This is a genomic window from Mesorhizobium sp. NPDC059025 (assembly GCF_042739655.1).
In the GTDB taxonomy this organism is placed as follows: domain Bacteria; phylum Pseudomonadota; class Alphaproteobacteria; order Rhizobiales; family Rhizobiaceae; genus Mesorhizobium.
The window spans coordinates 1-187,589 of record NZ_JBHYIM010000013.1; the positions used below are offsets into that span (position 1 = coordinate 1).

Consider the following 187,589-nt stretch of genomic DNA (forward strand, 5'->3'; position numbering starts at 1 on the left):
TGCCCGGCCTGCCCTCCAAGCCATCCTCGGAGAAGATCTTCCTCAACGATCAGGGACAGATCGAGGGACTGTTCTAACAGGAAAGGCAGTAGGGCAGTCGAAAACGACCTGCCCTACTGCCCTATTCTCTTGCTTAAGCCGCGATCAACTCGCGCGCCTTGAGGATTTCGACGCAGGCATGGGCCGCTTCGCGGCCTTTGACCTTGAAATGCTCGAAGAAGAAGCGGTGATGCTCGGCGCCGTCGTGGAAATTGTGTGGCGTCAGCACCGCTGACAGCACCGGTACGCCGGTCCCGAGTTGGACATTCATCATGCCGTCCAGCACGGCCTGCGCCACGAATTCGTGGCGATAGATGCCGCCGTTCACGACGAAGGCAACGCCAAGCACCACTGCATGGCGGCCTGCCTGGGCAAGCGTCTTGGCATGCAGCGGAATTTCATAGGCGCCCGGCACATCGAAGACGTCGACGACCAGATTACCTCCGCTCAACGCCTCGATTTCCTTGGTAAAGCTTTCGACGCATTGGTCGACAATATCGGCATGCCAGCGTGCGCGAATGACGGCGACGCGGCGGGTTTCGAACTGTTTCTGGGATTGCTGATTCATGGGTCCTTCCTTCCGTTTCGAACCAGAATCAGGACGCACGACACGGAAAAGCGGCAGCTTGCGCCACCGTTGACCCGCTCGTTCTCTTCCATCCGGACTGTAACCGTCGGCTCCGGAATCGCACCGGATCTGCTGACCTTTCCGGCAAGCCGGAAAGCGCTCGCGGGCTTGAGCCGAAGCTCTTACCGCCGGTGGGGACTTTCACCCCGCCCTGAGAACATTAACGACGCTAGTAACGCGGCCCATGGCTTGCCTGTCAACCCGCAGGAACAATGATTTCAGCGAACTGGCCGAGCAGAATTGCCGACGACGGTGGCTCCGGCGGGCACGTCCCGGGTCACCACTGAACCGGCACCGACGATGGCGTTGTCGCCGATCGTCAGGCCACCCAGGATGATGGCTCCGCCGCCGATCCAGGCGTTCTCGCCGATCGTAACCGGGCGGCCGATTTCCAGGCCGGCGCGCCGTTCTGCAGCCCCCTTGTGATGTTCAGGGCAATAGATCTGCACATGCGGACCAAGCATGGTCGCGCTGCCGATGCGCACCGGCGCGGTATCGAGAATGGTGCAGGAAGCATTCAGGAAGACGCCATCGCCGAGGAAGATGTTGAAACCATAGGCGCAATGAAACGGCGCTTCGATGCGCGCGCGCTCACCTGCCAGTCCCAAAAGCGCACGCAGAGCAGGCGCAATGTCGCCGCGCTGCCGGGGCGGCAGCGAATTGTGCTCGAAAATCGCTTCGCTGGCTGCGAGACGCAATACATCAAGCTCCGGGTCGACACAGTTGTACCACTCACCGGAGGCCATCTTCTGCAATTCGCTTTTTATCATTGCCGGTCTCCGGAATGCTCGCCGCATCGCGATCAGCGCGGTTGCGAACGCGTTCGTCCGATACCGCAGCCATGGTCAAATACCAGTCATATGATAGGTTGCTCATGTGGCCGCTGCTGGTCAATCGAGGGGGTTAAGATGCTTTTTCTGCTTGCTCTGCTGATCGGCGTCGTCGCCGGCTTGAGAACCATGATGGCGCCCGCCGCGGTCGCCTGGGGCGCCTATCTTGGCTGGCTGCCGGTGGCTGGTACCTGGGCAAGCTTCACGGGCCACTGGATCACGGTCGCCATTTTCTCAGCCCTCGCCGTTGTCGAGCTGATCGCCGACCAGCTTCCGTCCACGCCAAGCCGCAAGGTGCCGCAGCAATTCGGTGCACGACTGGTTGGTGGCGCTTTCGCGGGTGCCGTCATTGGGACGACCGGAGGAGCACTGATTGGTGGACTGATCGCCGGTGCCATCGGCGCCGTCATCGGGACGTATGGCGGCGCCGCGCTGCGCGCCAAAATGGCCGCAGCCTTCGGACGCGACCTCCCGGCCGCCCTGGTCGAGGATGTGATTGCCATCGTTGGCGCGCTACTGATCGTGATGGCCGTCGCATGAGCACCACGGCCAGGACATTCGATGCCATCATCATCGGCTGTGGCCAGGCCGGCCCCTCCCTGGCGGGCCGCCTGAGCGCAGCCGGCATGACGGTCGCCCTGGTCGAGCGCAAGCTGGTTGGTGGCACCTGCGTCAACACCGGTTGCATGCCGACCAAGGCGATGGTCGCCAGTGCCTATGCCGCGCACCTCGCACGTCGCGCCGCCGACTATGGCGTAACGCTTTCCGGTCCTGTCGGCGTCGATATGAAGGCGATCAAGGCACGCAAGGACAAGGTGTCCAGCGACGCCCGCAAGGGATTGGAAGATTGGATTGCAGCCATGCCCGGCTGCACGCTGTTCCGTGGCCATGCCCGCTTCGAGGATCAACACACCGTTCGCGTCGGCGATGACCTGCTCACGGCAGACAGGATCTTCCTCAATGTCGGCGGCCGCGCCTCGGTGCCGGACCTGCCTGGCATCGCCGACATCTCATTCCTCACCAACTCCTCGATCATGAACCTCGACGTGTTGCCTAGGCATCTCGTGGTCGTCGGCGGCAGCTATATCTCGCTGGAATTCGCGCAGATGTTCCGCCGCTTCGGCTCCGAGGTCACCGTCATTGAAAGAGCCCCTCGCCTGATTGGCCGGGAAGACGAGGATGTTTCCAGCACGATCCTGTCCATGTTCGAGAAGGAAGGGATCACCGTGCATCTCGGCGCGGAGGACATCTCGTTCGCAAGCCAGGGCGACCAGACTGCCGTCACCTTTGCGCAGGGCAAGCCGCCAGTGATCGCTTCGCATGTGCTGCTGGCGCTTGGCCGTGTTCCAAACACCGACGACCTTGGTCTCGACAAGGCCGGCGTCACGGTCGACAAGCGCGGCTTCGTCGAGGTCGATGACCAGCTGCATACCAGCGTGCCTCACATCTGGGCGATGGGCGACTGCAACGGCAAGGGCGCCTTCACGCATACTTCCTACAACGACTACGAAATCGTTGCCGCAAACCTGCTCGACAACGATCAACGCAAGATCAGCGACCGGATCGAGGCCTATGCGCTCTATACCGACCCGCCACTCGGCCGCGCCGGCATGACCGAAACGGCCGTTCGGAAATCCGGTCGCCGCGCTCTGGTTGGCCAGCGCCCGATGACCAGGGTCGGCCGGGCGGTGGAAAAGGGCGAGACGCAAGGGTTCATGAAAATCCTCGTCGATGCCGACAGCGGTGAAATCCTTGGCTGTTCCGTGCTGGGGCCAGGCGGCGACGAAGCCGTGCACTGCGTGCTTGACCTGATGTACGCCAGAGCCCCGGTGAAGACGCTGCAACGGGCCGTGCACATCCATCCCAACGTCTCCGAACTGCTGCCGACGATTGCGCAGGAACTCAAGCCGCTCGTCTGATCTGCGACGTCGGCTCATCCCTGCGCTCATCGTCCGCAACGCTGGACCACTCGACACACGCCCGCTTGCACGGCAGAACGGCATTCACCAGAGCGTCTCCGTTTTTCTTGGAAACGTCGAAACGCTCCGATTTTTGTTTTGATGCGATTCCGGACGCGCACTTTTTGCTGGAATTGCTCCAGGCGGAGAAGAGCATGGAAAAGACGACAGAGCGGCTGGCCGGCGACAGCGAAGGCGTTGCCTATGAGTTTCCGGTCTACCGTTTCAAGGGAAGCGACCCCAAAGCGCCAACCGCCTATCTGCAGGCGGCGTTGCATGCCGGCGAGCTGCCCGGCATGGTTGCCATCGACGCGTTGATGCCGTTGCTCGCCAAAGCTGAGGTTGAAGGACGCATCAAGGGCTCACTCACTGTCGTGCCATGGGCCAATCCGGTCGGTCGCGCCCAATATGTCTTCGGCGAGCTGGAAGGCCGTTTCCACCTGCCGAATCGCGTCAATTTCAACCGCGACTTCCCCCTGATCGACAGGCCCGATGTCTCGCTGCTGCCGCAGGAAGAGGACTTGCCGACGATCGACCAGCGCCTGAAGGCGCGGCTGCTGAAGCTGTCGGTCGGGCACGACATCGTGCTCGACCTGCATTGCGACGACGAAAGCACTGCCTATCTCTATGTGCCTGCGGTGTTGTGGCCGGCGATGCAGGACTGCGCTGCGGCCATGGGCGTCGAAGCCGTACTGCTGTGGGAAGGTGAAAGCGGTGCCGCGTTTGAGGAAGCGTCTCTGCAACCGCACCTTGCAAGCGGCAAGGAAAAGCTCGGGAGCCTCGTCGTCACCACCGTCGAGTATCGCGGCGTTTCCGACGTCGACGGGGCAACGGCTGAGGCCGACGCCGCGGGCCTCTACAGGCTGCTCGTCGCACGCGGCGTCATCGCCGACACCACTGTGCCGAAGCCCGGCCGCTTCGAAGGCGTTGTCGCGCCGCTCGAGAACATCGACATGATGCCCGCTCCCAGGGCCAGCGCTGTGCTTTATGACGTGAAGCCCGGCGACTGGGTCAAGAAGGGTGACAAGCTGGCCACCATCGTGCACACGCCAGGCGAAGCCGGCGGCCGCGCCGAGATCTTCGCACCTCAGGATGGCTATATCCTGACCCGCCGCTCGCACCGTGTCACGCGCAAGGGAGATGATCTCGTCAAGCTGGTGGGCAGCAAGCGCAGCGACGATGCCCGCGCCGGAGCGCTTGAAGCATGACCGCAAGGTCCGGCCTGTGCTGCAGGCTCAGGCCAGGTGGTGTTGCGGCTTGAATTCCGTCATGTCGTTGAAGGTGCAGAACGCCGGTACCTCGAGTTCAAGCACCTCTACTTCCGTCAGGAGGTTTCGCGTCAGTTCAGCCAACACCGGCGGATAGGTGGCTTCGGCCCCTGTCGGCAGCCATGCCTTCAGATAGGCCAGCGTGATGTGGAAGGTATAGCTGTCATGATCGGGATGGCTGTAGCCGAAAGGCACGGTCAGCCGGTCACGCAATGAGCGAATGCTCTGTTCGTCAGCGAGCGTGGCGCCGGTCACGACCACTCCAAGCGGAGTGACCTCGACGGGCCGCATGCGAAATTCCGATGCTTTGGGAAAGGCTTTCAGCCGGTCAAGAAAGAAGGCCGTGGTCTCGTCGATCGGAGCCTCGCAAGAGAGCTCCTGCGGCCAGTAGGCCAGCTTGCGCCGGCCTTCGATCGTGCCTTGGAAGACGGTCATGTGCAGGCTTGAAACCGGCGTATAGGCAAAGCGGTCGCCGTAGGGCAGTGCCTTCAGCGCCTCGCGCACACGCACCAATGCTTGCTGCGTTGCCGAACCATCGACGACATGGCTGACGATGGTGTTTCCCGGCTGCGGCAAGAATATGCCATCCGCATCGAAGCGACGGTTGAGATAGTGAGGAGGCTCGCTCCTGCCTATTTCGGTGAATGTCTCGGCAAAGGCATCGTTTCGTTCGTAAGCCACGGCTGCTCCAGGGGAAGGATGTTGCAGCAGCTCTGTAGGTTTCCGGCTTGAAGGCAGTGTGACACCAGGCCGTCAGCAGGCTATTCGGCGGGAGAGATGGATGCCACCCGTCCCGGAAAACGCCACCCCAGACGCACACCCAATGTCGCCGACGCGATCATCACCATGCCGACCGCCTGTGGTAGCCCGATCGGATGATCATAGATCGCCCAGTCGATGAGAATGGCGACCACGGGATAGATGAAGGTCAGCACGCCGATGACCGGCGTCGAAAGGCGCGGATAGGCCGAAAACATCATCACATAGGCGATTCCGGTGTGCAGCACGCCAATGCCGATCAACCATGCCCAGGACGCGACCTGGATGTTCTCCGAGAAATTCGCCAGGGGAGCCAGCATGAGGGCTCCCACCACGGTCTGGCACAATACCGTCACCTCCGGACGCTGTTCGCCGAGCCCCTTGGCGAGAACCGTCACGACCGCGTAGAGCAGCGCGCCGCCGAGCGCCATGAGGATGCCCACGGTCCAGCTCGCGGTGATCACCGTGTTCGAAGCGACAAGACCGCTCGCCAGCACGACACCGACAAAGGCCAGAACCATCCAGACGATCTGGTCGGCGCTGACCCGCTCCTTGAGGAAAACGACACCGATCAGCACCACGAAGAATGGCTGGATGTGATAGATGATCGTCATGACGGCGATCGAGGTCCGGGCAAAGCCCGCAAAGAAGACGACCCAGCTCAGCACCATGCAGACGCCGCAGATCGCCGCGCGCAGCAGGCGCGCCCTTGAGAGGCGAGGATCCGGCAGATAGCCGCGCAGCAGGCACCATGCACCCAGGAACAGGGTGGCGAAAACGCAGCGCCAGAACACGGTGGTGATGGGATCAACTCCAGCCTCCGTGACAAAGGCGCCGACCGTGCCGGCGATCATCATCGCAACCGCCAGGCTCAGGGCAGGAAATCGACTCGTCGGCATGTCGGTCATGTGGATTGATCCGCATCGAATGGACGAGCAGCAAGCCATTGCATTTGCATTCATGCAAACGAATAGATTTGGTGAAAGCTATTCGTTATACTGATAGCACTATGGCCCTGCCCCTCGACCTCGATCTGCTGAAAACCTTCGTCGCCATTGCCGAGAGCGGTAGCTTCTCCAATGCCGCCCCGCGTGTCGGACGCAGCCAGTCCGCTGTCAGCATGCAGATGCAGCGGCTCGAGCAGACGATTGGAAAGCCGCTGCTGATCCGTACTCCGCGCGCGGTCACGCCGAATGCCGCCGGTGAGGAATTCCTGGTCTATGCCAGGCGGTTGCTGAAGCTCTCGGATGAAGCCCTGGCCAGCGTCACCCGCCCGGAGGAAGCGGGCAGTGTCCGTCTCGGCGTCCCGGACGACTATGCCGCCTATCTGCTGCCACCGGTTTTGTCACGGTTCTCCGCCGCCCATCCGCTGGTGACGGTGGAGCTTGTCTGCGAGCAATCGACAGCTTTGGTGAAGACGCTGGAGGAAGGTCGTCTGGATCTCGCAATCATCACCCGGCTGCCGGACCAGGCGCTCGAGGTGCTGCGGCTGGAGCGCTGTGTCTGGGTTGCTTCGCCAAATCACGTCGCCTGGGAAAAGGATCCTTTGCCGGTTGCCCTGTTCGAGCCCGGCTGTGCTGCCCGTGTGAACATGTTGCAGGTGCTGTCCAGCATAGACCGCACCTTTCACTGCACCTATTCCAGCGCCAGCCTGCTCGGCCTCGTCGCTGTCGTTCAGGCCGGTTTGGCCGTTGCCGGACTGGCACAATTGAGTGTGCCGCCTTCCCTGCGCATCATCGGTGAGAACGAGGGCCTGCCGCCGCTTCCCGACCTGGAAGTCGGCATCATGCGCAATCCGATGTCGACCACGCCCGCGGTCGAACGGCTGAACGAATTCCTCCGCCGCGACCTGACAGAGAAACCTCAGCCCGGTTGAACCTTTGCTTTCGCGATAGATCGCCTCTGTCCTGCTGCCGCTGACAGATGTTGCCCGCGCACCACATGGCAAAACAATCTGCTCTGCGGCGTCCACGGGCCATATCGTGGTCATGTTGAGATGAAGAAGAAAGCGCGGCTTTCAGCCCACATTCAATATCCATAAAAGGCAACAAACCAGAAATGACTATCCTATCGATGCTTCGGCGGTGCTTGCCGGGCATTGCGGTTCTGCCGCTCATGATCGCCGCCGGATGCTCACAGACCGTCCAGGCCAATACGAAGACCGCCGCTGTCTTTCCACCGATACCGGCCGTTGCCGCGGCTCCAGCCTTGGCTCCGGCAAAAATCGAGCCCGCATCCTATCAGGGCAAGGACGCCGGGAGGTATGCGGCCATCGACGACGGCGGCTACAGCCTGCCGGCCATCGACACGGGCAAGGTCGACCCCAAGTTCCTGCGCCAGCTTGTCGATGATCCGACGGGAGAACCAGCCGGATCGATCGTTGTCGATACGCGACAGAACTTCCTCTATCTGGTCCAGCCCAACGGCAAGGCCATGCGCTATGGCGTCGGACTCGGCAAGCAAGGTCACGCCTGGAAAGGGCGCGCGATCGTGCAATGGAAGCGCAAATGGCCAACCTGGACACCGCCGGCGTCCATGATCCGCCGTGACCAGAAGCTGGAAAAATGGCGGCAGGGAATGCAGCCTGGTGTGACCAACCCGCTGGGCGCGCGTGCGCTGTACATTTTCAAGGACGGCAAGGACACGCTCTACCGCATCCACGGATCGCCACAGTGGCGCTCCATCGGCAAGTCGGCTTCCGCAGGCTGCGTGCGCATGTTCAACCAGGACGTTATCGATCTTTACGACCGCGTTTCCGGGAAAGCTCCGCTGCTCGTCATGTGAACCTGGGTCCCTTGCCAGGATCGCCGTCGGCTAGCGGACGAACGCTTTCCCGACCTTGGCGAACAATTCCAGATCGGCGACCGAATCCTTCAGCGTGGTCTTGGCGGCAGCGCCATTGGCCACGCAGTCATGGAAGGCGTCGAGTTCGATGCGGAATGGATCTTCGTAGCTTGGACCGAACGTTTCGGTACGCGTTTCCGTGTCGGTGGAATCGATGATCTCGAGACGCGAAGGCAGGTTGCGGATATAGGGCGTGTCGTAGTTGACGCGGTACTGCTGCCGGTCGGTCATAATGTCGATTCCCGCGTCGAAGCGGGCCACGTTGTGGATCAGCGCCTCGTAGACGGCCGTGAAATGCCCGTAGTCGAACAGGACCGAAATCGCCTCGCCGCGATGCTGGCGCGCCGCATGGACCCCCTTCGGTGCCCCGAGCAATTCGCGCATGGCCGAAAAGCTGTGCGACGACAGTCCAGTCAGCACCTGGTAGGCCCGCAGTTGCTCGCGCGAGGCCTCAGCTCCCATGACCGAGCGCAACAGGCGCTCGGTCTCGACACGTCCTTCATCGATGATCGTCTGCGGCACGTCCTTCGGATAAAAGACGTTGTGTGTCTGGCGGATGAAGAATGGCCCTTCGCAGATGATGTCGCGCACGCGGGCATGCAGCACACTGTCCACCGACGGCATGCGCTTCTTCAGTTCCAGGAAAGGCCGTGAAAAGCGGCGCATGTAACCAACGAAGATCGTTTTCCTGTACGCTTCGGCACGCGGCAGCAGCGGCGTCAGTTCATCGGCTGTCAGGCAGACCGGCTTCTCGATGAAGACATGCTTGCCGGCGTCCATCGCCTGGGCAAGCAGGCGGCCATGGATATGATCGGGCGTCAGGATGAAGACGGCATCCAGATTGGCATCCGCCAACAGGTCTTCGGCATTCAGGTAACGCCTGGGGACGCCATAGCGTTCGCCAATGTGTTCGACAAGTGATGGCGCGACATCCATCACCGCTTCGATGCGATAGCGACGGTCGTCCGCCAGAAGCGGCAGGTGCATGAGCTGGGCGACTTCGCCGAGACCTATAAGGCCGACGCGGATGTCCATGATGGTCTCCAAAAATGCTAGGGACGACTAGCGATTCCCGTGCTAGATGACATGTCCCTTTGATTTATTCAACTGAGTGGATTTAGGTGAATACGTGAAACTCCGGAATGCCGGGCTTGGCAAGAACAGCGAGTTCACCAAGCGTCTCAACCGACAGATGGTGCTGGATCTGCTGCGTCGTGAACCCACGCAAAGCCGGGCCGATCTGGCGCGACTGACGCGGCTCAGCCCGCAATCGCTTTCCAACATGATCGACGATCTGCAACGGGCTGGCCTGATCGAAGCATCGGGCAAGATCTACGGCGGCAAGGGACAACCGCCGACCAACTACCGCATCGCGGCCGACCGCGGTTACGGCATCGGCCTGCACGTTGACCGCGACTTCATACGCGCTGCCCTGGTAGACTTCGATTTCGTTCAACGGTTCGGCATGCGTCGGCCTTTGACCGCTCGCAGCGTCGACGGCGTAAAAGATATCCTGACCGATATGATCAATGAATTGATCGCGGCAGCTGCGGTTCCGGTCGATCGCATCTGGGGGATCGGCATCGCCTCCCCGCGACTTCGCGATGCCCATGTACTGGACGCTCCAAGCCTCGAAGGGTCGTTCTGGAGCGAACTGCACAGCTATGAGATCGATCGGCGCCTTGCCGAAGAGAGGGACATGGCCGTTATCGTCGAGAACGACGCCAACGCCGGCGCCTTGGCTGAATTGACCTTTGGCAAAGGTCGCTCCGTCCGCAACTTCTGCTACCTGCTGCTCGGCCACGGCCTCGGCGCCGGTCTTGTGCATGACGGCGGACTGTTTCGTGGCGGCTGGTCCAACGCCGGTGAAATCGGTCGCATCCTCGTCCCGCACAACGGCAAGACCGTCTATCTGGAGCAGATCGTCTCGGTGGAATATCTGCTCGACGTGATCGGTGCCAGCGGCAGTACTCGCGATAGCGAGACAGGATTTGCCCGTCTGGTTGAAGCGGGCAACACGAAGATCGAGACGTGGCTCGCCGAAGCCGCGCCACACTTGCGCTGGCTGGTCGGCACCTTGGAGAACATGCTTGATCCTGAAACGATCATCCTGGGCAGCGATTTGCCGGAATGGCTGCTCGACAGGCTCCTGGAGAAAGTCGCTCCTCTGGCCCACACCATTGCGTCGCGTGACGACCGTAGCGCGCCGAGGTTGCAGAAAGGGCTGCTCGACCGCGACATGATCGCGCTTGGCGCCGCGACGATGCCGTTGCTGGCGACGCTGGAGGCGCAGCCCGCCGCGAAATGGAACATCGCCGGCGAAATCGTCGACGTGTTCCACGAACTTGATTGATCCTGGCTGCTTCATCCCTTGACGGCGCCGGCTGTCAGTCCGCTGACGATGCGGCGCTGGAAGATCAGCACCAGGACAAGTAGCGGCAAGGTGACGATGATCGACGCAGCCATCACCGGGCCGAACGGATATTCATAGCGGCTGTTGCCGGAGATCAGGCCGATCGCCACCGGCACGGTGCGGTTCTCGTCGCTCAGGATGAAGGTGAGAGCGAAAAGGAACTCGTTCCAGGCCAGGATGAAGGCGAGCAGTCCGGTGCTCGCCAGCGCGGGCCCCATCAGCGGCAGCAGGATCCTGGTCAGGATACGCCAGTGCGAACACCCATCCATGATCGCGGCCTCTTCAAGTTCACGCGGAAACTCCCGCATGAAGGACGTGAGCACCCACACGGTGAACGGAACCGTGAAGATCAGGTAGGCGAGGACCAGCGAACCGACCCGGTTATAGAGGCCGAACCAGCGGACCAGCTCGAACATGCCCGACATCACCGCGATCTGCGGAAAGATCGAGACCACCAGGATCGCCATCAGCATGGCCTGCCGGCCCGTGAAATTGAGCCGGCCAAGCGCATACGCAGCCGCCACCGCTAGAACCAGAGAGATGATCGTTGTCGAGCCCGCGACGATCAGCGAATTGATGATCGAGCCGACAAAGACCGGATCGACAAGCAAGGCCTTGTAGTGGACCAGGTCGAAGTTCGGCACCAGGCTGGAGCTCAGAAGCTGCGAGCCCGAGCGGAAGGACGAAACGATCGCCCAATAATAAGGGAACAGCGTGTAGGCGAGCACGAACAGGCTCAGCATGACGAGACCGGCCGAGCGTGCACGCCGTTGCCAGCGATAGCGGAAGGAGGCGGATCGGCGTCGCCCGGCGGCAACTGTGTTGACCATGACTATCTCCCTGCCGCGCGATCTAGCCGCAGCGCGCCGATGATAAGAATCGCGACCAGCGCGATAACAAAGAACACCCAGGTGGAAGCGGCCGAACCCAGCCCCGTTTCCTGGAAGGAGATCAGCTGATTGCGTGCATAGATCGAGATCGTTTGTGTGCGCTCGCCATTGCCGGCCAGAATATAGGCCAGGTCGAACATGCGCATGGCGTCGAGCGCGCGGAACAGCACCGCCACGCCGATAGCCGGTTTCAGCAGCGGCAAGGTGATTGACCAGAAGCGCTTCCACCAAGGAACACCGTCAACCAGCGCCGCTTCCCGCACCTCTTCCGGTATGACCTGAAGTCCCGCCAGGATCAGGAGTACCATGAAGGGCGTGGTGATCCAGACGTCGACGAAGATGACGACGCCCATCACCAGGGACGGCGTTGCCGTCCATGCAACGCCATGATCGATGAAACCGAGACCGATCAGCAGGTTGTTGAGGATGCCGAACTGATCATGCAGCATCCATTCCCATATCTTGGCCGACACGACCACCGGGATCGACCAGGGGATCAGGATGGCGGCCCGCAAGACACCACGTCCGGGCAATGCCTCGTTGAGCAGCAGCGCGATACCCAAACCGAGCAGCGTCTCCAGCGTCACCGACACGACCGAGAAAACAAGCGTGTTCGCGACCGCTCGCCACCATTGCTCGTCGGTAGCGATATCGATGAAATTCTGCAGACCGACGAAACCGTAGACCGATGGATCGTCGAGCGTGGCGTCGGTGAAGGAAAAAAACAGCGTCCGCGCGAGCGGCCAGAAGGCGACAAGCGCGAGCGCGGCAAGCGCAGGCGCCAGGAACATCCAGGCCGCGCGCGTCTCTCCCCGCTGCAGGAGGTTTGGACGGCTCATGCTGCAACCTGCACGGCGTGTTCCACTTCAAGCCGTCGTCCCTCGGCATCGAACACAAAAAGCGCATTGTCTGGCCAGGTAAGCCCGATCCTGTCACCGCGCGCGAGGTCGGCATGGCTGGCCAAACGTACGGTCCAGATCACATCATCGGCGATGCGTACATAGGCGAGGTGTTCATGGCCAAGGTCTTCGGCACGCAGCAATTCACCTGAAATCCGGGCAACCTGACCGCCATCCGCAACTGCCAGGGCCTCCGGCCTGCAGCCGATCGAAGCCGGCGTCGACGCCCCCAGCGGAATAGTGAGATCCAGCCCGCCCGCGCCGTTCAGACGCCAGCCATTATCCGTCCTCGTCGCCCCCACCTGCAGGAAGTTCATGCGCGGCGAGCCTATGAAGCCGGCAACAAAACGGTTCGCCGGCCGACGATAGAGTTCGTGCGGCGTACCGACCTGTTCGATGCGTCCTTCGTTCAGCACGACAATCCTGTCGGCCAGCGTCATCGCCTCGACCTGATCATGGGTCACATAGACCATCGTGGTCTTGATATCCTCGTGCAGCCGGGCGATCTCGACACGCATCTCCGCGCGCAGGTCGGTGTCCAGATTGGACAGCGGTTCGTCGAACAGAAACACTTTCGGCTGGCGCACGAGGGCTCGACCGATGGCAACGCGCTGCCGCTGGCCGCCCGAGAGTTCGCGCGGCAGCCTTTCCAGCAGGTGACCGATCTTGAGCACGGCAGCCACCTGTTCGACCTTGGCACGGATCGCCGCCCGCCCAATCCCGCTGGTCTCGAGCGCGAAACCGATGTTGCGGGCAATCGTCATATGTGGATAGAGCGCGTAGGACTGGAAGACGAACGCTATGCCACGCTTGGAGGCCGGCACTTCGGTCATGTCCTCGCCATCGATATCGATATCGCCGCCGGATACAGGCACGAGCCCCGCGATCAACCGCAACAGGGTGGATTTGCCGCAGCCCGAAGGACCCACAAAAACGACGAATTCACCCTCCGCGATTTCCAGATCGACATTGCGGATGATATCGACCGCCCCGAAGCTCTTGGATACGGATCTGAGGCTGATGGACGTCATTGTTCAATCTCTCTCCAACTTCTCGCGCGCATGCAGCGCAGCTGCGCCAATCACCCCCGCGGCAGACCCGAGCGCACTGGCGAGCACCGGCAAGTCTCGACATTGTTTGGCCCAGACATAGGCAGGGACTTTCGATCGCAACCGGTCGAAATAAGCTTGCGCGGTCCCCAGCCCGCCTCCGACGACAACGCCATGCGGATCGATCATGTTGATCATCTGGCCAAGATAGCTGGCCAGTGTCGTCGTTGCTTCGTCGAGCAGTTGCGCGCCTTGCGCACCAGCCCGTCCCTCGACGATATCGCGTGCCGTCGCACTTCCGCAGGTTCGCGCCTTGTAGACGCGCGCCATGCCCAGGCCGGATGCGAAGGACTCCAGGAGGAAATCTGTCCGCTTGCCGGAAACTTCGTCGAAGGCCACCAATTCGCTCGAGGCGAAATGGATGGCAAAGCCATTGGCGCCACGCTGGATACGTCCATCGCTGCACCCGGCGAAACTCAGGCCCGTTCCGACCGAAACAAAGACGAAGCTCGGCAGTGTCTTGCCATGGCCGAAGTGGAGTTCCGCGAGCGCCGCGACCCGTACGTCGCTGTCGACGGCGATCGGACCGTAGCTTGAAAGGGCACCAGCGATGTCGCTCCGACTCCAATCCGCGATCCAGCCGCTGGCGGGAGCACCGTTGAGATCGACCAATTCCGGCAGACCAAGCCCCAGGCCAACAGTCGCGATGCCCTTGGCCAGAGCGGAACGATGCATCCGGCCAGCAATGTCATTGGCCGCTGCCAGGATCGCGTCGGCGCCTAGCCCGCGCGGCGTCGGGAGTTCGGCCTGGTCGATCAAAGCGCCAACGGCCAGATCGACCAGGCCGCCGGCGATCTTGGTGCCGCCTATGTCAATACCGATAGCTGCTTGCATCAGGCTCTGGCCGCCACCTTGTCTGCCAGGATCTCGCCTCCGCGGCAGGAGGCGATCACCGTAGCCGGCCAGTCGGCATCGTATTCCTCGGCACGAACCAGATGGCCGAAGGCAAGATGCTTGCCTTCCCCCCATACGATCATCACCGCGGACTTCGAGAGCCGTTCGATGGTGTCGATACCAACCGTGACACCGAAACTGGGCACCTCGTCGAGCGACCGAAAATCCGGGAAGGTCTTCATGTTGTCGCGACGTGTCTCCTCGGCCAGGGACACGATACGCGTGCGGCTCGTGCGCTTGCTGCCGCGCGGATTGAACGCGACATGGCCGTCGCTGGCACCCGATGCCAGGATGAAAAGATCGATGCCGCCTGCCGCGGCAATCCTGTCGTCATAGGCGGCAGGATCCCTCGGATCCGGGAACCAGACCTGAGTGGACGGGATGCGGAAAGCTTTCGGCAAGCCGCCATTCAGCACCCCGATGATTTCCTCGTCCGCAAAGCGCCGGCAGGAGAAATGGCTGTCGCGGGGAACATGGTCCAGACCCCATGCCGTCTCGACGAGATAATCATCCATCATGACGATGGTGACATGGCTGATATCCTGGGGCTTTTCGCCCAGCAGCCGTCCCATCGCCAGATAGGCCGGGCGGGGCGAGCGTCCGCCTGGACAACCAAGCAGGAAATGACGGTCCGCGGAGCGTGCTTCGGCGATCATGCCCAGCAACCGACGGGCGAAGACTTCGCCAAGCGTTTCGGCGTCGTCAAAGATCTGAGGCTCTATCGCGCTCATGCCAGCAACTCCTCAAGGTAGATACGATTGCGGGCGGCGAGCGCCTCGGGTGTTTCGGCGGCGTTTTCGCTTGGATCCTGTTCGACAATGCAAGGACCCGAGTACCTTTGCTCCTTGAGCAAGGCGATCACGGCTGCGATGTCGACCACACCGTCCGGCAAGGGGCACATGACGCCGGCGGCGAAGGATTCGTTGGGCCCGAATTCACCGGCCAGCACACGCGCCCGTACCTTCGCGTCGACGTTCTTGAGGTGCATGAAGCCGATCCGACTCCAGACCTTGCGCATATACGCGACGGGATCCTGATCCCAGAATGCGTGATGGCCCGTGTCGAAACACAGATCGACATCCGTTTCATCGAGCAGGCGATCGATCTGCGCTTCGCGCTCAACGCAGGTCCCGACATGCGGGTGAAACGTGAGCTTGACGCCATAGGTCCCGCCCAGGTGACGCTGGGCGTCGCGAACATGCGCGATCATGGTTCGCCAGCCGGCCTCATCGACGACGCCCGGCTTGTCGGCCGGATACCATTCGCTTTCATCCATCAGGATCAGATTGGGCGCATCCAGTCTGGACAGGATTGAGCCGATGCCGTCGAGCGTTTCTCTCAATGCTGGCCACGAGCCAGGCTCGGCCAGCACGTGCACATGCGCCGCACCGGCGAGCGTCAGGCTACGGGCCGCCAGCGCGTCCCCCAGTTGCCCAGGATCGGTCGGCATGAAGCCGAGCGGACCGAGTTCGGTTGCGCGATAGCCGGCGCGGGCCACCGCGTCGAGATATTCGTCAGCGGTAATGCTGTTGCCGGTGGGATAGAAGACGCCCCATGAACAGGGCGCGTTGCCGATTTGCATGCTGGTCTCTTGCTGGTTGGAAAAGGTTTGCCGGCGCGCAGGGAGGAGCGCGCCGGCTTCACGCGGCCTGTGTCACCACTTGCCGCGTTTCTTGATGGTCTCGAGATCGGCGGCCAGCGCCTTCAGCGCGACCTCCGGCTGCTCCTCTCCGGCAAGCACGCCATGCACCGCCTTGTAGAAGGCCTGCGAAACGCGGTTATAGCCTGAGCCGGTCACCGCCGATGGTCGGGCGACACTGTCGGCGAAAGCCGTCTGCGCATCCTTGAGGAAAGGTAGCGCCTTCAGCACGTCGGAATCGTCGTAGAGTGAGGCGATGGTCGGGTTGTACGCCCCCTCTATGGCCCGGCGCTTCTGTTCGGCTTTGCCCGCCATGAAACGCAGGAGGCTGACCGCCGCGTCCTTGTGCTGCGTGTACTTTGAGATGCCGAGATGGGCGGTGCCCATGCAGCCGCTCGACTTCGCGCCATCCTTGCCCACAGGCAGAGCCGTTACGCCGACCTTGCCGACCAGCGGCTGGTCCTTGCCTTGCGACGTTCCCCACACATACGCCCAGTTGCGCAGGAACACGGCATTGCCGGCCTCGAAGACGCCGCGCGAAGATTCTTCGTCATAGTTCAGGACACCTTGCGGGCTGATCGTGTTGACCCAGCCATGCGCCTGCTTCAGCGCGGCTGCGGCATCGGCGTTGTCGATGGTTATGTTGCCCTTGTCGTCGACGATGCTGCCGCCGCCGAAACTGCCGACCCATTCGATGGCGTCACAGGTCAGCCCCTCGTAGGACTTGCCCTGCCAGGCGAAGCCCCACATGTCTTTGTTGCCGGCGGCACGCTCGCCATCCTGCACGGCCTTGGCTGTTGCGGTCAGCTCAGCCCAGGTCTTCGGTACCGGCTTCTTGTATTTCTCCAGCAGATCCTTGCGATAGAACATCAGTCCGGTATCGGTGTACCAGGGCTGAGCCACGAATTTGCCATTGACCGTGCCGGCAGCGACCGTCGAAGGGAAATTGGCCGCGATGTCTTCCTTGGGCAGCGCTTCCGACAGATCGAGCAGGTGGTTCTGCAGCAGGCCGATCCAGACGACATCGAGCAGCAGCACGTCGGCATCCTGTGACTGCGCCGAAAGCAACTGCTGGTAGAGCGGCAACGCCTCGTCCCAGGCGGCCGGCATCTTGTTGATCTTGACCTCGTTGCCGGTCTGCTTGGCCCAGTCCTCCGCCCCCTTCTTGCACAGCTCGTATTCGGCACCCGATGACGAACAGAACAGCGACACCGTCTCTGCCCAGGCGGGCGCGGTGGCAAACAGCGAAACCGCGAGCGTAGCGGCACTCCAAAGACGCTTCATGAACATTCTCCTCCCAACCCCTTCTGGCGACCGTCCTCTCACGGCAGACCGACAGTAAATCCAGTCAGTGGATTTATCAAGGCTTAATCCACTGACTGGATTTAAATGGCTGTTGGCGGAAAATGGCGCACCTTGTGCGCCATCACGTCCATCTCCAGGGAGGAGTCCGTGAAAACCCCGGCAAACCCCAGATTCCGGTGTTGTTATTGACGGTTCGCCCAGGCTCGCATCGCCGCCGGCAGCCAGGCACCGAAGCCTTTTGCAAGCGCTTCGTAGCGGGCAAGGAAGTCGGCATGCGCCTCATAGAGGTCAGCCAGCTTCGCATAGGCGTCCGGCGTGCAAGGCTTGTCCCATGCCCCGGCAACCCAGTTGCGGTGCCGCTCGATCAAGGGATCGAGCGCGCATGCTTGCGGAGGCATGCCTCCCCGCATGGCTTCGACCAACGCGCCTTCGATCGGCTTGAGGTCTTGCATCACGCCGGCCATGTCGGGAGACGCCATCGACTGTGCCTCGACTTTGCTCGCTTCGATCTCGAAGCCCGAACGCACTCGCCATAGCGCTCAACCAGCCAGACCTCGTATTCAGCCTGTTTTTGCGGCGAAACCACACCGCTGTAGAGGTCCCTATCCTTCATCGCCTTTTCTCCTTTCAGCTTGGCGATGGTGCGATCGATGGTTTTCAGCATCCGCCGGTAGCGTCTCGCTTCGATTTCCAGCCTGTCGCGCTGCTTGACGAGCGTTTCAAGCCTGTCGAAAGCAGGATCATCGAGCACGGCGCCGATTTCGCCGAGCGACAAGCCAAGCTCGCGATGGATGAGTATCTGCTGCAGCCGCAGCAACTCCTCCTCGCCATAGTAGCGATAGCGATTGTCACCGACGCGCGAGGGCCTAAGCAGCCCGATCTCATCGTAATGATGCAATGCGCGTACCGAAATGCCTGCAAGTTCCGCCAGTTCGCTAACCGTGTAGGTTTTCATCGACCACACCTCGTGACCCGGCTCAGATACGCTCTTACGTCGCGTGAGGGTCAAGCGCGCAAATCCGGTTGCGCAGAGGATAGCACCGGGCAGCAATGCTCCGGCCGAGGAGAGTTCACGGATCGAGATCGGCCCAAGGAGCTACGGATGCGTCTCGTCGAGGTTGACTCGGCCTCTCCGGACATGTTCCCGCAACCCGACGTGGACAACAGAGCACATGCACAAATAGCTGCCGGGCTTACGTATCCCCCGACTTGTCGCTCCGTTCGAACCTGACCGCATCCCAAGCCTTGATCCGGTCCCGCGTCGCATCCCAGTCCCGCTCGGAAATGCTTGCAACCATGGCATCAACAACTGCCAATGCGCCGGCATAGCTGTCCCATGCCGTCCTGTTTTCCGTCGGCAGGGCCACGACCTCGGCGGCATAGGCTGCGGCGGGCGACATCCACTTGTCCGTCACCAGTATGACGCTGGCCCCTGCCGACCGACGCACCTTGTCCGCCAGTTCGACCAGACGTTGCTGATAACGCCGGAAGTCGAAGATGATCAGCAGGTCGCGCGCGCGCATGCGCAGGATGTATTCAGGCCAGATTTCCGTGTCGGGCGGCAGGTGGAAAACATTGCGCCTGACCTGCCGCAGATGCCGCGAGAAATGCTGGGCGATGGCATCGCTGATACGGCCGCCGACGATGTAGACGGCGCGCTTGTCGTCTGCCACGAGATCGCAGATGCGCTCGAACTGGCTCTGTGTCAGGGATTCACCCACGGCTCGTACGGCTTCCGCGGTCAGATCCAGAAAGGACTGCAGGAAATCCGCGCCGCCGCTGGTCATGCGTTCATGCAGATCGACCGGAGAACGGTGCCCTTCCTTCAATTCACCGATCAGCCGACGCTGGAAATCCTGGTAGCCGTGACACCCGAGTTTCGTGACAAAGCGTGTGATCGAGGGAGCCGATACGCCGGTCTGCTCGGCCAATGTCTGGATCGTCTGCAACCCGGCGAACGGATAGTCGGACAGCAATGCCGCGGACAGCTTCCGCTCGGCAGGCGTGAGCGTTTCAGCAAGGCTGTCGATCTGTTGGCGTAGCTCCATGCCGCACCCTTCCATGTAGAAATTTTTTAGTCAATCGTGATTTCTTTATTGACATTGATGGAATTTTTTCATCATCCTTTGGAAAAAAGAATGGGAACTGAAATTGGAATTCAACTTGCCATCAGCACTGCGCGTATCGCGTGTTGAGGTCCCTTCGCCTAAGGGGATCGACAGCGCGGCGCAGTGTCTTCTTTTTGCTGGCGACAAGCACAACCTCCCGGGCTTTGCGGCCAACCATCGCCACCCCTCCTGCCCCGGCAGCCAACGTTCGGCATCAGGCTGCTCAAGGCGTCGGCACGGAAAATCGCGCACAGACGCAGCCCTTTCGACACTACCCCATCCGCATGCATGCGCCATCGTTCTCGCGCATGAATTGAACACCGTTCACAGCGCGGCCAAGCCGGAGACATTCCTATGACGCTAACCCGCGACGTGGCGCTGGTGCCCGAGCAGTCCGCCGTGATTTTCATCGATGTCCAGAACTTCTCGGCCCATCGCAAGGGTGCCGAGTTCGCCGATCTGAACGACGCCGAATTCGAGCGGCAGTATGGCTGGTTTTTCGGCGAGCTGCGCAATCGCATTGTTCCCAACATGCAGCGTCTGCAAGAGGCATTCCGGAACCACGGCATCGAGGTGATGTACACCACCATCGAGAGCCTGACCAAGGACGGGCGTGACCGCAGCCTCGACTACAAGATCACCGGCTTCAACGTGCCCAGGGGCTCGTGGGACGGCAAGGTCATCGACGAGCTTGCTCCCGGCGACGACGAAATCTGCCTGCCCAAGTCGTCATCATCGGTCTTCGTCTCCACCCATATCGACTACATCCTGCGCAACCTCGGCGTCCGGCAGCTGGTCATCAGCGGCATCCTCACCGACCAATGTGTCGAAAGCGCTATCCGCGATGCCTGCGACCTCGGCTACCTGGTAACCCAGGTGACCGACGCATGCGCCACCTACACCAGCGAGCGGCACTCCAATTCGCTGAACACAATCAAGGGTTATTGCCGCCAGATAACGACCGACGCGCTGATTGCTGAATTGGAAGGAACGAGCCGATGAGCGATGCAGCCAACGAAGTCTGGAGCCGGATCGACTCTGATCGGGACTATGTCGTCAGTCTGGCCCGGGACCTGGTCAGGATCCCTTCCGTCAATCCGAAGTTCCAGGTCGAGCAAGGCATCAATCGCGAAGCCGATGTCCAGCGTCTCCTCGACGGTCACCTCAAGGACCTCGGTTTCGAAACGCGGAGCTGGGATGTCTTCCCCGAGCGGCCGAACCTGATCGGTGAATGGGACGGCTCCGACGACAAGAGCCTGATCCTGTGCGGACACATCGACGTTGTCCCGGTCGGCGACACAAGCCGCTGGGCGCGCGATCCTTTTGGCGGAGAGATCGCCGAAGGCAAGCTCTGGGGGCGTGGCGCCGTTGACATGAAAGCCGGCGTGGCAGCCTGCGTGGCGGCGGCACGCGCGGTGAAACAGGCCGGCATCAAGCTGGAAGGCCGGCTGGCTATCCACAGCGTCGTCGATGAGGAAGCCGGCGGCTTCGGCGCCATGGATCTGGTGAAGCGTGAAAAGCGGCTCGCCCGGCGTGCGATCGTCGCCGAGCCGACATGGGGCAACATCGTTCCGGCCGAAGGCGGCCTGACCTGGGTAAGGGTCACCATTTTCGGCAAACAGGCTCATGCCGGCTGGCGCTTCAATTCGATGTGGCCGCAACCGCACGTCCAGGGTCGTCTCGAGCCTGGCGTCAATGCCATTGAGCTCGGGACGCGTTTCCTCATGGCCTTGCGCGACTTCGAGCAATCCCGCTGCCGCGACAACTGGCATCCGTTGACGCCGGCTGGCCTTGCCACGATCAATCCCGGTGTCATCCGCGGTGGCGCCGGCCTCGGGCCCGATGGCACGCCGCAGATCATGACCAATGCAGCGATCATTCCAGACGTCGTCACCATCGACCTCGACTATAAATTCATGCCTCAGGAGCGGTTTGAAGACGTGAAGGCGGAATTTGAGAATTTCGTCAGCCATTTCGCCCAGACGGACGCCTGGATGCGCGATCATCCCCCGGCGATCGAATGGGATCTGTTCGGGCTGAATTTCCCGCCGATGAACACACCCGTCGATCACCCTCTGGTCTCTTCGCTCGCCGAACGGGCCCGGCATGTACAGCGCAAGGCGCCCGAAATCAGAGGCTTCGAAGCCGTCACCGATGCCGCCCACTATGCCGGTGCGGGTGTGGTGCCGGTGATCTACGGGCCGGCCGGCGACGGCTTCCATGGCGACAATGAATGCGTGGAGATCGAAAGCCTGATCGAAACGACGAAGGTGATCGCCGCAGCGATCATCGACAATTGCGGAACACGCTAGAGCAACTCCGGCGGAAAGGGCGCAGCGTTTGGCGTCCGGAATTGCGCAAAAACAAAGAGTTAAACCTCTCCGCGGTTCCGTGAAAAACGGAACCGCTCCAGACATAAAAACGGCAAGGGGAACGACATGCTGACAAGACGAATTTTCATGGGCGCGGTCTCCGCGCTCGCACTGGCTGCCTCAACCGCTTTCGCCAGCGCCGACGTAATCAAGCTGGGCATTCTTGCTCCCCTCACCGGGCCTGCTGCCGCGGACGGCCAGGAAGTGGCCAACGGCGTCAAACTCGCCGTGGAAGACCTCAACAAGGCTGGTGGCATCGCCGGCCACACTTTCGAAGCTGTCGTTGCCGATGTCGGCGACGCCAGCGCCGACAAGGTCGCCACAGCAGCCGAACGCCTGCTCGGAGACCAGGCGACGGGCGCCATCTTCACGGGCTACGCATCCACCAGCAATTTTGAAATCGACATGATGGCCGAGCAGGACATGATCTATCTTGTCTCCGGCAACTCGCAGCAGACCAAGGACATCGTCTCGCCCGACCCTTCCCGTTTCACCACGGTGTGGTCACTGACGCCGTCCTACGATGCCTACAACACCGAGATCGTGCCGGTCATCGACGAACTCGCCACGAGCGGCAAGCTGAAGCTGCCGAACAAGAAGGTGGCGCTGGTGGCATCCGACAATCCCTATTCGAAGGGTATCGCCAACGGCATGGCCGAGGCCTTCAAGGCAGCCGGCTGGGAAGTGACCCAGAATGACCTGTTGCCCTTCGGCGAGATCAACGACTGGCGGGGTTTCCTGGCCAAGGTGCGGCAGGATCCGCCGGCTCTGCTGATCAACACCGACTACGTCTCCGCGAACGCCGCGACCTTCATGCGGCAGTTCATGGAAAATCCCACCAACAGCCTCGTCTTCATCCAGTATGCACCGTCGGTGCCGGAATTCCTGGAGCTGACCAAGGAGAAATCCTCGGGCATCGTCTACAACGCCCTCGGCGGCCCGGTGCGCGCAGCCAGCAACCCGCGCGCCGACGAAGTCATCGGCAAATACAAGGCCGCATACAATGTCGAGCCCGGCTCCTATGGCGTCATGCTCTACGAGCAGGTGATGCTCTATGCCGACGCCCTGGCCAAGGTCGGCGATCCTGCCAAGCGCAAGGAAATCGGTGCCGAGATCGGCAAGGCCGACAAGCAGACAGCCATGGGGCGCACACGATTTGACCCGGCCACGCACCTCGCGGTCCAGGGCAAGGACGGAATGCCGATCCAGTTCTATCAGATCCAGGACGGCAAGCGCGTGCTGTTCTATCCGAAGGAATATGCGAGCGGCGAGTTCAAGCAGCCGGTCTGGATGAAGTGATCCAGCAGGGCCGCGCTCAGAAAAACAAAGGGTTGGAGCGTTTCCGTGAACGACGGAAACGCTCCAGGCGCGGCACTCTCTCCATCGAGCGACACGCATGAGCGAAAACATTCTCGAGATCGCCGGAGCCTGCAAATTCTTCGGCGGGTTGAAAGCAGTCAACGACGTCAGCTTCACCGTCGCGCGCGGCGAAATCCTCGGCATTGCCGGCCCCAATGGATCCGGCAAGAGCACCTTGTTCAACCTGATCACCGGCGTCCCGTTCGGACCGACGGCAGGCGAAGTGCGTTTCATGGGCGAGCGCATCGATCGCTGGCCCGCACATCGCATCTCGCGGGCCGGCCTCGTCCGCACATTCCAGAAGGATGCCGAGTTCCCGGCACTGTCCGCGGATGAAACCTTGCTGGTCAGTGCCACCTACAATGGCCGGCTGTCCCGCGCCCAGGCCGAAGCCCGCATCGAGGATGCCCTGCGCTCGGTGGATTTCGGTCAGACGCGCCGCTCGATGCCGTCGCGCGAATTGTCCGTCTATGAAAAGAAGCAGCTCATGATCGCCTCGGCCCTGATATCCAAGCCGGCCCTGCTGATGCTGGACGAGCCCGCTTCGGGACTGACGAAACCTGAGATCCAGCGGCTCGACGATCTGCTGATGGCCGTGAACAGAAGCGGCGTGACCGTACTCCTCATCGAACATGTGCTCAGCCTGCTGCTGTCGGTCTCGCAGCGTCTGATCGTGCTCAACCAGGGCAGCGTCCTGACCGCCGGCGACCCGCACGATGTCGTCAGGAACCCGCAGGTGATCGAAGCCTATCTTGGGGGACGCAGCTGATGCGGCGACTTCTCGACATCACCGGCCTGGAAGCAGGATATGGCGCCGCCCGCGTCCTGAACGGACTGTCGGTCCACATCGACGAAGGCGAGTCGATCGGCCTGTTTGGACCGAACGGCCACGGCAAGTCGACGTTGCTCAGGACCATTTCCGGGCTGTTGCGCCCGACTGCAGGTTCCATAACCTTCGAAGGCAACGACATCACCAGCCAACGCCCGCCGGCAATCGTGGCGGCAGGCCTCATCCATGCACCGCAAGGCAACACTCTGTTCGGCACCATGCGCATCGCTGAAACGCTGGAGCTTGCAGCCTTCAGCAAACGCGCCAGGGCGGAAGCCGCCCGGCATATCGATGAGGTCTATGCGCTGTTTCCACGTCTTGCCGAGCGCAAGCAGCAGTCTGCCCGCACACTGTCGGGCGGCGAGCGCCAGATGCTGTCGATCGGCTGCGCATTGATGTGCGCGCCGCGCCTGCTGATGCTTGACGAGCCGACGCTGGGGCTTTCCCCGCGCCTCAAGGAAGAGCTGGCTGGTGCCATAGCCAAGATCTCCAAGACCGGCGTGCCGCTGATCGTCGTCGAGCAGGACGTCGAGTTCCTGCTGTCGCTGACCGATCGCCTCTATATGGTCGAGCATGGCGAGGTCGTGCGCGAGATCAGCAGCGCGAATGCACCCGACCACGAAGAGGTGATGCGCCTCTATTTTGGTGCGGAGGGAGCACACTGATGGACGCCCTTCTCGCAACGCTCGTCTCCGGTCTCGTGCTTGGCTCGCTCTATGCCTTGATGTCGAGTGGCCTCAGCCTCGTCTGGACCACGCTGGGCGTCTTCAACTTCTCCCATGGCGCACTGATGATGGTCGGGGCGTTCATCGCCTGGACTGTCAGCGAAGTCCTCGGCCTGGGGCCGATCGTCGGCATCCTGTCGGGGACGCTTGCCGCCGGGCTTATCGGTGTCATCATCGAACGCCTGCTGGTCCGGCCGTTCTACAGCAACCGCAACATGCTCCTGATCACCGCCATGACCACGCTTGCCGCCATGGTCATCCTCGAACGCGGCGCGCAGATGATCTGGGGCGCACGGTTGAAGCAACTGCCGCGCCTGATCCCTGGCGAAGTGCAGATCCTGGGCACCACCATCTCGGCGCATGAAGCCCTGCTGATCGTGCTGGCACCGCTTATCCTGGTCGCCTTGTGGCGCTTCACGGTGATGACCAATCGCGGGCGCAGCCTGCGAGCAGTCGGCCAGAACCAGGATTCGGCGGCGCTTCTCGGCATCGACGTGCCCGTAGCCTTCGCGTTGGCGTTCGGCATCTCGGCCGCGCTGGCGGGGCTCACCGGCGCCTTGCTCGGCTCGATTCGCTTCATCACGCCGACGATGGGCAGCGAGCCGCTGACCAAGGCGATGATCGTCGTCATCTTCGGCGGGCTGGGCAATCTCGGCGCGACCGCTGGAGCGGCCTATCTCATCGGCTTCATCGAGGCATTTCTGATCTTGGGACTGGGCCTCTACTGGACGCCCTTCGTGCTGTTCCTCTTGATGATCCTGGTCCTGCTGTTCAGGCCGAACGGCGTGTTCGGAGGCAAATGATGGTCAGCAAACCTCAACTCCTCGCCATCCTGGCCCTGTTTGCAGCGCTTGCCGTCGTGCCGCTGTTCGTCACGGACAGCTATGTCAGGCACCTGTTCATCATCGCTTTCGTCTACGCCGTCATCGCCTCGAACTGGAACCTCAGCCTCGGCCATTGCGGCGTCTTCAATTTCGGACACCTCACCTTCTTCGGTATCGGTGTCTACACCGCCGCGATCGCCAGCAAGACGTTTGGCGTCAATCCCTGGGTTGCCATGCTGCTCGGCGGCGGCACGGCCGCCCTCTCGGCGCTGCTGCTGGCGGCGCCGGTTGCGCGACTGAAGGGCATTTATGTCGTCCTGGTCACCTTCGCCTTCACGCAACTCGTGCTGCAGCTGGTGCTCAGCCAATCCCAGATCACCGGTGGCGCGGAGGGCATGGTCCGCCTGCCCTTGCTGGAACTGGGCAGCTACAGTTTCCTGAAGGATTTCAAGTTCGGCTATTACTATGTCGGCCTGGCGCTGCTGGCGTTTTCCTGTCTCTTCCTGGCGCTCGTCAGCAACTCCTCCTTCGGCAAATCGCTCAAGGCAGTCCGCGATGCCGAGGATTATGCCGCGGCACGCGGCATCTCCGTTGCCCGCCAGCGCATCCTGGCCCTGACGCTGAGCGCCATCTTCACCGGCATCGCCGGCGGCTTCTACGCGATATACCTGCGTGTTGCCTCGCCGGAAGTCTTCGGCTTCGGAACGCTGTCGCTTGCCCTGTCGATGGTCCTGATCGGCGGCGTCAACACCGTCTTCGGACCGGTGCTTGCCGCGCTGGTGCTCACCTTCGCCACCGAGGCGATGGCTGGTTTGCAGGGTTTCGAGGATGCCCGCTTCATCGTCATAGCCGTGGCAATGATCCTGGTGCTGAGGCTGGCGCCGGAAGGGCTGGTGGAGCTTCTGGGCAAGCTGCGGTTATCGACGCGCGGCGCACGGACATGATCGCAGCCCGGGCGGAATAGTTGGAGGAGACGAAAGATGACCAGATCGCCGATCGACAACAACCTCGTTGAGGAGGCTACGGCCTGGCGCCGTCACCTCCATGCCCATCCCGAGACAGCCTTCGAGGAAAAGGCAACGGCCGATTTCGTCGCGGCGAAACTGGAGGAATTCGGCATCGAGGTACACCGGGGTCTTGGTGGAACAGGCGTGGTCGGCACGCTGAAGCGCGGCACCAGTCCCGCCACGGTTGGCCTTCGCGCCGACATGGATGCGCTCTTCATCCAGGAAGAAAACACCTTCGAGCACCGCTCGACGATTGACGGCAAGATGCACGCCTGTGGACACGATGGCCACACCGCCATGCTGCTGGCAGCGGCCAGCCATCTCGCCAGGAACGGCGATTTCGACGGTACCGTGCGCTTCATTTTCCAGCCCGCCGAGGAAACGGGCGACCAGCATTGCGGCGGCAATGCCATGGTCAAGGATGGCCTGTTTGAGAAATTCCCCGTCGACGCGATCTTTGGCATGCACAATTTTCCCAATGTCCCGGCCGGCCGCTTCATGATGCGAACCGGACCGATGCTCGCATCGATCGACACCTTCGAATTTCATGTGCTGAGCCGCATCGCGCATCCTGCGACGCAATTCGCCGTCGCGGATCCTCTGCTGACAGCTGCCGCGATCGTGCAGGAAATGCACATGTTCAAGGCGCGTTACCTGAACCCGGCCGAACCCGTGGTGCTGTCGATCACGCAGTTCCGCAGCGGCGACCCGAACCACCGTCAGGGTGTCCACGTCACGCCGGACGAAGCGGTCGTTCGCGGCACTCTGTACACGCTCAACGACAGCGTTCGCGACGCCTTCGAGGCAGGGCTGGAGAAGATCGTGCGCAACGCCACCGAAGCGGTCGGCGCAGGGCACAAGTTCATTTTCGAGCGCGGTTATCCCGTTCTTCGCAACACCCGGACAGAAACGCAGTTTGCCGCCTCGGTCGCGGAAGAGGTGGTTGGCGAAAAACTCGTCGACGACGAGATGCAGCCGATCATGGGTGCGGAGGATTTCGCCTTCATGCTTGGCGGCGTACCCGGCAGCTATGTGTTCCTCGGCTCAGCTCGCGAAGGCGAGGCGGCGCCGCGTCCTCTGCACACCGCCGAATACGACTTCAACGACGACATCATAGCGACCGGAGTGCGTTACTGGACAACGCTGGCGGAACGCTATCTGGCCGAAACGCCAGGGCGGCACCAGAGCAATTCCAGGAAAAGTGTGTAGCGGTTTTCCGTCCGGAATTGCGTTAAAATAAAGAGTTAGAGCGTTTCCGTGAAAAACGGAAACGCTCTAGACCGAATTCAACCGGCAGAGCGTGTCTTCAGGCGGCGCCCTTGGCGCCGCCTTGCTTTTTGTCCGCTCTGAGCAGCATGCCGAAGAGGTCGCGCGGTTCGTCGGGATCAGCGAGCAGGTCGAGTTCCTCATAGAGGCCGGTGGCCTGCAGCTGGTCGCGCACATAGCGCAGCGCCGAGAAATCCTCGGTGGCAAAGCCGACCGAATCGAACAGCGTGATCTGCTTGTCGCTGGTGCGCCCGGCTGCCTTGCCCGCCATCACCTGCCACAGCTCGATCACCGGATGATCGCCATCCAGCTGCTGGATCTCGCCCTCGATGCGCGTCTGCGGCGGGAACTCCACGAAGATGTCGGAGCGCAGCAGGATGTCGCGATGCAGCTCGGTCTTGCCAGGGCAGTCGCCGCCGACCGCGTTGATGTGCACGCCCGAGCCCACCATGTTGTCGGTCAGGATCGTCGCATACTGCTTGTCGGCCGTCACCGTGGTGATGACGTCCGCCCCCTCCACCGCCTCCTGGCCGGAGGCGCAGATGGTGATGTCGAAGCCCATGCCGGCGAGGTTCTTCGCACAGCGCTTCGAGGCCGACGGATCGATGTCGTAGAGGCGCAGCCTGTCGATGCCGGTGATGGCCTTGAAGGCGATGGCCTGGAATTCCGACTGCGCGCCATTGCCGATGATGGTCATGGTGCGGGCACCCTTCGGCGCCAGGTACCTTGCGACCAGCGCCGAGGTGGCGGCTGTGCGCAGCGCCGTCAGGATGGTCATTTCGGTCAGCAGCATCGGATAGCCCGAGCCGACATCGGCGAGCACACCAAAAGCGGTCACCGTCTGCAGGCCCTCGCGCGTGTTCTTCGGGTGGCCGTTGACATATTTGAAGCCGTAGAGCCGGCCGTCGCTGGTCGGCATCAGCTCAATGACGCCGTCATGGCTGTGCGAGGCGACGCGCGGCGTCTTGTCGAACAGTTCCCAGCGGCGGAAGTCCTCTTCGATATAGCTGGCCAGCTCGGTCAGGAAGCGCTCGACCCCGATGGCCAGCACCAGCTTCATCATGGAATCAACGCTCACGAACGGAACGATGTTCAGCTTCGCTGCGGTCATGCCGCGGTCTCCTTGTTTTTGCGCGTGAACCGCGGCGTCAACTGCGATGGGAATTGTGTTTCCGCATCATGGCGGCGAGTGCGGGATTGGCCTTGTCGAGCGCTTCGATGGCAGCTGCGGTGTCGTAAAGCCGCTCGTCCTGTCCCATCTTGAATTTGGCTTCCAGTCGCGTGATCGGCATCTCGAAGCCGACCACGTGCGGCAGACGCCGCTCCATGCCGCCCGGGCCAAGTTCGCGCATCCGCCAGCGGTCGGGTCGGTCCTTCTCCAGAACCTCCACCAGTTCCAGAAGATGGCGTGCGGTCGTCGCCGTGTCGATCGGCATCGGCCTGCCGTGGCAATGAACGACCGCGAAGTTCCAGGTCGGAGCACTGTCGCGAACCGGATTGTGCGGGTACCAGGACGACGAGATGTAATCGTGCGGCCCATTGAAAACAGCAACGGTTTCGTGCCCCTGGATCAGCGAGGCCGCATGCGGATTGGCGGCAGCCAGATGCGACACCAGCGTCCCATTCTCTCCCCTTCCCGGCTGCAGCACGAAGGGCAGATGGGAAACCATCAGCCCTTCCGGGGCAGCGCTCACGATCGTGGCAAAGACCACCGCCTCGATCAGACCAAACACCTCGCCTCGAGACAGCGGTGCGAATTCCGGCTTGGTGTACACGATGCCAGTGGACCTCAGCTTCTCTGGACGCGCACGGCCGGAATGAGACCCTGGGGCCGGATCAGCAGCACCGCAATGACACCGGACAGCACGATGGCATCCCTGTAGGGCGCGATGGCTGCCGGCAGCGTCGCCTGCAGCAGGACCTCGGTCACGCCGAGCAGAAAGCCGCCGGCCACCGCTCCCGGCAGGCTGCCCAGCCCACCGACGACGGCGGCTATGAAAGCCTTGAGCACGGGAGTGAACCCCATCAGCGGATCGACCGAGGCACGGCTCGCTACCCACAGCATGGCGGCCAGCCCGGCAAGCAGGCCGGACAGGAGGAATGCCGTGGCGATGATGCGGTTGGCGGGAATGCCCATCAGCCGCACGACGTCGAAATCCTCCGCTGCCGCGCGCATCGCCGTACCGGTCACGGTGCGCCTTAGGAAGAACTCCAGCGCGATCAGCGCCAGGATGGAGACGACGATTGAAATCGTCGGACCGACGCCGATGGTGAAGTCACCGATCGAGAAAGCGCCGGTCATCCAGCTGGGTATGGCGACAGCCTGCGGGCGCGCCGACACGCCGTTCTGGAAGATGACCTTGAGCAGGCCCGAGACGGCGAAACTGGTCAGCAGAAGACTGGTGACGCTGGCGCCGCGCATCGGCCGGAAGGCAACACGTTCCATCGCCACCGCGGCGACAGCCGCGCAGATGACGGCAAGCAGCACGGCTGCTGGAAATGGCACGCCGGCGATGAGAGCTGCCAGAAGCGCATAACCCGTCAACGTCATCAGCTCGCCATGGGCGAAATTGATCAGACCGACGATGGAGAAGACGATGGCGAGTCCGAGTGCCAGCAGCGCATAGACGCCGCCAAGGCTCACTGCATTGATGATCTGTTGCGCGATCATGGTCAGGCTCCGAGATAGGCTTGGCGCACGAGATCGGAACTGGCGAGTTCAGCGGCCGTGCCTGTCAATGCGACTTCACCATTGGCGAGCACCGTGGCACGGTCGGCGATTTCGAGCGCGAGCGCGACGTTCTGCTCGACCAGAAGCACCGTCAGCCCATTGCTGCGGAGCTGCGCGATAAGGTCGAACACGGTGTCGATGATTTGAGGGGCGAGCCCGAGCGACGGTTCGTCGAGCAGGATAAGCTTGGGCCGCGCCATGAGGGCGCGCGCGATCGCCAGCATCTGCTGCTCGCCGCCGGAAAGGTTGCCACCCTTGACCTGATGGTAGCGGCGCAGGATCGGGAAGAGCTCGAGCATCTCCTCCTCTCGCGCCTTCGCCTCAACGGCGGTCTGATGTACCGCGCCACCGAGGCGCAGATTCTCGGCCACGGTCAGGCTGGCGAAGATGCGCCGCCCCTCCGGCACCAGTGCCACGCCGCGACGTGCGATCGCCTCGGCTGGCATATTGGTGATGTCCTTGCCCTCGAGCAGCACCCTGCCGCCGGCTGCCGGCACCAGCCCGGCGACGGCACCGAGCGTCGAACTTTTGCCGGCACCATTGGCGCCGACCAGTGCGACGATTTCACCGGCGCCAACCGAGAGGTCGACGCGGCGCACCGCCTCGACCTCTCCGTATCGAATTCTGAGGGCTTCGACGCTCAGCATGGTGTCACGGTGCCGGAACGTCGGCCGCAGCCGGCACGACGGTTTCGACATATTTCGGCTCGCCGCCTTCGTAGCGCATCAGCACAACCGGTCGCAGCGGCATGCGGTCGGTGCCGGCATAGGTGATCTTGCCGGTGATGCCCTCGAAGTCCTTGAGATTGGCGATGGCATCGCGGATCGCCTTGGGATCGTCCGACCCGGCGGTCTTCACGGCCTGGTCGAGGATCAGGCCGATCTCGTAGCCATTGACCTCATAGGTGGATTCCGGCGCATGGCCGGCGTGTTTGGTGAAGGCAGCATTGAAGGCCTCCAGCTTGCTGCCGGCTTGCGGATAGCCGGCCGCGGTGTAGACGACACCGTCTACCAGCTTGCCGAGCGCCTTGATGGTCGGGGTTCCGATCGCGTCGGCACCATAGACCGGAATGTTGATGCCGGCACCGCGCAATTGCTGGATGAAGGCCGGGAAATCCGGCTCATAGGCCGCCGTCATGATCAGGTCGGGCTGCTCGGCAAGACCCTTGATGTTGGTGATCTCGGCGGAGAAGTCCGGCTGGTTCATCGCGAAGGTGCCGCGGCCGACGATCTTGCCGCCCTTCTTCTCGAACACCTTGCCGAAATACTCCGGCAGGTTGGCGACATAGGTCGCGTCGGGCGATGTCAGCAGGAAGACCTTGCGCTTGCCTTCGGCAATGGCGAAGTCCGCGACGGCGGTCGCCTGCAGATTGTCGGCCGGATAGGTGCCGAACATCACGTCTCCGACCGCCTGGGTCAGCACCGGTGCCGAGCCACAAAGCGTCAGCGAGGGGATACCGAGCGGCTGGGTAAGCTGGCCGGCCGAGATCGACGGGTCGGCATCGCACGGCGTGATCATGATCTTGGCGCCGGCGTCGATCAGTTCCTGCGTGACGGTGGCCGTCTGCGCGGTGTCGCTGCGCGTGTCCTTGATGATCAGGTTGACCTTGTATTTGCCGGCAAGGCCGCCCTTGGCGTTCAGCTCGTCGATCGCCATGCGCAGACCAGCCAGCGCCGGCTGGTCGTAGGGTGCAAGCCCGCCTGTCTGGGCGGTCGCCGCGCCGATGATGATCTCCTCCGCGAAGGCGGGGGCGGCCGTCATCACGGCGATGGAGGATATGGCTGCCAGTAATGCTGTGCTCTTCCGAGTAAGCCTCATGTGAGTTCTCCCATTGGATGTCCGGTTGTTCTTGTTCATTGGACGTCGTTCCCCTGGCGGGCGCGTGCCGTGCGGCTGCCGAGATAGGCGGCCACGACCGCAGGGTTGTTCTGCACTTCCGAAGGTGTGCCATCGGCGATCACGCGACCGCGATCGACCACGACGATGCGCTCGCACAGGTTCATCACCAGCCGCATGTCGTGTTCGATGAGGATCACACCGATATGCCGTTCGCTGCGCACAGCCGCGAGGATCGACACGAGCTCCGCCGTTTCCACCGCGTTCATGCCGGCTGCAGGCTCGTCGAGCAGCAGGAAGCGCGGCTTGAGCGCCAGCGCGCGCGCCACCTCCAGCCGACGGCGCTGGCCGTAGGCGAGAGAGGCGGCCGGCCGGTCCGCGAAAGCCTCCAGCCCCATGCGCGCGAGTTCGTGTCGGGCGGCGGCCTCGGCGGCGGCGAGACCCGGTTCCACTTCGCGTGCGGCCACGACGACGTTCTCAAGCACTGTCATGCGCGGGAAGACGCGGATGTTCTGGAAGGTGCGGGCGATGCCGGCACGGGCGAAACGGAACGCGCTTGCCCGCCGCGCCGGTACCCCGACCGAAACGCTGCCGGAACTCGGCGTGACATCACCGGCGATCATGTTGAGCAGAGTCGTCTTGCCCGCGCCATTAGGCCCGATGATGCCTGTTATGCTGTCGGGCTGGAACGCAAGCGTCACGTCATCGACGGCCACGACGCCGGCATAGCGGCGCGACAGGTGTTCGACGGAGATCGGCCCGCCTGTAGCACGCACTGGATCGACGGCCGCCGCCGAACTGACGGGATTCGCCTTCGTGCCGGGGCGGCGCAGCAGGTTGAGTTCGTGGTCACCGAACAGCCCGGTCGGTCGCCGCCAGATGACGAGGATCATGGCCACCGCCAGCACCCCTTGCGTGAGGCCGAACAACACCGGCATCTGCAGGCCGAGCACCTCGCCACCGCCTTCGAAACGGCGAACCACCTCGACCACGAGTACCGTGACGACAACGCCGGCGAAGGCGCCGAGCGAGGACGTCATGCCGCCGACGATCAGCATGGCCAGCATGGTGAAACCGAAGTCGAAATAGAAATCCTTGGGCGAGAATGCGCCAAGGAATTGCGCCATCATGGCGCCGGCAGCAGCTGCGGCCACGGCACCCATTACCCAGGCGGCCAGCCGCGCCATGCGGTGGTCGACTCCGACAGCGGCGGCGCCGCGTTCGTCGTCGGCGGCAGCGCGTGCGGCAAGACCGAAGGAGGTCTCCCGGAACAGCCGTGCCGCCACGATCGCCATGGCCGCGATCGCGACAGCCGTCCACAAACCGACCTCACGCGGCACACCATAGAAGGGCTGGCTGCCTCGCGTGATCTCGCGGCCCGCGACCAGCAAAGTGTAGACGATGATGAGCAGGGCAAGCGTGGCGATCGAAGCACTCGACCCGGAGAGCCTCAGCAAAGGCGTACCGGTGATCAGGCCGACCAGCACCGCCAGCACCAGCACCACCGCCAGCGCCGCGAAAAAGGACATTTCATATCCGGCCAGGAACTGCGGCAGGTCGCGCAGGGCGCTGCGCTGCAAGGCGGCCGGCAGCGTCAGGATGCCCGTGGCATAGGCACCAAGTCCGACAAAGGCCGCATGGCCGAAAGAAACGATGCCGGTGTTGCCGGAGAATATCTGGAGGCCGAGCACCGCCGTCAGCATGATCGCCGCATAGGTGACCACACGCTGCATGGCGGCATTGCCGAAAAAGTAGATCGCCAGCGCCGCCAGTATCAGCGCGGCGATCATCGCCAGCGCATCGACGCCGGCATTGCGGAATGCCGCCGGCAGGACCGAACGGGACGTGCTCTGCTCCATTGTCATGACCGCCATCACACGGCTCCGAAACGGGTCGGGGCAAACGGCGCCAGAATAGGCTGGGCACCATGCAGCGCCAGCTTGCCGACGGCCTCGCCCACTGCCGGCCCGGTCTTGAAGCCGTGCCCGGACGAGCCCGCCGAAACGAGCAGCCCTTCGACCCCCGGCATGGCGCCGATCACCGGCAGATCGTCCGGACTCATGTCGTAGAGGCCGGCATAGCCGGGCCTGATCCCAAGCTCCATCATCGCCGGGACGCGGGAGGCAAAGGTCTCGAGAATATCGACCGACTCTGCCTCCTCGACACCCTCCATGTAATTGTCCGGATCCTCTACCAACCTCGGGCGGATGGTCTCCGCGTGCCGCACCCCGGTGCCGCCACCGGCCCAGGTGCCGGCGAGGATCACGCCATCATTGTCGGGTCTCGCATAGTTGCGGGAAATGTCATCGCACCAGGCCCAGGGCATGACCTGGCGTGCCTTGCCGCCGGCATTCAACACCGCCATCGGATGGCGTTCGACATGCAAAGGCAGTTCGAGCGAGGCCGTTGCCAGCAGGCGGCGTGTCCACGGTCCGGCGGCGAGGATGACCCTGTCGGCCTCAAGCACGGTTCCGTCGGCAAGCGTTACGCCGGTGATCCGGTCGCCCGCGCGCAGCAGCCTGGCAACCGGGGTGTTCTGCAGGATCCGGGCACCACGTGCGCGCGCTGTCCGGGCTATCGCATTGGTGGCGCCGAAGGCGTCGGCATAGCCATATTCCGGCTCCCAGATCGCAAGTGCCACGCCCTCGGAGGCAAAGCCGGGGGCTTCGGCAGCGAATTCGGCAGGGGTCAGCGTTTCCATGCGGGCACCCTCGCCGCGGATACGCTCCGCGGCCGCGGACCAGCTTGCGGCATTCTCCTCGCCGCAAACCCACATCATGCCCACCTGCGTGACGAAGGATCCTTCCTGCGCGATCTCCGGAAGGTCGACCAGGATCTCCCGCCCACGGATCGCGAGCTGCGACAGTTCCGGCATCAGGTAGAAGGCATGCAGGAGCGCCGACGACTTGCCCGAAGGCCCGCCTGCGGGATGCGTCTGCTCGATGAGTGTTACCCGGGCGCCTTTGCCGGCGAGGTACATCGCGGCGCTCGATCCTACGATCCCGGCGCCCACGATGATGATGTCATCGCCATTCTTCATTCGTCGTTCCCCACAGTCTGTCGCTGCTTTATGGCCAGCTAAGACGACATCGAGAGCGATGTCAATATTTCTTCATTGTTGACCGATAATTCCGTTTCTGTAATAAACTCTGCAACGATAAAAAGAACGGCCAGGGGAGGCAGATGGCGATACGCGATGTTCTGATGCGGCAGGATCTGGCGCTTACTCCTTCCGAGGAGAAGATCGTGCGCCTGCTGCTCACGGACTATCCGGGCGCCGGTCTCGGCAGCGCCTCAAACCTCGCCCGCCGCGCCGGGGTGAGCGATCCCACCGTGGTGCGGCTGGCTGTCAAGCTCGGCTACGAGGGCTATCCGGACTTCCAGGCAAAGCTGCTGGCGGAAGTCGAAGCGAGACTGCATTCGCCGCTGCTGATGATGGAAGCCAAGCGTCCATCAGGCTCGGAAGACAACCCTATCCTCGCCTATCTGGCCTCGGTGGACGAGGCGATGGGAAAGGCCGCGAGCATCACGCCGCTGACCACTTACGACCGCACTGCCCGCCTGATCATGGAAGCCAAGGGCGAGATCGTGCTGGTCGGCGGGCGCTTCAGCCGCCACGTGGCAGGCATGTTCGCCGGATACCTGCTGCAATTCCGGCCGAATGTTCGCGACATCGGCGTCCTTTCCAGCCAGTCCCTGGACATCCTCGCCGACCTCGGGCGCAAGGACGTACTCGTCGTTTTCGACTATCGCCGCTACCAGCTCGACGTCGTCTCGTTTGCCCGACAGGCGGCCGCACGCGATGTGCGCGTGGTGCTGTTCACCGACCAATGGCTGTCGCCGGTCGCGGAATTCGCGGAGACGACCATCGTCAGCCCGCTTGAGGTCGCCTCTCCCTACGACACGCTGGCGCCGGCCATCGCCCAGATGGAAGCGCTCACAGCCCATATTCTCTCGACCCTGGGAGACGAGGGCCGCGCCCGCATCGAGCGGCTGGAGGAAGTGCGGCATGCCAATGCCGTCACCCTCGACGAGCCGTCGCAGGATGGCGCCAGGACAACCCCCGGACCGAAATCACCAAGGCAGGACCGCAAGCAATGACCCTACCCCTCCCCAGGCGCGACGAACCGTTTCGGCGCGGCGAAACCGCGCTCCTGCTCGTCGACATGCAGCGGATATGGCTGGAGCCCGGCGCCGACCCCGACCATCCGGAGCTTGGCCCGGATCACTACTTCTACCGCCAGACGGCGACCGAGACGATCCCCAACCAGGAGCGACTGCTGAAAGCGGCGCGCGCCAATGGCGTCGAGGTATTGCACACCATCATCCAGAGCCTGACCGAGGACGGCCGCGACCGCTCGCTCGACCACAAGCTCACGCCCATCCATATCCCGCCAAGCCTGCCGGAAGGGCTGCCGATCGCACCGCTCGCTCCTCTCGGTGACGAGATCATGCTGCCCAAGACGTCGTCCGGCATCTTCAATTCGACCAATGTCGACTATCTGCTGAAGAACCTCGGCATTCGCTATCTCATCGTCGTCGGTGTCCTCACCGACCAGTGCGTCGACATGACCGTGCGCGACGCCGCCGACCGCGGCTATCTCGTCACCTGCGTGTCCGACGCCTGCGCAACCCGCACGCAGGAACGCCATGACATCGCGCTCAAGGCGTTCGGGGGGTACTGCTGGGTTACCGATACCGACACCGCCGTGGCTCGCATCGAAGCGATGGGGAAGGCCGCATGACGACGCCTGTCGAATCCCTCGTCGCCGTCGTCACGACGGATCTCGCAGCGATCACGCGCGGCCGCTCGGTGGCCGAAAGCCGGCTGGACAAGGTCGCCGCCACCGGTGTCGGCTGGCTGCAGGCCAACCTGTCGCTGACGCCGTTCAACTCCATCGTCGTGCCCAATCCCTGGGGCTCGTCGGGAGACCTGCGCCTCATACCGGATCTCAAGGCTCGCTTCCGCACCGCGCTGACCGGCTCGGCCACGCCATTCGACATGGTGGCCGGCAACATCGTCGAACTCGACGGCTCGCCATGGCTGGGTTGCACCCGCACCATGCTGATCGATGCGCTGGCCGAGCTGAAGGCCGCGACCGGCCTCAGCCTCACGGGCGCCTTCGAGCAGGAGTTCCAGATTTCCGGTGCCGATTTCGCGCCTGCCCATTCTCTGTCTTTCGCGGCGCTGCGGCGCGCCGACCCCTTCGCACCGACGCTGATGGCGGCACTGGAGGAAGCCGGCGTCGCACCGGAGGTGATCATCGCGGAATTCGGCGATGAGCAGTTCGAGGTCACGCACGCCCCGGCCGACGCGCTTGTTGCCGCCGATCGCGCGGTGGCGATCCGCGAGATCACCCGCGAACTTGCCCGCAACAATGGCTGGCATGCAACCTTCGCGCCGAAATCGGTGCCGGATGGCGTCGGCAACGGCGTCCATATCCACTTCAGCTTCACCGACGCCGCCGGCAAACCGGTGACCTATGACGCTGCCAAGCCGGGCGGCCTGTCGGATATTGCCGGTGCCTTCTGCGCGGGTGTCCTGAAACACCTGCCGGCAATCACTGCGCTCACGGCGTCGAGCGTGCCTTCCTTCTACCGGCTGAAGCCGCACAGCTGGAGTTCGTCCTACACCTGGCTGGCCGACCGCGATCGCGAAGCTTCGCTGCGCATCTGCCCGACGGTGACGATTGGCGGACGTGACCCGTCGCGCCAGTACAACATCGAATATCGCGCCGCCGATGCGACCGCCAACCCGTATCTGTCCATGGCAGCCATCGTGCGCGCCGGGCTGGAAGGCATCAAGGCCGGGCTCGTCACGCCGCCGTTGGTGACTGGCGATCCAGAACAGATGACCGAGGCGGAAAAAGCGAAGCTTGGCCTGAAGCGGCTGCCGGAAAACCTTCCCGCGGCACTGGATGCCCTGCTCGCTGACGAGACAGTCACCGGGTGGTTCGCGCCGGTTTTCATCGAGACCTTTGTCGGTGTCAAACGCCATGAATCCGAACGTCTCGCCGGGCTCGACCCAATCGGCGTGTGTGATCTGTACCGAAAGCTTTACTGATTATGGATGCCGAACCCGAACACGACTGGCCGCAGGCCGTCGAGGTGCTCAACGCGGACGGCCGCTCCGGTATCGTGCTGCTGTGCGAACATGCGTCCAACCACATGCCGGCCCGCTACCACGGCCTGGGCCTGGACGCACCGCATCTGCAGCGCCATATCGCCTGGGACATCGGTGCGGCGGAAGTGACGCGACGTCTGTCGGAGCGGCTGGATGCCCCCGCTTTCCTCGGCAACTATTCGCGCCTGCTGATCGACCTCAACCGTCCAATCGGCTCCGAGGGCAGCATGCCGACACGCTCCGAGGATACCGACATTCCGGGCAATGCCGGCGTGGATGACACTGAAAGGGCGCGGCGGGCGGCAATCATGTTCACGCCGTTCCACGACGAGGTTGCGCGTCATCTCGATGCCCGCCAGGCCGCCGGGCGGCCGACGCGTATCGTCACGATCCATTCCTTCACACCGGTTTTTCTCGGCGAAAGCCGTCCATGGCACGCCGGCGTGCTTTATGACCGTGCCGCGGCGCTGGGCGAGGCTATTCTCGACGGCCTGCGTGTCGACCCGTCGCTCAATGTCGCGGCCAATGTTCCTTACGTCATCAGCGAAGACGCCGACTATGCTGTTCCGATCCATGGCGACCAGCGTGGCATCGAGGCTGCTCTGGTCGAGATACGACAGGATCTGCTGGCCGACGAAACCGGTATCGAGGAATGGGCCGGAAGGATGTCCGCGGCGATCGCACACATGCAGGAGGCTTTGGGATGAGCAATCTCGGCCTGCGCGAGCGTGACGCACGGGCGATTGCCGAAATAGGGCGGCTGCGTTTCTCGCCACTTTCGCTCGTTGGCGGCCGTGGCAACCGGCTGATCGAGGAAGGCGGCCGCGAAGTGCTCGACCTGTCCGGCTCGGCAGGCCCCGCGCTGCTCGGCTACGGTCATCCCGCGATCGTCGAGGCGGTGGAGAAATCCATTCGCAACATGGCTGGCGCCAGCCTGCTGCTCTACCCGAATGAACCGGCTGTGTCCCTGGCGGAGAAGCTGCTGGCGGTCACGCCGGGCGAAGGCGAGCGCCGCGTCTGGTTCGGCCATTCCGGGTCCGACGCCAACGATTGCGCCTTGCGCGTGCTGGCTGCCGCCACCGGCAGGCCACGGTTCATCTCCTTCATCGGTTCCTACCATGGCAATCTCTCCGGCTCGATGGGCATCAGCGGCCACACCGCCATGACCCACACGCTGCCGAGGCCCGGCGTGCTGTTGCTGCCCTATCCCGACCCTTACCGGCCACGCTTCAGTGCCGAGGCCGTGCTGTCCATACTCGACTACCAGTTCGAGACCACCTGTCCGCCGGATCAGGTCGCGGCTGTCTTCATCGAGCCGCTGATGTCGGACGGTGGCCTGATCGTGCCGCCACCGGGGTTTCTCAAGGCGCTGCAGGAGCGGTGCCGCCGGCATGGCATCAAAATCGTCGTCGACGAGGTCAAGGTCGGCCTGGCCCGAAGCGGCCTTATGCACTGCTTCGAGCATGAGGGCCTGACGCCCGACATGGTGGTGTTCGGCAAGGCGCTGGGTGGCGGCCTGCCATTGTCGGCGGTGATCGGGCCGAAAGAGATCATGGATCACGCGCCGGCTTTCGCCCTGCTGACCACCGCCGGCAACCCCGTCGCGACGGCGGCCGGCGGCGCGGTGCTCAAGGCAATCGAGGACGAGCATCTGGCGGAACGCTCTGCACGCATCGGCAAGCTCTTCGCCTATGGTCTGCGCAAACTGGCCGACCGGCACGAGATCATCGGCGAAGTCCGCGGCCGCGGCCTCGCCATCGGTGTCGATCTCGTCGTCGACCGCGACACACGCGAACCGGTGCCTGCGACCACAACGGCCAAGATCATCTACCGCAGCTACGAACTGGGCGCGGCCCTGACCTATGTCGGCCTGAAAGCCAACGTGCTGGAATTCATGCCGCCGCTGACCCTGACCGAGGACGAAGCCGCCGAGGGCGTTGCCATCGTCGACCAGGCCATCAGCGACGTCATCGCCGGCAAGGTCGCCGATGCCGACGTCGCTTCCTTCATGATGTGGTGAGGAGAGAGCCATGGGACTTGGTTGGCGCACGATCCCCGACGACATGCGAGCCTTCATCGAGGAGCAGAAACTGTTCTTCGTCGCGACGGCGCCGCAGGACGGCCGTGTGAACCTGTCGCCGAAAGGGCTGGACACGCTGCGTGTGCTGGACGAGCGCACCGTGACCTATCTCGACCTGACCGGCTCGGGCAACGAGACCGCTGCCCACGTCACCGAGAACGGACGCATGACGATGATGTTCTGCGCCTTTTCCGGCAAGGCCATGACCTTGCGCCTCTACGGCAAGGCCGACTTGATCCGGCCCGACCATCCCGAATGGCCGGCCCTGCGTGCGCCCTATCCTGAGCTGCCTGGCGTGCGCCAGCTCTTCCGGTTGCATGTCGAGAGCGTGGCGACCTCCTGCGGCTGGAGCATCCCCGTCGTCAGCGACATGCAGGAGCGCGACGAACTGGTGAAATGGGCCGGAGCCCAGAGCGAGGACCAGATCGAAGCCTATCGTCTCGCCAACAACGTCGTCAGCATCGACGGGCTTTCAACCGGCTACGTGTCCGACGATTTCTGATGGAAAACCAGTATCACATCCACCTCACCTTCTCCGATGGCGAGGTGATGCACTTCCCGCCGATCGACGGCCAGTCCATCCTCGCTTCCGCCGAAAAGGCCGGCAACGTGCTCGCCAGCAATTGCCGCGAAGGCACATGCCGCACCTGCATGGCGCGCGACGCAGACGGCAACGAGGTCCTGCTCTGCATCACGTCAGCCCAGCCAGGCGCGGCTTTGAACCTGCCCTACCAGCGCACCGACGTGACGCCCCCATCCCTGCGGCGCGCCAAGGTCAACGCGTTTTCGCGCGCATCCCGTTCGGTCTGGGAAATCCGCTACCGGCTGCAGTTTCCGTTGCCCTTCCTGCCCGGCCAGTATGTCGAGGTGCATTTTCCCGGCATGGCTAGCCCGCGCCGCTTTTCGATGGCGAACCCGCCTTCCGGCAAGGAACAGGTGCTGCATGTGCGTGACCTGCCGGGCGGCGCCATGTCCACCTATCTGAATGAAAGGGCGAAGCCTGAGGATGCCTTCACCGTGCGCGGTCCGTTCGGCGTCTTCTACCTGCGCGCGACGGCGCGGCCCAAGCTGTTCATCGCCGGTGGCACCGGCCTGGCGCCGATCGTTTCGATGCTGTCCAGCATCGACCCCGCCACCACGCCGCCGCTGGCGCTGATTGCCGGTTTCGCCGATGCCGACGACGCCTATGCGCTCGAAGCCCTGCGCGCGCTCGCTGAAACGCTGCCCCTGGAGGTGGTTCTGGCCGCAGACAGGGCCACGGAAGCTTGGGAAGGCTTCGTCGGCAATCCGATCGCCGCGCTGGGTGAGATCCGCACCATTCCGCTCGACAGCGGAACCGAGGCCTATCTTTGCGGACCACCCGGTATGGTGAACGCGGCGCGCAACGCGCTTCTGGCGCGCGAACTTGCGGCCACGGCCATCTTCAACGAAGAGTTTGTTCACTCGGCGTAACAGCTTAACCTCGTGGCTCCATATTCCAAATTCGGACCGAAAGTATTTGGCTTCTGACTTCCGCCATCAATCAGTTTAGTCGCTCTAAAGTATTTCCGCTTACCAATAGCCGGCGTGCGGGAAAGGGCTTGGAATGTCGGCAATCCGGACGGTTCGTCAGTCTCTTCCAATCGTAGCTGTCTGGCTGGCGCTTAGCTCGGTATTGAGCCTGCTGCTTTTCCTAGGAAAAATGCCCAATGCCGACGTCGACGATCTCCTGAAACTGCATGAAATCAGGTATCTCTTGACGACTGGAGACCCGTTCGACAGAACGTTGACAGGTATCGCGCAGCCCGAACCGTTAACATCGCATTGGCCATGGATAGTCGACGCACCTTACGCGCTCATGGCGGCTGCGACCGCACCTTTTTTGGGGATGGAAGCCGCAGTCTCGGCCGCGGCATTCATTGTGCCGCTGTTTTTTCTCCTGATCGCAGTGACTTTGCTTTCCCTGGTGATCCGCGAATTTGAATTTGAGCATCCCGGCGTTGTGCTGGCTGTTGCGGCTCTTGCAGGACTGCCTTCATTTTCAGAATTTCAGCCTTGGCGCATCGATTACCACAACCTGCAGATGTGTATCCTTTTAGCGGTAACTCTGTTGACAATGCGCGGCGGAGAACTCGCAGCCGGACTTACCGGCGCCTTGACGGCGTTGTCTGCGGCAATAAGCGCCGAAATGGTGCCATTCCTGGCCCTGCCAGTCGGCTTTTACGCATTCGCGTTCATTGCTCGAAAAGAGGGCGCAGAAAAGAATCTCAGGACATACGGGCTATCGCTCGCGGCCGCCGGGGTTGCTGCATTCTTTCTCGTGGTTGGCCCTCAAGTCTACACCAGCGTCACATGTGACCGTTATTCGCTTTTGCACCTCGCTGCACTTGTGACCACCGGCATTGTGCTCGCGATTGCAACAGTTGTGACGGGAAGCAGGTGGGCACGAGCCGCATGCCTGTTGGCATGCGCTTGTGCGATTGCCGTGCTGCTCGTTTCCTTTTTCCCCCAGTGCTTGGGCGGTCCGCTTGCCGGATTGAACGGCTACGTCCGTGAAAACTGGCTTTTACGCATTGAACAAGAGCGCAGCATTTTCCACAGTTCGGACTTTCTGAGTTCCGATCGTTTCGCTCGATTTTCCTTGGCGATTTTGGGTTGTTCCGCGACATGCATTTTGGCCATCGCCGACATAGAAAGAAGACGTGCCTGGATAGTACTCGCGCTGTTCTCGACATTGGGGCTCCTTCTGGGGCTGATTTATCTGCGTTACCTCCGCTATTTTCCGCTGTTCATTGGACCCGGCCTGGTACTTCTTGCTTACCAAGCCATCCCTGCCCGGCTAACGATCAGGCGCTATTTCGGCACTGTGCTCGGAGATGAGCCGCCGGGAGTCTTGCGTCTTACCGTTCCCGCCATAGCGTTTGTCGTTACCCTTTTCGCAGGGCATCTGGTTTGGCCTCCTCAGAAAGCTGAGCTTATCGGTGTCGACATTGCCAACGCCTGCGAGAAAGACGCCCGTAATTGGAATTTCATCTGGCCGGAAGGTGCACGACTGTTCGCGCCGCCCGAAATAGGGGGCTTGATGTTGGACTTACAGGCCAAATTCGATGTCGTAGCGATCCCTTCTCATACATCAGCCCAAGGTATCGAGCGCGTTCAGAGATTCTTCGATCCGGCGACATCTGCTCCTGCACAGCTCCTCGATAGTACCAAGGCCACCCACGTCGTGGTCTGCCGCGCAGACGAGAACACGTTTCAGGCAACCAGTTCCCAATTTCCATTGGCCAGCCAGTTGGCGTCGGGAAAGCCTCCCTATTGGCTGACAGAGTGCCCAAAAATGGGGCCTCTGCGTATCTATCGATATACGGGAGCAGGAGGTCCCTCCAGCAAATGCCCCATAGATGGAGCAGCCGCCAAATGATGACTGCGCTCCCGGCTCGAATGGACAAGCTATCTCATTCTTCGCGAAATGCTCGCGAGATCTGATCCGAAAGCGGTTTCATGAGATAAGAGAGCATCGTGCGATCGCCGGTTGATAGAAAAACCTCAACAGGCATTCCGGGTGTGAGCGTCAACTGATCGAGCTTTTTCGCTTCTTGGCTCGGTATCTCCACGCGTGCCGTGTAATAGGCAACGCCGGTGCGCCTATCCAGGCCTTGGATTCTTTTTCAAAGCCACATTGAAGACGCCGCACCCATTTCGCCTACACCCGCCACGCAAATCCGGTTGCACGTGGTCCCATTCGCCGCTAAGGAATTCGCCATGAACACGCTTTCGATCAAGACCATTTGGTGGTGGGCCAGCTAGGAGCGGCCTGTCGAAACGCGTGTGCGTGAAGAGACCAGAATGGCCGCAGGAGAAGTCCGGCGGCCTTTTGTTTTCCAGAAATGCCTCCAGACCTCGCCGCGGCGGAACAGGGAGATGGCAATGACGGTGGAAATCCTGGAAAACGGCGCGGAGCGGTTCGTGACCGCCGGCGGCGTCGCAATCACGCGACAGCGGCACGACACACCCTATCAGGGCGCGATAGAATCCTATCTCGATGGGCTGAATGCGCGGCGCGGCGCGGTCTTCTCGTCCAACTACGAATATCCCGGCCGCTACACGCGTTGGGACACTGCCATCATTGATCCGCCGCTCGTCATCTCCTCGCACGGCCGCATCATGAAGATCGAAGCGCTGAACGCGCGTGGCGAAGCGCTTCTGCCGACGATCAACGGCGTGTTGGCCACTCTCTCGGAAATCACGATCACCGAGAGCACAAAGGCGCTGACCAGGCTCGAGGTCGCGAAACCCGGCCGGGTGTTCACCGAAGAAGAACGCAGCCGGATGCCTTCGGTCTTCACCGTGCTGCGCGCCATCACCGGCCTGTTCAAGAGCCCCGAGGACAGCAATCTCGGCCTCTACGGCGCCTTCGGCTATGATCTGGCCTTCCAGTTCGATCCCGTGGACTTGAAACTCGAGCGCAAGGAAAGCCAGCGCGACCTCGTGCTGTTCCTGCCCGACGAGATCCTGGTCGTCGACCACTATTCGGCCAAGGCCTGGACCGACCGCTACGACTATGCGGGCAACGGCTTTTCGACCGAGGGTCTGCCGCGCGAACCCGTTTCCGAACCTTTCAAGCCGGCCGACCGCATCCCGCCACGCGGCGACCACGAGCCCGGCGAATATGCCAGGCTGGTGCGCCGGGCGATGGACAGCTTCAAGCGCGGCGACCTGTTCGAGGTCGTACCCGGCCAGATGTTCTATGAACGCTGCGAAACGGCTCCTTCGGAAATCTCGCGCCGCCTCAAGACCATCAACCCTTCGCCCTACTCCTTCTTCATCAATCTCGGCGAAGGCGAATATCTGATCGGCGCCTCGCCGGAGATGTTCGTGCGCGTCAACGGCCGCCGGGTCGAGACCTGCCCGATCTCCGGCACCATCAAGCGCGGCGACGACGCCATTTCCGACTCCGAACAGATCCTCAAGCTGCTCAACTCCAAGAAGGATGAGTCCGAGCTCACCATGTGCTCGGATGTCGACCGCAACGACAAGTCTAGGGTCTGCGAGCCGGGCTCGGTGCGTGTCATCGGCCGTCGCCAGATCGAGATGTATTCGCGCCTGATCCACACGGTCGATCACATCGAAGGCCGCCTGCGCGAAGGTATGGACGCCTTTGACGCCTTCCTGTCCCATGCCTGGGCAGTGACGGTCACCGGTGCACCGAAACTCTGGGCCATGCGCTTCATCGAGCAGAACGAGAAGAGCCCGCGCGCCTGGTATGGCGGCGCCATCGGCATGGTGCATTTCAATGGCGACATGAACACCGGCCTGACGCTGCGCACCATACGCATCAAGGACGGCATCGCCGAAGTGCGTGCCGGCGCCACGCTGCTGTTCGATTCCATTCCCGAGGAAGAAGAAGCAGAAACCGAACTGAAGGCCTCCGCCATGCTCTCCGCCATCCGCGACGCCAAGGCCGGCAATTCCGCCGGTGTCGAACGCGCCACCGCCCGCGTCGGCGAAGGTGTCCGCATCCTGCTCGTCGACCACGAAGACAGCTTCGTCCACACGCTGGCGAACTACTTCCGCCAGACCGGCGCCGATGTGTCCACTGTACGCACGCCGGTGCCGGAGGAAGTGTTCGACAGCTTCAAGCCGGATCTCGTCGTGCTTTCGCCCGGCCCCGGCACGCCGAAGGATTTCGACTGCGCCGCCACCATCAAGAAGGCGCGGAAGCGCGAACTGCCGATCTTCGGTGTCTGCCTCGGCCTGCAGGCGCTGGCCGAAGCCTATGGCGGCGAACTGCGGCAGCTTGCCATCCCCATGCACGGCAAGCCGTCGCGCATCCGGGTCTCGAAACCTGGCGTTGTCTTCTCCGGCCTGCCGAAGGAAGTGACAGTCGGCCGCTATCATTCGATCTTTGCCGACCCGGTCCGCCTGCCCGATGACTTCATCGTCACCGCCGAGACGGAGGATGGCGTCATCATGGCCTTCGAACACAAGAAGGAACCGATTGCAGCGGTGCAATTCCATCCCGAATCGATCATGACCCTCGGTCACAACGCCGGCATGCGCATGATCGAGAATGTCGTCGCGCATCTGCCGCGCAAGGCAAAGGAAAAGGCAGCCTAGACGGAAATGACAGCAGTTACGGCCAAGGACGCTTCCAAGCAGAAAGTCGCCACGCTCGCCTTCTGGTCGATCGTGGTGGCCTTCGTCGTGCTCGGCCTCAAGCTGCTTGCCTGGCTGATTACCGGCTCGGTCGCGCTCTATTCGGACGCGCTGGAATCAATCGTCAACGTCATCGCCTCGGCCGCCGCCTTCTGGGCGATCCGCATCAGCCACAAGCCTGCCGACCAGGACCACCCTTTCGGCCATCACAAGGCGGAGTATCTTTCGGCGGTTCTGGAAGGCGTGCTGATCGTCGTCGCCGCAATGCTGATCCTCAACGAGGTCTGGCGTACCTGGCAGAACCCGGCCCCGCTCGAACAGCCATGGATGGGCCTGGCCGTCAACGGCCTGGCGACCTTGCTCAACGCCGTCTGGGCCTGGACGTTGATCCGCATCGGACGGTCCGAGCGCTCCCCTGCCCTTGTCGCCGACGGCAAGCATATCCTGACCGACGTCGTTACCTCGATCGGCGTCTTCGTGGGCCTCGTCGGGGCGGTCTACACCGGCTGGCGCTTCCTCGATCCGGCGCTGGCCGTCATCGTCGCGCTGAACATCCTGTGGCAGGGCTGGCACGTCATCGGTTCGTCGATGAGCGGTCTGATGGACCGTGCCGTCGAGATGGACGAGCACATGCGCATCCGCGACATCATCTCGGCCAATTCGAAGGGCGCACTGGAAGTCCATGACCTGAGGACCCGCATCGCCGGCCGCGCCACCTTCATCGAATTCCACATGGTGGTCGATGCAGATATGTCGGTTGGCGACAGCCATGTCATCTGCGACCGCATTGAAGACGCATTGAAGGCCGAAATCCCCTCCGTGCGCGTCACCATCCATGTCGAGCCGGATGACGAAGCCAAGCTGCCGAAGGGAACCGTCGCCGTTCCTTTCGCCTGAAAGCCCAGGGTTCTTACTGCGAACAGGCTGACTGCGGCATCGCCTCCAGGCGGAAAACCCTGTCGTCCGATTTTGTATTGCCGCCCGCCTGGCACAGGTCGGCGAGCGGCAGGCTTTCCTTCGGATTGGCCAGCATCATGGTGCCATTGGCACCGCGGCGCAGGTAGATTTCCTTCTCCGACAGATCGCAGGACGCCCCACCGGTGGATACAGTCGCCACGCAGCGCCACTGATCCGCCTCACCTTGGCAGGAATAGCTTTGCGTGGCCTTCGTACCGCCCCTGCGCGTGGTCATGGCAACCACAAGATCAGCGCCATTCGGCCAATCTGCAGCCTTTGCCTTGGCGGCAAAGCTTGCGATTTCCGTTGCCCCACGAAAGACGCGGATGGTCTGCGTCACCTGCTCGGGATGGGAGGCAAGATGCTCGGCTGAATAGTCGCGCCCGAAGCAGAAGGGCTGGTCAGGTTTCAAGCGTATGCGCAGCGGATCGCCCAGCGTCGGATTGGCGGGAGCAATGCGTGCGAATTCAGCCTTGCAATCCGCCACCGGCCTTCGTTCCAGCAGGAAGCCGTTGTCGTCCGTGCCCAGGGCCTGCCTTTCATATTCGGCCTTGCCGAGTTCGTCTTCCGCGCCGGCGTCCAGGTAGATGTCGCGATCGAAGGCATCGACCTTGAGGCGTCCCTTGGCATCCAGGCTGACGTCGGCCATGGTCCGATCGCATTCCATGCCGCAATGAATCGCGGCTTTCTCGCCTGAACTATTGCACCAGCCGCCGACCCATTCGGGCTTGGAAGCGCCTCGTACCGTCGTCGCCATGAAGCCGTTGTAGCCAGCGGTACCCAGGCCATCCGTCGGATCTTCGCTCGGTTGGCTGACGGGATCAGGACCATGATAGAAGAATATCCGCGCAACCTTCTGATGCGGGTGGGCTTTCAGATGGCTCGCATCATAAACCCGGCTGAAGCAGGCGCCACCGCCATCCGAGCTCAGCTCTTTCAGGATCCTTGGTTCGTCAGCGCGAACCGTTCCTGCCAGGGCAAGCGCCCCGACGATTGCGACCGCAGTCGCTGCGATCTTCCTCGACGTGGTCATCGAGCCCTCCCACCAAGATCCGCTCGAACGGATTCTATGCTAGGAACCTGCCGAAGGCCACGCGCATTATGCTGGTAGGAACGGGGTGGTTTTCATGCTTCGCAGGGATATCTTCCGCGGATTTCTGGCCTCGACCGCAACGGTGCTGGGGTTCAAAGCCGCGACGGCTGCGCCGGTATCGTATCCGAGACAGAAGGTTGCCTATCACCTCGACGATCTCGACAAGGTCGCCTTCGTGCTCGGCAACATCAAGAACCATTTTGATGGCACCGGCGGTGAGGTCGACATCGTCCTGGTCGTCCACGGTCCGGCGCTGGCTGCTTTCAAGCGCGACGGCGCTTCAGCGGCGGTCTCCAGCCGTTTCGCCGGCTTGGTGAAAAAGGGGATGACACCACAAGCCTGCGCCAACACCATGCACGGCATGGACATAACACTGCCGGATCTGTTCGAAGGCTTTGTCAGCGCCGATGCTGGCGGGGTCGTGAAATTGGCCGAGCTGCAGGCTGCGGGTTATGCTTATCTAAGGCCTTGATACTGGCCCCGATTTCATCGGATGATCGGTGCGGCGCATCGGCCCGAAAATCGAAATCGATTTTCGGAAAGCACGATGCGCAGATTCAAAGTGCTGGAGCGTCCTTTGCGCATTCGAATGGATGCGCGGCGCTCTAGGGGGTGGCGATCAAAGGGAGTGCCTGATGTATGGCCTGATCGGAAAGATGCGTGCAACTCCCGGCAAGCGCGAGGAGCTCCTGCAACTCCTGCTCGAAGCCACCGATTCCATGCCTGGCTGCCTGAATTACATCGTCGCCCGAGACCCCGCCGACACCACGGCGATCTGGGTCACCGAAGTCTGGGTCGATGCCGCGAGCCACAAGGCATCGCTGCAGCTTCCGCATGTGCAGGAAGCAATCGCCAGGGCCCGCCCGATGGTGTCTGGCTTCGATTTTCAGTTCGAAACCGAGCCGGCGGGCGGATATGGACTGAACCAGCCCGCCGATGCGGGTGCGCAGGGCTAACCCCCGCGCAACAGCTCGGATAAATCAGGCTTCGATCAATCGACCTGGATTTTGGCCTGCTTGACGATCGGCTCCCATTTGGCGAGCTCTGCCTTGACATGGGAGCCAAGCTCTTCGGGGGTCGAGCCGACAATGGTGGCGCTGAAATCGCCCATCTTGGCAATCACTGCCGGATCTTTCATCGCCTTGTTCGCCGACGCGTTGAGCCGGTCGACGACTTCCTTCGGCGTTCCGGGAGGCGCAAACAGCGCATTCCAAGTGTAGGTCTCATAACCCGGCACGCCGGATTCGGCGATGGTCGGCAGGTCAGGGAACGACGGCACACGTTTGGCCGTCGTCACGCCCAGCGCCTTCAGCGTGCCGCCCTTGATGTGCGAGGATGAGGACGGCAGGTTGTCGAACATGATCGGCACCTGGTTGGCGATCACGTCATTGAGTGCCGGACCAGCACCCTTGTAGGGAATGTGCTGCATTTCGACGCCCGCCATGATCTTGAACAGCTCGCCCGAGAGGTGCAGCGGCGTGCCGATGCCTGACGAGGCATAGGAGTATTTGTCCGGTTCAGCCTTGAGCAGCGCAACCAGCTCCTGCACGTTCTTGGCCGGCAGTTCCGGATTGACCACCAGCACGTTGGGCACGATCACCAGCAGGGAGACCGGCGAAAAGTCCTTCTCAGGGTCGTAGGGTTTGGTTTTCAGGATCAGCGGGTTGAGCGCATGGGTCGCAACGGTGCCCATCAGGATGGTGTAGCCATCCGGATCGGCGCGCGCGACGCGATCGGCGCCGATGTTGCCGCCTGCACCGGCGACGTTCTCGACGATCACCTGCTGGCCGAGATCATCCGACATCTTCTGCGCGATGATGCGTGCAACGAGGTCGGTCGAGCCACCGGCGGCGAACGGCACCACCAGCGTCACCGTACGGTTGGGGAATTCCTGCGCGACCGACTGAGAGACCATGCCTGCCAGCGGCAGCACCGACAGACCGAGCGCCAGGACGGCGCGACGTGTGAATTTAGAAAATGCCATACTGTTCCTCCTCATCCCTCACCCTCGGATTGGTTACGACAATCGGGAAGGGCAGACAACAAGGTGGGAATGCGAAAGGACAACCTCAATCCAGCCGGTGTTTCAGATCCTCATCCAGCCAGCGGCTGAAAAAATAGGGAAGCTGCTTGTGCCACCACGGCCAGTCGTGGTCGACATCGCCGCCCCAGTAGTCGACCCAGGCCGGGATGGCCTTGTCACGCAGCACGCGTTCCAATGCACGCGTTTCCGCCAGCATCTGCTCTTCCCAGGCACCCTGCCCGCAGCAGAAGATCAGCCGCAGCGCGCGCAACCGTGAAAGCAGGGCGTCATCGGAAACGCCGGGCAGATAGTCGAGCGGAGAGTTGTAGTAGATATCGCCAGCCAGGCCGTCCCCGAGGAACCCCCGGGTCGAATAGACACCGGAGAGGGAAATCACGCCGGCGGCCAGATCGGGATAGCGGAACACGAAATTCGATGAGTGATATCCCCCCATCGAACAGCCCGAGAACAGCGGTTTCAGCGAGCGTCCGCCATTGGCTTCCGAAGCGATGGCCGCGAATTCAGGCAAGGCCTCTTCGCGCAGATAGCGGAAATAGGCTTCATGCCGGGCGATCCGCTGCGCGGGGGCGCCGTGTTTGTCGAAGAAGCTCTCGCTGTCGATGCCGTCGACCGTAAAGATCTGGATGCGGCCGGTGTCGATGAACTCGGCCAGCGAGCCGACTCCGCCGGCATCCTCGAACTGGTAGAAGCGCCCTTGCGAGGTCGGAAAGACAATGACGGGACGGCCGGCATAACCGTAGCGCTTGTATTCCATGTCGCACCCGAGTTTGCCACTCCAGCGCTTGTGATAGGAGATGTCCATCGCTTACGCCTCCTCGGCATGGATGTAGTCGACCGCTTCCCGTAGAGCCTGGCGGTCGCGCGACCGCAATTGATAGGCGTAGTTTCCCATGGCGCGGCTGAAGACCTCTTCGATGTCCTGATGATGGACGATCTTGTCGGCGTGGGCGGCTAACACATCGGCATGGCTGTGGCGATAGCGGATGTGCTTCTTGCGGCTGGCGTAGACGGTGAAATACTTGCCCTCGAACGGCCCGCCGACTTCGTTCCTGACCACCATGTTGGCCCATTCGGCATAGATATCGATATCGAAGCTGTAGTTGATCGCATCCGGCATCCAGGCGCCTGGGGGACGGATGTTGACCTCCAGCGCAATGATCCGGGCCTGCTTCGTCTCGAACAGCTCGATGTGGAAGAAACGTTCCTTGAGATCGAACGCCTTGACGATCTTGCGGCCGGCCTCTTCCACCTCGGCCGGAATTTCGGGCCGACAGGTGTAGCTCATGTGCTTGTTCTTGTTGACGACGTCCATGATGGAGTCGTCGTATTTCGTGCTCGCGGCAAAGACGATCTTGCCATCCCGATTGACCAGGCCGTCATAGGTCACGACCAACCCATCGATGAATTCCTCCATCACGAAGCTCATGCCTTCCGGCTTGATCCGGAAGAATTCGTCCAGTTCGGCAACGTTGGATATCTTGTAGGTGTGGGCGGCGCCCGCACCCGAATCCGGTTTCACCACCACGGGATAACCGACCTTGCGCAGGAAGGTCATGGCACCGGCGCGATCGGATGTCTTGCGTTGAGCAATGACATTCACGCCGGCCTTGCGGAAGGACGCCCGCATGCGGCTCTTGCGTTTGATGTTCTTCACATAATCGAGCTTGATGCCCTCTATGTTGAAGTCGGTGCGGATGCCGGCTTCCAGATCGAGCCAGTGCTCGTTGAGTGACTCGAACCGGTCGATACGCCCCCATTTGTGGATGAAGTGCCCCATCGCCCGATAGGTCTGATCGTAGTCTTCCATGTCGGTGATGCGGTAATATTCGCTGAGAGCACCTTTGAGCCTGGGCACCAAAGCTTCGTAAGGTGCATCGCCAATGCCGAGCACCGTTGCGCCGGCCTTTTTCAGCCGATCGCAGAATTCGGCGCCATTGGCCGGAAAATGCGGCGAGAAGAACACGAAATTCACGGCCAGTCCTCCTCGCGCATGACCCCCAAAATCGGAATCGATTTTCGGAAAGGGGGCGGCCTGCGCCACCCGTCATGCGCCAAATCAAAGTGCCAGAACGACCTTTGCGCGCCCGAAAGGACGTGCGGCGCTCTGGTCGCTGCGCGATCGCCAAAGTCTGCCGCATTTGCGTGAAACCGCAAAGGAAAACCGTTCCGGGCACTCTGTTCACAGGCGGCCATGACGTCCGGCTTGCCTCGAACGGATCGCTCCTGTAAGAGAGCGACCATGAAGACGCGCCCAGCAGCATCTGCTTTCCGTCCAACCAGCCTCGCTGGCGAGACCGTGCGCGCGCTTTCCTCGACCCTACTTCTTCTCGGCCTTATCGGCGATCGCCGGGTCCGCTGAAGGAGCGCCCGGCGGTCGTTGCCGCCCAGGGCTTATTCCCAGGCAAAGCTCCTCAAGTCACCAAACCGATTGACTTAGCCCAAAGGCGCTGCTTGTGCTTCGGCGATGCCGGCCAAGCAGCCGGGAGACTGAAAGATGAACATCACGCAACGAACGAGCGTCGAGGTCGACATGCCCCAAGCTTTTGCCCCCAAAGGTATGCCGAGTGCCGCGCGCAAATATGAACCTTATCCGTTGGTCGGCCTCACCGACCGAACCTGGCCGAACAGGAAGATCGAAAAAGCACCGATCTGGTGCTCCGTCGACCTGCGCGACGGCAACCAGGCACTGATCGATCCGATGGGTCACGAGCGTAAGGCACGCATGTTCCAGTTGCTGCTCGACATGGGCTTCAAGGAAATCGAGGTCGGCTTCCCATCCGCATCGCAGACCGACTTCGATTTCGCCCGCTGGTGCATCGAGGAAAGCGGCGTACCCGACAATGTCGACCTGCAGGTGCTGGTGCAGTGCCGGCCGGAATTGATCACGCGCACCTTCGAAGCACTCCAGGGCGCCAAGACGCCGATCGTTCATTTCTACAACTCGACCAGTGAGTTGCAGCGCCGTGTCGTTTTCCAGAAGGACGTGGCCGGCATCAAGCAGATCGCCACCGACGCCGCCAAGATGATCACCGACATGGCCGCCAAGGCCGGTGGCGGCTATCGTTTCCAGTACTCGCCGGAAAGCTTCACCGGCACCGAACTGGAGGTCGCGCTGGAGATCTGCAACGCAGTCACCGAAATCGTGAAGCCGACACCCGACAACAAGCTGATCATCAACCTGCCGTCGACGGTCGAAATGTCGACGCCCAATGTCTATGCCGACCGCATCGAATGGATGATCCGCCATCTCGACAACCGCGACAGCCTGATCATCTCGCTGCATCCGCACAATGACCGCGGCACCGGTATCGCCACGACCGAGCTCGGCCTGATGGCCGGTGCCGACCGCGTCGAAGGCACGCTGTTCGGCAATGGTGAGCGCACCGGCAATGTCGACGTCGTCACGCTGGCCCTCAACATGTTCACGCAAGGTGTCGACCCGGATCTGGATTGCTCCGACATCAACCGCATGAAGGATGTCTATGAGTATTCCAACCAGCTCAAGATCCCCGAACGCCACCCCTATGTCGGGGAGCTGGTCTACACGGCCTTCTCCGGTTCGCATCAGGACGCCATCAACAAAGGCATGAAAGCGATCCAGACCGCCAACAAGGAGGTCTGGGAAGTACCCTACCTGCCGATCGACCCGCAGGATGTCGGCCGCTCCTACGAAGCGATCATCCGCATCAATTCGCAGTCCGGCAAAGGCGGTATCGCCTATGTGCTGCAGGCCGATTACGGCATCAACCTGCCGCGCAACCTGCAGATCGAGTTCAGCCAGGACATCCAGGCCATCACCGACGCCGAGGGCAAGGAGGTGCCGGCAAAGCGGATCTATGATCGCTTTATCGACAGATATGTCGAACAGCCTCACGGCCGGTTGAAATTTGTCGATCACCAGACCTTCCCCGATCCTGCGGTGAAAGGCCGGCGCGTTGTCGAGGCCGTTATTCTCGACAAGGGCAAGGAAACCATTATCAAGGGCACCGGCACGGGTCCGATCGACGGTTTCGTCGACGCGCTTTCGCGGCATGTCGGCATCCCGATGTCGGTGCTCGACTATTCGGAACATTCCTTGCAGCGTGGTTCGAATGCCTCTGCCGTCTCCTACGTCGAAATGGAGCATCCCGGCGGCAAGGTCTTCGGCGCCGGTATCAACACCAATATCGTTGCTGCATCCCTTGAAGCGGTTGTATCCGCGGCAAATCGCATTATCGGCCTCAAAGGCCACTGATTTCCACGCTTTGCGAAAAACCCCGGCTGGATTTTTCCAGCCGGGGTTGTAATGATTCAACCGGGCTTGGGACGATATTGGCGCGGAGGTGCGAGTATCGCGGGTAATGTCGTACGACCTGTGCCGGCTTGAGAGGTTCGACACTTGCAGCATTCCACGCCTGCCGCCCCCGCAGTGCGCGAAACGCTTGATAGACTGCTAGCGAGCCAGACATTTGGACGCTCAGAACGCGCGCGCGAATTGCTGCGCTATCTTGTTGAACGCGAACAGTCCGGCGAGGCCGACAAGCTCAAGGGCTTTTCCATTGCAATCGATGTCTTTGGAAAGGATTCGGGATTCGACCCGTCGACTGACGCCGTGGTGCGTGTGCAGGCAGGCAGGCTGAGGGAACTGCTCGAGCAGTATTTCAGTGGAGAAGGTGCCGGCGAGCCAATTCGCATCGTCATCCCACGTGGCAGCTACGTTCCAAGTTATGAACCGAACGGAGTCGGAATCCCGTTTCAGCCGCATACGCAGCGGATGGTCCCGGTCATTCAAGGGCAGACAGCCGCATTCGCGCCGGCAAAGGCAGACTCCATTCCGAGCGCCGGTACGCAGAACCTTCCGGGTTCAGCGGTTTTCCTGTTCAGGCATCTGCATGCCTTCTGGATCGCCATGGCGATCTTTTTCATTGTCGTTATCACTCTCATCGTACTGATGCTGCGCCAGGCCTACGGGCCGGACCTCATTCCGGGCAATCCGGCGAAGGGCGGCAGGCCAGTCCTGGGGACGGCGACGGCATTGGAGAAGCTGCCCGCCGTCTATCTGATCACTGCTCAGGAAAGTCCGCAGATCCAGCGTGTCGAAACGATATTGCGGGCTGGTCTCTCCAATATGGAAACGATCCAGTTCATCGATCGAAGCCCCGGCGAGGATCCGCTGCGCTCTGACGATCCGACAAATTTTGTCTTCACGCTCGGCTCGGGCGCAACGCTCGGCAGCGTGGCAATTGAAGTAAAGAACCTGAAGACAGGTCGAATCCTGACTTCAGAGACGCTGACCGCATTCGAAACCACGGCTTCGCAGGTGACCGATCATGTCGCGAAGATCCTCGGCAGCGTCACTGGTCCATTCGGGTCCATCTATGGCTACATCGAACAGAACCGCCTGCAAAACGACCTGACAACCTGTGTCATTCTCTCGAAAAGCTATCCATCGAACCAGAGCGCCGAGGGCCACGAAGCTGCCTACCGCTGTCTGGAAAATCTGGTCGCGCGTGGCGAGACGTCGGCCATGATCTACGCAACGCTGGCTGGCCAGCAGCTGGACGCCATCGTCTGGGGTTATCCTTACCCGCCCAATCCGAGCGTGCAGCAGGCCATGGCCTACGTAAACAAGGCCATCCAGATCGATCCGAGCAGTTCGCGTGCCTATCGCATGGCTGCCTATGCCGAAGGGGTCATTGGAAACCAGAAGGAAAGGGTCCGCTGGGCAAAGAAGGCCTATGATGCCGCCCCTTATGATCTGAGAGCCGTCTATCACTACGGCTGGGCGCTTGTGATGGTCGCCGACTATCGGGAAGGCACAGCCCTGCTGGCTCGTAGCCTCAACCTGGCAAACCCGCACAGCAAATGGCTCGACTACGCCCTTTTCCAAGGGGCCTTCATGCTGGACGATCTCGAATTGCAGAAGCGTGCCGCGCAAGCACTGTCGACAGTCGAACCCCAGCCCGAATATCTCGTTGCGCAGCTCATCGTAGCGACCCAGGACGGCAATTCGGATCAGATGACACGCCTGTTGGCGGATCTGCATTCCAGGTTTCCGGATTTTGCGGCAAATCCACGCGCCACCTTCGCCAAGAATCACTATCCGCCAGATATGACGGAGAAACTGCTGCAGGCCCTTCAGAATGCCGGGCTGAAGCACGCAACCGGCATTGCGGCGAGCGCTCCACAGCCTTCACCAGCGACAGTGGCGACGCCCAATTCGGAAGATCTGCCGATCGTGTATCTCTCTGCAAAAGGAACCGGCGCCGCCGTGGAGCGTGTGGTTGCCGCACTACGTGCAGGTCTTTCCCATTTCGAAACCATCAATTTTATCGGTCGCGATCCAGCCCAGGACCGCAACAGGGCAGCGGACGCGACCAGTTTCGTTTTCAACGTCCAGCCAGGTCCTTCGGCAGGAACGGTGGCCGTCGAGATCCAGAATTTGCAAAACGGAACCGTTGTCTTGTCCCGCAATTTGACGGAATTCGACACCACACCAGCACAAGTTGGCCCCCAGGTCGGGAAAATCCTGGGTGATACGGCGCCAGTATCCGGCGCCATCTATACGTCCCTGGCGCGAAGCGGTTTGGCCAAGGGCCTCGTTGACTGCCTGATCCAGGAAAACGCGTTCGAACTCGAGGCCAACGCCAAGGTCCATGAAAAGGCCTACCGTTGTTTCGAGACGCTGGCCGGCGGCGATGCCAAGTCATCACTGGTCTATTCGAGCCTGTCGACTTTGACGACGACCGGATTGATCTGGCGCTATGCCTACCCCGCCGACGCCTCGCTGGAAAAAGCTGCGGAATTCGCGCAACGCGCCGTACAGGCAGACCCTTCAAGCCCACGCGCCTACAATGCCAAGGCCTATATCTCCAATCGGCTGGGTATTTGGACAGACACTCTCCAGTGGACATCCAAGGCGTACGACACGAACCCTTACGACCCCCAGACGATCGCCTCCTACGCCTATGCACTGACCTTCAGTGGCGACTATGCGCGGGGCATCACCGTGATGAGCCAGGCGATCGAAGCCGCAAACGGTGCTCACGCCGCCTGGTGGGACTATGGTCTCTTTGCAAGTGCCTACATGCAGGGCGACAAGGCGCTGGCAGCCAGGGCCGTTGCTCCTCTCGCAACCGTCGCTCCCAATCCGCTGTTCCTGACGGGCCGATTGATCGTCGCATCCGAGAGCGGCAATCAGCGCCTGGTCAAGGACATCATCGATCTGCTGGAAGCCAACTTCCCGACATATGTCGCCAACCCGCGCGCAACCCTTCTCAAGCGCAACTATCCGAGCGATATGGTAGAAAAATTCATCGGAGCCCTTCGAACGGCGGGACTGAGCGGCGCGACTTGATGGCTTCCCTCTTCACCCATGAACAAGGAACCGGACCGACAGTTGTGCTCCTGCACGGGTTCGGTGGTTCCCATCGCGTCTGGCCGGAGATCGCATCTCAATTTGTCCACGAGGCGCGGATCCTCGCCTATGACTTGCCCGGCCATGGCGCTTCACTGGAGGCCGAGGGAGCGCGCTCGCCCAAGCGGATGGCTGAAGCCGTTCTTGCTGACCTGGTGGAACGCGACGCCAACCAGATCCATCTGGTCGGTCATTCGATGGGTGGGGCTGTCGCGACCCTGATCGCGCTTTCAGCTCCCGAGCGTATCGCCTCGCTGACGCTGCTGGCGCCAGGAGGCTATGGCGAGGAGATCGACGCGACACTGCTGCGCCGATTTGCCAGGGCTGCTCAGACTGATGAAATCCGGGCGTGCCTTGCCGCCATGTCAGGCCCGGGACATCTCGTTTCAGAACGAGTCGTTGCCGACGAAATGGCCATGCGCAGCCGGTCGGGCCAGATGGAGAAGCTTGCCGAGATCGTCATGGCCATCACGCGTGGCGGGCGGCAAGGGGTCATCCCGTCAGAGCTGGTCGCGGGTCTTGCCATGCCAGTCGCCGTCGTCTGGGGCGTTTTGGACACCATCTTGCCCGTCAGCCAGGCCGACAACCTGCCTGCCCATTTCGACCTGCACCTCGTGCCCGTCGCCGGACACATGCTGATCGATGAGGCCCCGGGACTTGTCGTCGAATTGTTACGCGGCATCTTGCGCAATCAGGCGAATGAACCGGTCTCGACATCCCCCTGATAAAAGCCAGTCGCTCAATTCGTCTCCGAGATCATTCCGACACAATCGCGATGGATGAAATCCGTCCCGGTTCGTGTTAACCGGTGGTTTACCAAACCGCGAGGCAAGGCAATGCCGGAAGCAGGCGAGACCGTTACCCCGATCAATCAGGCACGCAGCAAGCTGTCGGAAGCCGTTCGCGACGTGAAGAACGCGCTGGCCGACCGCGACGACGTCGTCGTCGACATGCGCGAAGCCCATCGCATGCGCCTGGAGCTGCTGGCGTCGGAGTTGTCGCCGGTCTTTGCTGATGTGCCCTCCGATATCGATTTTTTCGATTTCGCGCTGTCTTCGGGACTGCAGCCGCGACTATGGATTGACGCCGTCAGCCATGTCGCGATGGGTCGCGATCGTCGAACCTATCGTTTCGTCAAGGATACGCGTCTAGGCCGTGTCGTTCTGGCCGAATCCCAGGACATGAAGGTCGTTGGCGACCAGGTCACCCGCTATGTCGCCGAGCGTCTGGTCGAACGGCAGCGCCTTATGGAAGGCGGCATCGAACCAATGGAACGGCCAACGCCTCAAGCCGGTCCGGAAACAGAGGCTGAGCCCAAGGCAGGAGCCCGGACACATGGGCGCACGATCCTTGGCTGGCTTGGCCTTGTGCTGGTCGGCGTGCTCGCCGGCCTCGCAGTCTCGGCCGCGCTGTTTTGGGACCGCCTGCTGCCATTGATCGAGACCCTCAGACCGTAGATCTTTCCGGTTCGACACCAAGCTCCAGTGTCTGAAGATCGGCGATCACGAGCGCGGGTCCGGTGATGCCGCGACGTGTCAATCCGATGCGCCAGCCATTCGCGGTTTTCTCGATCTCGATCAGATTGTATTGCGCAGCAGGGTGCCGTCCTCCCGGCCCCTGCCCCGCAGCGGCAACGCCCACAACCGGCAACCGATGGACCCGCCCGACCCAGAACAGTGTCGGATCATGCGAATGGCCGTGCAGCACCAGTTCGGCGCCATGCCGCTTGACGATGTTCTGAAACCGGCGGATGCCGAAAAGCCGCTTGGTTTGGGCCACCGCTCCGCGGATCGGCGGATGATGGATGAGGATCACCCTGCAGAGGCCCTGCTTGCCGGTTTGGTCCAGAAGCTGCGCCAGACGCTCAGCCTGCTTCTCTTCGAAGAAGCCGTTCGCCATGAAAGGTGCGGTCGCACGCGCGGTCGATACGCCGATCAGTGCTATGTCACCGCGACGTCTCAGATAGGGAAAACTTTGGCGATCGACGTGGATGTTGGCGCCGTCACCGCTCATCCACGGCGCCCATGCACGGCAAGCCTTGTCGAAGGCGCCGGGTACATAGGCGTCGTGATTGCCGGGAACCACGGAAACGTCGCCTGGCGATCCGAGCATTTCCAGCCACAAGCGGGCCATTTCGATTTCGCTGTCGAGCGCCAGGTTGACCAGATCGCCGGTCACGGCAATGTGGTCGGCACCATTTGCCTTGATATCCGCCACCAGCGTGTCGATGACGGCATCGTGCATGGTACGGCGGCGGTTGCGTTGCCAGTTGACATAGCCCAGCACGCGCTTGGAGGCGAGATCGCGATACGATACACCGGGCAACGGACCGAGATGGGCGTCGGAGAGATGCGCAAGCCTGAACATGAAACCTTCATAAGCGACCGATCGCCCGCAATCCACCTGTGGTTCACCTGAAATGACCGGCACCGATCCCGAACAATCCTTCCGTCAGACCGGCTGGCCTCACCTCAGAGCGAAACTCTTCCACACCTTGTTCGTGCTGAAGCGACCAATGACCCTTGGCGTGCGCGGCCTGGTTCACGACCGCGAGCGCAATGCGATCTTTCTCATCCGCCACACCTATGTCCCGGGCTGGCAGTTGCCGGGAGGCGGCGTAGAGAAGGGAGAGACCATGGGAGAAGCGCTCGTCCGGGAACTCGAGGAAGAAGGCAATATCGCGATCTCGGCACCACCGGCACTGAAATCGATCCACTTCAACAGGACCGCGAGCCCGCGTGACCATGTCGGGTTCTATCTGGTGGAGGCTTTTCACCAGACCGAGCCGAAGCGGCCTGATCATGAGATCGCCGAGGCCGGCTTCTTCCCGCTCGACCAACTGCCGGAAGGCACCACGCCAGCGACGCTCAGGCGTATTGCCGAGACATTCCAGGATACGGCGGTTTCCCCCTACTGGTAGATCAGGCGGCCTTTCTCAACCGGGTGCGGTCGTGTGGGGCTAGGTGATCAAATTGAGGTCCGAGCGGAATGATGCCGGTCGGATTGATGTTGCGATGACTGGCGTAGTAGTGCGCCTTGATGTGACGCATGTCGACGGTCTGCGCCACGCCTGGGACCTGGTAGAGATCGCGCAGGTAGTTCGACAGGTTCGGATAGTCGGCAATGCGGCGCAGGTTGCATTTGAAGTGGCCGACATAGACCGGATCGAAACGAATAAGTGTGGTGAAGAGACGCCAGTCCGCTTCGGTGATGTGATCGCCGACAAGATATCGCTGGCGCGACAATCTCGCCTCCAGACCGTCGAGCGCCGCAAACAGCTCTCCGAAAGCCTCTTCATAGGCAGCCTGGTTGGTCGCGAAACCCGCCTTGTATACGCCATTGTTCACAGCGCCGTAGACCTGCCCGTTGACCGCCTCGATCTCGGTCCGCAATGCAGGCGGATAGAAGTCTGCCGCCGCATCTCCCCATTCGTCGAATGCCGAGTTCAACATCCGGATGATCTCTGACGATTCGTTGGAGACGATTGTCTGTTCCTTCTTGTCCCACAGCACCGGCACGGTAGCCCGGCCTGAATAGGCCGGATCAGCCCTCGTGTAGATCTGATGCAGGAAGTCGAGACCATAGAGGGTGTCGCCAGTCGCACCGTCTTCGGTCTGGAAGGTCCAGCCGTTTTCGAGCATCAGATGATGGACCACCGAGACGGTGATCACCGTTTCCAGCTTCTTGAGCACCCTGAAGATGAGCGTGCGATGCGCCCAGGGACAGGCGAGCGAAACATAGAGGTGATAGCGATCAGGCTCTGCCTTGAACCCCCGCGAGCGACCTTCCGCCGGCATGCCGTCGACGGTTATCCAGTCGCGCCATTGCGATTGGGAGCGTTCGAACCTGCCGCCGCTGCTGTTGGTATCGTACCAGCGGTCCTGCCATTTGCCATCGACCAGCAATCCCATCGACCATTCCTCCTGTCTTGCGACTGCAATCTAGGGGGCATGCCGGACCTGGGGAATGCGTTTTGGCTGAACACACTGTCAAACGCTGGCGCAACGCCGCTCAAAACACCGATTGCGATCCTGAAAGTTTGATGCTAGCGGACAATCCGCATGTTCGACTTTGCAGGAATCCGGTTCGACCGACGACGAAAGATCGCCCGCGCTTGAAGCGCTGACTGGCGAACGCTGCCGCTTGCAGCAACCTTTCCTTGCATACCGGAACGCAAAGACCATGAGCCTTGCCGACGTGACCTACCTGCCGGAAACCCCGGCGCACGACCCCGAAATCGAACTGATCAACGAAGAAGCCTTCGGGCCCGGACGTTTCGCTCGTGCGGCCTACAAGATTCGCGAAGGCGGCCCTCATGAGCGCGATCTTTCCTTTGTCGCCATGAATGGCGGCACGGTGATCGCATCGGTGCGCATGACCCGGATCATGGCAGGCTCCGGCAAGGCAATGCTTCTTGGTCCCCTTGCCGTGCGGCCGGCGTTCAAGAACCTCGGCATCGGTCGCAAGCTGGTGGCCATGGCGCTGGAAGCCGCCGCACAGGCCGGTTCGGCCTGCGTCATCCTGGTTGGCGATGAGCCTTATTACGGCCCGCTTGGCTTCAAGCGGATCCCGCGCGGACAGATCGCCATGCCAAGGCCGGTCGATCTCGACCGTCTTCTGGCACATGAAATCGAACCGGGCGCAGTGGCCAGACTGACAGGCATGGTTCATCACGCCGACCAGGTCGGTGTCGGCGAACCGGCGTAACGCCGGGTCACCACCACCTGATGCCTTGGCTGTTGCAGCGTTTGCTGCGCCCCCCTAGCATATCCCGACAAGCAAGGAGAACAGCGCATGAACCCACACGGCCAGATCGCAATCGTGACCGGGGGCGGCTCAGGCCTTGGTGAGGCGACAGCGCGCGCGCTTGCGGCCAAAGGTGCCAAGGTCGCCCTTTTCGATGTCGGCATCGACCGCGCCGACAAGGTGGCGGCAGACATCGGCGGCATCGCGGTCAAGTGCGATGTCTCCAGTGCCGAGAACGGGGCGGCGGCGGTGGCCGAGGTTGCAAAGTCGCTTGGAGAGCCACGCATCCTGGTGAATTGCGCCGGCATAGCGATCGGTGTGAAGACGGTTGGCAAGGATGGTCCGCATCCTCTCGATCAGTATCGCAGGGTGATCGAGGTCAACCTGATCGGCAGCTTCAACATGATCCGGCTGGTTGCGGACCGCGCCGCCAAGCTCGAACCTCTGGCCGGCGGCGAACGCGGTGTCATCGTCAACACCGCCTCGGTCGCGGCTTTCGACGGACAGATCGGGCAAGCCGCCTACTCCGCCTCCAAAGGCGGCGTTGTCGGCATGACATTGCCCGTGGCTCGCGACCTTGCCCGCTCGGGCATCCGCGTCTGCACGATCGCCCCAGGCATCTTCAAGACCCCGATGATGGCCGGCATGCCGCAAGATGTGCAGGACTCGCTCGGTGCCGCCGTACCCTTTCCTTCCCGGCTTGGCGAACCGTCTGAATATGCGGCGCTGGCATTGCACATCGTCGAAAACCAGATGTTGAACGGCGAAACCATCCGACTGGACGGTGCCATCCGCATGGCACCGAAATAGGCCATGGCGGAAGCCCCGCCGCAGGAAACCAAACGTGGGCCGCTGGCTGGACTTGCCGTGATCGAGATGGCGGGACTGGGTCCTGTCCCGCTCGCCGCTCTCATGCTTTCCGAGATGGGAGCGACGGTACTGCGGATCGAGCGCGGCAACGCCGGCCGGCAATTCCTGCAGCTGCCGGCCGAATATGATATCGACCGGCATGGCCGCGATGTCCTTGTCGTGGACCTGAAACGCCCTGAGTGCACGGACCTGGTGCTGCGGCTCGCCGCGAAAGCCGATATCCTGATCGAAGGTTTTCGGCCGGGGGTGATGGAAAGGCTTGGTCTTGGGCCTGACGCGGCCTTGGCGCGCAATCCGGCGCTGATCTACGGACGCATGACGGGTTTCGGGCAGGATGGTCCCCTTGCCGACCGCGCCGGCCACGACATCACCTATCTCGCCTACTCAGGCATCCTGCATGCCATCGGCCATGACGGCGAAAGGCCGGTTCCCCCGATCAACCTGGTTGGTGACTATGGTGGCGGAACCATGATGCTGATGACAGGCTTGCTTGCGGCGCTGTTCCAACGCTCTCGTGGCGGCAAAGGGCAGGTTGTCGACGCGGCCATGGTCGAGGGAGCTTCGATGCTGACCCTTCCCATCCAGGCCGCGATGGCCACCGGTCTTTGGAATGATCGGCGAGGCGTCAACCTCCTCGATTCCGGTTGCCCTTTTTACGATACCTACGAAACTGCCGATGGTCGCCACATCGCCATTGGATGCCTCGAGCCACAGTTTTTCGCGGAATTCGCTCGTCTGCTACCGCTTGGCCAACAACTCGCGGCAGGTCAGTATGATCAGAAACTCTGGCCCCGGATGCGTCAGGCCATAGCCGTCCGGGTGCAGGAAAAATCCCGCGACGAATGGGATCGGTTGTTTGCCGGGACCGATGCCTGCGTAGCGCCGGTATTGTCTTTCGCCGAAGCACGGCAGCATCCGCACAATCGTGCACGCGGCGCCTTTGTTGATGTCGGCCGCTTTACCAGGCCGGCACCCGCTCCTCGTTTTTCGGCGACCCCCTCCGCGGCAAGCGAACCGCCTGCCGAAAACGAACGCCCGGTCGCCCGGATCCTGGCGCGCTTCGGTTTTCAGGAAGCCGAGACCGCAGCCCTTGTCAAAGCCGGTATCATCGGCTGATAAGTGGATCATGATGTTCAGCTTATGATGGTGACTGCCGTGGAACAACCGACGAAAGACGTCATCCGGGAAACCGACGCTCAGTCGATCCAGCTGGCTAAAACTCTGCTTCGCACCGCCCGCTACGGCGCGCTTGCCGTCATCGACCCGGCTTCCGGTTCGCCGCTTGCCAGCCGTGTTGGCGTCGCAACCGATATCGATGGCACGCCGCTGATCCTGATCTCCATGCTCGCCCCCCACACGGGTGCGTTGCTCGCCGATCCACGCTGTTCCTTGCTGGTCGGCGAACCAGGCAAGGGAGACGCTCTCGCCCATCCGCGCATGAGCCTGGTTTGCCTTGCCACCCGACTGGAGCGGGGGGCGAACGAGCAGTTACGAGCAGAACGCCGCTATCTCAACCGCAATCCCAAAGCCAGGCTTTACGTCGGCCTCGGGGATTTTTCCTTCTTCCGGCTCGACGTCGAACGCGCCTCGCTCAATGGCGGTTTCGGCAAGGCTTATCTGCTGGATCGTTCGGATCTGATTGTGACTGGTGCCATAAATGACGCACTGGCTGAAAGCGAGCAGTCAGCCCTTGATCACATGAACAGCGAACATCTCGACGCCGTGATGGTTTATGCCCACCACTATGCCAAGGCAGAAAGCGAAGGCTGGACACTGGCCGGGTTCGACGCAGATGGAATGGATCTGGTCAGCGGCAACCGGATGGAGCGTGTCTTCTTTCCCAAACCACTGGAAACACAGCAGGATCTGCGCAAGACACTGGTCGAGATGGCGAAGGCTGGCCGCGCTGCGGCAGCGCACGAGACCGTCAGCTCTTGAGCAAACGGCAGACGAACAACCACAGAGTTGTGACTTAAGGTTGCATCCACACTTGCATCACTTAATAAAATTAGTGTATGAGTGAATCATAACGCCATTGCCCCCATGGCTTCCGTGATGAACAAAGGTGGGCATCTGATGCTTCCAGAAAACCAGGTCTCCGATACCGAAACCGCAGCTGCGTTCCTCACACTCATGGGAAACGAGAAGCGGCTCGCCATCATGAATCATCTCATTGATGATGAGCTGACGGTAGGCACGATCGCCGAAAAGGTGGATCTCAGCCAATCTGCTCTTTCGCAGCATCTGGCAAAACTGCGGGCCTTTGGTCTGGTCCAGACGCGCCGCGACCGGCAGATGATCTATTATTCTTGCCGCTCGGATGCCGTTCGCCAGCTGCTCCGTACCTTAGGCTCGATTTTCGGAGGCAGCTCCGAGCCCCAGCAGCATTCGCGATTTCTCGGTACCGGCAAATAAACACGACAGATCGCTCCGGTTGTATTGGCGGTCCACCAAAGCAGGTTGGACCGGCAGCGCCGAGCTGCTGCGAAGTGCTGCGAGCGACATGGCTTCCGAAATGAGGCTCATCCGGCTATAGCCCCAGCGAAGCGTCTTATCTGCGATCTGTCGGCGAAGACGTAAACTCTCGTCGCGGGCGCCGATGGAAACCATTCGTATTGATGATCCGGAAGATCCCAGGGTCGCTCCATATCTCGACATTCGCGAACGTGATGTCGTCGGCAGGCAGGGACGCTTCATTGCCGAAGGCAAAGTTGTCCTGAATGTGCTTTTGAACGGCAGTCGCTTCCTGGCTGAATCCGTGCTCGTTCTGGAAAATCGCCTCGCGGGTCTCGAGGAAGTTTTCGAAAGAGCACCGGTACGAGTGCCTGTCTACGTGACCGGTCGCGAGGTCATGGATCGCATCGCCGGTTTTCCCATTCACCGCGGTATACTGGCCGTAGGAGAAAAGGGCACACCGTTACAGATTGACGACATCCTCCGCACGCTTCCGCAAAAGGCTTTGATTGTCGTCGCCGTTGGCATCGCCAATCATGACAATCTGGGCGCAATCTTCCGCAACGCAGCTGCATTCGGCGCCGATGCCGTGTTCATCGACCCGACGTGCTGCGATCCTCTTTATCGCAAGGCAATCCGGGTTTCGGTTGGCGCTGCGTTGAAGGTGCCGTTTGCTGCCGTTCCGGATCCCGCCGTCCTGGCGGCCGACCTCGTGACCCGCGGCTTCGAGAGTTTTGCGCTCTCGCCGAGTGGCGCAACGGATATTCGTGGCGTCAAACCCGGTAAGAAGACGGCTCTTTATCTTGGCACGGAAGGAGAAGGACTGCCGCCACCTCTGCTGGCGCGAATGCGAACGTTGCGCATCAACATGGCTGAAGGCTTTGACAGCGTGAATGTCGCGGCGGCCTCGGCCATCGCCTTGCACCACTTCTCAGCAAACGCTCGTTAAGCCTCGGCGTCCCCCGGCACGACCGAGAAGTCGCGGGTGCGATAGGTCAGCCCGGCGAAGTGGTCTTCTGCAGCGCCCGCACGCGTTCGGCGATGCTGCGGATTGCCGCGCGGTCCTTGGCGGCGCTTGCGCTGGCCTCCGGAGAGGCAAGCGCCTTGGCGACTTCCGAATTCGGCCCCTCCAGCGCAGCGGTCAGCGTTATGATCTCGGCAGCGAGATCCTGCATCTGCTCACGCAGAAGCGTACCCTCGCGCAGCTCTCTCGCCCCGCCGTCGAGCTGGCCGTTCTCGAAGGAAGCGGCCCCTCGCAGCTTCTTGTTCTCGCGAACAAGCGTCGTCAGCCTGGCCTCCAGCCGTTCGCGGTCGTTGTTGAGCTTGGCGACCGCCTTTTCGGTGTCGCCGCCGGCAGCGCCCGACAGCAAGGGAGAAAGCTGCATCGCCGCGCGGTCACCCTGCAGGCGCTGCCCGTCATTGACCGCAGTAGCTTGCCCGTTTGCAGGAGTTTCGGCCTGCAGCCCCTTCTTCTTCATCTCTTCCTTCAGCCTTGCCAGTTCTCGCTCACGTCGCTCCAGCGTTTCGTCGCGGTCCGCCAATGTCGAGAGAAGACGTTCGAGTTTCTGTTCCCGGTCCGCCAGCTTCTTCTTCTCGTTTGCCAACGCATCGATGGCGGCCTTGCCTTCAGTCACGATATCCTGATGACGCTTGTCCGCTTCCTTGCGTTGAGCACGCAGAACGGAGATGTCGTTGTTCAGTTTCTCGATCTCGGATTCGCGCGCCACCAGTTCGATCTGCCTGTTGGACGACGAGAAGCTGGCCTCCTCGTAGAGCTGATCGAGTTTCTCGATCTCCTCTTTCTTTTTCGCCGCATCCACTTCGAGTTTGGCGAGTTTTTCCGACATGCGCTCGATTTCAGCCGCGCGCTGCGCCAGTTGCGCTTTCAACTCCGTACCAGCAGTCTCCAGCGCTGCGATCATCTCCGCTTTGCGGGCTGCTTCGCTCGCCGCCAGCTTCAGCTCTTCGCGAACGCGATTGACCTCGACGAAACGATCGTTGGCCATCTCTTTCGAGGTCTTGGCGTCCATCTCCAGGCGGCGTGCCGTCACCGCAAACTCGGCACGCAAGCGATCTTTGTCCGCGGTGATTTCCGTGGCGGTGAGCGGCATTGCCGCCTGAATTCGCTTTTTCGTCAGGGCAACCGCCCGTCGCCAGGCGGCAGGCGCGATCAGGATGACCAAAAATCCCGCACAGAGGAAACCAAGGAGGAAGAAGAGGATCGACTGAACCAAGATGGTCTATCCGTTGAGTTCGGCCACTTGTGCCAACCAGACGAAACTTTGCATGGTCTGACAGGCAAAATCCAGTATTCGCATGCGTATTTCTGCGGATTGGAGAGCTCTTTCACAACCCGCAGATCAATGTCACCTGGCTGGATCAGAAAGGGTTCCAGGTCGGCTGCTGCGTGAGCTTCAGGTAACCCAGGTTAACGCCAAGCCTGGCGCCGACGCCGGTGCGGATCGGCACAAGAAGCACGTTGCCCGACTTGAGAACATTGAAGCCAAGGCCCGCGATGACGTAGGCAGAGCCTGCGACACCGGCAAAGCGATTGTAAAGGTTGCTGACATCGTCGAGATTATAGACCAGCACCATGACCCGAGACCCCTGCCCGCCGAAATCCCAGCCCAGGGACGGGCCCTGCCAGTAGACTTTGTGGTCGCCGGCATTCTTGGTGTAGAGTTTGCCTTCGCCATAGGTGAGACCGCCTACGAAAGCGCCCGAGCCTTCCTCCCCCAGCACGTAGCCATTGGGCAAACCGTAGGTGGAGAAGATTTTCTCGACGACAGTGGCAAGCCCGCCTGAGGTTTCACCGAAGAACTTGTGGCCTGAGTCGACGATTTCCTGGGACGTGTATTGCTGGGCGTACGAAGCCTGGAGCGAAAGGGTGAAAAAGCCCAACAGGGCGAATGTCAGGGCGAGAGCGCGGGGAATGCGCCAATCGCGAAATCGGGAATGCATGCTTCCAATCTCCGTCTGGGAGCACCTTCGCCGACGCCTCGCACCCGCGACTCTCAATCGGCCGCTTCCGGTGCCATCCCTTGGCAAACTATGCCGTAATTCTTTTTCAACCATTAAGCTCTCACATGATGATGGCGGTTCGAAGGCTGGTCGGTATGTTTTCTTCCGACCGGTCGGCGCGATGCGCCCAGGGACGATCCCGGATTGGTTGCTCCACCCGAACGCGCCGTATATCCAGACGGAACTGGGAAGAGCGTGATTCGCGCGGTCGGTGCGATGGACGAATGTCCGGGCACTATTGCATCTTTTCGAGGTTTCCATGGCTGACCTTTTCACCCTTACCCCCTCCGAACTCGCCGCACTGCTTTGCAGCAAGGTCTGCCACGACATCATCTCGCCGGTCGGCGCGATCAACAACGGCCTGGAACTGCTGGACGAAGGTGGCGCCGATGAGGATGCCATGAACCTTATTCGCCAGAGCGCCCGCAATGCGTCGGCCCGGCTGCAGTTCGCACGGATAGCCTATGGTGCTGCCGGTTCCGCTGGCATGCTCATCGATACAGGTGACGCAGAGGCGGTCACGGTTGCCTATCTGAAGAATGAAAAACCGGAACTGACATGGACAGGCGGCCGCGCCCTGCTGCCGAAGAACAAGGTCAAGTTGCTGCTGAACCTTGTCCTGATCGCCAATGCAGCCATTCCACGAGGCGGGAGGCTCTCCATAACACTGGAAGAGCTGGAAACCGAACCGCGTTTCACCCTTGCCGCAAGCGGTCCGATGCTGCGTGTTCCGCCGAAATTTCTCGAACTTCACTCTGGTGGCAAGCCTGAGGAGCCGATCGACGCCCATTCGGTACAGCCCTATTATACGCTGCTGCTGGCGCGAGATGCCGGCATGACGATTACGATCCGCGCCACTGCGGATGAGATCGTTCTCCTGGCCACCTAATCACTGGCATCGCCGAATTTTGTTCCCTGACGGGGCCTTATTTGCATGAGACGGGACGTCTGGTGCAAATTTTATGCATTGCCTTTTCCGCTTTTTAAACGCCCTTCGCTAATATTGCGGCGAAGGGCAGGACCTGCACTCGAGGCGGGAAAGAGGGATCGGCATGAAACGCTGCATGTTCGTCGACAAGTCAAGCGTGATCCGCAAGGTCGCCAAACGCATCCTGACCAGCGAAAGCATGCTGGTCATAGAGGCCACGGCCGGCAGGGACGCAATCGACCTCTGCGCCGCGGAAATGCCGGACATCATTGTTTTTGATGTGACGCTGCCGGACATGCAACTCACCGAATTCATCGGCCATATCCGTTCGCTCGGCAGCCCTATCGTTCCACAGATCGTCGCTCTTCTGGTCGAGCTCGATCTCGGCACCATCATGCGTGCCAAACGCGCCGGCGCACACGGTTACCTGCTGAAGCCCTTCAACCGTGTCCAGTTGCTGGATCGTTTTCGCGCGCTGCAGGCAAGCCGCGACACGACACGCGCCCGGGCGCCGGCTCCAACAAAAAACCCGGCACAGGCCGGGTCCTTTGATGTTCGATTGTAGCTTCGATCAGGCGCTTTCGCGGATCTCTTCCGGTTCGCGCAGCACATAGCCGCGCCCCCATACCGTTTCGATATAGTTCTGACCACCGGAGGCCGCGTCGAGCTTCTTGCGCAGCTTGCAGATGAAGACGTCGATGATCTTCAACTCCGGCTCGTCCATGCCACCATAAAGGTGGTTGAGGAACATTTCCTTGGTCAGCGTGGTGCCCTTGCGCAGCGAGAGCAGCTCCAGCATCTGATATTCTTTGCCCGTCAGATGTACGCGCTGGCCGCTGACTTCCACGGTTTTGGCGTCGAGATTGACGATCAGTTCGCCGGTCGCGATGACCGACTGGGCATGGCCCTTGGAACGGCGCACGATGGCGTGGATGCGGGCAACCAGTTCGTCCTTGTGGAACGGCTTGGTCATATAGTCATCGGCGCCGAAACCGAGACCGCGCACCTTGTCCTCGATGCCGGCCATGCCTGACAGGATCAGGATCGGCGTCTTGACCTTGGAGAGGCGCAGCGTGCGCAGCACTTCGTAGCCCGACATATCCGGGAGGTTCAGATCCAGGAGAATGATGTCGTAGTCGTAAAGCTTGCCGAGATCGACGCCCTCCTCACCGAGATCGGTGGTGTAGACGTTGAAACTCTCGGATTTGAGCATCAGTTCGATGCTCTGGGCGGTTGCACTGTCGTCTTCTATCAGCAGAACGCGCATTTTATTCCCCTTTCTGCTGCCGAACCTGACCCGTCCGGGACCGGAGCAGTGATTGCCTGAGCCGAAGCTGCCACTGAATGGTTAACAAATCCTAATTTCGCGTTCGAAGCGATACCAGAAATTTTAACCTCTTTCCACACACACTTGAATCCAAAGACGATTCATCGCGTCAAATTTTGATTCGGCACATTAAGAAAGCACCGTAACCGACTCAACGGACTCATCTCTTACGTCCCGCGGCCGGGTCGAAATTTTTACCCGGCCTTAAGCCCTGACCCGTATGATTAACAATGCCCGTAAACGAATGGTTACCGTTCGGAAAAAATCTTAGGACTTTGTTTTCCATAGAGTTCCGAAAATCGGGGGGGGAACACGGGCAACACGGAAGCCTCGCAAGGCCAGCGGGGCGATAGTGCAAGTGTGCGTTGGCAGGAGTACCGAATCATGAAGTCACGCGAGAACCTCGTTCGACTGAAGCAATTTCAGGTGAATGAGAAACGCCGGCAGCTTCTGCAGCTGGACATGATGATCGCCGAATTCGAGCGCATGGCCGGAGAACTGGAGTTCCAGATCACCGCCGAAGAAAAGAAAGCCGGCATCACCGACATCAACCACTTCGCCTATCCGACCTTCGCCAAGGCCGCACGACTGCGGCGCGACAATCTCCGCAACTCGCAGGCGGACCTCGCTCAGCAGCGCAGCGCGGCTGAAGCACTGCTTAATGAAGCCGAAGCCGAATTGGCGAAAGCGGAACTGCTGGAATCACGTGATTCGCGGGTACGTGAGCCGGAAACCGGCGGTCGGAGTGCAATGATCGGCTAGCCCGAGCTCTCCGCTAGACTTCCTTCACCTCAGGCCGACTTCACAGGCCAGCCTCTGCTGTATTAGCGGGCCGGGGCTTGCGCGCTGATTTCCTCCGCCGCGAGGCGCGCGCTTCTGATATCGGGCACATGCACTTCGGACCAGGAACGAATCTGGTCGAGCAGACCGGCAAGGTCATGCCCCAGCGCGGTCAACTCATATTCCACCCGCGGTGGAATGACCGGGAAAATCTCCCGTCGAACCAGCCCATCGCGTTCCAGCGTACGCAGCGTCTGGGTCAGCATCTTGGGCGTGATGCCTTCCATCTTCCGAGCCAGCTCACCATGACGCATGCGGCCACGCCGCAACGCACCCACCGTCAGATAGACCCATTTGCTCGACAGCATCTCCAGTACGGCATGCGACGGACAGGTCCGCCGGAACGCGTCATAACCATAGGGTTCGCAATCATCGCTATACATGAGGTACCTATATATCAAAATGGTACGTACTGGACAATGGATATATACTATCTTTTCTATAGTGTCATTCGAAACGGGAGACACCCATGCGTGCCATTGTCCAGACCAGCGTCGGCGGGCCTGAAGTATTGACCATCGGAGATCACCCTACCCCGGAGCCAACCAAAGGAGAGGTACTCGTGCGTGTTCATGCGGCAGGCATCAACCCGGTGGATGCTGCCGTCCGCAGCGGGGCCTATCCGCTGCTCGGCGAACCACCTTTCACAGTCGGCTGGGATATCGCCGGCGTCGTCGAGAAGCTTGGTCCGGACGCGACCGGTTTTGCGGTCGGAGACGAAGTCTTCGGTATGCCGCTGTTTCCCAGGGAAGCCGCGGCCTACGCCGAGTTCGTCGCGGCCCCAGCCAATGAGCTCGTCCTGAAACCCAAGGCGATCGACCATATCCATGCCGGAGCCCTGCCCCTCGCCGGATTGACCGCATGGCAGGGATTGGTCGGAGCGGCGCAAATCGGGGCCGGTCAGCGAGTCCTCGTTCAAGCCGCCGCCGGCGGCGTCGGACACCTTGCTGTTCAGATCGCCAAGGCGCGCGGTGCCTATGTCGTGGCGACGACGAGTTCCTCAAAGCTCGATTTTGTTCGCGGTCTCGGCGCCGACGAAGTCATCGACTACACGGCGACGCGTTTTTCCGATGTGGTGTCGGCCATCGACACCGTCCTGGAGCCGATCGGTGGTGAAAACGCGGAGCAAGCGCTCAAGGTCTTGAAGGACGGCGGTACGCTGGTTTCACTGCTTGGCATTTCCGACAAGGCCAAGGCCGAAGCCAGGAAACGCGGCATCCGCCATGAGCATATTTCAGTTGTTCCGGATCAGGCAGGTCTGGGCGAGCTGGCCAAACTCATCGATGCGGGAAAACTCATCGTCCATGTCTCCAGGACATTCCCGCTGGAACAGGCCGGGGAGGCTCATGCATTTCTGGCGACCAAGCCCACGGGAAAGATAGCGCTCAGGATATGAAGCGCGGCATCAAACGAAAAGGCGCGGAATCCGCGCCTTTTTCATTCTCGAAACCAGACCCGTCAGTGCCGATATTGCTGAATACGCGTCGTGCGCAGCCCAGCCAGGCCATATTCGTCGATGGAGGCCTGCCAGGAAAGAAATTCTTCCGTCGTGAGTTTGTAGCGCTGACAGGCTTCATCGAGGCTGAGCAATCCGCCCCGCACCGCAGCAACCACCTCCGCCTTGCGTCGAATAACCCAACGGCGGGTGTTCGTCGGCGGCAGATCGGCAATCGTAAGAGGGCTGCCGTCAGGCCCTATAACATATTTGACTCGCGGTCTAACCAGATCGGTCATCGTACTCTCTACTGAAAACTCACAGAACCAATCCCTGCCACAGTACCGCCACAGCTTTAAAAATTGCCTAAGCGGTTGCTCATGGATAAGTAATGTTCGTGAACGTCACGTTAGGCTTTCCGTAAGCTTTTGAGACAATTGCCCGACATTGCGCCAAAACATGCCGGATCCTGGCCGATATCCGCATCCTGAAGGGATCAGGGGCCCGAGCAAATGTCGGAAATCAAAGCAACGGCTGGCACGCCTGCTTATGCTGGCGCCTGCGCGACCTATGCCCTATATAGTCTGGGCCGCTTGTTTGCGGCCTGAATTCGGAATTGACATGATGAACAGCCTGGACCTTCCCGGACGCCCAGAAGACACGCGCGTCGTCGTTGCCATGTCTGGCGGCGTCGATTCCTCGGTCGTTGCCGGCCTTCTCAAACGCGAAGGCTATGATGTCGTCGGCGTTACCCTGCAGCTCTACGATCATGGCGCAGCCACCCATCGCGCAGGCTCTTGCTGCGCTGGCCAGGATATCGAGGACGCGCGCCGGGTTTCGGAAACCCTTGGCATCCCTCACTACGTGCTCGATTACGAGGAACGCTTCCGCAAGGCTGTGATCAACCCGTTCGCCGAAAGCTACGTCGCCGGCGAGACACCGATCCCGTGCGTGTCTTGCAATCAGACCGTCAAGTTCGCCGACCTTCTTGCAACGGCCCAGGATCTGGGCGCCGACGCTCTGGCGACTGGCCATTATATCCGTTCAGGGGCCAACGGCGCCCATCGTGCCCTGTACCGCCCGGTCGATGCCGATCGTGACCAGAGCTACTTCCTGTTTGCCACCACCCAGGCACAGATCGACTATCTGCGCTTTCCGCTTGGCGGTTTGCCCAAGCCGGAAGTGCGGGCCATGGCTGAACAGATGGGCCTCGTTGTGGCCGCCAAGCAGGACAGTCAGGACATCTGCTTCGTGCCGCAGGGCAAATATTCCGACGTCATCGCCAAGTTGAAGCCGACAGCCGCCAATCCGGGCGACATCGTACACATCGACGGCCGGGTGCTTGGCAGGCATGACGGGATCTTGCGCTACACCATCGGCCAGCGCCGTGGCATCGGTGTCGCCTCCGGCGAACCGCTTTATGTCGTTCACCTCGACGCTGACCGTTCGAGGGTCATCGTCGGGCCGCGCGAGGCGCTGGAAACGCACAAGATTTACCTGCGCTCCATGAACTGGCTGGGCGACGGCGCCCTTGCGGCCATTCCGCCCGGCGGCCTTGAACTGTTCGCCAAGGTGCGCTCGACACGCCCGCCACGGCCTGCCGTTCTGCATCATCGCGACGGCCGCACCTGGGTCGAGCTGGTGGACGGCGAGTCCGGCATCGCGCCGGGTCAGGCCTGCGTGCTCTATTCCGACGATGGCAACGAGGCCCGGGTCTTCGGCGGCGGCTTCATAGAGCGGTCGGAACGCGGCGCAGAGGCGGAAGCCATGCTGAGCCGCCTGACCGGAAAGTCTTCGGCTATCGCCGCGGAGTAATACCGATTTCGAATGACCTGGAGCGCGCAACCGCGCGCCCGACCAGCGATCCTGCCTTAAGTGTCAGCCGGCGATGCGGCCGTGGGTGACCGTGCCCGCGGTCAGGATGCGCAGCACCCTGATCGCTTCTTCCCCGTCCGTACGTGGCTCGGCCCGTGTTTCAATGCACTCGAGAAAGTGCTGCAGCTCGCGGGTCAACGGCATTCCCTGCTCGACCGCGACATAGGTCGGCTCGTTGCTGGTGGCGGCCCACTGGCCGCTGTCTTGCCAAACGGCGTGATGGTAGACCGCAAGCTTTTTTTCCCAGGGTTCGACGTCGTCGAAGACCGCCATCGCCTTGTCGCCGACCACCGTCAGCCGACGTTCGCGATAGGGGTTGAGCCGCGAAGCAAAGAGATGGCTTCTAAGATTGTTCGGGAAGCGCATATGCAGATGCGCGAAATCGCTGAGATGGTCGAGCAGTGCCGCCCCTTCGCCCCGTACTTCCAGCGGCTCGGTGCCTGTAAGAGCCAGGATCATCGACAGGTCGTGCGGCGCCAGATCCCATAACGCATCGTTCTCGGTGTGGAACTTGCCGAGACCGAGACGATGCGAATGGATGTAGCGGATTTCGCCAAGCTCGCCGGCATCGACCAGTGCCTTCAGCTTCTCGAAGGCGGGATGGAAACGCAGAACGTGACCAACCATGAAAACGCGGTGATTGTCCTTTGCCGCCTGAACCGAGCGCTCGGCATCCGGGACTGTCAGCGCGATCGGCTTCTCGACCAGCACATCCTTGCCGCTCTCGACGGCACGGATCGAGAGATCGGCATGGAATTGCGGCGGCAGTGCCATGACGATGGCGTCGACATCCTCGCGCTTGAAGAGGTCGTCCGGCGCGATGGCAAGGCAGTCCTGTTCGCTGGCAAAACCTTCAGCGCGCGCAAGATTGGCATCTGAAACCGCATGGAGTGCGCCCAGCCCTTTCAGCGTCCGGATATGGTTGCTGCCCCAGTACCCGCATCCGAGGACTGCTATACGCGGTTTCATCAAATAGGAACTCAAGCATTTCGCGCAAAAATCGTGGTTGAGACATAGCGGTGCCCTTCGCCGAACTCAACCCCGTCACCTTCGCCTGTTGGGCTGGCCGATTGCCGATGCACCATTTTTCGATGAGCCGGCACAATGAGCGTCCAATCATCGGCTGGGTCGGGGTCGTTGGCGCCAACCGCGCCCCAATGCCGGCCGCCCCCAAAAACACCCTGCATTGCCTCTGCCCCGGCCGTCCGGCAGAACCTCGCGAACATATGTGAGTTTCTCTGATTTCTGCCCTGTCTCCGTGCTTGACAGGATTACCACCACCCCCTTATATCCGCGCGACCTTGGCGTCGACCTTTTGGCCCACTTCTAGAAGTGGCTTCCATGGATTGGTGCCTCCCTGATGGCGGGGTAGCTCAGTTGGTTAGAGCACGGGAATCATAATCCTGGGGTCGGGGGTTCAAGTCCCTCTCCCGCTACCATCGTCCCCGACGCAGTTGTTCGCATGTTTGGGTAGACCTCTGGAGCTTCCATCCGGAGCGCCAATTTGCCTTGCAATTCGAGCTAACCTGTTACGTCTGAAATCCTGGCGCGCAGCATAGGTACGAACCCCGCGGTGTTCCGGCGCACCATGGCGGGCCTCAGGAATGCAGGTACGTGCATTCTGGCAAAGGGCATGGTGGAGGGTGGCCCCTCGCTCGCCTCCTCAGCCGCATCAGCCTTTTAGATGTGCATACTGCGCTCGGCTGAAATTATTCAGCCGGATGCTGCAGCATGCTGAGCCCGCCATCCACGACCAGGCACGCAGCGTTCATGAACGGGCATTCGTCGGAAATCATGAAAACGGCTGCCTTGGCGATTTCGCCCGGCGTCGCAATGCGCCTGCCTGGATGCATGGCAAGCGTCCTTGCCTGGGCGGCCTCAGGATTGGGAAACGAATTCCAGTACTCGATCGCCTTTTGTGTCTCGACATAACCTGGGGCCAAAGCATTTACGCGCACGGCGTGGGCCGCATATTCAAGCGCCAGCGCCTTGGTCATGCCAAGCAGCGCATGCTTTGCGAGAGGATAGGGAAACGTGTGCGGGATAATGGTGAACGCATGGGTGGAGGCTATATTGAGAACGGCGCCTCCGCCATTTGCGATCATGCCAGGCAAGATTGCCCGGCAACAATTCCATGCTCCCTTAAGGTTGATATCGAAACAGCGATCCCACTCGGCGTCACTGGTTTCGAGCGGCGCGTGAAAGACATTGACGCCGGCATTGTTGATCAGCGCGTTCACGGGACCGATGGTTTCCGCGGCTTCGGCCACGGCGGCTTCGATGGCGCGAGCATCGGTGATGTCAGCAGCAGCAAAACCCAATGCGTCAGGCGGTGTTCCGAAGGTATCGACAGTGCGAGCAAGCAAGTCGCTATCCCGGTCGACGAGGAAAAGGCACGCGCCTTCCGCCAGGCACTGCCTGGCAATGGCCTCCCCTATGCCTTGCGCAGCCCCGGTAATGAAAATGCGTTTGCCAGCGAGCCGCTCACCCATTCCTGTTCATCCCAGCTTGACCATGGAAGTGACTGACATCTCAGGCGTCATTCGATTGCTTTCAGGACAGGCGTCTCCACCCGCGCCTACCGGCGTCCAAGCGCAGTGGAACGCAGATTGTCGAGCAGAACGGCGATAAGCAGGATCACGCCACGTACGATATATTGGTAGAAGGCCGGGATATTGAGCAGGTTCATGACGTTTTCGGCAATGCCCATGATGAGTACACCGACGATGACACCCGACATGGTTGCCCTGCCGCCGGCCAGTGAAACGCCACCCAGCACGCATGCGGAAATCACCGAAAGCTCCAGCCCGACCGCCGCGTTGGGCTGACCCGAGGTGATGCGGGAAGCCAGCAATATTCCAGCTACTGCACAGGTGAGGCCCTGGAGGGTGAATATCCAGATACGCGTCATGTCGACGTTGACGCCAGCGAGCCGTGATGCCTCGGGATTGCCACCCACAGCCAGTGTATTCTTTCCGAAAACAGTACGGTTGAGCACGAAGCCGAACGCGACGAACAGCAGGACCAGTACCCAGATCGGTGTCGGCACACCCAGGAGTTTCGACAGCGCGAGCTGGTAGAAATTGGGATCGTTGATGCCGACGGCTCGACCGTCGGATGCGATAAGCGCCAGCCCGCGCACGATCTGCATGGTCGCCAATGTGGTGATCAGCGCATTGATGCGAAACTTGGCGATGACCACTCCGTTGATAGCACCGACGATCGCGCCGCAAACCAGGGCAGCCAGCAGCCCCAGCAGGATGGATCCCGTTGCATTCGAGGCCATGACTGCGACCATGCCGGCGAATGCCACGTTGGAACCGACCGACAGGTCGAAATCCCGCGCCGCCAGACAGAACATCATCGTGCAGGCGACGATGCCGACCGTGACCACCGATTGCAGCAGGCCCAGCATGTTGCGTTCCGTCAGGAAGTTTGGAACAAGCAGTGAAACCAGCACGAATGCCAGCACGAAGATGACCACCAAGCCTTGCTCGCCGAGGAGGATCTTCTTGAGCGATGTTTGCATGGACAAGCTCCTCAGGATGCGATCGCTGCCGGCACGCTCTTGTCCGGTAAGGCAGCGGCCAGTATTTCGCGTTCGTTGAAACGGTCGCGCGTCAATTCAGCCCTTATGCGTCCCTCGCACATGACGTGGATGCGGTCACAGATACCCATGATCTCGGGCAGTTCGCTTGAGATGACGACGATCGCCATGCCACTTTCGGCAAGCTGATAAAGGATCTCATAAATCTCGGACTTTGCGCCGACGTCGATGCCGCGGGTGGGCTCGTCGACGATCAGCGTGCCGATCCCCTGTTCGGAAAGCCAGCGCGCGAGAATGACCTTCTGCTGGTTGCCGCCGGACAGATTGACGACATCCTGCCTGCGCGAGGGTGTGCGGATCTTGAGCTTCTGGATGAACGTTTCGGCCGTGTCCGCTTCCAGCTTCCTGTCGAGCAGCCCCAGGCGCGCATTGTGACGCCGTGAGGAGATGTTGATGTTTTCTTCGATCGAACGGCCCTGGATGATGCCGTCATATTTGCGATCTTCCGAACAGAGCACGACACCCGAGCGTATGGCATGATGTGGATCGGAGGCCGTAACGGCCTTGCCATCGACGTGAACTGTGCCGGCCCAGCGCGGATCAGCGCCGAAGACCAGACGCATCAGCTCGGATCGGCCGGCGCCGATCAGGCCGAAGAACCCCAGAACCTCGCCCGAACGCGCCACGAAATCGGCCGGCTGCCGCAGCTTTTCGCCCGCGACCCCGTCGACCTTGAGGCGAACCTCGCCGACCGGCCGGCCGCGCCAGCCCCAGACATTGGAAATCTCGCGTCCGACCATTTCGGCAACGACCTGGTCGCGTGTCACCCCCGCCAGACGCGGGTGATGGGCTGCAAGCTTGCCGTCGCGCAGGACAGTCAGGCTGTCGCAAAGACGGAAGACTTCGCCCATGCGATGGGAAATGTAGAGGATGACTTTGCCCTCGGCCCGCAGGCGATCGATCAGCGAGAAAAGGATCTCGCTTTCGCGGGACGAAAGTGAGGATGTCGGCTCATCCAGCGCGATTACCCGCGCATCCAGCATCACGGCCTTCGCGATTTCGACCATCTGGCGTTCGCCGATGGAGAGTGTCTTGATCTTGCGCCGGGGATCGATATCGATGCCGGACGCCTTCAGCTTGCCGCTGACATCAGCGAACATCTGGTTGGTCTGGATTATGCCGCCATTGTTCGGGAAACGTCCCAGGTACAGATTTTCCGCGACCGTCAGTTCCGGGACAAGTTGCAGTTCCTGGTGGATGACAATCACGCCTGCATGGAAGGCATCGCGTGTCGAATGATAGTGCTGGGCATGGCCATCGATCCTGACCTCGCCGGTATCCGCAGCCTGGTCACCGGAAAGAATGCGGATCAGCGTCGACTTGCCGGCACCGTTTTCTCCCATCAGGCCGTGTACCGCACCCTTCCCGACGCCGAACGACACCCCCGAGAGTGCCTTGACGCCCGGATAGGATTTGGAGATTTCGGAAAATTCGAGAAACGACATCAGCTGTGCCCCGGAGCGGCGGCGGACAGGAGCCCGCCGCCATCAGGTTGATCTGCCCGAACCTATTCGAGACCAAGATCCTTGCGGACCTTCTGGTAGTCGTCCCGCTTTGCAAGGGAGCCGGAAGTCAGGATCAGCTTTTCCGGATCCTTGTTGTCGGCGATCCAGCTGTACATGTTGAGCGACGTCTCGTAGCCATGGCGCTTCGGTGAGATGATGACGCTGCCGACGAAACCGGTTGGCTGCGGCTTCTTGAATTCGTTGATTGCCGAATCCGCCCCGCCGATGCCGACGCCGATAACGTTGGCAGCCGGAATGCCCACGCTCTCGGAAGCCCGAACCGCGCCAAGCGCCGCCTCGTCGTTGAGACCGAAGGCGACCCATTTCTTGATATCCGGATGGGCGTTGAGCACGACGGTCGCGGCATTCAGCGCGGCTTCCGTATCGGTCTTGGCCTGCGGCGCGTCGAAGATATTGGAGGTCTTGAAGCCGTTACTTTTCAGAACCGAAATGGCACCTTCGACCCGGTCCACTGCGGTTGGCAGTTGATCGTAGGAAACGCGGATTGCCCCGACTTCGTCGGCATTCCAGCCACGTGCCTTCATCTCATCGACGATCGCCTGCCCCACAGCTTCACCGATCTTGGTGGCCGAGATGCCCATATGCGGCACGTCTTCCAGGGGCTTGCCGTCGGCGCCGACCAGACGGTCATCGACGGTCATCAGCTTGAGATTGTTCGCTGCCGCTTTGGCGACGATGCCAGGCCCCAGCTTGACGTCGGGTGTACAGACAACAAAGCCCTGGACACCTTGCGCGCCCAGATTGTCGATCGCAGACATCAGCTTCTCGCCGTCTTCCGCGCCGATCTTCACCAGCGTGAAGCCTTTTTCCTTCGCAGCCTGGTCAGCGAATTTCCATTCGTCCTGGAACCAGGGCTCCTCAGGCTGTTTGACGACGAAACCGATCTTTACGTCCGCAGCATAGGCCGGCGCACCCATGACAATGGCGGTAACGGCAAATGCGCTGGCGACGAGCGCCTTTTTCAGAAATCGCATGGTTTCCTCCCAGAACGCGACTTGGGCTGCGAGCCCTCCCGGATCAGTATTTCATTTTATCATACCAGTCAATTGCCTTGGTATGATAAATGGGGTAACAGAATGGGAGTTGGGAAGATTGCGATAGCCGCTGTCCCCAGTAGTCTCGGCCAGGGAATCAGGAGATCGCCCGCGAGGGAGGAACACATGGCTGACGCGTCGCAGGGATTGTCGGACAAAAAATCAAAGATGCTGCGCCCCCGTGTCATGACGGACATCACACGCGTGATCGCGTCTGACATATTTTCGGGCCGCTACAAGCAAGGCAGCTTCCTGCCGACCGAAAACGACCTGGGTGCCGAACACGGCGTCAGCAGAACCGTGATACGCGAGGCTTTGAAGGTTTTGGCCGCTAAGGGACTGGTGCTGAGCCGTCCCCGCGTGGGCACGATCGTCTGTGACGAGGACAACTGGAACATCATTGATTCCCAGGTGCTTGCCTGGCACGCGCCGCATGCGCTGGACGACAAGCTGTTCGACGCCATTCTCGAAACACGTCGGGCGATCGAGCCGCTTGTGGCGGAACTTGCCGCGACGCGAGCGACCTTGCGTGAAATAGCTGACCTGGAGATGGCGTGGGACGGAATGGCAAACGCAGCCGAGGACATCGTCAAGTTCTCGCGATCGGACATCGCCTTTCACCAGATCCTCTATCGGGCAAGCCACAATCCCATCTTCAGGCAGATCGGCGGGATGATCGACACGGCGCTGAGGTTTTCACTCGAGGCCACCGCCGTGATCTCGCTTGATCGACGCGCCGAGGCGGTGGAAGCCCACCGCGAAGTGGTGGAGGCGCTGCGGCTACGCGACGGTGACGCGGCGAGGAAGGCGGCCGACCACATCCTCGATCTCGCGGCCCGCGACCTGGTGAGCGCCAAGCAAATCAAGAACAGCTGATCCGGACCCGACAAGATGAAGATCACCACCCTCACCACCTATATCGTGCCACCGCGCTGGCTGTTCCTGAAGATCGAAACCGACGAAGGCATCAGTGGCTGGGGTGAGCCAGTCGTCGAGGGGCGCGCGCTTACTGTCGAAGCCGCCGTGAAGGAGCTGGCGGACTATCTCGTCGGCAAGGATCCACGCCTGATCGAGGATCATTGGTCCGTGATGCATCGCGGCGGTTTCTATCGCGGCGGCCCCATCCTGATGAGCGCCATCGCCGGCATCGACCAGGCGCTCTGGGACATCAAAGGCAAGGCACTCGGTGTGCCGGTGCATGAGCTCCTGGGCGGGCGCTGCCGCGACAGCATCAAGGTCTATTCCTGGATAGGCGGCGACCGGCCTTCGGAGGTCGCGGATGGCGCCAGACAGGTCGTCTCCCGTGGGTTCACCGCACTCAAGATGAACGGCACGGAAGAATTGCAGATCGTCGACAGCCACGACCGCATCGACGCCGCGGTTGAACGCGTGGCGACGGTGCGCGAAGCCGTCGGGCCGCATGTCGGCATCGCTGTCGATTTCCATGGTCGCGTGCATCGACCCATGGCCAAGGCACTTGTCAAGGAATTGGAGCCCTATCGGCTGATGTTCATCGAAGAGCCCGTGTTGAGCGAGAACCGCGAGGCTCTGAAGGAAATCGCCGCCATGTCGTCTGCCCCGATCGCACTCGGCGAACGCCTCTACAGTCGTTGGGACTTCAAGCATGTGTTCGAGGAAGGCGCCGTAGACATCATCCAGCCGGACCTGTCACACGCAGGCGGCATCACTGAATGCCGCAAGATCGCCGCCATGGCCGAAGCCTACGATATTGCGGTGGCTCCGCATTGTCCGCTTGGGCCGATTGCGCTGGCCGCCTGCCTGCAACTCGACGCGGTGAGCTACAACTGCTTCATCCAGGAACAGAGCCTCGGCATCCATTACAACAAGGCCAACGACCTGCTCGACTACGCCAAGAACAAGGACGTCTTTCGCTACGACAAAGGCTTCGTCGCCATTCCCGATGGCCCCGGACTGGGCGTCGAAATCGATGAGGACTATGTCAGGGAACGCGCCCGGGAAGGCCATCGCTGGCGCAATCCGGTCTGGCGCCATGCCGATGGATCCTTCGCCGAGTGGTGATGAGCGGAGCGCTTCTCGACAGGCGCTAGACCCGAGCCTCGTGGATCAGGCCGGCAGCCTTGTGAGCGATCGCCATGGCCGGCGCATTGGTGTTTCCACTGACGATTGTCGGCATCACCGAGCAATCAATCGCGTACAGTCCCCTCACCCCATGGACAGCCATGGACGCCGGGTCGACGACTGCCGAGGAATCGTCCTCGGCTCCCATCCGGCAGGTTCCGACCGGATGGTAATTTGTCTTGACCATTCGTTTGGCATGGGCACGCAAAAGCGGATCTTCGGCGGCCCCGCTACCCGGAACGATTTCTTGCTCTAGCAGGCCGGTCAACGGCTCCTGGCGTGCAAAGGACCGCGCCACCCTCAACCCCTTGATCATCGTTTCCATGTCACGGGGATCGCGCAGGAAACCACCATCGATTAGCGGCATGGCATCTGGTTTGTTCGAGCGCAACGTCACGGTCCCGCGCGAATGCGGTCGCAGGAGACAACAGGTCATTGTCAGGCCATCGCAAGGCTCGACGCCGGAGATATCGCGATCGACGTAGACGGTTGGAACGCAGTAGATCTTGAGTGTTGCATCGGCTTCAGCATCGTCGGGATTGACGAAGGCGCAGGCTTCGACACCGATCGACGCGACCGGGCCGGAACCGAACAGCAGATACTGCAGTCCGTTGCGGATCATCGGCCAGCCACGATCTTCGCCGAAATAGCCGTAGCGGCCGTTGCTCCTGAAGATGAGGGGTACCTCGCAATGGTCCTGCAGGTTTCTTCCGACACCGGGCAGGTCACAGATTGGCTTGATTTCAAGCGAGCGCAGATGATCGGCCGCGCCAACCCCTGACAGCATCAACAGCTTTGGCGTGTTGAATGCACCAGCAGCCAGGATGACGCCGCGATCGGCATGAACGCGTTCGACCTGACCACCGCGACGGAACTCGACACCCATTGCCCTCCCGGCTTCGACAAGCACACGGTCGACCCTGATTTGCGTGCGCACCTCCAACTTGGAATCTTGCAGAACACGCGACAGAAAAGCATCCGCTGCGCTGCAGCGGCGACGATCCGGTCCGATCGTCGACTGCATGTATCCGACACCACGCTGCCGGCCGCCGTTGAAATCGGGGGTGAAAGGCTCACCGGCATTCTGAACCGCGGCGACAAAAGCGTCCGTCATCGCGCAGTGATGGAACGGTGCCGATACGCTGAGCGGACCGGAATTGCCGTGAGCGGGAGCGCCGAGATGGTCATTGTTTTCGAGCGCCTTGAAATGATTGAGCATATCGGCCCACGACCAGTCGTGGCCCGTGCCCAGCATGTCAGCCCAGTTGTCGTAATCGGCCGCCTGTCCGCGCATGTATACCATGGCGTTCACTGAAGAACCGCCGCCGAGAACCCTCGCTTGCGGTACGATCGTGCTTCTTCCATCGAGTTGCGGTTGCGGTACCATATGGTGCATGTCGAGATAGGTGTCGCGCCCCAGATACTTCATGTAGCCGGCAGGCATGTGCATCAGTGGGCTCATGCGCCGTATCCCGGCCTCCAGAAGCAGCACGCTGGCACCGAATTCTTCCACCAGGCGCCAGGCCGCGACGCAGCCGGAACTGCCACCACCGACGATGATGTAGTCGTAGCGCTTCATGGCCATGGCTCAACTCGGACGCAGCCGCTTTCCATCTGCAGTTTCGAAGAAAAAGATCCGGTCGCGTCCCAGCGTCAGGAAGACCGTCTCGCCGATCTTCACTTTCCGATTGGCGTCAGCCACCGCACAGAAGAGACTGTCGCCCGCCTTGATCGAAACCAGGGTATTCTGGCCAACGAATTCGGTCGCGAATACCGTTGCAACCATGTCGGCGCCATCCGAACTGCCGACGAGCGCAACATCGTCCGGGCGAATGCCCATCGTGACATCTCCACCAACCGATGCCGGCAGCGCGACTATTTCGAATCCTGCACTGCGGAACTTTCCATCCGACATCGTTCCGCGCAGCAGGTTCATCGGTGGTGAACCGATGAATGCGGCGACGAACAATTCCGAAGGATCGTTGTAGATGTTTTCAGGCGTATCGAGCTGGACGATGCGGCCACCCTGCATGACGGCGACGCGTGTTGCCAGCGTCATCGCCTCGATCTGGTCATGCGTGACGTAAATCGTCGTCGTTCTCATTTCGTGATGCAGATGCTTGAGTTCCGTGCGCATCGAAACACGCAGCTTCGCATCGAGATTGGACAGCGGCTCATCGAGCATGAACAGACGCGGAGTGCGCACGATCGCGCGCGCCAGTGCGACGCGCTGGCGCTGCCCGCCAGACAAGGCACGCGGCTTACGCTCGAGCAGTTCCTCGAGATGGACCCTGCGCGCGGCCGACCTGACGCGCTCCTGGCGCTCATCGGGCCGGACTTTGCGCAGCCGCAGCGGATAGCCGATGTTGTCGGCCACGCTCATATGCGGATAGAGCCCATAATTCTGGAACACCATGGCAATGTCGCGCTCACGCGCCAGCTTGCCCACGACTGACTGGCCACCAATGCGGATGTCACCAGAGGTCACATCCTCAAGACCCGCGATCATGCGCATGGTCGTGGTCTTTCCGCAGCCGGAGGGACCGAGCAACACAAGGAATTCCTCGTCCTTCACGTGAAGATCGAGATGGCGGATGACCTGCACCGCGCCCCAGCTTTTTCCCACATTGGACAGTTCGACGTCGACCAAATGTCCTCTCCTTCATTCCGTCTTGACCATTAATAACTCCGATAATATGAGTATTCAAGACATGAGTTGATCTTGTTGCCGGCATGGCGCCGGTCCACTGGGAGGATGTGATGGACAAGATGAAAATGCCGACGGGAGGACTGCACCTCGCGGTGGACCGTCGCTCGTTCCTGCGCGCGAGTTCGATATTGGCCGCGGGCGGTGTGATCGCTCTACGCTCGGGGCTTCCGGTCCATGCCCAGGAAAACACCGCCGAACTGCTCAAGCTCTATGCTGGCGCGAAGGTGGACTGGCAGAAATACAAAGGCCAGACGATCGTGTTGGGTGGCCTGGAGCATGTTTGGATGCATGCGATCGTGCCCCTGATCCCGCTCTTCACGCAACTGACCGGGATCGAAGTCAAAGTCGAGAAACAATCGGAAACGGAATTCGCTGCCTCCATGCCGGTGAAGCTGGGCGGCGGCAGCGGCACACCAGACGTCTTCATGATCTGGGCCCTTGGCCAGGCCATCTCGGCGAAATGGCTGCAGCCTCTCGATGCATTCAGAGGCGATGCCTCCCTCTTCGATGCGGCCTGGTACGATGAGCCAGACATCTTCTCGTCAGCCCGCAGCTTCGAAAAATGGAGTGACGACGCGTCCTACGGCCTCGCCATCACCGCCGAGGCGCAAACCCTGTTCATGAACAAGTCCATGCTGGATGCGAAAGCTCTTGCCGCACCCGACTCGATGGACGATCTGCTCAAGCTTGCTGTCACGTTGAAAAGTGAAGATGTGGCCGGCATAGCCATGCGGGCAAAGCCGACAGGCGACGCGGCGCCCTGGACGCTGGCAGGTTTCGTTTTCTCCTATGGCGGCGCCTATGTGACAAAGGACGGCAAGTCCGGCCTCACGATGCCGGAATCGATCGCCGGACTCGAGATGTATGGCAAACTGCTCCGCGAAGCAGGACCGGTCGGCATCGCCAGCTACCATTGGATGGAATGCCTGAACGACTTCATGCAGGGTGCCGTGGCGATCGGCTGCGATTCCTCGAACTTCGCCACCGATATCGAAGACAAGTCGAAAAGCACCGTTGCTGGAAACACGCTGTTCGGCGTCTTGCCGGCCCCTGCCGGCAAAACCGCCAAACCGAACATGTGGCACTGGATGGCCGGCATCAACGCGAAATCCGCCAACAAGGATGCGGCCTGGCTATTCCTCATGTGGGCAACGTCGAAGCCCACATCGACCCTGACCGCGGCTGCGGGTCTGGCAACACCGCGCAGCTCAGCCTGGCAGACATCGGCTTTTCGTGACCGCTTCGGCGCTCAAGCCGCAGATGCCGCATTGAAGAACCTGCAGGCCGCCGACGGCGATTTGTTCAAGGCCGCCTGGTTCCACCCGAAAGCTCCTGAAATTCTCGATGCGGTCGGGATCGCCGTCAACGAGGTCGTGACCGGCAGCAAGGATGCCGCCAAAGCCTTTGGCGATGCCGACGGCAAGGTTCGCCAGGCGCTGGGACTATGAGGCCAACAACTGGCGCGAGAGATCGATTGAGACGAGTTGCGCCTGTGACATGGCGCAACTGCCAAAACAGGACGTGATCTAGAAATGGGCGCGCGTACGCGTTTCATCATTCTCATGCTGACGCCGACGACAGTGCTGCTGCTCGGCCTCACCATCTTTCCCTTCATCGCGTCCGTCGCCATGAGCCTCAGCAACTATTCGCTCGTGACACCGGATTCGCTGGCATTTGCCGGGTTGCAGAACTATTTCAAACTCCTGCAGGCAGAAGAATTCTGGACGGCATTGCGCGCAACGGCATTGTTCACCGTGCTTGCAGTCGCCATCCAGCTCACGCTCGGCGTGGCGATAGCCACCTTCCTGCACCACGAAACCCGAGCCGTTCCACTGCTGCGGGCGATCTATCTTCTGCCCATGGCGATCACACCCGTCGCCGCCGTCTTCACGTTCCGCATGATGTTCAACCCGTCACTGGGTGTGTTCAACTACCTGCTGAAGCTCATTGGCCTGCCGGCTCAGGACTGGCTCGGCACGCCGGCGATGGCCATGACATCGCTGCTGATCGTCGATACCTGGCAATGGGCACCATTCATGCTGCTGATTGCGGCAGGCGGGCTCGCGGCGATGGACGAAGAACCTCTGCAGGCCGCCAGGATCGATGGCGCGACCGAGACCCAGGTGTTCTTCCATCATACCCTGCCGGCGCTTCTCCCCTATCTCGGCGTCGCCATCGTCTTTCGCGCCATCGACGCCTTCAAGACCTTCGACATCATCTTCGTGCTGACGGGCGGAGGGCCGGGCGTTGCAACCAGGACGCTGAACCTGCTGGCGTACAAACAGGGCATCGAGTTTCTCTCCATGGGTTATGCCGCCGCCATCGCGATCGTCATGCTGGCCATAACCATCGTTGCCGCGCAGGTTTTCCTCCGTCGCATGCGTATGTTCGTGCCGAGGGCAGCGTTATGAAAGCGACGCGTTCCTTCATACCTTTCGCGCGCCGCCTGGTGTTGTCGGCCTTCGCCCTTTGGTGCCTGTTCCCCATCTACTGGCTGGCGATGATGTCCCTGAAAACAGAAGTCGATGCCATGGCGCGGCGGCCCAAATTCCTGTTCGCTCCGATCCCCGACAACTACATCACGGTTCTGTCCGATCCTGCAATCTGGACATACTTTGCCAACAGCGCCATCGTAGCGCTCGTCTCGACGGCGCTTGCCTTGCTGATCGGGCTTCCGGCAGCCTATGTGCTGGCACGGTACCGGTTTCGCGCCAACGCCGACTATGGCTTCTGGATCCTGACCACCCGCATGACGCCGCCGGTCGCGGTGCTGATCCCATTCTTCGTGATGTATGTGAAGACGGGGCTTATCGGCACGCATGCCGGCCTCATAGTCGCTCATGTGGCGATCAACCTTTCCATCGTCGTCTGGCTGATGAAGGGTTTCTTCGAGGACCTGCCAGATGAACTGGAAGAGGCGGCAGCCGTCGACGGCGCGACATATTTCCAGGCCTTCTCCCATATCTGCCTTCCCGTCGTCCTCCCCGGAATTGCTGCCGTGGCGATCCTGGCATTCCTGTTTTCCTGGAACGAGTTCCTCTTTGCACTGGTTCTCGGCGGCAACGACGTTCGGACAGTGCCTCTGGGTCTTTATGCCTTCGTCGGCTACCAGCAGGTCCGCTGGGGCGAATTGTCCGCCGCTTCGATCGTGTTGCTGGTTCCCGTACTGGTGTTCGTTCTGGTCTTCCAGAAACAGCTGATCCGCGGCCTGACCATGGGGGCCGTCAAGTGAGCTCCGATCGCATGCAGACAAGATTGGAGTTCGCAAAATGACAAAACTGCGCTCGCAGCATTGGTTTGGAGGGCTTGGCAAGGATGCTTTCATCCATCGCAGCTGGATGAAGAACAATGGTCTGCCAGACGATGCGTTCGACGGCCGGCCCGTGATCGGTATCTGCAATACCTTCTCCGAATTCACCCCTTGCAATGCGCATTTCCGAGGGCTTGTCGAACACATCAAGGCAGGCGTGCTCGAAGCGGGCGGCCTGCCGTTGGAGTTCCCCGTGTTCTCCTGCGGGGAATCCAACCTGCGCCCGACCGCCATGCTGTTCCGCAATCTCGCCTCCATGGACGTCGAGGAGGCGATCCGCGGCAATCCGATGGATGGGGTGGTGCTGATGGCCGGCTGCGACAAGACCACACCGTCCCTCATCATGGGTGCTGCCTCCTGCGACCTGCCCTCCATCGTTGTCTCCGGAGGGCCGATGCTCAACGGCCGCTTCCGCGGCCGGGAAATCGGCTCTGGCACGGATGTGTGGAAGTTTTCCGAAGACGTGCGCGCCGGCATCATGAGCGAGCGCGAGTTTGCCCAGGCCGAAAATGCGATGTCGCGCTCCCCCGGTCACTGCATGACCATGGGCACGGCCTCGACCATGGCCTCGATTGTCGAAGCACTCGGCATAGCCTTGCCGGGCAACGCCGCCTACCCCGCCGTGGATGCCCATCGAGCCCGGCTGGCGCGGATGAGTGGCCGCCGCATCGTTGAAATGGTGGAGGAAGATTTGCAACTGTCGCAGGTCCTGACGAAGAAAGCCTTCGAGAACGCGATCCGGGTCAACGGCGCTATCGGCGGCTCGACCAATGCCGTCGTTCATCTTCTTGCAATCGCCGGACGTGTCGGCGTGGACGTCACGCTTGACGATTGGGACAGACTGGGCCGCGACGTGCCCACCATCGTCGATCTTATGCCTTCGGGACGCTTCCTGATGGAGGATTTCTGCTACGCCGGTGGCGTCCCCGCCGTGATGAAGGAGATTGCCGATCTCCTTCATGTCGACGCGCTGACGATAACCGGCAGAACTTTGCGCGATGAGCTCACCGAGGCGAAGAACTATAACCCCCAGGTCATCCGGCCGAAGCATCAAGCCCTGACACAACATGGTGGAATCGCTGTTCTGCGTGGCAACCTGGCTCCCGATGGGGCGATCATCAAGCCTTCCGCCGCTTCGCCGGAACTGATGCGACACCGGGGTCGGGCAGTCGTGTTCGAAGACATCGACCACTACAAGGCCACCATCGACGATCCGACACTCGACATCGACGAGAGCTGCATCATGGTGCTGAAGAATTGCGGCCCGAAAGGCTATCCGGGCATGGCCGAAGTCGGAAATATGGCATTGCCACGGAAGCTTCTGCAAAAAGGCGTACGCGACATGGTGCGCATCTCGGATGCGCGCATGTCCGGCACCGCCTTTGGCACGGTGGTGCTGCATACAACGCCGGAAGCAGCCATCGGGGGGCCCTTGGCGCTGGTACAAAGTGGTGACGTCATCGAGCTTGACGTGGAAGCACGCAGGCTTCACCTCGACGTTTCGGACGAAGAACTGCAGCGGCGGCGCGCGGAATGGGAAGCACCCATTCCCGCCATGTCGAGTGGCTATCAGGGTCTTTATGTCGAGCACGTCTTGCAGGCGGATCGCGGCGCGGATCTCGATTTCCTGGTTGGTTGTCGCGGCCACGCCGTCCCGCGCGAAAGCCATTGAGGCACCAGATGCGCAAATTCGACGCCGACAATTTCCATGGCATTCACGCCATCGTCTACGCGTTGTTCGATGGCGAGGAGCGGTTGGACCGAACCGCGATAAGCAGGCAGGTGGAACTTTGCCTTGGGGCCGGGGCACACGGCATGGCGGCGCTGGGGCTCGCCACGGAAGTCTCGAAACTCACGGAGGCGGAACGCCGTACATTGATGGACTGGGTCGCAGAGGACACCGGCGCAAGAGTGCCGCTCGCCTTCACCATCTTCGGCGCCTCGGTTGGCGAGCAGATCGCCCAGATCCGCCATGCCGAAGGCGTCGGCGCGGATTGGGTCATCCTCCAGCCGCCGCCGGTGGGCAACTATGGTGCGGCCGAATACATCCGCTTCTTTGGACGCGTCGCACAAGCAACCGATCTACCGGTGGCCATTCAAAATGCCCCGGCTTTCTTCGGACGCGGACTGACCGCTGACGAAATCCGCGACCTCGTGAGGCAGCACCCCAACATCAGTCTGGTCAAGGGCGAAGGGCCAGTCGTCGACATAGCCGGCCTGATCTCGCGCACAGAGGGCCGCGTCCCGGTGTTCAACGGCCGGGGCGGACTGGAGTTGACCGACAATTTCCGCGCCGGCTGCCGGGGTATGATCCTTGCCCCGGACTGCATCGACTACGCAGTGCGTGCATATGAAGCCTTTCGTAGCGGCGACGAGGACAATGCGGAGACACAGTATCGAGCGATGTTGCCGGCGGCGGTTTTTGTCATGCAAGGCATCGAGAACCTCATCTGCTATGGCAAGCGCCTGTTCGGTGCTCGTGCCGGCATCCCGATCCACGATCGGGCCCCAGCCCTTCGTCCCGACAAGATCGGGCTTGAGATGGTGGAGCGTTTCGCGGCACAACTCGGCCCGCTGCCAGGTGGATAGCGGGCAACGGAAAGGGACAGCCGACATGGCATTGGCGAGCGACATGATGGAACCTGTTCCGGCTTCCGGGCGAGGTTTGCCGGCGCAGATTGCCGCCCGCATGGGACGCAGCATTTTGCGCGGAGAATTGCGACCGGGCGACAAGTTGCCCAAGGAAACAGACCTGCTGGACCAGCTCCAGGTCAGCCGCACGACGCTGCGCGAAGCGCTCACGATCCTGACCAGCAAGGGGTTCATCGAGGCCAAGCAGCGCATCGGCACCAGCGTTCGTGCGCAGGAATTCTGGAACACGCTCGATCCCACGGTCATGTCATGGCATGGCGAACAGGACGAAAAGGCGCTGGCCGAAGAACTGTTCGAAATCAGATCGGCGATCGAACCGCTTGCCGCCGGGTTGGCGTCGAGGCGCGCGACCGAGAGCGACCTTGCCCAACTTCGCGCAGCACTAGCGACAATGGCGCAGGATCATTCCAATCCCAAACTTGCCATCGAAGCCGACATCACCTTCCACCTGGGTATCATCCAGGCTGCGCACAACCGATTCCTCACGCCTGTCGGTTCAGTCATCCGTGCGGCACTGACGATCAGTGTCCCGAAGACCTTCACCAGATTCGGTGGTATGGGCCATGCGCTCGGCATGCACGAGGCAATCGTGAAAGCTATCGAGCAGCGCGATCCTGTCAAAGCGACCAAGGCGGCTGAAAAGCTAATTTCCGATACCTATGAGCGGAACTTCGGACAAATGGCAAAAGACCAAAATTGAGTATCTCCGAGACGTGCCCGTCCCGGAAACAACAGCTGCGAAAACAGACATTCATTGACGGTACACGAGATAAGCAGTCCGCCAATTCATGTTGCGCCTGCCAATCACAGCTTCGAAAGACGATCTCCCCGCCGGTTCGCTGAGAAGGACAGGTCAAATGCAGAGGTTGGATGCGCTCGAACCGGGCTTTGCGGATGGAAAGTGACCATCAGGAATCGAATGGGCAATGTCGTTGCTCCAACGATTTTTTGGTCCACTTCTGAAGTACAGGTCAAGCTGTCGCCCGGTGTCAATCGAAACCGCCGCCGACCAAGCCTGCAGGTGAAGCCACCTTCGGAGCGCCAATCTCCCAGGCAATTCGGGCGTGAAGCCGTCGCTTCGAAGCCTGGCCCCAATCGCGTGCCAAGCGGATCGTCTACTACCTCTTTTGGAGTAACCCAACAGGGCTGGAGATCAGGCCGACGAATGGCTATCCTGTTGTTCTTACATCGCCCCAGATGTACGTGGGCCTCATTCAAAACGGGGCAGTTCATCCGGCCTGGGTTGGACGCAAATGGCAACATTTGTTAGAGGTGGGGTGCGTTGAGCCCCATTCGTCCAGTCACATTGTTTGGGTCGGCAGGGGCAACTCGTCATGAACATAAAGATTGGACCGGCAAAGCGACCGGGACTCGAGAAGACAATCCTTGAACAGCCACTTAACCTGATCGAGGTGGACGTCGACGGTGATGACGTCCAGCTGCGCTTCTGCGCCGGCTGTCTTTACGACAATAAATCACTCTACCGCTACACAATGCGGTTTTCGCGCAGCGAGATGCTGGATTTGCTCGCGGACGGCCCGACGTCCTGATCCGAGCTGGTGGCTGAATCGGTCCCAGTCTGCCCGCGTTGATCGCCGCGGCTGCCACTGGCGCGGTCGCCGTCCATTGTCCAATGCGGTTCATTCGGGAGAATCGTCTTGTCCTGCTTGTCGACGAACGCAACCGAACCATCCAATAAGCTTAATGCCGACCTGTTCTTTTTGGCGATCCTCCTCCCCCACAGTTCCGTTGACAGGAAAACCAACCAATCGATAGGCTTTTGGCGTTCAGACGACGATTTCCCGATACAGTTGGGTATTGAATGAAAGCCGTCGACAGTCCGAGAACTGCAATCGGGTGAACGGTTTGCTGGATAGCGAAAGACGGCAAAGTCCTCCGGCAAGAGCACGACTGGGTCGTTCGGATCTGTTCGCGGCTTCAGCCGCTGAACGCCCGCTTTTTGAAAATTCGTTGTCAATATTGAACAGAACTGGGGCCTGGCACATCGCCAGGGACCTTTGTCAGGAGTTCGTACCGCAACACGCGCGGGTTCGGTACTGGCGACTTGGTTCCAGGGCTCCCGAAGGCTTGGCCCGCAAGATCGCTGCCCGGTTGATGATGATGGAAATCAACTGGCTTGGAGACAGTCGGCGATGCTTGATTGGCTCCAAAGCCAACAAGGAAAGCACGCGGATCTTCCTCGATCCACTTTTTGTACTGAGATCGGAGCTGACCGAAAAGGATATCGTCCTTTGCCATGACGTCGGCCCATTGAGCCACAGCTACCTTTACGATGCGAAGACCGTCGAGAATTATCGTGCCGCATACGAGAAAATTAGCAGGCATAGGCCGGCCATTGTTTTTGTCAGTGACTGGTCGCGCAACGGTTTCAGTTCAATCCATGGAGTGAACTTCCGGTTCTTGACCACGATCCCGCTGTACGTGCGCGCGGGACTGTTTGAAGGCCCCCTTGAAGCGCTTCCCGGGCTCGATGGCGTTTTCTTCCTGACGGTTGGCGCCTTCGAAACCCGCAAGAACCAGATCGCCGCGCTTGAGGCATTTCGGGATGGCGGTTTCCACCAGCAGGGCGTCAGATACGTGTTGTGCGGTTCGCGCGGCGAAGGCCGCGACAAGATCATCGAGTTTGCGAAATCGGTGCCTGGCGTTGTGATGCCGGGATATGTGCCGGATAGCCAGTTGCGCTGGCTCTACGCGCACGCAGAAGCGTTCGTTCTCCCAAGCCTGCTTGAAGGGTTTGGCATGCCGGCGTTGGAGGCTGCCTATATGGGCCTGTTGCCCATTGTCTCCGAACAGAGTGCGTTGGTGGAAGCAGTTGAGGGTGCTTGCTTGCAAGTGCCGCCCAAGGACAGGGCTGCAATCGGACGAGCTATGCGGCACGCCCTTTCACGGACACCGGCCGAAAAGGCGGAGACAAGCCTCCGACTGCGCGAGGTTGCCGCACGCGCGTCGAAAGAGCGCTTCTTGGAGAAGTGGCGAGAGCTTCTGACAGGCGAGTGACTGCTCGCGGGACACACGTTTGGCTGTCGCTCTGCCTCGCCACTACATATCAATCTCAGGGCAGACAGAGATGCTGGCGGGAGCATGTTGTCGCGCTTCTCGACTGACCGATCGTCAGCTTGCAGTTCCAGAAACGAATTGAGCCGTTGCGGGCGATGCCTCGATGCTGGTCCCATGCAGTGTGAGTCTGCGAAGACCTGGAAATGAACTCAGGCCTCGAAAGCAGGGGTGGATTGTACCGTTCGGTACCTGCCGTGCCGCTCAAAGTCAGCCGCCGTGCGCAGGGCCTTGACCCTTGTGGCGGAGACAACGGCGGTTGCAATGAAAAACAGGGCGCCGGGATCGGCGCTACCGCCCGAGATCGAGCTCGCAATCATGCCGGCAAAGGAAGCATTCCTGATGCTCAATACGACAGCCACCGTCTCAGGCGCCACCCAGTCCTGCACGCCGCGCAATCCCCGAACCAGGACGCCGAGCAGCATCGCCATCATCAACGATCCAAAGAGGCCAAGCTGAGACAGCACTGCGATCGGCCAACTTGATGCCCTCGAACTGCCGAAACCGACTCCAAGGCCGCCTGTGTCAACAAAGGACTGCAGGCTTTTGACGTTCCAATAGGCACGCTCCTGTCCCGAGGCGGAATCGGCCTTGTTGATGATGGTGCTGTTGATAAGTCTGACAAAAGGATCGAGCGCGTCAGCGCGGTAAAGGCTGATGCCCAGGATGCTAATCACCCCCAGCACCATGAAGAGGGCAATCAAGATTTCCTCGCGCTCGACCCTACCCCGGAAGATTGATGCCGACATTGAAAGTACAACTGGAATGCACAGCAAAGCGAGGCCGACATAGGCAGTCGAAGAAGTGGACAGGATGGTCAAGAAAAGCAGGATGACCGACAACCACTGTGAAAGACGCGACTTGGTCCGTCTCCAGTAGGTATAGGAGAATGCGAGGCAGGTCAGGGAGGCACCGGCGAACGAAGAAGCCTCGGAAAAAGCTCCGGTGATGCGCGCGAAACCAGCCTCATAAGCATTGCTTATTATCGCATAGTTGGCGGTTCTGATCGGGGCGAGGATATCTCCTATCCCTGCATTCTTGCCGATAAAATCGACTGTCCCCATGCCAGCGTGCAGGCCGCACCATAAGAAGAACCCACGGCGTATCTGGTCGATCCTTTCGGCGTGCAACAGCAGGGTGCAAAGCACGATGGTCGTAAGCCCGCCAAGAATGAAATAACCCGTCTGGGAGATATTGCCCGAGATAGGGGTCAAGGACGCTTCCACGACGGTGCCCCGGATTTTCGACTGGACAAAGACCGCCGTCTGCCCCGCAAAGAACCGCGGAAACAGCCACGCTCCGATCATGGCGTAAACCATGACGCTTGCCAGAACCCAGAGCGGGCGAATGCTTCCAAACACGCTTCCGAGGTCGAGCCAGATGCGGCGCCTCGCAGCGACGGCGGCGATAAGCAGCGTCTCGAACAGGGTGTAGATCAGGGGAGACGACCCTCCCAGGAAGGTGAGGGTCACGACGGCCGTCGCTCCAAATGCCTGGGACGCGATCAGTCCGACCATCAACATGCCTCGGGCATAATAAGCAATGGCCAGAATCACCACGCACACCAGCAGACCCGGCAAAGACACCTGCATTGCTGGTTGAGCCTCCCGCTCGGCTGATCCCGATGCTGTTGACGTAAGGCGCTTCTCGATGACGCATTTTCGACACGCCTGCGCCCCCGGCAAGGGAGTCAAACGGCGTAGCCCTGCGTCCACAAGAAGCCGTAGCGCAGATCATTCCATCAGCGCCGCGTTCCGCGTGCCCGTCGAGAGTTCGGGTCGTAGGCCATTCAGGTGAACCGGCGCAGGACCCCGTGTAGAACGGAGATCGAGTGTTCGCCCGCCCAATAGTTACGATGAACCGAACAGCGGTTTTTCGGACCCTGGCCCGGCCCATCCTGCAAACGGCTGATACCAGGCTCGCGCGGGCGCAGACTAAAGAACGCCTCGACGGCGAGAAGTGTCACGCTTATACAGCCGTTGCAGGCAGGTTTTTGTCTACAATCGTTGATGTCGTTTAATTGGAGACTGATCGAGTTCTGGGTATGGGCTGGGTTCTCCAGACTCCGACATGAGGAGTTTAAACGAAATGACCACCCAAGTTGCGCATCGCGCATTTGGCCCCAAGCAGGTCGAGCAAATCAGAGAGATTTACGAACGGGCACGAGCCGTGACCGCGCAGTATCCCGACTCCCACGTTGCAAACAAAGCCGCCAGGAAGTTGATCGATGCCTTCGAAGCTCCAACTCGCAGTGAAGAAACAAGCGAGTACTGGCTAAGTGAGATCGACCCTCAGGGAAACGCCTGACATCCTTGCAAATTCTGTCAACGTCTAGCTGCGTGACGGCCATGCCGGCAGGCAGCTTTCTGTTCGATCTGGTCACGCCCAGGCGATAGGGGAGCCACTGGGGGCTGGGCGGGTGGCCCCCCTATCCTGTCTCGAATTATCCGTAGACAGACCCCGTCACCCGGGCAGACGCAGGCACACTGATGTTCGTCTCGGGCCGCGTATGCCGTCAACGAAGCCTTTGGGCTAAGACCCCACAAGGACGCTTGGCTCGTCATCCACCCTTCGGATGAACGTGAAGGCTCACTTTGGGTGCCGGCCTGCAAACGGAACCCTCTCAACTCGCCACCAGCAGCAGTTTTGACATGGCCAAGATGGTCTAAAGTTTTTTTTTTTAGAAAATTAACTTAGGTTAGCGACCGTTTGTTAAGCATAAACTATTCAATTCTAGGTGGCGTGGGAAGAAATGGGCGGGCACTACAGGCTGCAGAAGTCCGGCTGCATCTTCACGAATCACTTACAAAATATCCAGTGTTTTCAGTGGGTTATACCGAGGCGTCGCGAGGGCGCCTCGTATGGGCGAAAATGGGGTGTTAGTATGGGTTCTGCAATCGGACTGCGTAATTCGGCCTCGACAAATCAATCACAAATCTCGTCGAGAGTTACTGAAGGAGGCAATGAACAGGAGTGCCTCCTTATTCTGGATGGAAGGGCTTTGGACCGAGAGTGCCTGGCTGGTGCCCTTGAAGACCATGACCTTGGCATGACAGTTGCTGCCATGGGTACAATCGAAGACTGGCGCACAAGGCAGGATGAATACCCTCCACTAACCGCCATTCTCTTCAACCTTGGCGGGCGCAAAATCACCGAACAAAGCATTGCGAATGAGATCAAGTTGATCTCATCGGAGTTCAACTCGGTGCCGGTGATAATACTGGCTGACACGGAAGACCTGGCGCAAATACTAACGGCCCTCGAATGCGGTGCACGCGGCTATATTCCGACGTCGGTTGGCATTGATGTTTGTGTCGAAGCCGTCAATCTTGCAGCGGCCGGAGGCATCTTCGTACCAGCCTGCAGTGTGCTGCCGATGCGGCATCTGCTTGCCTCGGGCAGCCGCGACACGCGTTCGCTGACGACGATGTTCACGCACCGCCAAGCTGAAGTGGCTCAGGCACTTCGGCGTGGCAAGGCGAACAAGATCATCGCTCACGAACTGAACCTGCGCGAAAGCACTGTGAAGGTTCATATTCGAAACATCATGAAGAAACTGAAGGCCACCAACAGGACAGAAGTTGCCTATAAGGTGAACGACCTTTTCGGTGAAGGCGCGCCGGCGCAGGAGTGATGATGTTTCACAGTGGTCCGCCGAGGGCTTGCCTCGACGGACCTTTTTGATTTTTCTCTGCCATTTGACTGCCGCGCCAGGATATAGATGGCGCATGAATTCGCGGTCACCTCGTCGAGGTCGACATTGGCCAAGCCCTCAGGGTAGCCAGCCAGCAAGCCTCCTCATTCTTGACGTACTCCCTGACAGCCGACCGGTTTCGGTATGCTGTCGAAACAGTCACGGATGCGGGTATCGCGGCGGCGAGAAGCACGCCTTTCACCCAAGAAACTCCGATGGATCGATCACCGTCAGGAAAGGAGTCGACACGACGAATTTCGCGCCCCAGCCGGCGACGTGATGCATCTGCTTGATGATCTCGTCCTTCAGGTTCCAGGAAAGGATCAAGATGTAATCCGGCTTCGTATGATCGATCGCATCGACCGGTTTGATCGGGATGTGCATGCCCGGCGTAAAACACCCGTGTTTGTAGGGATTTCGGTCGACCGTGAAATCAAGGAAATCGGGACCGACTCCGCAGTAGTTGAGCATCGTGTTGCCTTTGCCGGGCGCACCATAGCCACAAATCTTCTTGCCCTCGTTCTTGGCCGAAACCAGAAACGCAAGGAGATCTCGCTTGGCGCGCCGCGCTTTTTCACCGAAGGAGGCGTAGGTCGCCATTTCGGTCATTCCATGCCGTTTCTCTCGATCAAGGAGTTGGCCAACACTGTCGCTTGCGGTCCAGGTGCTTTCCTTGTTGGCGAGGTAGACGCGAAGCGATCCCCCGCGCGTGGACAGCTCCTCGACGTCGATCAGGCGCATTCTGTGACGTTTCGCCAGCAGATCGACGGTCAGCAACGAAAAGTAGGAAAGATGCTCGTGGTAGATGGTGTCAAACTGGTTTTCGGCCATCAAACGCTCGATGTGCGGGAATTCGAGAGTGACCACGCCTTGCGGTGTCAGAAGGATCCTCATTCCAGCGACAAAGTCGTTGAGATCCGACACTCGAGCCAGAACGTTGTTACCTATGATGAGGTCAGCACGAAGGCCTTCGGCGACCATCTGGTGAGCCAGGCGAACCCCGAAAAAATCGACCCTGGTCGGCACGCCTTTGCCCACCGCGGCGTGCGCAACGTTGGCGGCTGGTTCGATGCCAAGAACCGGGACGCCGAGTGGCAGGAAGTGCTGGAGCAGGTAGCCATCGTTGCTGGCGAGTTCCACCGCCAGGCTGTCGGCGCCGAGGCCAAGGCGTTTCGTGACCGCTTCACAATAGACCTTCGCATGGGCGACGCTGCTGGTCGAGAAGGAAGAAAAACTCGCATACTCGCTGAAGAGGGTTTCAGGGCTTATGTACTCCCTCATCTGCACCAGATAGCAGGTGTCGCAGACAAGGACGTTCAGCGGATAGTAGAGTTCCATCTGATCGAGTTGGTCGGCCCGCAGGAAACTCTCGCAAGGCGGTGACATGCCAAGATCGACCAGTGTGTGCTGCAGGCGCGAACCGCAAAGCCTGCAGCCGGTTTTCTGGCTTCTCGCGGTGTGATCGCGAACAACATCAACCGCCTGGATGTTCATTGTCTGCTCCATTCCATCTGCTTGGAAAACGAGCCGCAGGGCCTTGTGTGTGACGCCCCGGGGTCCTCCGTGAAATGTATTGGGAGGCTAAGGTGGGACGCCTGTGAGGTCGATTTGCCTATGTGTCGGGCGCTTTAGTCTTTAAAGGGAATCGAGTGAGGCGAGGGCGACATCTGGCAAGCTCGAACGGTTGAGGCCGTTGACCCGACATACCGCTATAGAAATAGCCACCTAAGGCTTTGGATAGCTCTTCCACCTTGCCGGCGATGTCAGAAATCCCCGGTCTTTGCTTGAGCAAGCTGGGTGATACGCAGCCATCGTCCGAACGAGCCGCTAAATGGCCAGATCTGCCGACCGCCCCTGACTTAACCGGGCGCCGGCATGTCTGTAGTCTCCCGCATGGCAGCATGCCGAGACCTGAATTCGCTTGAATTGATGATGCCCAGGGCCACCGCGTCTCGCGTCATCGATCCTTTCCGCAACTGGCGGGAATAGGTCTCCAGTCCATAATTGTCCGCCGGGCGATCCAGCAGCAACAGGTAAAGAAAGCTCACATAGGCGCGGTCCGTGAGGCCGATGGTGGCGTATTTGGTCTCGAATTCCTTGGAGCGGATCATGTCCATGACCACGTCGACAACCCCGGCATCGCCATTCTCGAGCGCTTGAGACCAACGGTTCAAGCTGGCGGCATCGCCGTCTTGGCCGAGGACGAGGCAATAGGCAAAACTCGCCTGGCGGTCATGGTTGGAGCCATCGGCAGACCTGGCATCGGCATCGCAGTAGCGCTGCGGCTTAGGCAGCGGTTGCGGGCCCCGCGTGATGTCGCGAACAGCCATGTAGGCAGGTTTCGGTTCGCCGGTGGTCCATTTACCGCGGTTGTTGGCGGCAAGTCTGACCAGCCCCATGTTGGCTTCGAAGCTCGGGGCCCAATAGGTCTCATCCAGCAACTCATAGATGTGGGCTGCTTCGACTTTGTATTTGTCCTGGAGTTCGGCAAGCCGCGTCATTGTTTGCTTGATGCCCTCGGCCTGCTGCCGCTCGCTGCGCTGACTTCCGTTGGGATTGTTGAATTCGGTGACCCAGATGGGCTTGCCGTAAGAGGAAATCTCGCGGAAAGCCCATTCCGGATCTTCCCCATACATATGCCAGACCGAGATATCCCAGGCGATCCCGTCCTGCTTCATACGGGCAAAGGCGCCGGTATGCCCCCATCCAGCCGTACCCATTGCCTTTCTTATGGTCGGGTCGATCGCTGTCATTCCGTCGGACAGACCTTTGAGGACGGCGCTCACCTTCACCCAGCGCGGACCATAGTAGTCGAGCACTCCCCGCCCAGCCGCAGGCCCCCACGTACAAGGATATTGCGATCCGTCATCGCGTTTCTCGCAAGGCTTTATCAGGGCGTAGATCTCCATCTCGTTGCCGAGCTCCCAAACGCGGATATCGCTCTTGAACCTGGAGCCAAGGACGGACGCCAATTTCCGCGCTTCGCCATAGAGTTGATCCGGACTGTTCTGCTCCAGATCCAATCCGGGGGTGATCACGGGCAGGATATCGATGCCTCTTTCTTTCCCGGCCGTCACAACGCTGGCAAGTTTATCCGCCTCATCTGCGGAGGTAACGTTGACCCGATATGATTTGAGGCCGAGGTTTTTGACGAAGTCGAGTTGTTTCTCGATTGGAACGTCCGGGTAGGAGATCACCGGATGGCCATTCACTCCCCAGAGCAAATCGGCGAACGCGGGCGCGGCTGTTGTCAGCAACGCAGCAGCGGCAACTGCAAAACGAAACGACATGGCGATCATGCCTCCCTGCACGACACTCGAGATTTGGAATAGTCGGAACTGCGGGAGCCGGAAGCAATTTGCCTATATGGGCATATGAAATCTTGGCCTACCTCTTTTGAAGGTGGAGACCTGGCCATCAGACGGCATGACCTTTTGATCGCGATTGCCTTGATTTGGTACCCGACGAGCCGGACTGCCCAAGACCAAGCGAATTGATGAGGGCCCTGTCACAGGGCAACTGAACCGCGCAGGCGATTATTCGTAGAATTCCCCGAAATCCGCATCGACCTGGATCATAAGCTCGAGATAGCTCCATGCTATCCAGCGCCAGGAGTAACTGCTCGCCCTCGCATGCCCCTTGTCAATCATTCGTTTGCGCAGATCAGGATCGGTTGCCAGCCGGCGAACGTTTTCGAGCCATGAACAGACGTCGTCAGGACCCGCATAGAGGGCAGAACCTCCGCAGATTTCAGGCAGACAGGGCGAAGTCGAGACTATCACCGGGCAACCCGAGGCCATCGCCTCAACTGCTGGCAATCCGAAACCTTCGATCCGTGATGGAAGCAGGAAGCAAAGGGCGCTTTCGAGCGCCTTTTTGAAGTCGTCATCGGTTACGCGCCCAAGAAGGATGATGTTCTCCGGCATTTCCGGGACGTGCCGCAGGATGGCGGTCTCGTCGACATCGCCCGGCATCCAGAGGTCGAGACCCATTTCATCCAGTAGCGGGGCAAGGTGGGCGACAAGCCCCATGTTCTTATATTCCTGCCCCCCTCGGCCCAGGCAAACGACATAGGGTCTGCCCCGATTGACAGCCAAGGAAGACTTTGTTGCGTCCCACCGCTTCGCATGGTCGCTGCCGTTGTAGGTAACGAAGATGTTTTCCTCGCGTGCGATCCCGAACTCGACCAGATGCCTGCGTGAGAGCTGCGAAACCGTCGTGATCCTTGCGGCCCGCCTGCCAAGCAGCGGCAGGACGATGCGATGCGCCCAACGGAATCCCCGCGCGTAGCTCGAGGGCATCAGTCTTGTATGCATGTCATGGATGCATGCAATCTGACGTCTGAACACGACCGGTGCGAGATTGCAAAAGCTCAGCAGGCCTCCAGGCACATGCCAGGGCAGCTGTGCCTGAACCCAGAACTGAGGTATTCGTGGCCTGCTGAACTCGGGAACGACCCGCACCGGTATCGCCTTCAGCGGGAGAGGCTCAGCCAGCGGACGTGGCACCACGACATCAATTTCCAGGTCATGGCTGAGAGGATGCCCCTCCGAGATGAGGGCATCGAGTGCCATCGTCACCTCACATGCGTAACGCGCTATCCCATTACGCGGAAGGAGGGTGAAGTCTCCGTTGATCGTCCAGCGCCGTCTGGGCGGCTCGATATCCATTGATGTTCGATCGGGATGGCCCGGCAGATGTCGCGAGACACCCGGAAGCGACCGTGCCGCTGCTGCGGCTACGCCGTTTCCGTTCAAATGCCCATCTTGTCCAACCGGCGCCGAATAAAGTTCAGATCTGGCCATCGCCCTGCTCCACCTTGGAGGACCGGCGGCAAGACTAACACTCAGCGAAACGCAGCGACCCTCGAACGTTTGAGGTACTCCCCCCTCTGTTCTCGCCTGGCTGGATGATCCTTGACGCAACCAGATGACCCAATGGCCGTAGTGACCGCTCGCGATTGCGGCTTCAAACTAACGACATCGCGAGGCTGACATGGCACGGCACTGGACGATCAACGGGCGTTTTCTTTCCCAACCGACAACCGGCGTTCAGCGGTATGCAAGAGAAATCGTCCGCTCGCTGGACACTTTGATCGCCGAGCGGGCCCTCCTCACCCGTGGGCTTGAGCTCAGGCTTCACTGCCCGCCGGATAGCTTGGATTTCCCGCTCGATTCCATCGAATGTTGCAAGATCGGCAGCACGGGTGGACATCTCTGGGAACAGACCAAGCTGGCCGCCTCGTTGCAAGGCGGTGGGCTGCTCAGCCTGTGCAATACGGGGCCACTCCTGTCGCGCAAGCACATTGTCTGCATTCACGATGCAAACGTCTGGAATGCCCCTCACAGCTATTCACTCGGCTTCAGGGCCTCCTACAAGGCGCTGCTCCCATGCCTTGGCAAAACCGCATGCAATATTTCGACAGTTTCCAATTTTTCGCTGAACGAGCTGGTTCGGCGCAACATTGTCCCTCCGTGTCGGGCCTTCGTTGCCCCGAACGGTCATGAACACGCCTTGATGTGGAAACCTGAACACTCGGTAGCGACAAGGTTGGTCGCCTCACGCGATACCGTCGTCATGATCGGCAGCGCCGCGCCCCACAAGAACGCAGGCCTCATTCTTGGGCTGGCCGACCGCCTTGGAAAGGCAGGGCTGAAGATCGCGGTTGTCGGAATGTCGGATCCGCGTGTTTTCAACACAGGATCAGCCAGGGCTGACGCACGAAACATTCATTGGCTCGGACGCATTCGCGACAGCGAATTGGCCGCGTTGCTGCACGACTCGCTTTGCCTGGCGTTTCCTTCGCTGACCGAAGGCTTTGGTTTGCCGGTTGTCGAGGCGATGGCCCTCGGCTGCCCGGTTGTGGTGTCGGATCGCGCCAGCCTACCGGAGGTCTGCGGAAATGCGGCACTGTATGCTGCAGCCGACAGCCCGCATGCATGGTTCGACCGTTTCATGAGCCTTCGCAATTCCAGGACCCTACGCCTGCAGCTGACGGCCAAGGGAAAGGCCAGAGCCTTGGCCTTCAGCTGGAGGGTAAGCGCTTTGCGCTACCTGGAGGCGATGGCTGCAGCTGACGGCATCGATACCGAAACCGGGGGCGAGCGGTTAGGTGAGTTCATGTGATACCGTGAAGTGCCTGGACGGCTCCGATCGACTCCAGCACAGCCCGATCGAAATTCTCTTCCGAGAAGCGCTGTGCATTCCTGGCGCACGCTTGCGGCGTGATGAGGTGACTATTTTCCTCGAACCGCAGGATGGCTTCCTTCACATCCTCAATGGTTTGGGTCTTGAACAGCACGCCCGTCGGCTCGTGATCTGTCCCCAGGCGCCGGACAATATCGACCGCGCCGCCTCGACCGAAGGCGATCAGCGGCGTACCACAGGCCTGCGCCTCAGCGAGCGCTATGCCGAAGTCCTCGCAACCCGCAAAGACCATCGCCTTCGCCCGAGCAAGCGTATCCACGTATTCCTCGCGGGGCAGGAAACCTGAAAAAGAGATATTCGGACCGGCCAGTGACCTGAGAGTGGCTGACTGCTGCCCTTCTCCGACTATGACCAGCCGTCGCGACGGCATCTCATTGAAGGCCTTGATCACCAGGTCGGTGCGCTTGTAGGGGGCGAGGAAAGACGCAGAGACGTAATAATCACCCTTGTCCTCGACGCAGGGTAGTTCGTTCAGGCAGACGGGCGGAAAGACAACACGCGCGTCACGCCCATAGATATGCTGGATCCGGGAACGCACGTAGTTTGAATTCGCCAGCATCAGGTCCGGCCCGTGAGCGGTTCTCGTGTCCCACGTCCTCAGACGATGCAGCATATAGCGGTAGAGCATTCCCTTCGGCCCGAAACCCAGTCTGCCCTGCTGAAGATAAGAGAACTGCTCGTCCCAGGCATAACGCACGGGGCTGTGCACATAGCACAGATGTGGCTGATCGGGTCTTGTGATCACCCCTCGAGAAAATGCGGCCGAGGAAGAGATAACCGCGTCATAGCCTGTTACGTCGAACTGCTCGATGAGGAAGGGGCAAAGGAAAAAGAGGGACCGGTAGAATTTCTCGATCATTGGAATCCGATTGGCGGCGGAGGTGTGGAATTCCACGTCGCGGAAATACTGCTCCTTCACCTCGGCCGGGAGGAAATCGAAAAGCGTGAACACCTCGGCATTGGGAAACAGCTTGCAGATTTGCGCCAAAACACGCTCGCCACCCCGGAAATTTGGACACCAGTCGTGAACAACCGCTATCCGGCCATGTCTGTCGACACCTTTTGCCGGAGTAGCCGGAAACTCCTCAATGGGCATTTCGACCTTGGCGGCCGTCGCCAGGTCGGAAGAGCGTTCATGGAGCATGATTCTCCCCTTCTTCCGCGAGGCTCCAGTCTCCGTTTCGTCCCACGCCCACCGCAAGTTGTCCGATCGGTCAGAGATTGCGCCCCTCGAACGCCTGCCTACTGCTAATGGTTGTGGGCCGCACGCAGGAGATACGTCGACAGAATGCGATCGGAGGTAGGTGGAGCCCGTCAGACCCACTTTTATGCAGGCTGTTTGAACACGCTCGTCGTCATAGGCTGGAAGGAGCCACGCTTGGATGAGCAATGAAACTTGCGGTGATTATCCCAACCCTCGGCCGCAGCGGGCAGGTTGCTCGCCTGCTGGAATATCTGGGTGGGCAGACGAGACTTCCTGACGAGGTCATACTGTCGGCACCCGACGCCACACATGTCGAACTCCCGGATAACTGCCCGTTCCCGCTGTCGCGTGTTCTCGGTCCCATAGGATCGGCTGCCCAGCGCAACACGGCTCTCGGACCGTCGCTGGATCGTTTCGACATCATCACATTCTTCGACGACGATTTCGTTCCATCCGCGCAATACCTGGAGCAGATCGAGCAGGCTTTTGCTGGAAACGACGGATGGGCGGTTGTGATGGGCAGGGTCGTCAGGGATGGCGCCAACAATGCCGGTCTCACCTGGGACGATGCGGAAGCTGCGTTGAGAGATGCCGACGGACGAAAACCGAGTGGGCCGCCGGTAGTCGACCATGTCGGAGCCTATGGATGCAACATGTCGGTGCGCGCTTCGCTGGTTGGCGATTTGCGCTTCGACGAGCGCCTCGTCCTCTACGGCTGGCAGGAAGACATCGACTTCACAAGTCAACTGAGATCCAGAGGTCGCGTTGTATGCGTGACGTCGATCACAGGCGTTCATCTTGGCATCAAAGCGGGGCGCGTCAGTGGAAAGCGGTTCGGCTATTCGCAGGTCGCCAATGCGATTTACTTGATAAGGAAAGGCACTGTTCCAGCCTCATTCGCGCTTCCTCTGATGTTCAGGAACATCACAGCCAACCTCCTGAAGAGCTTTTGGTCGGAGCCATATGTCGACAGGAGAGGCCGGCTCAGCGGCAACGCGCTCGCGATCCTGCATGTCGCCATGGGTCGGATCGAACCCGAATACATCCTAAGAATGTGAGATTTCGAGACAATGCGGAACTGGCTTTCAGCAATTGTAGGCGTCTCGTTGGCGGCGACGGCTGTTTGGCCGCTGCCGGCCTCCGCCACAGAATATCTCCTTGGACCGCAGGACAAAGTCAGGCTCAAGGTTTACGAGTGGCGCGCGTCACGAGACGTGATCTTTGAATGGACTGCTCTCAACGACAGTTTCGTGATTGCAGCCGACGGCACGCTCTTCCTGCCGTTTGTTGGGCAGATTCGTGCTCAGGGCACCGCGCCCGGGGACCTCGCCCGCGCCATAGGGCGCCGACTGATGCAGCAGATGGGGCTCGGCCGCGAGCCAGATGTGGCTGTCGAGATTGCCCAGTACAGGCCGTTCTATATTGTCGGCAACGTCAGGCAACCTGGCGAATTTCCTTATAGACCCGGCCTTACGGTGCTGCAGGCTCTGGGTATCGCCGGCGGATTGCCGATACGTGAAGACAATATGTCTCGGCTTGAACGAGAGGTCATCTCGGGCCAAGGCGATGTAGGACTTCTTGCTCTGAACAGCGTTAGCCTGATTGCCCGCAAAGCACGGTTGCAGTCGGAGCTCGCCGGCAGTGACGACATCACCTTTCCTCCCGAGCTGACGGGCCGGATATCGAACGAAACCGTTGCACTGGCAATGGAACAGGAGCGCAAGATATTCGCTATCCGAAAGGATGCGCTCGCAACTCAGCTTCGTTCGCTGCGAGAACTCAAGGATTTCCTGGAAAAAGAACTGGCCTCGCTCGAGCAGCAGCTGACTTTCCATAACAAACAGATCGAACTCATCCAAAAGGAACTCACGGGCGTCTCGAGCCTCGTGCAGAAAGGCCTCGCCGTTGCGCCACGCGAATTTGCTCTGGAGGGTGCCGTCGCCCGGATGCAGAGCGACAGACTGGCGGCCGAGACGTCCATGCTGCGGGTCAGGCAGGAAATGAGCAAGACCGACATTGAAATCCTCAACCTCGGCAACCAGCGCTCCAGCGAGATCGCCGAGAGCTTGCGTGAGACGCAGCGGCAGTTCAACGAAGTCACCAGCAAATCCGATACCGCAGCGCAGTTGCTGCAGGAAACGCAGGTTTCGGCCCCCGCTCTGCTGGCTCTCAGGGAAAGCGCTCAAAGGGCCGAGCCGATCTTCAAGATCGTAAGGCCGAAAGACAGCGGCATGGAAGAGCTCGCCGCCGAGGAAACAACGCTTGTCGAGCCGGGCGATACCGTGAAGGTCGAAATTCCACTGCCGCAGGTGGGCCTGGAGGGTTTACCCCCGGCAAATGCGAACATTCGGGCGGAGACAGGTGCTGTTCGGAATACGAACTGACCTGATCCCCCAAATCGTTGCGGTACCCGATTGACGCAGTCACGCATGGTGATGCCGTCAACCATGGCTGGAAACATCGGCTCGACAAATCTGGTATCGATTTTCGAGCGGCATTTCCAAGCAGTGTTTCCAGCGCTTGCCATGCCCTCCGAGGCCGCATAACAGTTGGCGCACGCGAGGTTTGACGGGCTCTCTGCTGCAGCAGGCCGCTTGGTTCTGCGGGCGTCACTGGAGACATCGGTGTTAACGAGCATACTGGCCGTGTCGGTGGCAGGCATACTCATCGGCTTACGGTTCAAGGCCGCAGCGTTGCTGGCGGCGACCGCGGTGCTTCTCGTTGGTATCCTAGCCTGGAACAGCCTGGGATTACCGGGCCATGTGACCGTGGGCAAATCCCTGATCTTGATGTTTTTTTCGGCCTGCGGCTACCTCGTGGGCCTGTCTCTGTCGCTTTACCGCAAGCGAAACGAAGAGTGATACGGCTTCAGGAAGCCCTGTCGACCCTCATGACCGCAACGATGGTCCTGAGCAAGATAGCGAAATCGAGCCAGATCGACCAGTTCCGCACATACTGGCTGTCCAGAGCGACGCGTTTTTCGTAGTCTAGGCTGCTTCTTCCGCTCACCTGCCAAAGGCCCGTGAGTCCCGGCCTCGTTCCAAGGTACTCTGCCTGGTGCTCGCCATAGCGGCTGAGTTCGTCCGCGACGATCGGTCTTGGACCGACGCAGCTCATGTCACCGCGCAGTATGTTGATGAGTTGGGGGAGCTCATCCAAGCTGGACTTGCGCAGCATTCGTCCAAAGAACGTAACGCGGGGATCGTTCCTGATCTTGTGGCACTCTCCCCACTCCTTGAGTGCCTCGGGGTTTGCATCGAGGTGTGATTTCAGAACTTCGTCCGAATTCGCGACCATCGAGCGAAACTTGTAGCAATCGAACGGCTTTCCGCCGAAACCAACTCGACTATGCGAGAATATTGCCGGGCCTCCGGCCGTAATCCTGATGATCAAGCCCACGAGGATCATGACAGGCGCAGCCAGGACGAGCGCTGGGCAGGCTATGACAATATCCATGATCCGTTTGAGGAGGCCTCCAACGGGAGGGTTTGTAATCTCCGTGTCGATGACACTGGATGGGCCATGCAAAATTGTTCCGGTATTGGCATAGCCGCCCGGGGCGACGATATGCAGGACCACCCTGCTCTCTATCGCAGCCGACACAACTGGCTGGCCCCAGATCGCCTCCCCCCGGTGCGAATGCTTTTCAAAGGCGTTTGTCATGTGACGGTCGCCGTTTCCAGATTTTTCACTCTGACAGTTTTCCAAGGACGGAACGCGGCGGCAAGGAATGCAAAGGAGGTAGCGCGATACTCCCGAGGGTACCCCTTAATCCCGACGCATGATTGCCCTGTATGCATTGGCGATTTGCGGAAACGCCGCGCCTAGCTGCGCCCACCGGTGCCTGGACGGTACTACCCGTGCCTTTGCTAGAAGCACGCCAAGTATCGGCGTCCTGGAGGCTTGCAGTGTCCTGACAAGTTCCTGCAGGGTGTCGATGTGCGTCTTTCCCCACTCCGCAAGGATGACGACGCCGTCAAGGACAGATCCAACGGCCAGGTCGTCGGCCCCTGATTCAAGGGTCGGCAGATCGATGATGATTTTGTCGTAGGTAGCCGCACCTTCGGCATTCAGTTCGGAGAGAAGTGCCTGCATATTGCTTGGCACGAGCAGTTTTCTCGCATCCACCATGGAGCTCGAAAGCACGTCGAACCGCCAAGGAGTGCGAATGATATTGAGCCGAAGGAGGTCCTCGCACTCCCTACCCGGCATACCCGAATGGTCGGGCAGCCTTGTGGTGATCGTCGGTTTCCGAAGATCGGCATCTATGACCAGCGTCTTGAGGCCTGACATGGAGTAAAGCGTGGCAAGATTGGTCGCGACGATACTCTTCAGGCTGTTGTTTGAAGCAGCGGTCAGTCCAAGGACCCGCACCGGGTGGTTCGTTTCAGCAAGGCTGATTTCGGTTCGCGCCTTCCTCAGGCTCTGGCTGTATCGAGAACAAGGATGTCTTGCCGCTTCATCGACGTATCCGAATCCACTCCGGTTGCTGGGTGGCGGCAGTTCTCCCACACACACCATTCCCAGATTGTCGCGGATATGACGTGGCGACCGAATGCTCCAATCGAGCGAATGCCGCGCGAAAGAAATGCCAATGCCGAGAATGAGGCCTGCGATAGTCGCGAAAGCCAACACCAGCTTCGGCTTCGGAGCGCTCGGAGAAAGCGGCGCCGTTGCAGCGGTAATCACCCTGGCATCGGCAACTGGATAGGATTGCTGGCTTACTGAATTTGTATAGGCCTGCAGAAAGCTCTCATACATTTTCCGATAGGTATCCGCAGTCACCTCAAGCTCTTCGAGCGTAGGTTCCAGACTGACGCTCCCGTCGGCATCCCGACCCACGCTGTAGTCATGCCTGGAGCGGAAGCCCTGAGCCTTCGCCATCGCCTCGTTCATCTGGGTGCGCAGTTGTTGCAGGCGTTTTTCTAACCATGCTCCGCCTTCCCTCGCTGCATCGGCCTTGGTTTCGACCTGTTCGTGCACGAAGGCGTCGGCGGTGGCATTCGCAATCTTTGCGGCGGCGTCGGGATCGGCCGTGGTGAAGGATATGTCGATTGCGTAGGAAACACCTACCCTTCGCACATCCAGGCCGTTGCGAAAAATCAGCATGCTGAGGCGGGACTTCTGGTAATCGGTCAGTTTGGCCATCGCCTCTACGGCCCAGTTGCTTTTCTGGTACCCTAGCGCCTCATCCAGGTTGTCCTTTATTTTCCTGAACCTCTCGACCAATATCGGCGCCTGGGGACGGTTGAAATTCGTGTTTTGAATCAATTTCAATCGGTCGATGACCATGGAAGCAATCTTTTCAGACTGCATTACAGCGATCTGGCTTTCCACTTGCGCGGTGTCCAACGATAGATTTACTTCCGCGCCTTCCTGCAAATGTTGTGGCAGCCTCGGCTCAATGAGTATCTGCGCCTTGGCCGTAAAAACCGGGTCTGTGGTCGAATTGTAAAACCATGCCACCAAAAGCGCCGCGGCAAGACAGGCCGCAATTGTTCCGACATAATGTTTCAGAAATCCGGTTATGTCCGAGAGGCTGATGAAATCCTGCTCGGCACCGATCTGCTGATTGGTTACCAAAGGCCACTGGCTGGCGAACGAGCGATTCATCTAACGTCTCCGGCAGGTACGAAGGGCCCGCCCTCGTACACTCAGGTCTGGCACAGGCGTGCACGCAGGCCGGACACAGGAGTTCCATGGCATCCAATTGATGTTCTGATGTGCGCCCAAGGCCCCGCGATCCCAAGCATCTGCGAGAAACACTATTCCGGCACAGGGGAAGGTAAACGCCTCCAATTGACGTAAGCCTACCCCCTATGGGAGCGAAGAAGGCGCGGCGGACTGCCGCCAGGATATCCGACATCGCCGACAGGTGCTGCTTTTCTCCCTGCGCCGGATCGAGGGGAAATTACCGCACGGTCTACCCTGCTGCATGACACATCGAAGTGGCGCTGGACGCAGATGTTCCTCCGCCATCGCCGATTGCCATACCTTGGCAAAACATCCTTTCGATCACCGACCGGCATCACCTATTGGATGAAGAGGGCCGAACCGAGGAGTAAGGCTACCCGAATTCATGAAGGGGTCTGAGGCTGCCGGCATGTTAGAAATACTGCCGCAATATCGGAGCGGTAGCTGTGCCCCTAAAGATAGTCGACCAGGCCAAGCCGAATACTTTCGCATTCGAAAACAATGCACTCATCAGAACCACCGGCTTCCGTGAATATGATGCGCGCTGGTGGTTCGGCCACCCGGACTCGGAAAAGGAACCTGAACTCAACCTGATGGGCGTCCAGGCATTGGGCATGGGGCTTGGCACGCTGATCCGTCGGGAGGGCGTGGGTCCTGAAATCGTCACCGGTCACGACTTTCGCAGCTATTCCATGTCCATCAAGATGGCTTTGGTGTCAGGGCTCATGGCAGTGGGCGCACATGTGAAGGACATTGGCCTGGCGCTTTCCCCAACCGCCTATTTCGCCCAATTTGCACTCAACTCTCCGTCTGTTGCCATGGTCACGGCCTCCCACAATGAGAACGGTTGGACCGGAGTGAAAATGGGCGCCCAAAGACCGCTGACTTTCGGGCCCGATCAGATGAGCGCTCTGAAAACGCTTGTGCTGAGCGGCGACTTCGATCTTGTCGGTGGCGGGAGCTATGAATTCGTAGCCGACCTTCGCGAGAAGTACGTCGAAGATTTGATTGCCGGAAAGCGTATTCGCCGAAAGCCGCGCGTCGTTGTTGCCTGCGGCAACGGCACGGCGGGTGCCTTTGCGCCGCAGGTGCTGGAGAGCATCGGCTGTGTCGTGATCCCTCTCGACGTGGAGCTCGATCACTCGTTTCCGCACTACAATCCGAATCCTGAAGACATGCAGATGCTGCACGCGATCCGCGACAAGGTTCTGCAGACCGGTGCGGATCTGGGACTGGGCTTCGACGGTGACGGCGACCGCTGTGGCGTGGTCGACAACGAAGGCAACGAGATCTTCGCAGACAAGGTCGGTGTCATGTTGGCGCGAGACATCTCCAGCCGGCATGCAGCATGCACTTTCGTCGTGGACGTGAAATCGACTGGCCTGTTCATGACCGATCCCATTCTGGCGCAAAATGGTGCAAACACCGACTACTGGAAGACGGGGCACTCCTACATCAAGCGCCGCGTTGCCGAACTCGACGCAATCGCTGGCTTCGAGAAGTCGGGGCACTTCTTCTTCAACCCACCGATCGGACGTGGTTATGACGACGGCCTCGTCACGGCGATCGCCATCTGCGAGATGCTCGACCGGAATCCCGGAAAGACGATGGCCGAGCTGTACCGTGCCCTGCCCTTGACCTTCGGCACCCCGACGATGTCGCCCCACTGCCCCGACGAGGCCAAGTACGGCGTGGTCGACAAGGTTGTCGATGACTTCATGAAAATGAAAGGGGACGGGATCGAGTTTGCGGGGCAGCCGCTGGCTGACCTGGTCACAGTCAATGGGGTGCGTGTCGTGGCTCGGGACGGCACCTGGGGATTGGTCAGAGCATCATCGAACAAGCCCGAAATTGTCGTCGTCGTCGAAAGCCCCGTCTCCGCGGAGCGGCGGCGACAGATGTTCGAGGCACTCGACTCCGTCCTGCGCCGTAATCCTGAGGTTGGAGCCTACAACCAGACATTCTGAGGGAGCTGAAGCATGGCACGCCGGGTCATCAGTTTTGTCATGAGCGGTGGCGTCGGGTCACGGCTGTGGCCACTCTCGCGGGAAGACAACCCCAAGCAATTCCACGATCTCTCCGGGGACGGCTCGATGCTCGCGAAAACGGTCCGGCGCCTCAAGGCGTGGCCGCACGCCGAAACGCCGATCTATCTGATTGCGTCCGCGAGACACGCTGAACGCGTCATCTCGGATATCACTCCGCTTGGTTTGAATGGAGGAAAGCCGATCTTCGAGCCGTTGGGTCGAAATACGGCCGCGGCAGTCGCCATCGCCACGCTGCAGACCATCGCCGAACACGGCAGCGACGCGCTTGTACTTGTCGTTCCCTCCGACCATGAGATTTCGACGAACACACAGTTTTGGGAGACCGTTGAGGCGGGCATGCCCGCGGCCGACTCCGGAAGCATAGTCGTGTTCGGCATCCCGCCCACTCATCCGGAAACCGGATATGGGTACATTGAGGTCGCTGCCAACGGCGACGGTGCGGCCGCGGTTTCGCGCTTCGTCGAAAAGCCGAACATCGAGACCGCCCAGACCTATTTGTCGTCAGGAAGATTCTATTGGAATGCGGGCATCTTCCTGTTTCGCGCCGACACCATGCGCACGGCCTTGCTCGAATTTCAGCCGCAGATCTGGGACACGGCAGAACGAGCCTTTAACACCGCCAGGGCCGATGTCTCGGGTCTCTACTTGCCCCAGGGCCTCTACTCGGAGATTCCCTCCACGTCGATTGACTATGCCGTGATGGAGCAGGCGCGCGGCATAGCAATGGTGACGGCCTCCTTCCGTTGGAACGACCTTGGATCGTGGCAGTCGCTGCTCGAAGCCAGCCCGACCGACAGCAACGGCAATGTGGTGAAGGGTGATGTGGTCGCGATGAATTGCGACGGCTCCTACCTGAGAAGCCAGGGCAGACTGCTGACCGTCGTCGGAATGAACGGCGTCGCGGTGGTGGCGACGCCAGATGCAATATTCGTCGCTCCCGTCAGCCACAGCCAGAACGTGAAAAAGGTTGTTGAACAGCTTGAGAAAAGCGGTCGCCTCGAGACGAAAATCACGGCATCGGAAGACAGGATCATCATCAGCGGATCGTGGCGCAAGCGCGTGGAGCACTGGCTTTTCGAGGAAACTCTGCCGCTTTGGTCCACTACGGGCATCGACGATGTGCATGGTGGCTTCCACGAGGCTCTCGGTTTCGATGCAAGACCGTTGGGTAAGCCTAAGCGGATGCGAACGATGGCTCGCCAGATTTATGCTTTCGCGGTGGCGAAGGAACGCGGCTGGACCGGGCCGGCTGACAGGCTCATCGACCACGGCATCGACTTCATCGCACGACACGGCCGTACCGACCGCGGCAGTTGGGTGCGAACGCTGAATGCAAATGGCAGTGTGGCTGATCCGATGGAGGACACATACGACCATTCCTGCGTACTTCTGGCGTTTGCGCATGCCCATCGATGCGGTCACCCGGCAGCACTGCAGCTCGCACAGGAGACATTCGGCTTCATCGACTCGTACCTGGAGGACGGCTGTCTGAATGGTTTTGTGGAAACCCCTGGCTGGAACGGAGTGCGCTCCTCGAATCCACACATGCACATGCTTGAATCCTTCCTGGCCTGGTATGACGTTACCGGCGACCGCGCTTACCTTCGTCGGGCGGCTCGCATAATCGATCTCTTCCGGTGCCATTTCTTTGACCAGGAGAGTTGGACGCTTGGAGAATATTTCGACGCCGATTGGCTTCCGATGCCCGGAGAAAAGGGGCAATGGACGGAGCCGGGGCATCATTTCGAATGGGCCTCGCTTCTCGTGGATTTTGCCAGGGCCAGCGGACAGAAAGATCTGGCTGCATATGCGAGAAAACTCTATTCGTCGGCAATCGCCAGCGGATTGAACCGGGCCACAGGTCTGGCTTACGCAGCTGTATCGCGACAGGGAATGCCCTTCGACAGGCTTTCACGCAGTTGGCCGCAATGCGAGGCCATCAAGGCGGCAATTGCCCTGGACAACATTGGCGGGCCCGATCTCAAACCCGAGATCGAAGCGCGCGTCGCGCGCCTCTTCAGATGGCATGTCGATCCCGCGCCACTCGGGCTCTGGGTGGACAGGATTGACGAGCGTGGACGGTCGCTGGCAACCGAAGTTCCAGCCAGCATATTCTACCATCTCGTGACTGCGTTGATGCAGTATCTCGACAAGACCGAAGGACAGATCGAACCGTTCCCGCGGCAAGTCGGCTACGAGGACAGGCTTGCTCCGAGGCAGAATTACGGTTGAACAAACCACTGCCCCATCGAATGCGCACCAACACCAGAGTGGTATCGGCGCCGCTATAAATACAAGACTATCTTCGACGTTTGCGGATAATGCATCTATATTAGCACAGTCTAATATAGATGCATTATCCGTTCATCACTTATTCGTCATCGCTTCACGCCAGCATCATCACAGCAAACGTGGAACTTTCCAATTAAACTTAAAGAGGAAAGCCAAATAACCCGGCACATGCTAGGCTTCATGAAATCGCTGAGACGCCGAGTTTTGGGAAACCCCTGCGGGACTATGGCAAAAGAAACACGCACGGGCATGGCGGTGATCTCATCGAACCGTTGGCTACAAGATCACCGGCAGCTGCGTTTGATGCGTTGCACTTAAGTGAATTGGTTCGCATCGAATTCGGTGCCTCAGTGTTGTTATCGCCAACGGAGACTAGGGAATTGTTGAAGGACGCGTCACAATTAATTCACGCGGGCGGTAAGGATGGCGGATGCTTCACGTTCTCGTTTGAGGTGGGATAGGTCCCTTTCGTCTCACGTTGGACGTAACGGTGACGCGGCGCTTATCAAGACCCTGGGATTCACGTCGAAGCGATATCCAGCCAACGCGATCATCTTCAGTCAGGGCGACAACAACGATCGCATATACATCGTCGAAGCTGGTTGGGGTTGCATTTCTCATGAGCTTCCAACCGGCCAGCGCCAAATTCTGGATTTTGCCCTGACTGGCGATGTCGTTCTGCCTCAATCATATGGCGGTGGAGCGCTTGAAACTTTCCTGGCTCAAACTGAACTTTCATTGCTGGTGGCACCGACCAAGACTTTTACTGTCGCTGCCATGAAATCACCTCACCTCTTCTCCTTCATTGTCGAGGCTCTGACGCACAACGGCGCGGTGATCGCTCAGCACCTGGCAAACATAGGACGGCGCAACGCTCTGGAGCGGACGGCCTATTTGTTGCTTGAACTGACAGCGCGCTTACAAAGAGTTGGCGCAGTTACCTGTAACGGCTTTGAATGCCCGCTGACCCAGTACGACCTGGCCGACGCCCTGGGCCTTACCCCAATCCATGTAAACCGAATGCTGCGGGAACTGCGCGAGCGGAAATTCCTCGAGTTTCGCCAAGGCTATGTCCGCCTGCTCGATCATGCGGGTCTGATGAAGCTCGCGGGTTTCGACGGCGACTACATCGAAAATTGAGCACAACTTCCCTGCCTTCTCTTCAACTTCATCGCGGTATCGATCTCGCGCCTCTCCCGAGGCGGCGATGCGCAACAGCGTGCTCTGCTTGCTGCCGCGACACACGACCTTCTGCAGGACAGCAACCTCTTTGTTGCCGTTATCGCTGCCGCCGACGCCGCCAGCCTCAGGCTAAGGTGACCTGCCCGCTGACCGAAAGCGGTATCCGTATCGCCGGCCACCCCCAACATCCCACATTAGGACAAGGTGAGCGACCGGCTCCATCGTGATACGACAATCGGAATTTCCGGCGCCCAGGTCGAACTTTCGTTCCGCTGAGGACCCTGACATGATTCCGATCATCAAGCCCACGATGGATGAGGCCGAGGCCGAAGCGGCGCGCCGGGTCATCCTGTCCGGCTGGGTTACGCAGGGCCCAGAGGTCGCGGCCTTCGAGACGGAATTCGCAGCCTTCACGGGCGCCCCGTACGCCACGGCCGTCTCGAATTGCACAACGGCCCTGCATCTGGCCTTGCTGGCGGCCGGGGTGAAGCCCGGCGACGAAGTGGTCACGGTCAGCCACTCCTACATCGCCACGGCCAATTCGGTGGTCTACTGCGGCGCGATCCCGGTTTTCGTCGACATCGACCCGGCCACCTACAACATTGACCCGGCCCTGATCCGGCAGGCGCTTTCAGCCAGGACCAGCGCGATCCTGGTCGTCCACCAGATGGGCCTGCCCTGCGACATGGCCGCGGTGATGGACATCGCCAAAGCCAAAGGCTTGCCCGTGATCGAGGATGCGGCCTGCGCCAGCGGCAGCGAGATCCTTTGGGACGGGCAATGGGAGAAGATCGGCAAGGTGCACGGCGACGTGGCGTGTTTCTCGTTCCATCCGCGCAAGATCATGAGCACCGGCGACGGGGGTATGTTGACCACCAGGCACGCCGACTGGGCCGGTAAATTCAAGCTGCTGCGCCAGCACGGTATGAGCGTGCCCGATACAGTCCGCCATGGCTCGGCCCAGGTGATTTTCGAGACCCACCCGGTTCTCGGCTACAACTATCGGATGACGGACATCCAGGCCGCTGTCGGCCGCGAGCAACTCAAGCGTCTGCCCGGCATCGTGGCCAAGCGCCGCTCGCTCGCCGTCCGCTACGCCGAATTGCTTGGCGGGGCACAATGGCTGGACCTGGTTCAGGAACCGTCCTATGCGCGCACCAATTGGCAGAGCTTCTGCGTCCGCCTGCCGGATCACGCCGACCAGCGCACCATGATGCAGGCCATGCTCGATGCCGGTATCGCCACCCGGCGCGGTATCATGTGCGCCCACCGCGAGGACGCTTATGCTTCCCATCCCTTGCGCCTGCCCCTGCCGGAGTCCGAGGCAGCCCAGGATCATGCGATCGTCCTTCCGCTCTACCCCCAGATGACGGACGAAGATCAACAGAAGGTCGCCTCTACCCTGATCGAGGTCACACGGCCCAAAATCCGAAGCTCAAAGCTCCCACTCTGGAATTCGGGGCGGGATGTGGTGACGGTCCCACAGTGGGGCCAACCCCATCGAATGTGAGCGATCGCAATGGCGAGCGTTCGGCGAGCGGTGGTCGCGGTCTATTTCGAGAAATACGCTACTCTCGTCCTCAATTTCGTGACCCTCTACGTTTCATCGCGGCTTTTGGCCCCCGACGAAATCGGAGCCGCGTTCCTTGGCGCCAGCCTTGTCGCTCTCGCCGAGGGTCTGCGCGACTTTGGCGTCACCAACTACATCGTCAGCGCTGAAAAGCTCTCGAAGGAGGAAATTCATACCTCCTTCACCATGATGCTGCTGGTCGCCATCATCCTAACGACCGCCTTCGTCGCGACGGCGGGCCTCTATGCCGACTTCGCACACGAACCGCGCCTGGAGAACTTCGTTCGCACCGTGGCGTTTGGTTATCTGTTCGCCAGCATCGGTTCGCCGATTGTTGCTCTGCTTCGACGCGACCTGGAGTTCTGGAACATCGCGGCCATCAACCTGGGCTCGGCCCTGGTCGGCAACATCACCACCACCGGCCTGGTGATGATGGGCTTTGGCTATATGAGCTTCGCCTGGGGCGCGCTGAGCTATCCGCTCTCCACCTTCGTCTTCGCCATCCTCATACGCCCGGATCTGTCCATCTTCCGGATCGAATTCACCAAATGGCGCGAGATTCTGGCCTTCGGCGGCCTCAACACCGCGACGGGCATCCTAACTTCCCTTGGGAGCGTCATTCCGACCTTCATGCTGGGGCGGGCCAGCGGCAGCACCGATGTCGGTCTCTACAGCCGGGGCCAACAGGTCACCGAAATGCCCAGTCGTTTGGTCATATCGGCCATCTCGGCCGTAGCTCTGCCGGGTTTCGCCGCCCATGCCCGCACGGGCCGTCCTCTCAAAGACCCCTATCTCAAAGTTGTCGCCAATCTCACCGCATTCCACTGGCCGGGCCTGGCGATGGTCATCCTCTTCGCCCATCCCCTGGTGCACACCATGCTGGGACCGCAATGGGACACCTCCATCCCGCTGGTGCAGGTGATGGCGGCGGCCACCATGCTCTATTTTCCCGTCCCCTTGATGTTCCCAGCCCTGGTGGCCGCCGGCGGAATCCGCGATACGGCCAAGGCCTGGATTATCTCCTTGCCGATCACCAGCCTGATCATGATCCTCGCGGCCCAGCATGGCCCGCTCGTCCTGGCGCTCTCGATCTTTGCCACCACACCGATCCAGGTAGGCGTTGGCCTCTACTTTCTGATGCGCCGGCTGAAACTGAGCGTCTCCGAGTATTTGCGCGCGCTGGTACCCAGCACGGCCGTCACCCTGGCCACAGCGCTAGGCCCGCTCGTCGTCATTGGGCTGAACAGCTTCGACATAGACATCTCGATCTTGCAGGCGCTCCTGGGCGGCGGGCTTGGCGGAACGTTCTGGTTCCTGGCCATAGGTTGGACCCGCCATCCCTTCGCGGACGAACTGGCCTATCTGCTGGGTAGAGCACAGGCCCGCGCGCCTTCGCGCCTGCATGCCCTCCTTGCCGCCATCCGACGCTTCCTGGGCGAGGCCTCCGAACTGGCGCCCGTGCCGGGCGATGCGGACAGCGAAATCAATATCACGGGTCGCCGGGATGGTACGCAACCCGTTTGGTCGGTGGTCAAAGGGCGGTTCGGCCGCCTCTTCGAACGATCGCCTGGTTGGCCGACGGGCGGGGAAGGCAGGGAGAACCTGTGATGAGTCATGCGATAGGTTCGCCCAACGCCGCCGGCACGAGCTTCAAGCATGCGCTGGGCCATGTCACCGCGCGTAGCGTGATCTCCACTGCCCGCATCGTTACCCGCTTGACGACACGGGGTGTCGATATTGCCTGGTTCGATGCCTGGAACACGACCCTCGACCAGGCCCTGGACGCCCTGCCTGCCATTCCCGGTTGCGACCGCGATCTCTACCGTGAACTCACCCAGCCCACGAGCGTCCGCAAGCGGCACGCCCTTGCGACGGAGAACGGCCAGCCGACCGCGCTCATCTCCCTGCGCCACCGTCGCCGATATTGGGAGCCCGTCGCCTATCAATCGCTTTCTGGTGTGATCGCGCCCGCGTCCTCTCAAGCCGCCCTTGGTCGGGCGCTGCATGCCTTGGGCGTCGAGGTTCGGATCGAGGCGGGGCTCGACAAGGCCGTCGTGGAGCTCAATCCGCGATGCTATTGGTCCCCGGACAACTACCGCATCGACCTGCGGTGCGATTATGAGGCGCGCTGGAGCCGCAATCATCGCAGCAATGTGCGTAGAGCCCGCAAACGTTGCGATGAATTCATGCGACTTCGTATCGACGACGTGGGCGATCTGGAATGGTGCTGCGCCCAGTGGGGACGCATGTGGGAAGGCGCAGACGCTCGGGAGACGGTTGCCGTTGAGGATCGACTGCGGTTTTGGCCTGCCTTCTTAAGACAGCAGAGCGCCGACAGCCCGATCCAATTCCACACCCTGCACCTGCTCGATGGTAGTCGGCGCGCGGCCGGGCTCGTCCTAATGTCCAAGGACGGCATTGCGCTTGGCCAATGCATCGTCCGCGACCCCGAGTACGACCGCTTTTGGGTTGGTGTCCGCATGATGGAGGCGTCGATCAAATGGGCGGCAAGCGCTGGGCATCGTCAATTCGATCTCGGCTCCGGGCAAGACTACAAGCAGAGTTGGGGTGAGCCCGTGGCAGGGCGTTATGGCGCGATCTTTCGCCCACGCGCCGTCAGCGCGCTTTATCGGCTCGGACTTCTATGACTGCGCTGCATCAAACTGTCCGACATGAGGAACATCAGCTCGAGTATTGATCCATGGCAACGGTTGATCAAAATGCCATCTTCGTAGCCCAGCCCACCAAGACGGTCGCCCGGCCGGCGGAGGACCGTATAGCCGGCTTCGATGGCGTGCGCGCTATCGCCGTGCTGATGGTCTTCATCAGCCACAAGACGACCCTGCCGCATCACGATTCCTATGGCTCTGTCGGCGTCTGGGTCTTTTTCGTGCTCAGCGGCATGCTCATTTCCTCGATCCTGTCGGAGATGCGCGGAAAGGTCGAAGCCGGAAGCCAGTCGAGCTGGCGGTCGATGGGGGACTTCTATCTGCGTCGCAGCCTGCGTATCTTCCCGCTTTATTACGCATGTCTCGCCGTTTTCGCGCTGGGTTCGCTGTTTACCTCATTCGTCGGCTTCTCGCGCATGGAAGCGACGATCTACGCCCTCTATGGCACCAACATCTATATCGGGATGACGCCAACCGCGGACCACGGCCATTTCGGTCACCTCTGGTCTCTGTCGGCGGAGGAACAGTTCTACCTGCTCTTCGCACCGGTCCTGCTGTTCATCCCGCGCAGATATCTGGCTTGGATCTGCATCTGTTTCATGATCGCCGGCGCGGCCATGCTGGCTTGGCTGGTTTCGGTGAAGGCCCACCCGAACGCCATCCACGTCGATCCGCTGATCGCCTTCGGCATGCTCAGTGTCGGCGGCTTCGTCGCCTCATTGAAAAACCTGAAGTCGCCCGCGTGGCTGGTGAGTGCGCAAGCCCAGGCGGCGGCTGGCCTGGCGCTGATCGCGATCCCGCTGGTCTTCGGATACTTCCGCGACACATGGAACATCTGGGGACCGCTGACATGCACCGTCGCCGGCCTCTTCCTGTTCCAGATCGCCCGGAACCAGCAGACGCCGGTCGTGGCTTTCCTCAACCTGTGGCCGCTGCGCTCGCTCGGCCGGGTGAGCTACGCCTTCTATGTCCTGCATCAGTTCGTCCATTTCTACGACGTCCAGGCGGTGTTCCATAGGCTGCACATGGACATCGACCCGCCGCTGATCGTGCAATTGGCCTTCGAGTTTTCCGTCACCGTCGCGCTGGCGACGCTCTCCTGGCGCTTCTTCGAGCGACCACTCCTGCGGCTGGGCGCCAGATTGACCGCGCGGGAAGGCGTCGAGGCCAGCAGCGCAACCGCCGCCTTGTCTCCGGGCTGGCAAACGGCCCCGCGATAGAGGCGGGCAAGAACGATGCGCCTCGACGACGAACGCCGCATCAAGGGTTTCGACGGCCTGCGTGCGATCGCCTTCATCTTCGTATTCGTCAGCCACAAGTTCCATCAGGGGACATACGCATCCCTCGGCGGCGACGGGGTAATGCTCTTCTTCGCGCTCAGCGGCCTGCTGATCACCCGTATCCTGGCTCGCACGCGGATGGCAATCGAGGCGGGCGAGACGACGACGGTCGCAGGTCTGGGGCGCTTCTATCTTCGGCGCTCGGCCAGGATATTCCCCATCTACTACGCGACGATAGGCTTCTTCCTGGTTGCCTCGCTGTTCGTTCACTTCGATGGTTTCGAAGGCGGCGCGCCACTGGCCATGCTGCTCTACGCCACAAACATCTATGTGTTCACGACCGGCCACTGGGTGGGCCATTTCAACCACTTCTGGACGCTGGCGATCGAAGAGCAATTCTATCTGTTGTTTGCCCCCTTGCTGCTGTTCATCCCCAGCAAGGCCGCCAGACACATCTGCGTTGCATTCGTGGTTCTGGGTCTCGTCACTCAGGCGAGCCTCGAATGGGCCGGAGTATCGGCCAAGGTCGTCGGCCTGAATCCCATGACCGGCTTTGGTTATCTCGCCTTGGGAGGTCTGGCGGGCCTGAGCCTCGACCGGCGGGTGCCGGCATGGCTGGTTTCCACGCCGGCCCAGGCCATCGCCGCGCTCGCCCTTCTCATCGTGCCCCTCACCATCCTCAAGGACGAGATCGTCTGGCGCGTCTACGCGCCGGCAATCTCGGCGACAGCCGCGCTCCTGGTCCTTCAGATCGCGGGCAACCAGGCCTCGCGCTTTGTCGGCTTTCTGGAGACGTGGCCCCTGCGCAGCCTGGGGCGCATCAGCTATGGCTGTTACATCTTCCACGAGTTCGTGCACTTCTATGACGTCCAGGCGGCAGTCCGGAAGTTTGGCATCACGCTCGCACCGCCGGATTGGATTTCAGCCCCCATAGAGCTTGTCGCGACCGTGGGCCTCGCGACCGTGTCCTGGCGGTTCTTCGAACGACCGATCATGGCCTGGGCTCACCAGATGACGCAGAAAGCCGCGCCGGCCGTCGCCTGAGACCACTCAGCCTGCGGAGGCGAACAGCTTTCGCAGCAAGCCAAGATTGTGGTTGAGGCGCAGGTAATATTCATGCTCGGGCCGGTCGAGCATCTGGAACGCGGCCAGCATCGGGGTGGCGACGAGCATCTTGATCGCGCGCGCGATCTTCTGGCCTCGCGTCTTCATGCCCCTCAGTTCCACCTCGCCTTCCTTGCGGGCACGTTCCGTGAGCCAAGCGCGCGTCAGGCGGCCAGCATGGACCTTGTGGTCCACCACGAAGGCGTCCGAGTACCAGCAGCGATAGCCGGCCCCAATCAGGTCGGCCATCATCTGGGCCTCTTCCCCGCTGGCCAGGTTCGAGCCGACCCTACCGGTCGTGACGTCGAACCCACCATGTTCCTCGAGCACGCTGCGGCGGAACAACATGTTGGCGCCGACCCCGATGGGATGATCGGTCGTGTCCCGGAAGCCGTCCTCATCGACCACCGACAACAACAGGCGCGCGCGCGGGCCGAGCTGGCTCGGGGGTATTTCAAGGCTGCCGGCGGCATCTGGCCAGCGGGGGATCACCCGTCCGGCCAGGATGGCGGTCCGGGCGTCACAGAGGCTCGCATGGGCAATCGCCGCCTCGACCCAACCGGGGCGCGGCACGGCATCATCGTCCAACAGCGCAATCCACTCGCCCCTGCCGGACTTGAAACCCGCATTGCGGGCCAGGGCAACACCAGGCTCGTCGAGCCGGATGAAGCTAAGCCCCGCGCGCGCGCTCAGGGTCTCCAGCACCGCGGCATGCGCCGGCGCCGAGGCGCTGTCGATGACGATGACCTCCACAGGTTGGCCGGCGCATTGCGGCAGCAGGGCATCGACATTCTCCAGAACGTCGCGGCTGCGGTTGTGCGTGGCGATGACGACGCTGATAACCGGAACATCGCTGTTGGTCTTCGACACAAACCTGGCATCCTGCATGCCCATTTGATCCAGGCCCGTTCAGTCCAGCGCCGCGTTCTCGGTGGCCGGCGGACGGGCGCCCAGGCCGATCGACCAGAAGAAGGCGGCGCGCAAGGGCGTCGGCGTCACGAGCTGCCTTAGTGCCCGAAACGGAAACACCAGCAGCGCATGCCACACCGCGAACCGGACACCCTTCGCATCTCCCTTGGCCGCCCGCTCCACCGCCGCATCGGCGAAATAGATGTAGAACCCCAAGAGCGCAGCGAAATAGGAGTGTAGCCATTCTTTCGGAGAGTGCCATTTGCGCCAGGCGGGCATGGCATGCCGCATGAACACCTTGCGCGTGTAAGGAATCCGGCTCAAGACCAAGGCATCATAGGATCCCGACGGACGCTGGCGAAACAAGACGCAGGGTACGGCCGAATGCTCCATGTGCCCCCCGCCGGCGACGCGCAACTGCCAGTCCCAGTCCTGGTCGGCCAGCAGGGTCTCGTCAAAATAACCGTAGGCGTCGCGTACCGCGATACGCGCCATCGTTGCGCCGATCTGTGGGAAATACCCGTCCAGCATCATCTTCAGATGGTCGCCGTCGGAGCGAACGTCGTCAGGAATGGGAAGAGCGATCGGCCGCAGATCGGGGTCGGTCATTACCACCTGACCGAAGACTGCCTCGACCTCCGGATGACGATCGAAGAGCAACAGGTGCGGCCGGACATGTTGCCCAGTCCAGACGTCATCGTCGTCCAGGAAGGCCAGGAACTCCCCCGTGGCCGCCCGCATCGACGCGTTGCGCGCGGCGCCGGCGCCCGCCGTCGTCACGATCAGGTGTCGTGCGCCGTGAGCCTGCGTCACCACGCCGGTGGCATCGTGGTCAGAGCCATTGTCGCCAACCAGGATCTCGAAGCTCAGGTCTGGGCCTTCCAGCGCGCGGATGCTCGCCAGCGCCTGGTCCAGATACTGCGGACGGTCGCGTGTCGGGACGATGACCGAAACGATGCGCGCCTGTCTCATCCCCACTCCTCCCACCTATCGAAGACGCCCGACAGGGCTGCTGAGAACACCCGCTTGTTGTCAAAGCGCGTGATGAAGGTGCGAGCGACCGTTCCAGCCGAACGCGTCTCTTCGGCCTGGGCGTAGACCAGATCATAGCCCGCCGCCTTGGCCTCCCGCATGGCGGCCGGCGTCCAGTTGGCCGACTGACCGAGCGGGATCGCGAACGACGTCGGCGCGAAGCCGAGCCGGGCCTCGATCATAGCGCGCGAGCGGTCCAGTTCTTCGCGGGCAGCGGGGCCGTCCAGCCGTCCAAAATCAGGATGGGTCGCTGAGTGGCTGCCGATTTCGACACCGTCGGCGGCAAGGCGCTCCAGATCGCGCCAGCCCAGGACCTCGTCGGTCGTCCAGGGCGAGGCGCCTTCGCTCCAGTCAGTGACTACGAAAAGGCTCCACGGCGCCGCGAAGTCCTTCAGGATCGGCGCGGCCTCGCTCATCACGCTGCGCAGGCCGTCGTCGAAGGTAATGGCGAGGTCCATCGGGTCGCCTCCCGTCCGCGCAATCTCCGACGCCGGGACGAACCGGTAGCCTTGCCTCGCGGCCCACTCCATCTGACGACGGAACAGCTTTGGCGGCACGTCATTGTGATCCATCAGCGGCTGGCCGACCGAGTGATAGGCCAGGATCCGGCCTCCCGAACGGCGCGCGCGTCTGCCAAGGACGGACATGCTTTCACGTTCGAGGACCATGCGTGGGCTGATCAGATGATGCCTTTCGACACCGAACGCGCGGACAGCTCGTTTCAGAAGCTGCGGTGCTCGCCCAAGCGTACCCACTTTCGCCCTCTGATCTTTTCCCGGTATCGAACAAGTAAGCTCATACCAGCTGTGACATCCGGCACCAACGCCACCATATCGAACCTGACGGTCCCGTAGCCTCATCCTTTCGAACACGGTCGCTCGTCGGGAGTAAGGCTCCAGATCAAAAGTATAAATCGCGATGACTGCGTGAGCAGGCAGCCGCTTCAGGCTATAGGGGTAGCCGAAGAGATGGTGTCGTACTTGAAGATCAATCGACCGCGGACGCGGCTGTCGATGTGCCAGCCGGGAAAACCATCCACGGAACCTGATATCTAGCCGCCGTCCCTCAGCCGGCTCACGAACCGGGGCAGCCACTCCGGCAGCAGGTTGCGGACCGCATCGCGAGGTCCGTCGAAAGTCCTGGTCCGTGCCAGGCCTTGCCATACCCGAAGCCGTTCCGGCAACGACATCAGGCGCAGGGAACGCTTCAGGATGGTCTCCACATTGTCGAACTCGCCGAACACGTCGTTGAGCAGAATGTCGGGATAGCCGTCGTAGAACGCCTCGTCTGCGGGTGCTCCTGTCTCGCGCAGCGGCGTGACCGGCGCGATCACCAGCGCCTTGGTGTAGAGCGCTTCCAGGCTTTCCAGCCAATTCGGAGTGGTATGCAGCCGCCTGACGTTGGCCGCCGTCTCATCGCCCCGGCGACGCATGGCCTCAGGATCGGACAGCCAATCCGCCAGAATGCGGTTGTAGTCCCCCATCGAGGTGGCGAAGCCAATGGTCGGTGCCAAGCCGGGCATATCGGTGCTCATGACGTTCGCATCCGACGGATAGGGAAACAGCGTTACGCAGGGCGTGCCCAGGCCGCCGGCTTCCAGCATCGAGGTAATCGATACGAACGGGTAGGAATCGAGATAGACGTCCGCCGCCTCGAAGGCGAGTGAGGGATCGGGCGTCTCCGGCCGTCCCAGGATCCGCCCGCCGGTCGCCGCTATGGCTTCTTGCCAGTCGGCCGGCTCTCCCGGTCCTACGACCAGCAATCGAGCATCGGGGTGGGCCAGGAGCGCCTCGACATGCATGTCCGCGAACGAGACCCCGCCCATCGAGCGGTATTTCACGCCACGGGCTACCGAGACCAGGAGCGGCCCGCCAGCCGGGAGGCCGAGTTTCGCTCGCGCCTCGGCCCGGCTGTGTCTGCGCATCGGCAGATCGATCTGGATCGGCAGGGTGACGTGACGCTGCGCCGGGATCCCCCGCCGCTCCACCACCAGCCGCTCGCCCGACACACGCGAGCTGGCGATCAGGTCGCATACGGAGAGCCCGATCCAGAAGGCATGGTCGGCGTGGTTGACCAGCACCACGGGCGGCCGGTTGCGCTCGTCGGCGAAGGCTATGCCCGGCGTCGGGTCCTCGTTGCTGACGTGCAAGACGACCAGGTCGAAATCAAGCGACAACTTCCGGAGCGCACTGGCCCATTCCACCGGTCCGCCGCGCGTCGCGCCAATCATGTGGATCTGGCCGCCGCGAGCCCCCACGGCCTGGCGCACCGACGATGGCGGCGCCCCGGGATGCCGCAACAGGGCCAGCGAGTGATAGCGCCCCTCGTCGGCGGCGATCCAGCGGCGCATCATCCGTGTCAGGCCACCAACCTCGTTCAGAACGGTGGCTACATGCAGCACACGGTCGATCTTCGTCCGCGCCGGTCGCGCGGCTTCGGCCTTCGCGGCAAGCGTCCGTCGCGCGATCTCAGTCAGTATCTGCTCAAGAGGTTCGGACCGATAGAAGCCGCAGTGCCGCTTGCGCGCAAGCGTGACTGCCGCCTCAACATAAGCCGCAGCGGAGTTGAGGTCGCCAGCCCTCAGGCAGCGCTCGGCCTCACTTCGAAGGCTTCGAAATTCCTGGTAGTTGTGACGCAACCGCGCCACCTCAGATCGCATCGTCTCTGGCCCCACGGTTCGCAGCCTGCCCTAGAATTTGCCATCTTGGATGGCCCCAACTTGCCAAGCGACAAGGCAGGTTACATAAAAACCATCATCGACCGCCAGACAGCTCCAGGGGGAAGCGATGCCTATTTCGGATAGTGTGATGTTGCGTGGCGAGGTCGTCATCCACCATCCTGATCTGGTGAACCTCTACGGCTGCGAGGTCGGTGACGGCTCGCGCATTGGCGCCTTCGTCGAGATTCAGAAGAATTCCTATATCGGCGAGCGCTGCAAGATCTCGTCGCACACTTTCATCTGCGAGGGTGTTACCATCGAAGACGAGGTCTTCATCGGCCACGGCGTGATGTTCACCAATGACCGCCTTCCTCGAGCCACCAACCTGGACGGGAGCGCTCAAAGTGAAGCCGACTGGAAGGTCGAGCCGACTCTGGTCAAGAAGGGCGCCTCCATCGGCTCCAACGTGACGATCACCCCGGGTGTGACTATCGGCGAGCGAGCATTGATCGGCGCCGGCGCTGTCGTCACCCGTGACATCCCCGACTTCGCAATCGCTACCGGCGTACCGGCCCGCGTGGTCGCAGACGCAAGGACCGTAAAGGCTGGCTGAATCCCTGCCGGCATGGTTTCCTACGCCGAATTGCAATCCTTGGGGTAGATCGTTTGAGGTAGTTCCAACCCCTGCCCTCGTCTGCCTGGATGACCCTTGTTGGGTCCCGATGACCCAACGGCCATGATGACTTCGCGGCTTCAAACCAACAATTTGAAGAGGTCGAGATGGCTTGAAGAGGTCGAGATGGCACGACATTGGACGATCCACGGGCACTTCCCCTCTCAGCCGACGACAGGCGTCCAGCGAGACCTCCAGGACTCCAGCGAGCGGGGAGCGGATGAGGGGCAGGCCAAAATCATCAATATCGGCATCATCGGTTACGGCTACTGGGGACCGAACCTCCTGCGCAACTTCGTGGAGCTTCCCCATGCCCGGGTCCGCATAGTCGCGGACCTGGACTCCAAGAAGCGCGAGTTGGTGGAGCGCCGCTATCCGGGTGTCCAGACCACTGGCGACGTTCAGGCCGTGTTCCAGGATCCCGAGATCGACGCCATTGCCGTTGCGACGCCGGTCAATAGCCACTTCGAACTCGGCATGTCGGCGCTGAAGGCCGGCAAGCATCTCTGGCTCGAAAAGCCGATGACCGAAACCTCGTTACAGGCCAGGATGCTGGTCAATGAGGCCGACAAGCGCGGATTGACCCTGATTGTCGATCATACCTTCATCTATACCGGCGCAGTCCGGAAGATGCGCGAGATCGTCGCCGCCGGCGACCTCGGCCAGATTTATTATTACGACGCGACCCGGGTAAACCTGGGTCTCTTCCAGAAAGACGTGAACGTCATCTCCGACCTGGCGGTCCACGACTTTGCGATCATCGACCGTCTGTTCGAAGAGCATCCGAACGCGGTCTCGGCCAGCGGTATCAACCATTTCCCCGGCACACCGGAAAATCTGGCCTACATCTCGCTGTTTTACGACTCCGGCATGATTGCGCACATCAACGTGAGCTGGCTGGCACCGGTGAAGGTGCGCAACATCCTGGTCGGTGGCTCCAACAAGATGATCACCTACGACGATCTGGAGCCCTCCGAGAAGGTCAAGGTCTACGACAAGGGCGTCTCGTTCACCGACGACCCGGCCAAGATCCACGAGATGCGCGTTGGCTACCGGACGGGCGACATGTGGGCACCCAAGCTCGACTCTACCGAGGCCCTGCGTATCGCCGGCCAGGAGTGGATCGACTGCATCATCGAAAAGAAGGTTCCGACCGCCGACGGCCAGCTCGGCCTGCGGGTGGTGGAGATCATCGAAGCCGCCACAAGCTCCATGCGCGGGCGTGGCGAAACCATTCACCTGCGACGAAAAGGGGCTGCGTGACATGATCCCGTTCGTTGACCTGAAAACCCAGTACGCCTCGATCAAACCCGAAATAGACGCCGCCATTCAGCGCACCCTGGAGACCTGTCTGTTTACACTGGGTACAGAAGTCGCCGAATTCGAAAAGGAGTTCGCCGCGTATTCGCAAGCGACCTTCGGCGTCGGCGTCAACACCGGCACCAGCGCCCTGCATCTGGGTCTGCTGGCCGCGGGAGTTGGGCCGGGCGACGAGGTGATCACCTCCCCCTTCACCTTCGTGGCGACGGTGGCGGCCATCTACTACACGGGCGCGACCCCGGTGCTCGTCGACATAGATCCTGCGACCTACACCATCGACCCAGCCCAGATCGAAGCCGCGGTCACGCCGGCTACCAAGGCGATCATCCCGATCCACCTCTACGGCCAGCCGGCCGATATGGACCCGATCATGGCCATCGCCAGGAAATACGGCCTCGTGGTGCTGGAAGATGCCTGCCAGGCGCACGGTGCGGAATACAAGGGCAAGCGCGTCGGCGCCATCGGCGACATGGCTGCTTTCAGCTTCTATCCCGGCAAGAACCTCGGCGCCTATGGCGAAGGCGGGATGCTGACCACAGACAATGCCGGCCACAACCGCACGGTCCGCATGCTGCGCGACTGGGGTGCCGAGCGCAGATACCATCACGAACTCAAGGGCTATAACTACCGCCTGGAAGGCCTTCAGGGCTCCGTCCTGCGCGTGAAGCTCAGGTACCTGGACCGGTGGACCGAGCAACGCCGCGCCATAGCTGCCCGCTATGATGCCATGTTCGCTGACAGCGACCTGCCGACCCCCTTCGTCCGCGACGACGTGCGCCACGTCTACCATATCTACGCCGTGCGCACGCCCGACCGCGCCCGTTGGCAGGAGGCACTGACCGCACAGGGGATCCAATCGGGCATCCACTATCCCGTCCCGGTGCACCTGCTGCCCGCCTATGCAGACCTCGGCTACAGGCGAGGCCAGTTCCCGCATGCTGAAAAAGCCGCCGACGAGGTCCTGTCTCTACCCATGTTCCCGGAGTTCACGGAACGGCAGCAGGACGTGGTGGTGGCCGCGATCAAGGAATTGCAAGCAGGCGTTCGACGGGCGGACACCCATTCGATCCGAAAATGGGCCTGACGTGGCCACCTCCAACCGATGACAGGAAAAGACGATGAAACTTGAGGGCTCTCGCATCCTGGTGACCGGTGGCTGCGGTCTGATCGGCTCGACCACCATCGACCTTCTGCTGAAGGATCACGCACCGGAAAAGATCGTGATCCTCGACAACCTGGTCCGCGGCAGCCTGCACAACGTCAAGGACGCCCTGCAGGACCCGCGTGTCGAACTCGTCGAAGGCGATATTCGCGACGTGGAGGCTGTCCACAAAGCCACAGACGGCATGGACGCCGTGATCCACATGGCAACCCTGAGGGTCATCGCCTGCGCCGCTGAGCCTCGCGAAGCCCTCGGCGTAATGTGCGACGGCAGCTACAACGTCCTTGAGGCCGCCCAGGCCAAGGGCGTGAGGAAGATTTGCGCGGCTTCCTCAGCCTCGGTCTACGGCCTGGCCGAGCACTTCCCGACCGACGAGGGCCACCACCCGTATAACAACCGCACCTGGTACGGCGCCAGCAAGGTCATGCTGGAAGGCCTGTTGCGCTCATTCAACGACATGTACGGCCTGCCTTACGTGGCCCTGCGCTATTTCAACGTGTACGGCCCGCGCATGGACGTGCATGGCAAGTATACCGAGGTCTTGATCCGCTGGATGGAACGTATCGCCGCCGGCCAGCCGCCGCTGATCCTCGGCGACGGGTCGACCACCATGGACTTCGTCTATATCGAGGATATCGCCAGAGCCAACATCCTGTCGCTCCTGTCGGACGTGGAGGACGACGTGTTCAACGTCGCCAGCGGCGTGGAGACCAGCCTGAACGACCTGGCCGCCTCGCTGCTGCGCGTGATGGGCTCCAGTCTCCAGCCGGAATACGGGCCAGAGCGCAAGGTGAACCCCGTCTCGCGGCGCCTCGCGGACACGTCCAAGGCAGAGAAGATGCTGGGCTTCAAAGCAACCATCGACCTCGACGAGGGTCTCGCCCGCCTGGTCCAATGGTGGCGTGCCAATCGTGAGCAGGTGACCGCAGGCCCCGCCCGGGCGGCGGCGTAGCACTCCTGCCAGGCCTCGCACGCAGTCTGAACGCGGGTTGGTGCGTAAGATCGATCGGATACCGATGCGCCGACGATGCTGTGCATCGGCGGCAGCGGCTCCCGCTAACCAGCGTACTCTCAGACACTGCATTCCTCATCTGGGCTAGTGATCGAACCGCCAGCGTTTTCGCTGAGCCCTTTCGCGCACGCATCCTAGATTTTGAGGTGCGCAAGAATACGCGCACGCGCCTCACTGTCCATTTCGCCGGAGTCATCGATACGGCCGAGTTTCAACACGGCCCAGCGATTGGCGATGCCAAGCACCAGGTCGAGATTCTGTTCGACCATCAACACGGTGGTGTTGTTTGCTCGACATTCCTCGACAAGCACCCGTCCAATCCGCTCGACCACAGAGGGCTGGAGACCCTCCGAAATCTCGTCGATCAGCAGGAGCTTCGGCTGAAGCATCAAGGCGCGGCCGAGGATCAGCATCTTCTGCTCCCCACCCGAGAGCGTTCCCGCCTTCTGGTTCACTCTCTCCCGGAGAAAAGGAAAGTACTGACAGACCCGTTCGATCCCCTGCTTCAGCTCCTTGTCCGTGTGCAGGGCCAGACGAAGATTGTCGCGGATCGTCAGGTCCTGGAACAGCGCGTGTTCCTGCGGAGCATAGGCGACGCCGGAAGCAATCAGCGACGCAGGCGATGCGCCGGCTATGGGTTGCCCATCGAGATCAATGCTGCCCGATCGCATCACCACAAAGCCGAGGATCGTCTTCAGCAGCGTCGTCTTGCCCATGCCGTTCTTGCCCATCAAGGCAAATATCTGACCGTGCGGGACAGTCATCGACAACGTGTCGATGATGTTGATGGCGCCGTATCCGCTGGAGACCGCGGTGACAGACAGTTTTGGAACGGGCGCGGCTGCCTCAGTCATGTGCGCCTCCTGAATAGATTGCCTTAACGAGTTCGGAATTGACGACATCCTGCACGGTTCCATCGAGCACCAGCTGGCCCTGATGCAGCACCACGATGCGGCTCGATATGTCCCGGACAAAGTCGAGGTCGTGTTCGACCAGAATGGCCGCCAATCCCAGTTCACCTGTCAATTTCTTGAGGATCGTCCCGATGGTCATCCGTTCCGTCTTGGTCAAGCCTGCCGTCGGCTCGTCGAGCAGGATCAGTTGTGGCTCCAGCGCTACGACCATCGTCAGTTCAAGGCTTTGTTTCAGGCCATGCGACAGAGCGGAAACCGGTCGATCGAGCATTCCGTCGAGTGCCGTCAGTTTCAGTATCTCCACCGCGGCCGGAGGCAAATCCAGTTCCTGCGAGCCGTGTACAAGGCTGGGAGCGTGTCGTGCCGCGCGAGCCATGCGCAGGCATTCGGCAACAGTCAGGCTGTCGAACACGCTGGCGACCTGGAATTTGCGACCGACACCCAAGGCTACGATGGCGTCTGGAGCCAGACCCGCAATGTTGGCGCCACGCACTGACACCGACCCGCCGATCGTTTCAGTGCCATCGGAGAGGCAACGCATCAGCGTCGTCTTGCCTGCCCCGTTGGGTCCGACGAGGCTGACCAGTTCGCCTGGCTGCACCGTCAGGTTGATGCCTCGCAGGACGTTCAGACTGCCGTAGGATTTCGCCAGATCGCGGATCGTCAAAAGTGATGGCTTATCGACGACGTCCCCCCGTACCTGCACGGCTTGCGCCAGGCGCAAAGGACTGCCCCCTTTCCGAGGGGCTTTGCTGCGCGGCAGAATTTTCCCGATCAAGCCGGCCAGGCCGTTCGGCAACAGGATGATCATCGCCACGAAGAGAGCGCCGACGACAAGCTTCCACAGGAATGGCAACTGGCCCGACAGGCTCGCCGAAAGATAGTCGATGCCGATGGTGCCGAGCACCGGGCCCAAAATGGTGCCTCGACCACCGAGTGCCGTCCAGATGACCAGTTCGGTGCCAAACACGAAACCGGTGTTTTCGGGAGCAACGACACCGGACGCGTTGGCAAAGAGAAAGCCCGCCAAACCCGTCACGCCAGCCAGAATGGCGGTAAGAGCGATCTTGATGCGGCTGGCGTTGAGGCCAAGATAGGCGCAGCGCGCCTCGTTGTCGCGGATCGCGACGAGCACCTTGCCTGCGTCTGAACGCACAAAAATCCAGGCTGCAGCGGCAACGGCGAGAAGACAGATGCCTGTAAGCCGGAAGTACCCCGCCAGGCTTAGCGGCAGGGTGGCGTACCCCACCAGTCCACTGCTGGATCCCGTCCACTGCCCTCCGGAGAACGCGACCTGCGTGACGACGATCGGCAGAACGAGCGAGATCACCGTGGCGTAGAGTGGCGTGGTGCCATAGCCGAATGAAAGCCAGCCGACCACGACACCCAGGGCAAGCGGAATCAGTATGGCGAGCACGAAAGCCAGCAGCATCAGTTCGGGACTGTTGCCCAGATGGGTCAGAACCATGGCGGTTGCGTAAGCGCCGATGCCGAAGAAAGCGGCTTGGCCGAAGGTCAGGACACCCGTGTACCCCCACAGCAGATCGACGGTCACCGCCAGCATGGCGTAGATCATCGAACGGCTGAGCACGTTGAGGGCAAAGCGGTCGAGAAATGCCGGGCCGAATGCAATCATGAGCAGCGAAGCGACGACGAGCGCTCCGAGCAGCCAAACCCGGATATTGGGCAATCTGGATTCAGGCACGTGCGAATCCTTTCGGGCTGATACGCAGCACGAGCGCGCAAAGGACGGCGACTGTGATGCCGCCAAGAACCGGGCTGACGAATGTGCTGACCAGCGTCTGCGCCCCGCCAAAAACCAGACACGCCACGGCCAGGGCACCAAATGAGGAACCGGCCACCATGACCAGCATGAAGGCGCCGATGAGCCAGGCCAGGCCCATGTCGGGATCCACGCTGGTTAGCGGGGTCAGGAGCACTCCAGCCAGGGCTGTCAGTCCCGTGCCGATCATGAAGGTGGTCAAACGCACTTTCGCCGTGTCGATGCCCAGGGCGCGTGCCAGCGTTTCGTTCATGATGACGGCGCGGGCGGAGAGGCCAAGACGGGTTCCCTCGAGCAGGATTGCGAAACCAAGGCCGACCACCAGGGCCGCCAGGACCATGAAGAGCCGATAGAACGAGTAATCGATACCAAACACATTGATCGTTCCCGAGAGCAGGTTCGGCGTGAATTGCACGTCACGGCCAAACCAGAGTGTGATCAATTGACCGATGACGATACCGAGCCCCCAGGTGGCGAGGATGGCATCGAGCGGCCGCCGGTAGAGTGGCCGCACCACGAGCACTTCGGTGATGCCACCGAGAGCGGAGCCGACGGCGAACGCGACCGGAAGCGCCAGCCATGGATTGAGACCCATCCCGGCAGTGGCGACCGCGCAGTAGCCGCCAACCGTCAGCCAGGCGCCGTGGGCGAAATTGATGATCTTGAGCACGCCAAAGATGGCCAGAAGTCCGGCCGCGACGACAAACAGGATGGCTGCGGTCGTGATAACGTCGAGCAGAATGGTCATGATCTCTCCCAGTGTCGAAAGGAGCGGAGCCAGAGCGTTTCCGTTTTACGGAAACGCGGAAACGCTCTAACCCTTTGTTTTTGTGCAATTCCGGACGGAAAACCGTTCCACACTTTTCCTGGAATTGCTCTAGCCGCCCCTTTCGATCAGCTCGATGTCAGAGGTTGGGACACTGGGTACCAGGATCGACGTTCGGGAATGTCTCGACCACTTTTACCGAGCCGTCTTCCTGGACCTGACCAAGATACATCGTCAGCGGTGCATGATGCTGCTTGTTCATCGAAACCGTACCACGGGGGCCGGCAAAGGAAACTTCGCCCAGGGCCGAAAGCACGGCGGACGTATCGGTTGAGCCCGCCTTTTCGACAGCTGCCTTATAGAGATAAACGCCTTCGTATTGCGGTACGGAAAGGTCGTTGGGTGTACGCAGTTCACCGCTGAACTTCTTCTGCATGGCCTCGAGGAACTTCTTGTTCGCCGGGCTGTCGATGGAAGTCACGTAGGAGGCCGCGATGTAGATGCCTGCAGCGTCAGGCCCCATGCTCTTGGCCGTTCCCTCGTCGACGGCGAGATTGCCGTAAGGCAGCTTCACGCCCGCGCCTCGCAGCTGTTTGGTGAGCGTGACGTTCGGAGCGCCTCCCGCAGTCGATGTGATCAGGGCATCGGCACCGGAACTTTTGAGCTTGGAAATGATGGCCGTCCAGTCGGTGCCTTCGATGGGCAGATACTCCTCGCCCACGACCTGCGCGCCAGCCTTCTCAAGATATGTCCGGGCGAATTCGAGCATGCCCCGGCCGAAGGCATAGTCGCTGCCCACCAGGAAGAATTTCTTGGCGCCTTCCTTCTTGACGAAATAGTCGACGACAGGTGGCACCTGCTGTTCGGGCACCCAGCCGTTCACATAGAGGTTAGCGCTGCAGGAACGCCCTTCGTAGAAGGACGTGTAGATAAAGGGAACCTCGCCCTTTGCGACGATGGGCAGGCCGGCATTTCGGGCCGCGCTGGTCTCCATCGAGATGATGGCGTTGACTTCCTTCTGGAAAACGAGCGAGTCGAACGCCTTCTGCGCGCCTGCCGCGCCCGAGGCATCGTCGGCGATCTCAAGCTGGAGCTTGCGCCCCAGCACGCCGCCCGCCGCATTGATCTCTTCGACCGCCAGCTCGGCCGATTGCACCACCGACGGCGCGACAACGCTGTTGGCGCCTGACAGACCAACCGGTATGCCGATCTTGATCGGCTCCTCGGCCCATGCCACCGTTGCCAGCAACGCGCCGGCCATCGCGAAAAGCAGCTTTCCTGTTGTTCTATCCATGTTGGTTCCCCTTTTTTTCATGGTTGTCGTTGTTGGACTCGCGTCGGTCAGCCGTAGACATCCGGCCGTCGATCATTGATCACATCGTTGCGCTCGCTGACGATGCGGCTTTGCACTGCGATGCCAGGCGAAACGGTAGCCATGAGAATGGCGTCGCCGGTTCGGCTGGCGGGGCCTGCCAACAGCCTGCCATTCGGCCCCACGATGATGCTGCTGCCGATAAACGGCTGTCCGCGCTCCGTGCCGATGCGGTCGGCGCAGGCGATGTATATCGCGTTCGAATGAGCCGCTGCCTGATGGAGGATATTGGCCATCGGCATGTCTCCCCCGTCATGACCGGTGATGGGCACCCAGTTGGTCGGCACGCAGACGAGTTCGACCCCCTTCAGCCCGAGTTGGCGGAATGTCTCCGGGAACCAGCCGTCGTAACAGATTGCCAGTCCAATCGGTCCTAGAGCCGTATCAAACACCGGCAGACCGAGGTCGCCGGGCTCGAAGAACAGCTTCTCGCGGTTCCACAGGTGGAGCTTGCGAAACTTGCCGATATGGCCGGATGGGCCGCAAAGGATGGCAGAGTTGTAGAACAGGTCGCCATCTCTCTCAGCGAGTCCGCAGACGATGTGGACGCCGAGTTCTTGAGCCAATGCGATCAGACGCTGCGCGGACAACCCGTCCGGAATTGGCGCGGCCAGGCGCGCAAGTTCCTCGCGGCTTTCAAAGACGTAGCCCGTATCGGCCAGTTCGGGCAGCACAGCCAGGCTGGCACCATTGGCGTGGGCCTCCCGGATGCGGGCCTCCATGGCGGCCAGATTGGCGTCGACCCTGCCGATGACCGGCTCGTACTGGATGCAGGCGATGTTGAAATCGGGGCGAAGCGCTTCCGTCGGTATGCTCAAGTCTATCTCCAAACGCAAAAAACCCCTGGCGCGGAACTCAATCCGCTAGCCAAGGGCTGCACAGCCAAATTTTCGCGGCTATCCAGCCGCCGAGCAAACCTGCTCTCTCGCTGAAGCAAACACAGTTTGGCGGAAGTCGTCAAGCGGCAAAAAAAGCAGGCACCGCAGGATCAGCGTAGGCATGCGTATGCGAAGCCGACAGCCGTCAGACTTTCAACGGCCCCGATACGGTGAGGCCAAAAGCCCGCATCGCCTCGCTTGCCGAGATAATGCTATCGGCGACGGCGACGATCGCAATCCGCTTGGAGGTCGCCTGATCTCGGATGAGCTTGTAGGCAGCATCTTCCTCGATGCCATTCAGCTCGGTGAGGATCTTGACGGCCTTCTCGATCGCCCGGCGGCCTTTCAGCGTATCCTCCAGCTTGCGAACCTTGTTGGCCAGCCGACTTTCGTAACCGACACGATAGCGCGCCAGGGCAAACTGGGTCAGCACGCCAAGCTGACGGAGCGGCTTCGTCAGGACGCCATGCGCATTGAGATCGACAATCGCTTTCAGCGACGTCGGGCTCTCGTAGGTGACAATTGCTATGACCGCGGCCTTGCTGCCCTCAAGCAGCGCGACCAGGGGATCGATCGCCGTATCGCCGACTTGCAGGAAAACGGCGTCGAGATCGGCCGACAGCGTGGCCGGTGGCGGCCACATCGCCTTGACGTCGCAACCCAACCGCTTGAGATGGTCGACCAATGCCGATCCGTCCTCGTCCCGCGGGTGCAAAACCAGAACCCGCGCCTGGCGTAGATCGTCGAGGATCCGTTTCAATGTCGACACCGTATCAACTCTGCAGCCAAGGCTCCTCGAAACGAATGGAGGCGAGATAGGGGTCGGGTCGTATCTGTACCTGGGATTCCCAGGCGATATCGAATTGCCCCCTCGCATTCGCCACCCCGATGCGGGGTGTGGACCAGACATGCCGGTTTTCCGGATCAAAGTGCAAGCGACCCTCCGGAGACATGTAGTCGACCGCCAGCGCCGCCTGCCCCAGCCGGTGGGTATCGAGGGTTTCCGCAAGTTCCAAAGCTCGCGCAAACAGGTGAATCTGGGCATAGGCGGTCTGTGACCACATCGTCGCCATGGCATTGCCATCGAACCGGGCCGTCAGGGCTCGGATGAAGCGATGGTTTTCGTCATTTTCGACCGTGGCAAGATAAGGAGCAGACAGGACGTGGCCGGTGCATCGCTCGGGACCGATGACGCGGATTTCACTTTCGGCGAGTGTCAGGCTAGCGATTGGACGCTTTTCCCGATCGATACCGGCATCGGCATACATGCCGTAGAGTTTCTGGGCGCTGCGCCCGATGACGGTCGAAAACACTGCATCCGCCTCGGCTTTCTCGATCTCCTTCATGAGCCGGCGCATCGTGCGCTCGTCAGCATCCAGAGGCACATACTGTTCGCCGACGATCTCGCCGCCTTTGCACTCCAGCAGATCGCGCATGACCCGATTGGACTCGTGCGGATAGATGTAGTCGGAACCGGCCATGAAGATGCGCGGCCCATAGTTCTGCATGATGAAGTCGGCGAGCGCGAACGTATTCTGGTTGAGGGTGGCGCCCGTATAAAGGACGTTTTCGGAATATTCGAAACCTTCATAGATCGACGGGTACCAGAGCAGGCCGTTATGTCGTTCAACGATCGGCAAAGCAGCCTTTCGGCTTCCCGACATCGAACATCCGAAGATCACGTTGACGTCGTCTTCGGTGAGCAGTTTGCGGGCCAGGGAACGATACCCCTCGGGGTCACCGGCCGGATCATAGGCTATCGGCTCGATCTGGCGTCCCAAGACGCCACCGCCGGCGTTGATCTCCTCGATGGCAGTGCCGTTCCGAAGAAATGCTCGGATTCCGTGACCGCAGTGATGCCACTGCGAGAAAACAGAATGCCAATACGCCACGTCGCTGACATCTTCCGAGCCCTTTATCCAACCATGGCGTAGTTTACTTCGCCGATTGATGCAATCAGCCGAGCCAGGCACCCTCGGCGAGAACGATCAGCGCGTTTCGCAGGTGGCATCTTGCGCCGGCGCGCCAGCGCTGACCTTCTCCTGCAGATTTCCGGGCTCAACCCGTTCGCGGCTGCCGGAAAAGCGCCCGAACCGGCTATCAAACGCCTCCGAAGGGTCGGATCGGAGAACCATCCTCGAACCTTGAGTGCCTGAATGGAGACGGATCGACAATCGGCTTCCGGCCGAGCGCCAGATCCGCAAGAAGGCGCCCTGCCCCCGGCCCAATTCCAAAGCCATGACCGGAAAAGCCGGTGCCAACGATCAGGCCGGGAACAGCATCGACGGGCGAGATGACCGGGATCGTGTCTGGCATGGCGTCTATCATACCACCCCATTTCTGCACGATCCCGGCCTCGCTGAACCGGGGAAAGACGCGCATCAAGGCTCGATAAGCCTTGTCGAGTGTCGTTTCGACAGGGTCAGGGTCCAGGATACGAATGTGCTCGAATGGCGAAACATCATCGAGAGCCCATGGGCGCTCCAATCGCCATCGGTCGAAAAAGGCGCGACCAAATCTCAGCTGGAGGTGTCGCCCCTCGATTTTGAGAAGGGGCAGGAAATCCATGAAATAGCGAAAGCTGTCCGGGGTTATTTCGGCGCGGTTTTCAGAACCATTGGCGATGGTGTAGCCGCCGTCGAGACGCTTTCGATAAGCGAACTGCGATGACCAGGCAGCTCCGGGAGGTCCGTCAAGCGGGCCGGTCCGCAGAACGGAGGCCCTCACCCCGAGTTGCGGCAGACGGATACCGAGACTGCGGCAGAAAAGCGTGCTCCAGATTCCGCCGGCCAGAACCACCGCCTTGCAGGCGATGGGACCTCGCTCTGTCACCACGGACGTTACCCGGCCGGCTGTCGTTTCGACACCGCGGACGGCGCATCCCTGCAGGATAGTGGCGCCGTGCCGCTGCGCTGCGCGCGCAATCGCCGGAGCCGCCTTCTGTGGTTCGGCGCGTCCATCGCTTGGCGTGTAGAGGCCACTTCGCCACGGCTTTGCCGCACCCGGCATCAGCTCGGCGACCGCCTGCCCCCGCATCATATGAGTGTCCAGGCTGTAGGACCCAGCCGCCTTCAGCCAGGCCTCCCGTTGCGCCTCCTCTTCAGCACTTTCACAGGCGTACAGGATACCGGTTTGCCGGAAGCCAACGTCTTCACCAAGCATCTGGGAAAGGCCTTCCCAGATCTTGATCGCTTCAACGATCAGCGGAAGTTCACGCGGGTCACGTCCCATTCTGCGGACCCAGCCCCAGTTACGGCTGGATTGTTCGCCAGCGATTTCGCCCTTTTCACAGAGGGCGACCGGAACCCCTGCCATTGCCAGAAACAGGGCCGTACTGACGCCGATGATGCCGCCGCCGATGACCACGACTTCTGCCTGGCGCGGAACAATCTCGTTGGAAGTGACGGTTTCTGTCGGGGGTTGCATCCCTGCCGATGCCCTTTGTCCTGCTGCGCATTCGCGGCTGCGTGCCGCACGATTGCGGTAAGCCGCTGTAGAAAGGGACGCTAATTATGCCCGCGGCAATGATCGCCGTCATTTTTCTTGTTGGACCAGGCGCACCCACCTGCCCGACACCATCATCGTCTTCAGGCGCCTTGGAATGTCGGTCCGCTCCGGAGACATCGACCAGCGCGCGAATTGAGGAAGCCGCCTCTGACGGTCAACGCCGCTAGCTCGGCAAGCCAAGTTGCACGAGTATGCGGTTGATGTCCTGGCGGGCACGAAGATAGACGTCGCTGGCATTGTTGACCAGGTAGGATCTGATGGTTGTCACCTGATCAGCCATCGCCAGTTGTGATCGCATTCGCCCGAGGCAAGCGAACGCCCGATGCATGCCCGGCAAATCAATCCCGGAGGAACGAAGCTGGAATATTAGAACAATCTAAATCATTGATTCTATTCAAGTTCGTATGCCATTTTCCCAAACTTAGAACAAGGTCAGATGCCAAAGGGAAAGTTCGCCGGCAAGGTCGTTCGATAAAATTTATGTCTGTTTGAGAATCCCCCAAATAAAGTCTTTTACAAGCCTACTTATTCGTCTTATCGTTATACTTCGTGTCTATGTAGAATTGAAGCCATACCCAAGTTCTCATCCGCCGGATGCAGGGCATGGAGTGGTTTGCTCTGGCCTCTGGGGGATGGGTATGATCGCTTTCAAACGCGACGCAAGTGGCGTTTACCTAGCCGATACCCCCGCGAATGCCCGAGTAGCTTTCCTGTTTCAGGATGCGACACGCACTGACCCGACATTCGATCTGACGGCGGAGAGCTGGACCGATCCGGCGCAGCTTGGGTACGTTGCCTTTTTCGTGCCTTCGGCCACACGCGACTGGAAGGCTTTCGAAGCTGGCGTCCGCGATGCCTTTGCTTCCAATGCCGGAACACAGATCGGCTGGTTCCCGGAACCGTTGACCGTCGCGCCGATCCTGGTCGCGGTGATGGGACAAGGCACTTCCTCGCCCACGGTCTCGCAATCCTTCTCGCTGGCGTTCAGGCAAAGCGTGACGTTCCAGGTACAGCCGGATCTGTTCGGGCTGTCGACGACGGTCCTGTTCGACGACGCCTCCAACAGCCTGCAGATCGCCAACAGTCAACCACCGGCCGCTTTGCTTTTGACGGCGACGCCGCCTGCCGGTGCCACGGTAACCTTCTACTCGCAGGCGCCGCATGCCAGCCTGGCACTCACAGGGCCCTATGCCGGCACGGTGAATGCGGCATTCGAACTGGCTGCGACGGACCTTGTTCAGTTCGAGGCCGGCCTGATGTATTTCACCCCGCCAACCGGCGGCGGGCTGGTCGGCGCATTGAATTATCCAGTCTTCCGCGGCGCCGGTGGAGCGACGACGCCATTCGGCTTCAACGTCACACTGGATGTGCTTGGGCCACTCGACGCATCGCGCAGCTTCTTCCAGTTCACCGATCCGCTGCTTGGCTCGACTTTCGTCACCGCCAACGGCAAGCCGTTCGCCCTAAGCACCGTCAGCTCGGGGGATATCGGCACGGCGAGCCGGCTCGTCTTTGCCGGCCGGCCACAGCAATCGCCCGGCGAAGAGCGCTATTACTACCTGACGCCGGCGGGCCAATTCGGGCTGGCACTCGAAACCGGCAGCAACCAGGCCGCAGCTACAGCCACTGAAACCGTGCAGATGCTGTGCGGTGTCACCGGCACGGAATTCCTGAGCGTTACCGTGGGCGCAACGCCCGACAAATTGCAGTTCGTGCCGGCACAGCCGGCCTACCGCATCCCGCCAGCGCAGGATTCGTCAACCAGCCCGGCTTTTCTCGATGCCACCGCCACGACCTCGTGGGTGCAGTTGATCGTCCAGCAAGGCAGCTACGTCTCTCAGCCCGAACGCGCACCGCTGTACAAACAGGCGACCGACTCAGTTGCCCTGCTCGGAGATGCGGCGCCCGCCTCCGGCCTGGAGGTCTATGTGCTCGACTACTTCCCGGTCGAGTCCTGGAGCGCGCAGGGAAATGCCCCTTTGGTGCCTCTGGTGCCTTATGCGGGGCTCGATTTCTCGACCGATCCAAACCTGGACGCGGCCAAATACCTGGATATGGAGTCGCGCGCACTCAATCCGAGACGGGCGGGCGGTTTCATCCCCGCGCCAGCACCAAAAGCGGCGACAAAGGCGGCATACACAGCTGCCGCGACGCTCGCCATGACGCCGCAAGGCATGCTGGCCGAGCTCGCCGGCACGCCGCTGACATGGACAGGGCTGCAGATGGCGACCAGCGCCGCCGGCATCCTCGAATTCGCCGACATGGGCCCCTCGATCTGCAAGGCAGTCCAGCGGAACCAGATCTTCACGGTGATCAGCGAGAATCCGGCCAGCGCCGACCCGCTCGGCAAGGGACAGGCCCTGTTCGATTTCTCCGCCGACAAGCTCGAAATCGGCGACTGGACCTTCGATCTCTCATCGGGTGGGTTGGCCGCGCCGGATGGTACGCCGCCGATCTTCATGATGAAGTTCTATCCGGGCGAAACGATCGAGCAGCTCGTCGCCGACACGCGGCTGTGGTCGCAACCCGACACCTTCAACAAGACCTTCACTGCGGCCGCCACACAGGCCTATCTGCAGAAGCTGATCGCTAATGCCAAGGCCAGCGTATTCCCCGAAGGGGGCGGCCAGCCGGACACGACCTCGCTCTACTGGAATTTCTATCAGACCGTTACCAATCCTGCTTTCAACGGCATCCTCGCCGTCAACTGCAACATGCAGCTTGATGAGCTGCCGACCGCGGTGCGCGCCGTGCTCGGCGGCATGCAGGATCCGGGCATTGCCGGCTTTCGCGTCCACCATGTCGGCATCGAAATCAATAACACCGATCCATCGCAATCCCTGCCGACGCTGGCCCAGAGCGCAACCTTCGCACTGGTCGACTATGAAAAGGCGGCGAGCAGCGCCGTGCCGGCGGTCGACATCGATTTCGGCTTCGAGGTCGAATATCTACGCGCGCTGTTCACCAATTCCGAGCTGCGCAGTTTCGCCTGCGAGATCAATCTCACCATCAACAAGCTGTTCAAGGTCGGCGTGAGCCTGCCCCCCGGCCAGAACACGGCTGCCGGGGACGAAGCCAATGTAATCGCCATCATGGGCTCCTACCAGGCGCACGCGACCAGCGGCGACGACAGCAGCTCCGGACAAGGGGTCTACTCCTTTGTCGCCCAGGGCGATTTCGTCTTCGACTTTGCCGACAACAAGTTCCTCAAGCAGATCACGCTGAACAAGCTGCAGTTCTCGTTCGACGAGGAGACGCCGGCAGCTTCGCCGAGCAACGGCACCACCACCCATATCAAGGCGCATTTCGGCATATGGGGCGACATCGAGTTCAACGAGCTGCAGGTGCTGGACCTGTTCTCGTTCGAAAAACTGGTTTTCTCCAATCTCGGCATAGATGTCGGCTTCGACCTGACCATCTACAATCCTTCGGTGCAGCAGCAGCCGTCGACCGACAACCTGTCGCTTTCCTTCGCACCAGGCGACTTGCGACTGGATCTTGGCTCCACTGAAAAGCGCAGCGGCGCCGACAGCCTGCTCGATATGATCCCGTTCAAGCTGCAGTCGTTCCTCTATTCGGGCGATGCCGACGAGACGATCGAGAGCCTGAACTATTATTCGCTCGGTTCGCTGCCCGGGCTCGCCGAAAACGGCATCACACTGCAGGACAATTTCAACTACGCGTTGATCTTCGACCTCGATCTCGGTTCGATGGGCGGGTTGGTCGGCTCGCTGTCGGCCTTCAAGTTCAGCGTGCTGATCGGCTGGCTGAGCCCGGAGGACGGCGGCGGACTTGCCTTCGGCATCCAGCTGCCGCAGGTCGACGGCAAGCTCGAAATCAAGATCGAGGGCGTACTGACCATCTCGATCGAGCAGTTCAACCTCGAATACGCCGCCAACGCCGATCCCAAGATGCTGGTGCTCGGCATGCACAACTGTTTCATCGAGGTTCTGGGCAACCGGCTGCCACCGGACGGCACGATCAGCATCGGCCTGTTCGCACCGACCGAGGGCGCTGACCAGATCGGCTGGATCGGCGCCTACAACCAGGGCAAGGACGGCGGTGGTGGCGGCGACACACAGGAGCTGCTTGCGCCAGGACGAGCGCTCGTCAGGGCCGAGGCGGCGAGCGATGTCCTGGCTCTGGTCTATCTCGGGGTCGGCCAGCGGGTCGGTCCCGATCCGACCAATCCGCCTGCGAATTTCGACGCTTTCCTGAAATTCATGCAGGACGATTTCTGGGATGCCCTGCAGAACAAGAAATACTCCGACATCTACCATCCCGACGGCAAGTGGATCATCGTCACCGACTTCAACCTGCTGAAAGTGATCCAGATCGGCTTCGTCTTCTACGACGTGACGCCATTCTACGCCTTGCTGCTGCGGCTGACCGGCGGCGCCGGCAAGGGCGCGGAGATCGAGGTCGTCTACACCAAGATATCCGACACGATCGGCAAGTTCGCAACGGTCTTCAGTCTGCCCGACAGCCTGCGCACCTTCCAGATCGGTGCAGCCTCATTAACGCTGCCGACGTTAAGCGTCGATGTCTACACCAATGGCGACTGGAAGGTCGACCTTGGCTTCCCGGACGGCGACAACTGGAGTGTGTGCTTCCAGGTGCAGGCGCAGGCAGGCCCAATTCCGGTCACCGGATCGGGTGGCTTCTACATCGCCAGCCTGAGCTCGGCCACCGACCCGGACGTCTTCAGGGGCACCTACCAGAGCATCCTTGCCTTCGGCTTCGCCGCACGGCTTGGCGTCGGAAAGGACTTCACCGCCGGACCACTGAAGGCCGGCGTGAGCGTCACCTTCTTCGGCATCATCCAAGGTGCCGCCGGTTATCTTACCAGCGGCGGCGGTGACCTCGCCAAGAAACCCGACGCGCTTTCGTTGCAGGGCCAGTTCGGCATCATCGGCGAGCTTTACGGCTCGATCGATTTCGTCATCATCAAGGCCAGCGTCAATGTCCGCCTGCAGGCTTCGATCGGCATCATCCTGGCGCTCGAACCGCCCAGTGTGCCTGGCGGAGGCAGTGGCTCGATCCTGCTCTACATCGAGGCCAGTGTCAGCGTCAGCGTGACGGTCAAAATCAATCTCTTCCTGTTCTCCATTTCGATCAGCTTCAGCTTCAATGCCTCTTTCCGTTTCGAGTGGCAGTTGGCCGGCTCGTCACCGCAGGCCAGGATCGAGACTTTCGCAGGACTGAGACAGAGGCTTCTTGCCAGTGCCGCGCCAAACGTCGGGCTGCTGCCCAATCTGCCGAAGAATCTGCCGATCCTGTTCCTGCCGGAATTGACGGTGGTGTTCCCTGACGCAACGAGCAACGGCGCGCCTTGGCTCGTCACTTCGCTCGGCGTGCAGTATGACGACAACCCGCCGCAGAACCCGACCTATGCCGACTTCAAGCCGTTCGAGGCCGTGACGACGCAGCTCGCTACCTTCGCCGTCATGCACGCACTGAATCTCGCCGCCTATAACTCCGAAGTCCTGCTCGAATTCGATCCGGCCAGCGGCACGCTCGGGTTGAAGGATATCGACAGCGACCCGGCTGCGCTGACCGGCTGGATCGACTATCCGACGTTGCTTGGCCAGCTGGCCAATTTCAACGCCACGATCGCCACCCCGACCGCCGGCGCCAAGGCAACGGTGTTTCCGATGCCGCCATTCCTCAACATCGCCACCAGCGGGCGTACGGACGGCAACGGCAACGCGCAGGACCTCTCCTACCAGTTCCAGTCGCAGAACCTGGTCTCGCAGAGCTATCTGCAGACGGTCGATGCGTATTTCAGCCAGCTCTTCGTCAACCAGACATCAAATCCGCCTCAAGCCGATGCGGACAGCGGCACGACGCCGCTGTCGCAGGAGATATTCCTCGATTATTTCAAGGGCCTGATCCGCGGCGCGGTCCACGAGCTTCTGGTGACGATGCAGAATGCCGGGCTGACTTCGTCGCCGCTCGACAAGCTTTTCATGGCGGCGGTTGCCGCGCCCACGCCGGGCGCGCAGACGCGTTTCCAAGGCCTGGCGGGACAGATGTCGAGCGCGCTGCGCGGCGGCGTGCGCCTGCCCTACACCGCCGGCCTCACTGTGCCCGGCGGAGCGGCTTCGACCATCACCAATCCGCTATATGCGCTGTTGTGGCAGGAATTCCCCGCAGGTGGTTTCGCCAAGAATGACAGCTACAGCATCACGCTGAGCAATCCCGACAAGACGCAAGGCTGGCTCACCACCAGCGCTTCTTTCTCGCTCACCAAGAACGTCCTTGCCCAGTATCAGGGCCTCACCGAAGCATCCGTTACAGCACCTGGCACCCCGACGCCGATCGCACTCAGTTCGACGGGCCCACAATCCTTCGCACTGGAGAATGCCATCGTCTGGATGCCATCGGGCGCCAGTGCCCTCAGCCTGCGTCCGTTCGCGCCCAGCCTGGCGAAACTGCAGACAAACGAAGGCACCGCCGCCATTCCCGCGCTGATCAAATCGCGCCAGGCGCAAGGCGCCTACATGCCGAACGGCACGCCACTGCCGGCTGGCAACATCACCTTCGCCACCAGCATCACTTTGACGGTCAAGCAGATCCCAGGCGCCACGCAAGGCAGCATGCTGCCGGATGTGTACGCACTCTCCGGCGCCAGCCAGTCGGATGAGGCGCTGCTCGGCCGCATCCTCGACGACCTCCGGGCCGGCGACCGGCCGGTCGACGCGATCCAGATCCTCTATCAGACAGCAGCTGGCACCCCCGGCCTGGTCTCAGCCACGGTCGACGCAGATGCCGTGTTCGCACTGCGCACCAACGCCACGACGGTATCGCAGCCGCCGCAGGGACTGACGGGTTTCGCGTTCGACCTGCCGGCAGGTGTCTCTGTTGGAGCCAGCACCGATGTCACCGATGACGGCGGTTACGGGTTCCTGCAGATTATCCAGCAGGCAACCGTCACCAACGCGCCAGGCTATTACCTGCGCTTCATCGACAAGAGCGGCAACTCGTTGCCGACCGCGCTCTTCGTCAAGGGCGTGGCGCAGCTCACCATGCTGGTCACCTACAAACCCGGCAGCGGCAGCAACCAGAACGGTTCGCCACTGGCAATCCAGCCCTATTACAACGCGGTCGTGCTGGCCGGGACGCAGAACGGCCTCGTCTATTATGCCGAGACCGCCGATCCGGCGCTGGAGACGCGCTATGTCAAGGTCGCGGCCGGCACCTTTGGTGTTGAGCTGACTCGCCCGGAAAGCGTCATGCAACTCAAGACGCCGCCCCGCCTGGCAAAGAGCAAGCAGCTCGGCACGGCAAGCCACCGTGAACGCGATGATGTCATCGAGGCGTTGCGCCTGTCGGGCGTCACCGACGAGACCGAGTTGCATGAAGCACTCGCCGCAGCGGGCGCCGCGCCAGCAGCACTGAATTCCCTCTACAGCCTGATCACCTACCAGATCCAGGCGACGACAGGCTTCATCCTGAGCAATCTGTCCGCGCCCATCCAGCCGCAGAAGCCCGATCCGTCAGCGACCACCAGCACATACCGCGTCTTCGCGCCGCTCTACAATGTGGCGACCGCCAATATCGGTTCGTCGACGCCCGATCGCTACGCCTCGATCGACGACAAATTCGCGCTGTCGTTCTTCGTCAACGATGCTTTCGGCAACCAGTTGCCGACACCCGCCAGCTACACCGATACCAATCTCTATTTTGATCCGATCGTGCCTGTCGACCAATGGCCAGGCATCCTGTCGACCTACGGCTTCGACGCCTCGAAGGCGAACACGATCGAGATCATGCTGACGCCGAGCCAGGCCGCCTTCAGCGGCATGTCGGCCGACCAGAAGGCTGCCGCGCTCGCCAGTTTCCGCACCATCGAAGACCAGATCAATGGCCCCGGCGTCTCGTTCTATGTCGAGACCAGCCTCGCGCTTCAGGCAGACGGCAGCAGCTTCGCCAACTTCACTGTCTCGGCCGCGGATACCAGCAAGATCGCCACCATGGTCGCGGACCTGATCAACTGGCTGGCCGGCATCAGCACGAATTTCCCGGGCGCTGTGACCATCTCGATGCCGGTGAGCAGCGTTGGCGCGCTGCCGCCACTCTTCGAGATCGTCGTGCTGTTCGGCATCACGCGAAACGCCAACCTGATCTCGCCTTATCTGAAGGACCAGTTCGACACGATCCTGGTGCCGTCGGCCCAGAACGTCGCGACGGGATTTGTTCCGGCTATCGCCGGCGCCAGCAGCATGTCGCAATTTGCTGCCGCCTTTACCGCAGCCTTCCCAGCCCAGAAACTCGCGGTGGGCATGAACGGCACCAATGCCACGTCTGGACAAAAACTGTCGAGCACGGGGCTGGCACGCAAGCGGCTCAAAGCCCTGAAGCTCGCGCAGGACGGAACCGGTGGCGCGCAACAGGGCTCGCAATCGTTGTGGGCCGCAGCAGCATCGCTGCTCGACATCACGATCGGTGCGGCCGGCGCTGGTCCGCGCTTCCTTTCGCCCAAGCCACTCGACAATGTCCTCAACAGCGCCACTGTGCCGCTGCCGACGCTATCGGCGAAGCTGCCTGCACTACCGGCACAGCAGCTGTTCATCGATACCGATCTCGACCAGCTCAACCGGACTTTCTTCCGCGCGGTCGACGACGTTTTGTCTCCAGCTTCGGCGGCGAAAGCCTTCGAGCTTGCGCCGGACGCCTACGATACGATCGCCATCGGCCGGGAAACGCTGGCGCAGAGATATGCGCAATACGAGGTGGATTGGCTGTTCGGTCCGCAATCGCCGTTCACCGGCACAACGGCGGCGCTGGCGGTGGCTCAGGACGTGTTCGAGCAGCAGATGCGCGCAGCCCTGATGACGGCCTACTCCGTAGACACGATCGTGCAGTACGACGTGACCTGGAACCAGTCCGTGTCGGCCGCCGCCGACGGCAACATCGAGCTTTTCGGCCAGATCGAGGCGGTGCTTTCCGGAAGCTACAGCTGGAGCGGGGCGACACTATCGGCGACGACCAGCAATCCGCATGGCCTGACCGATGGCAGCCGTGTGCTGGTGGTGTTCCAGGCAGGTTCCGGCCAGTTGCCGGCAAACGGTGTCTACGATGTAGACGTCACCGGGGACACGACTTTTACCATCACCATGGCGGCCAGCGGCTCCGGCGCCGGCACATTCTCAGCCACACGGCAAAACTCCGGCCTTTCGACCGCGCATGTCGGCATCAGCAGCACAGGCGCCAGTCCGCTGACCTTCCTCTATGGCGATCCCGACGCCGCGGCCGCAGCGGTGGTACCGTTCGACCTGCGCTTCGCTGTAACCAACCTGCAGTATTTCCTGGCTCCGGCGGGTGCGCCGGGCGAAGCACGTCCTTCGATCTGGCTGCAATTGATCGATCCCTACCCCAAGGGTGTGCCGCACATCGGCCCGACCGATACGCTGACGAACATACCGGTGGTCTATCGCCAATATCCGACACCGCCGACAATGATCAGCCAGACATGGTCGCAGTACACACCGGCATCGGGCTCCGGCAATCCGATCGCCGACGGCGCGGACTGGAGCTACCTCTATACCTATCAGGCGTTCCTCGTTGCCCAGGACCAGATCAACACCGCGGTCACCTACAACACCAATCTCAGCGCGGCGTCAGACAACGTACCCAACCGCGTCGGCGAGCTTCCTGGCACCGATGGTCCTTACGACCTGTTCACCGCGCTGGCACGTACGTCGGCGGTCTATGGCGCAATCGGTCCGCTGCTGCGCAACCCTGCCGATCCGGCCTGGGCCGATGCCGTCACCGCTTTCGCCACCGCCGTTGGCGAAGTGACCGCCAACAAGGACTGGAATCCCGGCCAGATCCTGGCCGGCGCGCAACGCCTCGCCAACGTCACCGACAGCTACGTCGTCACCGACGCGCTGCAGCCGGACGGAACCACCCGGCTGATCGAGTTGCAGTGGCCGGCCGCGCAGGGCGAATCGAGTTTTGCCAATGTTGCGTTGACCGTCACCGCACTCGATCCGTCAAACCTGACGTCATATCCGAAACAGCATGCGGTCCAGCCATCACCCCCGGACGGCCTGCTGTTCGAGGTGGACGATGCGGCGCCTGGTAATTTCGGCGTGGCACATACGATCGAGGTCGATGCACTCAACGTGCTCGCTGCCGAGAACGCACTGGCATCCGTGCAGATCGAGCGCAACCTGATCACACTCGAGGCCGCCGACAAGTCGGCATGGCAAGTGGTGTCGGAGTTTGTCTACAAAACCCCGCAGGTGCGGCCGAGTCAGCCTGTCACGCCGTTCATCGACAACGCGACGCCAATCGACGTGACGACATTGCCGGGCCAAGGGGCCGGCAGTACCTGCCCATCGTCGCCATCGAGCCTGTGCCAGCGTATCTACACCATCATGGCCGACCTTCTGGCCGACCCGACACAGGCAAAGTCGTTGCTCGGCGCGCATGCGGCTGCCAATCTCGCGGATGCGACGACAAGGCGGGTGAAGGTGGGCTGTTCCTACCAGTTCCCGCTCCCTGCCGTTGCTGGTGGCGCCTTCGACAGCGCGTCGATCAGCCCGCTGGTTCCGATCGTGCTGGCGCGCTCCTTCGAGATAGATGGCCAGCAACCGGCGCAGCTTGGCGATTTCGCGGCGCTGTTCGCCGAAGCGATAGCCAGCTGGGCTTCCGGCAACAGCATCGTCTTCGGCGCCAACGCAGAGCCGGCCGGGTCGAGGCTGGTGTTCGACATCACGCTTTATGCAGCGCTGAGCGGCGTCAACACGCCAGTGCTGCGCTTCAGCAACCTGCAACTCAAACTGACGGACGTCGACGCCAACTGATCGCCTTTGGCGGCATTTGCGACGGCGTCGCGGAACATGACTGGAAGGAGGGCCGACGTTTTCGAAACCTGATTGCACCGGATCGCCAGCAGGAGAATTGGCTGGGCCTCCGATGACGAGACAAGCGACAGAGCGACGGCAAAATCCGCCGCTCGGCAACTGGCAGGACCAAATAGTCTTAAACCGCAAACCGCGAGGCAAATCGATGGCAACGACCGCGAAATACAACATCCTTGGTGCTAACGCATCCACCACCAACTGGGACGGCTCGCCGCTGACGCTGGCCTACCGCGAAAGCGCGGCGATGCCGCAGACGACCAATGGCTCGATGGTCTTCGCCTATCAGAACACCGCTTCGCTGAACAATGCCGGCAAGCTGGCGCTGACCTCGGGCGGTTCGCAGCCATCATTCCTCAACTCGCCGGCGCTGCTCTCGCAGCCGAGCATCCTCGTCAACAACTGGCAGGCGAACAACCTCAACATCACCAATGTCAGTGTCGCCGCCGCGACGCCGATCTGGATCGAAGCCTTCGGCCCCGGCCTTCCGGGCCAGAAGCCCGTATCCCTTGCCATCAACACCGCGCTGACCATGAAGCCCGGTACGGTTGCACAAGGCACCTCGACCCCGAACTGGATGCAGCTGACGCTCGGAACCAACACAGGCCAGCTGATCGTCGTTGCCGTCGTCGGCGGCCCGCAGGATGCGTCGGGCAACAACGCCTACGCCATCGCGCTGAACTCGCCCTCCGGCAATACAGGCCCCGGCACGGGGACACCCGCTCCGCAGGGCTACTACGCGACGACAGGCGGCAACAACTACTCGTTCGAATTCAACTGGGGCTCATCGGTTGTCTACGTGGCGAACATGTCACCGTCGACCGCCTCGTCCCTGACGGCGGAGCTTCTGTCTCTGTGATCTAAACGCGGGAGTCGGCGGCACACGCCGGCTCCCGCAGCAACGCCGGCAAAAGAGGACTTCCGACATGCGCGACATCGTCCCGCAAGGCACCGTCAATGCGGCCTGGAACGGCCTGCCTCAGACGCTCGCCGTGCGCGGCAGCGTGACGATGCCGCAGACGCCGAACGGTTCACTCGTCGTCGGTTATTTCAACCAGTCGCAGCAGAACAATGCCGGAAAGCTCGCCATCACCTCGGGTGGCAGCGATCCGACGATCCTACCGGTTCCGGCACTGGCCCGGATGATCAGCGTCTTGACTGCGAACTGGCAGGCCAACAACCTCACGCTCACGAACATCAGCGTCAATGCCGCGACCCCGATCCTGGTTCAGGCTTTTGGTCCCGGCATTCCCGGCATGCAACCCGGGCCGCTGACGATCGGCACGCCGGTCCAGTTGGCCATGCGTCAGGCCGTGCAAGGGATAACGACACCGAACTGGATGCAAGTCGGGTTCAGTTCGAGCACGAGCAATCTCGAGGTTGTCGCCGTCGTGGGCGGTCCCCAGGATCAGTACGGCAACAACGCCTATGTGATTGCGCTCAATGCACCGGGTGGCGACACCGGCCCGCCACCCCTGCCGGCTCCGCCAGCCGGCTTCTTTGCAACCGCCGCCGGCAACAAATACGCACTGCCTTTCAACTGGGGAGCCGCATCTGTCTATGTGGTCAATCTGTCGCCGCAGACGGCAACTCCTGTGACAGCCCTGCTGCAATCCTTGTAGATTGAGCCTTTGATCATTTTGCAGATGCGCCTCGGCTCGAACGGAAACCATGCCGCCTTCGGAATTCAACATATTCGATCAACCACCGGCGGCGACGGATTGGAATGGCTTGCCAGTGACCTTGGCGGTGCGTCAGGGCGCAACGATGACGCAGACGCCGGCCGGGTCGATGATCCTGGCTTTCCAGAACAGCTCCCCGATGAACAATGCCGGCAAGCTGGCGCTGACCAGTGGCGGCGGCCAGCCGCAGTTCCTGCTGGCACCAGCGCTTGCGCTGCAGCCGACAATCCTGATCAGCAACTGGCAGGCCAACAATCTGAATGTGACCAACATCAGCGCGAACAACAACACGCCGATCTGGATCGCCGCGTATGGCCCCGGCATCGGGGCGCTGCCCGTGACGCTGCCGACCACGGGCGAACCCATTCCGGTTCCCGTCAACGGTACACTGCAGGCGATCACCGAGCCGCAATACATGCAGCTTGGCTTCCAGGCCAATTCGGCCAACCTGTGCCTGTTCGCCATTATTGGCGGACCTCAGGATACAAGTGGCAACAATGCTTATGCCATCGCGCTGAACTCGCAGTATGGCGATACCGGCCCCGGCCACCCCACGCCGGCCCCCGCCGGCTACTACGCAACGGCCGGAGGCAACAGCTATTCATTCGACTTCAACTGGGGAGCGTCGATCCTGTTCGTTGCTTTTTTTGGCAGCGGATCGATTGCAAACCAGCCATCAAAGCTGATGACGGCGCCGCCGATGATAAGTTTGGAGGCATTATAGCGCCGTTGACGGCAAGCTGGCGGCTTCACTTCGCCGACAAGCAATCGCTGAAATCCGACGGAGTATTCCGTCTTGTCTTCGGGAAAACTCCACCAAAACTTTGGTCTGCTTCGATAAAATACGATGTCGGAAAGCCGGTGCGCACGTTATTCTCGAAAAGGCTTGCACAGAGCACATGACTTGCGCTTTGAGAACGATCCGATGGGGCGGATAAATCATGGAAATCGTAGCACTCAGTCATTTCACCGGCTGTGTCGGCAGCGCGTTCGACATCGAGCTTGGAGAGAGTTCGGTAGCGCTTACCTTGGCGGAGGCTCGCCCATTGCCGGAAACCGGCTTTCCCGGAATGCGACGATCTCCCTTTTCCCTGATATTCCGGAGCGGTTCGCAGGTGGTACTGCCGCAAAAACTCTACAAGCTGAAAAATGCCACCCTCGGCCAGATGGAGATCTTCCTCGTTCCCGTCGCCAGGGATAAGGACGGCATCGTCTATCAGGCGATCTTCAACTAACGGGCCCTGCTGTCGCGGCGGAAGCCCGGGACGCCGCCCACTGCATCTGGATATGCGTATCGCCAGCTTCGGTTTCACGAAAATGCAGGCGGCGATAAAGCGCCTGAGCCCTGGCATTGTGACGCTCGACGTGCAGCAGGATGCCGGACGCCGAACAGGCTCTGGCCCGATGCTGGATCGCTTTCAGCAACGCTTGCCCATTGCCGAGATTGCGCCACTTCGGCAAGAACCCGATATCGATGATGTGCCAGCGCTCGACGCTGGCATCCACATAGAGCCTGCCAATCGGCTCGGTTCCGTGCAGCAACACCAGGAAATCAGCCTCTGCGAACCGCGCCACATAGTGGCGATGCTGCAGGTCGAACTGTCGATCGATGAATGCCCGTTTCATTTCCTGCGGCCAGGAAACCGGTTCCATTTCCTCCATGCGGAAAGACCAGTAGAGCTGGCGCAGGAACACGGTGTCCTCAAGCGTGGCGGCGCGAGATATGCCACGCGGCAATTTGAGCCGGGAATTCTCGCCTGACGGGAACACCGGCAATTGCTCGGTGCCGATAGACGTCATCACCCAAAGGCCGGGAACACGCCCGCCATCGCTATGCAGTAGTTCAGCGCAATATAGGGTTGTCGGTTCTCGTGCGGCTGGCTGCTCCCCGCCATGCCGATCATGTTGGGCGAAAATTGCGCGTTTGCCGTCGTGGTTTTGACGAATGGAGTGCTTTGCCCCGGCAGGGCGAGTGAGTTGCCCGCACTGGGTGATGGTGCCAACTTGGACGTCGTTCCCTGATTATAGATCGTGAACTGATGGATGTGCGCCGGCATCTCGGCCGCCGTCAAAGTTACGCTGCTTTCGCCAAACGTATCGCCGGCGGCACGCCGCGTCGTGCCTGGTCCGGCGCCCTGGTTGCAGCCGGCCCGATTGACGAAATTGGGCAACTGGAAAGTCGTCGTGCCATTGCCGCCGTAGAGGGTGCCGATCAATGCATACAGCGCCGAATTCTGCTGGACCGCGACAGTGGCCCCGGTGCAGAACGCCCAGCCGCGTGGAGGGAAGTTGAAGCCGAAAAGCTGTATCTCGCCGAGAAAGGGCTCGGTCATTGCAGTATCCTTTCAAACTATGTGGCGGACCGGTTCCATGAATTGTTGAAGCGCGTAATTCAGCCCTGGGAAGGATAGATCCCCGCATAGGCGATGCAGAATTGCACGGTCAGTGTTGGCATCATGTTGTCGTGCGGGTTGCTTGCCCCAGCTTGCTGGGTTGAAGCCACGGAGGAGATCAACGGAGTCGCACCACTGATATCGGTCGCATACATGTTGTCGCCCGTAAGCGCGCCGAGCTCGACCGTCTGCCCGACGGTTTTGGCATCGGCGTTCGAAGTGGTCGCGCTCATCGGGTGCGTATGCTGCGGCATCTGCAGCGAAAGCAGAGTGACATTTTCGCTCCCGCTCATCTGCCCGATGACATAAGTCGAGAGCCCTGTGCCCCTGCCCTGGTGTATGGGCACCCGACCGGAAAGCTGGGGGACGGCGAAGGTAGCCTGACCGTCCCCGCCGTAAGTGGTGCCGATCAACTGATACAGCACTTCATACTCGGCAATGGAATACAGCCCCCCGCTGCAAGGCAGCCATCCAACCGGTACGCGCGGAAAACCGAACATGCGGATCTCTCCGACATAGGGCGTGCTCATTGGCAAATCTCCGTGCAGGGATCTGGTGCTGTAGGGCAGGCGTCAGTTGCGCGACGGGAATATCCCGGTCATCGCGATGTTGAAGTTGATGGTTTCGTAGGGCTGCAGATTGGAATGCGCCTGGTTGCCGCCGACAGGGATGACGGTTTGAGGCGACAAAGGCACCAGCCGGCCATTCGGCACCGCATAGATGGCGTTCGTGTTGGTACCGTAGAGGGCACCGTCGGCACTTCGCTGTCCCCCGCTCGAAGTTGTTCCCTGCCCGACATGAAGATGCATCGGCAGGTGCTGGCTGAGCAGCGTGACGTTTTCAACACCGCCTGTCTCGCCCAAATTGTAGGGCGACGGCTGCCAGCTTGAATCCGAAGACGTTCCAAAGCCCGCCGGCGTGCGGCTCTGCAGGTTCGGCAGAGCAAAGGTCGTCACGCCATTGCCGCCATAGACTGTACCCAGCAGCGAAAACAGCGCCTGGTTCTGTGCGATGGCCACGATGGCACCGTTACAGAAAGCAAAGCCCTTTGGAGGGTAAGGGAAGCCGGTCATCATTATCTGACCCATGAAAAACTCCGCCATTTACTTTCCCCAGTTTTTATTGCCCCAGATCATTATCTTTGCGCACAGAATAGGGATTCTGCAAGGCCGTTTTTCCAGATCATGTAGACATGACCAAGACTGTATGGTTTACTTTTGCCATAGACCATTTCTGGGGTGATTCAGCTATTCTTGTGTAATATCTGAGCTTCTTATGCTAAGATATTATGCCGATTAAACAACTCGTGGCGATCGGTAAGCATGGGGGCGTGCATTGCACTGGGGTTTCAAGTTTCGCGCGCGCTTGTCTTTCAGAACGTGCCGCGAGTTATTTTACCGACTGAATTTCCTGGCAATCCTGTTTGTTGCCTTGAGTTGGGCCGCTCCCGCATGGGCAGTCTGCGGCTCCTCGCAAAGCTTTGCGGTCGCGTCAGGTGCCACCTTCGTCATCACATGTGGTGACTTCGGCTTTCGCGAAGTAAGGCCCGGCCCACTTGCGACGACGCACGGCCTGGTCACCCAGAACGGCGTCAACAACAACTGGGTCAACTACACCAACAATGGCGACGGCGCGCTGTCCGACACCTTCGTCATGACCCAGGACGACGGCACCCCGACGACTTTCACCGTCACCGTCGGAGCCGCCTCTTCCCTTATCGTCACCCCGGCAAACCTGCCCACGCCCGCGGTGGGGGTTCCTTACACGCAGACGCTGTCGACGTCCGGCGGCGTTGCGCCTTACACCTATTCGTCGTCCGGCACGCCACCGCCGGGCATCACTGTCTCTTCCGGCGGTGTTGTTTCCGGCACGTCGACGGGATCAGGCCCTTACACATTCACGGTTGGCGTGACGGATTCGACGCCAGGGACACCGCTTACGGTCAACAAATCCTATAGCGTCACCATTCCTGGACCGACATTGGTCGTCTCGCCGGCGAGCCCGGCCGCGGGCGCTCAAGGCATCCCGTACAGCCAGCAGTTCACAACAAGTGGAGGCACCGCACCCTATACCTATGCTTATGAATCGGGCACCCTGCCGCCTGGATTGAATATATCCGCCACCGGCCTGCTCTCCGGCACACCGACGACCCTCGGCAGCTTCACCTTCACGATAAAATCGCAGGACAGCACCACGATCTCGACCGGCGGCGTCTGGCTGAAACTCCACACCGTAACGGTCGTCATCAATGCCGCACCGACCATCGTCGTATCCCCGACGACACTGCCCGGCGGCGCGGCTGTCGGGTCAGCTTATAGCACCACCATCACCGCCAGCGGCGGCACTTCCCCTTACACATCCGCCGTCAGCGCCGGAGCGCTACCGGCCGGGCTGACATTGTCTCCCGGAGGCGGGCTGTCCGGTACACCTACCGCGGGCGGGACTTTCAACTTCACCGTCAGGGCCACGGACGCCAGTGGCGCGCCGGGGCCATTCAGTGGAACCCAGGCCTATACCCTGTCGGTCGCTGCGCCGACGATCACGCTTCCCGCCACGGCGTTGGCCAACGGCACGATGGGCGCGACCTATTCGGCTACGCTCAATCCAGCGAGCGGCGGAACCTCGCCCTATACCTATGCAGTCACCGGCGGCGCCCTCCCGCCCGGTCTTGCCCTATCACCGTCAACCGGCACTTTGTCCGGCACACCGAGCGCTGCCGGCAATTTCAATTTCTCGGTCACCGCGACCGACAGCAGCACTGGCAGCGGCCCATATTCCAGTGCGCCGCGCAGCTACGCTCTGACGATCGTCAACATTCCGCCGGTCGCCAACTCGGTTTCCGCCACCGTTGCCTACAACAGTGGCGCCAACCCGATCACACTCAACATCACGGGCGGCGTTCCGGCTTCCGTCGCCATCGGGACCGCGCCCGCCAACGGTACGGCCATCGCGAGCGGAACATCGATCACCTATCAACCGAATCCGGGCTTCCGCGGGTCGGATTCGTTCACCTATACGGCGACCAATTCCGCAGGCACTTCCGCTGCGGCCACCGTGACCGTTACCGTCAGCAACCCAACGATCACCGTCGTTGCTTCCGGCCCTCTCACGACGCAGATCGGCGTTTCCTATACCCAAACCTTCACCGCCTCCGGCGGTGCGGCGCCATATACCCTAGCGGTAAGCGGCTTGCCGGCCGGACTGTCCACCACTGGAACGACCTCCAGCAGCGTCACCATATCCGGAACACCGACCGCGGCCGGCAGTTTCAATCTCGCGGTCACGGGTGCCGACAGCAGCACCGGGACCGGCCCTGTTGCGATTTCCCAGACCTTCAACTTATCCGTCAGCGCGCCAACGCTTGGCTTGACGCCGGCAGCAGGAACACTCGCGGCGACCTACGCCGCGGCGTACAGCCAGCAATATACGGCGTCCGGCGGCACAGCACCTTACACCTACACTGTCAGCGCCGGGGCGCTGCCGGCAGGTCTGGCACTGAACTCTGCATCCGGCGAACTCGCCGGGACACCGACAGTCACAGGACTGTTCACCTTTTCGGTGCGAGCCACGGATAGCAGCACGGGGACCGGCGCGCCGTTTGCACGGACCCAGAACTACGTGATGCAGGTGGCTGCGCCCACCATCGTGGTTTCACCGACGACGCTAACAAACGCCACGGCAGCGTCGAGCTACTCGGCCACCTTCACCGCATCCGGTGGCGTTGGCCCCTATACGTTCTCCACTCCGGCCGCGCTGCCGACCGGCCTGTCGCTGGCCTCGGACGGCCAGCTTACAGGTACACCGACACAATCCGGCGCTTTCGCGTTCACGGTGACAGCGACCGACGCTCACGGCCAGACCGGGTCGCGGCCCTACAATCTGACAGTTGGCCTGCCCAGCCTGACGGTATCGCCCGCCAGCCTTCCGGACGGCGGGGTCGCGAGCGGCTACAACCAGACGCTGTCGGCGAGCGGCGGCAATGCGCCCTACACCTTTGCGATCACCTCCGGCACGCAGCCCACCGGCCTGACATTGTCTCCGACGGGCGCACTCACCGGCACCCCGACAGCTCCCGGCACCTTCAACTTTACCGTGACGGCCACGGACAGCACCGCAGGCACCGCTGCCACAGGCAGTACCGCCTACACGGTCCAGATCATCGACATTCCACCGGTCGCCAATCCGGTTTCGGCCAGTGTTGCCTATGACAGCAATGCAAATTCGGTCACGCTGAACATAACCGGCGGGACTGCGTTGTCCGTCGCCATTGCCACTGCAGCCGACCACGGCACCGCCACTGCCACTGGCATCTCGATCAGCTACACTCCCAATCCCGGATACCGTGGCCCCGACACGTTCACCTACACGGCGACAAACAGCGGTGGAACGTCCGCTCCGGCGACGGTCAGTGTCACCGTGGGCGATCCGACGATCGTCGTCAGTGCGTCCAATCCGCTGACGGCTGCGGTCGGAGCTGCCTACACACAGACCTTCACGGCGTCCGGCGGCACGGCCCCCTACACACTGGCGGTGAATGGCCTGCCGGCCGGACTTTCCGCCACCGCAACAACATCCAACAGCGTAACCATCTCAGGGACACCGACAGCGGCGGGCAGCTTCAACCTGAACGTCACCGGCACCGACAGCAGCACCGGCACCGGCCCGGTTTCGATATCCCAGCCGTTCACGCTCATCGTTGGAGCCCCGACGCTTGCGCTGACGCCACCGTCGGGCAATCTTGCCGTGCCGTATGGCGCGCCGTTCAGCCAGCAGTTCTCGGCATCCGGCGGTACGACGCCATACAGCTACACCGTTTCGGCTGGCACTCCTCCCGCAGGCCTGACCCTCGACACAAGCGGACTTCTTTCGGGAACCGCCACCGCACCCGGCTCCTATAATATCACGGTCACAGCCACGGATGGCAGCACCGGGACCGGGGCGCCCTTCTCGACCTCCAACAACTACACCTTGCAGGTCGCGGCCCCGACCGTCGTTGTCAATCCGACAACGCTACCGAACGCGACAGCGGGTTTGGCCTATTCGGACACCATTACGGCGACAGGCGCGGTGGCTCCCTACAGTTTCTCGGTGACCGCAGGTGCACTGCCGGCGGGCCTGTCGCTTGGTCCCACTGGTGCATTGTCCGGCACGCCGACTGCCTCCGGCAATTTCTCATTCACGGTCACGGCAAGCGATGCCAACAGCCAGACAGGCTCGCGTCCCTATACCTTGACTGTCGATGTCCCCACCCTGACCGTTTCTCCGACCACTATCCCGTCCGGGACGGCTGGAACCGCCTACAGCCAGGCGCTGTCGGCAAGCGGTGGCAACGCGCCCTACAGCTTTGCGGTGACCGCGGGCGCGCTGCCCGCCGGCCTGACGCTCTCCGCAGCAGGCGCGCTCTCAGGCACGCCAACCGTCAGCGGAAACTTCAACTTCACCGTGACTGCGACTGACAGCACGACAGGGACTCCCGGCAGCGCAAGCATGGCCTACACGCTGACGATCGCCGCGCCGACCATCACGCTGGCCCCAGCCACTCTCCCGGCCGGCCAGTATGGCATCCCTTACACCCAGGCACTTGCGGCAAGCGGCGGCACCAGCCCCTACAGCTTCGCGGTGACAGCCGGCGCTCTGCCACCCGGACTGTCGCTCTCATCGACCGGCGCTTTCTCGGGCACCCCGACGGTTGTCGGTTCGTCCAGCTTCACGGTGACTGCAACGGACAACCTCGGCTTCACCGGTTCGGCAGCCTATACGTTGGTGATCGCCAACAACCCACCGATCGCAAACCCCGATACAGCCGAGACGCTTGATGGCCAGCCCGTTACCATCAACGTCCTCGCCAACGATACCGGGACGATCACCTCGATCGTGATCGCCAGCGCGCCGGCGCACGGCACCGCCACAGTGAGCGGCACCGACATCGTCTATACGCCTGCAGCATCCTTCATTGGCTCGGACAGCCTGCAGTATACGGCGACCGGTCCGGGCGGAACCACCGCACCGGCCCTGGTCACCATCAATGTCAGACCGCATCCGGTTGCTGTCGCGCAGAATGTCACCACGGTGTCGGGCAAAGCCGTGGTCGTCGATCTGACCAAGGACGCCAGCGGCGGCCCCTTCACCAGCGCAAATCTTGTATCGGTGCCTCCATCGTCATCAGGCGCGACATCGCTCAATGGCTACCAGATGACCTTCACGCCGGCGGCGACATTCGAAGGTACCGCGACGGTGACGTTCACGCTGAGCAACGCCTATGCAACGTCGACGGTGACGGCCATCACGATCAATGTCCAGGCCCGCCCCGATCCGACGCGAGACAGCGAAGTCATGGGCATCCTCAATGCCCAGACAGCTGCAACGCGCCGTTTCGCGAATTCCCAGATCGGCAATTTCCAGCAGCGGCTGGAGGGTCTGCATGACAGTGACGACGGCCAGGAACCCACCGACACCCTGGCCTTTGTCCAGGGCATCGTGCTGTCCTTCGACAGCACCTGCGGCAAGGACGATCTGGTTCCGCATGGCGAATCCTGCGGAAGCCACCAGGCCAAGGCTGATAAGGACTCCCCATTCAAATCATATCTGGACGACAACACCACGGCGAGCACGCCCGGCGGCTTCGGTACCGGCAGCTTCGGCCACAGCAAGGTGACGATCTGGACAGGCGGTTCCATCAATGTCGGCGACCGCGAAGGCAATGACGGCTACAAATTCGAGACGACAGGGCTCAGCGGCGGCATCGATTACCGTTTCAACCGCGCCTTCGCACTTGGGCTGGGCGTGGGTTATGGCCGCGATGTCAGCGATATCGGCGACAACGGCAGCCGGAGCACCGGCAAAGCCTATACGGCAGGTCTCTATGCCAGCTATCACCCGGGCCAGAACTTCTTCATCGATGGACTGCTTGGCTATCAATGGCTGTCATTCGACTCGAAGCGCTATCTGACATCGGGCGGTGGCTTCGTCACCGGCGAGCGTGATGGCGGCCAATGGTTCGCCTCGGTATCGGCAGGCGCCAAATATCAGGTCGAAAGCTGGCTGATTTCGCCTTATGCACGCCTGGACGTGGCACGCGCCACACTGGATGCCTTCACCGAAAAAGGCGACCCGTCACTGGCGCTGCACTATGGCGAGCAGGACATCGACACCGTTACCGGAAACCTTGGCCTCAGGCTGGCCTACAAGCTCCCTGTCAGCTTTGGCGTGATCACGCCGCAGCTCAGGCTGGAGTATCAGCATGATTTCCAAGGCGACAGCGCAATCACGATGAACTACGCGGACATGTTCGGCGGACCATTCTATCACACGTCCATCGATGGATCGGCAAAGGACCGTTTCATGCTCGGTCTGGGAATGAACATCCAGACGACACAGGATTTTGCAGTCCGGCTCGAATATCGCGGCCTGTTCGGCAGCGATGGCGGCACCGACAACGGCTTCCTGATCAATCTCGGCAAGAAGTTCTGACCAGCGGGGCCAGGGTCCTGGCCTCGCCGTTTCTTTTCTCGCTTCTGGCGGGCCGCGACGATGAGAGCCGGTATCGTGAAGAGCTGGATCAGTGCAGGATCTGCCGCCTTGGCGGATAAGTATCCACCTAAACTTGTTACAAATAGAACGAAATTCAAACCCAACTGATTATGAGCCGTATAAGCGCGATCTTCAAAATCGGAACCAAGTCTTCGACCAAGTAAAATTTCGATTTCTACAACGCATGAAGCTGGACATACCAAAAGTTCCAGCGCAGTATGTTAGCAGATAATAATATATCAGACATGAGGGGACCTCCATGCTGCATGGTGGATCGATGGCGCGTGCGTGGTTTTTCGCGGGTGTTTTGATCAGCGGCGTGGGGCCTCTCACGGCCCTGCCGGCGACCGCGGAGATCATCAATCCCCCGGTACTGCAGGACGTGCGGGAACCGGTCGCCAAGCCGATGTTGAAGGAGCTTGCACCGGCTGCACCACTTCCCGGCAACACGGCGCCGGTGCGCGGGGATCGCCTGCTCGATCTCAAGATCCAGTATATCGACAACCAGATCTACAATCCTTCAACGGGCGGATACGACCCCGTGCATCTGCGCGGCTACACCGGCAAGGGTGTCGATCCCAAAGCGCCTTACGTCTCACCCACGATCGAGGCGATACCCGGCGACACTGTGCGCATCACGCTCGACAACCAGTTGCCGGCAGGTCCCCAGCCCGGCGACCCCGGATGCCTGCATGGAGGGCAAATGCCCGACACCCCGCACTGCTTCAACGGTACCAACCTGCACACACACGGTCTCTGGGTCAGCCCATCCGGCAACAGCGACAACGTGCTTTTGTCGATCAATCCGCAGACCAAATTCACCTACGAATACAACATCCCTTCGGACCACCCTTCCGGCACTTTCTGGTACCATACGCACCGCCACGGTTCGACCGCCTTGCAGGTGTCGAGCGGCATGGCCGGCGCACTGATCATTCGTGGTAACCGTCCGCCGACGCCTTCCGCGCATGGCGACCTCGATACGCTGATCCCGACCTCAGCCGTTCCCGAACGTTTGCTGGTGATGCAGCAGATCCAGTATGCTTGCCGTGGTCCCGCGGCAAAGCCCGGCGAACTCGGCCCGATCAAACAGGACATCAACGGCCGCTACATCTGCGATCCCGGCGATGTCGGCGGCATCGAAGGCTATGATCAGTTCGGACCCGGCACCTGGCCGGCCTCGGGGCGCTACACTTCGCTCAACGGCAGGGTGTTCGATCCCAACGATCCGCTGACCGCGAAACAGGGGCAGATCGAACGCTGGCGCATGATCCACGCGGGTGTGCGCGATACCATCAGCCTCCAGTTCTTCAAGGTCCGCGATGACAAGCTGAAGCCCGGCACCAGGACGCTGCTGAGGGCTGGTGCCGCCGCGGCCTTCATCAAGGATACATGCGACACGAAGCCTGTGCCCTACATGCTGGTCGCCGCGGACGGCCTGACAATGGCAGGGGGGCAGATGACCCAGGTCGCAACCTTCCAGCCAGGCTACCGCTTCGATGCGCTCGTCGTATTTCCGGAAGCCGGGCGCTACTGCGTGATCGACGCGTCGGCGCCGAAGTCGGGGGTCGTCAACGGGCTCAATGTCGAACCCCAGCTGCTGTCGATCGTGGATGTCGCGGCAGGGACGCCGGTCGACAATGTCGAAAGCTACCTCAACAGCAAGCTGGTCGCACTTGCAGAGGCCAACATGCCGGCCGACGTCAAGGCGGCCGTGGTCACCGACCTCAAGTCGGGAACAAGGCTGACGCGCTTCACGCCGCACCCCGATGTCACCGACGAGGAGGTCAAGGGCAATGGCACGCAGGAGCTGACTTTCTTCATCGATACGACCGGACCGGACGTCAAGTTCGAAGTCGGCAACACGCTCAAGACAGCCGATGTAAGGCCTTATGACCCAACCCGCATCGACCGCCAGTTGCCGCTTGGCAAGGCGCAGGAATGGGTGCTGCAGTCTCACTTCGTCAGCCATCCGTTCCACATTCACGTCAATCCGTTCCAGATCGTCTCGATCATCGATCCCAACGGCAAGGACGTTAGCGCGGCGGGTGCGATCGACGACGCCGGCGGCGAGCCCTACGATCCGCAGTATCCCGGGCTGAAGGGGGTCTGGAAGGATACGCTGTGGATCAAGAGCCTGATCCCGCAATCGCTGCCGGCCGGTTTCTCCGGCATCTATACGATCACACTGCGCACGCGCTACGAACGCTATATCGGCGAATATGTACTGCACTGCCATATCCTCGACCACGAGGACCAGGGCATGATGCAGAACGTCGCGGTTGTGCTGCCCGATCAGGTGGCTGGTCCGCAGGGCGGCGCCATGTCGATGCAGATGGACGGCCAGATAGGTGGTCACGATGGCCACAAGTAGCGCGCCGCAATCTGAACCGACAACACCATTCACCTGGAGTGATGTCGAGGCAATCCTTCTCGCAGCTGGCGGCGCCGATGGCCCCGGCAGCCTGACGGGGCTGGCCCTGCCAGAGTTCCTGGGACTGCAACTGCATGGCATGCCGCTCATCGCGCCGCTCACAACCACGTGCTGCGGCACGAGCGATGCGAGCGGCCGCGGCGCGCGCTCGGCGCTGATCCGCGGCCTGCGCGGCCTGCCGCCTTTCGATGGCAAGCAATTCCCTCGCCTGCCCTGGGGCGGTTCACCAGTCCCTGACGAGGATATCGACCGCATCGAGAACTGGATCGAGGAAGGCTGTCCCGGCGATCTTATCGAAACCGTTGCGCTTGCCGGCGAGGTCAGTGTCGCGGCCGAAGCCCGTGTCGAGGTGAAGGGCCTCCCCGGTCCGGTTTTCGGCCCCGCGTCGGATCCGGCCGCATGGCGCTACGCCAAGGGCGAATTGCGGCAGCGCATGGATGTCGACGTCCTGAGCGAACCGCAGAAGGAGCGGCTGCGCCATGCCTTCCGCGAACTCTACAGGCTGAACAAATGGGTCGGCGACAAGCGCTCCTACAACAATCTGGCTCTCATCCATCAAAACCACTGCCAGCATGGTTGGGAGCGATTCCTGCCATGGCATCGCGTCTATCTCTATGAATTCGAACAGGCGCTGCAGGACTTCTGCCCGGACGTGACGATGCCGTGGTGGGATTTCCCGGCGCAGCGCTACAAGCCGCAGGACCCGGCCAACGGCGCGATCCTTCCCGATGCCTTCAAGGGCTTCCTGAGCGAGACATCCGCGCGTTTCCTGCGCGACCATGGTTTCCCGGCCAGCATCGATACACTGGTCGACCAGTTCTGGGCCAACCCGACGCAAATCTACGATGCCGTCAGCTTGGCGTGCGGCAAGGAGTACGTGACAGGCGAAAACCGCAAACGCCTGATCGACGCGCTGCTCGACGCCAATTCGCTCTGGTATCCGCTGCGCTATTCCGGCCAGTTCGGCAAGGGCACGATCAACACCGTCATCCACTATCACTACCCGGCGCAGGAGGATATCGATGAGATCCTTTCGCTGCGCACCTTCCGCGACTTCGGTGGCGGCAGCCTCTACGTCGACAGCTTCGGTTTCCTCGACCAGAACCCGCACAACACGATGCACATCTGGACCGGCGGCATGAACCCGGCATTCAAGACGGACGCGCCTGCCGACCGCAACAGCGCGGTGCGCGTCGCCGGCCGCAAATTCCACCAGAGAGACGATCTCTATTCCGAGCCGCAGTTCGGCGACATGTTCTCGAACCTGACGGCGTCGTATGATCCGATCTTCTGGCCCGTGCACGCCAACATAGACCGGCTGTGGTGGCGTTGGCAGCAGGATCATCCGGATGGGTTGCCGGCCGATCTCGATTCAGCGCTGACGCCGTGGAGCTATGCGGTGCGCGACACGCTCGACATGAGCCGCTTCGGTTATGAGTATATGCGTGGCGGATGCCTCATGCCTGTCGGATTGACCAGTCCGGTCGGGCGCTTCGTCTCCGCACCGATCACAGTGCCTGACGCGAGCAAGAGTTTCCGTTCGGCCGAAGTCCGGTTGCACCGGGTGCCGCAACTGCCACGTTCCTGCTTCATCCGCGTGTTCCTGAACACCCCGGATGCCGACGCCACGACACCGCTCGACGTGCCAGGCTATGGCGGCTACGCCGCCGTGTTCGGACATGGCGAATGTTACGGCGGGCCTGGCCATTGCGAAATTCCGCCGGCCGAGAACCGCAAGTTCGACCTGCGCGAGCGCAGCATGAACACACCCCGCAACCATCGCATCGACGTGAGCCGGGCTGCGCGGCGCCTGATCGCCGCCGGCGCCAAAAGCCTGACAGTGAGCCTGGTCGTGATCGGCGCTTCCTATGAAGAGGACCGCGAGCTTTTGAGGCTTGATGGCGTCTCACTCAACTTTCTCGACTGAACACGATGCGGCCGGCACAGGCGCAGGGGGACATCAATGGCCGAGCCAAAAACCTATCGCATTCATCCGGCGGTCGGCATCGCCCGGCTTGGCGATAGCCCGGAAGCCTTCTGCATCACCCCGGAAAAGCCGGCGCAGATGCCGATCGAATGCGACGCCAACGGCAACGCTGCCGAGGGCGACGCACCGATCAAACATTTCAAGGACGACAAGGGCCGTATCAAGCGCCAGGCCGCGCGTTTCCAGATCTTCGCCTATGACGAGGCCAACCCCGACGGCATTGCGCTCAGGATTGGCGACCATGTCGAGGGCGGCGGCAATCGCGGCAAGCTGGTCGATATCCAATGGCGCGTCCAATTGGCCAACAAGAAGGCGGCATGGTTCACCTTTGACGGCCTGCGTGGCGAGGCCGGTTACCCTGATGGCACACCGCTGCGCAATGCCGCCATCACCGATCCGGTCGAGCGGCAGAAACTGATCATCGACGCCGGCCCGCAAGCCATCGACTGCACCTCGCGCCGCAAGGCAAGCTTCGGCCGTGACACCAATCCGGCCTATGCCGTCACCTTCCCTCCCGCGGGAATGGCGCCCAACGAAATCGACACGCTTGGCGACATGATGACGGATGACGACGGCCGGCTGCTGGTGCTTGGCGGCCACGGCAACAGCGGTTCGTTCCTGAGTGGCTTCGGCCATCCCCGCATCGAGACTTACGCCAACAGCGATGGCTGGTTCGACGATATCTCCGACGGGCCGGTGATGGCGCGGCTGGTGATGATGGAGGAGCGCGTCCAGGCACTGCGCTACATCGATGTCGAATATCCCGCCTGGGTGCTGGTCGGCTACCCACGCTACGCGCCGGAAATCCTCGACATGATCACGCTCGAAGACGTGGTCGAGGATATGTCCATCCGCGAATTCGCTTACCGCACCGACATGTACGGCACCGCCGGAACCTTCGATGCACCCCAGAAAATCGACCCGACCGACACGGCCGCCCTGCTGCATTGGAAGGCGGGCCCCATCGAGTGGAACCCTGCCTATCGTCCCTGGTTCTGGCGCGATATCTGGCCGATCATCTTCCGCGCCGACGAATTCTCCTATTTCGCCAACATCCTTCAGCAGTCGAATTTCCCGCACAACCAGACCAGCCGTGGCACGTTCGACCCTTATCGCCTGTGCATTCCGCCACGGATCGCGCCGCGCGCGCTGGCGCAGAAGGAAGCGCGCGCGCAGGCCGATCATGTTGGTGGCCGTCTGCTCGAGAGCGCGGTTGAACCGAGCCTGATGCTGCTCGACGCGACCCAGGCACCGGGCGCGGCAAATGACGCCGTGGTGGGCGATGCAGGTGCGACGCTCAAGGCGGCCGCAGCTGCTTTCAGTGCTGCCGTATGTGCCCCGGCGGATGGCGAAACACCGCGCGCCTATGCCATGCGCTGGCATCGGACATTCAGCGAGAACGACACTACGGCGGACGACGTCTATGCGACGGCGCGCGATGCCTATGACGCGGCAGTCACCGATGTCATCGAACGCATTGCCGCTGCCGCCGCGCCGCCCCGGAAGCGGCAGCTGGCGGTCGCCCGTCCCTCGTCGCGGCAGGAGCCAGCCACGCCGGACCGCACGACGGACCCCGACGAGCCGATCGCCGCCGCGCTGCGCCGACTGGCATTCGAGTATCGATCCGGACAGCTGCTTGAACGCGCGCTTGTCGCGGCAAACAAGGATGCCACCACCGACCCTGGCCGCCCTGCGCGGCAGTATCTCTTCAATCTGTTGCGCAAACCCGGCGAGGAAAACCTGTTCCGGCTGGAAGCCAATCCGGCGACGCGGACCTATCACCTGCCGTTGATGCCTTTGCTCGCCGGCGACAATCCGATCACCAACAAGACGGTGAGCAAATTCCTGCGGCTGACCGACACGCAACTGTTCCTGCTGCGGCAATGGGCGGACGGCATCTTCATCGACGAGGTGGAGACGGGCTTCGCTCCGGCGATCGACCCGTGGCAGCCCTATGCGGACTGGAATGTGCCTGGCGGTCGCGGCCTGGACCGCGGCGTTCTGTCGAATGGCCTCGGCGGCGCGTTCTGCCCAGGCGGCGAGGTGACGTGGATCATCCGCAATCCCGCGATCTGGCGCGAGCCCTACAGGATCAAGGCCGACCCTGAATGGTACAGCTTCGCGCTGACCGCGGCGCAAGAGAATGCCAACCGCTGGGGAGCGGGAGTGAGTGAGGAAGGCTATATCGCCTATGCATCCGACCCGCTGTCGCTTGGCAGCGGCTTCGATGTCGGTCTGCAGCCGGGCGACCTTACCAAACTCAGCGGCCTGCCCTGGCAAGCCGATTTCAACGAATGTTCCACCCAGACCATCGACGTCACCTATGAGGAGTGGAACGTGCTCTATCCCGACAGCGTCGGCGACACGCTGCTCGAACGCGAAAGACGGGTATGGGAGACGCTGTGGTGGCCGGCGCACCGGCCAATGCAGACCTACTATCCCACAAACGATGGCCTGCAGTTCCGCAACTGGGCGCGTGGCATTCCGCAGACGCTTGCCGGCGACCTCAAGATGGTGACCGAGTGGTCCAAGCTCGGCTTCATCGTTCGCAATCCCGCTGGCGGGCTAGACCAGCCTTCGCCCGCGGAAAAATACATCTGCGTCGAAGACTCCGGAGAGTGAGGATGAGCAATCCCTTTGTCGGCAACTGGACCTATCGCAGTTTCCTCAACGACCCCGATATCAGCAAGGCAGCCAACGACCTCCTGTTTGGCGAAGGCACGCTGGCCATCGTGGAGAAATCCGAAACGGAGCTTGCCGGGACTATCGGCGGGCCGGGATGGTCGCTCGATCTGCGCGGCAGCTTCGGTTACGGCTCACCCATGCAGGTTCGCTTCCAGGGAAAGGGCGTGGTCGGCGGGGAGGAGTGGATCTACGACTATATCGGCTGGCTCGTGCCTGTCTGGCCAAACAGCACCGATCGCCTGGAAGTGCCTGCCATTGTCGGCTCGGTAGTGCGCACCATTCCGCATTCGGGCGACGGCGGCAGCACCAATCCAGCCGGAGTCGTGGCGTCTTTTTATGCCGTCAGAGCAAGCTGATTTCGTCGTCATCGGCGGTGGCCCGGCCGGGGCAGCGGCTGCACTGATGCTACGCCGTCACGTGCCCGGGCGGCGCGTGATACTGCTCGAGGCAGGGCGGCACGATCGACCAAAACCTGGTGAAGTGCTGCCAGCGGTGGCGCAAGGCCTGTTGCGTCAGCTTGGCGCCTGGGCGCTTTTTGCGGAAGCGGGCTTCGTTGAAAATCGCACGCTGGTTTCTGCCTGGACCAAGGAACAGCCCGGCGAAAAGCACAGTATCTTCTCTGCCCACGGCGCGGGCTGGCATCTCGACAGGGCACGCTTCGACCGGCTGATGCTGCAGGCAGCAGAAACGATCGGCAGCGAGGTACGGCTTGGATCGGCGGTGTGCTCGGCAACGCGCGAAAATCGCGGCTGGCGGCTCAAACTGGCCGATGCAGACATCACCGCACAGGCGGTGATCTGGGCGGCCGGCCGCAGCTGGGGGCTGGCGCGGCACTTCGGCGCGAAGGTTATCGTGCATGGACATCTTGCCGCCTATGCCCGCTTCTTCGATCGCACACCCGGCGACTGCCGGATGATCGTCGAGGCTCGTCCCGAAGGCTGGTGGTACAGCGCCGATCTGCCGGACCAGCGCCGTGTGGTGGCGTGCCTTACCGATCCCGATCTGGGCGGCGGACTCCGCAAAGCCGACCACTGGTACCGCGCCCTGGCGAAAACGCAATTCATCGCGCGGCTCCTGCCGGCCGAAGCGCGCGAAACCGCAAGCCTGGTCAAGCCTGCCGGAACTGCGTCGGTCGATCCGGCCGCAGGCGAGCGTTGGGTCGCGGCGGGGGACTGTCTGTTTGCCGCCGACCCGTTGTCGTCGCGCGGAATCGTGCACGCACTGCGCTCGGGTATTCTGGCTGCCTACGCCGCGTCGGACATGCTGGAGGGGCGCGAAGACCTTGCCCGTGCACGGTATTCGATGATCGCAACGCAAGGCTTCAACGATTACGTCCCCGCGCTCGCAGCTCATTATGCGGCAGCAGCACGATGGGACACCCCTTTCTGGCAGCGCCGCCTTCCTTTGAAGGAAACTGCGACGGCAAGGGCAGGTCATGCGCATTTCGGGCGGAGAGGATGGGTCACATGAAACTCGGTATACCGGTCTACGAAGGCGTCAATCTGCTTGATGTGGCCGGCCCCCTGGAGATGTTCTCCTGGGTCGACAAGAAAAAGGGATTGGAGACGGTTCTCCTGTCGATCGACGGCAAGCCTGTCACCTCGCTGAACGGCGTGCGCTTCGACGCCCAGGCCAGCTTTGCGGCAACGCCAAGGCTGGACATCCTGTGGGTGCCGGGCGGAGCCCCGGACGCGCTCGGAGCAATCATGAGCGACCCGGCATCATCCTATCTCGCTTACCTGCGACAGGTCGCGGTCAATGCGAAATGGGTCTGCTCCGTCTGCGAAGGCGCACTGCTGCTGGCTCGGGCCGGGCTGCTGGACGGCCACAAGGCCACCACACATTGGGCGTTTGTCGACTGCCTGCGCCGCTTTCCTGCAATCAAGGTAGCCAGGGGCCATCCGCGCTTCGTCGAGTCGGGCAACCGGCTTACCGGCGGCGGCATATCTTCAGGTCTCGACGAGGCGCTGCATCTCATCGCCCGGCTTTTCAACGACAAGACTGCTACCGAAGTCCAGGTGACGACCCAGTATTTTCCGGTGCCACCGGTTGGGGGCAAGATTCCCAGAACGCCCGCATGCATGGTCCATTGGTGATGGCGATCGTCACCGTTCACCTTGGCAATGCCAAACACGTTTCAAGTTGAACAAGCTCCGGCAAAAGGTGGTGGTCGCAGACGGCTGCCGCTGATCCTGTGCGCGATGCGTCGCCGGTTGGATCCTTCCAAAACCACAGGGAGACCAGGATAGGATGCCCTGGCAATTTTCTTCCCAACGCTCTCAGGTTTTTCCTGAAGGAGGCCATGTGAGATGGCCATGCACATCGATATTTAGTTCCAAAGAAACCTGTGGGTTCTGCTACGCAAGTCGGGTGAAGGGTGTTTCGCAGCGCTGCTGATTGTAAGTTCACAAAAAGGTAGGATTCGGTCGTCGTCTTGGGGGGCGACCTCTCATGAAACCATGGATGACGCAGGCTCTCGATTTCTTCGACTGGTGGTCCGAAGAAATCCGGGACCTTGTATCGCGCAACAGGCCCCGAATGCCAGACCGCGCGCCGGACTGGACTGTCGACCTTGCTGAAGACGGCATTCGTGTTCACGGACGAGACGAGGCAGAGTTCCAGTCCCTGCCGCTGGACCTCAAGGCTTCGGCGCGAGAGATCGCCGAAAAACTCGGAACACCATCGGCGAAAGCCCGTTCGTGCGACATCCGCCTCGACGGCGCGATCTGCCTGAAGCGATCGCTTGCCCCCTATCGGCTGCCACGAAGACAGGCGCGGGCCATGGCCGAGTTGGATGTCATGGCCACGACACCGATAGACATTGCCCAGGTGCATCTGTTTTTCGCCACCCCGGCCGGCAGCGACAGCACTTATTACCTGGTTAAAAAAGGGACGCTGGGGCCAGTTGTCGAAGCGGTCGCGACGCACGGCATATCCATTCGCACAATCCGCATTGGCGGTCGCGAAGCAGCCGTGCCCATAGATCGCTTGAGCATGGCTGAAGTTGCAGAGCCTGGCGCAGTTGGGGAGGTTCTTCGCAAAACGGCTTTGACGATGGCCTGCCTCACCGCTGTTGTCGTGCTTGCCACCTATGGCCACGTCCAATGGCGCTATTGGCAGGCGTCATCGGAGCTCGACGAAAAGATCGCATCGGTCGAGACCGAGGCCAGGGCTGCGCGGACCATGCTTCGGCAGCGGCAGACGCAACTCGATCAGGTCGAAAAGATCCGCAAGGAAAAAAGCGGCTCGGTGTCCGTCGTCAAGCTTCTGGCGGAGGTGACCCATGTCTTGCCGGACAGCGCCTGGGTGACCGACTTTTCCTCGAAAGGCAATACGCTGACCATTACCGGCTATGCAGCCTCGGCGTCCGAACTGATCGCTCCGCTCGAAGGCTCTCCTTTGCTCACTTCTCCCGAATTCTCGGCGCCGGTGACAAAGGTACCGGGGCAATCCGGCGAACGCTTCACCATCTCCGCGACGACCGGCGACGTCTGATGCTGTCCGTTCGGCTCCTTAACGCTCCTCTCCTCGTCCGACGTGGTGCGGCGATTGTCTTTGGGCTGATCTTGCTCGCAGTGGCCTGCGCGATCGTGGCCGGGCTCTATGGCTCCGTCATGTCTGCCAGGAGCGAAGTGTATGAAAAGCGTGTGGAACTTGGTCGTCTGCTTTCGATCGTCGCTCTCGAAAAATCGATCAAGACTACAGACACTGCCGAGAAGGCGTCCCAGGCTGAATTCCTGCCGGGGGAAAATGAAGCGGCGGCCAGAAGCGGCCTGCAGAAAAGATTGAGCGAGGCGGCAAGTGCCGCGAACGTGACTGTTCTTTCGGCCGGCAATGCTCCCACCCTCAACGAACAGGGTGTCGTCTATGTCGGGCTGCGCGCCAACATCTCGGGCGCCTTGGAAAACATCCACGGGCTTCTGCGTAATCTTGAAACCACCATGCCGGTGCTCTTTATCCGCGAGGCGACGTTGACCGCGACTGGAGGCAATCCTGATATGCCTCAGGCCAATGCGAACGAAATATCGGCTCAACTGCTGTTTTACGGCGTGCTGCAGACAGGCGCGCCGACGAACAACGCCGAGAGCAAGCCATGAACAAGTTCGCGCTCACCCTTTTGTTCGGCACGGTCCTGGTGACATTGGGAGCGGTCAACTTCAGTCTCTATGAGCGCCCCGCCGGAACCAGTCCCATCGCGACAGATGACCGGTCGGATCCCGGCAAGCCACGGACGGGCGACAAGGCGCAGCCTGTATCGCTCTCCAGCCTCGATGGCTTTTCTGAAACCTTCGAGCGGCCGCTGTTCAATTCGACACGGCGAAAACCAGTCCCCGTCGCAACCGATGAACAGCCACCACTCGCCGAGCCGCTCGCGGCTCCCGCGGAAGCTGTTCCGTCACAATCGCCGCCACCGCAGTTGCTGGGCGTCAGCGTGACACAGACAATTCCGAAAGCGCTGCTTCTTGCCTCAGGAAAGCAGGATGCTAGCTGGTTCCGGAACGGCGAAGCCATCGATGATTGGACGATAGCCGCCATCACCAGGGATGAGGTCACCTTGCAGCGCGGCGAGCAGTCGATCCGCCTTTCCCTCTATCCGCCGAGCACGAATGCGCCCTCCCCGGAGACAGGCAGCAATGCTCGATAGGACCAGCTCGGGCAAAAGCGGCAGTGCCGGATTTGCACTGCTCGTGGTACTGGCATTCCTGCTGATCGTCTCAGCCATCATCACTCCTTTCGCCATCACCGCACGAACACGCCTGATGATCGCCCGCAACGAAACCGAGCATCAGAGGCTGTCACTGCTCGCTGACGGACTTTCAAATGTCCTGGCCGCTGAGTTGACCGGCGAAAAGCCGCCGCCCGCGCTGAAGATCAATTCCGAGCCGGCGCAATGCCGCATCGGCCCGTTCAATTTCGAAATCGTCGTCCAGGACCACGCCGGCCTGATCGACCTCAATGCGGCCGACGACGAAACGCTCTCGCTCGGGTTCCGCTCGCTTGGTTTCGATGAGGCCAAAGCCAAGTTGCTGGCGACATCTGTCGCGAGTTATCGCGGCGCATCTACAAGTGTATTTTCCGAAGAGGCCATCGCCGGGGTCGGTCCAGCAACTTCCAAGCACGCCGCCTTCGAGTCGGTGTCCGAGCTGCAGGATTTTCGGGCTTTGGCGCGGCTCGATCTGCGCGACCTGCTGAGTGTTTTCACGATCAAATCCTTTCGTGGCATTCCCGCACCGGAGCGTGCGCCGGTTCGCCTTCGCGCGGCTTTTGGGGGAAGGTCTCTCGTCGACACCGCCGTCTATGAGGGTGCGAGGATTTCCGTCTATACCATTGAGGTCACGGTCGGTCGTGACGGATCGGGAACCGCTGGCCATGCCGGCTATGTCGTCGAAGCCACGCCTTCGCAGCCTGGAGGTTTCAGGCGCTTGTCCCAGGTGTTGCAGCGGCAATCCGGCATTATCCCGCCGCGACAGCCGATCGCGCAGGACTGCGACATGTTTTTCGGCACACCGGTCTCGAACATGATCAGGAAATGGGGCGATGAATAGTCTGCCTCGCGTCGAGGAATTCCTCGCCTTCCTTGAACGGAACGGCATCCTGACCGTTCACGCCTCCCAACGCGCGCTCAGCGCGTCGAAAACCTCCGCCCATCCGTTCGACACCGTGATGACGGAACTCGGTCTCCTGGGGGAGCAGGAACTGGCCGTCCAGCTGTCGCAGTTTCTTGATGTGCCCCAGGTGAGCGAAGTGCCGGAACTGGTCGGCAAGGACATATTCTCGGCCATGACACCGGGCTACCTGCACGAACATGCGCTCCTCCCGCTCGAGATCGACCAGCAACGGGTCCTGCTTGCCGTGGCGGATCCGTTCGCCGCTGCCACGATCGCCGCTGTCGGTTTCCATTTCGACAAACCGGTGGTCCTGAGGATCCTGCCGCGCCGCACGATCGGCCTCCACATCGAACGCTTGCAGGCAAGCATCGAAGAGAGTGTGGAACAGGATCCCGGCAACGGATACAGCCTCGACGTGGGCATGGACGACCTGGAGCGCTTGAAGGATTTCGCGCGAGAGGCACCGATCGTGCGCTTCGTGGCGGAAACCATACACCAGGCGGTCGACACCAACGCGACAGACATCCACATCGAACCGCTGGAAGACCATGTCCAGATAAGGTTCCGTCGCGATGGCATCCTGTCTGTCGTCGGCACGACGGCCGCCTCGATGCTGGCAGGCATCACCACGCGCGTGAAGATCCTGGCACGGCTCAACATCGCCGAGCGACGGCTGCCGCAGGACGGCCGCATGCGGCTTGCCGTGCGCGGGCGCGACATCGACCTGCGTGTCTCGATCGTTCCGTCCATCTACGGCGAAACCATCGTGCTTCGAATTCTCGACCGCAGCGGTGTGGAACTCAAGCTGGATCGCCTGGGATTCAACGATCGCGCACAGGCGCAGATACGCAGCCTCTCGCAGGCACCCAACGGCATCATTCTGGTCACCGGCCCGACGGGCAGCGGCAAGACGACGACGCTTTATTCCATTCTCGCGGAATGCTCGCGAGCCGACGTCAAGATCTTCACCGTAGAGGATCCCGTCGAGTATCGCATGGCCGGGATCACCCAGCTTCAGGTCAATCCGGCGATCGACCTCGATTTCGCCACTGCGCTGCGATCGATCCTGCGCCAGGACCCGGACATCATCCTGGTCGGTGAAATCCGGGATCGCGAAACCGCCCAGATTGCCATCCAGGCGGCGTTGACGGGGCATCTGGTGTTTTCGACCCTTCACACCAACAGCGCAGCCGGCGCCTTGACGCGCCTGCGCGACATGGGGCTCGACGGCTATCTGCTCGGCGCCACCATCCGGGGCGTCGTCGCGCAGCGGTTGCTGAGACGGGTCTGCAAGGCATGCACGCATGATGAGACAGCCGCCAAATCCTGCCCGCATTGCAACGGAACCGGATATCGCGGTCGAACCGTTGCCCATGAAATCCTGCGCGTCTCACAGGAGATCGCGGCGCTGATCGAGACTGAGGGCAGCGAACTCGACATCCAGAACCTGGCGGTCGAGCAGGGGCTGGTTCCCATGCGTAGCCATGCACAGGCCCTCGTGGAAGGCGGCATCACCACCGAGGAGGAAATTCGGCGCGTCATCGATCTTCGTGGAGACAGTTGATGCCGGCATTTGCCTACCGGGCCTATTTCGCCAACGGAAAGCACGACGCCGGAACACTGGACGCCGGCACCGCGCAGGAGGCGGCACGCGAACTGGCGCGGCGAGGTCTGAGGCCCTACCAACTGACGGCAGTCGGCGACAGGCAGACGCTCGGACGGTCATCTTCCAAGTCGCTCTTCTCGCGCCCCGTCGACCTCGGCAAGCTCTTTTCCGACCTGTCGGTCCTGCTCAATGCCGGTTTCACCATTGACCGGGCCATCGCGGCGATCATCGCCAGTGAAACCAACGTTTCGCGGCGCAGGAGCCTGCAAGGCATCCTCGATCTGACGACAGCGGGACGATCGGTTGCCGAAGCATTCTCCAGCCTGGACAATGCGCCGGCCGACGTGATCGCGTTGCTGGCGAGCGGCGAACGCAGCGGCAAGCTGCCTGTGGTCTGCGAGCGGCTGGCCGAGATCCATGAAGCAAGGGCAAAACGGCGTTCGGCGATTGTCAGCGCCCTTGCCTACCCGATCTTCCTGCTGATGGTGATGGCAGGGGCCGTGCTTGTCCTGGCTTTCGTTCTCGTGCCGGCGCTTGAACCGATCTTCGAAGGAGCTTCGACGCCGCCGCCCCTGACCATGCGCCTGCTGGCCGGGCTTGGCGCGGTCGTCAGCGACTATCCGTTCATCTTTCCTCTGATCGCGATCATTGTCCTGCTGACAATTCTCGCCGCAAGCCGCTCGGCCAATCTCAAGAAAAGGCTGTTTGGCTGGTATGTGGGTATTCCGTGGATCGGCCCTCTGCTCAAGGAAGCCACCACCGCGCGTTATCTGGAGGCGCTGGCGCTGCTACTGGCCAATGGCGTCGCCATGACCGAAGCGCTGCGCCTTTCAACCGGAACCGTTGGCAACAGCCCGCTGGCGCCGGACCTTGCCCGTTTGGAAAACGATGTCGGCAACGGCGCCCGCCTCAACGAGGCCCTGGGCAGGTCGAAGATGTTCCGTGACGCGGTCGTTTCCCTGGTGGCGCTCGGCGAAGATGCCAACGCGCTGCCCCTGATGCTGGAGCGCGCTGCCCGAATGCAGCAGGCTGAAGTTTCCAAACGTATCGAGACGCTCCTGAAGCTCCTGACGCCAACCCTGACCATCGTTCTCGGCATGCTCGTCGGCAGCCTTGTCATCTCGGTGATGACGACGATCCTTTCCATCAACGACCTGGCGCTCAAATGACCAACGCCATGTGTGCAGAACATGGCCGGCAGGACGGCTTCAGCCTGATCGAGCTCATGGTCGTGCTGGCGATCATCGCATTGATGGCGGTCATTGCCGTACCGGCGTTGTCGCGGCGGTCAAACGAGCCGGATCTGCACCATCTGTCGAAGGAACTGACCGCTCGCTTGCGGGTCGCGCATACCCTGGCGATCGCCACCGGCAAGCCGCAGCGGATCGACTTCAACCCGCAGACACGCATCATTCGTTTTCTGGACGGTGACAGGCGTATTCTGCCTGCCGGAACCAGGATGACACTGACGACTGGCCTGGAGACCACGACATCGGAGCAAGGCGCGACGCTGACCTTCCTTCCGAACGGAAGTTCATCGGGCATGGCGATCGATCTGGAACTGACGGGCAAGAAATCCAGGGTTGAAGTCAACTGGCTGACCGGCACCACCAGCCTCGTGGAAGCGCCATGACCAGGGATGGCGAAGCCGGCTTCACGGTGCTGGAGACGCTTGTCGCCATGACCATACTTGCCCTGGCCCTGGCGATCGCAAGCCAGTCGATCGTGCTGGCGGCGCGCAGCCTCGCTGCCGCCCGAAACCAGACCGACGCGATGCTGCGAATGAGAGGACAACTGACCGGCCTCGAAACGTCTGGCCCCCTGGCGTCGGGACAGTCCGGCGAAGGCTGGAGCCTGCAGGAAATCGACGTTGGCGGCAAGAAGCTGACGGCGGTCCGGATCCCCGGGAGCGGCGCTTCGTTCCTGACCTTCATCCCGTCGCGGAATGACCATCGTGAGTGAGGTCTGCGGCACCGCCACGCACGACCCCCGCCACGAAACGGCAACGGCGGGATTCACGCTCGTCGAGGTGCTGGTCGCACTGATCCTCGTCGCGGTGATGTCGTCGCTGATGGTCGTTTTCATCGGACAGACCGGCGCCCTCGTGCGGATCGACAGCGCATCGGAGGCCGAAACGGAAGTGAATGCCGCCGTCCGCTTTCTCGAAACAACGATCGCAAACGCGGAACCCCTGCCGTTGCTGCCATCCAATCCGGACCAGGTCCATTATCTTCAGGGCGCGGTGTCCGAGATTCAGCTCAACGCCATCCAACCCGTCGGCTTCGGCACCAACGCATTGCGCCAGATCGCCATCGGCCTGCGAAAACCCGTGAACACCGCAACGGGCACGCGCTACGATCTCGTGCTCGCGAACAGAACGAGACGCGTCCAGGCCGAGGATCCGAAGAAGGAGGTCCTGCTCCTGGCCGGCGTCACCGGCCTGTCGTTCGAATATCTGGAAAACACCCCTGAAGGGCTGAACTGGCTGCCGACCTGGCAGAGCCTCAGGCGTCTGCCCCTTGCCGTCCGGATCAGGCTGGAAATCCTGCGTGGCGGCAAGGCCTATTCGTCCAATGGACTGGTGCGCCTCGACCTGGCCACGACGGACCCGCAGCGTTCGGAAAACTCAGGCTCATCGCCCGAACTGTAGAGCGTTCCGGTCGTTTCGGAAACGCTCCAGCTTCTTCTTGCGCAATTCTGGACGCAAGTCGCGGCACGGTTGTCCGGGATCGCTCCAGCCGGATCAGTTGCCGATATCCTGGTCTTCGCCGGTCCCGTCCGGCTTGCCGTCGCGCCCCAGCGATTTGATGCTGATGCCGCTGCCATCCTGTTTCAAGGCATAGAGATAGGGGCGGCCCCAGGGGTCCTTCAGCCCGGTGCTGCCCTTGAGATAAGGCCCATTCCAGCGGGTTGCGCCTTGCGGGGCCGCAACCAGCACCCCGAGGCCCTCTTCGTCGCTGGGGTACCGACTGTTGTCCAGGTAATAGAGTTCCATCGCGCTTTCGAGATTGCGGATTTGTGCTTTCGAGGCGCTGGTCCGGGCAGAACCGAGATATTTGAGCACCTGTGGTGCCGCCAGCGTGGCGATCAACGCGATGATCGCGAGCACCACCAGCAGTTCGACGAGTGTGAAACCGGCTTCGGCGCGTGTTCCCTTTGAAAACCGCTCCATCCACGACGTCACGCGCTTTCGATCCGTTCTCATGATCCGATCTCTATTGCGGAAAACTGTTGATAGGCCCATGTGCAGGCCAGGCCAAGGGCGATGAAGGGGCCAAACGGGATGCGCCTGTTGCGGTCCGTTGTGAATCCCGCGACAGCCTGGCAACCGACGACGACCAATGCAGCCGCGCTCGCGATGAACAGCAGCATTGGCAGCAGCATCGGCCCGATCCAGCACGCGGCGGCCGACATCATCTTCACGTCGCCCAGCCCAAGCCCGATCCGACCGGTCATCCGGTTGTGCGCGTAGCGAATGCCGTAGATCAGGGCGAAGACCAGAACGGCAGAGGCAAGCTGTACGCTCACGGCGACGAGCCCGGCTGGCAGGTGGAAGGCGATGCCGGTCAAGGCGAGGGCAAGATTGAGCGCATCCGGTATGATCATCCGGCGCGCGTCGACCACCGCGATCGCCACGAGCAGCACGGCAAGGACAAGACCCTGCGCAAGCAGTGCCGGCGATAGCGAAGCCATCAGTAGGCGAGCCTCTTCAGGTCCTGCTCGACCTTGGTTTTTCCGCCGCGCCTTTTCTGGATCGGGGTTTGCAGGCTGATCTTGCCGCGGAACTCCTCGGTGACATCGCGGGCTTCCTTGATATCGCGAACGACGCGCGGCCTGATGAAGATGATCAGTTCGGTGCGCTTGATGCCGTCGGTCTTGTTCTTGAAGGCGTTGCCCAGGAGTGGAATATCCCCGAGTAACGGAACCTGCGCGCGTTTGATGGAATTGGTTTCCTGTATCAGGCCACCGAGCGCGAGGCTCTCACCGTCATTGACCAGCACCCTGGTCTGGATTCTCCGCTGCTGGATCGTCGGCGAGTCGATGCCAGATGACGTGGTTTCAACCGCATTGCTGACTTCCTGACCAATATCCAACTGGACCCGGCCGGCATTGTTAATGCGGGGTGTCACCGTCAGGATAACGCCGGTATCCTTCATCTCGACCGAATTGATGATTGGTGCGTTGCCCCCCGCAGTTCCGGTAGACTGCTGAGTGACGATCGGCACCTGGTCGCCAACCTGCAGGATGGCTTTCTGGTTGTTGAGCGCCATGACCGTCGGCGCCGAAACGATGTTCACGTCGGTGATGCTGGCCAGTGCATTGAGGGTCACCTGGATATTGTTGCTGGCATAGGTCCAGGCAAAACCCGGGAACGATGCGCCGGCGAAGCCGCTGGCCACGTCGGAAAGTGAAATCTTCATGCCGTTGTTCTCAAAGAACCAGCGCAGGCCGAACTTCAGTTCGTCATTCAGCGTCACTTCCGCGATCACCGCCTCGAGCATGACCTGCGTCGGCAGCACGTCGACCTTGGCCAGGATCTGCTCGATGCGATGATATTCGCGCGCTGTCGTTTGAATGAGCAGCGCATTGTTGTCGGTATCGGCGACGACCTTGATGCGCCCGCCCGCGGAACCTTCCTCCGCGACCAGTTGCGGCACCGGTTCGCTGCCTCCGGTCAACGGCGCCGGGGTGATGCCGTCCGAGGACATGGCGATAGGCGCCATCTCGGGAGATATGTTGTCGGCCGCAGCCTTGCGAGCCCCGCCATTCTGCGCGCCGAGGATCGAACTCAGCACCTCGGCAAGCTCCTTCGCCGGCCTGTTCTGGATCTGGTAGACGAAAAGCTGCTCTTCATTGGTCTCGGCCAGTGTGTCGAGCTTGGCGATCCAGCTCGCCGCGCGGGCGAGATAGGCCGGTCGCGAGGTGATGACCAGGACCGAGTTCAGCCGGTTGTTCGGAATGAACTGGATGACCTTTCCGCCGGCACCGCCCTTGGTTCCGAAGATCGATTCCAGCTCGGACGCGACGGCGTCGGGCTTGGAAGCCTTCAGTGGATGCAGCGCGACCGACATGCCCCTCATCCAGTCGACGTCGAACACGGAGACGGCCTCGCGGATCGCTTCGAGATCGGAATTGTTGCCGGCAACGGTGATGAGGTTGCGCGTGCTGTCGACCCGCAGCACCGTACCTTGCCGGGTGATCGGCTCCAGGATCGTCTTCATTTCGTCGGCGGCGATGTACTGCAGCTGCAGAACCTGGACCTTGACCCCTGGCCCCGAAGGCGTGACCGATGGCACGCTGACCGACGGCGTGCTGGCCAGCGTCTCGGCCATCGGCATGATCTGGTAGGAATTGGCCCGCTTGACGATGCCGGCCCCGTTCACCGCAAGCGCCGATTCCAGGATATCGACCAGGGCGTCACGCGAGACGGGCTTGGATGTCTGCAAGGTGACGGTGCCCTGCACCCTCGGGTCGACGACGTAGTTCACCTGCAGCGCATCGCCGAGCACTGCCTTGGCCGCCTGTGTGATCGGCGCATTGACAAGGTTGAGCTCGAACTGCCCGCTGCCGTCACCTGTTACCTTGGCAACCGGCGCGCCATAGGAAACGAAATTGCCGGAACCCTGGTACTGGGCGCCCGAAAAGCGCTTGCCCGAACCGATGGACGACGCCAGCCGCTGGCTGCCGCCTCCTGCCGGACGCAAGGGAGAATTCTTTGCATGAAGACTTTCAACCGTCTCGGCAAAGAAGTCGCCACCGGTCGGCGACGTACAGCCCGCAGCAAACAGCGCCACGCATAAAACGATCCGGCTGCCCCATGCCATTCGCCTACCCGATTCCCCAATTGGGCTATGCTATCCCTTCTTGTAGACGGGCGTTGAATTGAGGGGTGGAAGGAAGGCTCTTTCCACAGGAATGTAGAAAATGGCAGATGGTACGAGATTGCGCGATCGAAGGTAGTCGGGGCGTTCATTCGCACACTCTGCCGCGACTCAGTGGCTTCCTAACCACGAACCCGAATACTCTCATCAAGCCGATCCGCGAAAAAGCGATGCCGGTCATCCTGCTGACCACGTCCGAGGAAGCCGATGCTTGGATGGACGCCCAGCGATCGGAAGCCAAGGGGCTACGGAAGCCGACGCCTGATGACGCCCTGATCATCGTCGACAGGTCCGAGACTCAGACTAAGTACTCGCAAACCCAAGGAACGCTGGCCTAAGAGGTTCATCATGGATCTAATTGTTCGCTTCGTTCAACAGCGAACTACGAATCACCCAAAAGAGGCCACGAATAATGTGCTCGACACTCTTTAATTAAATACGTCTCGTCTGAAATTATCGTCTTTACATACAAACTTCAACGGAAAATCACACGACAGAATTACGATTCTCATCGAGATAATTTACCTTCTTTTCTTCAAAAACTCTTTCAAGGGAATCGACCCCCTCTCTTTTCTTAAATTCGATCTCATCTCGCGTCACAGGAAGTAACCAGTAAAATTTTGCAAGGGAAGCTCCATCATTTAGATTTTCGAGCGATGGCCCATCCAAGTAAGGCAAAGAGATTAGGCCGTATGAGCATTTTGAATCACCCAACCAAGGCCTTCCAAAATTCACGGAATGCCACAAACCCAACTCTCTTTCGCTCAACTGAAAATGAGCAACAACGTAAAGTAACTCGATAAGGCTATCCTCGCGTTTTTCGCTGAAAATATGAAGCTCTAGCCCCTTTGTATTTGGAAAAAGCGACATTCCACAAGTTGCATATGTCCACATCCTTCTATTGTCACGCGGCTCGAATCTCAAAATACCAAATTCTTTTGGGAAATCTCGAACAGGCCCTCTGTCATGCGTAAGTAAATCAGCAGCAGACCGCCAGTTATCTTCATAGTGGCTCCTGATTTTGCTTGCGGTTATCATAGACCCAGTTCCTTTCTCATCGCCTTCGAAAACGCACTTAAAAATCCTCCTTGCGCGTTAGATTCAGATCGAGACTGGAGCCTCATTCGACTTCGATCGGCAGCACTTGCTTTGCGTTCTGCCTGATTCATGTACATACCCAGTTTCTCACCCACATTGGGGTCACCTTTGTAGTACCTTTCCGACAACGGTGGGTTATGGTCAACCACCTCATCCTTTCCTGCATTAAATGCTTTCCGATCAGCGGCCGTAGGCGTTTTCCCATAGTGCTTAGCTCTATTGTAAGCTTCAAATGGGCCTGCAAGCTCTGCCTCCACCTGGGCGGCAGGCAATGTAACTCTCACTGCAGGAGCTGACGGCCTCGCAGCTATCAGCGGCACATTGTCGAGTACCTCCGCGAGATCCATCAACGCCAGCTGGGCCGTTGTCTTACCAACTCTTGCGCGATATTTATTTGACATCTCTTCAGAGAGGTTTGCCGAATAATCGCTTAACCAATTATTTTCTTCTTTTTGTTTCTCCGCAACAGAGTGCATCTTTTCGGCAGCAGCTTTGTTAGCTGCATCACGATCGGATTTGGAAGAAAACCAATCTCCAAATACGTGACCGTTTGGATCCGACTTGTTGACCGGATCATTTCCCGAATACGCGTAGCGGTTAGTGCCTACACCCGGCAGTGTTGGATCCCAGTTGTCCGGCGAAATGAACCGACCAAGCACCGGATCCATGTAGCGGGCATTGAGATAAAGCAGCCCGGTCTCGGGATCGAAGCGCTCGCCGATGTAACCCTTCTGTGTCTGGAAGCCCGAGTTCAGGCGCTCGCCATAGGCGGCATAGCCGGTGCTTTCGACAACCGCACCGGCGGCATCGGTGACGATGCGCACCGATGACAGATGATCGCGATGCAGGAAGAACTTAGCGCCGTTCACCACTTTGATGTCCGGGTGCGGATAACGGGTGTATTTCTCCGCTCCAGGCGTCGCCGGATCGATCTCGACATCTGCGCTCGGGTAAAGCGTGGTGCCGAAGGCCGAAGCCTTTTTCACCCGTACCCCATCAGGACCGTAGGC

Annotated in this window: 159 protein-coding genes, 1 tRNA gene, 2 pseudogenes and 1 riboswitch; of the genes and pseudogenes, 94 read left to right on the top strand and 68 right to left on the bottom strand. The window is 61.0% G+C overall.

What is annotated here, in order from left to right; all coding sequences use genetic code 11:
- Positions 1–133: 133 nt before the first annotated feature.
- Positions 134–607: a 6,7-dimethyl-8-ribityllumazine synthase gene (locus ACFWYE_RS24950; RefSeq protein WP_379114914.1), complete on the bottom strand. Its 474-nt coding sequence runs from the start codon at positions 605–607 to the stop codon at positions 134–136.
- A 76-nt stretch (positions 608–683) separates the two neighbouring features.
- Positions 684–830: riboswitch (FMN riboswitch) on the bottom strand.
- 55 nt (positions 831–885) lie between these two features.
- A complete protein-coding gene (locus tag ACFWYE_RS24955) occupies positions 886–1,437 on the bottom strand; it encodes a sugar O-acetyltransferase (RefSeq protein ID WP_379114915.1) in 552 nt (183 codons plus the stop codon).
- Between the two features lie 138 nt (positions 1,438–1,575).
- Here ACFWYE_RS24955 and ACFWYE_RS24960 point away from each other — a divergent pair, with 138 nt between their 5' ends.
- From ACFWYE_RS24960 to ACFWYE_RS24970, 3 genes are all read left to right on the top strand, one after another.
- Entirely contained in the window at positions 1,576–2,037 is a 462-nt protein-coding gene (locus tag ACFWYE_RS24960) for a DUF4126 domain-containing protein (protein ID WP_379114916.1), read from the top strand.
- The gene (locus ACFWYE_RS24965) at positions 2,034–3,416 is read left to right on the top strand and encodes an FAD-containing oxidoreductase (RefSeq protein WP_379114917.1); all 1,383 of its coding nucleotides are present in this window, start codon (positions 2,034–2,036) and stop codon (positions 3,414–3,416) included. The genes ACFWYE_RS24960 and ACFWYE_RS24965 overlap by 4 nt, the downstream gene beginning before the upstream one ends.
- A gap of 194 nt (positions 3,417–3,610) precedes the next feature.
- A complete protein-coding gene (locus ACFWYE_RS24970; protein ID WP_379114918.1) occupies positions 3,611–4,663 on the top strand; it encodes a succinylglutamate desuccinylase/aspartoacylase family protein in 1,053 nt (350 codons plus the stop codon).
- 27 nt (positions 4,664–4,690) lie between these two features.
- On the opposite strand, the gene ACFWYE_RS24975 is transcribed toward ACFWYE_RS24970, so the two are convergent.
- Complete coding sequence (locus ACFWYE_RS24975) at positions 4,691–5,404, bottom strand: DUF1868 domain-containing protein (RefSeq protein ID WP_379114919.1); 714 nt, start codon at positions 5,402–5,404, stop codon at positions 4,691–4,693.
- A gap of 80 nt (positions 5,405–5,484) precedes the next feature.
- Positions 5,485–6,390, bottom strand: a complete 906-nt coding sequence (locus tag ACFWYE_RS24980) for a DMT family transporter (protein ID WP_379114920.1) — start codon at positions 6,388–6,390, stop codon at positions 5,485–5,487.
- Positions 6,391–6,491: 101 nt separating this feature from the next.
- Here ACFWYE_RS24980 and ACFWYE_RS24985 point away from each other — a divergent pair, with 101 nt between their 5' ends.
- A complete protein-coding gene (locus ACFWYE_RS24985; RefSeq protein WP_379067593.1) occupies positions 6,492–7,358 on the top strand; it encodes a LysR substrate-binding domain-containing protein in 867 nt (288 codons plus the stop codon).
- A 197-nt stretch (positions 7,359–7,555) separates the two neighbouring features.
- Positions 7,556–8,266: a L,D-transpeptidase gene (locus ACFWYE_RS24990; RefSeq protein ID WP_379114921.1), complete on the top strand. Its 711-nt coding sequence runs from the start codon at positions 7,556–7,558 to the stop codon at positions 8,264–8,266.
- 30 nt (positions 8,267–8,296) lie between these two features.
- On the opposite strand, the gene ACFWYE_RS24995 is transcribed toward ACFWYE_RS24990, so the two are convergent.
- Positions 8,297–9,361 carry a Gfo/Idh/MocA family protein gene (locus ACFWYE_RS24995; protein WP_379114922.1) on the bottom strand — a complete coding sequence of 355 codons (1,065 nt, stop codon included), beginning with the start codon at positions 9,359–9,361 and terminating at the stop codon, positions 8,297–8,299.
- 94 nt (positions 9,362–9,455) lie between these two features.
- On the opposite strand from ACFWYE_RS24995, the gene ACFWYE_RS25000 reads away from it, so the two are divergent.
- Positions 9,456–10,679, top strand: a complete 1,224-nt coding sequence (locus tag ACFWYE_RS25000) for an ROK family protein (RefSeq protein ID WP_379114923.1) — start codon at positions 9,456–9,458, stop codon at positions 10,677–10,679.
- A gap of 11 nt (positions 10,680–10,690) precedes the next feature.
- Here ACFWYE_RS25000 and ACFWYE_RS25005 read toward each other — a convergent pair whose 3' ends face one another.
- The 10 genes from ACFWYE_RS25005 to ACFWYE_RS25050 form a co-directional block, all read right to left on the bottom strand.
- Entirely contained in the window at positions 10,691–11,569 is an 879-nt protein-coding gene (locus ACFWYE_RS25005) for a carbohydrate ABC transporter permease (RefSeq protein WP_379114924.1), read from the bottom strand.
- Positions 11,570–11,571: 2 nt separating this feature from the next.
- Positions 11,572–12,468, bottom strand: a complete 897-nt coding sequence (locus tag ACFWYE_RS25010; protein ID WP_379067583.1) for a carbohydrate ABC transporter permease — start codon at positions 12,466–12,468, stop codon at positions 11,572–11,574.
- On the bottom strand, positions 12,465–13,559 hold the full coding sequence (locus ACFWYE_RS25015) for an ABC transporter ATP-binding protein (RefSeq protein WP_379114925.1): 1,095 nt from the start codon (positions 13,557–13,559) through the stop codon (positions 12,465–12,467). Before ACFWYE_RS25015 ends, ACFWYE_RS25010 begins: the two co-directional genes overlap by 4 nt.
- Positions 13,560–13,562: 3 nt before the next feature.
- Positions 13,563–14,471, bottom strand: a complete 909-nt coding sequence (locus ACFWYE_RS25020; protein ID WP_379114926.1) for an ROK family protein — start codon at positions 14,469–14,471, stop codon at positions 13,563–13,565.
- Complete coding sequence (locus tag ACFWYE_RS25025) at positions 14,471–15,262, bottom strand: 6-phosphogluconolactonase (RefSeq protein ID WP_379114927.1); 792 nt, start codon at positions 15,260–15,262, stop codon at positions 14,471–14,473. Before ACFWYE_RS25025 ends, ACFWYE_RS25020 begins: the two co-directional genes overlap by 1 nt.
- Entirely contained in the window at positions 15,259–16,113 is an 855-nt protein-coding gene (locus ACFWYE_RS25030; protein WP_379114928.1) for a sugar phosphate isomerase/epimerase family protein, read from the bottom strand. The genes ACFWYE_RS25025 and ACFWYE_RS25030 overlap by 4 nt, the downstream gene beginning before the upstream one ends.
- A gap of 72 nt (positions 16,114–16,185) precedes the next feature.
- Positions 16,186–17,460: an ABC transporter substrate-binding protein gene (locus tag ACFWYE_RS25035; protein WP_379114929.1), complete on the bottom strand. Its 1,275-nt coding sequence runs from the start codon at positions 17,458–17,460 to the stop codon at positions 16,186–16,188.
- Between the two features lie 197 nt (positions 17,461–17,657).
- Positions 17,658–17,954, bottom strand: a complete 297-nt coding sequence (locus ACFWYE_RS25040) for a TipAS antibiotic-recognition domain-containing protein (protein ID WP_379114930.1) — start codon at positions 17,952–17,954, stop codon at positions 17,658–17,660.
- Positions 17,927–18,430, bottom strand: a complete 504-nt coding sequence (locus ACFWYE_RS25045; RefSeq protein ID WP_379114931.1) for a MerR family transcriptional regulator — start codon at positions 18,428–18,430, stop codon at positions 17,927–17,929. Before ACFWYE_RS25045 ends, ACFWYE_RS25040 begins: the two co-directional genes overlap by 28 nt.
- Before the next feature lie 238 nt (positions 18,431–18,668).
- Positions 18,669–19,523 (bottom strand): MurR/RpiR family transcriptional regulator, encoded by an 855-nt coding sequence (locus ACFWYE_RS25050; RefSeq protein ID WP_379114932.1) that lies wholly within the window; start codon positions 19,521–19,523, stop codon positions 18,669–18,671.
- A 414-nt stretch (positions 19,524–19,937) separates the two neighbouring features.
- Here ACFWYE_RS25050 and ACFWYE_RS25055 point away from each other — a divergent pair, with 414 nt between their 5' ends.
- From ACFWYE_RS25055 to ACFWYE_RS25090, 8 genes are all read left to right on the top strand, one after another.
- The gene (locus ACFWYE_RS25055) at positions 19,938–20,585 is read left to right on the top strand and encodes an isochorismatase family cysteine hydrolase (RefSeq protein WP_379114933.1); all 648 of its coding nucleotides are present in this window, start codon (positions 19,938–19,940) and stop codon (positions 20,583–20,585) included.
- A complete protein-coding gene (locus ACFWYE_RS25060) occupies positions 20,582–21,895 on the top strand; it encodes a M20 family metallopeptidase (protein ID WP_379067565.1) in 1,314 nt (437 codons plus the stop codon). The genes ACFWYE_RS25055 and ACFWYE_RS25060 overlap by 4 nt, the downstream gene beginning before the upstream one ends.
- Positions 21,896–22,021: 126 nt before the next feature.
- Positions 22,022–23,254 carry an ABC transporter substrate-binding protein gene (locus tag ACFWYE_RS25065; RefSeq protein WP_379067563.1) on the top strand — a complete coding sequence of 411 codons (1,233 nt, stop codon included), beginning with the start codon at positions 22,022–22,024 and terminating at the stop codon, positions 23,252–23,254.
- A 97-nt stretch (positions 23,255–23,351) separates the two neighbouring features.
- Positions 23,352–24,083 carry an ABC transporter ATP-binding protein gene (locus tag ACFWYE_RS25070; RefSeq protein ID WP_379114934.1) on the top strand — a complete coding sequence of 244 codons (732 nt, stop codon included), beginning with the start codon at positions 23,352–23,354 and terminating at the stop codon, positions 24,081–24,083.
- A complete protein-coding gene (locus ACFWYE_RS25075) occupies positions 24,083–24,808 on the top strand; it encodes an ABC transporter ATP-binding protein (RefSeq protein WP_379067559.1) in 726 nt (241 codons plus the stop codon). Before ACFWYE_RS25070 ends, ACFWYE_RS25075 begins: the two co-directional genes overlap by 1 nt.
- Positions 24,808–25,671: a branched-chain amino acid ABC transporter permease gene (locus ACFWYE_RS25080; protein WP_379114935.1), complete on the top strand. Its 864-nt coding sequence runs from the start codon at positions 24,808–24,810 to the stop codon at positions 25,669–25,671. The genes ACFWYE_RS25075 and ACFWYE_RS25080 overlap by 1 nt, the downstream gene beginning before the upstream one ends.
- Positions 25,671–26,636, top strand: a complete 966-nt coding sequence (locus ACFWYE_RS25085; RefSeq protein WP_379114936.1) for a branched-chain amino acid ABC transporter permease — start codon at positions 25,671–25,673, stop codon at positions 26,634–26,636. The genes ACFWYE_RS25080 and ACFWYE_RS25085 overlap by 1 nt, the downstream gene beginning before the upstream one ends.
- A gap of 36 nt (positions 26,637–26,672) precedes the next feature.
- Positions 26,673–27,908, top strand: coding sequence for an amidohydrolase (locus ACFWYE_RS25090; protein WP_379114937.1), 1,236 nt, complete (start codon positions 26,673–26,675; stop codon positions 27,906–27,908).
- Positions 27,909–28,005: 97 nt separating this feature from the next.
- On the opposite strand, the gene ACFWYE_RS25095 is transcribed toward ACFWYE_RS25090, so the two are convergent.
- Genes ACFWYE_RS25095 through ACFWYE_RS25125 form a run of 7 tightly spaced genes read right to left on the bottom strand, consistent with a single transcriptional unit; the run spans position 28,006 to position 35,572 of the window.
- Positions 28,006–29,076, bottom strand: coding sequence for an ornithine cyclodeaminase (locus ACFWYE_RS25095; protein ID WP_379067551.1), 1,071 nt, complete (start codon positions 29,074–29,076; stop codon positions 28,006–28,008).
- Between the two features lie 37 nt (positions 29,077–29,113).
- The gene (locus ACFWYE_RS25100; RefSeq protein WP_379114938.1) at positions 29,114–29,740 is read right to left on the bottom strand and encodes an FMN-binding negative transcriptional regulator; all 627 of its coding nucleotides are present in this window, start codon (positions 29,738–29,740) and stop codon (positions 29,114–29,116) included.
- A gap of 14 nt (positions 29,741–29,754) precedes the next feature.
- Positions 29,755–30,636: a branched-chain amino acid ABC transporter permease gene (locus ACFWYE_RS25105; RefSeq protein WP_129413762.1), complete on the bottom strand. Its 882-nt coding sequence runs from the start codon at positions 30,634–30,636 to the stop codon at positions 29,755–29,757.
- A gap of 2 nt (positions 30,637–30,638) precedes the next feature.
- The gene (locus ACFWYE_RS25110) at positions 30,639–31,343 is read right to left on the bottom strand and encodes an ABC transporter ATP-binding protein (protein ID WP_379115033.1); all 705 of its coding nucleotides are present in this window, start codon (positions 31,341–31,343) and stop codon (positions 30,639–30,641) included.
- A gap of 4 nt (positions 31,344–31,347) precedes the next feature.
- Positions 31,348–32,514 carry an ABC transporter substrate-binding protein gene (locus ACFWYE_RS25115; RefSeq protein ID WP_379114939.1) on the bottom strand — a complete coding sequence of 389 codons (1,167 nt, stop codon included), beginning with the start codon at positions 32,512–32,514 and terminating at the stop codon, positions 31,348–31,350.
- A gap of 35 nt (positions 32,515–32,549) precedes the next feature.
- Positions 32,550–34,406 carry a branched-chain amino acid ABC transporter ATP-binding protein/permease gene (locus ACFWYE_RS25120; RefSeq protein ID WP_379114940.1) on the bottom strand — a complete coding sequence of 619 codons (1,857 nt, stop codon included), beginning with the start codon at positions 34,404–34,406 and terminating at the stop codon, positions 32,550–32,552.
- Complete coding sequence (locus ACFWYE_RS25125) at positions 34,406–35,572, bottom strand: NAD(P)/FAD-dependent oxidoreductase (protein WP_379114941.1); 1,167 nt, start codon at positions 35,570–35,572, stop codon at positions 34,406–34,408. Before ACFWYE_RS25125 ends, ACFWYE_RS25120 begins: the two co-directional genes overlap by 1 nt.
- 143 nt (positions 35,573–35,715) lie before the next feature.
- Here ACFWYE_RS25125 and ACFWYE_RS25130 point away from each other — a divergent pair, with 143 nt between their 5' ends.
- The 10 genes from ACFWYE_RS25130 (at position 35,716) to ACFWYE_RS25175 (ending at position 47,768) form a co-directional block, all read left to right on the top strand.
- Positions 35,716–36,633, top strand: coding sequence for a MurR/RpiR family transcriptional regulator (locus ACFWYE_RS25130; RefSeq protein WP_379114942.1), 918 nt, complete (start codon positions 35,716–35,718; stop codon positions 36,631–36,633).
- Positions 36,630–37,277 carry a cysteine hydrolase family protein gene (locus ACFWYE_RS25135; protein WP_379114943.1) on the top strand — a complete coding sequence of 216 codons (648 nt, stop codon included), beginning with the start codon at positions 36,630–36,632 and terminating at the stop codon, positions 37,275–37,277. The genes ACFWYE_RS25130 and ACFWYE_RS25135 overlap by 4 nt, the downstream gene beginning before the upstream one ends.
- Positions 37,274–38,596, top strand: coding sequence for a glutamine synthetase (locus ACFWYE_RS25140; protein WP_379114944.1), 1,323 nt, complete (start codon positions 37,274–37,276; stop codon positions 38,594–38,596). Before ACFWYE_RS25135 ends, ACFWYE_RS25140 begins: the two co-directional genes overlap by 4 nt.
- Before the next feature lie 2 nt (positions 38,597–38,598).
- A complete protein-coding gene (locus ACFWYE_RS25145; protein ID WP_379114945.1) occupies positions 38,599–39,363 on the top strand; it encodes an N-formylglutamate amidohydrolase in 765 nt (254 codons plus the stop codon).
- Complete coding sequence (locus ACFWYE_RS25150; protein WP_379067531.1) at positions 39,360–40,676, top strand: aspartate aminotransferase family protein; 1,317 nt, start codon at positions 39,360–39,362, stop codon at positions 40,674–40,676. The genes ACFWYE_RS25145 and ACFWYE_RS25150 overlap by 4 nt, the downstream gene beginning before the upstream one ends.
- A gap of 10 nt (positions 40,677–40,686) precedes the next feature.
- The gene (locus tag ACFWYE_RS25155) at positions 40,687–41,238 is read left to right on the top strand and encodes a pyridoxamine 5'-phosphate oxidase family protein (RefSeq protein WP_379067529.1); all 552 of its coding nucleotides are present in this window, start codon (positions 40,687–40,689) and stop codon (positions 41,236–41,238) included.
- Positions 41,238–42,188 (top strand): FAD-binding oxidoreductase, encoded by a 951-nt coding sequence (locus tag ACFWYE_RS25160; protein WP_379067527.1) that lies wholly within the window; start codon positions 41,238–41,240, stop codon positions 42,186–42,188. The genes ACFWYE_RS25155 and ACFWYE_RS25160 overlap by 1 nt, the downstream gene beginning before the upstream one ends.
- 133 nt (positions 42,189–42,321) lie before the next feature.
- Positions 42,322–44,136, top strand: a complete 1,815-nt coding sequence (locus tag ACFWYE_RS25165; RefSeq protein ID WP_379114946.1) for a hypothetical protein — start codon at positions 42,322–42,324, stop codon at positions 44,134–44,136.
- 506 nt (positions 44,137–44,642) lie between these two features.
- Entirely contained in the window at positions 44,643–46,832 is a 2,190-nt protein-coding gene (locus ACFWYE_RS25170; RefSeq protein WP_379114947.1) for an anthranilate synthase, read from the top strand.
- Between the two features lie 6 nt (positions 46,833–46,838).
- The gene (locus tag ACFWYE_RS25175; protein ID WP_379114948.1) at positions 46,839–47,768 is read left to right on the top strand and encodes a cation diffusion facilitator family transporter; all 930 of its coding nucleotides are present in this window, start codon (positions 46,839–46,841) and stop codon (positions 47,766–47,768) included.
- Positions 47,769–47,781: 13 nt separating this feature from the next.
- On the opposite strand, the gene ACFWYE_RS25180 is transcribed toward ACFWYE_RS25175, so the two are convergent.
- Positions 47,782–48,861 carry a hypothetical protein gene (locus tag ACFWYE_RS25180; RefSeq protein WP_379114949.1) on the bottom strand — a complete coding sequence of 360 codons (1,080 nt, stop codon included), beginning with the start codon at positions 48,859–48,861 and terminating at the stop codon, positions 47,782–47,784.
- A 94-nt stretch (positions 48,862–48,955) separates the two neighbouring features.
- Here ACFWYE_RS25180 and ACFWYE_RS25185 point away from each other — a divergent pair, with 94 nt between their 5' ends.
- On the top strand, positions 48,956–49,393 hold the full coding sequence (locus ACFWYE_RS25185; RefSeq protein ID WP_379067517.1) for a DsrE family protein: 438 nt from the start codon (positions 48,956–48,958) through the stop codon (positions 49,391–49,393).
- Positions 49,394–49,556: 163 nt separating this feature from the next.
- Positions 49,557–49,877, top strand: a complete 321-nt coding sequence (locus tag ACFWYE_RS25190) for a putative quinol monooxygenase (protein WP_379114950.1) — start codon at positions 49,557–49,559, stop codon at positions 49,875–49,877.
- Between the two features lie 35 nt (positions 49,878–49,912).
- On the opposite strand, the gene ACFWYE_RS25195 is transcribed toward ACFWYE_RS25190, so the two are convergent.
- The 3 genes from ACFWYE_RS25195 to ACFWYE_RS25205 form a co-directional block, all read right to left on the bottom strand.
- Positions 49,913–50,905, bottom strand: coding sequence for a tripartite tricarboxylate transporter substrate binding protein (locus tag ACFWYE_RS25195; RefSeq protein ID WP_129413747.1), 993 nt, complete (start codon positions 50,903–50,905; stop codon positions 49,913–49,915).
- An 85-nt stretch (positions 50,906–50,990) separates the two neighbouring features.
- The gene (locus tag ACFWYE_RS25200; protein ID WP_379114952.1) at positions 50,991–51,767 is read right to left on the bottom strand and encodes an esterase family protein; all 777 of its coding nucleotides are present in this window, start codon (positions 51,765–51,767) and stop codon (positions 50,991–50,993) included.
- 3 nt (positions 51,768–51,770) lie between these two features.
- Positions 51,771–52,937, bottom strand: a complete 1,167-nt coding sequence (locus ACFWYE_RS25205; RefSeq protein ID WP_379114953.1) for an ATP-grasp domain-containing protein — start codon at positions 52,935–52,937, stop codon at positions 51,771–51,773.
- A 585-nt stretch (positions 52,938–53,522) separates the two neighbouring features.
- Between ACFWYE_RS25205 and leuA the strand changes: the two genes are divergently transcribed.
- From leuA to ACFWYE_RS25225, 4 genes are all read left to right on the top strand, one after another.
- Entirely contained in the window at positions 53,523–55,199 is a 1,677-nt protein-coding gene (gene leuA, locus ACFWYE_RS25210) for a 2-isopropylmalate synthase (RefSeq protein WP_379115034.1), read from the top strand.
- Positions 55,200–55,439: 240 nt separating this feature from the next.
- The gene (locus tag ACFWYE_RS25215) at positions 55,440–58,301 is read left to right on the top strand and encodes a hypothetical protein (RefSeq protein WP_379114954.1); all 2,862 of its coding nucleotides are present in this window, start codon (positions 55,440–55,442) and stop codon (positions 58,299–58,301) included.
- Positions 58,301–59,086, top strand: a complete 786-nt coding sequence (locus ACFWYE_RS25220) for an alpha/beta fold hydrolase (RefSeq protein ID WP_379114955.1) — start codon at positions 58,301–58,303, stop codon at positions 59,084–59,086. The genes ACFWYE_RS25215 and ACFWYE_RS25220 overlap by 1 nt, the downstream gene beginning before the upstream one ends.
- A 111-nt stretch (positions 59,087–59,197) precedes the next feature.
- The gene (locus tag ACFWYE_RS25225) at positions 59,198–59,818 is read left to right on the top strand and encodes a hypothetical protein (protein WP_379114956.1); all 621 of its coding nucleotides are present in this window, start codon (positions 59,198–59,200) and stop codon (positions 59,816–59,818) included.
- On the opposite strand, the gene ACFWYE_RS25230 is transcribed toward ACFWYE_RS25225, so the two are convergent.
- Positions 59,808–60,728, bottom strand: a complete 921-nt coding sequence (locus ACFWYE_RS25230; RefSeq protein ID WP_379114957.1) for a metallophosphoesterase family protein — start codon at positions 60,726–60,728, stop codon at positions 59,808–59,810. The genes ACFWYE_RS25225 and ACFWYE_RS25230 overlap by 11 nt on opposite strands.
- Before the next feature lie 52 nt (positions 60,729–60,780).
- Here ACFWYE_RS25230 and ACFWYE_RS25235 point away from each other — a divergent pair, with 52 nt between their 5' ends.
- Positions 60,781–61,281 carry an NUDIX domain-containing protein gene (locus tag ACFWYE_RS25235; protein ID WP_379114958.1) on the top strand — a complete coding sequence of 167 codons (501 nt, stop codon included), beginning with the start codon at positions 60,781–60,783 and terminating at the stop codon, positions 61,279–61,281.
- A 1-nt stretch (position 61,282) separates the two neighbouring features.
- Here the strand turns inward: ACFWYE_RS25235 and ACFWYE_RS25240 are convergent, their stop codons facing one another.
- Positions 61,283–62,272, bottom strand: coding sequence for a glutathione S-transferase family protein (locus tag ACFWYE_RS25240; protein WP_379114959.1), 990 nt, complete (start codon positions 62,270–62,272; stop codon positions 61,283–61,285).
- 271 nt (positions 62,273–62,543) lie between these two features.
- On the opposite strand from ACFWYE_RS25240, the gene ACFWYE_RS25245 reads away from it, so the two are divergent.
- From ACFWYE_RS25245 to ACFWYE_RS25270, 6 genes are all read left to right on the top strand, one after another.
- A complete protein-coding gene (locus tag ACFWYE_RS25245) occupies positions 62,544–63,068 on the top strand; it encodes a GNAT family N-acetyltransferase (protein WP_379114960.1) in 525 nt (174 codons plus the stop codon).
- A gap of 87 nt (positions 63,069–63,155) precedes the next feature.
- On the top strand, positions 63,156–63,917 hold the full coding sequence (locus ACFWYE_RS25250; RefSeq protein ID WP_379114961.1) for a 3-hydroxyacyl-CoA dehydrogenase: 762 nt from the start codon (positions 63,156–63,158) through the stop codon (positions 63,915–63,917).
- A gap of 3 nt (positions 63,918–63,920) precedes the next feature.
- Complete coding sequence (locus ACFWYE_RS25255; protein WP_379114962.1) at positions 63,921–65,093, top strand: CaiB/BaiF CoA transferase family protein; 1,173 nt, start codon at positions 63,921–63,923, stop codon at positions 65,091–65,093.
- 27 nt (positions 65,094–65,120) lie between these two features.
- Complete coding sequence (locus tag ACFWYE_RS25260; RefSeq protein ID WP_379115035.1) at positions 65,121–65,915, top strand: HugZ family protein; 795 nt, start codon at positions 65,121–65,123, stop codon at positions 65,913–65,915.
- 138 nt (positions 65,916–66,053) lie between these two features.
- The gene (locus ACFWYE_RS25265; RefSeq protein ID WP_379072945.1) at positions 66,054–66,392 is read left to right on the top strand and encodes an ArsR/SmtB family transcription factor; all 339 of its coding nucleotides are present in this window, start codon (positions 66,054–66,056) and stop codon (positions 66,390–66,392) included.
- Between the two features lie 184 nt (positions 66,393–66,576).
- Positions 66,577–67,380, top strand: coding sequence for a TrmH family RNA methyltransferase (locus ACFWYE_RS25270; RefSeq protein ID WP_379067488.1), 804 nt, complete (start codon positions 66,577–66,579; stop codon positions 67,378–67,380).
- A gap of 46 nt (positions 67,381–67,426) precedes the next feature.
- On the opposite strand, the gene ACFWYE_RS25275 is transcribed toward ACFWYE_RS25270, so the two are convergent.
- Complete coding sequence (locus tag ACFWYE_RS25275) at positions 67,427–68,665, bottom strand: hypothetical protein (protein WP_379114963.1); 1,239 nt, start codon at positions 68,663–68,665, stop codon at positions 67,427–67,429.
- Positions 68,666–68,810: 145 nt separating this feature from the next.
- On the bottom strand, positions 68,811–69,392 hold the full coding sequence (locus tag ACFWYE_RS25280; RefSeq protein ID WP_379067482.1) for a DUF1134 domain-containing protein: 582 nt from the start codon (positions 69,390–69,392) through the stop codon (positions 68,811–68,813).
- Between the two features lie 319 nt (positions 69,393–69,711).
- On the opposite strand from ACFWYE_RS25280, the gene chpT reads away from it, so the two are divergent.
- Together chpT and ACFWYE_RS25290 are read left to right on the top strand one after the other, a co-directional pair.
- Complete coding sequence (gene chpT / locus ACFWYE_RS25285) at positions 69,712–70,341, top strand: histidine phosphotransferase ChpT (RefSeq protein ID WP_379067480.1); 630 nt, start codon at positions 69,712–69,714, stop codon at positions 70,339–70,341.
- A gap of 163 nt (positions 70,342–70,504) precedes the next feature.
- Complete coding sequence (locus tag ACFWYE_RS25290; RefSeq protein ID WP_379114964.1) at positions 70,505–70,945, top strand: PleD family two-component system response regulator; 441 nt, start codon at positions 70,505–70,507, stop codon at positions 70,943–70,945.
- A 6-nt stretch (positions 70,946–70,951) separates the two neighbouring features.
- Here ACFWYE_RS25290 and ctrA read toward each other — a convergent pair whose 3' ends face one another.
- Entirely contained in the window at positions 70,952–71,647 is a 696-nt protein-coding gene (ctrA, locus tag ACFWYE_RS25295) for a response regulator transcription factor CtrA (protein ID WP_054311454.1), read from the bottom strand.
- Between the two features lie 444 nt (positions 71,648–72,091).
- Between ctrA and ACFWYE_RS25300 the strand changes: the two genes are divergently transcribed.
- Positions 72,092–72,469, top strand: a complete 378-nt coding sequence (locus ACFWYE_RS25300) for a flagellar export protein FliJ (RefSeq protein ID WP_129413727.1) — start codon at positions 72,092–72,094, stop codon at positions 72,467–72,469.
- A gap of 62 nt (positions 72,470–72,531) precedes the next feature.
- Here the strand turns inward: ACFWYE_RS25300 and ACFWYE_RS25305 are convergent, their stop codons facing one another.
- The gene (locus tag ACFWYE_RS25305) at positions 72,532–72,930 is read right to left on the bottom strand and encodes a winged helix-turn-helix transcriptional regulator (RefSeq protein ID WP_379114965.1); all 399 of its coding nucleotides are present in this window, start codon (positions 72,928–72,930) and stop codon (positions 72,532–72,534) included.
- A gap of 86 nt (positions 72,931–73,016) precedes the next feature.
- Here ACFWYE_RS25305 and ACFWYE_RS25310 point away from each other — a divergent pair, with 86 nt between their 5' ends.
- Positions 73,017–73,943 (top strand): NADP-dependent oxidoreductase, encoded by a 927-nt coding sequence (locus ACFWYE_RS25310; RefSeq protein WP_379114966.1) that lies wholly within the window; start codon positions 73,017–73,019, stop codon positions 73,941–73,943.
- A gap of 62 nt (positions 73,944–74,005) precedes the next feature.
- On the opposite strand, the gene ACFWYE_RS25315 is transcribed toward ACFWYE_RS25310, so the two are convergent.
- Positions 74,006–74,281 (bottom strand): DUF1153 domain-containing protein, encoded by a 276-nt coding sequence (locus ACFWYE_RS25315; protein WP_013529904.1) that lies wholly within the window; start codon positions 74,279–74,281, stop codon positions 74,006–74,008.
- 325 nt (positions 74,282–74,606) lie between these two features.
- Between ACFWYE_RS25315 and mnmA the strand changes: the two genes are divergently transcribed.
- Entirely contained in the window at positions 74,607–75,797 is a 1,191-nt protein-coding gene (gene mnmA / locus ACFWYE_RS25320; RefSeq protein ID WP_379072944.1) for a tRNA 2-thiouridine(34) synthase MnmA, read from the top strand.
- Positions 75,798–75,860: 63 nt separating this feature from the next.
- On the opposite strand, the gene ACFWYE_RS25325 is transcribed toward mnmA, so the two are convergent.
- Positions 75,861–76,826, bottom strand: coding sequence for a Gfo/Idh/MocA family protein (locus ACFWYE_RS25325; protein WP_379067472.1), 966 nt, complete (start codon positions 76,824–76,826; stop codon positions 75,861–75,863).
- A 393-nt stretch (positions 76,827–77,219) separates the two neighbouring features.
- Between ACFWYE_RS25325 and ACFWYE_RS25330 the strand changes: the two genes are divergently transcribed.
- A tRNA-Met gene (locus tag ACFWYE_RS25330) sits at positions 77,220–77,296 on the top strand.
- Positions 77,297–77,397: 101 nt separating this feature from the next.
- Positions 77,398–77,561, top strand: a pseudogene (locus ACFWYE_RS25335) (Rrf2 family transcriptional regulator); the annotation flags it as partial.
- A 5-nt stretch (positions 77,562–77,566) separates the two neighbouring features.
- Here the strand turns inward: ACFWYE_RS25335 and ACFWYE_RS25340 are convergent.
- The 4 genes from ACFWYE_RS25340 to ACFWYE_RS25355 all read right to left on the bottom strand — a co-directional run bounded on the left by ACFWYE_RS25340 (position 77,567) and on the right by ACFWYE_RS25355 (position 81,964).
- Entirely contained in the window at positions 77,567–78,349 is a 783-nt protein-coding gene (locus ACFWYE_RS25340) for an SDR family oxidoreductase (protein ID WP_379114967.1), read from the bottom strand.
- Between the two features lie 86 nt (positions 78,350–78,435).
- Positions 78,436–79,386: an L-arabinose ABC transporter permease AraH gene (gene araH / locus ACFWYE_RS25345; RefSeq protein ID WP_379114968.1), complete on the bottom strand. Its 951-nt coding sequence runs from the start codon at positions 79,384–79,386 to the stop codon at positions 78,436–78,438.
- Positions 79,387–79,397: 11 nt separating this feature from the next.
- A complete protein-coding gene (gene araG / locus ACFWYE_RS25350) occupies positions 79,398–80,909 on the bottom strand; it encodes an L-arabinose ABC transporter ATP-binding protein AraG (protein ID WP_379114970.1) in 1,512 nt (503 codons plus the stop codon).
- A 62-nt stretch (positions 80,910–80,971) separates the two neighbouring features.
- On the bottom strand, positions 80,972–81,964 hold the full coding sequence (locus ACFWYE_RS25355) for an arabinose ABC transporter substrate-binding protein (protein ID WP_379067464.1): 993 nt from the start codon (positions 81,962–81,964) through the stop codon (positions 80,972–80,974).
- 186 nt (positions 81,965–82,150) lie between these two features.
- On the opposite strand from ACFWYE_RS25355, the gene ACFWYE_RS25360 reads away from it, so the two are divergent.
- Together ACFWYE_RS25360 and dgoD are read left to right on the top strand one after the other, a co-directional pair.
- Positions 82,151–82,900 carry a FadR/GntR family transcriptional regulator gene (locus tag ACFWYE_RS25360; protein WP_379072943.1) on the top strand — a complete coding sequence of 250 codons (750 nt, stop codon included), beginning with the start codon at positions 82,151–82,153 and terminating at the stop codon, positions 82,898–82,900.
- A 15-nt stretch (positions 82,901–82,915) separates the two neighbouring features.
- Positions 82,916–84,064 carry a galactonate dehydratase gene (gene dgoD / locus ACFWYE_RS25365; protein ID WP_379114971.1) on the top strand — a complete coding sequence of 383 codons (1,149 nt, stop codon included), beginning with the start codon at positions 82,916–82,918 and terminating at the stop codon, positions 84,062–84,064.
- A 25-nt stretch (positions 84,065–84,089) separates the two neighbouring features.
- Here dgoD and ACFWYE_RS25370 read toward each other — a convergent pair whose 3' ends face one another.
- The gene (locus tag ACFWYE_RS25370) at positions 84,090–85,709 is read right to left on the bottom strand and encodes a GMC family oxidoreductase (RefSeq protein ID WP_379114972.1); all 1,620 of its coding nucleotides are present in this window, start codon (positions 85,707–85,709) and stop codon (positions 84,090–84,092) included.
- Between the two features lie 3 nt (positions 85,710–85,712).
- The gene (locus tag ACFWYE_RS25375) at positions 85,713–86,774 is read right to left on the bottom strand and encodes an ABC transporter ATP-binding protein (RefSeq protein ID WP_379114973.1); all 1,062 of its coding nucleotides are present in this window, start codon (positions 86,772–86,774) and stop codon (positions 85,713–85,715) included.
- Between the two features lie 110 nt (positions 86,775–86,884).
- On the opposite strand from ACFWYE_RS25375, the gene ACFWYE_RS25380 reads away from it, so the two are divergent.
- The 8 genes from ACFWYE_RS25380 (at position 86,885) to ACFWYE_RS25415 (ending at position 95,814) form a co-directional block, all read left to right on the top strand.
- Positions 86,885–88,282, top strand: a complete 1,398-nt coding sequence (locus tag ACFWYE_RS25380) for an extracellular solute-binding protein (RefSeq protein ID WP_379114974.1) — start codon at positions 86,885–86,887, stop codon at positions 88,280–88,282.
- Positions 88,283–88,366: 84 nt separating this feature from the next.
- Positions 88,367–89,245 (top strand): carbohydrate ABC transporter permease, encoded by an 879-nt coding sequence (locus tag ACFWYE_RS25385; protein WP_379114975.1) that lies wholly within the window; start codon positions 88,367–88,369, stop codon positions 89,243–89,245.
- Positions 89,242–90,066 carry a carbohydrate ABC transporter permease gene (locus tag ACFWYE_RS25390; RefSeq protein ID WP_379114976.1) on the top strand — a complete coding sequence of 275 codons (825 nt, stop codon included), beginning with the start codon at positions 89,242–89,244 and terminating at the stop codon, positions 90,064–90,066. Before ACFWYE_RS25385 ends, ACFWYE_RS25390 begins: the two co-directional genes overlap by 4 nt.
- A 37-nt stretch (positions 90,067–90,103) precedes the next feature.
- Positions 90,104–91,816 (top strand): L-arabinonate dehydratase, encoded by a 1,713-nt coding sequence (gene araD / locus ACFWYE_RS25395; RefSeq protein WP_379114977.1) that lies wholly within the window; start codon positions 90,104–90,106, stop codon positions 91,814–91,816.
- 8 nt (positions 91,817–91,824) lie between these two features.
- Positions 91,825–92,733, top strand: coding sequence for a dihydrodipicolinate synthase family protein (locus tag ACFWYE_RS25400; RefSeq protein WP_379114978.1), 909 nt, complete (start codon positions 91,825–91,827; stop codon positions 92,731–92,733).
- A 43-nt stretch (positions 92,734–92,776) separates the two neighbouring features.
- Positions 92,777–93,496: a FadR/GntR family transcriptional regulator gene (locus ACFWYE_RS25405; protein WP_379114979.1), complete on the top strand. Its 720-nt coding sequence runs from the start codon at positions 92,777–92,779 to the stop codon at positions 93,494–93,496.
- A gap of 634 nt (positions 93,497–94,130) precedes the next feature.
- Positions 94,131–94,346 carry a hypothetical protein gene (locus ACFWYE_RS25410; RefSeq protein ID WP_379067411.1) on the top strand — a complete coding sequence of 72 codons (216 nt, stop codon included), beginning with the start codon at positions 94,131–94,133 and terminating at the stop codon, positions 94,344–94,346.
- 538 nt (positions 94,347–94,884) lie between these two features.
- Positions 94,885–95,814: a glycosyltransferase gene (locus ACFWYE_RS25415; RefSeq protein WP_379114980.1), complete on the top strand. Its 930-nt coding sequence runs from the start codon at positions 94,885–94,887 to the stop codon at positions 95,812–95,814.
- A 209-nt stretch (positions 95,815–96,023) separates the two neighbouring features.
- Here ACFWYE_RS25415 and ACFWYE_RS25420 read toward each other — a convergent pair whose 3' ends face one another.
- Positions 96,024–97,463 (bottom strand): hypothetical protein, encoded by a 1,440-nt coding sequence (locus tag ACFWYE_RS25420; protein ID WP_379114981.1) that lies wholly within the window; start codon positions 97,461–97,463, stop codon positions 96,024–96,026.
- Positions 97,464–97,959: 496 nt separating this feature from the next.
- On the opposite strand from ACFWYE_RS25420, the gene ACFWYE_RS25425 reads away from it, so the two are divergent.
- Both ACFWYE_RS25425 and ACFWYE_RS25430 read left to right on the top strand, forming a co-directional pair.
- Entirely contained in the window at positions 97,960–98,178 is a 219-nt protein-coding gene (locus ACFWYE_RS25425; protein ID WP_379114982.1) for a hypothetical protein, read from the top strand.
- A gap of 577 nt (positions 98,179–98,755) precedes the next feature.
- A complete protein-coding gene (locus ACFWYE_RS25430; protein WP_379072942.1) occupies positions 98,756–99,505 on the top strand; it encodes a LuxR C-terminal-related transcriptional regulator in 750 nt (249 codons plus the stop codon).
- A 258-nt stretch (positions 99,506–99,763) separates the two neighbouring features.
- On the opposite strand, the gene ACFWYE_RS25435 is transcribed toward ACFWYE_RS25430, so the two are convergent.
- The 3 genes from ACFWYE_RS25435 to ACFWYE_RS25445 form a co-directional block, all read right to left on the bottom strand.
- The gene (locus tag ACFWYE_RS25435) at positions 99,764–101,059 is read right to left on the bottom strand and encodes a methyltransferase domain-containing protein (protein WP_379114983.1); all 1,296 of its coding nucleotides are present in this window, start codon (positions 101,057–101,059) and stop codon (positions 99,764–99,766) included.
- 365 nt (positions 101,060–101,424) lie between these two features.
- A complete protein-coding gene (locus ACFWYE_RS25440) occupies positions 101,425–102,864 on the bottom strand; it encodes a DUF4214 domain-containing protein (RefSeq protein WP_379067402.1) in 1,440 nt (479 codons plus the stop codon).
- A 237-nt stretch (positions 102,865–103,101) separates the two neighbouring features.
- The gene (locus ACFWYE_RS25445; protein WP_379114984.1) at positions 103,102–104,370 is read right to left on the bottom strand and encodes a glycosyltransferase family 4 protein; all 1,269 of its coding nucleotides are present in this window, start codon (positions 104,368–104,370) and stop codon (positions 103,102–103,104) included.
- 190 nt (positions 104,371–104,560) lie between these two features.
- Between ACFWYE_RS25445 and ACFWYE_RS25450 the strand changes: the two genes are divergently transcribed.
- A complete protein-coding gene (locus ACFWYE_RS25450; protein WP_379114985.1) occupies positions 104,561–105,691 on the top strand; it encodes a glycosyltransferase family 4 protein in 1,131 nt (376 codons plus the stop codon).
- Here the strand turns inward: ACFWYE_RS25450 and ACFWYE_RS25455 are convergent.
- Positions 105,684–106,916, bottom strand: a complete 1,233-nt coding sequence (locus tag ACFWYE_RS25455; RefSeq protein ID WP_379114986.1) for a glycosyltransferase — start codon at positions 106,914–106,916, stop codon at positions 105,684–105,686. The two genes, ACFWYE_RS25450 and ACFWYE_RS25455, sit on opposite strands and share 8 nt — an antisense overlap.
- A 245-nt stretch (positions 106,917–107,161) precedes the next feature.
- On the opposite strand from ACFWYE_RS25455, the gene ACFWYE_RS25460 reads away from it, so the two are divergent.
- From ACFWYE_RS25460 to ACFWYE_RS25470, 3 genes are all read left to right on the top strand, one after another.
- Positions 107,162–108,034 carry a glycosyltransferase family 2 protein gene (locus ACFWYE_RS25460; protein ID WP_379067396.1) on the top strand — a complete coding sequence of 291 codons (873 nt, stop codon included), beginning with the start codon at positions 107,162–107,164 and terminating at the stop codon, positions 108,032–108,034.
- Positions 108,035–108,046: 12 nt separating this feature from the next.
- On the top strand, positions 108,047–109,360 hold the full coding sequence (locus tag ACFWYE_RS25465) for a polysaccharide biosynthesis/export family protein (protein WP_379114987.1): 1,314 nt from the start codon (positions 108,047–108,049) through the stop codon (positions 109,358–109,360).
- Between the two features lie 240 nt (positions 109,361–109,600).
- On the top strand, positions 109,601–109,837 hold the full coding sequence (locus tag ACFWYE_RS25470) for a hypothetical protein (RefSeq protein ID WP_379114988.1): 237 nt from the start codon (positions 109,601–109,603) through the stop codon (positions 109,835–109,837).
- 7 nt (positions 109,838–109,844) lie between these two features.
- Here ACFWYE_RS25470 and ACFWYE_RS25475 read toward each other — a convergent pair whose 3' ends face one another.
- Both ACFWYE_RS25475 and ACFWYE_RS25480 read right to left on the bottom strand, forming a co-directional pair.
- Positions 109,845–110,639, bottom strand: coding sequence for a sugar transferase (locus ACFWYE_RS25475; RefSeq protein WP_379114989.1), 795 nt, complete (start codon positions 110,637–110,639; stop codon positions 109,845–109,847).
- Between the two features lie 105 nt (positions 110,640–110,744).
- Positions 110,745–112,589 (bottom strand): polysaccharide biosynthesis tyrosine autokinase, encoded by a 1,845-nt coding sequence (locus ACFWYE_RS25480; RefSeq protein ID WP_379114990.1) that lies wholly within the window; start codon positions 112,587–112,589, stop codon positions 110,745–110,747.
- 527 nt (positions 112,590–113,116) lie between these two features.
- Here ACFWYE_RS25480 and ACFWYE_RS25485 point away from each other — a divergent pair.
- The 8 genes from ACFWYE_RS25485 to ACFWYE_RS25520 all read left to right on the top strand — a co-directional run bounded on the left by ACFWYE_RS25485 (position 113,117) and on the right by ACFWYE_RS25520 (position 124,755).
- Positions 113,117–114,637, top strand: coding sequence for a phosphomannomutase/phosphoglucomutase (locus tag ACFWYE_RS25485; RefSeq protein WP_379114991.1), 1,521 nt, complete (start codon positions 113,117–113,119; stop codon positions 114,635–114,637).
- Between the two features lie 12 nt (positions 114,638–114,649).
- Positions 114,650–116,950: an AGE family epimerase/isomerase gene (locus ACFWYE_RS25490; RefSeq protein WP_379114992.1), complete on the top strand. Its 2,301-nt coding sequence runs from the start codon at positions 114,650–114,652 to the stop codon at positions 116,948–116,950.
- A 483-nt stretch (positions 116,951–117,433) separates the two neighbouring features.
- Complete coding sequence (locus ACFWYE_RS25495) at positions 117,434–118,150, top strand: Crp/Fnr family transcriptional regulator (protein WP_379114993.1); 717 nt, start codon at positions 117,434–117,436, stop codon at positions 118,148–118,150.
- Between the two features lie 328 nt (positions 118,151–118,478).
- On the top strand, positions 118,479–119,702 hold the full coding sequence (locus tag ACFWYE_RS25500; protein ID WP_379114994.1) for a DegT/DnrJ/EryC1/StrS family aminotransferase: 1,224 nt from the start codon (positions 118,479–118,481) through the stop codon (positions 119,700–119,702).
- Positions 119,703–119,711: 9 nt separating this feature from the next.
- Positions 119,712–121,370 (top strand): lipopolysaccharide biosynthesis protein, encoded by a 1,659-nt coding sequence (locus tag ACFWYE_RS25505; RefSeq protein ID WP_379114995.1) that lies wholly within the window; start codon positions 119,712–119,714, stop codon positions 121,368–121,370.
- The gene (locus tag ACFWYE_RS25510; protein ID WP_379114996.1) at positions 121,370–122,410 is read left to right on the top strand and encodes a GNAT family N-acetyltransferase; all 1,041 of its coding nucleotides are present in this window, start codon (positions 121,370–121,372) and stop codon (positions 122,408–122,410) included. The genes ACFWYE_RS25505 and ACFWYE_RS25510 overlap by 1 nt, the downstream gene beginning before the upstream one ends.
- Positions 122,411–122,463: 53 nt before the next feature.
- Complete coding sequence (locus ACFWYE_RS25515; RefSeq protein WP_379114997.1) at positions 122,464–123,651, top strand: acyltransferase family protein; 1,188 nt, start codon at positions 122,464–122,466, stop codon at positions 123,649–123,651.
- A gap of 15 nt (positions 123,652–123,666) precedes the next feature.
- Positions 123,667–124,755: an acyltransferase family protein gene (locus tag ACFWYE_RS25520; protein WP_379114998.1), complete on the top strand. Its 1,089-nt coding sequence runs from the start codon at positions 123,667–123,669 to the stop codon at positions 124,753–124,755.
- A 6-nt stretch (positions 124,756–124,761) separates the two neighbouring features.
- On the opposite strand, the gene ACFWYE_RS25525 is transcribed toward ACFWYE_RS25520, so the two are convergent.
- The 4 genes from ACFWYE_RS25525 to ACFWYE_RS25540 form a co-directional block, all read right to left on the bottom strand.
- Positions 124,762–125,703, bottom strand: coding sequence for a glycosyltransferase family 2 protein (locus tag ACFWYE_RS25525; protein ID WP_379114999.1), 942 nt, complete (start codon positions 125,701–125,703; stop codon positions 124,762–124,764).
- Positions 125,704–125,724: 21 nt separating this feature from the next.
- Entirely contained in the window at positions 125,725–126,696 is a 972-nt protein-coding gene (locus ACFWYE_RS25530) for a glycosyltransferase family 2 protein (RefSeq protein ID WP_379115000.1), read from the bottom strand.
- The gene (locus ACFWYE_RS25535; protein WP_379115001.1) at positions 126,693–127,424 is read right to left on the bottom strand and encodes a polysaccharide deacetylase family protein; all 732 of its coding nucleotides are present in this window, start codon (positions 127,422–127,424) and stop codon (positions 126,693–126,695) included. The genes ACFWYE_RS25530 and ACFWYE_RS25535 overlap by 4 nt, the downstream gene beginning before the upstream one ends.
- A 383-nt stretch (positions 127,425–127,807) precedes the next feature.
- Complete coding sequence (locus ACFWYE_RS25540) at positions 127,808–129,415, bottom strand: glycosyl transferase family 1 (RefSeq protein ID WP_379115002.1); 1,608 nt, start codon at positions 129,413–129,415, stop codon at positions 127,808–127,810.
- Between the two features lie 127 nt (positions 129,416–129,542).
- Here ACFWYE_RS25540 and ACFWYE_RS25545 point away from each other — a divergent pair, with 127 nt between their 5' ends.
- From ACFWYE_RS25545 to ACFWYE_RS25560, 4 genes are all read left to right on the top strand, one after another.
- Complete coding sequence (locus tag ACFWYE_RS25545) at positions 129,543–130,028, top strand: acyltransferase (RefSeq protein ID WP_379115003.1); 486 nt, start codon at positions 129,543–129,545, stop codon at positions 130,026–130,028.
- Positions 130,029–130,325: 297 nt separating this feature from the next.
- A complete protein-coding gene (locus ACFWYE_RS25550) occupies positions 130,326–131,351 on the top strand; it encodes a Gfo/Idh/MocA family protein (protein ID WP_379072941.1) in 1,026 nt (341 codons plus the stop codon).
- A gap of 1 nt (position 131,352) precedes the next feature.
- Positions 131,353–132,492, top strand: a complete 1,140-nt coding sequence (locus tag ACFWYE_RS25555) for a DegT/DnrJ/EryC1/StrS family aminotransferase (RefSeq protein ID WP_379115004.1) — start codon at positions 131,353–131,355, stop codon at positions 132,490–132,492.
- A gap of 34 nt (positions 132,493–132,526) precedes the next feature.
- Entirely contained in the window at positions 132,527–133,522 is a 996-nt protein-coding gene (locus tag ACFWYE_RS25560; RefSeq protein ID WP_379115005.1) for an NAD-dependent epimerase/dehydratase family protein, read from the top strand.
- A 194-nt stretch (positions 133,523–133,716) separates the two neighbouring features.
- Here the strand turns inward: ACFWYE_RS25560 and ACFWYE_RS25565 are convergent, their stop codons facing one another.
- The 8 genes and pseudogenes from ACFWYE_RS25565 to ACFWYE_RS25600 form a co-directional block, all read right to left on the bottom strand.
- Positions 133,717–134,436, bottom strand: a complete 720-nt coding sequence (locus tag ACFWYE_RS25565) for an ABC transporter ATP-binding protein (protein WP_379115036.1) — start codon at positions 134,434–134,436, stop codon at positions 133,717–133,719.
- Complete coding sequence (locus ACFWYE_RS25570) at positions 134,429–136,132, bottom strand: ATP-binding cassette domain-containing protein (protein ID WP_379115037.1); 1,704 nt, start codon at positions 136,130–136,132, stop codon at positions 134,429–134,431. The genes ACFWYE_RS25565 and ACFWYE_RS25570 overlap by 8 nt, the downstream gene beginning before the upstream one ends.
- Positions 136,133–136,193: 61 nt before the next feature.
- Complete coding sequence (locus ACFWYE_RS25575) at positions 136,194–137,027, bottom strand: branched-chain amino acid ABC transporter permease (RefSeq protein WP_379067359.1); 834 nt, start codon at positions 137,025–137,027, stop codon at positions 136,194–136,196.
- 157 nt (positions 137,028–137,184) lie between these two features.
- A complete protein-coding gene (locus ACFWYE_RS25580; protein ID WP_379115006.1) occupies positions 137,185–138,339 on the bottom strand; it encodes a substrate-binding protein in 1,155 nt (384 codons plus the stop codon).
- A 47-nt stretch (positions 138,340–138,386) separates the two neighbouring features.
- Entirely contained in the window at positions 138,387–139,235 is an 849-nt protein-coding gene (locus ACFWYE_RS25585) for a nitrilase family protein (RefSeq protein ID WP_379115007.1), read from the bottom strand.
- Positions 139,236–139,440: 205 nt separating this feature from the next.
- Positions 139,441–140,064 carry an ANTAR domain-containing response regulator gene (locus ACFWYE_RS25590; protein ID WP_379067353.1) on the bottom strand — a complete coding sequence of 208 codons (624 nt, stop codon included), beginning with the start codon at positions 140,062–140,064 and terminating at the stop codon, positions 139,441–139,443.
- 4 nt (positions 140,065–140,068) lie between these two features.
- Positions 140,069–141,198: pseudogene (locus tag ACFWYE_RS25595) on the bottom strand (transporter substrate-binding domain-containing protein).
- Positions 141,199–141,395: 197 nt separating this feature from the next.
- Complete coding sequence (locus ACFWYE_RS25600; protein WP_379115008.1) at positions 141,396–142,721, bottom strand: NAD(P)/FAD-dependent oxidoreductase; 1,326 nt, start codon at positions 142,719–142,721, stop codon at positions 141,396–141,398.
- 719 nt (positions 142,722–143,440) lie between these two features.
- On the opposite strand from ACFWYE_RS25600, the gene ACFWYE_RS25605 reads away from it, so the two are divergent.
- The 5 genes from ACFWYE_RS25605 (at position 143,441) to ACFWYE_RS25625 (ending at position 156,590) form a co-directional block, all read left to right on the top strand.
- Positions 143,441–153,616 carry a hypothetical protein gene (locus ACFWYE_RS25605; protein WP_379115009.1) on the top strand — a complete coding sequence of 3,392 codons (10,176 nt, stop codon included), beginning with the start codon at positions 143,441–143,443 and terminating at the stop codon, positions 153,614–153,616.
- Between the two features lie 205 nt (positions 153,617–153,821).
- Entirely contained in the window at positions 153,822–154,532 is a 711-nt protein-coding gene (locus ACFWYE_RS25610) for a hypothetical protein (protein ID WP_379115010.1), read from the top strand.
- Between the two features lie 67 nt (positions 154,533–154,599).
- Complete coding sequence (locus ACFWYE_RS25615) at positions 154,600–155,295, top strand: hypothetical protein (RefSeq protein WP_379115011.1); 696 nt, start codon at positions 154,600–154,602, stop codon at positions 155,293–155,295.
- A gap of 145 nt (positions 155,296–155,440) precedes the next feature.
- Positions 155,441–156,079, top strand: coding sequence for a hypothetical protein (locus tag ACFWYE_RS25620; RefSeq protein ID WP_379115012.1), 639 nt, complete (start codon positions 155,441–155,443; stop codon positions 156,077–156,079).
- A gap of 217 nt (positions 156,080–156,296) precedes the next feature.
- Positions 156,297–156,590, top strand: a complete 294-nt coding sequence (locus ACFWYE_RS25625; RefSeq protein ID WP_379115013.1) for a DUF6916 family protein — start codon at positions 156,297–156,299, stop codon at positions 156,588–156,590.
- Here the strand turns inward: ACFWYE_RS25625 and ACFWYE_RS25630 are convergent.
- The 4 genes from ACFWYE_RS25630 to ACFWYE_RS25645 are packed head-to-tail and all read right to left on the bottom strand — an operon-like array spanning position 156,583 to position 158,836.
- Entirely contained in the window at positions 156,583–157,155 is a 573-nt protein-coding gene (locus tag ACFWYE_RS25630) for a GNAT family N-acetyltransferase (RefSeq protein ID WP_379115014.1), read from the bottom strand. The genes ACFWYE_RS25625 and ACFWYE_RS25630 overlap by 8 nt on opposite strands.
- A complete protein-coding gene (locus ACFWYE_RS25635; RefSeq protein WP_379115015.1) occupies positions 157,155–157,688 on the bottom strand; it encodes a phage tail protein in 534 nt (177 codons plus the stop codon). Before ACFWYE_RS25635 ends, ACFWYE_RS25630 begins: the two co-directional genes overlap by 1 nt.
- A gap of 59 nt (positions 157,689–157,747) precedes the next feature.
- Positions 157,748–158,278 (bottom strand): phage tail protein, encoded by a 531-nt coding sequence (locus tag ACFWYE_RS25640; RefSeq protein ID WP_379067334.1) that lies wholly within the window; start codon positions 158,276–158,278, stop codon positions 157,748–157,750.
- A gap of 42 nt (positions 158,279–158,320) precedes the next feature.
- The gene (locus ACFWYE_RS25645; protein ID WP_379115016.1) at positions 158,321–158,836 is read right to left on the bottom strand and encodes a phage tail protein; all 516 of its coding nucleotides are present in this window, start codon (positions 158,834–158,836) and stop codon (positions 158,321–158,323) included.
- 343 nt (positions 158,837–159,179) lie between these two features.
- Between ACFWYE_RS25645 and ACFWYE_RS25650 the strand changes: the two genes are divergently transcribed.
- From ACFWYE_RS25650 to ACFWYE_RS25725, 16 genes are all read left to right on the top strand, one after another.
- Entirely contained in the window at positions 159,180–165,218 is a 6,039-nt protein-coding gene (locus ACFWYE_RS25650; RefSeq protein ID WP_379115017.1) for a putative Ig domain-containing protein, read from the top strand.
- A 319-nt stretch (positions 165,219–165,537) separates the two neighbouring features.
- The gene (locus ACFWYE_RS25655) at positions 165,538–167,652 is read left to right on the top strand and encodes a multicopper oxidase family protein (RefSeq protein ID WP_379115018.1); all 2,115 of its coding nucleotides are present in this window, start codon (positions 165,538–165,540) and stop codon (positions 167,650–167,652) included.
- Positions 167,639–169,639: a tyrosinase family protein gene (locus ACFWYE_RS25660; protein ID WP_379115019.1), complete on the top strand. Its 2,001-nt coding sequence runs from the start codon at positions 167,639–167,641 to the stop codon at positions 169,637–169,639. Before ACFWYE_RS25655 ends, ACFWYE_RS25660 begins: the two co-directional genes overlap by 14 nt.
- A 36-nt stretch (positions 169,640–169,675) precedes the next feature.
- Complete coding sequence (locus ACFWYE_RS25665; RefSeq protein ID WP_379115020.1) at positions 169,676–172,321, top strand: LodA/GoxA family CTQ-dependent oxidase; 2,646 nt, start codon at positions 169,676–169,678, stop codon at positions 172,319–172,321.
- A gap of 2 nt (positions 172,322–172,323) precedes the next feature.
- Positions 172,324–172,740, top strand: a complete 417-nt coding sequence (locus tag ACFWYE_RS25670; RefSeq protein WP_379067324.1) for a hypothetical protein — start codon at positions 172,324–172,326, stop codon at positions 172,738–172,740.
- Complete coding sequence (locus ACFWYE_RS25675; protein ID WP_379115021.1) at positions 172,721–173,854, top strand: NAD(P)/FAD-dependent oxidoreductase; 1,134 nt, start codon at positions 172,721–172,723, stop codon at positions 173,852–173,854. The genes ACFWYE_RS25670 and ACFWYE_RS25675 overlap by 20 nt, the downstream gene beginning before the upstream one ends.
- Positions 173,851–174,480: a DJ-1/PfpI family protein gene (locus ACFWYE_RS25680; protein ID WP_379115022.1), complete on the top strand. Its 630-nt coding sequence runs from the start codon at positions 173,851–173,853 to the stop codon at positions 174,478–174,480. The genes ACFWYE_RS25675 and ACFWYE_RS25680 overlap by 4 nt, the downstream gene beginning before the upstream one ends.
- Before the next feature lie 355 nt (positions 174,481–174,835).
- The gene (locus ACFWYE_RS25685; RefSeq protein ID WP_379067318.1) at positions 174,836–175,879 is read left to right on the top strand and encodes a PilN domain-containing protein; all 1,044 of its coding nucleotides are present in this window, start codon (positions 174,836–174,838) and stop codon (positions 175,877–175,879) included.
- Positions 175,879–176,481, top strand: a complete 603-nt coding sequence (gspM, locus tag ACFWYE_RS25690; RefSeq protein WP_379067316.1) for a type II secretion system protein GspM — start codon at positions 175,879–175,881, stop codon at positions 176,479–176,481. The genes ACFWYE_RS25685 and gspM overlap by 1 nt, the downstream gene beginning before the upstream one ends.
- Positions 176,478–177,029, top strand: coding sequence for a hypothetical protein (locus ACFWYE_RS25695; RefSeq protein ID WP_379115023.1), 552 nt, complete (start codon positions 176,478–176,480; stop codon positions 177,027–177,029). The genes gspM and ACFWYE_RS25695 overlap by 4 nt, the downstream gene beginning before the upstream one ends.
- Positions 177,019–177,930 carry a hypothetical protein gene (locus ACFWYE_RS25700; RefSeq protein ID WP_379115024.1) on the top strand — a complete coding sequence of 304 codons (912 nt, stop codon included), beginning with the start codon at positions 177,019–177,021 and terminating at the stop codon, positions 177,928–177,930. Before ACFWYE_RS25695 ends, ACFWYE_RS25700 begins: the two co-directional genes overlap by 11 nt.
- Positions 177,923–179,557, top strand: a complete 1,635-nt coding sequence (locus ACFWYE_RS25705) for a GspE/PulE family protein (protein ID WP_379067311.1) — start codon at positions 177,923–177,925, stop codon at positions 179,555–179,557. Before ACFWYE_RS25700 ends, ACFWYE_RS25705 begins: the two co-directional genes overlap by 8 nt.
- Positions 179,557–180,768 carry a type II secretion system F family protein gene (locus ACFWYE_RS25710; protein WP_379067309.1) on the top strand — a complete coding sequence of 404 codons (1,212 nt, stop codon included), beginning with the start codon at positions 179,557–179,559 and terminating at the stop codon, positions 180,766–180,768. The genes ACFWYE_RS25705 and ACFWYE_RS25710 overlap by 1 nt, the downstream gene beginning before the upstream one ends.
- Positions 180,765–181,232 (top strand): GspH/FimT family pseudopilin, encoded by a 468-nt coding sequence (locus tag ACFWYE_RS25715; protein WP_379115025.1) that lies wholly within the window; start codon positions 180,765–180,767, stop codon positions 181,230–181,232. The genes ACFWYE_RS25710 and ACFWYE_RS25715 overlap by 4 nt, the downstream gene beginning before the upstream one ends.
- Positions 181,229–181,561 carry a type II secretion system protein J gene (locus ACFWYE_RS25720; protein WP_379115026.1) on the top strand — a complete coding sequence of 111 codons (333 nt, stop codon included), beginning with the start codon at positions 181,229–181,231 and terminating at the stop codon, positions 181,559–181,561. Before ACFWYE_RS25715 ends, ACFWYE_RS25720 begins: the two co-directional genes overlap by 4 nt.
- Complete coding sequence (locus ACFWYE_RS25725) at positions 181,554–182,249, top strand: type II secretion system protein GspJ (protein WP_379115027.1); 696 nt, start codon at positions 181,554–181,556, stop codon at positions 182,247–182,249. Before ACFWYE_RS25720 ends, ACFWYE_RS25725 begins: the two co-directional genes overlap by 8 nt.
- A 93-nt stretch (positions 182,250–182,342) precedes the next feature.
- Here ACFWYE_RS25725 and gspG read toward each other — a convergent pair whose 3' ends face one another.
- The 3 genes from gspG to gspD are packed head-to-tail and all read right to left on the bottom strand — an operon-like array spanning position 182,343 to position 185,424.
- Positions 182,343–182,771, bottom strand: a complete 429-nt coding sequence (gene gspG, locus ACFWYE_RS25730) for a type II secretion system major pseudopilin GspG (RefSeq protein WP_379115038.1) — start codon at positions 182,769–182,771, stop codon at positions 182,343–182,345.
- A gap of 29 nt (positions 182,772–182,800) precedes the next feature.
- Positions 182,801–183,292: a prepilin peptidase gene (locus ACFWYE_RS25735; RefSeq protein WP_379115028.1), complete on the bottom strand. Its 492-nt coding sequence runs from the start codon at positions 183,290–183,292 to the stop codon at positions 182,801–182,803.
- A complete protein-coding gene (gspD, locus tag ACFWYE_RS25740) occupies positions 183,292–185,424 on the bottom strand; it encodes a type II secretion system secretin GspD (protein ID WP_379115029.1) in 2,133 nt (710 codons plus the stop codon). The genes ACFWYE_RS25735 and gspD overlap by 1 nt, the downstream gene beginning before the upstream one ends.
- 227 nt (positions 185,425–185,651) lie before the next feature.
- Here gspD and ACFWYE_RS25745 point away from each other — a divergent pair, with 227 nt between their 5' ends.
- Positions 185,652–185,819, top strand: coding sequence for a hypothetical protein (locus tag ACFWYE_RS25745; RefSeq protein ID WP_379115030.1), 168 nt, complete (start codon positions 185,652–185,654; stop codon positions 185,817–185,819).
- A gap of 148 nt (positions 185,820–185,967) precedes the next feature.
- Here the strand turns inward: ACFWYE_RS25745 and ACFWYE_RS25750 are convergent, their stop codons facing one another.
- On the bottom strand, positions 185,968–186,519 hold the full coding sequence (locus ACFWYE_RS25750) for a suppressor of fused domain protein (RefSeq protein WP_379115031.1): 552 nt from the start codon (positions 186,517–186,519) through the stop codon (positions 185,968–185,970).
- Positions 186,516–187,589 (bottom strand): RHS repeat domain-containing protein (locus ACFWYE_RS25755; protein ID WP_379115032.1); only part of this gene is annotated, 1,074 nt, incomplete at its 5' end. The genes ACFWYE_RS25755 and ACFWYE_RS25750, both read right to left, overlap by 4 nt.

Excerpts from the sequence above, each read along its gene's own strand:
- ACFWYE_RS24950 (WP_379114914.1), bottom strand. The coding sequence starts at position 607 with ATGAATCAGCAATCCCAGAAACAGTTCGAAACCCGCCGCGTCGCCGTC.
- ACFWYE_RS24955 (WP_379114915.1), bottom strand. The coding sequence starts at position 1,437 with ATGATAAAAAGCGAATTGCAGAAGATGGCCTCCGGTGAGTGGTACAAC.
- ACFWYE_RS24960 (WP_379114916.1), top strand. The coding sequence starts at position 1,576 with ATGCTTTTTCTGCTTGCTCTGCTGATCGGCGTCGTCGCCGGCTTGAGA.
- ACFWYE_RS24965 (WP_379114917.1), top strand. The coding sequence starts at position 2,034 with ATGAGCACCACGGCCAGGACATTCGATGCCATCATCATCGGCTGTGGC.
- ACFWYE_RS24970 (WP_379114918.1), top strand. The coding sequence starts at position 3,611 with ATGGAAAAGACGACAGAGCGGCTGGCCGGCGACAGCGAAGGCGTTGCC.
- ACFWYE_RS24980 (WP_379114920.1), bottom strand. The coding sequence starts at position 6,390 with ATGACCGACATGCCGACGAGTCGATTTCCTGCCCTGAGCCTGGCGGTT.
- ACFWYE_RS24985 (WP_379067593.1), top strand. The coding sequence starts at position 6,492 with ATGGCCCTGCCCCTCGACCTCGATCTGCTGAAAACCTTCGTCGCCATT.
- ACFWYE_RS24990 (WP_379114921.1), top strand. The coding sequence starts at position 7,556 with ATGCTTCGGCGGTGCTTGCCGGGCATTGCGGTTCTGCCGCTCATGATC.
- ACFWYE_RS24995 (WP_379114922.1), bottom strand. The coding sequence starts at position 9,361 with ATGGACATCCGCGTCGGCCTTATAGGTCTCGGCGAAGTCGCCCAGCTC.
- ACFWYE_RS25005 (WP_379114924.1), bottom strand. The coding sequence starts at position 11,569 with ATGGTCAACACAGTTGCCGCCGGGCGACGCCGATCCGCCTCCTTCCGC.
- ACFWYE_RS25010 (WP_379067583.1), bottom strand. The coding sequence starts at position 12,468 with ATGAGCCGTCCAAACCTCCTGCAGCGGGGAGAGACGCGCGCGGCCTGG.
- ACFWYE_RS25015 (WP_379114925.1), bottom strand. The coding sequence starts at position 13,559 with ATGACGTCCATCAGCCTCAGATCCGTATCCAAGAGCTTCGGGGCGGTC.
- ACFWYE_RS25020 (WP_379114926.1), bottom strand. The coding sequence starts at position 14,471 with ATGCAAGCAGCTATCGGTATTGACATAGGCGGCACCAAGATCGCCGGC.
- ACFWYE_RS25025 (WP_379114927.1), bottom strand. The coding sequence starts at position 15,262 with ATGAGCGCGATAGAGCCTCAGATCTTTGACGACGCCGAAACGCTTGGC.
- ACFWYE_RS25030 (WP_379114928.1), bottom strand. The coding sequence starts at position 16,113 with ATGCAAATCGGCAACGCGCCCTGTTCATGGGGCGTCTTCTATCCCACC.
- ACFWYE_RS25035 (WP_379114929.1), bottom strand. The coding sequence starts at position 17,460 with ATGTTCATGAAGCGTCTTTGGAGTGCCGCTACGCTCGCGGTTTCGCTG.
- ACFWYE_RS25040 (WP_379114930.1), bottom strand. The coding sequence starts at position 17,954 with ATGGCGTCTCCCGACATGGCCGGCGTGATGCAAGACCTCAAGCCGATC.
- ACFWYE_RS25045 (WP_379114931.1), bottom strand. The coding sequence starts at position 18,430 with ATGAAAACCTACACGGTTAGCGAACTGGCGGAACTTGCAGGCATTTCG.
- ACFWYE_RS25050 (WP_379114932.1), bottom strand. The coding sequence starts at position 19,523 with ATGGAGCTACGCCAACAGATCGACAGCCTTGCTGAAACGCTCACGCCT.
- ACFWYE_RS25055 (WP_379114933.1), top strand. The coding sequence starts at position 19,938 with ATGACGCTAACCCGCGACGTGGCGCTGGTGCCCGAGCAGTCCGCCGTG.
- ACFWYE_RS25060 (WP_379067565.1), top strand. The coding sequence starts at position 20,582 with ATGAGCGATGCAGCCAACGAAGTCTGGAGCCGGATCGACTCTGATCGG.
- ACFWYE_RS25065 (WP_379067563.1), top strand. The coding sequence starts at position 22,022 with ATGCTGACAAGACGAATTTTCATGGGCGCGGTCTCCGCGCTCGCACTG.
- ACFWYE_RS25070 (WP_379114934.1), top strand. The coding sequence starts at position 23,352 with ATGAGCGAAAACATTCTCGAGATCGCCGGAGCCTGCAAATTCTTCGGC.
- ACFWYE_RS25075 (WP_379067559.1), top strand. The coding sequence starts at position 24,083 with ATGCGGCGACTTCTCGACATCACCGGCCTGGAAGCAGGATATGGCGCC.
- ACFWYE_RS25080 (WP_379114935.1), top strand. The coding sequence starts at position 24,808 with ATGGACGCCCTTCTCGCAACGCTCGTCTCCGGTCTCGTGCTTGGCTCG.
- ACFWYE_RS25085 (WP_379114936.1), top strand. The coding sequence starts at position 25,671 with ATGGTCAGCAAACCTCAACTCCTCGCCATCCTGGCCCTGTTTGCAGCG.
- ACFWYE_RS25090 (WP_379114937.1), top strand. The coding sequence starts at position 26,673 with ATGACCAGATCGCCGATCGACAACAACCTCGTTGAGGAGGCTACGGCC.
- ACFWYE_RS25095 (WP_379067551.1), bottom strand. The coding sequence starts at position 29,076 with ATGACCGCAGCGAAGCTGAACATCGTTCCGTTCGTGAGCGTTGATTCC.
- ACFWYE_RS25105 (WP_129413762.1), bottom strand. The coding sequence starts at position 30,636 with ATGATCGCGCAACAGATCATCAATGCAGTGAGCCTTGGCGGCGTCTAT.
- ACFWYE_RS25110 (WP_379115033.1), bottom strand. The coding sequence starts at position 31,343 with ATGCTGAGCGTCGAAGCCCTCAGAATTCGATACGGAGAGGTCGAGGCG.
- ACFWYE_RS25115 (WP_379114939.1), bottom strand. The coding sequence starts at position 32,514 with ATGAGGCTTACTCGGAAGAGCACAGCATTACTGGCAGCCATATCCTCC.
- ACFWYE_RS25120 (WP_379114940.1), bottom strand. The coding sequence starts at position 34,406 with ATGGCGGTCATGACAATGGAGCAGAGCACGTCCCGTTCGGTCCTGCCG.
- ACFWYE_RS25125 (WP_379114941.1), bottom strand. The coding sequence starts at position 35,572 with ATGAAGAATGGCGATGACATCATCATCGTGGGCGCCGGGATCGTAGGA.
- ACFWYE_RS25130 (WP_379114942.1), top strand. The coding sequence starts at position 35,716 with ATGGCGATACGCGATGTTCTGATGCGGCAGGATCTGGCGCTTACTCCT.
- ACFWYE_RS25135 (WP_379114943.1), top strand. The coding sequence starts at position 36,630 with ATGACCCTACCCCTCCCCAGGCGCGACGAACCGTTTCGGCGCGGCGAA.
- ACFWYE_RS25140 (WP_379114944.1), top strand. The coding sequence starts at position 37,274 with ATGACGACGCCTGTCGAATCCCTCGTCGCCGTCGTCACGACGGATCTC.
- ACFWYE_RS25145 (WP_379114945.1), top strand. The coding sequence starts at position 38,599 with ATGGATGCCGAACCCGAACACGACTGGCCGCAGGCCGTCGAGGTGCTC.
- ACFWYE_RS25150 (WP_379067531.1), top strand. The coding sequence starts at position 39,360 with ATGAGCAATCTCGGCCTGCGCGAGCGTGACGCACGGGCGATTGCCGAA.
- ACFWYE_RS25155 (WP_379067529.1), top strand. The coding sequence starts at position 40,687 with ATGGGACTTGGTTGGCGCACGATCCCCGACGACATGCGAGCCTTCATC.
- ACFWYE_RS25160 (WP_379067527.1), top strand. The coding sequence starts at position 41,238 with ATGGAAAACCAGTATCACATCCACCTCACCTTCTCCGATGGCGAGGTG.
- ACFWYE_RS25165 (WP_379114946.1), top strand. The coding sequence starts at position 42,322 with ATGTCGGCAATCCGGACGGTTCGTCAGTCTCTTCCAATCGTAGCTGTC.
- ACFWYE_RS25170 (WP_379114947.1), top strand. The coding sequence starts at position 44,643 with ATGACGGTGGAAATCCTGGAAAACGGCGCGGAGCGGTTCGTGACCGCC.
- ACFWYE_RS25175 (WP_379114948.1), top strand. The coding sequence starts at position 46,839 with ATGACAGCAGTTACGGCCAAGGACGCTTCCAAGCAGAAAGTCGCCACG.
- ACFWYE_RS25180 (WP_379114949.1), bottom strand. The coding sequence starts at position 48,861 with ATGACCACGTCGAGGAAGATCGCAGCGACTGCGGTCGCAATCGTCGGG.
- ACFWYE_RS25185 (WP_379067517.1), top strand. The coding sequence starts at position 48,956 with ATGCTTCGCAGGGATATCTTCCGCGGATTTCTGGCCTCGACCGCAACG.
- ACFWYE_RS25190 (WP_379114950.1), top strand. The coding sequence starts at position 49,557 with ATGTATGGCCTGATCGGAAAGATGCGTGCAACTCCCGGCAAGCGCGAG.
- ACFWYE_RS25195 (WP_129413747.1), bottom strand. The coding sequence starts at position 50,905 with ATGGCATTTTCTAAATTCACACGTCGCGCCGTCCTGGCGCTCGGTCTG.
- ACFWYE_RS25200 (WP_379114952.1), bottom strand. The coding sequence starts at position 51,767 with ATGGACATCTCCTATCACAAGCGCTGGAGTGGCAAACTCGGGTGCGAC.
- leuA (WP_379115034.1), top strand. The coding sequence starts at position 53,523 with ATGCCGAGTGCCGCGCGCAAATATGAACCTTATCCGTTGGTCGGCCTC.
- ACFWYE_RS25220 (WP_379114955.1), top strand. The coding sequence starts at position 58,301 with ATGGCTTCCCTCTTCACCCATGAACAAGGAACCGGACCGACAGTTGTG.
- ACFWYE_RS25225 (WP_379114956.1), top strand. The coding sequence starts at position 59,198 with ATGCCGGAAGCAGGCGAGACCGTTACCCCGATCAATCAGGCACGCAGC.
- ACFWYE_RS25230 (WP_379114957.1), bottom strand. The coding sequence starts at position 60,728 with ATGTTCAGGCTTGCGCATCTCTCCGACGCCCATCTCGGTCCGTTGCCC.
- ACFWYE_RS25235 (WP_379114958.1), top strand. The coding sequence starts at position 60,781 with ATGACCGGCACCGATCCCGAACAATCCTTCCGTCAGACCGGCTGGCCT.
- ACFWYE_RS25240 (WP_379114959.1), bottom strand. The coding sequence starts at position 62,272 with ATGGGATTGCTGGTCGATGGCAAATGGCAGGACCGCTGGTACGATACC.
- ACFWYE_RS25245 (WP_379114960.1), top strand. The coding sequence starts at position 62,544 with ATGAGCCTTGCCGACGTGACCTACCTGCCGGAAACCCCGGCGCACGAC.
- ACFWYE_RS25250 (WP_379114961.1), top strand. The coding sequence starts at position 63,156 with ATGAACCCACACGGCCAGATCGCAATCGTGACCGGGGGCGGCTCAGGC.
- ACFWYE_RS25255 (WP_379114962.1), top strand. The coding sequence starts at position 63,921 with ATGGCGGAAGCCCCGCCGCAGGAAACCAAACGTGGGCCGCTGGCTGGA.
- ACFWYE_RS25260 (WP_379115035.1), top strand. The coding sequence starts at position 65,121 with ATGGTGACTGCCGTGGAACAACCGACGAAAGACGTCATCCGGGAAACC.
- ACFWYE_RS25265 (WP_379072945.1), top strand. The coding sequence starts at position 66,054 with ATGCTTCCAGAAAACCAGGTCTCCGATACCGAAACCGCAGCTGCGTTC.
- ACFWYE_RS25270 (WP_379067488.1), top strand. The coding sequence starts at position 66,577 with ATGGAAACCATTCGTATTGATGATCCGGAAGATCCCAGGGTCGCTCCA.
- ACFWYE_RS25280 (WP_379067482.1), bottom strand. The coding sequence starts at position 69,392 with ATGCATTCCCGATTTCGCGATTGGCGCATTCCCCGCGCTCTCGCCCTG.
- chpT (WP_379067480.1), top strand. The coding sequence starts at position 69,712 with ATGGCTGACCTTTTCACCCTTACCCCCTCCGAACTCGCCGCACTGCTT.
- ACFWYE_RS25290 (WP_379114964.1), top strand. The coding sequence starts at position 70,505 with ATGAAACGCTGCATGTTCGTCGACAAGTCAAGCGTGATCCGCAAGGTC.
- ctrA (WP_054311454.1), bottom strand. The coding sequence starts at position 71,647 with ATGCGCGTTCTGCTGATAGAAGACGACAGTGCAACCGCCCAGAGCATC.
- ACFWYE_RS25300 (WP_129413727.1), top strand. The coding sequence starts at position 72,092 with ATGAAGTCACGCGAGAACCTCGTTCGACTGAAGCAATTTCAGGTGAAT.
- ACFWYE_RS25305 (WP_379114965.1), bottom strand. The coding sequence starts at position 72,930 with ATGTATAGCGATGATTGCGAACCCTATGGTTATGACGCGTTCCGGCGG.
- ACFWYE_RS25310 (WP_379114966.1), top strand. The coding sequence starts at position 73,017 with ATGCGTGCCATTGTCCAGACCAGCGTCGGCGGGCCTGAAGTATTGACC.
- ACFWYE_RS25315 (WP_013529904.1), bottom strand. The coding sequence starts at position 74,281 with ATGACCGATCTGGTTAGACCGCGAGTCAAATATGTTATAGGGCCTGAC.
- mnmA (WP_379072944.1), top strand. The coding sequence starts at position 74,607 with ATGAACAGCCTGGACCTTCCCGGACGCCCAGAAGACACGCGCGTCGTC.
- ACFWYE_RS25325 (WP_379067472.1), bottom strand. The coding sequence starts at position 76,826 with ATGAAACCGCGTATAGCAGTCCTCGGATGCGGGTACTGGGGCAGCAAC.
- ACFWYE_RS25340 (WP_379114967.1), bottom strand. The coding sequence starts at position 78,349 with ATGGGTGAGCGGCTCGCTGGCAAACGCATTTTCATTACCGGGGCTGCG.
- araH (WP_379114968.1), bottom strand. The coding sequence starts at position 79,386 with ATGCAAACATCGCTCAAGAAGATCCTCCTCGGCGAGCAAGGCTTGGTG.
- araG (WP_379114970.1), bottom strand. The coding sequence starts at position 80,909 with ATGTCGTTTCTCGAATTTTCCGAAATCTCCAAATCCTATCCGGGCGTC.
- ACFWYE_RS25355 (WP_379067464.1), bottom strand. The coding sequence starts at position 81,964 with ATGCGATTTCTGAAAAAGGCGCTCGTCGCCAGCGCATTTGCCGTTACC.
- ACFWYE_RS25360 (WP_379072943.1), top strand. The coding sequence starts at position 82,151 with ATGGCTGACGCGTCGCAGGGATTGTCGGACAAAAAATCAAAGATGCTG.
- dgoD (WP_379114971.1), top strand. The coding sequence starts at position 82,916 with ATGAAGATCACCACCCTCACCACCTATATCGTGCCACCGCGCTGGCTG.
- ACFWYE_RS25370 (WP_379114972.1), bottom strand. The coding sequence starts at position 85,709 with ATGGCCATGAAGCGCTACGACTACATCATCGTCGGTGGTGGCAGTTCC.
- ACFWYE_RS25380 (WP_379114974.1), top strand. The coding sequence starts at position 86,885 with ATGGACAAGATGAAAATGCCGACGGGAGGACTGCACCTCGCGGTGGAC.
- ACFWYE_RS25385 (WP_379114975.1), top strand. The coding sequence starts at position 88,367 with ATGGGCGCGCGTACGCGTTTCATCATTCTCATGCTGACGCCGACGACA.
- ACFWYE_RS25390 (WP_379114976.1), top strand. The coding sequence starts at position 89,242 with ATGAAAGCGACGCGTTCCTTCATACCTTTCGCGCGCCGCCTGGTGTTG.
- araD (WP_379114977.1), top strand. The coding sequence starts at position 90,104 with ATGACAAAACTGCGCTCGCAGCATTGGTTTGGAGGGCTTGGCAAGGAT.
- ACFWYE_RS25400 (WP_379114978.1), top strand. The coding sequence starts at position 91,825 with ATGCGCAAATTCGACGCCGACAATTTCCATGGCATTCACGCCATCGTC.
- ACFWYE_RS25405 (WP_379114979.1), top strand. The coding sequence starts at position 92,777 with ATGATGGAACCTGTTCCGGCTTCCGGGCGAGGTTTGCCGGCGCAGATT.
- ACFWYE_RS25410 (WP_379067411.1), top strand. The coding sequence starts at position 94,131 with ATGAACATAAAGATTGGACCGGCAAAGCGACCGGGACTCGAGAAGACA.
- ACFWYE_RS25420 (WP_379114981.1), bottom strand. The coding sequence starts at position 97,463 with ATGCAGGTGTCTTTGCCGGGTCTGCTGGTGTGCGTGGTGATTCTGGCC.
- ACFWYE_RS25425 (WP_379114982.1), top strand. The coding sequence starts at position 97,960 with ATGACCACCCAAGTTGCGCATCGCGCATTTGGCCCCAAGCAGGTCGAG.
- ACFWYE_RS25430 (WP_379072942.1), top strand. The coding sequence starts at position 98,756 with ATGGGTTCTGCAATCGGACTGCGTAATTCGGCCTCGACAAATCAATCA.
- ACFWYE_RS25435 (WP_379114983.1), bottom strand. The coding sequence starts at position 101,059 with ATGAACATCCAGGCGGTTGATGTTGTTCGCGATCACACCGCGAGAAGC.
- ACFWYE_RS25440 (WP_379067402.1), bottom strand. The coding sequence starts at position 102,864 with ATGATCGCCATGTCGTTTCGTTTTGCAGTTGCCGCTGCTGCGTTGCTG.
- ACFWYE_RS25445 (WP_379114984.1), bottom strand. The coding sequence starts at position 104,370 with ATGGCCAGATCTGAACTTTATTCGGCGCCGGTTGGACAAGATGGGCAT.
- ACFWYE_RS25450 (WP_379114985.1), top strand. The coding sequence starts at position 104,561 with ATGGCACGGCACTGGACGATCAACGGGCGTTTTCTTTCCCAACCGACA.
- ACFWYE_RS25455 (WP_379114986.1), bottom strand. The coding sequence starts at position 106,916 with ATGCTCCATGAACGCTCTTCCGACCTGGCGACGGCCGCCAAGGTCGAA.
- ACFWYE_RS25460 (WP_379067396.1), top strand. The coding sequence starts at position 107,162 with ATGAAACTTGCGGTGATTATCCCAACCCTCGGCCGCAGCGGGCAGGTT.
- ACFWYE_RS25465 (WP_379114987.1), top strand. The coding sequence starts at position 108,047 with ATGCGGAACTGGCTTTCAGCAATTGTAGGCGTCTCGTTGGCGGCGACG.
- ACFWYE_RS25475 (WP_379114989.1), bottom strand. The coding sequence starts at position 110,639 with ATGACAAACGCCTTTGAAAAGCATTCGCACCGGGGGGAGGCGATCTGG.
- ACFWYE_RS25480 (WP_379114990.1), bottom strand. The coding sequence starts at position 112,589 with ATGAATCGCTCGTTCGCCAGCCAGTGGCCTTTGGTAACCAATCAGCAG.
- ACFWYE_RS25490 (WP_379114992.1), top strand. The coding sequence starts at position 114,650 with ATGGCACGCCGGGTCATCAGTTTTGTCATGAGCGGTGGCGTCGGGTCA.
- ACFWYE_RS25495 (WP_379114993.1), top strand. The coding sequence starts at position 117,434 with ATGGCGGATGCTTCACGTTCTCGTTTGAGGTGGGATAGGTCCCTTTCG.
- ACFWYE_RS25500 (WP_379114994.1), top strand. The coding sequence starts at position 118,479 with ATGATTCCGATCATCAAGCCCACGATGGATGAGGCCGAGGCCGAAGCG.
- ACFWYE_RS25505 (WP_379114995.1), top strand. The coding sequence starts at position 119,712 with ATGGCGAGCGTTCGGCGAGCGGTGGTCGCGGTCTATTTCGAGAAATAC.
- ACFWYE_RS25510 (WP_379114996.1), top strand. The coding sequence starts at position 121,370 with ATGAGTCATGCGATAGGTTCGCCCAACGCCGCCGGCACGAGCTTCAAG.
- ACFWYE_RS25515 (WP_379114997.1), top strand. The coding sequence starts at position 122,464 with ATGGCAACGGTTGATCAAAATGCCATCTTCGTAGCCCAGCCCACCAAG.
- ACFWYE_RS25520 (WP_379114998.1), top strand. The coding sequence starts at position 123,667 with ATGCGCCTCGACGACGAACGCCGCATCAAGGGTTTCGACGGCCTGCGT.
- ACFWYE_RS25525 (WP_379114999.1), bottom strand. The coding sequence starts at position 125,703 with ATGCAGGATGCCAGGTTTGTGTCGAAGACCAACAGCGATGTTCCGGTT.
- ACFWYE_RS25530 (WP_379115000.1), bottom strand. The coding sequence starts at position 126,696 with ATGAGACAGGCGCGCATCGTTTCGGTCATCGTCCCGACACGCGACCGT.
- ACFWYE_RS25535 (WP_379115001.1), bottom strand. The coding sequence starts at position 127,424 with ATGGTCCTCGAACGTGAAAGCATGTCCGTCCTTGGCAGACGCGCGCGC.
- ACFWYE_RS25540 (WP_379115002.1), bottom strand. The coding sequence starts at position 129,415 with ATGCGATCTGAGGTGGCGCGGTTGCGTCACAACTACCAGGAATTTCGA.
- ACFWYE_RS25545 (WP_379115003.1), top strand. The coding sequence starts at position 129,543 with ATGCCTATTTCGGATAGTGTGATGTTGCGTGGCGAGGTCGTCATCCAC.
- ACFWYE_RS25555 (WP_379115004.1), top strand. The coding sequence starts at position 131,353 with ATGATCCCGTTCGTTGACCTGAAAACCCAGTACGCCTCGATCAAACCC.
- ACFWYE_RS25560 (WP_379115005.1), top strand. The coding sequence starts at position 132,527 with ATGAAACTTGAGGGCTCTCGCATCCTGGTGACCGGTGGCTGCGGTCTG.
- ACFWYE_RS25565 (WP_379115036.1), bottom strand. The coding sequence starts at position 134,436 with ATGACTGAGGCAGCCGCGCCCGTTCCAAAACTGTCTGTCACCGCGGTC.
- ACFWYE_RS25570 (WP_379115037.1), bottom strand. The coding sequence starts at position 136,132 with ATGATTGCATTCGGCCCGGCATTTCTCGACCGCTTTGCCCTCAACGTG.
- ACFWYE_RS25575 (WP_379067359.1), bottom strand. The coding sequence starts at position 137,027 with ATGACCATTCTGCTCGACGTTATCACGACCGCAGCCATCCTGTTTGTC.
- ACFWYE_RS25580 (WP_379115006.1), bottom strand. The coding sequence starts at position 138,339 with ATGGATAGAACAACAGGAAAGCTGCTTTTCGCGATGGCCGGCGCGTTG.
- ACFWYE_RS25600 (WP_379115008.1), bottom strand. The coding sequence starts at position 142,721 with ATGCAACCCCCGACAGAAACCGTCACTTCCAACGAGATTGTTCCGCGC.
- ACFWYE_RS25605 (WP_379115009.1), top strand. The coding sequence starts at position 143,441 with ATGATCGCTTTCAAACGCGACGCAAGTGGCGTTTACCTAGCCGATACC.
- ACFWYE_RS25610 (WP_379115010.1), top strand. The coding sequence starts at position 153,822 with ATGGCAACGACCGCGAAATACAACATCCTTGGTGCTAACGCATCCACC.
- ACFWYE_RS25615 (WP_379115011.1), top strand. The coding sequence starts at position 154,600 with ATGCGCGACATCGTCCCGCAAGGCACCGTCAATGCGGCCTGGAACGGC.
- ACFWYE_RS25620 (WP_379115012.1), top strand. The coding sequence starts at position 155,441 with ATGACGCAGACGCCGGCCGGGTCGATGATCCTGGCTTTCCAGAACAGC.
- ACFWYE_RS25625 (WP_379115013.1), top strand. The coding sequence starts at position 156,297 with ATGGAAATCGTAGCACTCAGTCATTTCACCGGCTGTGTCGGCAGCGCG.
- ACFWYE_RS25630 (WP_379115014.1), bottom strand. The coding sequence starts at position 157,155 with ATGACGTCTATCGGCACCGAGCAATTGCCGGTGTTCCCGTCAGGCGAG.
- ACFWYE_RS25635 (WP_379115015.1), bottom strand. The coding sequence starts at position 157,688 with ATGACCGAGCCCTTTCTCGGCGAGATACAGCTTTTCGGCTTCAACTTC.
- ACFWYE_RS25640 (WP_379067334.1), bottom strand. The coding sequence starts at position 158,278 with ATGAGCACGCCCTATGTCGGAGAGATCCGCATGTTCGGTTTTCCGCGC.
- ACFWYE_RS25645 (WP_379115016.1), bottom strand. The coding sequence starts at position 158,836 with ATGGGTCAGATAATGATGACCGGCTTCCCTTACCCTCCAAAGGGCTTT.
- ACFWYE_RS25655 (WP_379115018.1), top strand. The coding sequence starts at position 165,538 with ATGCTGCATGGTGGATCGATGGCGCGTGCGTGGTTTTTCGCGGGTGTT.
- ACFWYE_RS25660 (WP_379115019.1), top strand. The coding sequence starts at position 167,639 with ATGGCCACAAGTAGCGCGCCGCAATCTGAACCGACAACACCATTCACC.
- ACFWYE_RS25665 (WP_379115020.1), top strand. The coding sequence starts at position 169,676 with ATGGCCGAGCCAAAAACCTATCGCATTCATCCGGCGGTCGGCATCGCC.
- ACFWYE_RS25670 (WP_379067324.1), top strand. The coding sequence starts at position 172,324 with ATGAGCAATCCCTTTGTCGGCAACTGGACCTATCGCAGTTTCCTCAAC.
- ACFWYE_RS25675 (WP_379115021.1), top strand. The coding sequence starts at position 172,721 with ATGCCGTCAGAGCAAGCTGATTTCGTCGTCATCGGCGGTGGCCCGGCC.
- ACFWYE_RS25680 (WP_379115022.1), top strand. The coding sequence starts at position 173,851 with ATGAAACTCGGTATACCGGTCTACGAAGGCGTCAATCTGCTTGATGTG.
- ACFWYE_RS25685 (WP_379067318.1), top strand. The coding sequence starts at position 174,836 with ATGAAACCATGGATGACGCAGGCTCTCGATTTCTTCGACTGGTGGTCC.
- gspM (WP_379067316.1), top strand. The coding sequence starts at position 175,879 with ATGCTGTCCGTTCGGCTCCTTAACGCTCCTCTCCTCGTCCGACGTGGT.
- ACFWYE_RS25695 (WP_379115023.1), top strand. The coding sequence starts at position 176,478 with ATGAACAAGTTCGCGCTCACCCTTTTGTTCGGCACGGTCCTGGTGACA.
- ACFWYE_RS25700 (WP_379115024.1), top strand. The coding sequence starts at position 177,019 with ATGCTCGATAGGACCAGCTCGGGCAAAAGCGGCAGTGCCGGATTTGCA.
- ACFWYE_RS25705 (WP_379067311.1), top strand. The coding sequence starts at position 177,923 with ATGAATAGTCTGCCTCGCGTCGAGGAATTCCTCGCCTTCCTTGAACGG.
- ACFWYE_RS25710 (WP_379067309.1), top strand. The coding sequence starts at position 179,557 with ATGCCGGCATTTGCCTACCGGGCCTATTTCGCCAACGGAAAGCACGAC.
- ACFWYE_RS25715 (WP_379115025.1), top strand. The coding sequence starts at position 180,765 with ATGACCAACGCCATGTGTGCAGAACATGGCCGGCAGGACGGCTTCAGC.
- ACFWYE_RS25720 (WP_379115026.1), top strand. The coding sequence starts at position 181,229 with ATGACCAGGGATGGCGAAGCCGGCTTCACGGTGCTGGAGACGCTTGTC.
- gspG (WP_379115038.1), bottom strand. The coding sequence starts at position 182,771 with ATGGAGCGGTTTTCAAAGGGAACACGCGCCGAAGCCGGTTTCACACTC.
- ACFWYE_RS25735 (WP_379115028.1), bottom strand. The coding sequence starts at position 183,292 with ATGGCTTCGCTATCGCCGGCACTGCTTGCGCAGGGTCTTGTCCTTGCC.
- gspD (WP_379115029.1), bottom strand. The coding sequence starts at position 185,424 with ATGGCATGGGGCAGCCGGATCGTTTTATGCGTGGCGCTGTTTGCTGCG.
- ACFWYE_RS25745 (WP_379115030.1), top strand. The coding sequence starts at position 185,652 with ATGCCGGTCATCCTGCTGACCACGTCCGAGGAAGCCGATGCTTGGATG.
- ACFWYE_RS25750 (WP_379115031.1), bottom strand. The coding sequence starts at position 186,519 with ATGATAACCGCAAGCAAAATCAGGAGCCACTATGAAGATAACTGGCGG.